The sequence below is a fragment of the Duganella sp. AC917 genome (genome assembly GCF_979258245.1).
This window is the reverse complement of record NZ_OZ409848.1, coordinates 3,604,497-3,835,182: the sequence shown is the minus strand read 5'-3', so window position 1 is coordinate 3,835,182 and position 230,686 is coordinate 3,604,497. Positions and strand designations below refer to the sequence as shown.

Here is a 230,686-nt window from a genome sequence, read left to right as displayed (position 1 = left end):
GGCGACGGCGCGATGGCGCTGGTGTTGGTGCTGCGGCTGTGCAGGTATTCCACCGTGGCCAGGTTGTCGCCGCCCAGTTTGAAGGTGGCCTTGCCGAGGAAGGATTCCTGCTGCGTCTTCGGAATCGCCTGGATGTATTGCGTGGTGTCGGTGCGGCAGGTGCCGTTGACGGCGTTGACAATCAGGCCCTTGCCGACGCAGCCGCTGCCATAGTACGGGTTCCCGGTGATGCCGTTGTCGGAGAAGAAGTTGCCCGGTTGCGAAGTGCCGCTGCTGTTGTTAACGCCGCGGTCGGGACGCACGCTGGTGCTGGCGAAGTCGCGGTCGGCGGCGGCCAGCGCGGTCTGCTTGTGCAGGTCGACCACGCCGAAGAAGTTGTAGCCGTCCTTGTTGAGGTCGCCGAAGCCGCCCGACAGGTTCAGGCGCGATTCGCCGCCGGCGCCGCTGGCCTGCGGCTGGAAGCGCTCGACGCTGACGGTCAAGCCTGTCACTTCGCGCTTGGTGATGAAGTTGATCACGCCGCCGATGGCGTCGGTGCCGTAGATGGCCGAGGCGCCGTCGCGCAACACTTCGACCCGTTCCAGCGCCGACAGCGGAATGATGTTGAGATCGACGCTGGAGCCGTTGAACGGATGGCTGGCGATGCGGCGGCCGTTGAGCAGCACCAGCGTCTTGTTGGCGCCCAGGCCGCGCAGGTCGGCGCTGGCGACGCCGCCGGTGCCGGAGCCGACCGACTGGCTGCTGCCGGTCGAGCTCTGGTTCATCGAAATGGTGTTGAGCACTTCGGCGGCGGTCGTCAGGCCTTGCTTGACGAAGTCGCTGGCCTTGATGGTGGTGATCGGCAGCGCCGTCTCCGAGGCCAGCCGCTTGATGCTCGACCCGGTCACTTCAACGCGCTGCATGCCCGTGTCGGCGTCGGCGCCGTCGGACTGCGGGTCGGACTGGACTTGCGCCTGCGCCTGCATGGACACAGCAAGGCCGCCGGCGAACATCAGGCGCAAGGTGCGGGACATCGCTCTTTCAATGATCATTATTGTTACTCCTGCTATTGGGATGGGTGGGTTTTCATCTGCGGCCCGGCCTGGGCTCTTGGCACAAGCGGGGCGAGCCATCAAAACATTTGGCGTGGCAAGCGGACAATGACCATTCAATAACAGTGCTGATAACCAACAGTGGCAAACCCTCACACCTGTAAAGAGGGATTTCTGCGCAAAGCACCAAGGCGGGCAGTGGTGCTGGTCGGGCGGCGATTACAATTGGTCACAGCCGATAAGATGTAAAGACGAACGGGCAGGTGTAAAGTTTTGTAGGCACGCCTCAAGAATCGTGAACTGTAAGGTGGCCGGGCGACATCGCACCGGCAGGCAATCGCGGATGAATACCTTATAAAATGCTGGGCGGCGGTTAGGCGGACGGGCCACACATACAGCATGCTTATCAGCGGGAGGCAATATGGAACCAACAATGATATGGGCAGTTGTGCGCAAGCCCCTTCATTGGGTAGGGAGCAAGCTGCTTGGTTTGGCGGGCTCTTGGACGGTAGAGCCGATATTTCGCCAGGCCCACGATTATCACGTCGCGTTAAGACGATGGCAGCGCCGCTGGGTCGAGCTGGCAGATGGTGTGGAGTACAAGCTGCACACGCGCTCAAGCTTCGATGAAGGCAGCAACGCTGAGCAGTCGGTCTGGATACGAAACACAGGAAAAGATGTCGTTGACGAAATGCGATTTTGTGTGGAGGCCAGGCTCGGTAATTTTGCCTATCAAGTGCCATTGACAGCATATCGTCTGAGGCCGGGATCCACATCCCGGTTGACTTTGCACGGGCTCCCCCTCCAAGACCTTGCGTTACACGGGGACGGCATAATCTCGACCTATGAATCGCTGCACGTATACCCCGTGCGGATCGAACGCAACCACCAGGCTGAAATTTACTCGACGGACGGCATAGCTCGGCATCCGACATATGGAGATTATCTTGACGGCCAGTGGAAACGATGGAACGGACGGCTGTATAACCTGAAAGCCATCTCGGATGCCCGCCGGGAAACTCTCTTTCGCCTCGCGCATTCGTATAGCGGACGGCATGGCTTTATCGCTCTGGATGCCGGCACTTTACTTGCACAGGTATTGCGCGCAAAGCGCTATCGGCGGCTGCCCGGTGTGCTAATGTTCGCGTTGGTATCCCGCGATGCCGTTCTCAACGTCATCTTGTGGACACGGCTGCTATTGCGCATCGAAAAAATTGTTTTTGAGTGTGATGAGGCCACAGCAGCGGCGACCGAACACGTGCAAGATAAGGGAAATGGTGCCCGCCCAGTGCGCATTGTGCCGCTCCAATAGTGCCGGCCCGAGTGGGCCGTCACGCGACGCTATCCCCTAGCGCAAAGAAAATCTTGACGACGGCCCGCGCGTCCTTCACTCATGTCTCCTCCCGAAACAATCCACTAGTCAAGAAATAGCTTGCCAACCGTTACGCGTTGGCGTTATAGTCATTCCACGATATTTACCCAATACCTGTCGAACACGTTCATGACCCACTTCTTCTTTACCGGCTACTTTTACTTTAGCGATTCCAACCCCAAGGCGGTGGAGTAGCGGCCGGTGCACGTAGAAGTAAAAACGAGTTCCCGCAAATCCTGAAAAAACCGCCTGATGAGGCGGTTTTTTTTTACCCCGACATTTTTGAATACCTGGAGAACAGCATGCCCCGTACCGACGATCTGCGCATCCGCGAGATGAAGGAATTGGTTCCACCGTCCCACCTGATCCGCGAATTCGCCTGCAGCGAGGCGGCCGAGCACACCGCCGCCAACGCCCGCATCGCGCTGCACCGCATCCTGCACGGCCAGGACGACCGTCTGATGGTGGTCATCGGCCCGTGCTCGATCCACGATCCGAAGGCGGCCATGGAATACGCCAACCGCCTGATCCACCTGCGCCGCGAACTGGCGGGCGACCTGGAAATCGTCATGCGCGTGTACTTCGAAAAGCCGCGCACCACCGTCGGCTGGAAGGGCATGATCAACGACCCGTACATGGACAGCAGCTTCCGCATCAACGACGGCCTGCGCATGGCGCGCGAACTGCTGCGCGACATCAACGAGCTGGGCCTGCCGGCCGGTACCGAATACCTCGACGTCATCAGCCCGCAATACATCGCCGACCTGATCAGCTGGGGCGCGATCGGCGCCCGCACCACCGAGTCGCAGGTGCACCGCGAGCTGGCGTCCGGGCTGTCGTGCCCGGTCGGCTTCAAGAACGGCACCGACGGCAACGTCAAGATCGCCGTCGAGGCGATCAAGGCGGCGTCGCAGCCGCACCATTTCCTGTCGGTCACCAAGGGCGGCCACTCGGCCATCGTCTCGACCGCCGGCAACGAGGATTGCCACATCATCCTGCGCGGCGGCAAGGCGCCCAACTACGACGCCGCCAGCGTCGAGGAAGCGTGCAAGGCGATCGCCGCGCAAGGCCTGGCCGCGCGCCTGATGATCGACGCCTCGCACGCCAACAGCTCGAAAAAGCCGGAGAACCAGGTGCCGGTGTGCGCCGACATCGCGCAACAAGTCGCCGGCGGCGACAACCGCATCGTCGGCGTGATGGTCGAATCGCATCTGGTGGCCGGGCGCCAGGATCTGGTGCCGGGCAAGGAACTGACCTACGGCCAGTCGGTCACCGACGGTTGCATCGATTGGGACAGCAGCGTGCAAGTGCTGCAGGGCCTGGCCGCCGCCGTGCGCCAGCGCCGCCTGGCCACGCAGGCGGCGGAAGCCGCGTCGAAGTAAGAAAAAAGGACTCCGAGGAGTCCTTTCGTTTATTCCTATCAAGCTTAAAACTTGTAGTTGCCCGTCAGGTAGAAGGTGCGGCCCAGCGGGTCGGTGTAGCGGCCGTCGTAACCGGACTGGTTGCCGCCGCCGGCGTTGCGCATGGTGAACGGCGGGTCGATGTCGGCCAGGTTCTTGATGCCGGCGGTGATCGAGAACTGCTTGGTCAGCTGCGCCTTGGTCTGCCAGTCGAACGTGGTGTACGAACTGACCCTGCGCGTCAGCGGCACGTAGCCGCCCAGGCTGCCGTCGGCCAGCACTTCGCGCACGACCGAGTTGTTTTCGTCGTACTCCTGGTCGGTGTAGCCCGAGTGGTAGTTGGCCGTGAGCGAGTGCAGGAACATATTGGTGCGCAGCGACGCCGTCAGCTTGGAGATCACGCGGAACGTGACGTCGGCGTACGAGTTGAAGCGGCCGATATTCTTTTCCAGCCCGGTGCCGGGATTGTCCTGTTCGGCCTTGGTCATGAAGGTGCCGGTCCACTGCAGCGCGACCTTGCCCAGCGCCGTGTTGGTGCGGTAGGTGTGGTCCCAGTCGATGCCCTGATAGTGAGCCGTGGCCAGGTTGAACGGCGTGAGCGCCGCCACCAGCACGTCCTGCTTCTGGATCGGGTCGAAGTAGCTGCGCAGCAGGCTGTCATAGACGGTCGGGTTGCCGAACACCAGGTCCTCCGACAAGGTGGTGATCTGGTTGGTCAGCTTGACGTCCCAGAAGTCGAAACCGATCGACAGGCTGGGGATCGGCTCGAGGCGGAAGCCCAAAGTGGCTTGCTTCGATTCCTCGGGCAGCAGCGCGCCTTCGCCGGTGGCGGCGTTGCCGCCGGTGAGCAGCGCGTATTCGGCCGGGCCGTGGCACAGGCGGAAGCGCGGGTCGGTCGGCGAGGTGATCGGGCAGGCATGGAACTGCGACGAGCCGCCGTTGACCAGCGGCTTGACGATGTCGGTCAGCACCGGCGCCTTGAAGCCGGTGCCGTAGGACGCGCGCACCAGCAGCATGTCGACCGGATTCCAGCGCAGCGCCAGTTTATACGTCGCCTTGCTGGCGGTTTTGCCTTGCTTGCCCGAGCCGAGCAGGTTACCGTCGGCGTCGAAGTTCTTGTCGTTGGTGACGGCGCCGAAATCGTCGTAACGGGTTGACGCGGTCAGGTCCATGTTCTTGAACACCGGCAGCAGCAGCTCGCCATACGCGCCCCAGTTCTTGCGGCTGGCGTCGACCGGCAGCGCGCCGGAAGTGCCGCCGACGGCGGCGTCGTTGAAGTCGGGCTGCTGCTTGTTCGGGCCCTGGTTGTAGGCGCTTGGCGCTTCCGAATATTTTTGCCGGGTGAAGTCGGCGCCGACGGCCAGCTGGGCGGCGCCGGCCGGCATCTTGAACAGTTCGGTCGTGGCGCTGGCCTGGATCTGGTCCAGCGTGGACTTGGTTTCGCCGAACTGGACGTCGAGCACGGCCGGCGCCAGGATGCCCTGCGAAGTGCCCGGCGGCGCGAACGGGTCGAACTGGCCGGAGGTGACCAGGGCGTCGAACGCGTTCAGGCTCATGTAGCCGCCGGCGGCGGTGTCGGTCTGCTTGTTTTCCGAATGGGTGAAGGCGGCGCGGTAGTCGAAGCCCTTGACGGTGCCGTCGACGCCGAAGGCCAGGTGCTTGGCGACGGTTTTATAGTTGTCGGCGCGGCCGCCGGCGTCCACCAGGCGCAGGCTCATCGTCGCGCTGTCGACGGTGGCGCCGGCCGGCACGCCGACGCGCGCCAGATACGGCGCGATCGAGCGGGCGTACAGCGCGCTGTCGAGCGGCACGCCCAGCGGCTGGGCCGGCGGCGCGTACTGGGCGGTGTTGGTGAACGACGAGCCGAGCGCTTCGGCAAAGAAGTTGGCGTTCTCGTTGATCTTGTAGTTGAGCGAGGCAAACACGCTGTCGCGCTTGATGGCCGGGGTGTTTTGCACGGTGGCCGCGTAGTCGAACTGGCAGCGGGTGGGGCTGATGCGGAACAGGTTGCTGCCGTTGCAGGCGCCGGTGGCCAGCAGGTTGGGGCTGAACAGGACGCTGCCGGCCGACTGGTCGGGATTGGTGTACTGGACGGTGGCGGTGCCCGGCATCGAGTTCGAGCTTAGCTGGTAGAGGCTGTAGTTCTTGCCGTTCGCCGAGAACGGAATCACGCCGCTTTTGGAAAAGTCGCGGTCGCGCGCCCACGAAGCCTTGGTCTCGTCGTGCGAGGCCGACACCAGCACGTTGAAGCCATCCTTCTCGATGTCGCCCCAGCCCTTGGAGACCGATGCGGTCTGGGTGCGGCCGCCGCGGCTGCGCGGCTGGCTGTACGAACCTTCGATGATGGCGTCGGTCTGGTTTTTCTTGAGGATGAAGTTGACCACGCCGGCGATCGCGTCCGAGCCGTACAAGGTGTTGGCGCCGTCGGTCAGGATCTCGACCCGCTCGACCGCCGCCAGCGGAATGCTGGCCAGGTTGACGGTGGAGCCGGAGGTGGCCGGCGCCAGGCGGCGTCCGTTGAGCAGCACCAGCGTGTAGCCTTCGCCGATCGAGTGGATCGACGCCGATTGCAGGCCGCCGCCGCCGCCGTTGACCGACATCGACGACGTGGTGAAGCCCTGCATCGATGGCAGGGTGGCGATCAGGTCGGCGACGCTGGCCGCGCCGCTTTGTTCGATCTGCGCCTTCGACAGCGTCTGCACCGGCAGCGCGCCCTCGGCGGTGATGCGCTTGATGCTCGAGCCGGTGATCTCGACGCGCTGGACCGGCGCCTCTTCCGTTTGCGCGGTGGCCGCGTGCATGCCGAGCGCCAGGCCGCCGGCGCAGATCAAACGTACCGATCGTGACAAAACTGTTTCAACCATCATTGTTTAACTCCCGAGTCAAAGCGGGACACATGGGCGGTCCCGTAACTCATCAAATCATTGGCGGCGAATCGCTGTCAATCCGCCAGCGCTGCCGCGCTAGCCAGACATGCGCATGCCCGCGCGGCGTCGGCGCGCGCCAAATCCGCGCGAAAAAACGCTCTAATTCGGTGCGGGGAGGGGAATGGCGAAATGAATAGACGCGTTGCTATCGAATCGGAAGTGATTCTGCGGCGCCGGCGTTTATCGGCGGTGCAATGTTTGTGCGGAACTAATCATCGTGAAACTGGATCAATTTCCGCCCCGGCGTTACATTCGCACAACAACAATGGCGCGGTGGCCGGATGTGAAAAACCCGGACGCGCCTTGCGGCGGGTCCGGGTTGGACAGGCGTTACAACCGCCTGGAAGGCTTAGAAGGTGTAGCTGCCGCGCAGGTAGATCGAACGGCCGACCGCGTCGGTGTAGCGTGGATCGTAGCCCTTCTGGAACAGCGTGCCCTGGTTCGAGAACGGTGGGTCCTTGTCCAGCAGGTTTTTGACGCCGGCGGTCAGGCTGATGCCCTTGAAGCCGGTGTAGGTGCCCGACAGGTTCCACAGGCTATACGACGGCACTTTGTTCAGGTACTGGTCTTCGATGTCCAGGTTCTGGTCGGTGTAGCCGGACTTGAACGATTGGGCCAGGGTTGCGGCCCAGACGCCCTGACGCCAGTTCAGCGCGGCGTTGTGCTTCCAGCGGAACACCGGATTGTTGGCGGCGTAGCGGCCGACGTTCTGGGTGTAAGGACCGCCGCGTTCGTCCTGGTACTCATACTTGTGGACGTAGGTGCCGTCGACCGTCAACGTGAAGTTGCCGTACGGGGTGGAACCGGAACGCATCGTCAGGCTTACGTCCAGGCCGTCGGTGTTGACCTTGCCCAGGTTTTCCTTCAAGTCCAGGATCGCGTACGGCGAGCCGTCCGGGTTGCGCAGGAAGCGCTCCTGGTACTTGGCGTAGTCGCCGTAGATCGCTTCTTCCGGCAGCGCGTTGATCTTGTCCTTGAGCTTGATGTTCCAGTAGTCGACCGACAGGGTCGCTTGCGGGATCGGCTCGATCACCACGCCAAAGGCGAAGGTCTTCGATTTTTCCGGGCTCAGGTTCTGGTTGCCGCCCTGCAGTTTGTACTGTTGCAGGTCGCAATCGCGCAGCGGATTGGCGATCGGGTTGCTCGACAGCACGCCGCCCGGGCACAGGACCGGATCGTTGTACGAGTTGTTGGTGTCGTTCTTCGACTGCGGTGCGTTCTTCTCGAACAGGGTCGGCGCGCGGAAGCCGGTCGAGGCCGAACCGCGCAACACGATTTGCTTGGTCGGCTGGTAACGCACGCCCAGTTTCGGGTTGGTGGTGTTGCCGACGTCGCTGTAGTCATCGAAACGGGCGGCCAGCTGCACTTCCAGGTCCTGGATCAGCGGCATGTTGACTTCGCCGAACACGGCCTTGATGGTGCGCGCGCCGCTGGTCGACTGGGAACCGGACAGGCCCGAGCTGGTCGCCTGGCCGGCGATGGCGCGGTTGACGTTGAAGTCGGCTTCTTCACGGCGCAGTTCGCCGCCGATGGCCACGGCCAGCTTACCGCCCGGCAGATCCATCAGTTCGCGGCTGGCCTTGGCGTCGATGCCGGTGTTGCGGGTCTTGCCCTTCTGGACCTGGCCGCGCAGCGCGGTGCTCTCCAGATAGGTCTTGCCGGCGGCGTCCTGCAGGCCGAACGGGTTCAGGATGCCATTGGCGACACCGGCGGCAAAGCTCTCGTCGCGCACATAGCCGCCCGTGAAGTATTCGGCCGAACGGCTTTCCGACAGGTTGAAGCCGGTTTTGTAGTCCCAGCCGCCCAGCAGGCCTTCGACCGAGAACACCAGGCGGTCGGCCGCGCCCTTGGAATTGATTTCACGCGGACCGGCTTCGGTCGGACGCCAGTTGACCGACAGCGGCTGGCCGGACAGGCCCGGCATGGCCGGCACGCCGCCCGAGTTGCCAGGGTAGTATTTGCTGGTGATTGGCAGGATCAGGCCGGTCTGCGGTGGCGGCGCCGTGTGCGAGACCACGTCGTTTTCCGAGTGCAGGTACTCGATCGACGCCAGGTGGTCGTTGTTGAGCTTGAAGGTGGCCTTGCCGAAGAAGGCGGTTTGCTTCTGTTCCGGCAGGTCGTCGATCTGGCGCGTGTAATCCTGGCGGCAGGTGCCGTTGCTGGCGCGCGGCACCGAAAGCGGTGCGTCGCAGCCGGTGGCGAAGCCGGGGTTGCCGGTGGCGCCCGACGTCGGATCGAAATAGTTGCCCGGGAAAGTGGTGCCCGAGGTCAGGTTCAGGCCGCGCTCCGGAATGATGCCGGTCTTGGAGAACTCGCGCTGCTGCGAGGTCAGGATGTCGATCTTGTGGTGGTCGAACACGCCGAAGACGTTGAAGCCGTCTTTTTCCAGGTCGCCGAAGCCGCTGGAGATGTTGATCCGTTTCTCGTCGGCGCCCGGGGCGCGCGGCAGCACTGCCTCGGCGGTGATGGTGGTGGCGTTGACCGAGCGTTTGGTGATGAAGTTGATCACGCCGCCGATGGCGTCGGTGCCGTAGATGGCCGAGGCGCCGTCGCGCAGCACTTCGACCCGCTCGAGTGCCGACACTGGAATGATGTTGAGGTCGACGCTGGCGCCGTCATACGGATGGTTGGCGATGCGGCGGCCGTTGAGCAGCACCAGGGTTTTGTCGCCACCGAGGCCGCGCAAGTCGGCGCTGGCCGCGCCGCCGGTCGGTAGGCCGCTGCTGTTGCCGCCCACCACGTTACCGGCGCCAAAGCTCGAGCTGTTTGACGGGATGCGGTCCAGCACTTCCTGGGCAGTGGTCAGGCCCTGCTTGACGAAGTCGTCCGCCTTGAACACGGTCAGCGGGTTGGCCGTTTCCGACACCAGACGCTTGATCGACGAACCGGTCACTTCGACGCGCTGCATCGGTTGGTCGGCGGTTTGCGCCAGCGCTTGGCCGATTGGCGCGATCAGTCCCAGACCCAGCAGGCCGCCGGCGCACACCAGGCGCACGGAGCGTGCCAAAGTTGTTTCAACCATCATTGTTTCGTTCTCCCAATTCTTATATCGATGACCACGGAGTGATCGCGGGTTTTTTGCGGCGCATGCCAGTGAGAAAAACGTAGCGTTTTTCGCATTCGCCATCAGATCACCCACGGATGCCGGCTGTCAACGTACAAAGTTTTGTAAAAGCACGTAAAAAGCGGGATTTCGTGCAAGCAACATTGCGCCAATACAGCGCTAAAAAACGCTCTAATTTGGTGCCGGAGCCGATCCGGTGCGCGGAAACATTGGCGTATCGGCATAAATTTAGCGAATATCTTGGTGCGCCGTGGCTGGTGTGCCACATCCTGGTGCGCCACCGACAGTCATCCGGCCACGTTTAGGCACATTTACAACGTTACATTTCTGCCACAAAAAAGGGCGGCGCCGTAGCGCCGCCCTTCAGGGTCGGTTCAACCTGCCGTCAGACGGTTAGAAGAACTTGTAGCTGGCGCCGATTTTCATGTAGCGGCCGATGGCGCCGGAAGCGTCCATCGGGTTGTAGCTCATGCCGCCGTAGGTCTGTGGATCCAGCGGCGCGATCTTGTCGAGCACGTTGTTCATCGACGCGTACAGGGTCAGCTGCTTGTTGACCGCGTAGCGGGTCGACAGGTCCAGGGTCGTGAACGAGGCGATCTCGCACTTCGCGTTCGGGGCGTTGGCGCCGCCGACAAAGGTGTTGGCGCACAGCGACGCGGCGTCGGCCGTGTTGCGCATCTTGTCGCGGTAGTTAACGTTACCCGTTACGTTCAGGTTGCCCAGATCCCACGTGGCCATCAGGCTGACCTTGTTTTTCGGCGTGCCGGCGCAGTTGGACGTGTCGCAGTTGCCGTGCGTGCCGGCGTACTGATACGTCTTGGTGGCGGACTCGGCCCGCAGCCACGAAGCGACGTGGGTCCAGGTCAGGCCGACGACCGCGCGGCCGTAGGCCCCCAGTCGCAAGCGCTGCTTGATATCGAAGTCCACACCGCTGACCTTGGTGTAGCTCGAGTTGCGGTACGGCGCCTGGGTCAGCACCAGGGTGCCGGTGTTGGGCTGGGCGACGCCGCCGACGACCAGGTTGTTGTCGTTACGAACCGCAGTCGGCAACGCGGCCGCCTGGTCGTACGGCAGCGAGTTGATCTCGTTGCTGCGCTTGATGGTCCAGCCGTCCAGCGACAGGCTGGTGCCGTCGAGCGGATCCCAGACCAAGCCCAGCGTCTTGCCCTTCGATTCCTCCGGTTGGAGCTTCGGATCGCCGACCTTGACGGCGGCCACGGTGATGGCGCAGTCGGTCGAAGTGGCGCCGCCGGCGGCCGGCACGCCGCCCGGACAACGGATCGGATCGCGCACCGGCGCCGAGCCGGTCGATTGCGAGGTGGCGTTGCCCTCGGCCGGGCCGGGGGCGCGGAAGCCCTCGGTGTAAGTGCCGCGCAGCGCGAAGCTCTTGACCGGGGTCCACTTGATGCCGGCTTTCGGCGTCGACGAGCTGAAGTTGTCGTATTTGTCGTAGCGAATCGCCGCCGACAGCTCGACGGTCTTGATCACAGGCGCCAGGATCTCGGCGTACACGGCCTTGACCTTGGTGTCGCCGAAGGCGGCCACATAACTCGAGTTGATGGTGCCGTTCTCCGAGCCCGACAGCGACGGGTTCGACAATTGTTCTTTGCGGTATTCGCCGCCGAACGCCAGACCCAGGTTGCCGCCCGGCAGTGCGAACAGTTCACGCGAGGCTTTGAAGTCGATGATGTCGAGCTTGGTGGTCGATTTCGACGTGGCGTTCACGCGCAGCGCCGCGTACAGCGAGGCGGGATTGCGGTAGGCCTGGTCGCCGATGTAGTACGGGAAGTACTGCGAGGTCGGGTCGCCCAGCGCCGAGCGCAGCACGTTCATGTTCAGCATGTTGGTGTATTCCAGGTCCAAGGTGGACTCGGAATGGGTGTAGCCGGTGTCGTAGTCCCAGCCCATGGCCGAGCCCTTGATGCCGATCACGGCGCGCGTGAATTCGTTGTCGGCGCTGCGGGTGCTTGGGCCGACGTCGAACGCCGAGTAGCGCAGGCGGGTAGCCACGCCGTACGGGTTTTGCGGGTGCGTCGCGCCCAGCAGTGCGATGTTGCCATAGTTGACGAAGCCCAGCGGATTGGCGGCATTCGGCGGGAACGCGATCGTCGGCGTGATGGTCGGCGGGATCATCATGAACGAGGTGTTGCGCTTGGAGTAGCCCGCTTCGGCGTAGGCCTGGGTGTTTTCGTTGATTTGCCAGGTGCCGCGCGTGTACAGGTTGACCGATTCGATCTCCGGCTGCATGTCGCGGAACTGGTCGTGGTGCCACAGGCAACCGCCGTTCGCGCCGGTCTGGTCCTTGGTGGCCGACAAGGTCGAGCAGCCGGGCAGGGACACGTAGTCGTTGGTGGCCGGATTGCGAATCGAACCGGCCGGGCTTGGGCTGGCGTTGTTGTTGCCGGCGATGTAGCCGTTGGCGAACTGGGTACCGACCGGGTAGCCATACGGACGCAGGTCGGCCTTGCCGATGTGCGCGCGGTCCTTGCGGTCGCTGTTTTTGATGCTGTCGGACTGGAAATATTCGGCGTTGAAGACGAAGTTGTACTTGTCGTCGTCGAGGTTGCCCTTGCCGTAGGTCAGCGAGGCCTTGTTCTGCTTGCCGTCGTCGTAGCGCGACCAGCCGGTGTCGCCCTTGATTTGCAGGCCTTCGAAGTCCTTGCGCAGGATGATGTTGACGACGCCGGCGATGGCGTCGGCGCCGTAGGTCGACGACGCGCCGTCCTTGAGGATCTCGATGCGCTCGACGATTTGCATCGGAATGGTCGACAGGTCGGTGAAGCTTTTCTGGCCGTCGTCGGCGCGCGCGAACGGCGCCATGCGGCGGCCGTTGAGCAGCACCAGGGTCGAGGTGGCGCCCAGGCCGCGCAGCGAGATCGCCGTCGAGCCGGCCGCGAAGCCGTTGCCGAAGCCGGTCGGCAGCGAGCCGGCGCCGTCGGCGGTCAAGGTTTGCAGGTATTCGGACACGGTGCCCTTGCCCGATTTCAGCAAGTCCTCGCTGGTGATCACTTGCACCGGCGATGCCGTCTCTGCGGTCGCGCGTTTGATGCTCGAACCGGTGATCTCAACGCGCTGAATCGGCGCGTCGGTCGTTTGCGCCATGGCCGGGGCGGACATCAAACCTGCGGCGGCGAGACCACCCGAAAAAATCAGGCGTACTGAACGGGACAATACTGTTTCCATCATCATGCTGACACTCTCCAACTGAACTGGGACTACCCTGAAATGAGTCGCCGGCCACGCGGCCGATCGCTGCATCGCGGCGCTCTCGTGCGAGGAATTTTTTCGTTCCTCTATTTTTATAAGAGCATCGGCATTGCTGAGGTGTCAACGCGGCCAATGCCTATCGAACCGGATTAACCGATCATTTTATTTACGACACGGCGCTGGCACCAAAGTGATAGTCAGTACCGAATTCCCCGTAATGAGCGGCTAAATTCGACTAACACGCAGGAAAGGTTTGGTTTTTCGCTAACGATGTAAACATGAAGGAAATTTCGACAACGGGGGTTTTCGCCGGAAATTAAACTGTAACAAATCTGTAACCTGTTACTTTTAGGCGACAAAGTGCTGGTTTGCGATTGAATATCAATTTCACCGACGCAGCAGATTATTCGGTGTCAGGACCGGTTTTTCAGCCACCGATACTTACCCGAGCCGTCCGGCATGGTCAGCCGCTGCCGGATCGGGTATAACTGCCCGTGTGGAATGTCGGGTTGTGTAACGTCTGTATAGGAGAGGCGCGGGATGGGGGCTTTTGTGGTGCGCCGCGTGTGGCAGATGTTGCCGACGATGCTGGGCGTGGTGTTGCTGGTGTTTCTGCTGTTTAACTGGGTCGGCGGCGATCCGGCCTATATATTGGCCGGCAAGATGGCCAATGCCGAGGCCATCGCCAACATCCGCCACCAGCTCGGCGTCGACCAGTCCTACGCTATGCAACTATGGATTTTTATCCGGCAGATCGTCACCTTCGACTTCGGCCTGAGCTGGGCGACTGGCGAGCCGGTGTCGCACATCATCGCCACACGGCTGGGGCCGTCGCTGACGGTGCTGATTCCGCTGACCGTGCTGGAAACCGTGATCGGCATCGCGCTGGCGCTGGCCGTCGCCTTCGTGCGCGGCTCGCTGACCGACCGCGCGGTGATGATCGCCTGCACGGTCGGCATGTCGGTCAGTATTCTGGTGTACATCATCGTGCTGCAGTACGGGCTGGCCTACAAGATGGGCCTGTTCCCGGTGCAAGGCTGGGGGCAGGACTTGCGCGAGAACCTGACGCGCTACGCGGCGTTGCCTATCCTGATCGGGCTGGCGGTGTCGATCGCGCCGACTTTACGGCTGTACCGCAGCTTTGTGCTCGACGAGGCGGGCCAGGACTATGTGCGCACGGCGCGCGCCAAGGGATTGAGCGAGCGGCGTGTGATGTGGGTGCACGTGCTGCGCAACGCCGCCATCCCGATTGTGACGCACGTGATGGCCAGCCTGCCGGCGTTGCTGATCGGGGCCTTTCTGCTGGAGCGTTTCTTTGGCATTCCCGGCATTGGACGCGAGGTGATTCTGGCGGTTGAACGCAGCGATTTTCCGGTCATCAAAGCCATCACCGTCTATGTTGCGGTCGCAACCATGGTCTTTAATCTGCTGACGGATCTGATGTACCAGGCGCTCGATCCACGGGTGAAACTCGCATGACCGGCGTGATACTGACGGGGCCGCCGGCCGGCTTGTGGACCCTCGCGTGGCGCCGGCTGCGCGCCGACCGCGTGGCGATGCTGTCGCTGGCGGTGGTGAGCGCGTTCCTGCTGATGCTGGCGCTGTCGGCCGGCGGCCTGATCGCCGCCGACTGGGAGGACGAGGTCGGCGTCAACTACGCGCCGCCGGGCTTTGTCGGCGCCAAGGTTGGCGCGGGGCCTGCCGTCGTGGCGCGGCGGGCGGCGCTGCCGGACAATCCCTTCGATCCGTTGGCTGACGATATCCGTGCGCTGAAGGCGCAACTGGCCGCGCGGGCCGATGCCGGGCCGCAAGCCGCCCGCCTCGCCACCTTGCCGTTTGGCGGCGACAAATGGGGACACGACATCATCAAGAAGACCATCAAGGGCGGAGAAACGTCGATTGTCGTCGGCCTGGCGTCGGCCGCGCTGGCGGTCGGCATCGGCACCTTGTTCGGCGCGCTGTCGGGTTACTGGGGCGGCGTGGTGGACGACGTCTTTAACTGGTTCTACAGCATTTTTACGGCCATCCCGTCGGTGCTGATGATATTGGCGGTGGCCGCCGTGCTGCAGCAGCGCGGCGTGGCGACCATCGTGCTGATCCTCGGCCTGACCGGCTGGACCGGCCCGTACCGTCTCATCCGCGCCGAGTACATCAAGCACAAGGGCCGCGAATACGTGCTGGCGGCGGACGCCATCGGCGCCTCGCACTGGCGCAGGATGTTTTCGCATATCTTTCCCAATGTCAGCCATGTGGCGCTGGTGCAGTTGTCGATCCTGGTGGTCGGCTTTATCAAGGCCGAGGTTATCCTCAGCTTCCTCGGCTTCGGCGTGCCGGTCGGCGTGGTGTCCTGGGGCAGCATGCTGAACGAGGCGCAGAACGAGCTGATCCTCGGTCGCTGGTGGCAGCTGACGGCCGCCGCCATCGCCATGGCGTTGCTGGTGACGGCGTTCTCGCTGCTGACCGATGCGCTGCGCGACGCCCTCGATCCGAAGGTGAAATGATGGCCAGCGAAAACATGGATAACGACATCCTGCTCGATGTCCGCGCGTTGCACATCGGCTTTCGGGTCGACCGCCATACCACGGTCGAAGCCGTCAAAGGCGTGTCCTTCAGCGTGCCGCGCAACGGTACCGTCGCGCTGGTGGGCGAGTCGGGCAGCGGCAAGTCGGTCAGCTCGCTGGCGGTGATGGGCCTGCTGGCGCCGGACACCACCATCATCGGACCGTCGAGCAGCATCCGCTTCGATGGCCGCGAGTTGCTGTCGCTGGCGCCGGCGCAACGTCGCGCGCTGTGCGGCAAGGACATCGCGATGATCTTCCAGGAGCCGATGTCGTCGCTCAACCCGGTGTTCACCGTCGGCGCGCAGATCGGCGAGGTGCTGCGCCTGCACCTTGGCATGGGCCGGGCCCAGGCGCGCCGCCGTACCCTGGAATTGCTCGACGAGGTGGGCATCCCCGATCCGGCGGTGAAGATCGACGCCTATCCCAGCCAGTTGTCGGGCGGCCAGCAGCAGCGCGTGATGATCGCCATGGCGATCGCCTGCGAACCGAAGCTGCTGATCGCCGACGAGCCGACCACCGCGCTCGACGTGACGATCCAGAAGCAGATCATGGAGCTGATCGCGGGCCTGCAACAGCGCCGAGCGATGGCGGTGTTGCTGATCACGCACGACCTGGCGCTGGTGGCGGAGATTGCCGACCACGTGGTCGTGATGCGCCATGGCGAGGTGCGCGAGGCCGGCGCGGCGCGGCAGGTGCTGGACGCGCCGGCCGATGCCTACACCAAGGCGCTGCTGCACTGCCGTCCGAGGCTGGACCAGCGGCCGTGGCGCCTGCCGGTGATCGCCGACTATATGAACGATGCGGCGGAGGGCAGGCGCTTTGCCGGCGGCGACATCGCCGAAGGGCAGGGCGTTACCTTGCTGCATCCGCTGCAGCGCGAGCGCGGCTATCGGCCGGACGACGAGCCGGTGCTGGTGGTCAATAACTTGAGTAAGAGCTTCCATGTGCGCGAGGGCTGGTTCGGCAAGCGCGAGTTCAAGGCGGTCGACAATGTGTCGTTCACGCTCGCGCGCGGCAGAACCCTGGGCGTGGTGGGGGAATCCGGTTCCGGCAAAACCACGGTCGGCCTGACCTTGCTACGGCTGCACCAGGCCACCGGTGGCAGCGCGCTGTTCGACGGACGCGACCTGCTGTCGATGACGGCGCGCGAGTTCCAGGCGTACAAGCGGCGCATCCAGATCATTTTCCAGAATCCATACGCATCGCTGAACCCGCGTTTCACCGTCGGCCAGATATTGCTGGAGCCGATGCGCATTCACCGCATCGGCGCCGACGACCGCGAGCGGACCGCCGCCGCGTATTCATTGCTGGAAAAGGTTGGTTTGCCGGCGACTGCGTTCCAGCGTTATCCGCACGAGTTTTCCGGCGGCCAGCGGCAACGGATCGCCATCGCGCGCTGCCTGACGATGAAGCCGGAGATTCTCGTGTGCGACGAATCGGTGTCCGCGCTGGATGTGTCGGTGCAGGCCCAGGTGCTTAATCTGTTGCAGGATCTGCAAGACGAGTTCGGGCTGTCGTACATCTTTATCTCACACGACTTGTCGGTGGTGAAATATATCGCCGACCAGGTGATGGTGATGCGGCGGGGCGTGGTGGTGGAAATGGCCGGCTCTGACGAGCTGTATCGTGATCCGCAGCATCCGTACACCCGCAGCTTGCTGGCGGCCATCGCCGGGCGCACATGAGGTGGCGCGGGAACGGTTAAGCGATTTTTAAGTTAAGATATACGCATGCCGAATTTAATCCAACTGCTGCAAGAATATGGCGTACTGATCGTGTTTGCGATCGTGCTGATCGAGCAGATCGGCATGCCGATTCCTGCTTATCCGATCCTGATCGTCGCCGGTGCCCTGTCCATCGATGGCGACTTCAGCTGGCCCGCCGTGCTGGCGGCGGCCATTTGCGCCTGTTTGATCAGCGACGGCTTCTGGTTCCGCATGGGGCGCTTCTACGGCAAGCGCATCCTCAAGCTGCTGTGCAGGATTTCGCTGTCTCCCGATTATTGCGTCAGCCAGACCGAGGACAGCTTTACCAAGTGGGGGCCGAAAATGCTGATCGTGGCCAAGTTCATTCCAGGGTTTAACACGATCGCCTCGCCGCTTGCCGGCGCCATGGGCACGAGGTATCAGGTTTTTCTGGGCTATAGCTTGCTTGGCGGAGCGTTGTGGAGCGGCACCGGTATCGCGATTGGTGCTTTTTTCCATTCCAGTATCGATTCGGTGTTGACGACCCTGAGCGACCTGGGCTCGACGGCGCTGATGGTGTTGCTGGCGCTGCTGGCGCTGTTTGTCGCGTATAAGTATGTGGAGCGCAAGCGTTTCCGGCAGTCGGTGCAGATCGACCGGGTGACGGTGGACGACTTCAAGCAGCTGATCGAGGCGGGCCACGATCCGGTGCTGGTCGATGCGCGCAGCGTGACGGCGCAAATGCTGGAGCCGGCGATTCCCGGCGCGCTGTTGTTCAAGGGCGGCGAGCCGAGCACGGAGATCATCGCGCTGGATAGAAAGCGCCATATTGTTGTGTATTGCAGTTGCCCCAATGACGTGACGGCGGCGCAGGTGGCCAAGGAGTTGAAGGCGCACGGGTTTACCTTGGCGCGGCCGTTGCATGGAGGACTGGATGCGTGGAACGCGCGGTTCGGCACGCGCGAGCCTGCGGCCGACCAGGTCGTCGATACGGCGCCTGCGGCTTAAGCCGCAATAACCGCTCGGGAGCGTGCAGGGCAGGGTAGTCATACTACTCAAAATAAATTCTCAAAAGTAATTTCATGGGCCAAACGCAGCCGAACTGTACTAAAACTACAAACTCTGCTTGCCTGGAATAGTGGAAATACCTTAAGCTTAGGCCTCAACTATTTTCGACCGACCATGACAGCCCAGTCCCTTCAATCGCCTACCTCCCCGACCACCGACTACATTGGTGGCCCGCGTCTGCTAGCGGATATCGGCGGCACCAATGCGCGCTTCGCGCTGGAGACCGCCCCGGGCAAGATTGAGGCGATCGAAGTGCTGCCTTGCGCCGCCTACCCCACCATTGCCGACGCGCTGGTCGCCTACCTCGGCTCGCCAGCCGTGGCCGGCAAGGGCGTCACCGGCATCCGCAATGGCGCCATCGCCATCGCCAACCCGGTGACCAGCGACATGGTGCGCATGACCAACCACCATTGGCAGTTCTCGATCGAGGCGCTGCGCCGCGAAGTGAACTTCGACATCCTGGTGGTCGTCAACGATTTCACCGCGCTGGCCAGCTCGCTGCCGCAACTGTCGGCGACGCAAAAACACCAGGTCGGCGGCGGCGTGGCCGTGCCCGGCACGCCGCTGGGCCTGATCGGCGCCGGTACCGGCCTGGGCGTCTCGGGTCTGATTCCAGGCAAGGACGGCTGGACCGCGCTGCTGAGCGAAGGCGGCCATGTCAGCTTCTCGCCGGTCAACGCCAAAGAAGTGGCCATCCTGCAGTTCGCGTGGAAAGAATTCGAACACGTGTCCGCAGAGCGCCTGATGTCCGGCGCCGGTATCGAGCTGATCTACCGCGCGCTGGCCGACCAGCAGGGCGTGACCGCCGAGCCGCTGAGCGCGGCCGACATTTCCACGCGCGCGCTGGCCGGCGAATGCCCGCTGTGCGACGACGTCATCGAGACTTTCTGCCGCATGCTCGGCACGATTGCCAGCAACATCGCCATCACCCTGGGCGCGCAGGGCGGTATTTATATAGGTGGCGGGATCGTGCCGCGCCTGGGCGAGCGTTTCGACAAATCCGGCTTCCGCGCGCGCTTCGAACAGAAGGGCCGCTTCAATAAATACCTGTGTCAGGTGCCGACCTGGGTCATCACCGCCGAATACCCTGCCTTTGTTGGTGTTTCTGCAATTTTGTCGGATCGGCTTGCCGCTGCGTAAGGCAACTTACATATCGATGTCGCCGAAATGCGCGTTTGGTACTTTTATCGGGTACAATTCGGCTTGTAGGATGAAACGTCATTGATTGGTCTCGCATGTTTTCGCCCGAAAATCGCGTTTCGCAGTCGCGTTTCACGTAGAAAAGCGGCGGCCTCGGTCGTCGTCGGCATGCCTCTCTCTCCCGCCCGGCGCGTATCGCCCGGGCTCGGAAAACAGCTTCAGCGAGTACTCCGGCAGGCGGCATTTTGAATGCGGCCACTGCCTCACTGAATGTGATTGATTTCTTTCATTGCATGACAATGCAACCACAAGATTGCTATGGATACAGCTGAGGCTAAAAGAGTCCTCGAAACCGCCTTGCTATGCGCCCATGAGCCATTGTCGATCCACAGTCTGAAAAAGCTGTATGTCGATGTCGATGACCAGGGCAGGCCGCGCGGTCCCGGAGTAGGTTCCGATACGATCAAGGAATTGCTGGAAGAACTGCGGCTCGATTGGGCCGGCAAGGGTATTGAAGTGGTCAGTTTATCGACCGGCTGGCGCTTCCAGAGCCGCCCCGAGATGAAGCTGTACCTGGACCGGATGAATCCGGAAAAACCGCCCAAGTATTCGCGGGCAACGCTGGAAACCCTGGCGATCATCGCGTACCGGCAGCCGGTCACGCGGGGCGATATCGAAGAGATACGCGGCGTAGCCGTCAATTCACAGACGATCAAAATGCTGGAAGACCGTGGCTGGGTAGACGCCATTGGTTACCGCGACGTCGTGGGCCGCCCGGCGTTGCTGGGCACGACCAAGCAGTTTTTGGATGATTTGGGGCTCAATTCGCTGTCCCAGCTGCCGCCGTTGCAGCAATTGAGCGATGTGCAGGGCGGTGGTCCGGATATGGAAGCGCTGGAAGCAGCCCTGCAAGAGAACTTTGACAAAGCCGCGCACAGCGAAAGCGTCGCGCAACAACGAGATGGTACGGATAGCGAGTTGCAAGTGGCCGACGAAGCAGTAGACGCCGCGACTAGCCCGGAAGCCGGCCAGCAAGCAATCAATCACGACCATGCGCCAGATTTAACGGTTGACGCTGAGCACAACCAAGAAACGAACAATGAACAAATCTAATACCCCTGAGACAGTCAACGACGCCACCGCAGACGTGGTCGCCAAGCCAAAACGCCGCACCAAAGCACAGATCGAAGCCGATGCGGCCGCGTCCGGCGCCGCCGATGCGGCCCCTGCCGCCAAGGCCAAGCGCAAGCCGAAGGCCGGAGCTGCTGTCGAGGCCGCCGCACCTGCGGCGCCGGTTGTTGCCGCTGCCGCCGCCGACGCGAAGGACGCTCCAGCGCCCGTGAAAAAGCCGCGCGCCAAGCCGGCCGCCAAGGTTGCAGTCGAGGTTGTCCAGGCTGTTGAATCCGCGCCGCAAGGCGCAGCGGTGGAAGCACAGGCCCAGGCACCGGCCAGGGCGCCACGCGCGAAGAAACCAGCCGCAGTGACGGCGTCGTCCGAATCGCCGGCGCCAGCCGTGGCAGTGGAAGCGCAAGCCGCTCCTGCCGCAGCCGCAGGCACCCCCGGCGCCGAAGGCCAGGCAGGCCAGCGCGAGCGCAGCGACCGTGGCCCGCGCGGCCCGCGCGGTCCGCGCCAGATGCGCGAGCAACGCGCCCTGCGCGAAGCGACAATGCCGCGTCCAGAGCCGGTGGTCGCGGTCGACGGTGAAGCGGCGCCTGCGGAAGAGGGCGCCCAGCCGGACGGCAAGCCGCGCAACGAGCGCGGTCCGCGCCCTGAAGGCCAGCAGCGCAACGGCAAGCAAGCCGGACGCGGTGGCAAGGGACCGAAGCCGCAGCGCGTTCATGGCGCCTTCGGCAATGTCGGCAAAGGCAATGACGCCGACGCCGCCTTCTCGTACGTCACCTCGGACGCCTTCGACAGCGAAGAAACCGGCAAGGGCCGCAACGCGCCGAAAGTCGTGCGCCGCGACCTGACGTCGGAAGACGACGCGCCGAAACTGCACAAGGTGCTGGCTGAAGCCGGTCTCGGCTCGCGCCGCGACATGGAAGAGTTGATCGTTGCGGGCCGCGTGTCGGTCAACGGCGAGCCGGCCCACATCGGCCAGCGCATCCTGCCGACCGATGCCGTGCGCATCAACGGCAAACTGATCCAGCGCCGCGTCAGCAAGAAGCCGCCGCGCGTGCTGGTGTACCACAAGCCTGCCGGCGAAATCGTCAGCCATGACGATCCGGACGGCCGTCCATCGGTGTTCGACCGCCTGCCGACGATGAAGGCCGGCAAATGGCTGGCCATCGGCCGCCTCGACTTCAACACCGAAGGCTTGCTGCTGTTCACCACGTCCGGTGACCTGGCCAACCGCCTGATGCACCCGCGCTACAGCATCGACCGCGAATACGCGGTGCGCACCCTGGGCGTGCTGGAAGAAGGCATGCGCCAGAAGTTGCTGGCCGGCATCGAACTGGAAGACGGCCTGGCGCAGTTCTCCAAGATCGCCGACGGCGGCGGCGAGGGCATTAACAAGTGGTACCGCGTGATCATCGGTGAAGGCCGTAACCGCGAAGTGCGCCGCATGTTCGAGGCGATCGGCCTGACCGTGTCGCGTCTGATCCGTACCCGTTACGGCGCGATGACGCTGCCAAGCAGCCTGAAGCGCGGCCGCTGGGAAGAGATGGAAGAGAACACCGTGCGCGACCTGCTGGCCGCCTACGGTGTCGACAAGAAAGGCGGCGGCGACGCGACGGCCGCCGCGCCGCGCGGCAAGGGTCCGCAGCAAGCCAAGCCGACCGGCCAGAACAAAGGTCCTGAAAAGCGTCCGCAACGCGGCCGCGCCGAGGTCGACGACCGTGATGATGACGACGACGAGGATGATGGCGACGAGCCGAACTTCAACCGCGCCGATGTCAGCAACGACAACGCGATGCCTTTCGCCAAGCAGCAGCGCGGTCCGCGTTTCGGTAACCAGGGCCGTCCGGGCAATGGCGCCGGCGGCGCCGGTGGTCCCAACGGCGGCGGCAATGGCCGTGGCGCGCAGGGTTCGGGTCGTCCCGGTGGCAATGGTCAAGGTGGTCAAGGTGGCCAGGGTGGCGGCCAGGGCCGTCCAGGCGGCGCGCAAGGTTCGGGCCGTCCGGGTGGCCGTCCGCAAGGTATCGGCGGTTACGCCGGTGGCCGTCCGCTGGGCGAAGGTCCGGCGCGCAGCGCCGGCGGCGGCCAGGGTCGTCCGCAAGGTCAGGGCCGTCCGCAAGGCCAGGGCGGTCAAGGCGGCCAGGGCGGTGGCATGGGCGGCGGCCAGTCGGCCAAGGGTCCAAGCCGCGGTCCGCGCCAGCCTGATCCGCTGCAGACGACTTTCGGTTTCGGTAACGCCGGCGCGCCGCGTCGCAACCAGCCGCCGCGCGGCGGCGCGATCGATCACGGAATGCCACGTCGCCGTAAGGGTTAATCCCTTGTTTTGACGTCTTTTAGCCTTATCTGGGCTGCTGTAGCGCTGTTTTCGGCCATGCGCCGATTGCAGCGAAGACCAGATAAGGTTATAATAACCAGCCTAGTAAAAGTTCTTCGCGGGTAGCTCCCCAGGAATCCTTTCATCTGGCTAGGTATTACAAGAAGATGGGCAGATGCCCATTTTTTTTTTGTTAAAGCGTTTTGTTACGGCCTGTTTTGAATAATTGCAAACAGGCCTTGATTTGGAGAATTTCTTGCAGCTGCCGGAACTAATTGAAAAGACCGTCATGGGTCTGGGCTACGAGCTGGTTGATGTCGAACGGGCCGAGCGCGGAGTCTTGCGCGTGTTTATCGATTTCAGCGCAGCCGACGCCGAAGAAAAAGGCCCGATCACCGTGGAAGATTGCGCCACGGTCAGCCACCAGCTGTCGCACGTGCTGACGGTCGAGAACGTCAATTACGAACGCCTCGAAATCTCGTCGCCGGGTCTGGATCGTCCGGTGCGCAAGCTGGAAGACTTCGTGCGCTTTGCCGGTTACGAGGTCATCGTCAAGCTGCGCACTGCAATGCCGGGTACGAACAACCGGAAATCGTTCCAGGGCGTTCTGCAAGAACCCCAGGGCGATAATTTGTCGTTGGAATTTGATAGCAATGATGGTCCGGCGCTGTTGGAGTTTACGCTCGCCGACGTGGATAAGGCACGCTTGGTGCCGCAGGTGGATTTTAAGGGACGCAAAGCATGAGTCGCGAAGTTTTGTTATTGGTAGACGCGCTGGCGCGTGAAAAGAACGTCGATAAGGATGTCGTTTTCGGCGCGCTGGAATTCGCGTTGGCGCAAGCCACGAAGAAACGCTATGAAGGTGAAGTCGATATCCGCGTTTCGATCGACCGCGAGTCGGGTGAATTCGAATCCTTCCGCCGCTGGCACGTCGTCCCCGATGAAGCGGGCCTGCAACTGCCGGACCAGGAAATCCTGCATTTCGAAGCCAAGGAACAAATTCCTGACATCGAAGTGGACGATCACATCGAAGAACCGATCGAGTCCGTCGAATTCGGCCGCCGCTTCGCGCAAGACACCAAACAGGTGGTCCTGCAGCGTGTGCGCGACGCCGAGCGCGAACAGATCCTGGTCGACTTCCTCGAGCGCGGCGACTCGCTCGTGACCGGCACCATCAAGCGCATGGAACGCGGCGACGCGATTGTCGAATCGGGCAAGATCGAAGCACGCCTGCCGCGCGACCAGATGATTCCAAAGGAAAATCTGCGCATCGGCGACCGCGTCCGGGCTTTTATTTTGCGCATCGACCGCAATATGCGTGGTCCACAGGTGATTCTGTCGCGCACCGCGCCGGACTTCATCATGAAGCTGTTCGAGCTGGAAGTGCCGGAAATCGAGCAAGGCATGCTGGAAATTAAATCGGCAGCCCGCGACGCCGGCGTCCGCGCCAAGATCGCCGTCTACACGGCCGACAAGCGCATCGACCCGATCGGTACTTGCGTCGGCATGCGCGGTTCGCGCGTACAGGCCGTCACCGGCGAGCTCGGCGGCGAGCGCGTCGACATCGTGCTGTGGTCGGAAGATCCGGCCCAGTTCGTCATCGGCGCGCTGGCCCCGGCCAATGTGTCGTCGATCATGGTCGACGAAGAGAAGCACGCGATGGACGTCGTCGTCGACGAAGAGAACCTGGCGATCGCGATCGGCCGTTCCGGCCAGAACGTGCGCCTCGCTTCCGACCTGACCGGCTGGAAGATCAATATCATGACGGCCGAGGAATCGGCCGACAAGGCAGCCCAGGAAACCGCGGCGGTGCGTGCACTGTTCATGGAAAAACTGGACGTCGATCAGGAAGTCGCCGACATCCTGGTGGAAGAGGGCTTTGCCAGCCTGGAAGAAATCGCTTACGTGCCGATCTCCGAAATGCTGGAAATCGAATCGTTTGACGAAGATACCGTCAACGAACTGCGCACCCGCGCCCGTGACGCCCTGGTCACCGAAGCGATCGCTTCGGAAGAAGGCCTGGAAGGCATGGACGAGGCGCTGGTCGGTCTGGAAGGCATGGACCGCATCACCGCCGGCAAGCTGGGCCTGGCCGGTATCAAGACTGTCGATGCATTTGCTGCACTGGCCTACGATGAGTTTGGCGCCATTCTGGCCCTGCCTGTGGACCGTGCGCGCGCACTGATTACAAGTGAATTTGAAGATGTGACCGACGATGAGATGAAGTTGGTTGACTCGAAGTACGACGATCGTGCCAAAGGCCTCCAGGCCAAGGCATGGAGTCTTGCCGAATCTGCAAAGGCATAATTTGAGTATCTTTATCATCTCCGCGACACATAGAAAAGAGGACTGAATGGCGAGTAACAACGTAGCCCAATTTGCCACCGAACTGAAGATGCCTGCAGATTTGCTGCTGACGCAGCTGCGTTCTGCCGGCGTCGAAAAAAGTTCGACGTCAGATCCATTGTCGAAAGATGATAAGGATAAGCTGCTTGATCACTTGCGTCGTACCCACGGCGCATCGGCTGATACCGAAAAGAAGAAGATCACGCTGACGCGCAAAGAAACCACTGAAATCAAGCAGGCCGATGCCAATGGCAAGGCCCGCACGATTCAGGTTGCTGTGAAGAAGGTTCGCACCTTCGTCCAGCGCGACGAGCCGGTCGCCGCTCCCGCCCCCGCCCCTGTGGCGCCGGTGGTGGATGCTGCCGAGGTGGCCCGTCGTGAAGAAGACGCCCGCAAGCAGGTTGAACTGATCGCGCGTCAGGAAGCCGAGCTGCGCGAGAAGCAAGACCGCCTGGCCAAGCTGGACGCCGAGAAGGAAGCCCAGGCGAAAGCCACGGCCGCCGCCGAAGCCGAAGCGAAGAAGGAAGCCGACGCCGAAGCGAAGAAAGCCGCCGCCAAGGCAGCGGCCGCCGCGACCAACGCCGGCGCCGCCGCGCCAGCGCCGGCAGTCGATGCAGCCGCCGAAGAGAAGAAAAAAGCCGCAGCGGAAGAGGCCAAGAAGAAGGCCGCCGCCGCCGCCAAGGAAGCTGCTGAAAAAGCCGAAGCCACCGACCGCGCCCGCAAGGCCGTGGCGGATGAGGTCGCCCAGATCAAGGCCATGATGAACGCGCCACGCCGCGCCATCAAGGCGCCTGAGCCGGCACCGGTGCCGGTCAAGGCCAAGGTTGCCGAAGGCACCTTGCACAAGCCTGCGACCGGCGCCGTCGCCAAGCCTGGCGACAAGCTGGGCGACAAGAAGCCGGTCACCGCGGACAAGAAGTCGATCAAGTCGGCCAATGTCTCGTCGACCTGGTCGGACGACGCCAAGAAACGTGGCGCGCCGGGCAACACCGCCAACAAGGGCCGTGGCAACACCGGCACCGGCGGCCGTGACGGCTGGCGTAGTGGTGGCAAGAGTGGCGGCCGTCGTGGCTCGCACTCGGACGACCGCGAAACCAACTTCCAGGCGCCAACCGAGGCGGTCATCAAGGACGTGTACGTCCCTGAAACCATCACCGTGGCCGAACTGGCGCACAAGATGTCCGTCAAGGCATCCGAGGTCATCAAGCAGCTGATGAAGCTGGGCCAGATGTGCACGATCAACCAGGTGCTGGATCAGGAAACCGCGATGATTCTGGTCGAGGAGATGGGCCACAAAGCCTTCGCCGCCGAGCAGGACGATCCGGAAGCGTTGCTGGCAGACCAGGGGGAGCACGCTCACTTCGAGTCCGTCTCGCGCGCACCGGTGGTGACCGTCATGGGTCACGTCGACCACGGTAAGACCTCGCTGCTCGATTACATCCGCCGCGCCAAAGTGGCGTCGGGCGAAGCCGGCGGCATTACCCAGCACATCGGTGCTTACCACGTGGACACCCCGCGCGGCATGATCACCTTCCTGGATACCCCGGGTCACGAAGCCTTTACGGCCATGCGTGCCCGTGGCGCGAAAGCGACCGACATCGTGATTCTGGTGGTGGCGGCCGACGACGGCGTGATGCCGCAAACGAAGGAAGCGATCGCCCACGCGAAAGCGGCCGGCGTGCCTCTGGTTGTCGCGATCAACAAGATCGACAAACCGGGCGGCAACGTTGACCGTGTGACGCAGGAACTGGTCGCCGAACAAGTTGTGCCGGAAGAATACGGTGGCGAATCGCCATTCGTGCCGGTCTCGGCAAAAACCGGCGCCGGTATCGATGCGCTGCTGGAACAGGTTCTGTTGCAGGCCGAAGTGCTGGAACTGAAAGCCCCGGTCGACGCGCCAGCGCGTGGCCTGGTGGTCGAAGGCCGTCTGGACAAGGGCAAGGGCCCGGTCGCGACGATCCTGGTGCAGTCCGGTACCTTGAAGCGCGGCGACGTGATTCTGGCCGGCTCCTCGTATGGCCGCGTTCGCGCGATGCTGGACGAGAACGGCAAGCCGATCAACGAAGCAGGTCCTTCGATCCCGGTCGAAATCCAGGGTCTGACGGAAGTGCCGCAAGCCGGTGAAGAAGTCATGGTCATGGCTGACGAGCGTAAAGCCCGTGAGATCGGTCTGTTCCGTCAAGGTAAGTTCCGCGACGTGAAACTGGCCAAGCAGCAAGCCGCGAAGCTGGAAAACATGTTCGACCAGATGGCCGAAGGCGAAGTCAAAAACCTGCCGATGATCATCAAGACCGACGTGCAGGGTTCGCAGGAAGCACTGGTCAGCTCGTTGCAGAAGTTGTCGACCTCGGAAGTGCGTGTCCAAGTGGTGCACGCAGCGGTCGGCGGCATCACCGAGTCGGACGTCAATCTGGCGGTGGCCTCGAAAGCGGTCATCATCGGCTTCAACGCCCGTGCCGATGCACAGGCGCGCAAGCTGGCCGAGTCGAACGGTGTGGACATTCGCTACTACAACATCATTTACGATGCGATCGACGAGATCAAAGCGGCGTTGTCGGGCATGCTGGCACCAGAGAAACGCGAAACCGTTATCGGCCAGGTCGAGATTCGCCAGGTTATCCTGGTCTCGAAGGTCGGCGCGGTTGCCGGTTGCCTGGTCACCGACGGCGTGGTCAAGCGCGCCTCCTCGGTCCGCCTGCTGCGCAACAACATCGTGGTGTGGACCGGCGAGATCGACTCGCTCAAGCGCTTCAAGGACGACGCGAAAGAAGTACGCGCCGGTCTGGAGTGCGGCCTGTCGCTGAAGAACTACAACGACATCCAGGTTGGCGACACCCTGGAAGTGTTCGAAGTTCAGGAAATCGCCCGTACCTTGTAATCGTTACGGACAGTAGCACTAGGTAAAGTGGACGGGGGCAGCAGCTCCCGTCCACTTGCCGTTTATGGAAAGCAGTATTGAATCATGGCAAAACATAGTAAAACCATCCCGCAGCGCGGTCAGCGCGTCGCGGACCAGATCCAGCGCGATCTGTCCGAAATCATCGCCTACGAGTTGAAAGACCCGCGCGTCGGCATGATCACTATCACCGAAGTGCAGGTTACGCCGGACTATGCGCACGCGAAGATCTTCTTCACGATGCTCAAGGACAGCCCGGAGCAGGTCAAGCAGACCGTCGAAGGTCTGTCGGCAGCGGCCGGCTACATGCGCGGCCAGCTGGGCAAGCGCCTGCACATCCACACCTTGCCGGCGCTGCACTTCGTGCACGACACGTCGACCTCGCGCGGCATGGAATTGTCGTTGCTGATCGACCAGGCCAACGCCACGCGTTCGCTGGACGACGACCAGGCCAAGCCGGACGACGAGAAAAAAGACGGCGACGAATAAGCCGTTTCGGCCGCATCCATGAAGCAAAATCATCCTAAAAAAGTCCGCGACCTGGTCGACGGCGTGCTGCTGCTCGACAAGCCGGTCGGCTTCTCGAGCAACGATGCACTGATCAAAGCCAAGCGCGTGCTCAACGCCAAGAAGGCCGGCCACACCGGCACGCTGGACCCGTTCGCCACCGGCCTGTTGCCGCTGTGTTTTGGCGAAGCGACCAAGTTCTCGCAAGACTTGCTGGAATCCGACAAGACCTACGAGACCACGGTGCATTTGGGCCAGAGCACCGACACCGGCGACACCGAAGGCGAAGTGATCGACACGCGCGACGTCAACGTCACACTGGATCAGATCCACGCGGTGCTGGAAAAGTTCCGTGGCCCGATCGCGCAAGTGCCGCCGATGTACTCGGCCTTGAAGCGCGACGGCAAGCCGCTGTACGAATACGCCCGCGCCGGCATCACCTTGGAGCGCGAGGCGCGCAACGTCATCATCCACAAGCTGGAGCTGGTGTCGTACGAAGCGCCGCTGCTGAAGTTGACGGTCACGTGCAGCAAGGGCACCTACATCCGCGTGCTGGGCGAGGACATCGGCGAAGCGCTCGGTTGCGGCGCGCACCTGAACGCGCTGCGCCGCACGCAGGTCGGTCCGCTGACGATGGACAACATGATCACCTTGGAGGCGCTGACCGCGCACGCCGAACCGTTGAGTCTGCTGGCTCCGGTGGACGCCTTGCTGGCCAGCTTCCCGGCCGTGCAGTTGAATGCCGAGCTGGCCAAACGATTCCTCAACGGCCAGCGCCTGGCGTTGGGCAAGGAGCCGGTCACGGTGCCGGCGGAGCAGGGCAGGGTGCGCGTCTACCTGGACGACAAGCTGCTTGGCACCGCGCTGCTTGGCGAATACAGCATCCTCGCCCCGGAACGGCTGATCGCCTTCACCGCCCCAGCGGCATCCACCTAACACCCCGGGGTCAAGTCTGTCATTCGGACACAGCCTGGACCGTAGCGGGGCTTGACCGCCGGGCTCGTGTCCGAATGACAGACTTGACCCCGGCAGGTTTGGAAAGCAACTCTTTGAAAATACTCGATATTTTTAAGGAGTTGCAACGCACCATGCTATACTACGCGGTTCCAGAAATTGGCTAAGCAGTTGTAGCCCACGAACATCCCGGAATACCCCCCGTACAGTTTGTACGCACCCGCAGTTTTTCAGCAAATATAACGACCATGTCTACTACAAAACGCGCAATTCGCAACATCGCTATTATCGCCCACGTTGACCACGGCAAAACCACCCTCGTGGATCAGCTGCTGCGCCAGTCCGGCACCTTCCGTGAAAACCAAGCGGTCGATAACCGCGTCATGGACTCGAACGACCTCGAAAAGGAACGCGGCATTACGATTCTGTCGAAGAACTGCGCGGTTGAGTACGAAGGCACCCACATCAATATCGTCGACACCCCAGGCCACGCCGACTTCGGCGGCGAAGTGGAGCGCGTGTTGTCGATGGTCGACTCCGTTCTGCTGCTGATCGACGCGCAGGAAGGCCCGATGCCACAGACCCGCTTCGTGACCCGCAAGGCACTGGCGCTGGGCCTGAAGCCTATCGTTGTCGTCAACAAGGTCGACCGTCCGGGCGCACGTCCTGAGTGGGCGATCAACCAGACCTTCGAACTGTTCGACAAGCTGGGCGCCAACGACGAGCAGCTGGACTTCCCTATCGTCTACGCGTCGGGCCTGAACGGCTACGCCGGCCTGACCGAAGACGTGCGCGAAGGCGACATGAAGCCATTGTTCGACGCCATCCTGGAACACGTGCCAGTGCGCGACGACAATCCGGAAGGCCCGCTGCAGATGCAAATCACGTCGCTGGACTACTCGTCCTACGTCGGCAAGATCGGCATTGGCCGCGTCAACCGCGGTACCGTCAAGGTCGGCCAGGACGTTCTGGTCATCAACGGCCCAGGCGCCACCCCGATCAAGGGCCGCATCAACCAGGTGCTGAACTTCAAGGGCCTGGAGCGCGTGCTGGTCGACGAAGCTGTCGCCGGCGACATCTGCCTGATCAACGGTATCGATGAAATCGGTATCGGTTCGACGCTGTGCGCGGTCGACACCCCTGAAGCGCTGCCGATGCTGACCGTCGACGAGCCGACGCTGACCATGAACTTCATGGTCAACAACTCGCCACTGGCCGGCCGCGAAGGCAAGTTCGTGACCTCGCGCCAGCTGCGCGATCGTCTGGACAAGGAACTGAAGGCCAACGTCGCGCTGCGCGTTGCCCCGACCGACGACGACACCATCTTCGAAGTATCGGGCCGCGGCGAGCTGCACCTGACCATCCTGATCGAAAACATGCGTCGCGAAGGTTTCGAGCTGGCCGTGTCGCGTCCGCGCGTGGTGTTCAAAATGGTCGATGGCGTGCGCCACGAGCCGTTCGAGCAACTGTCGGTCGACGTTGAAGAAGCCAACCAGGGCGGCGTCATGGAAGAACTGGGCCGTCGTCGCGGCGACCTGCAAAACATGGAATCGGACGGCAAAGGCCGTGTGCGTCTGGAATACCGTATTCCAGCACGTGGCCTGATCGGCTTCCAGGGCGAATTCATGACCCTGACCCGCGGTACCGGCTTGATGAGCCACGTGTTCGACGCGTACGCGCCGGTCGACAACACCAAGGGCGAACTGGGCGGCCGTCGCAACGGCGTGCTGATCTCGCAGGACGACGGCGCCGCCGTGGCCTACGCGATCTGGAAACTGCAGGATCGCGGCCGTATGTTCGTGGTCCACAACGACCCGGTCTACGAAGGCATGATCATCGGTATCCACTCGCGCGACAACGATCTGGTCGTCAACCCGATCAAGGGCAAGCAGCTGACCAACGTGCGCTCGTCGGGTACCGACGAAGCGGTGCGCCTGGTGCCGCCGGTTCAGATGTCGCTGGAATACGCGGTCGAGTTCATCGACGACGACGAACTGGTGGAAATCACCCCGAAATCGATCCGTCTGCGCAAGCGCTTCCTGAAAGAGCACGAGCGTAAAAAAGCCTCGCGCGAATCCTAAGCAAACCCGAGGCGCCATGCGCGCTTCGTCGAAGCCGCCCTCCGGGGCGGCTTTTTTTTCGCACTTTTTCTCCCGGTCACCTGTTTGGAGGATGTTTGCCGAAAGTGATGTCGATATGATCATTTTTGCAGTCCATCCATCACTACAACAGGGGAATCTCCATGCGCCAAACGTTTTCCACTCTGGGCCGCGCCGTCTGCGGTATCGCCTTGCTCGCGCTGGCGTCGTCGCCAGCGCGCGCCGACACCGCTTACGTTGCCGATTTCAACACCCCCACGCTCGACCCGGCCTTGCGGGTCATCCAGCTGCGGGAGGGCGTCTTCAAACCCGGCGTGGCGGGACCGTGGTCGGTCAGTACCGGTGCCGGCGCGCTGGTGCTGGCGAAGACGGTCTCGCCGCTTGGCGATCCCTATCCCGACGGTCCGCACGTGGGCACCACAGTGGCCGTGACCGGCGATTTCGTTGCCACCGTTACGGCCGATTCCACCGCCAACGGCGCCGGTGGCGGGGGCTTCTTCCTCGACATCAACGGCGGCTACACGGGCATGTCGTTTGGCGTCAACTGGGTCAACGACAGCGCCGGCCAGGGATTCGACAGCACCGGCTACTCGGCCGGGGCGACGCCGCTGATCACGCTTGAGATTCGGCGCATCGGCGACACGCTGACCAAAAGCTACAAGCTCGACGGGCAGGCCGGGTTCACGCAAGTATCGAGCTTGACCGACAGCAACGTCGTCGGTCTGGCCTGGTTCGACCTGACCAACTACGGTGGACTGGAAGCGGCCACCGCCTTGTCTTTCACCAGCTTTAGCGTGCTGCCGCTCGCGGCCCCCGTGCCGGAGCCGGAAACCTATGCCATGCTGCTGGCCGGATTGGGCCTGATCGGCATGGTTAGCCGCCGTCGGGTCCGTTCGGCAACGTGACAGCGGACTGCGGCGACAGGAAATAGGCCGGGCTTGCCAGCAGTACCGATACCAGGTCGGCCTGGCGATGGGTGCCGGTCTTGCCGAAGATGCTTTTGAGCTGGCTGCGGACGGTGTTGAGCGTGGTGCCGCGCTCGACGCCGGCTTCTTCAAGCGAGCGGCCGCCGCACAGTGCCACTGCCAGGTACGCCTCGGCTTCGCTGAGGCCGAACAGGCGTTGCACCAGCTCGGCCTGGACGGTGGGTGTGGCATCGGGGTCGAAGGCGAACACCAGCGCGCCGCTGCCGCTTTCCGCACCGCTAGCGGCGCTCTTGCGCATGGGCGAGATCAGCAGCATCAGGTCGCGCTTGCCCAAGCGCGGCACGAGCACCACCTCGGGCAATTGGCCACCGGCTCCGTGGCTGGCGTGGATGGCTTTGGTGATCTCCAGGTTCAGGCGCTGTGTGACGGCTCCTTTGCGGCTGAACAGGTGGCCGTTTTCAATCCACAGGTCGCGCCGTCCCGCCAGCAAACGCTGTGCTGCCTGGTTGCACAGCGCGACGCGAGAGAACTCGTCGAGCAGGATGGTCGGCATGGCGATCAAGTCCATGCCGCTGGCCAGCATGTCCTGACCCATCTGCAGCTCGGCGAAGCGCTGACGCATCTGGATGGCGCGCTGCAAGTGCGGCATCAACAGGTTGAACAGCGATAGCTCGTCGCGCGTGAAAGGCGGTTGCTGTGGCGTACGCTGGAGCATCATCTGCGTCAGCCACGGACCTTCGCGCAGCACGATCGCGCCGCTGGCGAACGCCACGCCCTGCGGCACCACCCAGTTGTTGTAGAAGCGCGTGCCGGTCGCCAGCCCCGGCGGCAGGTCGAGGTTGCTGGCGTAGAACGTGGCCATCGGCGAGGCATGGATGTGATGCGCCAGCACGTCCTCGGCGGCGTATTCCAGCACGTATTGATCCATCCACTTCTGCGCCAGACCCGTCATCCACAATCCCTTGACCTCGTGCGACTCGATATTCACCGTCAGCATCATCGTCGCCTTGAGAGCGAACAGCTCGGTGAACGCGGCCACGAAGCGGTGAAATCCGTCCGGCGCCAGCACCGAGTCGTACACGTGCGTGAGCAGGGCGTCGATCAGGTGGTGGCTCATGGTCACGTTAGCGAAAGGAGAAAACCCATTATTGCCTAAATAATTAAAAGTTTCAATTATTACATCTTAATTTGACAAGAATTGGTGCGCGGATTCCATTGCCTTTTGACTTGGGCTGGGGTAATTTGGCGCATGGCAGCATAAATTCGTATTGAGGAGCCTCAAGGTGAGTGACGAAAAGTTGAATCCCTGGTCCGGCTGGCCGACCAATCCATTTTCCCTGGCGCAGCAGGCGAGCGATTATTGGGTCGATGCCTGCCAGCGCAGCGTGCTGTTCATGGACGTGCTGCGCCAGCGCGGTGACGAGCGCAACCTGCGCACCGAAGAGACCGCGCCGCACGTGCTCAGTTTTGCTTTTGAAGTGATCATGGACGGCCGCGATCTGGAGCGTCCCGTCAACTACGGCCTGTGCTACATCGCGCCGCCGGACGGCGTCACCCCCGACCCCACCAAGCGTCCATTCATCGTGTTCGATCCGCGCGCCGGCCACGGGCCAGGCATCGCCGGCATGAAACAGGATAGCGAGATCGGCGTCGTGCTCAAGGCCGGCCATCCGTGCTATTTCGTCGGCTTCCTGCCCAAGCCGGTGCCGGGCCAGACCATCGAAGACGTCTGCCGGGCCGAGGCGAAATTCATCGCCCATGTGGCCGAACTGCATCCGCAGGCCGACGGCAAGCCCGCGCTGATCGGCAATTGCCAGGCCGGCTGGCAAATCATGATGACGGCCGCGCTGCAGCCGGACCTGGTCGGTCCGCTGGTGTTGGCCGGCGCGCCGCTGTCGTACTGGGCCGGTGTGCGCGGCAAGAACCCGATGCGCTACCTCGGCGGCGCGCTCGGCGGCACGTGGACAACCTCGCTCGCTGGCGACCTGGGCAACGGCATTTTCGACGGCGCGCAGCTGGTCGAGAATTTCGAGAAAATGAATCCGGCGAACACGATGTGGAGCAAGAACTACAACGTGTATTCGAAGATCGACACCGAGGCGGCGCGCTTCCTGGAATTCGAGCGCTGGTGGGGCAATCCGGTGCTGCTCAACGCGGGCGAAATGCAATACATCGCCGACTCGCTGTTCGTCGGCAACAAGCTGAGCGCGGCAGCGCTGCTCGACAGCGAAGGCCACCGCATCGACTTGCGCAACATCAAGTCGCCGATCGTGGTGTTCTGCTCGTGGGGCGACGACATCACGCCGCCGCAGCAGGCGCTCGGCTGGGTGCTGGACCTGTATGAGGACGACGCCGCGCTGGTCGCCGGCGGCCAGACCATCATCTACACGATGCACCAGAGCATAGGTCACCTGGGCATCTTCGTCTCCGCCTCGGTGGCCAACAAGGAACACGAGGAATTCACGGCCGCGATGGACATGATCGACATCATGCCGCCGGGCTTGTACGAGGCGGTGTTCCTCGACAAGGACGAGGAGATGCTGCAAGCCGAGATCGCCGCCGGCGACATGATGGGCGGCGACTTCGTTATGCGTTTCGAGCGTCGCGGCCTGGACGCGCTGCGCGCGCTGGGCGGCAACGATGCCGAGGACGAGCGCCGCTTCGCGACCGTTGCGCGGGTATCGGAAATCAACCAGGGCCTGTATCGCCAGTTCGTCAGCCCGATCGTCAAGAGCATGGTGACGGAAGAGAGCGCCGAACGGCTGCGCGAGTCGCACCCGCTGCGCTTGCGCTACACGGCGTTCTCCAGCAAAAACAAGCTGCTCGACGGCATTCCTGCATTGGCCGAGAAGGTGCGCGCGCAGCGCCGTCCGGTCGACAAGAGCAACGTCTTCCTGCAGATGCAGGAGCACATGTCGAAGCAGATCGTCGCCACGCTCGACGCCTACCGCGACGCCCGCGACGCGGCGACGGAAAAATTCTTCCTGAGCGTGTATGGTTCGCCGGTGTTGCAGGCGCTGGTGGGCTTGCGTTCCGACGTGGGTGCGCCGCGCCGCATCGGCCGCGATCTGGCGCACGAGGCGGCGTTAAACGCGTTCCGCGCGGCGGCCGCGACCAAGACGGCCGAGGGCGGCGCGACAGAGGCGATCATCCGCGCCTTGCTTTACATCTATCGCAGTCCGGAAATGAGCGCCGCCGACGAGCGCGCGTTCGCGACGATACGCCAACTGCGCTTGCGCACCTCGGACGACGAGGAGTTGAGTGTGACGCAGTTCAAGACCATCGTGCGCGACCAGTATCTGATGTTGCAGGTCGATGAGGAAGCGGCGATGCGCGATCTGCCGCTGCTGCTGCCGGAGGAGCCGGAAGCGCGCGCGGCGGCGTTGGGCATCGTGCGGCAAGTGGCCGGCGCGACCGGTACGCTGGTCGGCGACGGTGCGGTGCGGCTCGAGCGCGTGGCCGAGATGTTCGGTCCGCAGGCACCGAAGCTGGCCGTGGTGCGCAAAAAGAAAAAGGAAGCGTAAGGGGAGGGGTGATTGAGACGCGCAACCCGCAAGGCCAAGCGGGGTCGTACCCGGCCGGGTACGATCCCTGTTCGCCGCCGTGCGGGTTGAACGATTCCAGTGGCCGCTACAGGATTTTGCGCATAAACACACTCATCGGATCGTCCAGATAATCGCCGAACGCGCCGCAGCGCCGGAAACCGTGCCGCTCGTACAGCCCCATCGCCTCCGGCTGCGACGGCCCGGTCTCCAGCACCATCTGTGCGCAACCGGCTTCCACCGCCGCCTCTTCCAGCAAGCTCAGCAAACCTTTCCCCGTGCCCTTGCCGCGCCCGGCGGGGTCCACATACAATCGCTTGATCTCGCCATATTCCGGCGACAGCACGATCGCGCAGCAACCGACAATCTTGCCGGCGGCGTCGCCCTCGCGCGCCACGGCAAACTTCACGTTCGAAGCCAACAACGACGGCAAATCGAGCGCGTAGACCAATTCCGGCGGGTACAGCGAAAGTTGATACGCATCGAGATCGGCGATCAGGGAGATGACTTCAGGCTGGTTCGGAGTTTCGAAGGCGATATGCATGGGGTGATCGGTCATTTTGTTGGACGGTAAATCCAGTATAATGGATAACATGGATATAAACAAACTCATTGCGGGCCGTGTGTTGGCCCTGCGCGAAGCGCGCCAACTGTCGTTGACGGCCCTGGCCGAACTGAGCGGTGTGAGCCGTTCCAACATTTCCCTGATCGAACGTGGTGAAAGCAGCGCCACCGCCACCGTGCTCGACAAACTGGCCGGCGCCCTTGGCGTCACCTTGGCCTCGCTGTTCGAGGCCGACGACAGCGAGGCCGCGCCATCGCCGCTGCGCCGCGCCGCCGAGCAGCAGGTGTGGACCGACCCGGCCTCCGGCTACGTGCGGCGGCACTTGTCGCCGGCGACGCGTTCGCCGTTGCAACTGGTCGAGGTGGTGTTCCCGCCGGGTCAGCGGGTGGTCTACGAGCGCATGGCGCGGGCGTCGGATATCCACCATCAGATGTGGATGCTCGAAGGCGTCATGGATATCTCGTGTGACGAACACCGGTGGCAACTCGAAGCCGGCGATTGCGTTGCGATGCGCGAAGATCAGCAGATCATCTACGCCAATCCCGGCAGCCAGCCTGCGCGCTATCTGGTCGGTTTGGTGACCTTGCCCTTCACCGCGCCTGCCTAGTCCTTCGACGCCGGGGAGATCGTCTTGCTCACTTTGCCGGTTTCATCGAGCATTTGAATTTCGGCCACGCCGGCGGCGCTGACCAGCAGCTTCATGCGTACCCGGCCTTGGGCATCCTTGAGTTGCAGCGACGAGTCCTGGTTGCGCGTTTTGCCGAGCCACACGCGGTTGGCCCCCAGCCGGCCTTGCTCTGTCAGTTTTTGCCAATACGCGCGCCGCGCGTCGGCCGGCAGTTTGCCGGCCTCGTCGCGAAAGCCGCGCTGGTCCTCGAACGATGTCACTTTGAAATACGGAACGTCGTTGATGATGAGGGCGGTCTGGTGGTCCGTCGCGCTGTCGGTATTCAGCAATTGGAGTGCCTGATCCTGGCGGAAACGGTCGAAGGTCAGCGACAGTCCCGAAGAGATTTTGCCGTCCGGTTCGATGGCGCCTTTTTGTATCAGGCCGCCGTTCTCGGTGCCTTCCTCGTTCACGAAGAGCATGCCGGCAAAGTCGCGCCGATCGGGCCGCGCGCCTTCCTTGCCCTGCATGAAATCGCCGGGGAACTGCGCCCGGTTGGAAATCACGATGCGCTTGGTGCCGTCTGGTTCGACGATGTTGATGCGGCCGACGGTGATCTCGTCGAAATGCTCATTTTTGGGCGGCTCCTTGGCGCCGCTCAACAGGAAGACGGCCGCCAGGGCGCTGGCCATCGTTGTGGCTCCCGCAAAGAACGTTTTGATTTGTGACAAGGGGTGTTCCTTTCTTCGTTAGTTGACCGGTTTTTCCGCGCCGGCGGCCGCGTTGCGGACCCGCCATCCGACAACCAGCGTCAGCACGCCGCAAACGGCGAGCAAGGCGCCCAGATACTGCAAGATCTGGTTTGCTTTCGAGCGGACGTAGCGGACGTTGATTTGCTCGTACTTGCGCTTGCCGTTGTCGGCCGGTTCGAAAAACACGCTGCCGCGATTGCCCCATACTTCGATGTTGGACACCCGTACCCGCTTCGTCTTGAACGCGGCCAGCTGCCGCGCGCGTTCGGCGGCGTCGATGGTGTTGGCCTCCAGTTGCAACGCCAGGATGCCTTCGAACTGTTCGAAAATGTTTTCCGATTCCCCGTCCCTGATCACGCCCTGGGACAGGTATCGATACTGATTGTTGGGAAAGAAGATGCCGTCGTTGGCCGCCAGCATCAGGGCGAAACCGACGGCGCCGGCGGCGGCCGCACCGTACCAGTATTTCTTGGTGTCGTGAACTTGGCGCGTGGTGGCTCCGTTCAAAAATAGGCCGACTTCGGGAACGTGGCGCAGCGAAGTCTGCAAGACCTTCTTGTCGATATCGGCCAGGAAGTGTGTCGCGTCCAGCTCCAGCGCCTTAAGAATCGCGCCGAACATGTCGGCCGAGGGCTGCGATTTATCGTTCTCGAGCTTGGACAAGTACGATTGTTCGATGCCGATCGCCTCGGCGAACTGCGGCTGGGTGAGGTTTTTTTCCGTTCTGATCTGTTTGAGTTTCTCGCCAAAATTCATCGACCTGACCTTTTCTATGGGTTGGACACGCGGCACGGTGCGCGGCGTCTGAGTCGTATTCTTGTGGATTCCACAATGAATAAGAAGCTGAATATAGCGGAATATCGATGAATATTGCGAATTCGGCCACATTTTTCGCTGGCCGCAGGGATCGGCGGCGCCGGTGTTCGCCGGAGGTTTCGCTGTATAATGACGACCCTCATCCGTTTCCCGTAGCAGCCGCCATGACCATCATCGACCAACCGACCACCGATACAGCCGCAGCGCATGGCGTCAAGCCGAGCCGCCGCCTGTCGGTCGCGCCGATGATGGACTGGACCGACCGCCACTGCCGAGTATTCCACCGCCACATCAGCCGCCACACGTGGCTGTACACGGAAATGGTCACCACCGGTGCGCTGGTGTACGGCGACGTCGAGCGCCACCTGCGCTTCAACGAGGAAGAGCATCCGGTGGCGCTGCAACTGGGCGGCAGCGACCCGGCCGACCTGGCCACCAGCGCCAAGCTGGGCGAAAAATGGGGCTACGACGAGATCAACCTGAACTGCGGTTGCCCGTCCGAGCGCGTGCAGAAGGGCGCTTTCGGCGCCTGCCTGATGGCCGAGCCGCAACTGGTGGCCGATTGTGTCAAAGCCATGCGCGACGCGGTCAGCATCGACGTCACCGTCAAGCACCGGATCGGCATCGACCAGACCGAAAGCTACGATTTCGTCCGCGATTTCGTCGGCACCGTGGCCGACGCCGGCTGCAAAACCTTCATCGTGCACGCCCGCAACGCCATTCTCAAAGGCTTGTCGCCGAAAGAGAACCGCGAGGTGCCGCCGCTGAAATACGACTACGCCTACCGCCTCAAGCGCGATTTCCCGGAATTTGAAATCATCATCAACGGCGGCATCAAGACCGAGGCCGAAATCGATGAGCACCTGCAGCATCTGGACGGCGTCATGCTGGGCCGCGAGGCGTACCACAACCCGTTTGTGATGGCCACGTTCGACCAGCGTTATTACGGCGACGATGGCGCCGCCAAGTCGCGCGAGCAGATTATCGAGGCGATGATTCCCTATATCCAGGCCCAGTTGGCGCAGCACGGCGTCAAGGGCTTAAAGCTCAACAGCATCACGCGCCACATGCTCGGCCTGATGACGGGGCTGCCGGGCGCGCGTCAGTTCCGCCAAGTGTTGTCCGACTCCAAAAAGCTCGCCGCCGGCGACGCCAATCTCCTCCTCGAAGCGGCCGCCCGGCTGCGCACCGCCGCCTGATATTGCCTTTCCGGCACGGAATCCCCCGAACTGTTGGTATTTCCACGCAGAAATTCGACTTGCGTAAAATAGCGGCATTTTTTTCTTGCTTCGAGGAAAAATTTGCATCTATAATTCATCAAATACCACACATTTTCACCACCACCCAGGCATATTGCGGCGCAAAAACTACACCCAGGCTCATGTGTAGCGCTAATTTTTGCATTCGCAGTCATTGTTTGCTAATGTCATTTTTTATTGATTTACGGCAATGACTGTGCGGGTAGTGATCTCGTAGTAACGAGGCAGTCCAGGGCAAATTCTTATCAACAGTGTCACTTACGAAGAGACGAAATGAATTTAGCAAAAATGAAAGTCGGAACGCGCCTGGGCCTCGGATTCGCCCTCGTCCTGCTGTTCCTGATCGCCGTGACCACGGTCGGCATCTTCCGCATGGCACAGATCCAGGATCGTCTGGATCACGTCATCAGCGTCAACAATGTGGTCTCGCGCCTGGTGCTTGACATGCGTACCAACGTCAACGACCGCATCAGCTCGCTGCGCGTGCTGACCTTGATGACCGACGCGGCCGACATGGAACCGGAGCTCAATCGCGTCAAGGAACTGGCCGCCAAGTACACCGACGCACAGAACAAGCTGGGCGCGCAATTCGCGATCGAAGCCACCGCTGAAGAAAAGACCTTGCTGGCGACCATCAAGGAACAGGAAGGCGTGGCCATGCCGGCCATCGCCAAGGCGACCGAGCTGTGGCTGGCAAGCAATGCCGAAGGCGCCACCCGCGTGCTGATCAAGGAAATTCGTCCAGCCCAGAAAAAATGGATGGCCGCGCTGGACCAACTGGCCGCGCTGGAAGACAAACTGAACGCCCAGATGCAGGTCGACGCCGCCAACGGCTTCTCCAGCGGCCGCAACTTCATGATCATCATGGGCCTGCTGGCGGTCGGTATCTCGATCGTCGCCGCGCTGCTGATCACCCGTGGCCTGCTCAAGCAGCTGGGCGGCGAGCCGGACTACACCGCCTCGATCGCCAGCAGCATCGCCAACGGCGACCTGGCCGTGTCGATCGATACCAGCGGCAACGACAAGGATAGCCTGCTGTATGAGATGAAAGAAATGCGCAACAGCCTGGTGGACATCGTCGGCCAGGTCCGTTCGGGCACCGAAACCATCGGCACCGCCTCGCGTGAAATCGCAGCCGGCAATATCGATCTGTCGGCCCGCACCGAAATGCAGGCCAGCTCGCTGGAAAAAACCGCGTCGGCAATGGAAGAGTTGACCTCGACCGTGAAACAGAACGCCGACAACGCCCGGGAAGCCAACCAGCTGGCGTCGGTGGCCTCGGACGTGGCGATCAAGGGCGGCAAAGTGGTGTCGGAAGTGGTCAACACCATGAGCTCGATCGACGCGTCGGCCAAGAAGATCGTCGACATCATCGGCGTCATCGATGGCATCGCCTTCCAGACCAACATCCTGGCGCTGAACGCCGCTGTCGAAGCGGCCCGTGCCGGCGAACAGGGCCGCGGCTTTGCCGTCGTGGCGTCGGAAGTGCGCAACCTGGCCCAGCGCTCCGCTGGCGCTGCCAAGGAAATCAAGATGCTGATCGACGACTCGGTCGAGAAGGTCGGCGCCGGCACCAAGCTGGTCGGCCAGGCCGGTGTGACGATGGATGAAGTGGTCGCCTCGGTACGCCGCGTGACCGACATCATGAGTGAAATTGCCAATGCCAGCCAGGAACAGAGCGCTGGTATCGAACAGGTCAACCTGTCCATCATCGAGATGGACAGCATGACCCAGCAAAATGCCGCGTTGGTGGAAGAGTCCGCCGCCGCAGCACAAAGCTTGCAAGACCAGGCCTCCGAGTTGTCCCGGGTGGTCAGCATCTTCAAGCTGGTGGAAGGCGAGGAGCGCGTTGCCGCTCCGGTATTTACGCCAGCCCCGAAGGCAGTGGTCAAGCCGATCACCGCCGCCCGCGCTCCGGTGAAGAAACTGGCCGCCAAGCCGGCCGCAGCGATCGCTAAACCGAAGAAAGTCGTCAACGCCCCAAGCAGCGCCGGTGCCGACGAGTGGGAAGAGTTTTAAAGCTTGCCTCGGCCTGCTGTCGCCCTTTGCGACACGTGTGCGGGCCTTGGCGTCTATCTAATCAGTGTCTAAAAATAATTGCTGGGAAATACAAATGAACAAGTTTTCGATCATCGCCGCCGTCGTTCTGTCCGCCGTCTCCGCCGTCACCATCGCCGCCGAAGTGCCGGCCTCGGTCGATGCCAAGAACTGCAAGGCCGAATACCCGAAGGCATCGCTGATGAATGAAGAGCAGGGCGACGTCAAGATGTCGTTCCTGGTCGGCGCCGACGGCAACGTCGTCGAGTCGAAGCTGGAAAAATCGAGCGGTTTCAAAAACCTCGACAAAGCGGCGCTCAAAGCGCTGAGCGGTTGCAAGTTCAAGCCGGGCACCAAGGACGGCGCGGTAGCACAGACCTGGACCAAGGTCGACTATAGCTGGAAGCTGTAACACCTGTCTCAAGTGGCCATGCCGGAGCGCATGGCCGATTGCCGAATTTATCCACTAGGGGAAATCAGATGTCTACAAATAAGCGTTGGTTGAGTGTGGTTGCAGCAGTGCTCGTGTCGAGCGTTCCAGCGGCGTTTGCCGCCGAGGTGCCGGCCAGTTTTGACGCCAAAAACTGCAAAGCGGAATATCCGAAAGCGTCGCTGATGAACGAAGAGCAGGGCACGGTATCGATGTCGTTCCTGGTCAAGGCCGACGGTTCGGTGTCCGATTCCAAGCTCGACAAGACGAGCGGTTTCAAGAACCTGGACAAGGCCGCCATCAAAGCCTTGAGCGCCTGCAAATTCAAGCCGGGCACCAAGGACGGCGCGCCGGCCGAGACCTGGACCAAGGTCGATTACGCGTGGAAGCTGGACTAATTTAGTCCTGCAGGGCAACACCAAAGGAGCCGGATTCGGCTCCTTTTTTTTCGCCCTTGTTTTTACGTGTAACAAGCTGTAATCGGGCTCCGAACGCGCTAAACTTCCTTATATAGTACGATTCTGGAACAAGGAGATTTGCCATGAAGATTATCTTTGCCGTGGTCGGCGCGGTGGTGGCGCTGACCGGGTGCGCAGTGCAGCAGCCGTATTACACCACCGCCCAGGTACAGGATCCCTACCAGTGGCGCACCGTGTCCGTGACGCCATCGAACCGCGTGCCGGGCAGCGCACCGACGACTGTCTACACGACCGAGGAATTGCCTGCGCCGAGCTCGCGCGTGGTCTACGCCGAGCCTGTTAGCTCCACCACGTATGTCGTCGCGCCGCCGGTCTATTACGCACCGGCGCCCGTTTATTACCAGCCGGCGCCATCGTATTACTACCCGCCGGTTTCCATCGGCCTGGACTTCTCGTTCGGCCGCTATTGGGGCGGTCATCGTGGCGGCTGGGGTGGGCGAGGCGGTTGGGGACGCGGCGGATACCGCCGTTGATGATGCTTGATTGACTCGTCCGCCGATTGCAACACGGGGGACACAAAAAATCCCGCCAGGCCTCAGTGCCTGACGGGATTTTTCATTTGTAGGGGGATTTATCGCCGCGCGCGTGAGCACCGGCGCACCGGGTATCAGCGCAGCACGTAGACCGAGGCTTGGCCCAGCGCGTTACCCTCAACCAACACATAAGTCGAAGCGCATGCCAAGCTCAGCAGCAAAGCGCCGTATGCGAAGTGGAGATAGCGTGCCATGACAGACTCCCGGAGGTGGGTGAGGGTTGTTGATGTCTCCAGAATAGTCTTAAGGCTACATTAAGGCCATCAGCAAAATGTCCGGCAGCGTGTAGGACAACACGCCGTCTCTATCTTTTCGTCAACTTGTTATTTAATTTTCCATAGTACGACCGGGCCGGCGGGGGCGGTGTCGGCAGCGTTGGACGACTCGAGCCAGCGCTGCAGGCCTTCCGGTTGTTTGAGGTGGATGCCCATGCCGTCGATCAGGCCGACCTGGTCGAGCATCTTGGCGTCGATCTTCGCCTTGGAGACAGTTGGCGCGCCCATGACCATGCGGTCGTACGCTTTGCGCGCCTTGTTTTCCCATTTGTGCAGGCTGCTGTCCTCGAATCGGTTGGACTCGAAGTAAACGGTCAGCGAGCCGTCCGGGTTGCCGAAGCCGACAATGCCGGAGCCGCTGCGAATGGCGCTGTTGGCGTTGCCGTCGAACAGCTCGGTGGGAATGAATACACCGGCGCGGCCGTCGATATCCGGACGGCCGACGGGCGTGTCTTTGCTGTAGGTGCTGACTTCAGAGAGGGATTTTGGTTCGGACATGGCTGCGCTGTAGTGTGACTTGGATGACGTAATTCGGGAAGCGAAGTGGCCGCTGATCGGTGCCGAAAGGCTTCCTTATTGTAGCGTCAATCTAGTGCCATCGGGCAATGGCTTGCAAAAATATTCTTGGATCTGGGACGCTCTTCGTGGGGCGGATTAGGCGGCACGCCGCAATTGGCCAATGCATGAGCTGTCATGACGCATGGGTTGGCTGATTACGCTGCGCTAATCCGCCCCACGTAATTTAGAGCGACTTGCTGGGCAGGCGGATAGCGTCAAAGAAGAAGCCTTTCCAGTGGACTACCAGACGATTGCGGGACTTAATGTAGACCTCGGTGCAACTCACGTAGACAGCGGTGACGGGATTGGGCAGTCCCAGTTTTTTCGCGCTCGCATGCGCTTGGTCGCGGAAAAATTTGTTTGTTTCAGCCTTGGTGACTTCAAAGGTTGGCGAGTCACATACTCGAGCACCAAGCTGAACTTTGTCGCGATCGATCGTGATGATCTGACCTATTAACGCCTCCGCCTCCTGGTCGTCTATAGAGGTGATGTCGGAGGAGTCGAGCGCGGCGGTCAGCTTCCACCTGCCAATAACCGACGTGTTCTGCTGCTCCGCTGCGTGCAAGAGCTGTGTGGAGGAGCAAATTAAAGCGACTAGCGTGACAACAGCGCGGAGAAGAGAGGTTAAACGAAGATGGCGCATTTTTTACTCCTTAGCTTATTTGATCGAAGTCGATGCGACCTGAACGGGGACGCGAAATGGTGCGCTTTCCTCTGCTCGCCGTTTGATTAAGCCGGGAGCGACGACGAGCTTGCCTCCAACACGCACGCGTATCATCGCGGATATATTCGAGGCGGCACCTGTAAAGTCTTTCCTGTTGAGATATTTGTAGGTCTCGAGCGAGCCGCTGACGCCCGCGTTGTAGGTGAGGCTGACGATAGCGTCAAATTGCTCTTGGTTTAATTCGGCAACTACTAAGCGCTTCACACCTCGTTCGGCATCGGCAACGCGACGCTCGAACTCAATCTCTACGGAAGTGACGCTGACCTTTCTTCTAAGCTCTTCCTCGCTGCAGACGCCCCTGTGCGCGAGGATGCCCGCGCCCCAAGTGCAATGGCCTTTGTTCTTCCCCATGTCGTTGTAGTACTTATAGACGGCCCGTTCGGTGGAGCGCATCCTGGCTTTAGCCTCAAGACTCATACGCATGTGCGCGTTGGGTTTGGCAGCGGAATTTGAGGAAGGCATATTAGACTTTCCAAGTGGATTGAAAATCTAATTTACATCCCTCCCTAGCCTTTGGCCTTGAGTGGCATCACGGCTGGCGTTGAGGCCGGCATGCTTACAGCATTAGAAGAAGCCCTTCCAATGCAAGACAAGACGATTTCCGAACCTGATGTAGACGGAAGTGCAACTCACATAGGCGGCGGTGGTAGGATTGGACACCCCGTTGCGATTGATCTCTGGCGTAAGCCAGGGTCAGTTAGAGATGCTTTCGAAGCGCGCGAATGGCTTGCTCAATACTTTCGAGTTTTGTTGTGTGCGGTACATCGACGGTTTGATTCGGCCCAAGGAACCTGCAGGAAGCGCGAGCTATTTCTGATACCAAGGAACGGTTGTCTTGGGGTTTGAGCCTTCCTTCAACTCCGCTCGCCGTTTTGTAAAGCTTGGTATGGCTTGTTCGATGACGTAGTCGATGTTTTGGCCGGTGGCCTTAAGCACCTTCAGGCGCATTCCCTTGAAGCCGATCACGGCTGTGCCGTCAGGGGCAAGCTCGTAAGTTACATCTTGAGTAAATGCCGGACGGGCGATGCCATTGATTGACTCGCGATAGGATATTTTCACCTCACCCTTACTCATACCTTGGTAAAGCACGTCAATCTGAAATTTATCCTGCTCAACCTGGGTAGATTCATGCGTTTCAGTTGTGTAGGCGACTGGCTTCTCTAGTGGGAAGTCGCCTGAACGATGTGCAAACACCGCGGTATCGAACGTCTTATTGCCGGTGGTGTCGACTAAGCAGCCTGAGAACCCCCTGCTGCCGAAAATCCCTCCAATGCTCGTGCGTTTGACTGGGCTGCACATCATCGGTCGTTGGTCGCTACGCCTAGTCAGAATTTCCCGCACCATTCCGGCGGGAGCTTCTAGGCGGTAGTTTTCCATTTGAACAGTCACTGCCTCCTGGAGAGTGCCGGTGTATTTTTTCGTAAGCGTGCTGGCCCACTCGGAATACAGCGCATCTCCCACTTCGGCGCGCGCATGTTCCCCGAGTGCTGGGTTTAAAACATATGAGGTTGACGCCTCTACGGCTGGCACTGGCGCGGGCAAAGATATGTGATCATCTGCAGTCGCCAAACGGGCTAGGGTCGCGAAACACAAACCACACAAAGCAACTTTCATATACGCCTTCAGAATGGTAATTTCCCACAGTATATGAAAGATTGATAACTGGAAATCTATCCAATTGTCACTGAAGAAGTGGTGAGTACGGGCGGGGTGCGATGAGCGCATGCTCCGGCCCGCAGCGACTCGCTTCGTTGAGAAATTAAGAACGTTGAAATTATTTTTGGACAATAAAAAACCGCCATATAGGCGGTTGATTATAAGGAAGATCTTGGGGTGGCTGATGGGGCTCGAACCCACGACAACAGGAATCACAATCCTGGACTCTACCAACTGAGCTACAGCCACCACTGTCTTACTTCAACTATCCAGCGATTCGCTGAACAGGTGCCGAATTATACAAGCCTGATTTGAATCCTGCAAATCTAAATGCAAAGTTTCCCGCGAAAGATGAAGTTTTGCTCAGACATCAACTTTATCGACCTTCGGACGCAGTCCCAGCAGCTTGTCGAAAGCCGCTTCCAGCGCGCTGACAGCCGCAGTGGTGTAGCCGCGCAGGGTAGGCGCCGCGGCTTCAGCACCTTCGGGCAGGTGCAGCAGGCCGGCCGCCTCCAGCAGCCGTACCAACTGGCGCGCCACGGCGTCGCCGGTGTCGATGAGCGCCACATCGGTGCGGGCGTGATCGCGCAGCACGCGTTCGATGCCGCTCTTGATGAACGGGTAGTGGGTGCAGCCGAGCACCAGCGTATCGGCGCCCTGGTCCAGCAGCGGGGCGACATAGCGCTCCAGCATGGCGCCGATGGCCGGCTTCTCCAGGTCGCCCTGTTCGATCAGGTCGACCAGCCCGACGGCCGGTTGCAGCAGAAACTCGGTATTGCTGGCGGCAGAGATCTGCTCGCGCAGTTGCAGGAACTTTTCACCCTTGAGCGTACGCGCCGTCGCCAGCACGCCGACCTTCCCGTTGCGCGTCGCGGCGACAGCAGGTTTAAGGCCAGGCTCGACGCCCACCACCGGCAACTCCGGATAGCGCGCGCGCACCGCCTTGATGGCGGCGACGGTGGCGGTGTTGCAGGCCACCACCAGCGCCTTGGCGCCGTGCGCCAGCAGAAAATCCGTCACGGCCAGCGCGCGGTCGACGACAAACTGTTCGGTCTTGTCGCCATACGGCGCGTGGCCGGAATCGGCAAAGTACATCAGGTGTTCATGCGGCAGCTGCGCGCGGATATGGCGCAGCACCGACAGCCCGCCCACGCCGGAATCGAAAACGCCGACAGGCGCTTCAGCCGAAGCGACGGCCAAGCTTTCAACCGAACCGGGGCGGGCGCTGGTCATCAGGCGGTGACGACCGGAATGTTCAACTGCTCGATCTTGGCTTTCCACTCGGCCGGACCGGTGTTGTGCACCGAGGTGCCGGCCGCGTCGACAGCCACCGTCACCGGCATGTCGACCACGTCGAACTCGTAGATCGCTTCCATGCCCATGTCGGCAAAGCCCAGCACCTTGGCGCCCTTGATCGCCTTGGAGACCAGGTAGGCCGAGCCGCCGACCGCCATCAGGTAGGCCGACTGGTGCTTCTTGATCGATTCGATGGCGACCGGGCCGCGCTCGGCCTTGCCGATCATCGCGATCAGGCCGGTTTGCTCGAGCATCATGTCGGTGAACTTGTCCATGCGGGTGGCGGTGGTCGGGCCGGCTGGGCCGACGACTTCGTCACGCACCGGATCGACCGGGCCGACGTAGTAGATGACGCGGTTCTTGAAGTCGACCGGCAATGGCTCGCCCTTGGCCAGCATGTCCTGGATGCGCTTGTGCGCGGCGTCGCGGCCGGTCAGCATTTTGCCGTTCAGCAGCAGGGTCTGGCCCGGCTTCCACGAGGCGACTTCTTCCTTGGTCAAGGTGTTGAGGTCGACGCGCTTCGATTTTTCGGTGTCCGGCGCCCACGAGACGTCCGGCCAGGTCGACAGCGGAGGCGGCGTCATGTAGGCGGGGCCCGAGCCGTCCAGCACGAAGTGGCCGTGGCGCGTGGCGGCGCAGTTCGGGATCATCGCCACCGGCTTGGAGGCCGCGTGGGTCGGGTGCATCATGATTTTAACGTCCAGCACGGTCGTCAGGCCGCCCAGGCCTTGCGCGCCGATGCCCAGCGAGTTGATTTTGTCGCACAGTTCGATGCGCAGCTCTTCGAGCTTGTTCTGCGGGCCGCGCTGCTTCAGCTCGAACATGTCGATGTCTTCCATCAGCACTTCCTTGGCCATCAGCATGGCTTTCTCGGCGGTACCGCCGATGCCGATGCCCAGCATGCCCGGCGGGCACCAGCCGGCGCCCATTGTCGGCACGGTTTTCATGACCCAGTCGATCAGCGAATCGGACGGGTTCATCATGATCATCTTGGATTTGTTCTCCGAGCCGCCGCCCTTGGCCGCAACCTTGACGTCGACGGTATTACCTTCGACCAGTTCCATATGGACCACGGCTGGCGTATTGTCCTTGGTGTTCTTGCGGTCGAAATGCGGATCGGCGACGATTGAGGCGCGCAGTTTGTTGTCGTCGAAATTGTACGCGCGGCGCACGCCTTCGTTGACGGCGTCGGTGACGGTGCCGGTGAAGCCCTCGAAGCGCACGCCCATGCCGATTTTCAGGAAGACGTTGACGATGCCGGTGTCCTGGCAGATCGGACGCTTGCCTTCCGCGCACATGCGCGAGTTCGTCAGGATCTGCGCGATCGCGTCCTTGGCCGCCGGGCTCTGCTCGTGCTCGTAGGCGCGCGCCAGGTGCTCGATGTAGTCGGCGGGATGGTAGTAGCTGATGTACTGGAGCGCGGCGGCAACGGATTCGATCAGGTCTTCTTGCTTTATGATGGTCATGATGTTCTCGCGAGGGAAGGGGTGATACTTAATGGACTTAGTGAGATTTGGAATCTTGGTGCGTCATGGTGGTGAGACGGTCGGTGTAGGCGATCGCCAGCGCCGACAGCAGGAAAGCGATATGGATCACGGTTTGCGCGATCAGCACCTTGGGCTCGTAGGAAGCAGCGTTGATGAAGGTCTTCAACAGGTGGATCGACGAGATGCCGATAATCGCCATGGCCAGCTTGGTTTTCAGAACGGAAGCGTTGACGTGCGACAGCCATTCAGGCTGGTCGGGATGGCTCTCCAGGTTCATGCGCGAAACGAAGGTCTCGTAGCCGCCGATGATGACCATTACCAGCAGGTTGGAAATCATGACAACGTCAATCAGACCCAGCACGACCAGCATGATGGTCGTTTCATTAAGTTTGGTCGGCAGGGAGCCGCTATTGGGCACGGCCACAGCCTGGAAGATATGCTGCAGCGCCGCTTCGTTGCCCATGGCCGCGCCGATCAGGTCTTTCAACTCGACCCAGAAGTGGAATACGTACACGCACTGCGCCAGGATCAAGCCCAGATACAGCGGCAACTGCAGCCAGCGTGACATGAAGATAAACGCTGGCAGAGGGCGCAGCTTGGGTTTAGGATCGGTCATTAAGGCAGTACTCCTGAAATTAAGGCAGACTAGATAAACGTTGCCGACATTTTACACGTGCTGCTCAGCAATCGCACCGCCGTGTTGCGGCGCAACGCCGAAGCGTAGTGCCGTAGAAATATTGGTAAAATTGTACAGCGCAGCATCGCCAAGGCGGCCATGGAGGCTAGCAGTCTGTAAGGGGTCAGTAAGCGACAAAGATTATGTTGGTGCAAAACACTACAACAATGGAGACATGTATGAGCAGCACTACCACGCAGCAAGGTCCACAGGAATCCCGCGTCTTCACGCCACCAGCGGAGTTCGTCGCCCAAGCCACAGTCGCCGGTATGGAAGCCTACAACGCGCTGTGCGCGGAGGCGGAAGCCGACTACGAAGGTTTCTGGTCGCGCCTGGCGAAAGAACATCTGGTCTGGCAAAAGCCGTTCACCAAAACCCTGAACGAAGACAACGCCCCGTTCTACAAATGGTTCGAGGATGGCCACCTGAACGTCTCGTACAACTGCCTCGACCGCAACCTGCAGAACGGTAACGCCGACAAGACCGCCATCGTCTTCGAGGCGGACGACGGCATGTCGACCAATGTCAGCTACCGCGAGTTGCATGAAAAAGTCTGCAAATTTGCCAACGGCCTCAAATCGCGCGGCATCAAAAAGGGCGACCGCGTCATTATCTACATGTCGATGTCGGTCGAAGGCGTGGCCGCGATGCAGGCTTGCGCGCGCATCGGCGCCACCCACTCGGTCGTGTTCGGCGGCTTCTCGGCCAAATCGCTGCAGGAGCGCATCATTGACGCTGGCGCGGTGGCCGTCATCACCGCCGACGAGCAACTGCGCGGCGGCAAGCATCTGCCGCTCAAAGCCATCGTCGACGAAGCGCTGGCGCTGGGCGGCTGCGACACCATCAAGGACGTCATCGTCTACCGCCGCACGGGCGGCACGATCGCCTTCAAGGAGGGGCGCGACACCTGGCTGCACGAACTGGTCGCCAACCAGCCGGCCGAATGCGAACCGGAATGGGTCGACGCCGAGCACCCGCTGTTCATCCTCTACACGTCCGGCTCCACCGGCACCCCGAAAGGCGTGCAGCACTCGAGTGGCGGCTACCTGCTGTGGGCCGCGCTGACGATGAAGTGGAGCTTCGACATCAAGCCGAGCGACGTCTACTGGTGCACCGCCGACATCGGCTGGGTGACCGGCCACAGCTACATTGCCTACGGCCCGACCGCAGTCGGCGCCACACAGGTGGTGTTCGAAGGCATCCCGACGTTCCCGAACGCCGGCCGTTTCTGGGACACCATCGCCAAGCACAAGGTCAGCATCTTCTACACGGCGCCGACGGCGATCCGCTCGCTGATCAAAGCGTCGGACGTCGACCCGAAAGTGCATCCGAAAAACTACGACCTGTCGTCGCTGCGCCTGCTCGGCACCGTGGGCGAGCCGATCAATCCGGAAGCGTGGATGTGGTACTACACGCAAGTGGGCCGCGAAAAATGTCCGATCGTCGACACCTTCTGGCAGACCGAAACGGGCGGCCACATGATCACGCCGCTGCCGGGCGCGACGCCAATGGTGCCGGGTTCGTGCACGTTGCCGCTGCCGGGCATCATGACCGCGATCGTGGATGAAGCCGGCGTCGACGTGCCGAATGGGCAGGGCGGCATCCTGGTCGTCAAGCGTCCATGGCCGTCGATGATCCGCACCATCTGGAACAATCCCGAGCGCTTCAAGACCAGCTACTTCCCGGAGGAACTGGGCGGCAAGATGTATCTGGCGGGCGACGGCGCCATTCGTAACAAGGACACCGGCTACTTCACCATCACCGGCCGCATCGACGACGTGCTGAACGTGTCCGGTCACCGCATGGGCACGATGGAGATCGAATCGGCGCTGGTGGCCAATCCGCTGGTGGCGGAGGCGGCGGTGGTCGGCAAACCGGACGACACGACCGGCGAATCGATCTGCGCCTTCGTCGTGCTCAAGCAGGCGCGTCCGACCGGCGACGAAGCCAAGAAACTGGCGCTGGAGCTGCGCAACTGGGTGGCCAAGGAGATCGGCCCGATCGCCAAGCCGAAGGAAATCCGCTTCGGCGACAACCTGCCGAAAACGCGTTCCGGCAAGATCATGCGGCGTCTGCTGCGGGTGCTGGCCAAGGGCGAGGCGATCACGCAGGATGTCTCCACCCTGGAAAATCCGGCCATCCTCGAGCAGCTCAAGGAATCTTCCTGATAGGTTGAGTCGGCGGTGTGCCGGCGGTGCCGGCGCGTCGCCGTATCAGCGTGGCGCCAGCATCTTGTCCACGCGGTCCGACAGCGCATCGATATTGAACGGCTTGGTCATGACCTCGACGCCTTCATCGAGCTGGCCGCTACCGAACACGGCCGTTTGCGCATAGCCGGTCAAAAACAGCACGCGCATGGCCGGCCGGTTGGCCCGGCCGACCTCGGCCATTTGGCGCCCGTTCATGCCACCGGGCAGGCCCACGTCACTGATCAGCAAATCCACATGCACGTCCGACTGCAGCAGCGCCAGGCCGCTGGCGCTATCGGACGCCTCGAGCACCTTGTAGCCCATATCCTGCAAGATATCGACGATGAGCAAGCGCACGCTCGGCTCGTCATCGACCACCAGCACCGTCTCGTGCGTGGCGGCATGCACCGGCAACGACGGCAAGGTCGGCGCCGGGGCCGGTTCGGCCACGCCATGATGGCGGGGCAGGTAGATGCACACGGTGCTGCCGCGCCCCACCTCCGAATAGATGCGCACCAGGCCGCCGGACTGCTTGGCAAAGCCGTACACCATCGACAAGCCCAGGCCGGTGCCCTCGCCGGGCTGCTTGGTGGTGAAGAAGGGCTCGAACACCCGGCTTATCACCTCGGTCGGAATGCCGGTGCCGGAATCGGTCACGCTCAGCGACAGGTACTCGCCCTCTGGCATTTGCTGGGCGGCGGCGGCCCGTTGGTTCAAGTGCTGGTTGGCGGTCGCGATACGGATATGGCCGCCGGCCGGCATCGCGTCGCGCGCGTTGAGGCACAGGTTTAGCAGCGAATTTTCCAGCTGGGACGGATCGACCAGCGCGGTCCAGAGATCGGCCGCCTCGATGACTTCGATCGCCACGGCAGGGCCGACGGTACGGCGCAGCAAATCCTCCATGCCCAGCACGAGGCGGTTGACATCGGTCGGCTTCGGATCGAGGGTCTGCTGGCGCGAAAACGCCAGCAAGCGATGGGTCAGGGAGGCGGCGCGCTTGGCGGCGTCGCTGGCCGTGGCGATATAGCGGGCCATATCGCCAAAGCGCCCCTGGCTGGCGCGCAGCTCCAACAGTTCCAGGCTGACGGTGATACCGGCCAACAAGTTGTTGAAGTCATGGGCCAGGCCGCCGGTGAGTTGTCCCACGGCCTCCATTTTCTGGGCCTGGCGCAGGGCGTCCTCGGCTAGACGCAGCGCCTCGGCGCTCTCGCGTTCCGACGTGAAATCGCGGCCGACGGCATAGATGCTGTCGGCGTCGGGCTGGGTGGACCACGAGATCCAGCGGTAGCTGCCGTCTTTGTGGCGATAGCGGTTGTCGAAGCGCGTGTGGTAGCCGCCATCGGCCAGTACTTGCGCGCCGGCGATGGTGCGGTCGATATCGTCGGGATGTATCAGCTTCAGAAGGCTGACGCCGACCAGATCGGCTTGGTCCCACCCCAGCACGTCTTTCCACGCCGGATTGGCGGTCTTGATCTGGCCGTCGAAGCCGCAGCGCAGCATGATGTCGGCGGACAACTCCCACAAGCGGTTGCGGTCGCGGGTGGTTTCATCGACGGTGCGTTCCAGTGTTTCCTGCGCGCGATGGATCGCCTGGTCCTTGCGTACCTGCTCGGTGATCTCGATGCCCTGGTTGAACAGGCCGGCGACGGCGCCATCTTCTCCGGTGATGGGTGCTGCGGAGAAGTTCCAGATGGTTTGCTCCATCTGGCCGTTACGCAAGATCATCAGTTCGACGTTGGTGTTGGAAAAACCGATGCCGGTCTTCATGGCTTCGTAGAATTGCGGCGCGACTTCGTCCCAGACGCTGCCCCAGACCTCGGCCACGGGTTTGCCGAGCGCCGCCGGGTGGCGGTCGACCAAGGAGGTTGCGTAGGCGTCGTTGTACAGGATGCACAGGTCCGGGCCCCACAGGATGGCGCCCAGAATGGGCGAGTTCAGGCAGGCCGAGACGACCGATCGCAGCGATTGTGGCCAGGTGTGTGGATCGCCAAGGGACGACGTCGACCAATCGTGGTTGCGCATGCGGGCGCCCATCGCGCCGCCGTTGTCCATGAAAGAAAGCGAATTCGTCATAGTGGTCTTTTGGTGTGGCTGGTTTCTTTTTAGCTGTCCGGCCGGGTCTTGTGGACGGTCGCCGGGTGTTGCCGAGCGTTGCTGGGCGTGGTGATGCGTTTGGGACTGCGGTGCTTTTGCCGGGGCGCGGTCGGGGGCCAGGCGGAGGGAGTTCGGGTCGCCGCCACCTGATGAGCTGGCCGCTGAGCGGCTGGTGGGGGACGCGGGTTATTGTATCGTAAGATTTGGCGGGGGTGGTTGCAATGTGGACGGGGAAATAAAGTTGGTGGTACGGGGAATGTTTGCTATAATTCGCGGCTTCTCCGAAAGGGGAAGGAATGCAGGAGAGGTGGATGAGTGGTTGAAGTCGCACGCCTGGAAAGCGTGTATAGGTTCATAGCCTATCGGGGGTTCGAATCCCCCTCTCTCCGCCAGAACATGGCAAGTCATTGATTTGCATAGTAAAAAGGCCAGCTAACTCAGCTGGCCTTTTTCATTCCTACCGGATTTTCTTGCCGGGGACACAAAATGGAAAACCGGGAGTCACCCTTGCGGTGGATCGGTGGCGATGCCGACGGCCGTTTCCAAACCGGAAACCTATGCAATGGTCCTCGCCGGCCTTGGCCTGATGGGGTTTGTCGCCCGCCGCCGAAAGGCATAAGCACCTGCGGCTCGGGCCGCGAAATAGGTCCAAGCCCGCCTGTTGCGGGCTTTTGTTTTGCGCATCCGGTTCGCGAGACGTCCATGATCAGTACGACACATCCGAGCAATTCCAAGGTTTGCCCATCTCCACACATGGAAATATGTAGCGTGCTTTCCCGTTTGCTATACTGTATGAGTGTACAGTATTTGATGATCATGAAAAACACTACTTTCCGTCCGCCACTGACCTCAACCGAACTTCGCGAAATAGGTCTGCGCGGCGACCCCATCGACATCATTCGGCTGCTGTGGGAGATCAAGCGCTTGCGGGCGATCGTTCTGCGCGCGCACCAGTATCAGCGCACGATCCATGGCGTTGGCGGCGGCAGCCAGTTGGTGCTCAATGCGCTACGGCGCGAGCTGGAAGGCGAGCCGGTTATCCATGAGCTGGGCACCTGCGACGAACTGCTCGAGCGCCAGGACAGAGGCCCGCGCGGCGGCGATCCGGACCGCTGATCGGGTGTCCGGGAACTGCCTGATCGACCAACCGAAAATGACGAAATCCTTGTCGGTCATGCCGTGTTAGCTCGAGTGGAATTGAGAAATCGTCCTACGGACGAGGGTTGCGTCTCCCTACAGAAATCTGCTGTTAAGGCGTCTAACATTGTCACTCCTCTGGTGCATTTGAGCGATCACGAGGAGTACCTATAACCTCTCGAACAAGGAGAACATCATGGCATCATCTGATCAAGGCAACAACCAGGGCGGCAACGGCGGCAACAACCAAAGCGGCGACACCAGCAATCGCGGCTTCGCTTCAATGGACCCGGAAAAACAGCGCGAGATCGCCAGCCAGGGCGGCCGTGCCGCGCACGAGTCGGGTAACGCGCACGAGTTCAATTCCGAAGAAGCGGCCGAGGCTGGGCGTGCTGCGCATGCATCGGGTAACGCTCACGAGTTCACGTCGGAGGAGGCGCGCGAAGCCGGCAGCATGAGCCACAAGAATGACGGGAATCGTCAGAGCGGTTCGGAGCAGTCTGGCTCGGAGGGCGGCTCGGAAGGCGGTTCGGGCGGCGGCGGCACCCGTGGCGGCTCGTCAGAGCAGCATGCGGAAGCGGGCCGGCAAAGCCATAAGAACGATTAAACATAGAAGCAATATCTCGGCCCCGCTGGACGCGCGTGGCCGAGTTTCCAAAAGCGAGCGCGACTCCGTGCGTCGTGCACGAAGCCGCGCTGCCGGTTTTGTCGCCGTGGAAGACGCTAGCCGTTAGACGTTCGCGTCACGAAGCTTGCGGCGTGCTGTCACGCCCAACCGGCGCTGCGACGATCAATTCAACGGGTTTTTCATCCAATCGGCCAACAGGTCCACCACTTCTTTTTCCTGGCCGATGAAGCCGTGATAGTGCATCGCCTCGCAGACGTCACCGCTGGGATTGACGCCGCCATTGATCATGATCAGCTTCTTGACCGGCGCGTTTTTCAACCCCTTCATGATCCAGTTCAAGTCGTAAGGTTGGCAGATCGGGCAGGCGTCGCTGGCGTGATGCACGACCAGCACAGGCAGCTTGAGGGCGGCCAGATTCTGCGTTGGCACCGCCCCCTGTTTTTTGTAAGCGGTGACGCTGGAAGTCAGCACCAGCCCGGCGATACCGGCATCGCCAGTGCCGCCAATGGCGGCGTAGGTCGCCGAGATGGTGCCTCGGCTGGTGCCCACCAGCCAGATCGGCGCCGGACTTTTGGTGCGCACGAATGCCAGCGCGGCGCGCACATCGGCCAGATGTTTTTCGTTGACGCGGTCGCTGTAGTCCAGCGCCGGTGTATCGCTGGGCAGACCGAAAATGGCGACGTTGAAACCGTCCGCCAGGAACAGCGCCACGCTGCGCGCGAGGAAGTTCCGGCTGCTCGGTTTGCCATCGACCACCTTGCCGTAGCCGCCATTTCCGCCCGTGAAGAGGAACACCGTCGCCTTGGCGCCATCCTGCGCTTCCCAGTAGAGACTGGTTTCCACGCCAGGACGGGTGGGCACTGAGAAGGTCTGTCCGTCCGCTTGTACTGCAAAGCTGCACACCAGCAGCAGCCATCCAACGATGGCGTGGATTTTTGTCATTTTATGTATTTAAGAAAAGATCAAAGAGATTGAGGTGAGCCTGATTCGGCCTCGATAGGATGAACCGCGGCGCGCGACAGCAGTCTTACACATTATTGGCCGGGTTAGCGAATTTCGTACAACGCCTCGATGATCCAGAGAAGATCGATGCCGGGTTCATCCCGGTAGGTGAGGAAGAACGACGTCGCCCATTCTGGGTCGAGCAGTGTATTCCAGCGGTAGAAGTCCGCTTCCGGATGAGCGGAGAGAAAAGCGGCGTACACGAGCTTTTCCCCGTCCGCAAAGGTGCGGTTGGCGTCCCAATAGATGCAAAATTGAGTTGCTAGAACAAGCTTCCTCATGGCGCCCCCGGTACATGTCAGCCGAATGTGCTTCGGTTGAATACATATACGGTGGAACGGCAAGAACGGTTTCAGGCTGAGGTGTCCGTAGGCCGGACCGGGAGGGGAGATGAACAGGCATTGAGCGGCGGAGGGTGCTCACCGCCCGGCGAACGCCGACGGTGAGCTTGGCTGCAGTGGGATCTCAGCCGGACGTAAACCGCCTGTCGAGGTCCACTGCGTGGGACGTTTGGGTTCCCGTTAATTTGCTCGCGTTGCTACGTTCGAAGGCGAAGTAGCCGATGATTGCCACGAGCAACGCGACAAAGACATAAATGGAGATCTTGTTCATGGTGACATTCCTTTCAGGCGAAGAGGCTATTCATCCTGCTGTGGAATCAAGATACCATCGTTTTTGCGCCGTACGTTTCATTGCTAAAATATCCGGCCCCATTTCCGCGCCTGCTTCAGGACATCAAGCCCGACGCTGGCGGCGACGCGCGACCGCGCCCATCATGCCCAAGCCTGCCAGCAGCATGGCGTAGGTTTCCACTTCCGGCACGGCCGCCGCGAAAGTGGCCGTGTAGGCCAGGTGTTGAGTCGAGAAGGCGTTCCAGTCGAAGTTCAGCGTCAGCGGATCGACAAGATTCGAGTTGAGGTAGCGGAAACCGCCGCCGATGCCGGTAGCGGTGTCCGAGCCGACCATCGTCACATATGACACCGGGGAGGCGATGCCGGCCACCGTCAGGTAGGCGATATAGTCGGTGCCCGCCGTCAGCGCCAGGTTGATATCGCCCGCGCCCAGGAACTGGCTGCCGCCGCCGTAGTTGATCGGTGCGCTGGTGTACAGCGCCGGGCCGACCGCCTTGCTGCCGTCCCAGGCGGCCACGACGAGGGCGAAGTCGCCGCTGGCACCTGACAATGCCTGGAAACTAAAGCCCTTCAACACACCGCCGGGCGACGTGAAGTACTGGCCGTAGCTGGTCGTGTCCGGTTCACCGACGTAGGAAATGGTGCTGGTGCCGTCATCGGCGTTGCTGTACACCGTGTCCGCGTGCGCAGCGGCCGACAAGGTTGCCGCAGCGAGCAAGATCGTCGTAACAAGTTTCTTTATATTCATGTTATTCCCCGTTTTGAAATACTTATGGTTAGATCTGCATCATAACTGCTCAGCTAGCAATTGCAACAACAATCGTTGTCTATTGCTCAATACGCGGCAATTGCCCCACACGGCACCCGGCGTTAAGATTGCGCTATCATTTTGTTTGGAAATTGTGTTAATGTTGCCGCTCCATGCTAAATGATTGCGCAAACATGTCTTTGTCCAAGATCAAGGGATTACGCTGGTGGATGATCAGTCTGATCATGCTGGGGGCGGTCATCAATTACCTGACGCGCAGCACGCTGGCTGTGGCCGCGCCCACCTTGCTCACCGAGCTGGGCATCACCACCAAGGAATACTCGTACATCACGGCCGCCTTCCAGGGCGCCATCATGCTGCAGCCGCTGTGCGGTTACATCCTCGATGTGATCGGCCTGAAGTACGGCTTCGCGATGTTCGCCGCCGCCTGGTCGGTGATTTGCATGGCGCACGGCATGGCCACCAACTGGCACACGCTGGCGGCGCTGCGCGCGCTGCTGGGCTTGGCGGAAGGCTCGGCCAATCCCGCCGGCATGAAGGCCGTGTCCGAATGGTTCCCGGCGCAGGAGCGGGGGCTGGCGGGTGGCATCTTCAATATTGGCGCGTCGTTCGGTTCCATGCTGGCGCCGCCGTTGGTGGTGTGGGCGATCCTGCATTACAACTGGCAGTCCGCCTTCGTCATCACCGGCGCGCTCGGCCTGGTCTGGGTGGCGGCCTGGCTGCTGCTGTACGACGCGCCGGCGCGCCACCGCCGCTTGTCGGCCGCCGAGAAAGAGCACATCGCCGCCGGCCAGGAAAAGCATCTGGAGGGCGACGGCAAGCGGCCGTCGATCCTCAGCATCCTCAAGATGCGCAATTTCTGGGGCATCGCGCTGCCGCGCTTCCTGGCCGATCCCGCCTGGGGCACGCTGTCGTTCTGGGTGCCGCTGTATCTGACGACGGTGCGCCATTTCGATCTGGCGCAGATCGCGATGTTCGCGTGGTTGCCGTTCCTTGCCGCCGACCTCGGCTGCATGTTCGGCCCGGTGGTGGTGCTGGCGCTGCAAAAGCGCGGCGTGCGCCTGATCAACGCCCGGCGCGGCGCCTTCACTCTCGGCGCATCGATGATGATGGGCGTGGCGTTTGTCGGCTACGTCGATAGTCCCTACGCGGCGATCGCCTTGCTCAGCCTGGCCGGCTTCGCGCACCAGACCTTGTCGGTCACCGTCATCACGATGTCGTCCGATCTGTTCCGTCGCAACGAGGTGGCCACCGTGGCCGGCATGTGCGGCACGTTCGGCAACCTGGGTCTGCTGATCTTCTCGTTGCTGATCGGCGGCCTGATGGCCAGCGTCGGCTACACGCCGTTTTTTGTCAGCCTGGCGGTGCTTGACCTGGTGGCCGCCGTGCTGCTGTGGACGCTGGTGCGCGAGCCGGCGGCGACGCCCCAACAACCCCTCATCATCAAACCAGCATGATTCACAATCCCATTCTGCCCGGCTTCAATCCCGATCCGTCCATCGTACGGGTGGGGGACGACTATTACATCGCCACGTCCACCTTTGAGTGGTATCCGGGCGTGCAGATCCACCACTCGCGCGACCTGGTCAACTGGCGTTTGCTGTGCCGACCGCTCACGCGCGCCAGCCAGCTCAACATGCTCGGCGCGCCGGATTCCTGCGGCGTGTGGGCGCCGTGCCTGACCTATGCGGATGGGTTGTTCTGGCTGATCTACACCGACGTCAAGCGCTACGGCCGCACCTCCACCGGCGGCGCGGCGGGCAGCGCCTCGTTGCGCGACTTCCACAATTACCTGGTCACCAGTCCGGCCATCGACGGCCCGTGGTCCGATCCGGTTCATCTGAACAGCAGCGGCTTCGATCCGTCGCTATTCCATGACGACGACGGCCGCAAGTACCTGCTGAACCAGCTGTGGGACCACCGGCCGGGCGGTAACCGTTTCGCCGGCATCGTCGCGCAGGAGTACTCGGTGGCGGAAGGGCGCCTGATCGGCCGCCGCGAGAATATCTTCAAAGGCACCGCGCACGGTCTGACCGAGGCGCCGCATCTGTACAAGCGCGACGGCTACTATTACCTGTTGACCGCCGAGGGCGGCACCGGCTGGAACCATGGCGTGACGATGGCGCGCGCGCGCGATCTGCACGGCCCGTACGAGTTGCATCCGGACCAGACCATACTCAGTTCGCGCCACCGGCCCGATGCCGGGTTGCAGCGCGCCGGCCATGCCGATCTGGTCGAGACGCAGGATGGCCAGACGTATATGGTGTATCTGTGCGGCAGGCCGCTGCGCAATCGCGGCACCTGCACGCTGGGGCGCGAGACGGCGATCCAGCCGGTGGTGTGGGGCAACGATGGCTGGCTGCGCACGGTTGACGGGCAGGGTACCGCGCAGCTTGAGGCTGCCGCGCCCGGACTGCCGGAGCATCGTTGGCCGGACGCGCCCGTGCGCGAGGACTTCGACACGCCCCAATTGCCGCTGGCGTTCCAGTGGCTGCGCACGCCGTGGCCGGAGGAGTTGTTCAGCCTGACCGAGCGAGCCGGCCATTTGCGTTTGTATGGGCGCGAAAGCCTGGGCAGCCAGTTCCGGCAGGCGTTGGTGGCGCGGCGCCAGCAGGCGCATTGCTACAGCGCCTGCACCGTGGTCGATTTCGAGCCGGAGCATTACCAGCAGCAGGCGGGACTGGTCTGCTATTACGGCGGCGCCAAGTTCCATTATTTGTACATCACGCACGACGAGGCGGTCGGCAGGCATTTGCGCGTGATGAGCAGCCTGCCCAACCATGTGCAAACGGATACCTTCACGGCGCCGATCGCGCTGCCCTCAAGCGGGCCGGTGGAACTGCGCGTGGAGGTCGACGAGGAGCGGCTGTACTTCGGCTACCGGATCGTCGGCGGCGACTGGCAGTGGCTGCCCCAGCAGTTCGACGCCAGTATTTTGTCGGACGAGGCCAACGCCCCGGGCCAGCCCAACTTTACGGGCGCCTTCGTCGGCATGGCGTGCCAGGACATGGCCGGCACCGGGCTGCACGCGGACTTTGATTACTTCGAGTATCGCGAGCGGCCGTATTGCACCGATCCGATGCGTAAGCGGGACAATTGAGGGCAATGCTATCTATTTTCCGACGGCTCTGTCGTATGCCTCGCGTCAAACTCCTGCTGCATTGTCTTTATTTTCGCTATCGCTTCTTCGGACTGTTTTTTTAGCTCGGCGTGAGCGGTCGCCGTGCTCTTGCCCGATTCGAAAGACGCAACCATGTTTGAGAGCACGGTTGCGTTGAAAGCCGCGATGGCAAGCTCATACTCGGATTATCAGGTTGTTCTCTGCTGGCCGACGCCACGGTCGCGGCCAATATCATTCTTCCGCTTGGTCATTTTCGCAATTGCGGCTGGGCTGTGCGGCTTGCAGAATAGGTGAAAATACATCTCCAAGAGACATTTAATGATCATCACCTATCGGCGGGCCGTCACCGCCATCGCGCTTGCCTGCGCAGCACAGGCCGGTGCCGCGCCTACCACCGAACTCAACATTTATAACGGTCGCCCGGCCGGCGCCTTGCAGCCAGCGGTCGCCGACTTCGAAACGCAAAAAACGCTGGAGGGCGCCAGCGCCGTCATCTCGCCGGCGAACAAGTCGCCCAGCGGCAGCGTGAGCTTGAGCAAGTCCGGCATGAAGAAGCTCGACGACGCGCTGACCTTGCAGTGGAAGGATACCTGGTACGCGGGCTTGCGCATCGATGGCGGCAAGCGGACCGTCGATCTGCGTCCGTACATGGACAAGGGCGTGCTGGCGCTGGACATCAACGTCAAGGAACTGGCCACCGGCGGCATCAATTTCAGGGTCGGCTGCGGCGAAAACTGCGAGCGCACGGTGCCTTACGTGGTGCCGGCGCGCGCGATCGCCGGCAAAGGCTGGCAGCACCTGGTGTTCTCGATGAGCTGCTTCGCCCGCGACGGCGACGATTTCAGCAAGGTCGCGCGGCCGTTCGCCGTGGAAGGCACCGGCACCGGCGAGATAGCTGTCGCCAACATCAAGATCCTCAAGGCCGGCAAACCGAACGCCAGCTGCCCCGATTACAAGACCGTGTCGGTCACGCCTGACAAGTTGAACGAATCGTGGTCGATCAGCTGGTGGACGCCGCGTCACGAGAAGAAGGTGGAAGAGGCGAAGGCGCTGGGCAAGAGCAACCAGATCGTTTTTATTGGCGACTCCATCACCGAAGGCTGGGAAAAGAGCGGCGCACCGGTCTGGGCGCGCTACTACCAGCCGATGAACGGGCTGGCGCTGGGCTTCGGCGGCGACCGCACCGAGAACGTGCTGTGGCGCCTGCAGCATGGCGAGGTCGATGGCATCTCGCCCAAGGTCGCGGTGCTGATGTTCGGCACCAATAACACCGGCCACCGCCAGGAGGATCCGAAGACCACGGCCGCCGGCATCAAGCGCAATATCGACGAATTGCGCCGCCGCCTGCCGGACACCAAAATCCTGCTGCTGGCGATTTTCCCGCGCGGCGAAAAGCCTGACGACCCGCTGCGCCAGATTAATCAGAAGGTCAACGCCATCATCGCCGGCTACGCCGATAACAAGAACGTCTTCTTCGCCGATTTCAATCGGCAGTTCCTGGCGCCGGACGGCACGCTGTCGACCGACATCATGCCTGACCTGCTGCATCCGAACGAAAAGGGTTACGAGATCTGGGCCAGGGCGCTGGCGCCGGAACTGAAAAAGCTGATGCAGCAAGGCTCCGGCGAGCCCTATGCCTGGCAGCCGGTCGCCATCGGCGGCAGCGGTTTCGTCTCCGGCATCATCACCAGCAAAACCGAAAAGGGTCTGATTTACCTGCGCACCGACGTCGGCGGCGCCTATCGCTGGGACGCGCCGAATAAACGCTGGATCGCGCTGATGGATTGGGTGTCCGACCGCGAGACCGGCTTGCTGGGCGTGGAATCGATCGCCATCGACCCGAGCACGCCGGGACGGGTGTATATGTCGACCGGTATCGAGTATCTGAACGGCGGCGCCAGCGCCATCCTGAAATCGTCCGATTACGGCAACACCTTCACCAAGATCGACGTCACCAGCCAGTTCAAGGTGCATGGCAACGGCATGGGTCGCGGCAATGGCGAGAAGCTGCAGGTCGATCCGGCCAACGGCAAGATCCTGTACATCGGCACCCGCGCCAACGGCATGTTCAAAAGCGTGGACGAGGGCCTGACCTGGCGTCGTCTCGATGGCCTGGACGTGACCACCACGCCGGTCAACAAGAATGGCGTGAGCCTGGTGGTGCTCGATCCGTCGAGCGTGAAGGATGGCGCTACGCAGCGCCTGTTCGCCGGCGTCTCGCGCTTTGGCAAGGACGGCGCCAACATGTACGTGTCCGACGACGCCGGCAAGACCTTTGCCGCGATGACGGGCGGCCCGTCGAAGCTGATGCCGCACCGCGCCGTGCTGGCCGACGGCAAACTGGTGGTGACCTTCGCCAAGGGCGCCGGCCCGTGGGGCGACGTCGCCCACGGCGAGGGGCTGGAGGAGGGCGGCGTGTGGCAGTACGATATCGCCGCCAAAAAATGGACCGACATCTCGCCGCCGCTGAACCGCGCCTACGCCGGCATCACCGTCGACCCGGGCAACCCGAAACGCATGGTCGTCACCACCATTAGCTACTACCGCAACCAGACCAACGCGATCCGCGACCAGTTCTTCGAGACGCTTGACGGCGGCAAAAGCTGGAAGAGCATCGTCGACCAGGGTGTGAAGATCGACGCCAATGGCGTCAGCTGGATCGCCGGCAGCTTCATACACTGGGCGGCCAGCGTGGAATTCGATCCTTTCGATACCAAAAAGCTGATGGTCGTTTCCGGCAATGGCATCTTCAATTCGACCGACATCAACGCCGCGCCGGCGATCTGGAAGTTCGAGGACGAGGGGCTGGAGGAATCGGTGCCGCTCAATCTGGTCAGCATTCCTGGCGGCCCGGTGATTTCGGCGATCGGCGATTACGACGGCTTCCGCCACACCGACCCGACCAAATACTCGCCGATCCACACGCCGACCATGGGCACGACCTGGGGTCTCGACTACGCCGCCGGCAATCCCAACGTGGTGGCGCGCGCCGGCAGCGCCATGTACATCTCCAACGACATGGGCGTGAGCTGGAAAAAGACGGCGGCCATGAAGGGCGCCAAGGGCCAGCTGGCGCTGAGCGCGGACGGCAAGACGATCGTGCACAGCCCGGAAAAATCGGAGACCAGCTACTTTAGCACCAACGGCGGCGATAGCTGGAACCCGGTCAAGGGCCTGGGCGGCGCGCGTCCGGTGGCCGATCCGGTCGACCGCAACAAGTTTTACGCGATCGGCGGCGACCATGTGCTGGTGAGTACCGACGGCGGCGCCAGTTTCGCCCCTGCCGGCCCACTGGCGTCGGCCAAGCGCACGCGCGCGGTGCTGCGCGCGGCGCCCGGCCGCGAAGGCGACATCTGGGTGCCGCAATACGACGGCGGCCTGGCGCGGTCCACCGATGCCGGCAAAAGCTTCAATAACCTGCCCGGCGTGACCTACGCCGGCGCGGTCGGCTTCGGCAAGGCCGCGCCTGGCGCCAATTACCCCACCGTGTATATCTGGGGCACGGTTGGCGGCGTGCGCGGCGCGTTCCGCTCAATCGACACCGGCGCCACCTGGCTGCGTATTAATGACGACGATCATCAATACGGCGGTCCGGGTGATGCCCAATTCGTTATCGGTGATGCTAATACTTTTGGCATCGTTTTCATGAGTACGGCGGGCCGAGGCATTGTATTTGGGAAACCTGCCCCTATGACGGGAGAAAAATAGCCGAATAGATGGGGTCATTTACGGACGGGAACGTCTTTTTCATCTAAATCGTGACGGAATCATGCCACAATACAAATCGCATTCCGTAGAGGGTGCGATGAGACGAGCCGTTTCCGATTGAGGTAGTTGAAGATGCCGATGAAGTCCCACCGTATTGCGCTGCTATTTAACGCAAACAAGATTTTTGACCGCGAAGTCATCGCCGGTATTGCCGCGCATTTGAGCAGCACCCGAGCATCCTGGGACTTGTTCCTGGAGGAAGATTTTCGCCTGCGGCTGCCCGGTATCGAGCATTGGCAGGGCGACGGCATCATCGCCGACTTCGACGATCCGGCCGTGGCCGCCGCATTGTCGCGCACCCGCATCCCGGTGGTGGCCGTGGGCGGCTCCTACGCCAGCGAAGCCAACTACCCGACCGGCGTGCCGTACGTTGCCACCGACAACTTCAAACTGATCAAACTTGCCCACGATCATCTAATCGAGGCGGGCCTGCGCCATTTCGCCATGTTCAGCCTGCCAGAGGCGCAGGAAAACCGCTGGGCGCAGGAGCGCGAGACGGCGTTTCGCAAGCTGATGGTCGAGGACAAGATGGAGCCGCAGATCTACCGTGGCCTGGGCACCAGCGCCGCTTCGTGGGACGAGGCGGTCGAACAGCAGATCAAGTGGCTGCATAGCCTGCCCAAGCCGGTCGGCATCATCGCCGTCACCGACGCCCGCGCGCGCCAGCTGCTGCAGGCCTGCATCATGGCTAATATAGAAGTGCCGGAGCAGGTGGCGCTGATCGGCATCGACAATGATCCGCTGGCGCGCATGCTGACCCGGATACCCCTCAGTTCGGTGATCCAGGGCGCCCAGGAGATGGGCCGCACCGCCGCCCACCTGCTGGACCAGATGCTGCACGGCGTGCGCCTGCAGGGCACGCGCGTGATGGTGCCGCCGGTCGGCATCAACGTCCAGACCTCCACCCGCCACGAGGCGCCCAAGCATCCGCACGTGATGCGCGCGCGCCATTTCATCCGCCAGTACGCCTGCCAGGGCATCAAAACGCACCAGGTAGCAGAATATGTCGGCATTTCGCGCTCGTCGCTGGAGTCGTACTTCCGCCAGGAGCTCGATTGCAGCGTCCACGATGTGATCCTGCGCTTTAAGCTGGACGCGGCCACCGAGCGCCTGGCGCGCGGCGACAGCAGCATCGCCGAGGTGGCGCTGACCTGCGGCTTCACGTCGGTTCAATATATGCACGCGGTGTTCAAGCGGGAACTGGGCTGCACCCCGCGCGCCTACCAGGACCGCATGCTCAAATGCCCGGAAACGGCCGCCGCGCCGGAAGACGCCGGACCCGCGTTGCGCAGCGTCGCGTAACGAAATTGCCCAACTCACGCGTAAATCATGACCGTGCTTGGTGGTTTTCATAATTGCCCCCACCAGTGAATAAGGTGAAAATCTCCCACGCAGTTTGCTAGCATGCTTGGAGAGAGAGACCTTGGAAAATAATATAAATTCGATGCTGCCGGACGATGTGAGCCGCGCAGTGCTGGTGGGACGTGTATGGCGTGATGGCGTCATTAATGGTCCTTGTGTGGTCGCCGTACGCAACGGCGAGGTGTTCGACATCACCGGCCACGCCCCGACCATGTCCGATCTGCTGGAGCGCGACGACGCACTGGAAGTGGCCCGTTCCGCTCCCGGCGAATCGCTCGGCCCCGTGCAGGCGTTGTTGGAAAACGCCCTTGGCGGCAGCGCCGACCAAAGCATCCCGCGCCTGCTGGCGCCATGCGACCTGCAGGCGATCAAGGCCTGCGGCGTGACCTTCGCGGTCAGCCTGCTGGAGCGCGTGATCGAAGAGCAGGCCGCCGGCGATCCGTCGCGCGCCAACGCGCTGCGCTCCGAAATCCAGACCATCATCGGTTCCGATTTGTCGGCCATCCGTCCGGGTTCGCCGGAAGCGGCCAAGCTGAAGGCCGACCTGATCGAGCGCGGCCTGTGGTCGCCGTACATGGAAGTGGGCATCGGCCCGGACGCCGAGGTGTTCTCCAAGTCGCAGCCGATGTCCGCTGTCGGCGCGGGCGCCGACGTCGGCCTGCACCCTGATTCGAAGTGGAACAACCCGGAGCCGGAGATCGTCCTGGCGGTCAACAGCCAGGCCAAGGTGCTCGGCGCCACCCTGGGCAACGACGTCAACCTGCGCGACATCGAAGGCCGCAGCGCGCTGTTGCTGGGTAAAGCGAAAGACAACAACGGCTCGTGCTCGATCGGCCCGTTCATCCGCCTGTTCGACGAACACTTCACCATCGACACCATCCGCAACGCGGAAGTGAGCATGCTGATCGAAGGTAAGGACGACGACTTCCGCCTCGCCGGCGCCAGCCGCATGCGCGAAATCAGCCGCGATCCGCTGGATCTGGTCAGCCAGGTCTGCGGCCGCCATCACCAGTACCCGGACGGCTTCATGCTGTTCCTCGGTACGATGTTCTCGCCGATCAAAGACCGCGACGCCGTCGGCGGCGGTTTCACCCACCATCTGGGCGACCGTGTCAGCATCTCGACGCCTTCGCTAGGCGCGCTGGTCAACCATGTGCAGCGCAGCGACCAGATCGCACCGTGGACCTACGGCGTGCGCGCGCTGATGAACCGTGCCCGCGCTTCGGCTCCAGTGGCCGCCAAGCCGGCCGCGCAGACCAAGCCGGAGCAGGCGATATATCCTAGCCTGGCCGGCAAGCGCGTGGTCGTCACCGGTGGCGGCAGCGGCATCGGCGCCGGCATCGTAGAGGCCTACGCGCGCCAAGGCGCCCGTGTGACCTTCCTCGACATCGCGGAAGCCGATTCGCGCGCGCTGGAGGCGACCCTGTCGACCCTGGCGGTGCCGCCGAAGTACCTGCACTGCGACCTGACCAACCTTGAAGTGCTGGCCAAGACCTTCGCCGACATCGGCACCGTCGATATCCTGATCAACAACGCCGCCAACGACGACCGCCACAATCTGGAAGACGTCACGCCGGCATACTGGGAAGGCCGCATGGCGGTCAACCTGCGCCACCAGTATTTCTGCGCCAAGGCCGTGGCGCAGGGCATGCGCGAGCAGGGCGGCGGCGTGATCCTGAACTTCGGTTCGATCTCGTGGCACCTGGCGCTGCCGGACCTGACCCTGTACATGATGGCAAAAGCCGCCATCGAAGGCATGACCCGCGGCCTTGCGCGCGATCTTGGACCTGATAATATCCGTGTCAATTGCATTATTCCTGGTGGCGTACGTACGCCGCGCCAGGAGGCGTTGTGGCACACGCCGGATGAGGAAGCCCGCATCCTGGCCGGCCAGTGCCTGAAAAAGCGCGTGCAAGTGGACGACGTGGCGGCCATTACGCTGTTCCTTTCCTCGGACAGCGCCTCGGCGTGCTCGGGTCGTGAATACTTCGTCGACGCCGGCTGGTACGGCGCCTAAGACGCACAGGGACGCTTAAAGAAAATGAGCAATGACATGAACAACCAGCAGTCACGCCGCTACCGCTCGCAAGACTGGTTCGACAATCCAGACCATATCGACATGACCGCGCTCTATCTGGAGCGCTTCATGAACTACGGGATCACGCCGGAAGAGCTGCGCTCGGGCCGTCCGATCATCGGCATCGCCCAAAGCGGCAGCGACATCAGCCCGTGCAACCGCATCCACCTGGAACTGGCCAAGCGCGTGCGCGACGGCATTCGCGACGCCGGCGGTATCGCGATGGAATTCCCGCTGCATCCGATCTTTGAAAACTGCCGTCGTCCGACGGCGGCGATCGACCGCAACCTGGCCTATATGGGCCTGGTCGAGATCCTGCACGGCTATCCGATCGACGCCGTGGTGCTGACCACCGGCTGCGACAAGACCACGCCGTCGCAGATCATGGCCGCATCGACGGTGGATATTCCCGCCATCGTGCTTTCCGGCGGTCCGATGCTGGACGGCTGGTTCGAAGGTGAACTGGCAGGTTCCGGCGCGGCGATCTGGAAGGGCCGCCGCCAGCTGGCCGCCGGCACCATCGACAACGAGAAATTCCTGCAGATCGCCGCCGCTTCGGCGCCGTCGGCTGGCCACTGCAACACCATGGGCACGGCATCGACGATGAACGCCATCGCCGAGGCGCTGGGCATGTCGCTGACCGGCTGCTCGGCGATTCCCGCGCCTTACCGCGAACGCGGCCAGATGGCGTATGAAACCGGCCGCCGCATCGTCGAGATGGCGAAGCTGGACATCAAGCCGTCGTCGATCCTGAACCGCGACGCCTTCCTCGACGCGATCGTGGTCAACGCCGCCATCGGCGGTTCGACCAACGCGCAGCAGCACATCGTCGCGATGGCGCGCCACGCCGGCGTCGAGCTGCATTCGAGCGACTGGATGGAATACGGCCACAAGGTGCCGCTGCTGCTGAACATGCAGCCCGCCGGTAAATTCCTCGGCGAGCGTTTCCACCGCGCGGGCGGCGTGCCGGCCGTGATGTGGGAGCTGGAGCAGCAGGGCATGTTGCGCTCGGAGCGCGCCACCGTCACCGGCCGCACCATGCGCGACAACCTGGCCGGCAAGGAGACGCAAGACCGCGAGGTGATCTTCCCGTTCAACGCGCCGCTCAAGGAGGACGCCGGTTTCTTCGTCTTGAAGGGCAACCTGTTCGATTTCGCCATCATGAAGACCAGCGTGATTTCGCCGGCCTTCCGCGCGCGCTATCTGAGCAAGCCGGGTCAGGAGAATGTGTTCGAGTCGCGCGCCGTGGTGTTCGACGGTTCGACCGATTACCACAACCGCATCAACGATCCGGCGCTCAACATCGACGAGGACTGCATTCTGGTGATCCGCGGCGCCGGCCCGGTGGGCTGGCCCGGTTCGGCCGAGGTGGTGAACATGCAACCGCCGGATGCGCTGGTCAAGCGCGGTATCAACTGGCTGCCGACGCTCGGCGACGGCCGCCAGTCCGGCACGTCGGACAGCCCGTCGATCCTGAACGCGTCGCCGGAAAGCGCCGTGGGCGGTGGCCTGGCGTGGCTGCGCACCGGTGACGTGATCCGCGTCGATCTGAACGCCGGCACCTGCGACGCGCTGGTGCCGCAGGCCGAGTGGGAAGAACGCAAGAAGGGCGCGCTGCCGGCCATCCCGGCCAGCCAGACGCCCTGGCAGGAAATCTATCGCAGCACCGTGGGCCAGATGGAAAGCGGCGCATGCATGGAACTGGCTGTACCATACCGTGGCGTGGCGAACGACCCCGCACGGCATAATCATTAGGAACCACGTCTGTAAAAATGGGCATAGACCTGTACTGTAATAGTTAGAAATGTAGGGCCTGTGTCAGGCAAAACGGCATTCGAATCAGGAGACGAAACAAATGAAGAAATTATTGAGTGCGGCCGCCATCGCGGTCATGATGGTGTGCGCCGGCGGTAACGCCATGGCCGACGCCAAGAATCCAAAAATCGGCTTTTCCATCGACGACTTGCGCCTCGAGCGCTGGGCGCGCGATCGCGACTACTTCGTCGCCGCCGCTGAAAAGCAGGGCGCCAAAGTATTCGTGCAGTCGGCCGACGCCAGCGAGCAGCGCCAGATCGCCCAGATCGAAAACCTGATCTCGCGCGGCGTCGACGTGCTGGTCATCGTTCCATACAACGCCACGGTGCTCAACAACGCCGTCAAAGAGGCGAAGAAAGCCAAAATCAAGGTGGTCTCGTACGACCGCCTGATACTCAACGCCGACATCGACGCCTACATCTCCTTCGACAACAAGGCCGTGGGCGAGATGCAGGCACAGGGCGTGGTGGCCGTCAAACCAAAAGGTAACTACTACCTGCTGGGCGGCGCACCGACCGACAACAACGCCAAGATGCTGCGCGAAGGCCAGCTGAAGGTGCTGCAGCCGCTGATCGACAAGGGCGACATCAAAGTCGTCGGCAAGCAGTGGGTCAAGGACTGGAATCCGGCCGAGGCGATGTCGATCGTCGAAAACGCGCTGACCGCCAACGGCAACAAGCTCGATGCGGTGGTCGCCTCCAACGACGCCACCGCCGGCGGCGCGATCCAGGCGCTGGCTTCGCAAAAGCTGGACGGCAAAGTCGCCGTCTCCGGCCAGGATGCCGATCTGGCCGGCGTGCGCCGCGTCATCGCCGGCACCCAGACCATGACGGTCTACAAGCCGCTCAAGCTGATCGCCACCGAAGCGGCCAAGCTGTCGGTTCAACTGGTGCGCGGCGAAAAGCCGGGCTTCAACTCGCAGTATCAGAACGGCTTCAAGCAAGTCGATACGCTGCTGCTGAAACCAACCATGCTGACCAAGGCAAATATGGATGTCGTCATTGCCGACGGCTTCTATACCAAGGCCCAACTCGCGGCTGCGAAGTAATCGCCGCTTCATGAAGACCGGGGCGTCGTCCACGCCCCGCCGTGCGTTCGCACTGTCTTTCGCCACGCCGCTCCGCTGATTGTCAGCGGCTTGCGCGTGGCGAGTTCCACCACCTCTGCGAGAACCAGTATGTCCGGCTATTTGCTAGAAATGAAGGGCATCGTCAAAAAATTTGGCGGTGTTCCGGCGCTCAATGGCATCGACCTGCAAGTCAGGGCCGGTGAGTGCATCGGCTTGTGCGGCGAAAACGGCGCCGGCAAGTCGACCCTGATGAAAGTGCTGTCCGCCGTCTACCCGCACGGCACCTGGGACGGCGAGATCCACTTCGACGGCAAGCCGCTGCAGGCGCAGTCGATCCGCGAAAGCGAAGCCGCCGGCATCGTCATCATCCACCAGGAACTGATGCTGGTGCCCGAGCTGTCCGTCACCGAGAATCTGTTCCTCGGCAACGAGATCACCCTGCCGGGCGGCCGCATGGATTATTCGGCCATGAACCAGCGCGCCGAAGCGCTGCTGAAAGAACTGAACCTGACCGACGTGAATGTCGTGCTGCCGGTGTCGAACTACGGCGGCGGCCACCAACAGCTGATCGAGATCGCCAAGGCGCTGAACAAGAACGCGCGCCTGCTGATTCTGGACGAGCCGTCATCGTCGCTGACGACCTCCGAGATCCAGGTGCTGCTCAATATTATCCGCGGCCTGAAAGCCAAGGGCGTGGCCTGCGTCTACATCTCGCACAAGCTCGACGAGGTCGAGGCGATCTGCGACACCATCGTGGTGATCCGCGACGGCCAGCACATCGCCACCACGCCGATGGACAAGATGGACGTCAAGCAGATCATCGCGCAGATGGTCGGCCGCGAAATGAACCAGCTGTATCCGACGCTGGAGCGCACGCCAAGCGAGGAAATCGTGTTCGAGGCGCGTAACGTGATTTGCTACGACGTCGAGAAACCTGAGCGGCGGAAGGTCGACAACGTCTCCTTCGCGCTGCGCCGCGGCGAGATCCTCGGCATCGCTGGCCTGGTCGGCGCCGGCCGCACGGAGCTGGTGTCGGCGCTGTTCGGCGCCTATCCGGGCCGCTCGCAAGCCGAGGTTTGGCTCAACGGCGCCAAAATCGATACCAGCACGCCGCTCAAGGCGATCCGCGCGGGCCTGGCGCTGGTGCCGGAGGACCGCAAGCAGCACGGCATCGTGCGCGACCTGGACGTCGGCCAGAACATCACCTTGTCGGTGCTGGGACGCTTCTCCAACTTCACCCGTATCGACCGCGAGGCGGAACTGAAGGTGGTCAGCGAGGAGATCGCGCGGCTGGGATTGAAGACGGCCAGTCCGTTCCTGTCGATCACGTCGCTCTCGGGCGGCAACCAGCAAAAGGCGGTGCTGTCGAAGATGCTGCTGACGCGCCCCAAGGTCTTGATCCTCGACGAACCGACGCGTGGCGTCGACGTCGGCGCCAAGTTCGAAATCTACAAACTAATGCTGGAACTGGCCAGCCAGGGCGTCTCCATCATCATGGTGTCGTCCGAGCTGGCCGAAGTGCTGGGCGTGTCCGACCGCGTGCTGGTGATGGGGGAGGGCAAACTGCGCGGTGATTTCATCAACCAGGACCTGACCCAGGAAACGCTGCTGTCGGCAGCACTCGATCATTCGTGACGCCTTATCTGTGAAATCCATGAAAACCATAAATCTCAAACAGCTCTTCACGCAGTACAAGATCCTGGCGCTGCTGATCGCCATCGCCATCATCTGGGCCTTCTTCAGCTGGAAGACGGAAGGTGGCTTTATCTCGCCGCGCAACCTGTCGAACCTGATGCGCCAGATGGCCGTCACCGGCATCGTCGCCTGCGGCATGGCCTTCGTCATCATCGCCGGCGAGATCGACCTGTCGGTCGGCTCGCTGCTCGGCCTTCTCGGCGGGATTGCGGCGGTGCTCGACGTCACGCACCACCTGCCGCTGCCGGCCACCGTCGCGGTGGTGCTGGCCTGTGGCCTGGTGCTTGGCCTGTTCAACGGTTATCTGACGGCGTATAAGCACATACCGTCCTTTATCGTCGGCCTGGGCGGCATGCTGGCCTATCGCGGCATCGTGCTGGGTGTGACGGACGGCGTGACGGTGGCGCCGGTGTCCGAGCCGCTGGTGCACCTGGGCCAGGGCTACCTGTCGCCGGAAATGGGCGTGGTGCTGGGCGTCGGCCTGTTCGTACTGGGCGCCGTGCTGACCTGGCGCCAGCGCGCCAGCCTGGCGCGCCATGGCCTGCCGGTGCCGGCGGTCTGGCGCGACGGCCTGCGCCTGGCGGCGATCGGCGTGGTGCTGTTCGCGTTCGTGCGCACCCTGAACAGCTACGAGGGCATCCCGCTGCCGGTGCTGCTGCTGTTGGCGTTGCTGGGTATCTTCAGCTACGTCGCGACGCAGACCGTGTTCGGTCGCCGCATCTATGCGGTCGGCAGCAATATGGAAGCGACCCGCCTGTCGGGCGTGAACGTGCAGGCCGTGAAGCTGTGGATCTTCGGGATCATGGGTTTGATGTGCGCACTGGCAGGGTTGATCAACACGGCGCGTCTGGCGGCCGGTTCGCCGTCGGCGGGCACCTCGGGCGAACTCGATGCGATCGCGGCCTGCTTCATCGGCGGCACCTCGATGCGCGGCGGTTCCGGCACGGTGTACGGCGCGTTGATCGGCGCACTGGTGATGGCCAGTCTGGATAACGGCATGTCGATGCTGGACGTGGACACCTACTGGCAGATGATCGTCAAGGGCTGCATCCTGACGTTGGCGGTGTGGGTCGACGTGGCGACGCGTTCCGGACGCCGCTGATACCGGTCGACTGAATCCGGTTTCATGACGCGGCCCGCAACGACGGGCCGCGTTGCCGTTTACGGCGTTTGAACAGGTGTGGGTTTGTCTGTTGTGCGCGACGCTTGCGGATTATCATTCCGCCGCTTGGTGAATTTCGCAATTGCCACACTTTTGCGTAACTTGCAAAATGTTTGCATATCATCGTGTGGCTGTGGCACCCCGCCAGTTAAGCCAGAACGAAAAAAAATATCTAAGAGCGAGACGTATCCATGAAGATCAAAGAACCGCGCCGTGTGGCGCCTGCGGGCGTCGTTCGTCCCGCGTCCGGAATCACCCACCCCAGGCTAGTCCCTAGTGCCGCTGAAAAGCACCAATAACAAATAGCCTAAGAGCTATGAAAAATTCGTATACCTTTTGGAGAGCGTAACATGAAACAGTTTAAAAAGACAGCGATCGCACTGGGCCTGGCCCAAATGGCGATGATGGCCAGCAGTGCTTCGCACGCGCAGACCGCCCCGGCGCCTGCCGCGCCAACCTCCACGCCGGCCGCAGAGCCGGTGGCGGTGGTGATCACCGGCCAGCGCGCGGCGCTGCAGTCGGCCCAGAAAATCAAGCAGAACTCCGACGAGGTGGTCGATTCGATCGCCGCCGACGACATCGGCAAGCTGCCGGACCGCTCGGTCACCGAGGTGCTGCAACGCGTCGCCGGCGTGACCATCGACCGCACCATGTCCAAGAGCGATCCGGAGCACTTCTCGGTCGAAGGCTCGGGCGTATCGATCCGTGGCCTGAGCTATGTGCGCTCCGAATTGAACGGCCGCGACTCGTTCTCCGCCAACGGCGGCCGCTCGCTGAACTTCGGCGACGTACCGCCGGAGCTGTTGGCCGGCATCGACATCTACAAGAATCCGTCGGCCGAACAGACCGAAGGCGGCATCGGTGGCCTGGTCAACCTGCGCACCGCGATGCCGTTCGACTTCAAGGGCTTCCATGGCGCGCTGTCCGCCGACACCACCTATTCGGAGCTGAAGAAGGGCAAGAAGTCGCCGTCGTATTCCGGCATGGTGTCGAACCGCTGGAAAACCCCGTTCGGTGAAATCGGCGCATTGGTCGACCTGGCCTACTCGGAAAGCGACACCCGCACCGACGCGCTGCAGGTCGAGCCGTACTACCCGTTCGTCGACGCCAACGGCAAGACCACCTATGTGCCGAAGGGCGCCCAGTGGCGCACGCTGCAATTCGACCGCAGGCGCGAAGGCGCATACGGCGCCTTGCAGTGGAAGCTCGACAGCACCTTGAGCAGCTCGCTGACCTACTTCAAATCGAAGTACAAGATGGCATGGGACGAGCAGGCGATCTTCTCGGCCGCCAACGTCTCGAGCCTGGGCGTGAGCAACGGCGTCTATGATTCGAACGGCCGCTTCATGTCCGGCACCCTGACCTCGACCGGCGGCATCGACTTCGGCAACGACAACCGCACGGCGACCCGCAATTCGGACACCACCGACATCTCGTGGAACCTGCGCTGGCGTCCAAGCGACGCCTGGACCGTCACCACCGATCTGCAGCGCATCCGCGCCAACACCAACAGCCTCGATTCGACCGTGGCCACCGCCGTCAAGATGCCGTCGCAGAAGCTGGACCTGAGCGGATCGCTGCCGAACCTGATCTTCGACGACGCCGACCGCGCCGCGCTGCTCAACCCTGCCAACAACTACTGGAACTTCACCCAGGAGCACCTGGACCGCAGCAAGGGCAAGGAAACCGCATGGCGCACCGACGCCACCTACGCGTTCGACCATCCGGTGCTGCGCGACTTCCGCTTCGGCGTGCGCCTGACCGACCGCGACGCGGTCACGCAAAAGTCCAACCCGGACTACAACTGGGCCGCCATCTCGGCGCCATGGCAGGTCGGCACCGGCGCCGGCCAGATCACGTCCGAGGCGTTCCTGAGCGATCCGCGCTTTGCCGGCAACACCACGATCAAGAACTTCGATAATTTCTTCAACGGTAAAATGAACATGCCGTCGCTGATCATTCCGGCCGTTTCGACGTCGGCCGGTTATCCGAACAGCTACGCCGCCTTGCACGCCTACCACGACATGCTGTGCGCGCAGCCAGGCACTTGCACGCCTTGGGCGGCGGCCACCTTCGGCACCGATCCACAAGGCACCAACCAGCAAAGCGAGAAGACCCAGGCCGCCTACGGCCAGCTGCGTTTCGGCTGGGATGAGCTGAAGTTCCCGATCGACGGTAACGTCGGTCTGCGCTACGTGAAGACCGATTCGAAAGCCGCCGGCTACACCGTGTACAACCCGCCGTCGGGCCAGCCGGCACCGGGCAGCTACGTTGGCGAGACGATCCCCGTGATCGCCGCGTACGCGCAGGCACAGAACTTCGAGAACCGTTATCACAACTTCCTGCCTAGCCTGAACCTGCGCCTGAAGGCGACCGACAAGCTGCAGTTCCGCTTCGCTTTCGCTTCGGCCCTGTCGCGTCCCGACTTCGACCAGCTGCAGGCATATACGTCGCTCAATACCGGCTACAACACCACCACGATCGGCGGCGTGACCAACGTGTCGAATGTCAGCTTGAGCGGCACCGCGTCGGGTAATCCGAACCTGCGTCCGACCACGTCCAAGCAGGTCGACGTGACGGCGGAATGGTACTTCTCGCCAGTCGGTTCGCTGACGCTGGCGGTGTTTAACAAGCGCCTGAAAGACATCATCGTCAATCAGACCTACAACTTCGCGCTGCCCGACACCAGCGGCAACCTGCAGAACTTCTCGGCCACCGGTCCGATCAACGGCGCGCGTGGTCACGCTCGCGGTTTCGAGCTGGCCTACCAGCAGACCTTCGACAAGCTGCCAGGCCTGTTGTCCGGTCTGGGCGTGCAGGCGAACTTCACGTTCGTCGACAGCAAGCGCGATCTGTACAAGAACGTCTTCTCCGAGTATTGCAGCAGCGATTCGTCGGCCGCCAACGTCAACCTGAACATCAACGGTTGCGACACCAATGGCCGCACCTTCGGCAACCTGCCGCTGGAGAACCTGTCGCGCCAGTCGTACAACATCGCGGTGATCTACGACCAGGGTCCGCTCTCGAGCCGCCTCGCGTACAACTGGCGTTCGAAGAGCCTGCAGGGTGTGAACGTCAACGGCACCAAGGGCACCGATGGCGTGGATACCAATCCGGCCAGCGCTACGCCGGGTGCGCGTAACATCGTCTGGGGTCTGCCTACCTGGGCCGATGAATACGGTCAGCTCGACGGTTCGATCAACTACAAGATCAGCGAGAATGTGTCGATCGGCCTGGAAGCGCAGAATCTGACCAATGCGAAGTTCAAGCAGTTGATGCAGCAAACGACCGGCATGAACGGTCGCGCGTGGTTCGTCACGGGCCGCCGCTACACCGCGCAACTGCGTTACACGTTCTAATACGACGAAAGGCTAGACTGCATGAAGATTACCGCCCGCCAGCTTGTAAGCTCTTTTAGTTTTGTTATGTTGGCCGCAGCTGGCGCGGCGGCCGCGCCCATCCCCGAACTGGTGCACAAGGATGGCCGTCACGCCTTGATGGTGGACGGCGCGCCTTTTGTCATGTTCGGCGGCCAGGCGCAGAATTCGAGTAATTACCCGCTCGCCCTGAACAAGGTGTGGGCGGCGATCAAGGACATGAACGCCAACACGCTCGAGATTCCGGTGGCATGGGAACAGATCGAGCAGGTCGAAGGCAAGTTCGATTTCAGCTACGTCGATAAACTGGTGGCCGAGGCGCGCAAGAACAAGGTGCGCCTGGTGCTGCTGTGGTTCGGCACCTGGAAAAACACCGGCGCCAATTACGCGCCGGAGTGGGTCAAGTTCGACAACGCACGCTTCCCGCGCATGCTGGACAAGGAGGGCAAGCCGATTTACTGCCTGTCGCCGCAAGGCGAGGAGACGCTGAAGGCCGACAAGAAGGCGTTTGTCGCGCTGATGACGCACATCAAAAAGATCGACGAGGCGCACCGCACCGTGATCATGATGCAGGTCGAGAACGAGGTCGGCACCTACGGCTACGCGCGCGACTATGCGCCGAAAGCGGAGGCGCTGTTCAACCAGCCGGTGCCCGAGGCGGTGTTGAAGCGTAAAAAATCGCCGGTGGCGCTGGCCGCCAGCGGCACCTGGAAACAGGTCTACGGCGACTACGCCGAAGAATACTTCCACGCCTATTCGATCGCCAGCTACATCGGCGAAATCGCCAAGGCGGGTCGCGCGGTGTACAACCTGCCGATGTACGTCAATAACTCGATCCGCGATTCGCTCGAGGAACCGGTCAAGCCGTGGAACAAGAACTTCGCCAGCGGCGGCCCGACCTTCGACGTGATCGACATCTACAAGGCGGCCGCGCCGGCGATCGACTTCGCCGCGCCGGACATCTACAGCCCGGACTCGAAGAAGTTCGTCGCCACGCTCGACAGATTCCAGCGTCCGGACAACCCGCTGGCCGTGCCGGAGATGAGCAACGCGGCCGAATACGTGCGCTACGCGTATCTGGTGCTGGGCCGTGGCGCGATCAACTTCTCGCCGTTCGGTATCGACTATGCGGACTACAGCAATTTCCCGCTCGGTCACAAGGCCACCGATAAAACGATGGTTGAACCGTACGGCAAAATCTACGCGGCCTTCCGGCCGATGGAGCGCCAATGGTCCAAGTGGGCCTTCGAGGGCCGCACCTACGGCGTGGCCGAGGGCGATGACCGCGCGGCGCAGACCATCGCGATGAAGGGTTGGAAGGGCACGATCTCGTTCCGCGAATGGCAGTTCGGCGAACGTGAGTATTTCAAGGAAGTGAAGGATCTGCCGGCCGGCACCGAGAAGCCCAACGGTGGCGTGGCGATCGCGCAGATCGCCGACAATGAGTTCATCATCGTCGGCCAGCACGCGCGTGTGAAGATCGATCACGCGGACGGCAAACCAACCATGTGGGCGCGCGTCGAGGAAGGGTACTATGATCCATCCGGTAAATGGATCATGGAGCGCAACTGGAACGGCGACCAGACGGACTATGGCCTTAACCTGACCGGCAAGCCGGTGGTGTTGAAGGTCAAGGTCGGGACGTACTAAGTAAAAAAACAGGAGATAGAGAATGCGATTCAAAGCGATAGTACCTGCGGCTTCGTGCCTGGCGGTGATGATGTCCGGCCAGGCCCTGGCCGGCACGTTTGAAAAAACCTCCACCGGTGTGGTGGTCAAACCCGATTCCGGCGCCAAGGAAGTGCGCCTGGAGGTCATGAGCGACAACATCATCCACGTCGTCAAGACCGACAAGGAAGGCAAGGAGCTGACGCCTTCGCTGATGACGGTGGCCGCTCCTGTTAGCGGTATCTTCAGCGTCACCGCTTCGGGCAAGGACAAGGTCACGCTCAAGGCCAAGAAAATCTCGGTGGCGGTATCGCTGGCGACCGGCCAGGTGCAGTTCTTCAACGCGGCCGGCAAGGCTTTCCTGAGCCAGGCCTCGGAAAGCATGGCGCCCGTCGACATCGGCGGCAAGCCATTCATGGCGGTCAAGCAGGGCTTCAATCACGGCACCAAGGACGCGTACTACGGCCTGGGCCAGCACCAGAACGGCCAGATGAACCTGAACGGCGAAGACGTGCTGCTGATGCAGCACAATATGGTCATCGCGGTGCCGTTCGTCGTCTCGGACAAGAACTACGGCGTTTTGTGGGATAACAATTCGATCTCGCGCTTCGGCGACGCCAAGCCTTACGGCTTCCTGAGCCGCGACCTGAAAGTGGCGGACGCCGACGGCAAGGCCGGCGGCCTGACCGCGCGCTACTACGTCGACGACAAACTGGTGCTGACGCGCCAGGAAAAGGACATCGATTACCAGTACCTGAAGGACGTGGCCGAGAACTGGCCGAAGGAACTGGGCGACCCGAAGAAGGCTGTCGGCGTCAAGGTGGTATGGGAAGGTACGCTGACGTCGGACAAGGCCGGCGTGCACAAGATGCAGCTGTATTCGTCGGACTATGCGAAGCTGACCATGGACGGCAAGGAAGTCATGGACGTGTGGCGCCAGGGCTGGAATCCGTGGTATCACAACTTCGAGCAGAAATTCGAAGCGGGCAAACCGGTCAAGCTGCAACTGGAGTGGAAACCGTCGGGCGGCATGATCGCCATGACCCACAACGACCCGCTGCCGGCGCCGGAACGCCACTCGCTGACCTTCTCGTCGGAAGTCGCGCAGAGCATCAACTACTACGTCGTCAACGGCGAGACCAGCATCGACAACGTCATCGCCGGCTACCGTCATCTGACCGGCCAGGCGCCGATGATGCCGAAATGGGCCTATGGCCTGTGGCAGTCGCGCCAGCGCTACGAGACGCAGGAGCAGCTGCTCGGCGTGTTGAAGGAATACCGCAAGCAGGGCTGGCCGGTCGATAATATGGTGCAGGACTGGTTCTACTGGCCGCAGGACGGCTGGGGTTCGCACGACTTCGACAAGCAGCGCTTCCCGGACCCGAAAGGCCTGGTCGACGAAGTCCACAAGAACAACGCCCGCATCATGATTTCGATCTGGGGCAAGTTCTACTCCAACACCGCCAACTACAAGGAGCTCGAATCGAAGGGCTATATGTGGACCAAGAACGTCGAAAACGGCGATCTTGACTGGGTTGGACCCGGCTACAAGAACAGCCACTACGATCCGTACACCAAGGGTGCGCGCGAGATGTACTATCGCCAGATGAAGTCCAAGCTGGTCGATCTGGGCTTCGACGCCTGGTGGATGGACAACACCGAACCGGACGTGCTGTCGAACACGCGCCTGGAAGACTTCAAGAAGCTGATCGGACCGACCGTCTACGGCGCCGGCGAAGTCACCTTCAACCCGTATAGCCTGGTGCATACCGAGGGCTTCTACCAGGGTCTGAAGACCGACCAGCCGGACAAGCGCCAGTTCATCCTGTCGCGTTCGGGCTTCGCGGGTATCCAGCGTAACGCCACCGCATTGTGGAGCGGCGACACAGTCAGCCGCTGGAACAACCTGTACGACCAGATCTCGGCCGGCGTCAGCATCTCGATGTCGGGCATTCCGAACTGGACGCACGATATCGGCGGCTATGCGCAGGAAACCCGCTACCAGGTCGGCGCCACCGGCACCGCGCAGGAAAACCGCGTGGTCGGTGCGGCCGTCGCCAATCCGGAAGACGTGAAGGAATGGCGCGAGCTCAATCTGCGCTGGTGGCAGTTTGGCGCGTTGTCGCCGCTGTTCCGCTCCCACGGCGAAGTGGTCAAGCGTGAAATCCATGAGATTTCGCCTGAAGGCTCGCCGATGCGCGATTCGATGGTCTGGTACGACAAGCTGCGTTATCGTTTGATGCCTTACATTTACTCGACGGCGGCCACCACCCACTACGACTCCGGCACGATCATGCGCGGTCTGGTGATGGACTTCCCGAAAGATGACGCGGTCAAGAACATCAAGGACCAGTACCTGTTCGGCCACAACCTGATGGTCGCTCCGGTGTACGTGTACGGTGGCCGCGAGCGCGACGTCTACATGCCGAAGGGCGCCAACTGGTATGACTTCTATACCGGCGAAGTGCACAAGGGCGGTACCAAGACCTCGATCAAGGCGCCGGAAACCCGCATGCCGCTGCTGGTGAAAGCCGGCGCGATCCTGCCGATGGGTCCTGTGACGCAGTACGTCGACGAGAAGCCGGATGCACCGATCACGCTGAATATCTACACCGGCGCGGACGGCAAATTCAGCCTGTACGAGGATGATGGCGTGTCGAATGCCTACTTGCGTAACGAGTTCTCGCGTATTCCGCTGAGCTACAACGACAAGACCGGCGCCGTCACCATCGGCGACCGCGTGGGCCAGTACAAAGGCATGGTTGCCAAGCGCGAGTTCAAGGTACGCTTCATCAAGGCCGGCGTATCGAGCTCGGATAACTTCGACGCCGCCGACAAGACGGTGAGCTACGAAGGCAAGGCGGTCACCGTCAAGCGCTGATTTTCGCACTGACGATGGTTCCTCGATGACGGCGGGGGCGGTGCATGCCGCCTCCGCCGTTTTTGCTTTGCTCCACGAGACAATATTCATGAAAAATCTGCTGCGCTCCACACTCTTTATCTCCTCGACCCTGATCGCTGCTGCTGCGACGGCCGCCCCGGACCTGACACTGCGCTACAAACAGGCGGCGCCCGATACGCCGCAAGGGTGGGAGCGCGAGGCGCTTCCGATCGGTAACGGCCGCATCGGCGCGATGCTCTTCGGCCAGCTGGCGCGCGAGCGCATCCAGTTCAACGACATCACGCTATGGACCGGCGACGACAAGGTGATGGGCTCCTTCCAGCCGTTCGGCGACGTGTATGTGAACCTGCCGGGCCATGACCAGGCCACCACGAACTATTCGCGCCAGCTCGATATCGGGCAGAGCGTCCATAGCGTCAGCTATACGCACAAGGGCGTGAAGTTCAAACGCGAAGCCTTCGCCAGCTATCCGGCGCAGGTGATCGCGGTACGCCTGAGCGCCGACAAACGTGGCCAGTACACCGGCTCGATCGAACTGACCGACACCCACGGCGCGCAAATCAACGCGCTCGGTAACCGCATCGTCGCCACCGGATCGATGCGCGGCAAGGGCGATCCATCGTCCAACGCCATGGACTACGCCAGCCAGGTGCAGGTGCAAAACGAGGGTGGTACGATCGCCATCGACGGTAACAAGATCACCTTTACCGGCTGCGATGCGGTCACCTTGATACTGGGCGCTGGCACCAGCTATGTGCTCGACGCGGCGAAGAAGTTCCAGGGTGAGCACCCGCTGGCGCGCGTGTCGGCGCAGGTGGGCGCGGCGGCGCGTCCGTGGCCGGCGCTGCTGGCCGAGCACCGCAAGGACTTTCAGAAGCAGTTCAACCGCGTGAGCGTGGACTTCGGCGCTGCCACGGCTGCGCGGCGCGCGCTGCCGACCGATCAGCGCATAGAAACCTACACCTCAGAGGGCAAGGACCCGGAGCTGGAGGCGCAATTCTTCCAGTACGGCCGCTACCTGCTGATCTCCAGCTCGCGCGGTTCGCTGCCAGCCAATCTGCAAGGACTGTGGAATATCAACCCTAACCCGCCATGGCGATCTGACTACCACACCAACATCAACGTCCAGATGAACTACTGGCCGGCGGAACCGGCCAACCTGTCGGAGCACGCGCTGCCTTTCCTGAACTTCGTGCAGGGCGTGGCGCCGGTGTATCGCCAGCTGATCGCCGATACCGCGGCCAAGGCGATCGCCGATCCGGCCTCCGTGGTGATGGCCGCGCCAGACCTCAGCGGCGAGGCGGTGCAGAAGGAGGAAACCTTCGTCAGCGCGGCCGGCAAGCCGGTACGCGGCTGGACCTTGCGCACCGAGTCCAATCCGTTCGGCGCCATGGGCTACATCTGGAACAAGACCGGCAATGCCTGGTATGCGCAGCACTTCTGGGAGCATTATGCCTATACGCAGGACAAGGCGTATTTGCGTGACGTCGCCTATCCGATGATGAAAGAGGCGGTCGCCTTCTGGCAGGACTATCTGAAGGAGCTGCCCGATGGCTGCCTGGTCGCGCCGCTGGGCTGGTCGCCGGAGCACGGGCCGATCGAGGACGGCGTGACCTACGACCAGGCCATCATCTGGGACCTGTTCAACAACACGGCCGAAGCGGCGGAAGTGCTGGGCGACGCGGCGTTCCGCGATCAGATCGCCGGCTTGCGCGACAAGCTGGCCGCGCCGCGGGTCGGCAGCTGGGGGCAGCTGCTGGAGTGGATGGAGGAGAAGACCAACGATCCGGTGCTGGACAAGCCGGGCGACACGCACCGCCATGTGTCGCATTTGTTCGGCGTCTTCCCGGGCCGTCAGATCTCGCCAACCAGAACGCCTGAACTGGCCGCCGCCGCGCGCAAGTCGCTGGAGAGCCGAGGCGATGCCGGCACCGGCTGGTCGATGGCTTGGAAGACAGCCTATTGGGCGCGGCTGCTCGATGGCGACCACGCGTACAAGATGCTGCGCGGGCAGCTGGCGAAGCCCGGCGCGCGCGCCGCGCAGCAGACCGGCCAGGGCACGGAATCGAACAACGCCGGTGGTACCTACGCTAATATGTTCGATGCGCATCCGCCGTTCCAGATCGATGGTAACTTTGGCGCCACCGCCGCAATCTGCGAAATGCTGCTGCAATCGCAGACGGGCGAGCTGCATTTGCTGCCGGCGCTGCCGTCCGCATGGGCCACAGGATCGGTCAAGGGCTTGCGCGCACGCGGCGGCTACGAGGTCGACCTGGCATGGAAGAACGGCAAGCTGGCCTCCGCCACGATACGCCGCACGGCAGGTGAGGGCGCCGGCAAGGTGCGTTACGGCGACAAGGTGATACCGCTCAATCTCAAAGTCGGAGAGAGCAAACGTCTGGGAGAAAAACTATGATGGTTCGACATGCCCTTGGAACGCTGCTGCTGGCTTTGAGCGGACTGGTTTTTGCGGAAGGTACGCAAGTGCGGTATTTGAGCGGCACCGACAAGGACCATCGGGTCGATTGGGAATTCATGGTCAACGGCGGCCGCAATAGCGGCGCGTGGAAGACCATCCCGGTGCCGTCGAACTGGGAGATGGAGGGCTTCGGCACCTACCGGTACAACAACGACTGGGAAAAAGACCCGGCGCCCGACACCACCGGCATCTATCGCCACAAGTTCGACGTGCCGGCCGACTGGCAGGGCAAGCAGATCGACATCGTGTTCGGCGCATCGATGACCGATACGCTGGTGAAGATTAATGGCCAGCCGGCGGGCGCGGTACACCAGGGCGGGTTCTATGAGTTCCGCTACGATATTTCGAAATTGCTCAAGCCAGGGCAGAGCAATCAGCTGGAAGTGACGGTCAACCGCGTCTCGGCCAACGCCTCGGTCAATCGGGCGGAACGCAGCTCCGACTTCTGGCTGTTCAGCGGAATTTATCGGCCGGTGTGGCTGGAGGCCAAACCGCTGGACAACATCGACCGCATCAGCCTCGATGCGCGCCACAACGGCGATTTCAGCGCCGACGTTTCCCTGGCGGGCCAGCAGGACGGCAAAGTCGTCGCGCGCGTGACCACGCTCGATGGCAAGGCGCTTGGCAAGGAGATGGCCGCGCAGATCGTAGGCGGCAAGGCCCATGTCAGCGGCAACGTGGCGAAGGTGACGCCCTGGTCGGCCGAGAATCCGCAGCGCTATAAGGTCAACTTCCAACTTGTCAGCGGTAAGAAGGTGGTGCATGAAGTGAGCAAGACCATCGGCTTCCGCACCATCGAGCTGCGGCCGCGCGACGGCGTGTATGTCAACGGCTTCAAGGTGCGGCTGAAGGGATCGAACCGGCACACCATCTGGCCGACGTCCGGACGCGCCAGCAGCAAGGAGTTGAGCTACCTGGACGCGAAGCTGATGAAGGAAATGAATATGAACGCGGTCCGGATGTCCCACTATCCGCCGGACCCGCATTTCCTCGACGTGGCCGACGAAGTGGGCCTGTACGTGATCGACGAGTTGACCGGCTGGCAGAAATTCTACGACACCGACGTCTCGACCCCGCTGGTGAAGGAACTGGTGACGCGGGATCAGCATCACCCGTCGATCGTCTTCTGGGCCAACGGTAACGAGGGCGGTTTCAATCTCGACCTGGACAAACTGTATCCGCAGTGGGATACGCAAAAGCGTCCCGTCATCCACCCGTGGGCAAACTACGGCGGCATCGATACCGCGCATTATCCCACCTATAACTGCTGCGCGACGTCGCTGTTCCATGGACGCGATGTGTTCATGCCGACCGAGTTCCTGCATGGGCTGTACGATGGCGGCGCTGGCGCGAGCCTGGACGACTGGTGGAAGGATATGCTGGCCAATCCGCTCAGTGCCGGAGGCTTTATCTGGGCATTCGCCGACGAAGGTATTGTTCGCGACGACAGGAATGGCGCCATCGACGTCGCCGGCAATCTGGCGCCGGACGGCATCGTCGGACCATACCGCGAAAAAGAGGGTAGCTTCTTTGCCGTGAAAAAAATCTGGACGCCGGTGTATCTGCCGTTGTCCGAGATGGCCTTCCTGCCGCCTACCTTCGACGGCAAGATCACGCTGGAAAACCGCTACGACATCTCCAATCTGAATCAGGTGAAACTGAGCTGGCAGCTGGTCAAGTTCGGCCGCGATACCGGCCACAAGGTGGTTGCGAAAGGCAGCGCCAAAGCCCCTGATCTCGCCGCCGGCATGCGCGGCACGACCAGCATCGCCTTGCCGGCCGACTGGGCGCAGCAGGATGCGTTGTACTTCACGGCGACGGACCGCGACGGCCGCGAGATCTACACGTGGTCGTGGATGATCGCCAGCGCGCAGGCGGTGGCGCAGCGGATGCAGCCGGCGGCTGCGGCTTCAGGTGCGGCCACGTTGACGGAATCTGGCGACAGCTTCCAGTTGCAGGCCGGCGCGCTGAATGCCGTTATCGACAAGGCCACCGGCTATCTGCGGTCGCTGAAGAAGGGCGATACCGTGGTGCCGCTGACGAACGGTCCGCGCCTGGTGGCGGGTACGGCGACGTTGAAGAACATCGCCGCGCGCCGCGATGGTAACGATGTGGTGGTGCAGGCCGAGTACACGGGAAATCTGCGCAAGGTGAACTGGCGCTTGATTGCTGCGGGCACGCTGAGCGTCAACTACGCGTATCGCATGGAGGGCGGCAAGGCGGCCGACGCGTTGGGCGTGACCTTCGACTATCCGGATGCGCAGGTGCAGTCGATGCGTTGGCTGGGACGTGGTCCTTACCGCGTGTGGAAGAACCGCACGCAGGGCGTGGAGTTCGATGTGTGGCAGAAGGATTACAACGACACCATCACCGGCCTGTCATGGAATTATCCGGAGTTCAAGGGCTTCCACGACAAAGTATATTGGGCGCAGCTGGCGACCAAAAACCTGCCGATCACCTTCATCAACCATAGCGACGATATCGCGCTGCGGGTTTTCACGCCGAGGGAGGCCAGCGGCACCGGTTTCGAGCCGAAAGGCACGCACATCGATTTCCCGCCCGGGGATATCTCTTTCCTGGACGCGATCCTCCCGATCGGTACCAAGTTCAATCCACCGAACGAATTGGGACCGACGGCCCAGCGCGGACGCACGCCCAACCTGGGAATAGGGTTCGAGAACACGATCGATATCGTCATCGGCGACCGCTAGAGCCGATTGCATCGGACCATACGGCGGCCAATTGTCCTTACAAGGTCTTGGCCAGCCAATCGGCTGTGATATCGATCACCCGCTTTGCCGCCGGGCTGTTCGCCTCGAACACGTTAAAGACATGATCGGCTCCATCGATCATCTCCGCCTGCGCCGGTTTGCCCGGCGCGATCCGGATCAGATCCAGATCGCGCTGCGGCAGATAATCCTTACTGCCCCGGACCGTCAAAAAAGCGCCGCGATACCCGGCCAGCGATTTGTCCAGATCCACACCTTTGAAGCTCTCGTAGAACTCGCGCTTGGTGGTGATGGTTTTCCATCCCGGGATCACTTCCGAGGCGACGCCGTCGCGCACCGCCTTCTGTGCCGTCGGCTTGGACATAAAGTACTTATACAAGTCGCCACTCGGCGTCGACCACACCACCATGCTGCGAAACCATTCCGGGTGCTTGCTGCCCACCACCATCGCGGTGGCGCCGCCCAGACTCCACCCCAGTACCGCGCTGTGCGCGATCTTGACGCCAGCCTGCTTCTGCAGGAAGGCATAGGCGGACTCGGTGTCCGCCACGCGGGTGTCGAGCGTCGAATCGATATCGCTGCGCATGCGGCCACCTTCGCCACGGAAGTTGATGCGCAACGAGGCGATGCCCATCTGCGCCAGCCGCGCGGACATGCGTTTGCTCAGGTCTCCGGCGCCATTCAGGTCGTCGGCGAAGCCGTGCAACATCAACACCGTGCGGCCGTCCCACGTGCCGTCCGGCGTGACCCATTCTCCGGTGACCTCCGGCGCCACCGTCACCGGCTTGACGCCGGCATGCGACAGGGCGGCGATCCCGCTGAAGGCCAATGCCACGAGGCCGCGTTGAATGAGCGAGGCCGCGCCGCGCGATGGAGAGTTGTTTTGCATGTCAGCCTTGAGGGAGGTCTTCACCGCGCAGGAACGCGGCGATTGTGTGGTTGATCGCGTCGCCGTGGGTGATCGGACCCATATGGCCGCCGCGTGTTTGCAGCGTGCGCGCGTTGGGCAGCGCGGCCGCCAGCTGCGCGGCCAGCGACCGGGTCGAGGCGGGACTGTGCTGGCCCGACATCACCAGCGTGGGCATCGTCAGCTGCGCCAGATCTGCAAGGGCAACGGGCTCGCCCAGCAGCGCCTCGAAATCCAGCTTGACCTTGGCGATCTGCGCGATCATCTTGTCCTGGGCCGACGCCGGCGCGGCGTCGAACGCGCCGGGACGGTTCCAGTAGTCGATGAAGATGCGGGTGGCGTCGCGGTCTGTCGCACAAGCCATGATGCCGCCGACGACGGTCACGATTTCCACGCGCGCCGCGTCGTTCTCCGGCAGCAGGTGGAAGGCGACCGGCTCGAACAATGTCAACTTGCGTATGCGTTCCGGCATGCGGCGCGCCAGGTGCAGTGCGGCGACGCCGCCGAACGAGTGTCCGACCAGGTGGAACGCTTCGTCCGGCGCCAGTTGCGCGGCGATGGCCCTGGCGATGGCGTCCGCTTCGTGGGCCAGCGTATGGGTGTATGCTTCGCCCTGGCCTGCGCCGGGCGGATACGGCGCGGCGCCGTAGCCGAGTAAATCGAGCGGGATGCAGCGAAAATCGGACGTGAGCTGTTCGACCAGTGTCGCCCATTGGGCCTTGGAACTCATGGAGCTATGCAGCAGAACGATGGCCGGTTTCATAGAAGGCGGGAGAGCGAAACGAAGCGTCGATTATACCGGTTCGCCCCCTGTTGCTTGACAAACGGCGGCCCGGCCGCATTTAGCGTTCACCAAGGCCAAATGTTTTTGTACGCTGGCGTACAGCAGAGAGCCAAGACAAGGGTAAAGTAGAGGGATGGACAATTCTAAAAAAGTCGCCGGGCTGGCCGGCATCGTCAGCGTGCTGTGGATGGGATTGACGGCGGCCGTCGCGGCCAACCAGAAACGCCTGCTGTTTAATCCCCTCGGCAGCCGCCGCGAGGTGCTCAAGCCATATAGCACCGGCCATCGCACGCGCCCAATCGTGGTGCGCGCCAAGGACGGCACGCGTTTGTCCGGCTGGCTGATGACGCCACTGGTGGCGGGACAGACGCCGGGCGTGATTTATTTCGGCGGCCGTTCCGAGGAAGTGTCCTGGGTGGCGCGCGACGCCGGCAAGCTGTTTCCCGGCATGGCGGTGCTGGCGGTGAACTACCGTGGCTACGGCGATTCGCACGGCGATCCGGCAGAGACGCACTTCGTCGAGGACGGGCGCATGCTGTTCGATTGGCTCAGCGAGCGCCATCATGTCGATCCGACTCGGATCGCGGTTGTCGGCCGCAGCCTCGGTTCCGGCGTGGCGGTGCAGGTGGCGATGGAGCGCGAGGCCAACGCCATCGTGCTGATCACACCCTACGATTCGATCCTGGCGATCGCCAAGCGCAAATTCAGGACGCTGCCGGTGGAGTATGTGCTGCGGCATAAATTCGAGTCGGTCAAATACGCGCATCAACTGAAGGCGCCGACCTATGTGCTGCGGGCGGCGTCCGACGACGTGGTGCCGCATTCGCATACCGATCTGCTGGTGCAAAAACTCGGCACGCTGCACGCGGACGAAATCGTGCCCGATTCGGACCACATGAACATTCCCTACCTGGAGGCCACCCAGCAGCGCATTGCCGGCTTCCTGACCGAGAGGTTCAGCCAGCCGGTTCGACTGGTGCGGGACGACGCTGCCGATAGCGCCGGCCAGTCAATCCAGCCGCCCGCCATGGCCGGTTAAAAGAGTCATTACCCGGGACTTGTGGTTGATGTGGACTGTTGTTTAAGGGTAACAATTTAACGTTTAGTCGTTGTTTTGCGGATATCATGGCTCCGTTGCTGCGCATTCGCAGCGTTTCCCTCACAGGACGGACCCGATGTTCCAATTGCTAAACAACATTAGTGTTAAACGTCGTCTGATCCTGGGGTTTGCCAGCATTTTGCTGCTGGCGCTGATCGCCATCGTGGTCAGCATCACCCGCCTGAACAGCGTGTCCGCCGCCACCCGCCACATGATCGACGAGCCGATGGCCACCGAGCGCTATTTGCAGGACTGGTATCGCTACATGTTCGCGGCGGTGCCGCGCACCACCGCCATTATTGTCAGCACCGACGCCAGCCTGGGCGACTACTTCGCCGCCAACATCAAGGCCTCCTCCGACGCCTCCACCGCGCTGCAAAAACAGGTCGAGGCACGCATGGACAGCGATGTCGAGAAGGCCCTGTTCGCGGAGTTGGGCGCGCGCCGCAAGGCGTTCCTCGGCTCCCGCGACGCCGCCCTGGCCCTCAAGAAGGCTGGCAAGGTCGAAGAGGCGCAACAGCAAATGCGCGAGGTCTACACGCCGGCCAGCGTCACCTATCTGGCATCGGCCGAGGCGCTGTTGAAAGAGCAGCGCCGCCAGATCGACAGCGCCACGCAAGAAATCGAACAAATCAATGTCTCCAGCCGCAACATGATGATCGCGCTGGGGATCGTGATCCTGCTGTTGGGCGGCACGCTGGCTTTCGCGCTGGGGCGCTCGATCGCCGAACCGCTGGAGCGCGCGGTGGCGCTGGCGCGGCGCGTGGCTGCGGGCGACCTGACCTCGCGGGTGGAGAATCAGGCGCGCGACGAAACCGGCCAACTGCTCGACGCGTTGGGCCAGATGAACGGTAGCTTGTCGCAGCTGGTCGGTGACGTGCGCCTGTCGACCGACACCATCACCGTCGCGGCCCAGGAGATCGCGGCCGGTAACGCCGACCTGTCGGCGCGCACCGAGGCGCAGGCCGGCGCACTGGAGGAAACCGCCAGTTCGATGGAGGAGCTGACCAGCACTGTGCGGCAAAACGCCGACAGCGCGCGCCACGCCAACGAATTGGTGGTGGCTGCCAGCGGCATCGCCGTGCGCGGCGGCGACGTGGTCGGGCAGGTGGTCGAGACCATGGGTTCGATCAAGACCAGTTCCAGCAAGATCGTCGACATCATCGGCGTGATCGACGGTATCGCCTTCCAGACCAACATCCTGGCGCTGAACGCCGCCGTCGAGGCGGCGCGCGCCGGCGAACAGGGTCGCGGTTTCGCGGTGGTGGCTTCCGAGGTGCGCAACCTGGCGCAGCGCTCGGCGTCGGCGGCCAAGGAGATCAAGAGCCTGATCGACGATTCCGTCGGCAAGGTCGACGAGGGCGGGCGGCTGGTGGACCGCGCCGGCCAGACCATGAGCGAGGTGGTCGCCAGCGTGCAGAAGGTGGCCGAGATCATGGGCGAGATCACGCAGGCGAGCGAACAGCAAAGCTCCGGCATCGAGCAGGTGAACCGCGCTATCGGGCAGATGGACGAGATGACGCAACAAAACGCGGCGCTGGTCGAGCAGGCCGCAGCTGCCGCCGCCAGCATGCGCGAGCAGGCGCAGGCCTTGCTGTCGCAGGTGGGACGCTTCACGGTGGAGGGCGGCGCCGGTGGTGCCGGTGCCCGCGCCGGCGCCGGCAAGCTCTCGACGCGCCTCCGGCTCTCCTGACCGTCGTTACGCGGGATGGCGCTGCGCGGCCGCCGTGCTGCGCGCCGTCAGCTGCTTGTGCACGCGCCGCAATCCCATCCACACAGCCAGGATCACCACCGGCACCGCCAAGCCTTGCAGGATGTCCGGATTGACGGGCAGCCCGGCGGCCTTCATCGCCTTGCCGGCGTAGCCGATCAACCCCAGCGTGTAGTACGAAATCGCCACCGCCGACAAACCCTCGACCGCTTGCTGCAAGCGCAGTTGCTGGGCCGCGCGGGCGTCGAGCGATTGCAGGATCTTGCGGTTCTGGCGTTCCTGCTCGATGCCGACGCGGGTGCGCAGCAGGTCGTTGCTGCGGGCGATACGCTTGGCCAGCGCTTCCTGCCGCTGCGAGACGGAGGTGCAGGTGTGAATCGCCGGCGCCAGCCTGCGGCCCATGAATTCGGCCAGCGTCGGAATACCGGCCATGCGCACTTCGCGCAGCTCGTGGATGCGCGCCTGCACCAGGCTGAAATACGCCTGCGACGCGGCGAAACGGTAGCTGTTGTTGACCGATAGCTTTTCCAGCCGCGCGGCCAGGCTGGTGATACGGTGCAGCAGGTTCTGTTCTTCGTTCGCGTCGGGACCGCGCGCTTCCAGCGACTGCGGCATGTCGGCCTGCACCAGCGTCGCGGTCAGGTCGGCCAGCTCGTTCTCGATGCCGTTCAACAGCGGCTGCGAGGCTTCGGCGTGCGGCAGGCCGAGAAGGGCCATCATGCGGTAGTTCTCGATTTCCAGCAGGCGCCCGACCAGGCGGCCAGCCTGGAATTCGCGCAGGCCCAGATCGCGCACGATGAAGCGGCTGAAGCCATCGGGCTGGATCAGGAAATCGGTCCACACTTCGGCGCCGCTGCCTACGCTGCTGCCGACCATCGATTTACCTTGAAACAGTGCGGCGATGGCCTGCTCGTCGGCGCCGGCGTTGTCGCCGTTGCGCAGCACGACATGCGAGGCGACGATGATTTTTCCATACAGGCCGGCCAGCCATTCCTGTGGCACGTGCTGCAGCGGCATGCGGTCGAACGCGGTGCGAAAGTCCAGCCCCGGCTCGCCGCGCTCGACGAAGGTGTAGGTGGCGAACTCGGTGTGGCATTCCCACTTCAGGCGAAAACGTCCAAAGTCATGGAAGAAGTAGCGCGCCTGCGGATGCGGACCGGCCACACCATAGTGGGTGCATAGCTGCTGCAAAATCTGGTGCTGCGTGCCGCGATGGTATTTTTGGGAAGGCTGGTCCTGCTGCAGGTAGAGCGCGAAATGGGTCAGGCTTTCCGGCGCCTGTAATTGCAGGAAGGGGCGTGAGTGGATCTCCGCCGACAGCGGCACCCGCATCGGGTGGTTCAATTTGGCGAAATCGGCGGTGGCGCGGTAAGCGAGGGACATGACCTTCTCCGGTGGACGCTATTATTAGTTATGGAAAAGCCGGATTGTTGCAGTGCAGTATAAGCCAGGCGCGGCGCGGCCACAACCGCGCGGTGCGCATGGCCGTCATGCGTATCGGTGATGTTACCGGGGAAAACGCCGGCCGGTGATCACTTTTTTGAGGATTGCGATGCTAAGTCGGCTGGGTGGCAAGCGCGTTCGCGGTCGGCTCGCCGCGCGTGAAGGCGGCCAGGTTGGCGAACGTGACGGCCGCGATTTCGCGCATCGCTTCGATGGTGAAAAATCCCTGGTGGCCGGTGACCAGCACATTCGGGAACGTCATCAGCCGCTGGAAAACGTCGTCGTCGATGATGTCGCTCGAATGGTCGTGGAAAAACAGGTCGCTTTCCTGCTCGTAGACGTCGATCGCCAGCGCGCCCAGATGCTTGGACTTGAGCGCGGCGATGACGGCCATGGTGTCGATCAGCGCGCCGCGCGAGGTGTTGACCAGCATCGCGCCGGGCTTCATCCGCGCCAGGCTCGCGGCGTCGATCAGGTGGCGCGTGGCCTCCACCAGAGGGCAATGCAGGGAGACGATGTCCGATTGCGCCAGCAGCTGGTCCAGGGTGACCCGCGTGGCGATCGCGCCCAATTGCAGCTGCAGTTGCGGCGCCGGATCGCTGACCAGCACCGTGCAGCCGATGCCCTTGAAAATCTGCGCGGCGGCGGTGCCGATCTGGCCGGCGCCGACAATGCCGACGGTCTTGCCGTGCAAGGTCATGCCAAGCAGGCCGTCTAGGACGAAATTGCCTTCTCGGACGCGCGCATAGGCGCGGTGAGTGCGGCGATTGAGCGTCATCACCAGCGCCAGCGCGTGTTCGGCCACCGCTTCGGACGCATAGGTGGGCACGCGCGCCATGAACATGCCGAGCCGCGCGCCGGCCTGCACGTCGACGTTATTGAAGCCGGCGCAGCGCAGCAGCACTGCGCGCACGCCCAGCGCGTGCAAGGCTTGCAGCACCTCCGCATCGAGGATGTCGTTGACGAAAACGCACACCACGGCGCAGCCGTGGGCCAGTGGCACCGTGTCGATGGTCAGGCGGTTATCGAAATAGACGGCGTCGATCGGCGACGCCGGCGTTGCCTCCACCGCCTCGAGCCGCGCTTCGTCGAGGAAGCGGCGGTCGTAGGGTTGGGCGCTGTAGACGGCGATTTTCATGGAGATTCCGGTTCCAGGTCGGGTAGCCACAGCAGCAGGTCGGTGACGCCGATGTCGACGCCGGCCTGGGTCAGCAAGGTGCTGGCCTGGCCGCGATGGTGGGTCTGGTGATTGAAAAAGTGCGCGAGCACGCCACCGAAATGCTTGCGGTACACGTCCCCTTTGGTGCTGCGGTATTCGAAGCGGTGCGCCAGGTCAGCGGAGGTGAGCTGCTGCGCCCAGTCGCTGATGATGGAGTCCAGTTGTTCGCGGTAGGGGCGCAACGCGGCCAGGTCGTCGCTGAAACGGTGCGTGAGGCCATCCGGCTGCGGCATGTCGCCCATCGCGGTCAGCGCCGGGAAATTGGCCGGGTGCGTGGCGAAGCGTTTGAGCCAGATGGTGTCGCCGGACGGCAGGTGGTTCAGGGTGCCGGAGAGGGAGCCGAAGAAGGCCTTGCGGTCGGCCGTCAGTTCGCCCGGCGGCAGCCTGGCCGCCGCCGCGTAAAGATTGCGGTTCATGTCGGCGTTGTAGGCTGCCAGCAGGACGAAGTGTTCGGGTGTGCTCATTCGGTAGTCGGCTGGCTCAATTCGACGTCAGCGCGTCGGGGTCCGATTGCAGGAAGATGGCGTCGTTCACCTTGGACAGCATCTGCGCGCGCTCGTACTCGCCCATGGACTGGTCGCCGTCTTGCGGGTCGAGCGTCGGCAGCAGGTCGCGCGTCATCGCCTTGCCGGACGGCGTGGTGTGATCGCCTTTGAGTTTGCCGAGCGTGTATTCGAGCACCCGTGTCGAGCGGCTGGCATGCATCTCCAGCGAGGCCTTTACCAGCTTGCCCTTGTCATACTCGATGCTGGTGGTGCTGCTGGCCGATTCGTCGATCATCATGTATTTGTAGTTTTGCGAATGCGGGTCCAGGTCCAGCGCCAGGGTAGCGGTCGGGGAGACCGGCGCGTGGTAGCGGGCCTTCAGGTTCGACTGCTGTTGCTGCGAGAGCGCGAGGTCCATCTGCGAGCGGCCCGAGATCCTGGTCTTCTGCGACAGCTCGTAGGCGAAACTGTCCTTCTCGGTCGATTTGGCGGGATTGGACGCCACCTCGGTCTGCGTGACCGAGGCGGTGAAATCCGCCAGGCCGGTGGTGGTGGCGCGATCGCGGTCGGTGAGCAGCATGTCGCGCGGCGCCACGGGCGGCGTGCCGTAGTCGCTGTTCATGTCGACCAGCGCGTCCTTGAACATGGTCAGCATGGCGGCGTTGCCCTGGCCGCGCATGCCGGCCTGGTCGACCTGCTGCAGATAGCGGTTGAGGGCCTTGGCCTGCTGGTCCTTGCTGCCCCAACTGGCGGGCTGGCTGAGGTCCACGCCGATTTTTGCCACGCCATCCGGGCCGCTGAAACTGACGGTGCGCTTGCTGCTGTCGGCATGGAATTCAAGCCGCTGCGTTTCCTTGGGATTGAGCTTGACCTCACCCTTCAGATCGACCGAAGACAGCACCGCGCCATCGAACTGCGTTAGCCCGGCCAGGTCGACGCGTGGCGGGTCTTCGGTCAGGCCGTCGACCGCTTTTTGAAACGCTTCCGATAGCTTGCCCAGCGCCTTGCGTTCGACTTCCGTGAGCTTGCCGCTGCTTTTGGCTTCGACCGCGATGCTGTTGTCGCCGGCGTCCAGCGACAGCTCGACCGACACGCCGCTGCGGGTGGTGATGGTCAGGCCGATGCGGTTGTCGCCCATGCCATGCTGCGACACTTGCGAAGGCGATACCAACATCTCGTAGGTATCGGTTTGCACGCCGGTGGGGGCCTGCTGGATCGATTGCGAGAAATCCTCGCCATCGTAGGCGACTTGCTTCAGCAATTCAGCGCCCATGCCCTTGAGGCGTCCGCCCAGCGGCTGTTCGGCGAAGTTGCGCACCATGAGCATGCTGGAGGTGCTTCTGGTGCGGTTCTCCCACACCACGGCCTTGGGCCGCCGGTCATCCTGGCCGCCGCTAAGCGATACGCGGGTCGACGCGTCACCGCCACCGACGCCTGACATCGCGCCGCTGGCGGTCTGAGAGGTGGAGCGGGAGGGCGTTGCGCTAACGCCGGCCACCGCGTTGGCGGCCGGGTCGCGGCTGATTGGAGTGATGGTTGTCATGAACCCATTATAGAACGGTTCACCGGCGTCAGGACACCGGCGCAAACAAGGCCATAAATCAGTGCAAGCGCACCGGCGGCAGGATCTTCGCACGCAGCCAGTCCACAAGGGTTTGGGTCGCCATGCGCAAGCTGCCGTGCAGCTGCAGCAGGTGTTTTTGGTACATCAGCGCGTACAGCAAACTGGCGGCGGCGCCACCGACGCGGATGCTCTTGCCGGTGAGGGCGCCCGTCAGCACGCCGACCGCCGCCTGCGGCCCGAGCGACACCAGCGAGCCGTAGTCGTGGTAGCGGAATTCCGGCCGTGGCCCGTCGTCGCGTCGCGCCAGCAGCTCGGCCAGGAACATGGCCTGCTGGTGTGCGACCTGCGCGCGCGGCGGCGCAGCCCCTTTGATCGGACAGACGTAGCTGGCGCAGTCGCCGAACGCGTAGATGCGGCTGTCGCAGGCCGCGCGCAGGCTGGAGTCGACCACTATCTGGCGGATGTGGTTGAGCGTCAGGCCGAGCGTGGCGCACAACTCCGGCGCTTCGACGCCGGCCGCCCACAAGGTCAGGTCGGCGCGGTGGACGACGCCGGCGGTGTCGATCACCGCGTTGTCGGTGACGTGGGCGACCGCCGTTGCGGTGCGCATGTCGATGCCGAGCGATCGCAGATGGTTGGCGGCACGCTGCGATTGCAGCGTGTGCAAATGCGGCAGCAGGTTGTCGCCACGCTCAATGACGGTGATGCGGATGTCGCGTTCCGGATCGAGCGTGTGCACGCGATAGTCGGCCAGCGCGCGGGCGCTGTTGCTCAGTTCCGCCGCCAGTTCGACGCCGGTGGCGCCGCCGCCGACGATGACGACATTGAGTTGTTCCTTGCGCTCGCCGGCGCGCACGCAACCATCGACGAAGCGGCGGCGGAACGCTTCGGCATCGGCCACGCTGTCGAGCGTCATCGCGTGGCGGGCGGCGCCCGGAACGCTGTAGAAGTTCGTGACCGCGCCGAGGGCCAGCACCAGCTTGTCGTAGCCGATGGTGCGGCACACGCCGTCGTCCTGGCGGCCGCCGCGCGGGGTGAGGGTGATGGTTTGGTGGGCGCGGTCCACCCACAGCACTTCGCCTTGTACGAATTCGAAGTCGTGGTCCAGCGCTTGCGCGGTGAAGGATAGTTCGGTGACCTGCGGGTCGCACTTTCCGGAGGCGACGGTGTGCAGCAGCGGTTTCCAGAAGTGTCCCGGCGAGCGGTCCACCAGCAGGATGCGGGCGCGTTTGGTGGCGCCCATTGTGTCTCCAAGACGGGTGGCGAGTTCCAGTCCGCCCGCACCTCCCCCTACGATGACGATCGTTTCCATTTTTTTCTCCAGGTTGGTGAGTCGATTTGTGACCGTGGCGGAGCATGGCTCCGCGTTTGCGTCCTATGCCGCCAGGTGGTGCGCTTGCCGCTGGTGCGGGCTTTGTTGTTGCTGCTGGTCGGGCGTGTAGGGGCTGGAGCGCAGTTCGTTCAGCGCTTCGAAGGTGATGAACTGGCGGGGACGGACCACGTCGGCGCCGTAGGGCGCGACCGAGACCGTCCACAGGCCGGCTTGTGCGGCGGCGCGCAGGCTGGGGACGGCCGTGTCGATGGCGATGGCGTCGCCCGGCGCCACGCCCATCGCGTGCAGGGCCCTGGCATACGGGCCGGTGCCGGACGGGCCGTCGAAACTGGCGCCGCCGGTGACCACCGTGAACACGCTGTTGACATGCGCGCCGAAGCTGTTGGCCAGCAGCGCCGATGTCGCGGGCGCCGGCAGGTCGGTGAGTATGCAGATTTTGCAGCCGGCGGCGATCGCGTCGTCGATCAGCATCAGCGCGGCCGGCAGCGCCGCCGGTGGACAGTCCGTGATCGCCTGGTGGAACTGGCGGTGCTTGTCGGCGTATAGTTCGGCCGCGCGGACTTTGTCGCGCGAGGATCGCTTGCCGGTGACGGCGGTGTCGAGCGCGGTGCCGATGGCGCGTGCATAGCCGTGGGTGGCGGCGGCCGCGCGCAGTGCCGGCGCGGTCCAGCGTATCGACAGGCCGGCGTTGGCGAAGGCCGCGTTGCAGGCCGCCAGATGCAGCGCTTCGGTGTCGAACAGTACGCCGTCGAGGCCAAGGAAGATCACGTCTATGCTCATCTCGTTCCCTCAAAATTTGATCTATCGCATTGACGTAAATATAACGGTAGAATCTACAAAAGAAAAATTAAAGATATTCGATAATTGATAAGGGAGCGCTTATGTATCACGCCAGTTTCCGCCAGCTGCAATCGCTGGTGTTGGTGGCCCGCCACGAGAGCGTGTCGCGCGCGGCCGAGGCGATGCACGTCACGCAGCCTGCCGTCTCGCTGCAACTGCGCACGCTGGAGGACATCGCCGGCATCGCGCTCACGCGCAAGGTGGGGCGCAACATCCAGCTCACCGCCGCCGGCGAGGTGATGGCCACCTTCTCGGAGCGCATCCTGCGGCTGCTCGAGCAGGCGGGCGACGAACTGGCGGCGCTGCAGGGCGTCACCAGCGGAACCTTGCGCATCGGCGCGGTCACCACCGCCGAGCATTTGCTGCCGCCGATGCTGGTGCCGTTCACGCTCGAGCGGCCGGACGTGCGCCTCAAGCTGCAGGTGGGGAACCGCTCGGAGATCGTCAACATGCTGGCGCGCCAGGAGATCGACCTGGCCATCATGGGCACGCCGCCGCGCGAGTTGCGCACCAACGCGGCCAGATTTGCGCGGCATCCAATGGCGTTTGTCGCCAGTCCCAATCATCCGCTGATGAAGAAGAAAAAGATTACGCTCACCGACGTGATGGCCGCCAACCTGATGGTGCGCGAGCGCGGCTCCGGTACCCGCACGGCGGTCGAGAAACTGCTGCGCGAAGCCGGACATCCTGCCGAATTCGGCTCCGAGGTCTCAAGCAACGAGGCGATCAAGCGCATGGTGTCGGCCGGGCTGGGGTTGGGATTTTTGTCGGTCCACGCCTGCGGGCTCGAATTCGAAGCCGGCCTGCTGGCGATCCTGCCGATGCAGGAAAATCCGGTGGAGGCGGATTGGCACATCATGCACCTGAGCGGCCAGCCGATACCGAAAGTGGCCGCCTCGTTCCAGGATTTCGTCATCGAGAACGGGCAGGAGCTGGTGCGGCGGGAGCTGGAGAGCTTCTACAAGCTGCTGGGCCGCCAGCGCAAGCCCGCGCGGGCGCCCGCAAAGGAGAGGGCGCCCAAGGTCGTATCGGCCAAGTGACCAATACACGTGGGTGCTCAGTGTGCACAACTGTACCGGTACGCGCCAGCACAGTTGTGACTACAATGGGCTGGTCTATCGCCCTGGAAAAATCATGTCGCCCGAACTCTTGCTGCCGCTGTGCACCTTTGCCGCCGTCACGTCCATCACGCCCGGACCGAATAACGCGATGATCATGGCTTCTGGCCTGAACTACGGGTTCAGGCGCTCGTTGCCGCATCTGTTCGGCATCACTTTCGGTTTCGCCTTTATGATTTTCGCGACCGGGATGGGTTTGCACGCGGTGTTCGTCCAGTTTCCGATGTTACAGCTGATCCTGAAGTACGTCGGTGCGATTTACCTGCTGTGGCTGGCGTGGAAGCTGGCCAACGCGGCGCCGATGAACGCCGAGCAGGCCGCGCGGTCTAAACCCATGGGCTTTGTCGGCGCGGCGGCGTTCCAGTGGATTAATCCCAAGGCGTGGGTCATGTCGATCAGCGCGATCACCACCTACCTGCCGCAGGGGTTCGGCGCCGGCGACGTGGCCCAGCTGGCGCTGGTGTTCAACGCGGTCGGCACGATCGGCGTCGGCGCGTGGGCGATGTTCGGCGTGGCGATGCGCCGTTTGTTGCAGGATCCGCGCTCGGTGCGCATCTTTAACGTGGTGATGGCGCTGCTGTTGGTTGCCACGCTGTATCCAATTCTCGTGGGCTGATACCATGGCGGCTTGACTTGATTTCAAGGAATGCCCATGTCCCGCCGTATCTTTGCCGCTATCGTTCCCGCCACCGTCCGCGCCGCCTTGTTTGCCGCCGCCATCGTCACCAGTGCTGGCGCCGCCACCTTGCCGTCGAACCTGATGCTGCCCGACCCCGAACTGGCCGCGCGCGGCGTCGTGGAGCGCTGGGTGTTCAGCATCAAGCTGGAATCGACCGACCTGAAGGGTATCGAGCCTTGCCGGCGGATATTGGCCGAGCGTGGCTACGCGCCGGTGCTGTCGAAGACCGCCAGTTCCACCATGCCGGAGCTGCATTTCAAAATCGAGGGAAGCAAGGAATATCCGCTTGCCAGCGAGGAGGCCGACCAGGTGTTGTCGGCGGTGGCGCAGGCCAAGTGCGCCGGCGCGCTGGCATGGACGGTCACGTCGAAGCCTGGGCCAGTGCCAGTGCCGGCTGCGGGCGGCGCGGCGCGCTGATCAGCGCGGCAGCTTGAGATGGTGTAGCGTGTCGCGGATATCGTCCAGATCGACCGGCTGTTGCGATTGCAACGCATGTAGATAGCCGCGCGCGTAGCCGATGCTGTCGGCCGCGTCCGGATGCTGCGCGGCCATTTCCTGCAGCAACCGGTCGGCGGTGATCAGGTCGTTGTGCTGGCCCAGGTCGGACTGGATCGCCGCCAGCGTTTTCAGATATTCGCGCGAGCCTTTTTGCCGGTATAACGAGTGGAAAAATTCCAGCGCATAGCGGCCGCGCTTGGCCGCGATGCGCGTGCGATGAATGGAAACGGGGTCGTCGTCGTCCATGCGGTTGGCGCGCTTGATCAATTGCTTGTGAAGGCGCTGCATCGTCGAGTGGACGAATTTCGGCAGCGCACTGTCGGGCACGTCCGTCGCGATATGCTGCATCCACACGCCCATAGACAGCAACAGTTGCGTGTAGCGCGGCGACAGCAGCGCTTTGGCCGCCGCCTTGCGGTAGCCGCGCGCGGCGGCCAACGCCAGCGCTTGCAGTTCCATCAGCGCGTTTTTGCCGCCGGGATTGGACTGGATACGCGGTAGCGTGGACATCAGCAGCACGTCGGCGTCGCGGGCCGCGCCCAGTTCGGTGCCCAGCCAGGCGATGTCGGCAGCCAGCGCTTGCGGACAAGGCGCGACGTTGTCGAACAGTTTGAGCGCGGAACGCAGGCGCCGCAGTCCCACGCGCATCTGGTGCAAGGTTTCGGGATCGTCGCCATGGATGACGGCTTCCTCGTTGCGCTGGATGTGTTGCAGGCAGTTGTCGAGGATGGTCTTGAGCGCCTGGCCGACGGTGTTGTGCGGGTCAAGGCTGAGCGCCTGCGCGCGGTAGGGCGCGGTGCCGGTTTGCCGGCACAACAGATAGCCCCGCTCGGCCTTGCTGATGTTGCTAAGGCGCAGGGGAATCTGCTGATGCAGTTCCAGCGCGAACGCATACAGCGCGGCCGGTTCGCCTTCCTTGAGTTCCAGTTCGATTTCGTTGATGTCGATTTTGCGGCCGTGGCGTTCGATGTGGCCGTGATCGAGCACCATTTCGATCGCACTGCCTTCGATTTCCAGATCCCAGGTGTGGCGTTCGACCTCCACCACAAACAGCGGCTCCAGCCGCTCCTTCAGATCCGGCAGGTCCAGCATGTCGCGCCATTGCGCGTCGTCGCCGATCAGCTTGCGCAAGCGGCCCAGGCGCGGCCATGCGCGGTCCACCGGACATTCCCACTCATTGCGGCTATGCAAGCCGCTTTGCACGCTGCCGCCGGCCTTCATCGTCTGTATCCACTCGTCGCCCACCTTGCGCACGCGCAAGCCTGCGCCGTGGTGCAGGAAATGCAGATCGGGCGTATCGAAGTAGCGCGCGGTGGTCTGCTGCGTGCGCACGGGTCCGCTGGCGTGGGCGGCGATCAGCGGGTGCGCCATCAGCGCGTCGTTGTCGGCGGGGGCGAGTATGAGTTTGAGTTCGACTTCCATGGCGCCAGTGTAGATGAAAAATCCGCGCGGGCGGCGCACGGCTCTGTCAGGCTTGAGCGAGGTCGAGACTAACGCGAAATAGGCGGATTCCGCAGAACTTGTGCCCACGCCGGCGTGGCCGCGCGCCAAAAGCCTTCGATGGTGTCGGCCTGGACATCGATGCCGAGGAACCGCGCGGCCGGCAGCAGCGCCTGCTGCAGCAGCGTTTCCGCCGGAGCGCCGTTGTCGAAGGCCGTGGCCCCGGTCTGCTTGGATAATTTCTCGCCCAGTTCGTTGACCACCACCGGCACGTGCAGGTAGCGCGGCTGCGGCAGGCCCAGCGCTTGCTGCAAGTAAATCTGGCGCGGAGTGGAGTCGAGCAGGTCGGCGCCGCGCACGATATCGGTCACGCGCTGGTCGCCGTCATCGACCACGACCGCCAGTTGATAGGCCCAGAAACCGTCGGCGCGCTTGACGACGAAGTCGCCGGCCTCGTCGGTCAAATCCTGGCTGACGTGGCCGGCCCAGCGGTCGTCGAAGCCAATCACGCAGTGGGGCGACTGCGGCACTTTCAGGCGCAGCGCGCGGGCGCTCTTGCCTGGCGCCAGGCCGTAGCGGCAGGTGCCGGGATAGATCAGCGCTTGCGCTTGCCTGCCGGTCAGGCTTAGTTGCGAGTCGGCGATTTCCTTGCGGGAGCAGCCGCAAGGGTAGACCAGTTCGTCCAGGCGCAGCAGCGCTTGCTCGTACAGGCCGGTGCGGCGGCTTTGCCAGGTGACCTCGCCGTCCCAGCGCATGCCGCAGCGTTGCAGCGAGGCCAGGATATGCTGGTCGGCGCCGTCGACGTTGCGGTCGCCGTCGACGTCTTCGATGCGCAGCAGCCATTGGCCGTGGTGCGTTTTGGCGTCCAGATAGCTGGCCATGGCCGCCACGAGCGAGCCGATGTGCAGCGGGCCGGTGGGCGAGGGCGCGAAGCGGCCAATGTAGGTTTTTGCAGTGTTGTTGCGATCGGTCATGCTGTCATTTTAACGCGGCGGCCTATGCTGCGCTGCGCAATGGATGGCGGCCGGCGGCCACGGCAAATGTCTTACAATGTGCGCGCGGCAATTTCAGGGATCGCCCTGGCCGCGCTCATCCTTCACGCCTTCAGGACATCATGCAAAAAATGACCCCATCCTTTGTTGCCTCCGCCTTGGCTATCAGCCTGGCGCTGGCTTTCCCCGCGCATGCGGCCAGCGGCAAAACCGCTGCCGAGGTGCAGGAAGCTCCACTGCGCGCCCATCTCGCTTTTCTGTCCAGCGATTTGCTGGAAGGCCGCGGCACCGGACAGCGCGGCGCCGACCTGACCGTCTCCTATCTGGAAACGCAGTCGCTGGCGCTGGGCCTGAAACCGGGCAATGGCGACAGCTATCGTCAGGCGGTGCAAATTGCCGGCGTCAAGACGCTGCCGGCCGAGAGCACGCTGAAGCTGGAAGCGGGCGGCCAGGCGCTGCCGATCAGCTTTGGCAAGGACTGGGTGTTCGCGCCGGGCGACGCGACCGCCGCGCACAGCTTCAATGCCGACCTCGTGTTCGTCGGCTATGGCATCACCGCGCAGGACGAGCAGTGGGACGATTTCAAAGGCGCCAACCTCAAGGGCAAGATCCTGGTCATGATGGTCAACGATCCGCAGCCGAGCGCCGAGCAGCCGAACCGGTTCAACGGCAAAGGCTTGACGTATTACGGCCGCTGGACTTACAAGTTCGAGGAAGCCAAGCGCCAGGGCGCCGCTGGCGTGTTGCTGATCCATACTACGCCCACCGCGTCGTATGGCTGGAGCGTGATCCAGAACAGCTGGTCTGGCGTGGAGCGCTTCCAGTTGGCGGCCGGCACGCTCGGCACCGAGCTGCAGGGCTGGATCACGGACGACACCGCCCGCACCTTGTTCAAGGCCGCCGGCCAGGATCTGGACGCGCTGCGCACCGCCGCCGAGCGCAAGGACTTCAAGCCGGTGCCGCTGGCCGCCAAGCTGAGTGGCGAAATGAAAGCGGCCGTGCGCAAGGTCGAGCAATTCAACGTTGCCGCCGTGGTGCCGGGCACCGATCCGAAGCTGAAGGATGAGGTGGTCATCTACAGCGCGCACTACGACCACCTGGGCAAGCAGGGCGATAGCGGGGATACCATCTTCAACGGCGCGGTCGACAACGCTTCCGGCACGGCCGGTTTGCTGGCGATGGCGCAGCAGGCAGTGCGTGCGCCGGCCAAGCGCAGCCAGATGTTCCTGTGGGTGGCCGCCGAAGAGCAGGGGTTGCTGGGCAGCGCGGCCTACGCCACGGCGCCGTTGTGGCCGCTGGCGAAAACCGCCGCCAACCTGAATCTGGATAGCCTGAATTTTGTCGGCGCGACGCGCGACATCGGCACCCAGGGCAGCGAGCGCACCGAGCTGGGCAAGATGGCGGAAGCCACCGCTAAAGCAATGGGCATGCATATCGCCAAGGCTGAGCCGGATCTGGCCGGCGGTTACTTCCGCAGCGACCACTTCAGTTTCGCCAAGCAGGGCGTGCCGGCGTTTTCGATCGACGGCGGCCGCGAGTACATCAAGGACCCGGCCGGTTCCAAGCTGAAGGCGGACGCGTACGGAAAACGCTATCACCAGGCCAGCGACGAATACGATGCAAGCTGGGATCTGTCGGGCATGGTGCAAATGGCGCAGTACACGCTGAACCTGGGCCGCGCGATCGCCGACAGCCCGAAACTGCCTGAATGGCAGGCCGGCGACGCCTTCGCCAAGCCGCGCAACGTCAAGTAAGCGCCGCTTGTTTCAACGCAAAGCAGCCTGCGGGCTGCTTTTTTTATGGCAAATGCCAATAAAGTTATATCTCGCTGGCCGTTATCAGTTTTACCATTGTCTCAATAAAAACATTGGAGACTTCGTGAAAACCATTTTGGCCACCATGCTGGTTGCGGCAAGCACGTGCGCGAGCGCGCAAACCGTGCTGACGAAAAATTTCGCAGCCGATCCATCGCCGCACTTTTTCGCCGGACAGTATGTCGTCTACGCAACCGACGACCAGAACAATTCCGGCAAGTACTGGGACTCGACCTCTTGGCGGGTGCTGACGTCGCCCGATCTGAAAACCTGGAAGGATCACGGTCCGAGCTTGCCAGCGAGTATATTCAAGTGGGCCAGCGCGGATGCCAAGGCGTGGGCGCCGGAAGCGGTGGAGCTCGGCGGTAAATACTATTTCTTCGCTCCGGTGGGCGGCAAGCAGATCGGCGTGGCCGTTAGCGACAGCCCGATGGGGCCTTTTGTCGATCTGATCGGCAAGCCCTTGGTCGAAACCCCGCGCGACGCCAATGCCGGCGACGAACCGATCGACCCGGCGGTGTTCATCGACAAGGACAAGCGTATCTACTTGTATTTTGGTACGCGGGTGCCGAAGGTGGTGGAGTTGTCGGCCGACTTGAAAAACACCGTGGGCGGCATCAAGAATGTGGTGGTGGACAAGTTTCCGGCTAAGACCGCGTATGGCGAAGCGCCGTTCCTGCATCAGCACAAGGGTCTGTATTATTTCTCGTTCTCGACCGGCTGGCCGGGTCAGATCGTCTACGCGACCGGCAAGTCGCCGCTGGGTCCGTTTGAATATCGCGGCGTGCTGATCGACTTCCTGAAAATATCGACCAATCATCAGGCGATCCTGGAACACGATGGCAAGACGCTGCTGTTCTACCATGACAACGTGCTGCCTGGCGGCGGCGATCATCGCCGCTCGATTCTAGTCCAGCAGATCGACTACAGCTCCGACGGCAAAATGCACCGCAAATAACTGCCTTACCGCGCAGCCCGTGCAGAGAGAGTGGACCTCACCCCGGGTTCGCTGGCGAAAATGCACAGCGCCATCAGCGGGAACAGCAATCCAGCCCACAACACGCCGCGCCAGCCGTGCGCGGCAAACATCCACGCGCCCAGCGACGAGCCGATCGCTCCGCCCATGAAGAACAGCGCAATGTAGAGGCCGTTCAGCCGCGCGCGGATGTCCGCCGGCAGCGCGAAGATCGCCCGCTGCCCCGTCACCAGACTGGCCGAGACGCCCATGTCCAGCAAGATCGACGTGAGCACGAGCACGCCCAGATCGACGAGACGGTTGGCCTGTATCGCCAGCGGCAGCAGGAACGCCACGGTGCCCAGCGAGAACGCGATGAAGGTGGTCGACAGGCTTTTGCCTTGATCGGCGCGCTTGCCCGCGATCGGCGAGGCGATCGCGCCGGCAACGCCGACCAGCGCGAAAATGGCGACACCGGTCTGGCTGAGGTGGAAGTAAGGTCCCGTCAGCTCGAGCGATACGCTGGTCCAGAACAGGCTGAAGGCGCCGAACATGCAAGCTTGATAGGCGCCGCGCCGGCACAGGATCGGCGTGGTCTTGAGCAAATGCCACATCGAACCCAACAGCTCAAAGTAGTGCAGCCCGGAATTTGGCTGGCGCTGCGGCAGCTTGGCACGCAGAAGGAAGGCGAGCGCGGTGGTGGTGACGGCGGAGATGACAAACACCGCGTGCCAGTTCAGGGCGTCTGCGATCAAGCTGGCGACCGGACGGGCAAGCATGATGCCCATCAACAGGCCGCTCATGACCTTGCCGACCGTCTGGCCGCGTGTCTCGGGCCGCGACATATGGGCGGCGAACGGGACGATAATCTGCGCGGCGACGGTGCCGAGGCCGATGCAGAAGGCGGCCAGCAGGAACAGGTTGGGATTGCTGGTGGCGGAGGCGGCCAGCAAGGCGACCGCACTGGTCAGTAGCGCGATGAAGATCAGGCGGCGGTTTTCGACCAGGTCGCCCAGCGGGGCGATAAACAGCAGTCCGATGCAGTAGCCGACTTGCGTGAGCGTGACGATCAGGCCGGCGGCGCTCGGGTCCAGCCCGGTGGCGCGGCTGATCGGGCCGATCAGGGTTTGCGCGTAGTACAGATTGGCGACGATCAGACCGGTCGCGACGGCGAATAGCCAGACCATGCCGGGGGAAAGATCTTGCTGGGCGTGGGAGTGGCTCACGTGATGCTCCTTCATTTTGCAGCCGGCAATTTTACCGGCGATCGCAAAATGCTGCTGAGCTAGGGATTTTTGGGCGGCCCGGCTATCCCTCGGATGCACGTCGGGCGGATTAGCCGGAGGCGTAATCCGCCATCCTTAGAGCCCCGCCTCCGCACGCTTGAGCGACTGGTGGACCTCAGCAGTGATTTCATACGAACGCAGCCGGTGCTCGTGCTCGAAGATCTGCGAGGTGATCATCAACTCGTCGGCGCCGGTGCGGGCGATAAATTCCTGCAATTGGCGGCCGACCGTTTCCGGCGCGCCGATCGCGCTGCACGACAGCACGGAGTCGAGCATCGCGCGTTCCGCCAGTCCCAGCGATTCCAGGTAGCCGGGTTGCGGCGGCTGCAGCCGCGACGGCTTACCGGTGCGCAGGTTGACGAAAGCTTGCTGCATCGAGGTGGCGCGCAGGCGTGCTTCCTCGTCCGTATCGGCGGCGAAAACGTTAAAGCCCAGCATCACGTAAGGCTTGGACAGTTGCGCCGAGGGCTGGAAGTTGGCACGGTACAAGGTCAACGCTTGCATCATCATTTGCGGCGCAAAATGCGAGGCGAAGGCAAAAGGCAGACCCAGGTGCGCGGCCAACTGCGCGCCGAAGGTGCTGGAGCCCAGTATCCACAGCGGCACCTTGGCGCCTTTGCCGGGCACGGCCAGCACGCGCTGGCGCGGCGCGTCGGACAGGTAATCTTGTAATTCCAGCACGTCCTGAGGAAAGGCGTCCGCGTCCGTTTCCAGGGTGCGGCGCAGCGCGCGGGCGGTGGTCTGGTCGGAGCCCGGAGCGCGGCCCAGTCCGAGGTCGATGCGGCCGGGGTACAGCGCCTCCAGGGTGCCGAACTGCTCGGCAATCACCAGCGGGGCGTGGTTCGGCAACATGATGCCGCCGGCGCCGACACGGATGGTCGATGTGCCGGCCGCCACATGTGCCATGACCACGGCGGTCGCGGCGCTGGCGATGCCGGGCATGCCGTGGTGTTCAGCCAGCCAGTAGCGTTGATAGCCCCAGCGCTCGCCGTGTTGGGCGAGGTCGAGGGTGTTGCGGAACGATGCGGAAGCGGTGCTGCCTTCGGCGATCGGCGCGAGGTCGAGTATGGAGAATGGAATCATGAACAACATATCGGGCCGACCGTACAGGTTTCAATGAAACCCTTGGCGCGGATGTGGGTTTACCCATGTTCAACCGGCAAACTGTTTATATTTGCACAGCCTTTTCATTATTTCCCTGCTATTTAAGTGTGTTTAATTTGCCGAAAGCCACGGCAAATGTTACAAAAAGTTTTTCTCCAGCGCCTTCCTGATTTACTATAGGCAACAGTAAAGCGCCACGCCGAGCAGCTCCCACTCCTACCAAATAAAGTTATTTCGATGGCATCTCCTGCTATCGTCGGGAATTCGCATGCCTAAGAAACTTGTCATCTTGTTTTCGTTATTGCTCAGTTTTGTCAGTCAGGGCGTGTTTGCCGCTGGCGTGAGCGAGCCGGGCTCGCAGCGCCGGGGCCAGTTGTACCGCATCACCCATGAAGGCAAAACCAGTTATTTGTTCGGCACTATTCACGTCGGCACGGATGGCTTTTATCCTCTGGATGAGGAGGCGTCGCGCGCGCTGCTCGATTCGAACACGTTGGTGCTTGAGCTGGACATTCGTCAGGATCTGCCGTTTCAGAAGGCGCTGGCCCGTCACGGCCGTTATCCGGACGGCGACGTTGTCCAGAACCATCTGACCCCGGCCACTTTGAATAACATGGTCACGGCGCTGGCCAAGGCCGGCATGTCGCTGCAATCGGTGCAGCATTACAAGCCATGGCTGATCGCCAATCTGTTGGTCGGTTCGGAATTGGATAACCACGGTTTCCAGCGCAGCCAGGCAGTGGAATACGCGTTGCTCGCAGCCGCGCAGAAGCAGGACAAGACGGTGCAGGAACTGGAAAGCGCCGAATATCAGCTGGGCCTGTTCGATATGCTGGACGCGCGCCAACAGGAGCAATATCTGATCGAAAGTCTGGCCGATCTGGCGAGCGGTTTGTCGCTGAAGAAATCGACGGCGTTGATCGACGCCTGGAACGCCGCCGACGCGCCGGGCATCACGGCTGCGTGGCAGACGGCAACGACCGGCGATTCCATCTCGGCAGGCTTCATGCAGCGGGTGCTACTGGGCAAACGGAATCCGGAAATGGCCGCCAACATCGAACGCATCATGCAGCAGGACAAGGTTGCCTTTGTTGGTGTTGGCCTGCTGCACCTCGTGGGTGACGATGGCCTGCCGCAGTTGCTCAAGCGGCGCGGCTATCAGGTCGAACAATTGTATTAGTAGGGTGTCAGGGTACCGTTGCTGAAGCGCACCCGATCACCTATTTTATACCCGGGGATGGAGTCGACCACGACCAGTTGGCTGCTGCCGTCGTCCATTCGCACGGTGACGCGGTACACGCGGTCGCTCGACGAGCCGCCCATGCTACCGCCCGCCGCCGCAGCGCCAGCGGCGCCTGCCGCGCCCACGCCGGCATCCTGACGCTGCATTTGGTCGATTGCCTGCACAATGCCGTACGAGCTTTGCGCGGAGCTTGCGCTGGTGTCGCCGGCGCTGGCGGTGCTGCCCATTGCGCCGGTGCTGGTGCCACTGCCACTGCTGCCCATGCTGCCGGTGCTTCCCGTGCTGCTACTTCCCAAACTCCCCGTCCCGGCGCTGCTGCCCATGCTGCCCGAGCCACCAGAGCTGCCGGCTCCAGCGGTGCTGCTGCCCGTTTCGCCGGTGCCCCTGCTGCTTGGACTGCTGGTGCCAGCCGTGCTTGACGCGGCAGTGCTGCCCGGCGCCGTATAACCGCTGCTTGCACTGGACGAACTGTCCGACATGCGGCCGGACGAACACCCAGCCAGCGCCGCCATACATAAAACCGTTACCAATTTATTTTGCTTGGTGATGTACATGTTTGCCTCCCCATGGTTAATCAAAGTGGCCAGCCACTTGGGTGAGAGAAGCGCAATGCTTTTTTGTTCCGAACTATCCAGCCACGATTGATGTACATCAATTGAAACATGCTACCTACAGACAATAATTGTTCGGTATCACTCAAAAGGACATCGATATGTTGACACGCGTGACAGACACTATTATCGAAGAATTAATCACTCTAGCCTGTGGGGAAAAGCAGGATCCCCGCAGCAGACATTTGTTTACACATGCGTTGCACGGACTGGTACGCGTGGCCCAAGCCGAGCAATTGCAGCAAATGCGTTTGGACGTGGAATTGGCGACCGGCGGCGGGATGACCTTCGCCGCCGACAAAGACCCGGATCTTAAGTTTGCGGCTGGACACGGAAACGCGTCCACAAGGCCCACATGAGCAGCGAAGTCAGGATGGCGGCGTTGCAGTCGACCAGCCAATCGGCAATGGCGCCATGGCGGTAGGGCAGGAAGCTTTGTACCAGCTCGTCCAGCGCGCCCATCGCCGCGATGGTCAGAACCGCCTTGCCAGCGCGTTGCGCCGGGCTGCCCGTGCCGCCGGTAAAGATCAGGAAGGCCAGGCCCGCGTAGGCCAGCGAGTGCAGGATGACGCCGGACGCGACCTCGCCGATATCCTTGCGGGCGCCAGGAATCGAGCCGAAAATCAGAATCAGCAGATACAGGAAGATGGCGGTTCGGTAGCGGAGTTTGGCGTGCGAGGACGACAGAATTAATTGCTTGATCATAAACCAAACGATACCACGCACTGCGAGAAATGGGGAGTGGTGCACCGGGTTCCGGTGCACCTTTCTTCAGTCATGCCTATCGGTTGCATGTACTTAAGATGTATCGAGTATAGGGCGGCAATATGACGCGGCTATGACAAAAAACAATACCGGCGAAAAAAGGCAAAAAAAAAGCCCGCTGGTTAAAGCGGGCTTAAAACTATTTTCTTGGAGGAGAATAGTGGAGACAGGTGTAATTATGGGCCCGCATCAGATATGTGTCTAATTGTTGTTTCAGATACCAGACATCAGATAAGCGCATAACTCGCAATTTAGCTTATTTTATTTCACCGGAACCGTGTAATTCAGCGCCAGCCGGCCGCCGTCGACGTACAGGGTTTGCCCCGTCATATAGCTGGCGTCGTCGCTGGCGAGGAAGGCCGCGATCGACGCGACTTCCTCCGGCTCGCCGCAGCGTCCCATCGGCGTGCGCGACAAAATGGTGTTGCGCGCTTCCGGGCTGGACATGACGGCTTTTTTGGCCAGTTCCGTCAGGATGGTGCCCGGGCCGATGCCGTTGACACGGATGCCGTGCGGGATCAGGTTCAACGACATCACCTTGGTCAGCTGGTTGATCGCGCCTTTGGACACCACATACGGCACCTGGTTCGGGATCGCCAGCTCCGCGTTGACGCTGGACATATTGATAATGCAGCCGCTTTGCTGCTTGACCATCTCGCGCGCGACCGCTTGGCCGCACAGGAACATCGATTTCAGGTTGATGCGCATCACGCGGTCGAAATCGTCCTCGGTAACGTCGAGGAAATCGGCGGCGTGGGTGACGCCGGCGTTGTTGACCAGGATGTCGATCCGGCCGAACGCGGCCATGGTGGCGGCGACCAGCGCGTCCACATCGGCCTTCTGGCTGACGTCGGCGGCAAAGAAGCGGGCCTGCTCGCCCAGCGCGGCGGCGGCTTGCTCGCCCTCCGGTTTGATATCGACCAGCATGACTTTCGCGCCTTCGGTGATCAGGCGTTGGGCGCACGCCAAGCCTATGCCTTGGGTGGCGCCGGTCACGATAGCGACTTTTTGGGATAATTTCATAGGACTGCTTTCTGAGCGTTCTGGGATGGAGGGCAAATTTTAACAGCCCTCCGGTGGCACGTTACAATAGAGGGTTTGCAACAGATTAAAAGGTACGTCGTGAATTTCATCAACAAATTGTCTGCCGCGTGGACGGCCAACGACTCCCTGCTGTGCGTGGGCCTGGACCCGGACCTGGCCAAGCTGCCGGTCCAGTTCCAGAACGACCCGCAAGGTATTTATCATTTCTGCCGCGAGATCATCGACGCGACCGCCGACCTGGCGTGCTCGTTCAAGCCGCAGATCGCTTACTTCGCCGCGCTGAGCGCGGAAGACCAGCTGGAAAAGATCTGCGCCTATGCGCGCGAGAATTATCCGCACATCCCGGTGATCCTGGACGCCAAACGTGGCGACATCGGCGCCACCGCGCGGCAGTACGCACGCGAGGCCTACGACCGCTACGGCGCCGACGCGGTCACCGTCAGCCCGTACATGGGTTCGGATTCGGTGGAACCTTATATGGAGTGGAGCGACCGCGGCATTATCGTGCTGTGCCGTACCTCCAACGCGGGTGGTTCGGATCTGCAATTCCTGAACGTGGACGGCAAGCCGCTGTATCAGCACGTGGCGCGCCTGGTGGCGGAAAAATGGAATGCCAACGGCCAGTGCGCGCTGGTGGTGGGGGCGACGTTCCCGGAAGAGCTGGCGCAGGTCAGGGCGATTGTCGGCGACATGCCGCTGCTGGTGCCGGGAATCGGCGCGCAGGGCGGCGATATCGCGGCGACCGTTAAATCGGGCAAGACAGCGGCTGGCGCTGGCATGATGATCAACTCTTCGCGCGCGATCCTGTACGCGGCACCGCAGGCGGGCGAGGATTTCGCCGCCGCCGCGCGCCGTGTGGCGCTCGAGACGCGCGACGCGATCAATCTGCATCGCGGTTGAGGTTGGCGCAGCTTGGGCGCCCGGCCGATGGCCACGGGCGCGCAGCGCGCAATCATGTGTTGGGCGATGATTCCTTGTCGATCTTGGGTAATGTTTCCGCCGGTTTGGCCAGACGCGCGGCGATGAAATCCTCAAACCCCTTCTGCACCAATTCGTAGGTTTTGTCGATATTGCCCGCGACCTCGCCGCCCAGCACTTTCAACCCTTCCAGCACATCGCGCGCCTCGCCGAAGCCTTGATCGACACCCTTTTTCAAGGTATCGACAAACTTGTTGAGCAATACCTCTTCATCGACTCCCGGGTTCTGCTGCTTGAACGCATCGTAAAATGCGGTCGACAGCGATACAATGCGGCTCGCGGTGCCTTCGGGGGTATTGTCCTGCGACACGGCGTTCTGGATGGCGTTATCGCCGAACTGGTCCTTGAGCGCTTCGTTGATGCCGGTGAGCGCGGTTTTCAGCACCACCGACATCGGGTCGTTGGAGGATTTCAACGATACCGTCAAAGAAGCTTGTACGATGGAAGCATTAAGTTGCGCCTTGGCCTTGGCGCCGACCGACATGGTGTTCTCGTCCTTGGCCTGGACATCCTTCGACTGGAGTGGCGCGGCCTTGTTGGCGGCCGTGCTGCCTGCTGTAACTGAGACGGGAGTAGCCATGATGTTGCTCCTGTTGGGGTACCCTTGGATTATCGGCAGTTTTTAGAATAACTGTAGCACCCCTGAATGCGCCTCTATGACCACACAGACTTTTCTCTGGCACGACTACGAAACCTTTGGCGCGCAGACGCGTCGCGATCGCCCGGCGCAATTCGCCGCGATCCGCACCGACGCCAACCTCAACGAGATTGGCGATCCGATCATGTTGTATTGCAAGCCGGCCAACGATTTCTTGCCTGATCCGCAATCTTGCCTGATCACGGGGATCACGCCGCAGCAGTGCCTCGAATGGGGCGTGCCGGAACATCAGTTCGCCGCCACCATCGAGCAGGCGTTTGCCAAGCCAGGCACGGTCGGCGTCGGCTACAACACGATCCGCTTCGACGATGAAATCACCCGTTTCATGTTCTGGCGCAACCTGATCGATCCGTATGCGCGCGAATGGCAGAACCAATGCGGCCGCTGGGACCTGCTGGACGTGGTGCGGATGACGTATGCGCTGCGTCCGGAAGGCATCGAATGGCCGAAGAAGGCCGACGGCAAGCCCAGCTTCCGGCTGGAAGACTTGGCGAAAGCCAACGGACTGCTGCACGAGGCCGCGCACGATGCGTTGTCGGACGTGCGCGCCACCATTGCGCTGGCGCGGCTGATCAAGCAGAAACAGCCGAAGCTGTTCGACTTTTGCTTCGCGCTGCACAAGAAAGACCGCGTGGCCGACGAGATCGGCATGCATCTGGCGCCGCAGCTGCGCGCGCCGTTCCTGCACGTGTCGGGTATGTTCCCGGCCGAGCGCGGCTGCATCTCGCTGGTATGGCCGCTGGCGACGCATCCAACCAACAAGAATGAAGTCATCGTCTGGGATTGCACCTACGATCCAAGCGAGTTGTTCACCTTGGACGCGGACACGATCCGCACGCGCATTTTCACCCGTGCCGACGCGCTGCCGGAAGGCATGACGCGGCTGCCCGTGAAGAGCATCCATCTGAACAAATCGCCGATGCTCGTGTCCAATCTGAAGACGCTGTCGCCGGCCATGGCCGCTCAGTGGGGCATCGACCTCGAGCAGGGCAAGGCGTTCGCCGCGCTGGCCGCCGCCGGGCGCAATATGGATATCGAGTGGGAGCAGGTGTTTTATCGTCCGCCGGGCGCGGAGCTCGATGTCGACGAGGATTTGTATAACGGCTTCATCGGCAAGGAGGATCGTCGTTTGCTCGAATCGTTGCGCAAGGAAACGCCGGCGAAACTGGCGGCGGCCTCGCCGTCGTTCGATGATCCGCGCCTGGTCGAATTACTGTTCCGCTATCGCGCACGTAATTTCCCGGAGACCTTGTCCGAGCCGGAGATGGAGCATTGGGAGCAGCATCGGGCGGCGCGGTTTTACGAGGGCGCCGGCGGTGCGCGCAGCATCGATCAGTTCTTCGGCGAGATCGATCATCTGCAGCAGGACGCGGATGAGCGTGCGGAACACATCCTGGCCGAGTTGTACGAGTACGTGGAGCTGATCGCTCCTGCGCAGTAACATTTACCTGCTCAGCACTGGAAGTCGCACGATTGAAAACCTTGGAAATTGTAAATCGTGGCCATGTTAGTCTTCACAAATGGTCACGTTTTTTTGTTTAAATTTCAGGAGGACAGTATGAGCCAGAACCAATCGACCACCACTGCCGGTACGCCGGCGGAGCACGAATCGGAAGCCGACAAAGCCAAGCGCGAATCGGGTGCTACCGAGCACAGCAGCCACGACCACATGTCACGCGAAAAAGCCGGCTCGCATAAAGGTGCCGGCGGTGGCGCGAAGCAGAAAGAAAACCACTGATCGTTTGCAACGGAGGGCGAGACGGTGCAGCTCGCATGCCGGATCGAGTCTGACGAGCACGGTTAGGAACTAGGCCAGCGCTTCCTGCACCACCTGGTTGCGGCCCAGTTCCTTGGCGCGGTAGAGCGCGGTGTCGGCGGCGGCGATCAGGTCTTGTTCGTGCTGGTGGGGCTGCAAGATCGCCACGCCAAACGAGGCGGTGATGTGCGGCAGCGGCGCGCGCATGTCGCTGAACACCACCGCCTGCTGCATCCGTTCGCACAAGCGCTCGGCCACCGCCAGCGCCACCTTGCGCTGCGTGTCCGGCAGCAGCACCATCATTTCCTCGCCGCCGTAGCGCACGGCAAAATCGGTCGGGCGCAGCGCGCCGCTGAGCACTTGCGCGGCCGCGCGCAACGCCTGGTCGCCGGCCAGGTGGCCGTGGCTGTCATTGAAACGTTTGAAGTTGTCGAGATCGATCATGATCAACGCCAGCGGCGAGCTTGAGCCGTGCGCGGTGGCGATCATCGTCGGCAGCAGGTCGTTGAGCCAGGCGCGGTTGTACAGGCCCGTCAGGCCGTCGATCATCGACAGCTGGCGGTAGAACTCGCCCAGTTTCTGGCGCCGGCGCAACTGTGCGTTGGCGGCGCGTATGCGGAACGACAACAGGCGCAGCAGATTGCGCGCCAGCACGTTCGATTCGTCGATGAGTTGCCAGACAATCTCCGCCTCGATCACCAGCACATCGCTTTCTTCCAGCGCGGTGATGCTCGACAGATTGGCTTCCTCATCGAGCACCGATTGCTCGCCCACGCTCTCGCCTGGCAGGATCTTGCTGACGGTGCCGTCGGCCATGCCGGTGCGAGTGTCGGTGGCAACCGACAGCGCGCCGCGCAGCACGATGTAGAGTCGCGCCTTGCTGGAGTCCGTGACGGCTTCGTCCGCTTCCAGCCGCATGATCGGGCACGGCGCCAGCAACTTGGCGATGGCGGCGTCATCATTGGCATTGCGTAGCAGCTGCAAGTCGCCAATCTGGTGGGTGGACGTGCCAAAGGTGCTGATCTGTTTCAAGATAATCTTTCAATAGCGCAGCAATTTGTGCTGACAGGCATTCTTATACTCAAACATCATACCCAAACGAGCAGGGCGGGTCACGTAGTAGTTGCGCGTTGTGGTGTGGAGTGCTTCAATATTGTCATTGCTATCAAGACGGGAAACCTCATGACTTATATCGATGCGCTCGGCACAGCGCACCCGGCGGATCCGAACGCGCGCATCGTGTCGCTGGTGCCGTCGATTACCGAGCTGCTGTGCGAGCTCGGGCTGGCGCAGCAGGTGGTTGGCCGCACCGGTTTTTGTATCCATCCGGCCGACGTCGTGCAAGCCATTCCCAAGGTCGGTGGCACCAAGGATGTCAATGTCGACAAGATCCGCAAGCTGGCGCCGACGCATCTTGTCGTCAATATCGATGAGAACGAAAAGCCGACCGTCGAGGAATTAGCTGAGTTTATTCCCAATGTTGTCGTTACGCATCCGATGCGGCCGCGCGACAATCTGGCGCTGGCGCGCTTGATGGGTGGCGTGTTCTGCAGGGATGAGGCGGCGGAGCGCTGGTGCGCGGCGTTCGAGACGGAGTACGCGCTGTTGCAGGCGGCGCCTAAAGGACCGCCGCAGACGATGTTGTACTGTATCTGGCAAGATCCGTGGATGACGATTTCGCGCGATACCTACATCGCGCGCATGATCGAGGAGATCGGCTGGAGCGTGCCGGATCTGGGCGAGGTGCGGTATCCGCGCTTCGCGTGGTCTTCTGAACTAGTCGCCGGCATCGACGGCGTGCTGCTGTCGAGCGAACCGTATCGCTTCACGGAAGCGCATGCGTTCGCGCTGGAAAAGCAGCTGGGCAAGCCGGTGTTGCTGGTCGACGGGGAGATGATGTCGTGGTACGGCAGCCGGTCGGTGCAGGGGCTGCGGTATTTGCGCGAGCTCGCGAGCGCGTGAAGGCGCTGAAAGTAGGCTGAAACAAGTGGGGCGGATCAGCGCTTAGCGCGTAATCCGCCATTACTGTTTGGGCGATATATCGGCGATAGCTCATCGCCGTGGGCGATGTTATTCGTCGTCGTCCGTTGCGGCAGTGGCGACGACCGGATCGGCCGCGTGGCGCTTGTCCTTGTCGTGCAGTCGGCCCAGGGCGCTGTCGAGCGCGCGCTTGAGTTTGTCCGCCGCGCCGCCGATCGACTGGTGCAATGTGGCGGCGTGATCGCTGACGACGATCGGCTTGTATCCGGTAACCCTGGCTTCCATCATGACGCGGTTTTCGCCGTCGACCGACTTTTGGCCGAGGTTGTCGCTCAGGTGCACTTCGACGCTGGTGATCTGCTCGCCGAAGCGATGAAGCGCGTTGCTCACGACTGTTTGCACATGCTCGTCCAGACCTGCGTTGCGGTCGATGGTTTTGTCGGAATTAATATTGATCTGCATATGCTTGCTCCTGTGTTGTTGAACTGCGAATCAATATTACTCCTTTTTGACTTAGGTTCTCGTTAAGTAGCTAACCGTTAATCAGAGATGCCGCGATATTGATCGAGAGACCGAGTATCGCCAGGTTGTAGAAGAAGCACAGCACCGACTGTCCCAGCACCACCTTGCGCAGCCGCCGGCAGCGCACGGTCACGTCAGAGGTTTGCACCGCCACCGAGATGGTGAACGAGAAATACAGGAAGTCCCAATAGTTCGGCTTCAGGTGGCGGTCCGGGAAACCCAGCGCCGGCTCGCCGCCCGGGTGGGTGTAGTACAGGTGCGCGTAGTGCGAGCAGAACATCACGCCCACCATGAACCAGGAGCCCGTCAAGGTCATCACCACGAAGCCATAATGCAGCGCCAGATCGGCGTGCGGCGCGTCCTTGAGCGTGGTCAGCTGCGAGACGATGGCGGCCAGGCTGATCATCACGGCGATCGACAACGTCGCCAGGATCACCGGCCCCTTCTCATCCTGGCGGCAGGCGGCGCGTTTGATGTCGTGCTGGTCGGCGCGCAACATCATCCACCCCATAGTCGCCAGGTAGATCCACACCGTCACGTCCCACGCCGTCAGCACGCGGCTGAGCCAGCGCCAATGACTTGGCAGAAGGGGCAGCACCACGGCGCCGACGACGATGGCAAAGGTCAGGTGCGGGCGGGTATGGGCGATGCGCGGCAAGAATTTCGTCAGCACGCTCATTTTTTATCCTCGGGCGGGAAGCGGTCCATGCGCGACAGCACCGGGAACAACCAGGCCCACAGTCCCGTCACTGCCAGGGTGGCGGCGCCGCCGAACAGGATGGCGCGCGTCAGCCCCATCCAGCCGGCGGTGACGCCCGATTCGAACTCGCCCAGTTCGTTCGAGGCGCCGATGAACACCGAGTTGACGGCGCTGACCCTGCCGCGTATCGCGTCCGGCGTTTCGTATTGCACCAGCAGGTGGCGCACGTAGACGCTGATCATATCGCCGGCGCCCATCAGGAACAGCGCCACCAGCGCGACGATGAACGTGGAGGTGGCGCCAAGCACCAGCGTGCCGGCGCCGAACACGGCCACGCCGCCGAACATCCACATGCCGACCCGGCGTGTGATCGGAAAGAACGCCAGCGCGATCGAGCACAGCGCGGCGCCGGCGCCGGGCGCGGTGCGCAGCATGCCGAGGCCGGTCGGGCCGACGTGCAGCACATCGTGCGCCAGCGCCGGCAGCAGCGCGGTGGCGCCGCCGAACAGCACGGCGAACAGGTCGAGCGAGATGGCGCCCAGCACCACCGGACGCGAGCGCACGAAACGCAGCCCCTCGAGCACCGTGTGCCAAGTGGCCGGTTCGCGGTTGCTTGGCTGCTTGACGGACTTGACCATGCACATCATCACCACGGCGGCCACCAGCAGCGCCGAGGAAATCACGTACACGGTTTTCGGTCCGGCCAGGTAGAACAGGCCGCCCAGGGTCGGCCCGAGGATCACCGCCACGTGGAAGCTCGACGAACTCAGCGCAACGGCCTTGCTGAAGCTTTCCGGCGGCACCAGGTTGACCAGGATGGCTTGCGTGGCCGGTCCCATGAAGGCGCGCGCGCTGCCGAACAGCACCAGCACGGCAAACACCGGCCACACGGTACTGAGGCCGGCCATGGTGAAGGCCAGCAAGGTCAGCCCGCACAGCAGCTGCGCCGCCAGCGCGAGGGCGATCAGGTTGCGACGGTCGTAGCGGTCGGCCGCGTGGCCGGCAATCAGGATCAGCAGCAGGAAAGGCGCGAACTGCGCCAGTCCGATCAGGCCGAGGTCGAACAGATTGTGCGTCATCGAATACACCTGCCAGCCGATGGCGACGTTTTGCATCTGGACGGCGAGGGTGGCGAGGGTGCGGGCGCCGAGGTACAGGGTAAAGTTGCGGTGACGCAGAACGCTAAAACCGTTGGTAGCGTTGGAGGTGGAACTGTCTGACATTGGGGCTTTCTGGGAGCGGGGTCCTGGGACTCCGCATCCCAGGCCGCCCGCGGTTGGATGCTGTTACGGTTTGTTGATGTCGGCTTCTGTGGTGAAGGCGTCGGCGTAGAATTCCTCCTCCGGCAGACGGCATTGCGCGACAAAGTCCTGCTTGGCCGAGTCGACCATCACCGGCGCGCCGCATGCGTACACCTGGTAGCCCGACAGGTCCGGCAGGTCGGCCATGACGGCCGCGTGCACATAGCCGGTGCGGCCGCTCCAGTTGTCTTCCGGCAGCGGGGCCGAGACCACCGGCACATACTTGAAGTTCGGCAGGATCGCTTCCCACTGGCGGCACAGCGCGTCCATGTACAGGTCTTGCGGGCGGCGACCGCCCCAGTACAAGGTCATGGCGCGCTGCGAGTCCTGCGCGCGCAAATGCTCGACGATGGCCTTGATCGGCGCGAAGCCGGTGCCCGAGGCCAGCAGCACCATCGGCTTGTCGGTATCCTCGCGCACGAAGAAGGTGCCCATCGGGCCTTCGAAGCGCAGGATGTCGCGTTCCTTCATCGTCGTGAACACCTGGTCGGTGAACAGGCCACCGGGCAGGTGGCGGATGTGCAGGGCCAGCGGCTGGTCCTGGTCCGGCGGCGATGCCAGGCTGTAGCTGCGGCGCTTGCCGTCGCGCAGCATGAATTCGATATACTGGCCGGCGCGGAATTTCAGCGTCTCGTTGGCCGGCAATTGCAAGGTCATCACGACCACGTCCGGCGCCACTTTTTCCAGCGTCGCGACGCGCGATGGCATCTTGCGGATAGGATAGTCGTCGCTGCCGGCCACTTCGCGCGCTTCGATGACCAGGTCCTCGTGCGCGGTGGCGCAGCAGAACAGCGAATAACCGGCCGCTTCGTCTTCCTTGCTCAGCGCGCGTTCCTGGTGCGCCTTGTGCGTCACCGAGCCGGACAGGACCTTGCCGCGGCAGGAACTGCAAGCGCCGTTCTTGCAGCCGTAAGGCAGGCCGACGCCGGCGCGTATCGCCGCCGCCAGCACGGTTTCGTCCGCCTCGCAGCTGAATTGGTGGCCGCTAGGCTGTACTGTAATTTGAAACGTCATACAATCCTTCAGATGAAAAACATCAAGCTAATCAATAACGAACACCATTCCCAAACATTCAACCGGCCGCGCCTGCTCATCGTCGGCTGCGGCGATGTCGGCATGCGCCTGGTGCCGCTGCTGCGCCGCCATTTCCGCGTGTTCGCCACCACCAGCCAGCCCGAGCGCCGCGCCGAGTTGCGCGCCTTGGGCGCCGTGCCGCTGGTGGCCGATCTCGACCATCCCGCCAGTTTGCGGCGCCTGGCCGGGCTGGCCAGGTACGTGGTGCACCTGGCGCCGCCACCGGCCGAGGGCGCGCTGGACCGGCGCACGCGTAACCTGACCGCCATTTTACCTGAGCAAGGCCGTATGGTTTATGTCAGTACCACCGGGGTGTATGGCGATTGCGGCGGCGCGCTGTTTGACGAGAGCCGTCCGGTGGCGCCGCGCAACCCCCGGGCCACGCGCCGGGTCGACGCCGAGGCCGTGCTGCGGCGCTGGGCGGTGCGCGCCGGTTCGGACCTGTCCATCCTGCGCGTGCCTGGTATTTATGGGGCCGAGCGCTTGCCGATCAAGCGCTTGCAACAGGGCACGCCAGCCTTGCTGGCCGCCGAGGACGTGTACACCAACCATATCCATGCCGACGATCTGGCCACGATCATCGTCAGCGCGCTGTTTGGTGGCTTGCCAAACCGTATCTACCATGCGGTCGATGACAGCGACATGAAGATGGCCGAGTATTTCGACGCAGTGGCGGACGCCTTCGGCATGCAGCGGCCGCCGCGTTTGCCGCGTGCTGAATTGAAACAGGTGATCACGCCGGCGCTGCTGTCGTTCATGTCCGAATCACGCAGGCTGAGCAATGGACGCATCAAGCGCGAGCTCGGCGTGCGGCTGCGCTATCCGACGGTGGCCGGGATGCTGGCGGAACTGTAACGCCAGCGGGCGGCGCGGGCTGAGGGCAAGCCGCCCGTTTATTTCTGATTCTTACTTCTTCTGCTGCACCTTGCGCAACTGCTGCTTGCGCTGGGTTTGGTTGCGGTTCTGCTTTGCCTCATGCAGCGCGGTGGCGTCTTTCTTCGCCTGTTCAACCGTGCGCATCTCTTCATTGTCGTCGTGCGCGACGAAATACTCGGCCTCCTGCGCGTCGACCACCAGCTTGATCGCGGCCGCGTCGTCGAGGTTGTACATCTCGTGCAGCAGGGTGGTTACCTCATCGAGGAATTCTTCGTAGGTCATGGGCGCCTTAGTGTTGTGAATTGCGGTTGTCGGTCCGGCCGGAGGCGGGAAAAGCGTCATTTTAAACGACCAGATCATGTCGGGCGTGACTCCGCGCACATAGTGGCCGCGTGGCGCTTGTAGTTGCCCAGCAAAAAGGTGTAAAAAGAAACCAAGACTTATACCAGTGCAAGCCCGATGTCAGCTTTCTGTGTCAAACTATTAAGATGACTTGCTTGACGCGCATCAAATAAATCGGCGCTTGATGCGATATCGTTGTTATCTCTAAAAGGAGCTCGCGTATGCCAGCCACTTTGCATCCGACGAAAGAGCAGGTCCGTGCCTACATGCAGCTGCGTGAGTGCGCGCGCCGTCCGCCACCGGCACCGGATGAAATCCGTCGGCGTGTGGGCTGGCGCTGCTCGTCCAGCGAAGCGGGATTCGGATCGACCTCGACGATCTTCCTTCCCGGCACCATCGCGCAACTGGCCGCCCTGATGGCCGTTGAATGGTGCTTCCGCGCTTCCGGACTCAGCCGCACGAGCTGAGTTGCTACAAAACTTTACAATGTTTTATACCCTTTTTTGCAACAGATTCTTCTTAGCATAAGAAATGGGTGTAAAATCTATCAAAATCTCACACAAATACAGCTCGGGTTAGCCGTTCGTTAACAAAAACGTGTATTATCGCGGCTAGGCACTAAAAACCGGCATAAAAGTTCGCGTTTTGTAGTGCTTCACTGGTAATTGAGCTAAAAATTTTATTTACCCATGTGTCGTTTTTTTGCGAAAACGGCTACGAACCTACTTAAACATTATGTCTATCAAAGAAATCACCGCCTCCCCAACCTACAATCCAAACCGCGTCCTCGACGCCATCATCGAAAAGCTGCAGCTGAAAAACGATGCTGCGCTGTCGCGCGCGCTGGAAGTAGCACCACCTGTCATCAGCAAAATTCGCCACAACACGCTCCCGATTGGTGCGACCATCCTGATCCGTATGCACGAGATCAGCGATTTCAGCATCCGCGAGCTGCGCGAAATGATGGCGGCCTGATAGGTGACCAAAAAAAACAACGGCGCGCACCTCTCGGTAACGCGCCGTTGTCTTAGGTGGGGCCGGTTTTGATCGGCCCACCATGGTTCGCTTGCGCCGACGTGGTCGGCGATGCTTGATTCCTAGCTCAGGGTAGGGCGACCGCTGAACAGTCCCGGCTGATGAGGGACCTTGGCGGATACGACTTTCTCAGGGCTGCCGCAAAAAGCGACTTTCTCTTCAGGAGAGCCGCAAAACGCGTTCGCTTGTTTCTCAGGCGAACCGCAAAACGCGTTCGCTTGCATTTTTTCCGGGCTGCCACAGAAGGCGTTCGCTTGCTTTTCAGGGCTGCCGCAGAAGGCATTGGCCTGTTTCTCGGGCGAGCCGCAGAAGGCGTTGGCTTGCTTTTCAGGGCTGCCGCAGAAGGCGTTCGCCTGTTTCTCCGGCGAACCGCAGAAGGCGTTTGCCTGCACGTCAGGCGAGCCGCAGAATGCGTTGGCTTGCTTTTCGGGCGAACCGCAGAACGCGTTGGCTTGCTCGGGGGAGCCGCAGAAGGCGTTGGCCTGGGTCGCGCCTTCGAAGGCGCGCTTCGCCGGACGCACATAGTCTTCGCCGAATTCCGCTTCGTACAGTTCCTTCATCCGCTGCCCAATGCGCGCCAGCGACGCTTCGTCCGCCTCGCCGCGCATGCCGACGTACGGGAAGTGGTGCAGGAAGTAGCCGAACACGGCCTGGCAATCTTCGGCGTACTTCATCGTATCGAGAATATGGTAGTGCCAGAACGTGTCCACGTCGACCAGCGGCGAAGTCTGTTCGTGGGGATACTTTTTCATCAGTGTCAGGAATCGGCGATATTCGAACTCAACAGCGTTGGCACGTTCCAGCGACCAGCCTTCGCCGGATTCCTTATGCATCAGCTTGACCTTGATTGCGTCCAGATCCAGTGCGTTGATGACGTTCATGGACATCTCCTCTAAATTGATACGGGTTAAAAAACGTTACGAAGCAATTGATTTTTGCTCAACTTTGCTTATTAACGTTTGATATTTATCAATGTTTTGAGGAAATTCCTACATGCCGCTGACTTCTCCTAGGGAACGACGGGACAAACCGGGGGGATTCAGGCGATGGCGTTGGCGCTCAGGTGGCCGCTGTCGTTGAGGTCGTTGATGTCGTCGTTGGAGGGCGGCGGCACGTGGTCGATCGGCACCGAGATGGCGACCGTGGTGCCGGCATTGGGGCTGCCGATGATGGAACACACGCCTCCCAGCAAGCTGATGCGTTCCTCGATGCCGACCAGGCCGAACGACCCGACCTTGTTGCGATTGCTCGCCCGCATGCCGACGCCATTGTCGGTGATGGTCATGCTCAACATGCCGCCGGCCTGGCGTAATTCCACCCGCACCAGGCTGGCGTGCGCGTGCTGGACGATATTGCTCAGCGATTCCTGCAGCACCCGGAAGAAAGCGGTGGCGCAATGGTCGTCGATGCGGATGTCGCGCTGGTGCTCGATCAGCTCGCATACCATGCCGGAGCGCTGGCGGAACTGGGCGATCTGCCATTCGACGGCCGCGTTCAAGCCCAGGTCCAGCACGTTCGGACGCAGATCGTTGATGATGTGGCGCACGCTTTTGATCGTGCTGTCGATCTGGCTGAGCGTGCTTTTGGCGCGCGCGTGCAGGCGCGGATGGCGGTGGCGGGTACGGGTGGCCAGCATGTCGGCCTCGATGCGCAGCACCAGCAGGTTCTGGCCGAGGTCGTCATGGATTTCACGCGCGATGCGCTTGCGTTCCTGCTCCTTGATCTGGTCGGCGTGCGCGGCCAGCCGGCGCAGCTTGTGGTGCGATTGCTGCAGCTTGGCCTGGCTGTCGCGCAGTTCCTTGGTCATCACCTTGGCCATCTTGATCGCCCGCATGCGCGACGACGACAGCGTGTGGATCAGCAGGTAGAACAGCAGCGAGCCGATAAAGCCGCTCAACATGGCCAGCCACGGCAGGAACAGGTCGAAGCGGCTCGACCAGGCCGCCTTGGGCGCGCTGAAGTGGGCATGCCATTGGCGGCCGTTGAAGGTCAGCGGCAGCACGATGGAGAACTGGTCGGCTGGACGCACGTTGTCGTCGCCGTTGACCTTGTTGTCGAACAGCAGGGCCGGGGGCGACGCGGCCGGCGTGCGGTCGCCGCCGTCGCCGCCGTCGTACAGGCGCAGGCGCACGTCGCGCACCTGCATCTGGTCCATCGCCAGCTGCACCAGGCGCGGCACGCTGAAACCGATGCCGACCGAACCCCGGTAGGCGGCGCGGCGCTCCTGGGTGTTGTTTAGCGGCATATCCTTGCGGTACAGCGGCAGCCGGATCGCCATGCCGCCGCCCTGGCCGAAGCTGTCCATGTCGATCTGCTTGCCGGACGTGCTGATCTCGCCGGTGTCGCGCGCGTTGGCCAGCGCCTGCGCCACCGCCGGTTTGTGCGTGATATCGAGGCCGACCCGCCAGCGGAACGTGGCGATCGGCTCGATCATCGTGATGACCGAATAGTCGGTGCGGCGCCCGGTCGGCTGGACGACGTAGTCGGGATAGCCGTTGGGCGTGCCGTCGCCGCTGTGACGCGATACCTTCTCGAAATCCTCGCGCTGGGCCTCGGTGATGTATTCCGCATAGTTGATGCTGACGAGCGCCGGAAACTGGGTCGACAACTTCAGTCCGCGCACAAAGCGGTGAAAATCCTCGCGTTCGACCTTGCCGCTGGCGTCGAAGTAGCTGGCGGTGGCGCGCAGCACGTCGGCATACGTGTCGATGCGGGAGCTGATGTGGTATTGGGCGTTGCGCGCCTGGTGCATAAAGCGTTCGCCGGCGTCGTACTCGACCATTTTATACGCGGCGACATAGCACAGCGCGCCCACGCCCAAGGACAGCATGATCCCGGCCCACCAGACCGATTTTGGCGGGGAAAACATTTGACGCTGCGCGAGAAGTGCCTCCATTCCGATTGCCTTTCAAGCAACTTCAACGATGTCTACCCGCCTTGAATATAGAAAATAATGGTAATCCTAGTCAAGTAAATTTATAAAAAATGCCACTTGTCCTGGACGTTCTTGTGTGCGGAGGAATGAAAAAAACCGGCGCATCCTCGCGGAAGGCGCCGGTTTCCGGGGGAGCTGGCCGCCTTATTTGGCGACGAAGCTATCTTTTAGCGTGACGATGCGGTTGAACACCGGCTTGCCTGCGCTCGAGTCGACGCGGTCGGCGACGAAGTAGCCGTGCCGTTCGAACTGGAAGCGCTGGTCCGGCTGGGCCGCGCTCATGCCCGGCTCCAGATAGGCGGTGACCACTTCCTTGGCGTTCGGATTGAGCAGCGACAGGAATTCCTTGCCGCCGGCGTCCGGCTGGGCGTCGGTGAACAGGCGGTCGAACAGGCGCACTTCGGCCTGCAGCGCGGTGGCGGCGGACACCCAGTGGATGTTGCCCTTGACCTTGTAGTTGTCCGAACCGGGCGTGCCCGACTTGGAGTCCGGGAAGTAATTCACATGGACGGCGACGACCTTGCCGTTCTCATCCTTGTCGTACCCGGTGCACTCGGTCACGTAGCCGTGGCGCAGGCGCACGCGGCTGCCCGGCTTGTCGTCGATCGGCGGGTAGTAGCGGAAATAGCCCTTGCTCGGCACTTCCATGAAATCCTCCTCCTCGATCCACAGCTCGCGCGTGATCGGGAAGGTGCGCACGCCCATCTCCGGGTGGTGCGGGTGGACCGGCGACGTGCATTCCTCGCTCTGGCCCTCTGGATAGTTGTCGATGATCAGCTTGAGCGGACGCAGCACGGCGGTGGCGCGCGGCGCCTTCGGATCGAGATCCTCGCGCAGGCAGCCTTCCAGGGTGCTCATGTCGATCCAGCCGTCGGACTTGGTCACGCCGATGCGCTCGCAGAACAGCTGGATCGCTTCCGGCGTGTAGCCGCGGCGGCGCAGGCCGACGATGGTCGGCATGCGCGGATCGTCCCAGCCGCTGACGATGCCGTCCTCGACCAGCTGACGCAACTTGCGCTTGCTGGTGACCACATAAGTCAGGTTCAGGCGCGAGAATTCGTACTGGCGCGGCAGCGGCAAGGTGAAGAAGCCGCCTTCGGCCAAGGTTTCGAGCAGCCAGTCGTAGAACGGCCGATGGTCCTGGAATTCGAGCGTGCACAGCGAATGGGTGATGTTTTCCAGCGCGTCCGAGATCGGGTGCGTGTAGTCGTACATCGGGTAGATGCACCAGGCGTCGCCGGTGCGCACGTGGTGCGCGTGGCGGATGCGGTAGATGGCCGGGTCGCGCATGTTCATGTTCGGCGAGGACATCGCGTCCTCGCTGATTTTTGCGCGCAGGATGTGTTCGCCGTCGGCGTATTTGCCGGCTTTCATGTCGCGGAAGATCTGCAGCGATTCCTCGCGCGGACGGTCGCGGAACGGCGAATTCTTGCCCGGCGTATTGAAATTGCCGCGATTGGCCGCCATATCATCGGCCGACTGGCTGTCGACGTAGGCGTAGCCCTTGCCGATCAGGTATTCGGCCATCGCGTACAGTTGATCGAAGTAGTCGCTGGCGTAGTGCAGATGGTGTTCGACGCCGCCGTCGGCGGTGGGGTAGTCGTAGTCGAAGCCCAGCCACTTGACGCTGTCGATGATGGTGTCGACGTATTCCTGCTCTTCCTTGGCCGGGTTGGTGTCGTCAAAGCGCAGGTTGCAGCGGCCCTGGTAATCGCGCGCCAGGCCGAAGTTCAGGCAGATCGACTTGGCGTGGCCGATGTGCAGGTAGCCGTTCGGCTCGGGCGGAAAGCGGGTGATCACACTGGGCATGCCTGCGCGCACGTGGGTGCCGGCGGCCTGGTCGTGATCGACGATCGCGCGCAGGAAGTTGGACGGTAAGGCGGGCGCGGGGCTGTTTTTTTCGTTGCTCATCTGAAAAGTGGGCTTTGCAAGAGTTCGTGTAAAGGGCATTTTACCGTATCCCCTTCATGGGCCGAGGGGAAATGCTGCATGGCGCTGTGCCGAGCCCCGGCCGGCGGCCTGGCCGGGGCGGCAGATGGTGCGACGGGTATAATTCGCCTTTAATTGTTTCGGCATAACGGCCCAGGGAGTTTCCAAGATGGAAAATCATTACAACACGCTGGGTATCGCGCCTAACGCCACCGAAGACGAGATCAAGAAGATATACCGTTCGCTGGCGATGCGCTTCCACCCGGACCGCAACCAGGCGCCCGGCGCCGAGGCGCGCTTCAAGAGCATCACCAAGGCTTACGAGATCCTGTCGGACCCGGTCAAGCGCGAAGAATACAACCAAAGCGTGAACCACCGCATCATCATCGATTCGGAAGCGGAAGCGTACCAGTTATGGCGCTCGGTGTTCAATCTGCACGGCACCACGCTGCCACCGGCCTGACACCATAATCAATACAGTATTAAAACGAAAGCAAGCAATGAGAAAAGTACACCCTGAATTCGCCTATCAATCGCGCGAACTGGAAGGCCAGATCGAAGGCATTCTGGGCGACCCGCCCGACCGCAAGAACTACCAGCGCATGATCGACGCGCTGGTGTCCGAGTACGCCAGCGGCGGCGGCATCGACGACGTCAACATGCTGGCCTTCGCGCTGGTCGACCATATCGAGTTCAGCGACCCGAAAGGCCTGCTGGCCGAAGCCCAGGACTACGAGTTCGGCGACCCGGCCCGCGTGTTCTCGATGGCCTCGTGCAAAGGCGAGGCGGCGCAACAGATGTACGCCGCGCTCGAAGAAAATCAGCCGGAGCTGGGACGCCAGGCCATCATCACCGCCTTCCTGTTCAAAAATCCGCGCAAGTGGGACGACGACGACCAGTCGCTGGAACAATTGTCGGCCAACGACGACGGCGACGATGTCGAGGACGAAGACAACGCGACCGACGACTTCGCCCAAATGTTCGACAAGGAGGATTAAACCATGTCCGACGAAAACAAAAGCAATCTGCCGGCGCTGAGCAAGCAGGTGACCGAGCTGGTGCTGGCCGGCTCGCTGGGCCACGCCGAGCAAGCCTTCGCCGAGGCGGCCGACCAGTTCGGCGACCTGGCGGTGGTGGAAGTGTTGAGCAACATTCCGCCGCAAGTGACCGCGCTGCATATGGCCGGCTTCGACGGCGGCAAGATGTCGCTGGCGACCTTGCTGGTGCCGCCGAAGGCCTGGGCCGACAGCCTGGCCTTTTTTGCCGCGACCTGGCAGGACGACCTGATCGAGGACGACCCCGAGCGTATTGCCGAATCGCTGTTCGCGCACGTGCACGGCGTGGTGTTCTCGACCGACGACGAGGAACGCCGCAGCGAACTTCTGCAGGCGGCCTCGGCGACCGACCACGGCGCCACCATTTTCGCCATCCTGTTTTCGATGGCGCCGAAGGAAATCCTGGAAGTGGCCGGCGAGATCATCGCCAAGGGCCCGTACCTGACCGGGCAGACCTCGTCCGACAACGACGTCGTGCCGCTGGCGATCGCGCTGGCGCAAGCGTCGGAAGACGGCTGGGACCGCTCGCTGTTCGAGCTGTTCCCCGAGTTCCGCCACAGCGCCGACCTGGCCGACGCCGAGTTCAGCGACGACCCGGACGAGGAACCGACCTTCCTGCAGCGTTCGACCAAGGAATTGCTGTACCGCTTGCGCAAGCAGGTACCGTCGACCCGCAGCGCCAAGGCCGCTTCGCGCCGCAGCGTCGGCACCGGCATTTTCTCTTGATGGAATACTCGAAGGATACCGAAGCGATGCTGCCAGCGTTAGTCGTAGAGAATTTGCCGCGCCTGACACGCGCGATCCAGCAACTGGCGACCCATCCGGACGATGAGGCCGCCTACGCGCTGGCCGACGAGCTGACCGGCATCACGGCGATGGTGGCCGAAAAGTTCACCAACGACCGCACCGCCGAGGGCATCCAGAAGGCGCTGCAGTTGACGGTGGGCGGCGTGTCGCTGGGGCTCGATCATGTAATTCCGAACGAGACGGATCTGGCGGCGCTGGAGTTCCTGATCGAGCATGGCGCCGAGCACGCGTTCCAGATCGGTTTCCGCATGATCAAGGACTTGTCGGCGTTGCCGGAGGATACCCTGGTCGGCGAATACGATACCGATCCGGTGTATTCGGCGCGGCGCTTGCGCGACCTGTTCATCGAGCTGTGCCAGACCGACCCGAACCAGAACTGGAACGGCGCGGACCGCTACAACGTCATGTTGAAGCAGCGCAAAGAGGTGCAGGCGATTGTGCGGCTGGCCGGCTGGCTGCGCCGGCACAACACCGAGGGGCCGGTCAGCGATACCGATCTGAATGCCGAGGGCGTGATCGCGCTGGCGATCATCTTCGCGATCGAAGGCGGGGGCAGGGTGGTGGCGCGCACCGGGCAGAAGGAGTTCGAGCGTTTCGTTAAGTCGGTGCGCAAAAACAAGCCGGATTACGAAGAGGGCTGGGCGGCGCTGGTGGCCAAGGTGCCGGTGCAGCATCATCCGGTGTTGCTGGACCGGATCGAGAGTTACCGCCAGACGTGTACCGTGATTCAGCACATCAAGGGCCGCACGGCGATGAAAACCTTGTTTGCCGAGCTGGAAAATTATGCCGGCTCGGAGTTGGACGCCGACTACTCATAACCGCTGCAGGCTCGGCCTGACCTGGCTAAGGCGGGCGTGGCCGATGCTCAGGAGTTGCCGCCGATGCTGGCGGCGCCGCTCGCGCGGGCCAGGCTTGAACGCGCGTCCGCCAGCGCACGCAGGCGTTCTTCAAGATAGGCGCTCACGCGCGGATGCTGGCTGAAGGCAACGTTGAAGCGGATGTGCTGGTCCGGCGTGTCGTTGGCCGAGAACGCGGCGCCGCGCATCATCAGGATCTTGTTGCGGTACGCGTCCTGCACCAGCAAGTTCACGTCCAGCCCTCCGGGCATGGAGCCCCACAGGAAAATGCCGGCGTCGCCGGGTTGCTCGAACAGCACGCCGGCCGCGCTCAGTTGCCGCGTGCTGGCGTTGCGCGCCACCATGATTTTGCGTTGCAGCCGTTCCAGGTGTTTGCGCAGGTTGCCGGCCTTGAGCACTTCCAGCAAAACGTATTCGTTCAGCGCGGGCAAGGTCATGATGGCGTGGATCTTGGTTCGCATCAGCGGCTTGAGCAGGGCTGGCGCGGCGGCCAGGTAGCCCATGCGCAGCGCCGGGCTCAGCGCCTTGCACAGGCTGGAGTAGTAGATCACGCCGTCCAGTCCGGACAGCGATGCCAGCCGCGTGCTGTGGCCCTGCTGGAAATGGCCGTGCACATCGTCCTCGGCGATCAGAACGCCATACTGCTGCGCCAGGATCAGCACCTTGTGCAGATTGGCGGCGCTGCTGCTCCACCCGGTGGGATTGTGCAAGGCCGTCTGCATGAATAGCAGGCGCGGACGGTGCGCGCGACAGGCGGCTTCCAGTTCGTCCAGGTCAAGGCCATCGGGGTGGCGCTTGATGGGCACCAGGCGCGCGCCGTCCTGGCGCAGCCGCCCAAACATCAGGAAGTAGCCGGGATCTTCCACCAGCACCGTATCGCCGGGTTGGAGAAATGTGCGGCAGATCAGATCGATCGCATGGGTGGCGCCGAAAGTGGTGAGGATGTGGCTGGCGTCCGCGGCGACGCCGATGCCGCGCAACAGCAGCGCGATCTGCTCACGCAGTTCGGCCAGCCCCTGCGGTGGACAACGCGAGGCCATGCCCGCCGCGCTGCGCGCCAGGCCGCGTTGCACGGCGGCCGCCGGCAGCGCGTCTTGCAGCCAGGCGGGGGGCAAGGCGCCGCTGCTGGCCTGCAGCACGCCCGGCCGCAGGTCGTTCACTTGCTGGATCATCCAGACCGGCTCCTGCTCGTGGCCCGCTTCCAGCGCAACCTCGTCGGGAATGGCGCGGCCGGCGTCGGTTGGCGCGCACACGAAGAAGCCCGCCGTGCCGTGCGTATCGATGACGCCGGCGGCTACCAGCCTGTCATAAGCCACCACAACAGTGTTTGTGCTGACCGCCAGTTGCGTGGCGAGCTGACGGATCGACGGCAGTTTGGTCCCGCCAGACAGGACGCGTTGTGCGATCTGCTGGCGCAACGCGGCCTCGATCTGCCTGGACAGGGCGACGGGCGAGGAGCGGTCGATGGCGAACATGGGTACTAGTCTAGCGTAAAAACATCGCGCCCAGGACCACCAGGATGGCGCCCATCGCCAGATTGAATAGTCGCTGGTTGCGCGGCGCTTTCAGCACGCCGCGGATCGAGACGCCGAACAGCGCCCATATGGCGTTGCACGGCATGCCCACCGCGGTGCCGATCACGGACACCAGCAGCGCGCCGACGAGCATGTTGTTTTGCGAAGGCATGAAGACCGAGGCCATGGTGATCGCCTTGAGCCAGCTCTTGGGGTTCAACGCCTGAAACAGCGCCGCCTGGGCAAACGACACGGCCTTCGGTGCGCTGGTTCCCGCCACCGGGGCGGCGGCAAGCTTCCAGGCCAAAAACATCAGGTACAGCGCGCCAGCGATCCGCAGCATCTGCTGTGCCAGCGGGTACGCGATGAACACGCTGCCCAGCCCCACGCACATGAGTATGGTCTGCACAAAGATGCCGACCTGGATGCCTAGGATAACCGGCAGCGCGCCGCGATAGCCAAAATTGGCGCCGGTGGTGGCCAGCATCACGTTGTTCGGCCCGGGCGTGGCGGACATCACAAAGCAATAGCTCATCAAAGGCAGGAGTTCGGTCATGGCAGGCGGCCGCAGCGTGGAGAAGGCCCCAGTCTAGAAGCGCGGCGCGACCGGGACAAGGCACAAGCGGCCGTGTACAAGCACATGCTGTATCAGTCGAACGACTGCTACAGCGGCAATTCATGCTTCGCCGCCTCCAGCGCGATCGCCCTGAACGCGGCCACCAGCGGCGAAATCTCGTCCTTGCGCTGCGCCAGCAGCAGCGCCGTGGTCGCATCCTTGTCGGCCAGCGGCCGGTACAGCACCCCGCTCAAGCGGATGATGTCGAAAGAACTCGGCAGCACCGCGATCCCGAAACCCGCTGCCACCAGTCCCGCCATCGTCGACGCTTCGCCGGCCTCCATCGCGATGGTGGGCTCGAACCCGGCCGCGCGGCACAGCCGGAAAATCTGCGGGTGGATGCCGGTGCCGGCCGTCTTCGGATACATCACCAGCGGCTGCCCCTCCAGATCACTGATCCGCAAGGTTGCCCTGGTCGCCAACGGATGCTCCTCGGGCACCACCAGCACCAGCGGATCGCGCCGCAACTCGGTCATCGTCACCGCCTCGGGCAGCGCGGATTCGGGCGGCCGCACCAGTCCCAGATCGAGCTCGCGGCTGGCCAGCGCGTCGATCTGCGCCAGGGTCGAGCGTTCGTGCAAGGTCAGCGTGACGCCGGGATAGCGCTGGCGGTAGCGGTTGATGACGGTCGCGAACAGCGGCGTCAGCGGTGTCGAAAACGTGAAGCCGACCCGCAACTCGCCGGCCTCGCCACGTTCGGCGCGGCGCGCGGTCTGCACCGCCTGCTCAGCGAGCGACAGCACGCGGCGCGCATCGTCCAGGAACAGTTTTCCCGCCTCGGTCAGGCGCACCCAGCGCTTGCTGCGCTCCAGCAGCTGGGCGCCCACTTCGGCTTCCAGCATCTGGATCTGGTGGCTCAGCGGCGGCTGGCCGATGTGCAGGCGCTCGGCGGCGCGGGTGAAACTCAATTCCTCGGCGACCGCGACGAAGTAGCGCAAATGACGTAGTTCCAAGCTCCCGCTCCTCACTAGTAATCGTTTTAAAGTATAACAAACGACTTTAATATATATTGGACAGTCGTACAGTGCAATCCTAAGATGGACCTATCGAGTTTTGCACCGGAATACCACCATGTCTTCAAGCACAGCTTCGGCCTCGGCCTTACCCGTTTCCCCGGCACCGTACGTCGCGGCGCCACGCATTGCGGCCGGCAGCGCGGCGTTCAAACGCAGCAACCGCGCCATGTTCTTCGGCGGCTTTTCCTGTTTCGCGCTGCTGTACTGCGTGCAGCCATTGATGCCCTTGCTGTCCCACGAATTCGCGCTGAGCGCGGCGCAAAGCAGCATGGTGCTGTCGGTATCGACCGCCGCGCTGGCTTTATCTCTTGTCGCGTCGAGCGCGATGTCCGAGCGCCTGGGCCGCAAGCCGCTGATGGTGGCGGCGATGGCGATCGCCGCGCTGATGACGATACTGTGCGCCTTCGCCGACAACTATCCGCAACTGTTGGCGATGCGGGCGCTGCTCGGCGTCGCGCTGGGCGGCATGCCGGCCATTGCCATGGCCTACCTGGGCGAGGAGATCGAGCCGGGCTCGCTGGGCTTGTCGATGGGCCTTTACATCAGCGGCAGCGCCTTTGGCGGCATGGCGGGGCGGGTGATCACGTCGGTGTTGAGCGATCATTTCTCGTGGCGCCTGGCGGTCGGCGCGGTCGGCGTGGCCGGCTTGCTGGCGGCCTGGGAATTCTGGCGCAGCCTGCCCGCCTCGCGCCACTTCGTGCCGTCCGGCGGCGGCCTGCGCTCGATGGCGTCCGGTTTCAAACTGCACCTGTCCGATCCGGGATTGCCGTGGCTGTTCGCGCTGGCCTTCCTGCTGATGGGCGCCTTCGTCAGCCTGTACAACTACATCGGTTATCGCCTGCTGGGCGCGCCGTTCGGTCTGAACCATAGTCTGGTCGGCGCCGTGTCGTTCCTGTACCTGCTGGGTATCTACAGCTCGGTCTGGGCCGGGCGCCTGGCGGACCGCTTCGGCCGCCGCCATGTGCTGTGGGCGGTGATGGCGATCATGATTGTCGGCTTGCTGCTGACCTTGTCCAACTGGCTGCCGCTGATACTGGCCGGCGTGGCGCTGTTCACCTTCGGCTTTTTTGCCACGCACTCGGTGGCCAGCAGCTGGGTCGGCCGGCGCGCGACCACCAGCAAGGCGCTGGCGTCGGCGCTGTATTTGTTCTTCTATTATCTCGGGTCGAGCGTGATCGGTTCGGCCACCGGCGTCATGTGGGGCCGCGACGGTTGGCCCGGCGTGGTCATTGTGCTGGGCGCGGCGCTGTTCCTGGCGATGCTGGTCGCGTTGCGCCTGCGCAGCCTGGCGCCGCTGGGCGTGGCGGAAAGATAATCAACGAGGACAATTGGCGTAGGCTTTGCGGCCGTCCGGATAAATGTCGATGCAATAGGTCAGCAGGGCAGTGATGATCTTGTAAGTGCGCCGCTTGTTCTCGCCGCCCGGCGTGCTCAGCTCCACCATTCTGGCGCCTTGATACCACTTCGGCGGCACCGCCTCGTGGGCGGCGTCGAAGCCGCGTTGTAGCAGGGCCTGTTTGCTGTCCGGTGGCGGCAGCGGTTCGGCGATGGGGAAGGTCTTGCGTAATTCCTTGTCGATCTTGCCGGCGTCGAGACGGGCCTGCGCGAGGATGCTGTCGGCACTATGGGGCTGCGGCTCTGCCGGCGGCTGTGCGAAGGGATCGTAGGGCGCAGCAGCTGCGGGCGCGGCTGGCGCTGGCGCGCTTTCACTGGCCGCGGCTGGCGGCGCCAACACCGGCTCCGCGACCGGTGAAATCCGCCGGGGCGCTGCGGGCAGGGTTTTTACGCGTGGCGCCGGCGCCGCCTTACGCGGCAGCTCCACTGTCGGCAAAGGCAACAGCCATTGAATCGCGTTGCGCGCAGCGCGCGGCGCGTCGGCGAACCGTTGGCTCTGCATCAGAAAATATACCAGCGCGAGGTGTGCGAGCCCGGCTAGCAGCAAGCCGGGCCAACGGTGTTGGCGTTGAGGTGTCATGGCCGGCATTGTAGCCGCGCGGCCGGCTGCGATTTATCTTTGTTGCAAGTATCGCTGCGTGATGCCGATGGTCTAATCCGGCGCGTCCCCATTGTCGTCGCCGGCATTGAGCAGCCGGTGATATTCGAACGCTTCCTGTATGTTTTCGCGCAAGGTCTGGTCGTCCCACGGCTTGGTGTAGAAACGATAGATCTCGCCGCGGTTGATCGCGTTGAGCACCGATTCCAGATCCGCATAGCCGGACAGGATGATGCGTATCGTGCCCGGGTACATGGTCTTGACCCGGCTGAGGAATTCCGTACCGTTCATGCCCGGCATTTGCTGGTCGCTGATGACCACCTGCACCTCGTGCATGGCGAGCAGGTCGAATGCCTGTTCGGCCGTCTCGGCGCTGAGGATTTGGTAGCCGTCGACACGGAACAGGCGTTTGAGCGAAGACCGGATCGACGGCTCGTCGTCCAGCAGCAGCAAGGTCTGCTGAGGGCGCTGCGCCATGTTTGGCGCCTGCGGCAGGGCGCGCTCCTGCCGCAGCAGCTCGGCGAAATCGTCCGGCGGCAAAGGCCGGCTGAAGAAATACCCCTGCATCTCGTCGCAGCCGTGGCGCCGCAGGTAAGCGAGCTGCGCCTCGGTTTCGACGCCCTCGGCGATGACCTTGAAGCCCAGGCTGTGGCCGAGCGCCAGCACCGAGCGCACGATCGCGGCCACCTTCGGCTCGGCCAGCATCTCGCGCGTGAACGACTGGTCGATCTTCAGGTAGTCGACCGGGAACTGCTTCAGATAGGCCAGGCTGGAATAGCCGGTGCCGAAGTCGTCGATCGACAGCGCGATGCCGAGCCGCTTGAGCTGTTCGACCACCGCCACCGCCTCGCCGACGTTGTGCATCATCAGGCTCTCGGTCAGCTCCAGTTCCAGGTATTGCGCCTCCAGGCCGCTGTCGGACAGCGCCGCCAGGATTTCGCCGGTCAGCGCGGGATCGCGGAACTGCCGCGCCGACAGGTTGACGGCCACCCGCAGCGGCGTCAGCCCCGCCGCCTGCCAGGCCTTGTTCTGGGCGCAGGCGGCGCGCAGCACCCAGCGCCCGATCGCCACGATCAGGCCGGTCTCCTCGGCCACGCCGATGAAGCGCGCCGGCGACACCATGCCCATCGTCGGATGGCGCCAGCGCAGCAGCGCCTCCATGCCGACCACGGCGCCGCTGCGCAAATCGACCTTGGGCTGGTACTGCAGGCTCAGCTCGTTGCGCGGCAGCGCGTGGCGCAGCTCGGCCTCGATCATCGTGCGCTCGGCGATGCGGGTATGCATGGCCGCCTCGTAGAACTGGATCTGGTTGCGGCCGGCTTCCTTGGCGCGGTACATGGCGATGTCGGCGTGCTTGAGCAGTTGCTGCGGCTCGGCGCCGTCGTTGGGGTAGACGCTGACGCCGATGCTGCACGTGATGGTGAACAGCTGCTTGCCCAGCGCCACCGGCGCGCTGACGGCGTCGAGCACGCGCTCGAGCAGGATCGACATCGCGCGGCCGTCGGCGTCCGGCATCAGCAGCAGGAATTCGTCGCCGCCGAGCCGGGCCACGGTGTCGCCGGCGTCGAGGCAGGCGCTCAGGCGCGCGGCGATGGTGCACAGCAGCTCGTCGCCGGCCTGGTGGCCTTCGCTGTCGTTGACCAGCTTGAAGTTGTCGAGGTCGATGAACGCGACCCACACGCTGTGGCCGTAGCGCTGCGCGTAACTGATCGCTTGCGCCATGCGGTCGCCGAACAGCGCGCGGTTGGGCAGGCCGGTCAGCGCGTCGTGGCTGGCCTGGTGCTCCAGCTGTTCCTGATAGTTGATGGTCTCGGTCAGGTCGGTCAGCACGCAGACATGGTGGCCGATCTCGCTGCCCGCGCCGGCGGTGTACACCGGCGCCAGATGCAGCTGGGTCCACAGCGGGGCGCCGTCGCGATGGCGCGCGCCCATCAGCAACGTCACTTCCTGGCGCGATTGCAATGCCGCGCGCAGCGCCTCGCCGTCGTCGCTGCGCTGGTCCTGGCCGAGCAGTTCGTCGAGCCGGCGGCCGCTGGCGGCCGCGCCGCTGTGGCCGAACAGGCGCGCGAAGGCGGGATTGGCATACTCGACCAGGTCGCCGGCGGGGCCGTGCGCGGTGATGACGATGGCGTTGACGCTGGCGTCGAGCGCGCGGCCGCGCAGCTGCAGCATCGTCTCGTTCTGTTTGCGCTCGGTGATGTCCTCGATCATGCCCAGCACGCCGATGGTGTTGCCGTGCTGGTCGTGGAACGGCATCTTGTTGATCAGGTACCAGTGCACCGTGCCGTCGGCCAGCGTCATGTGGTCCTGGCGGTCCAGCTGCGGCAGGCCGCTGGCGATGATGACGCTGTCCTCGGCGCGGATCGCCTCGGCGCTTTGCGCCCATGGCAACTGCTCGTCGCGCTTGCCGGGCACTTGCGTCGTGCTGGCGAGCCCGGCGGAGCGGGCGAACACGGCGTTGCCGCCGAGGTAGTTGCCGTCGAGTCCTTTCCAGAAGATCTGATGCGGGATCTGGTTGATGACCAGGTTCTTCAGCTCGCGCGAGGCGTGCAGCTCGGCCGCCATTTGCAATTGCTCGGTGACGTCGTGGACCACGACAAAGCGCGACGGGTGGCCGGCGATGGTCACCGAGTGCGACGAAATCTCCACTTCGATATGGCTGCCGTCGCGCTTGATGTGGGTCCAGCTGCCGGCGCGTTCGGCGCCCCTGGCCGGGGCGGTGGCCAGATTGCGCGCCAGCCGTTCGTGCTGTTCGGGCGGGCGGATGTCGCGGATCGTCATTTGCAGGAATTCGGCCTCCGTGTAGCCGTAGTGGGCGACCGCGGCGGCGTTGACGACCAAGAACTGTAGCGTTTGCAAGTCGTACACCCACATCGGTTGCGGATGGGCTTCGAACAAGTGCTTGAAACGCAAGCGCGACTCGAACACGTCGTAGTCGTCGAGCGGATACGACAGGCACAGGTAATGGCCCGGCTGTTGCGGCGTTGCGCGGCGCCACTCGACCGTCTGCGTGACCATGTGCGGAACGCCGGCGACGCTGACCAGCTCCAGCTCGCCGCGCCAGTAGCCGCGCGCGCGCGCCGTCGGCAGCGCTTCGTCCTTGAGCATCGGCACCGACCAGGTCGCATACAGCGCGGCGGCCGGCGTGTCGGCTGCGATGGGGCCGAGCGCTGAACCGGTGTGGCCGTTGAACCACAGCAGCGTGCCGCCTTCGTCGATCGCAAAAGCGTAATAGGGGCTATGGGCGAAAAATTGCGCCAACGGCTGGTGTTCGGTGTCGCGGAGGGGGGCGGAATACTGGTGGCTGTCCATGTCCGTTCTGGAGGTGCGGGCTTTGTTCATGAATACTAACAGATGCGACTGGGCCTGCGTAGCACAGCTGGCTTATCTAAAATGAAGGCGATTTCGACGGTGCTCTGACCTGCGTCAATGAGCGGACACGTGGCCTGAAACTGGTTGTATGGTGGACGGTCGAATCTGCACTGGCACGCCTGTGCCTGATCCAACAGGGGAGGAGTCACCATGCTGCAAACGAACGACATCGAGCACCGGTTTCATTTACTCGAGCAAGCGATAGGCCAGGCGGCGCAGGCGAGTTCGGCCGAGCTCAATCTGCCCAGCGAGCTGCGCGACAGCATCCAGCGCGTGGACCGGTTGTCGGACACGGCGCGCGAGATCCTGTTGTCGCAGGACGCGCAGCGCATCCATAAATTGATACGCGATATGGAATTGATGGCCGAGCGCGCCAAGCGGGTATGCGTCAACATTCCGCAGTTGTCGGCGCAGATGAAGGGCTCGGTCACCCAGATGCACAGTCAGATCATCGAGTTGAAGCGTGACGTTTTAAGGTGAGCCGGCAACGGCGGCGGACGCGGCGCGTTAATCGGCCACCTTGATCACGGCGATCATCTCGCCGATCTCGTCCAGGCCGGTTTCCTCGAAGCCGAAGCTTTGATAAAACGTCCGCGCGGAAGTGTTGTCCGGCTTGTAGCAAATCGTGATCAGCTTGACGTCCGGCTTGGCCTTGAGTTCGTCGAGCAGCAATGTCATCGCGCGCCGGCCGATGCCCTTGCCCTGGCGCGGGAAATCGACCATGAAACGGTAGATGCCGTATTCGCCGGGATTGTCGTTCGACTGGCGGTCGTACAGCAGGAAGCCGGCCGGTTCGCCGTCGCAGTAGATGCCGCGCGGGATGTAATCGGCGTAGAACTTGGCTTGCGCGATCGAGAAGGCATTGCTGGCGATGAAATCGCGCTGGTGCTCGGGCAGCTCCATGTCCATGAAGGCCTCGAAGTTGTGGCCGGTGATTTCTTCCAATGTGACGTTGCTGCTCATGCTCAAAGAACTCCTTTGTTGCGCAGGGTGGCGATGTCGGCCGCGCTGTGGCCGAGCAGGTCGCGCAGCACCTCGTCGGTGTGCTGGCCCAGCAGCGGCGGTGGTAATGTGGTGGCGTCGTCGGCCGGGGCGCCGGACATGCGCATCGGACTGCGCACCAGCTTGACCTTGCCGGCGGTCGGGTGAGGCACTTCCATCACCAGCTCGCGCGCCAATACCTGCGGATTTTTATAGACATCGTCGAGGTTGTTGATCGGGCCGCACGGCACGCCGACCGCTTCCAAGTGATCGATCCAGAAATCGCGACTTTGCGCCAGCACCATGTCCGCCAGCAGCGGCACCAGCTCGTCGCGGTTTTTCACGCGCAACGGATTGGTGGCGTACCGTGCGTCGAAGGCCAGGTCGCCGCGTCCGCCCACTTCGACGAACTTTTGATACTGGCCGTCATTGCCGGTGGCGACGATGATGTAGCCGTCCGAGCAGGCGAAGGTTTGATACGGCACGATGTTCGGATGCGCGTTGCCCCAGCGCTTGGGCGGCTTGCCGCTGTTCAGGTAGTTGCTGCCCATGTTGGCCAGCATCGCCACCTGCACGTCCAGCAGCGCCATGTCGATGTACTGGCCGCTGCCGTCGCGGTCGCGCTGGGTCAGCGCGGCGAGGATGGCGATGGTGGCGTACATGCCGGTCATCAGGTCGGTCAGAGCGACGCCGGCTTTTTGCGGGCCGCCGCCGGGCAGGTCGTCGCGCTCGCCCGTCACCGACATCAACCCGCCCATGCCCTGGATCAGGAAATCATAGCCGGCGCGGTGCGCGTACGGGCCATCCTGGCCGAAGCCGGTCACCGAGCAGTAGACCAGGTCCGGCTTGATGGCCTTGAGCGAGTCGTAGTCGAGGCCGTAGCGTTTGAGCTGGCCGACCTTGTAGTTTTCCAATACCACGTCGCAATGCTTGACCAGTTCGCGCAGCAGCGCCTGGCCTTCCGCGCTGGCGATGTCCATCGTCACCGAGCGTTTGCCACGGTTGGCCGCCAGGTAGTAGGCGGCCTCGGTGGTGTCGTTGCCATCGGCGTCCTTCGCGTACGGCGGACCCCAGGCGCGCGTGTCGTCGCCGGCGCCGGGACGTTCGATCTTGATGACGTCGGCGCCCAGGTCGGCCAGATTCTGCGAGCACCACGGTCCGGCCAGCACCCGGCTCAGGTCGAGCACGCGGATGTGGCTTAACGCTTTTTGAGCTGTCATGATATGTCTAACCTTTTGAGTATTCCTATCAGGCCGCCAGTGTAGTGTCTGCGCGGCATTCGTGATAGTGTGGAGTTGGTTTTATAACAAATATTTATCTGCTGGAGACATCGTTATGTGGCCATATCCGAAAATTGTTGCACATCGTGGCGGCGGCACCTTGGCGCCGGAAAACACGGTCGCCGGGCTGCGCGCCGGCCTGGCCTACGGCTTCCATGCCGTCGAGTTCGATGTGATGCTGTCGCGCGACGGCATCGGCATGGTGATGCACGACGACGATTTCGGCCGCACCGTAGCAGGCTCCGGCAGCGTGCCGGGCACCGACGCCGTCGATCTGGCCGCGATGGACGCCGGCGCCTGGTTCGGCCAGCAGTTCAAGGACGAACCGGTGCCTTACTACACGCAATTCATCGATTACTGCAAAGCCCAGCGCATCTGGATGAACGTCGAAATCAAGCCGGCGGCCGGTTTCGAGCCCGAAACCGGCCGCTGGGTTGCGCAAGTTACCCGCGACAGCTACGCCGCCGAGATCGCGGCAGGCGATCCGGCCGCCATTCCGCTGTTGTCGTCGTTCAGCTTTGGCGCGCTGATAGCTGCCCGCGACGCCGCCCCGGACCTGCCGCGCGGCTACCTGCTGGACCGGATTCCGGACGACTGGCAGGCGCAGGCGCAAGAACTGGGCGCGGTCGCCATCCACACCAACCACAAGCACCTGACTCCGGAACTGGCACGGGCGATCAAGGCCGCCGGGTATGGCCTGTTTTGCTACACCGTCAACGAGCCCGAGCGGGGCAGCGAGATCCTGTCGTGGGGCGTGGACGGCTTTTGCACCGACCGCATCGATCTGATCGGCCCGACGTTCGCCTAGCCAGCCCGCCGGCAACCCTGCCGTTGACGGGGTCATATATAATCAACCCTTTGCATTTGCCAGCTACCCTGCTCACGACATGAAATCAACTGAAATCCGCGAGAAATTCCTTAAGTTTTTTGAATCCAAGGGTCATTCGATTGTCCGTTCCAGCTCCCTGGTACCTGGCAATGACCCGACCTTGCTGCTGACCAACAGCGGCATGGTGCAATTCAAGGATGTGTTCACCGGCACCGACAGCCGTCCGTACACCCGGGCGACGTCCGTGCAGCGCTGCGTGCGCGCCGGCGGCAAGCACAACGATCTGGAAAACGTCGGCTATACCGCGCGCCACCACACTTTCTTCGAAATGCTGGGCAACTTCAGCTTCGGCGACTATTTCAAGCGTGACGCCATCAATTTCGCGTGGGAACTGCTGACCAAGGTGTACGGCCTGCCGGCCGACAAGCTGACGGTCACCGTCTACATGGAAGACGACGAGGCTTACGACATCTGGGCCAACGAAGTGGGCGTGCCGAAAGAGCGCATCATCCGCATCGGCGACAACAAGGGTGCGCGTTACGCTTCGGATAACTTCTGGCAGATGGCCGACACCGGCCCATGCGGCCCGTGCACCGAGATCTTCTACGACCACGGCGCCGACATTCCAGGCGGCCCGCCAGGCTCGCCGGACGAAGACGGCGACCGCTTCATCGAAATCTGGAACCTGGTGTTCATGCAGTTCAACCGCGACGAGGCGGGCGTGATGCACAAGCTGCCGAAGCCGTGCGTCGACACCGGCATGGGCATGGAGCGCCTGGCCGCCGTGCTGCAGCACGTGCATTCGAACTACGAGATCGACCTGTTCCAGGCGCTGATCAAGGCCGCCGCGCGCGAAACCGGCGCCACCGACCTGGAAAACAAGTCGCTGCGCGTGATCGCCGACCACATCCGCGCCTCCGCGTTCATGATCGTCGACGGCGTCATTCCAGGCAGCGAAGGCCGCGCCTACGTTCTGCGCCGCATCATCCGCCGCGCGCTGCGTCATGGCCACAAGCTGGGCCAGACCAAGCCGTTCTTCTACAAGCTGGTGGCCGATCTGGCGATCGAGATGGGCGGCGCCTATCCGGAGCTGGAGGAAGCCAAGGACCGCGTGGCCCAGATGTTGAAGGCCGAGGAAGAGCGTTTCGGCGAGACCCTGGAAACCGGCATGAAAGTGCTGGAAGCGCAACTGGCCAAGGACAGCACCGGCATCGACGGCGCCACCGCCTTCACCCTGTACGAAACCTACGGCTTCCCGCCGGACCTGACCGCCGATATCTGCCGCGAACGCAATATCACGTTCGATCAGGAAGGCTACGACGCGGCATTGAAGGAGAGCCAGGAACTGTCGCGCAAAGGCGGCAAATCGGTCAAGGACAGCAAGGTCGAATACTCGGGCGAGAAGAACAAGTTCGTCGGTTACGACAACCTGAGCCACGCCACCAGCAAGATCGTGGCGCTGTACACGGGAGGCACGTCGGTGCAGGAACTGACGGCCGGCCAGAGCGGCATCGTGGTGCTCGACACCACGCCGTTCTATGCCGAATCGGGCGGCCAGGTCGGTGACCAGGGCACGATCACGGCCGGCGCCGCCGCGTTCAGCGTGGACGACACGCTCAAGGTGCAGGCCGACGTGTTCGGCCACCACGGCACCCTGACCGGCGGTTCGCTCAAAGTGGGCGACGCGGTCAGCGCGGACGTCGACCAGGGCAAGCGCGCGCGCACCATCCGCAACCACTCGGCGACCCACCTGATGCACAAAGCCCTGCGCGAAGTGCTGGGCGGCCACGTGGCGCAAAAGGGCTCGCTGGTCGACGCGGACAAAACCCGTTTCGACTTCAGCCACAACGCGCCGCTGACGGCCGAGCAGATCGCCGAAGTGGAAGCCAAGGTCAATAAAGAGATCCTGGAAAACCATGCGACCAAGGCGCAGCACATGTCGTTCGACGACGCAGTCAAGCATGGCGCGATGGCGCTGTTCGGCGAGAAGTACGGCGACAAAGTGCGCGTGCTCGACATCGGCACCTCGAAAGAGCTGTGCGGCGGCGTCCACGTGCAGCGCACCGGCGACATCGGCCTGTTCAAGATCATCTCGGAAAGCGGCGTCGCCGCCGGTATCCGCCGCGTCGAAGCCGTAACCGGCGAGGGCGCGCTGGCGCTGGTGCAGTCGATGAACCGTCGCCTGCTGGAAGCGGCCGCCGCGCTGAAATCGAATCCTGAAGAGCTGACCGTGCGTATCGGCCAGGTGCAGGACCATGTCAAGGCGCTGGAGAAGGAACTGGCCGCGCTGAAGTCGAAGCTGGCTTCGGGGCAGGGCGACGAACTGGTCACGCAAGCGGTGGACGTCAACGGCATCAAGGTGCTGGCGGCCACGCTGGACGGCGCCGACGTGGCCCGCCTGCGCGAGACCATGGACAAGCTGAAGGACAAGCTGAAGACCGCCGCCATCGTGCTGGCAAGCGTTGCCGATGGCAAGGTCAGCCTGATCGCCGGCGTGACGGCGGACGCCACGTCCAAGGTCAAGGCCGGTGAGCTGGTGAACTTCGTTGCACAACAAGTGGGCGGAAAAGGCGGCGGACGCCCCGATATGGCGCAGGCCGGCGGAACCGATCCAAGCGGCTTGCCGGCGGCGCTGGCGGGTGTTGCCGCATGGGTAGGCCAACGCGCCTAAGGTAACTATCAAGCTGCAACAACGCTTGATACGCAGCATTAATGCATCACCGAAGCGGCCCGCGTGTCAAGCGCGGGCCGCTGTTGTTTAAGCAGACTTATTGTAAAATCGCAAGTTCACGTTGCGAACTTGCAACGCGCAATGAACTATTTTGGTGCAGCGCGTCAACTGCCGGAAATTGGAGTACTATGACGAAAGTGCTCAACAAACTAGCGGGTTCTTGATGACCGACACGATACTTGAAAACGAAATCATGGAATTCCACAAAGAACTCGACGCGCGCGGCCTGAATTGCCCGCTGCCGATTCTTAAGGCTAAAAAAGCCTTATCCGAGTTGCAAAGCGGTGAAGTACTGCGCATTATGGCAACCGACCCCGGTTCCGTGCGCGACTTCCAGGCGTTCGCCAAGCAGACCGGCAACGCTCTGTTATCCCATGTGCAAACCGGACGTGAATTCGTGTTTTTGATGCAGCGCAAATAGGCGCTGCCCACCTCAGCAGTACTCTTCCCTGTAGAACCGCCGTCTAGGACAACCCAGTTTTAGACGGTTTCTACTAGCAAAAAATCGCACGATCGTGCTTTAATTTCTTGTGCGCGGCGGATTTCTCATATAATCTAGCCCACATTTAGTCCCGAACATTTATACATTTTCCCAAAGGCACAGCTATGAAAGTCTTGGTACCCGTCAAACGCGTGGTCGACTACAACGTCAAGGTTCGCGTCAAGTCCGACGGCACGGGCGTTGATATCGCCAACGTCAAAATGTCGATGAACCCTTTCGATGAGATCGCGCTGGAAGAGGCGATGCGCCTGAAGGAAGCCGGCAAGGTCACCGAAGTGGTGGCGGTGTCGTGCGGCGTGACCCAGTGCCAGGAAACCCTGCGTACCGGCATGGCGATCGGTGCCGATCGCGGCATCCTGGTCGAGACCTCGGTCGAGCTGGAACCGCTGGCTGTCGCCAAGCTGCTCAAAGCGCTGGCGGACAAGGAACAGCCGCAGCTGATCATCCTGGGCAAGCAGGCCATCGACGACGACTCCAACCAGACCGGCCAGATGCTGGCCGCGCTGCTGGGTTGGCCGCAAGCGACGTTCGCGTCGAAAGTGGTGCTGGAAGACGGCAAAGTCACCGTCACCCGCGAAGTGGACGGCGGCCTGGAAACCCTGGCGCTGACCTTGCCGGCCATCGTCACCACTGACCTGCGTCTGAACGAGCCGCGCTATGTGACCTTGCCGAACATCATGAAGGCAAAGAAAAAGCCGCTGGACGTGACCAAGCCGGAAGACCTGGGCGTCGATGTGACCCCGCGCCTGAAAACCCTGAAAGTCGTCGAGCCTGCCAAGCGCTCGGCCGGCATCAAGGTCCCGGACGTCGCCACCCTGGTCGCAAAACTGCGCACCGAAGCCAAAGTTATCTAAAGGAACAATCATGGTCGCATTAGTCATCGCAGAACACGACAACGCCAGCCTGAAGGGCAGCACCCTCCACACCGTGACCGCGGCCGCCCAGTGCGGTGGCGACGTGCACGTGCTGGTCGCAGGCTCGAACGCCGGCGCCGCCGCAGCGGCCGCCGCGCAAATCGCCGGCGTGTCGAAAGTCATCGTGGCCGACGCCGCGCACTTTGCCGACGGCCTGGCCGAGAATGTCGCCGAGCAGGTGCTGGCGCTGGTGCAGGGCGACACCTACAGCCACATCCTGGCGCCGGCCACCGCCTACGGCAAGAACATCCTGCCGCGCGTAGCCGCCAAGCTGGACGTGGCGCAGATTTCGGAAATCACCAAGGTCGATTCGCCGGACACCTTCGAGCGCCCGATCTACGCCGGTAACGCCATCGCCTACGTGCAATCGTCCGACAAGATCAAGGTCATCACCGTGCGCGCGACCGGCTTCGACGCCGCTGCCGCCACCGGTGGTTCGGCCGCGACCGAAACCGTCACCGCCGTCGGCGATACGGGCAAGTCGAGCTTTGTCGGCCGCGAGCTGGCCAAGTCGGACCGTCCGGAACTGACCGCCGCCAAGATCATCGTTTCCGGTGGCCGCGGCATGGGTTCGGGCGACGCCTTCAAGATCCTGGAGCCGCTGGCGGACAAGCTGAACGCCGCCATGGGCGCCTCGCGCGCCGCGGTCGACGCCGGCTACGTGCCGAACGACTGGCAAGTGGGCCAGACCGGCAAGATCGTCGCGCCGACCTTGTACATCGCCGTCGGTATTTCCGGCGCGATCCAGCATTTGGCAGGTATGAAGGATTCGAAAACCATCGTCGCGATCAACAAAGATCCTGAGGCGCCGATCTTCTCCGTTGCCGACTACGGCATCGTTGGCGATCTGTTTGAAATCGTGCCGCAACTGGTTGCAGAACTGGGCTAATACAGCCTGAGCGCAACCGAGCCACGCTGATCCGGTACCACCGGATTGCCGTGGCTTTTTTCTTGGAGACATAAGATGCCCTATCAAGCACCCCTGAAAGACATGCTGTTCGTAATGAACGAACTGGCGGACCTGGCCGGCGTCAACGCGCTGCCGGGCAACGAGGACGCGACCCCGGACACGGCCGAAGCCATCCTGGAAGAAAACGCGAAATTCGTCAGCAACGTCATCGCGCCGCTGAACCATCCGAGCGACAAGGAGCCCAGCTATTGGCACGACGGCCAGGTGACCACGTCCAAGGGCTTCAAGGAAGCCTTCAAGGCGTTCGGCGAGGCTGGCTGGCAGGGTGTGCAGCATCCGGTGGAGTTCGGTGGCCAGGGCTTGCCCAAGCTGTTTGGCACGCCGTGCATCGAAATGCTCAACGCCGGCAGCATTTCGTTCGCACTGTGCCCGCTGTTGTCGGACGGCGCGATCGAAGCGCTGCTGACGGCCGGCAGCGACGAGCAGAAAGCCATCTATCTGGAAAACCTGGTGTCGGGAAAATGGACCGGCACGATGAACCTGACCGAGCCGCAAGCCGGCTCCGACCTGGCCGCCGTGCGCACGCGCGCCGTGCCGCAGGGCGACGGTACCTATAAAGTGTTCGGCACCAAGATCTACATCACTTACGGCGAGCACGACTTCTCCGAGAATATCGTCCACCTGGTGTTGGCGCGCACGCCGGATGCGCCGGCCGGCGTCAAGGGGATTTCGCTGTTCATCGTGCCGAAGTTCCTGGTCAACGCCGACGGTTCAATCGGTGAGCGCAACGACGCCCATTGCGTCTCGCTCGAGCACAAGCTGGGCATCAAGGCCAGCCCGACCGCCGTGCTGCAATTCGGCGACCACGGCGGCGCGATCGGTACTTTGGTCGGCGAAGAAAATCGCGGCCTCGAATACATGTTCATCATGATGAACGCGGCCCGTTTCGGCGTCGGCCTGCAGGGCATCGGCCTGGCCGAGCGCGCGTATCAAAAAGCGGTGGCGTTCGCCAAGGACCGCGTGCAGTCGCGCGATCTGGCCGGTTCGGCCGGTCCGGTGTCGATCATTCATCATCCGGACGTGCGCCGCATGCTGATGAATATGCGTTCGCAGACGGAGGCGGCGCGCGCGCTGGCTTACGTCGGCGCCGGCATCAGCGACGTCGCCCACAGCCACGCCGACGCGGAAACGCGCAAGGCCAATCTGGCGGTGTATGAATATCTGGTGCCGATCATCAAGGGCTGGTCGACCGAGATGTCGCAGGACGTCGCGCGCGACGGCGTGCAGGTGCATGGCGGCATGGGCTTTATCGAAGAAACCGGTGCGGCCCAGCACTACCGCGATTCCAAGATTCTGACGATCTACGAAGGCACGACCGCGATCCAGGCCAACGATCTGGTCGGCCGCAAGACCGTGCGCGACGGCGGCGCTGTCGCCAAGGGCATCATCGCCCAGGTGCGGGCGACCGAAGCCGAGCTGGCAGCGAGCGGCTCGGCCGACGCCAAGGCGATCCTGGCGCAACTGTCGGCTGGCAGCAAGGATCTGGAGGCTGTGGTGGAATACGTTGTCGCCAACATGAAGAGCGACATCAAGGGTGTGTTCTCGGGCAGCGTGTTGTACCTGAAGCTGGCTGGCATCGTGCTGGGTGGCTGGCAGATGGCGCGCGCCGCCGTGATCGCGCAGCGCAAGCTCGACGCCAACGACGGCGACGCCGGCTTCTACAAAGCCAAGATTGCCACCGCGCGCTTCTTTGCCGACCACATCCTGTCGCAATCGTCGGGCCTGCGCACCGCGATCATCGACGGCAGCGCCGGCGTGCTGGCGTTGAGCGAAGAGCAGTTCTAAGCTGCTTGCGCAGAATCGAGAAAAAGCAGCTTCGGCTGCTTTTTTTTGCCCGTCCTTGAGCAAATCGTGGTTCCATATTTGAATCTGTTTGTGCGCTCGCTGCGTAAAACGAGGATGTTCACAGTGAGGTCTGCCATGAAATCGATCGTTATCGTCCCTATTAAGAGTAGCCGTAAGGCCTATGCCGTGAAACGCATGAATGACGCCGCTCGCCGCATGCTGCACGCGCAAACGACCGCAGAGGAAATTACGGCCGGGCATTGGGTGTTGGCCTGGGCAGTCGCCGCCGGGGCGCGGCCCTCGGCGCGCTCGGCGCGCTCGGTTCGCGACGTTGATGCGGCCATAGCGATGCAGGCGGATATCCGCCTGCACTGAAGAAGCATCGCTGTAATGGCTAAATGATCACTCCCTGAGATTTATCGAGCTCCTGCTTCAGTCGATTGCTAAGCTTTGCCAATGAAAGTTGGCGACGTCATTAGGATGCTGGTTAGTGATGGCTGGGAGCTTCGATGCCTCAGGGGGAGCCATCGCCAGTTCACGCATCCTTTCAAGCCTGGACGCGTAACTGTCCCAGGGAAATTGAGCGACGACTTGGCCCCAGGGACTTACAAGAGTATCCTTAAGCAGGCAAGTTTGAAAAAGTGAGCTGATATGCGTTACGCGATTGTTATCGAAAAGGCAGAAGGTAACTACTCCGCTTATGTGCCGGATTTGCCAGGTTGCGTGGCTACCGGCGACAGCGTCGCGGAGGTGGAGGAGTCGATGCAAAAGGCGATCGTTTTCCACCTCAGCGGCATGCGCGAGGACGGCCTGCCGATCCCTCTGCCGTCCAGCGTCGTCGGTTATGTCGAGACGCCCTGATTCAGGCTGGCGTACCCATCACATCCACAATCGCCTGATACACCCGCACCGGTTCCTCGGCAATGCGGTTGAGCACGTACAGGAAATGCTCCTCGCCAAAGACGACGTACTCGCGGGTAGGGAAGCCTCGCGACTTGAGTTCGGCGATGTTTTCCGCGCCCAGGCCGATCAGCGATTCAAACTCATACCAGCGCGGATCGATGCGCTCTTTCAAGATCAGCTCGCTCAGGTCCGCCTGGATCGAACGATCGTGCGTCGCGATGGAACACTTGTGCCCGCTCAGCAGCAGCTCGCCCGCGTACTTGCGATAGGCGGCGGCCAGCTCCGGACTGTTGCGGTCATAGGAGATCTCTTCCGACTCAAGAAACGCGCCTTTGACCAAGCGGATACGGCCCGGGATCTTCATCAACTCCGCGAAGTCTTGCGCCGTGCGGTGGCGCTTGGCGGGCACCGTGATGCCGACGTTGTGCAGGCCGTCTTCCTTGTGCAGGCGCGCGTAAATGGCGTAGATGTCGTCGGCGCGGTCCGCGCCTTCCATCGAGATCATGACTTCGCGGTTGATTTCGGCCGCCGCCAGCGCCACCCGGCGCAGGTTCCGGTAGCCCAACTCCAGGTCCACCATTGAGCCCACGTGCGACAGATCCAGCGAGATCGAGCAGTTCAGGTTGCGCTGGCCGACCGCGCGCGCGAGTTCCATGAAGACTTCCGTTTCCGCCATGGCAAACGCTTCGTCGCGCACGCTCTCGCCCATGTATTCGACCGACGCCGCATGACCCTGGGCGATGATGCTTTCCACACGCGCCAATGCATCCGCAACAGTCTGGCCGGCCACGTAGCGCTGCGAGACCTTGTGCATGTAAGGGCGCAGCAGCGGGTCGTTGCAGAATTTTTCCTTGGCCGATTCATCCAGCGCCAGGGCGCGCAACGCGGTGGCGGCTTGATCGACAAGGGCTTGCCATTGGGCGGGGAAGGTTGGTGCGGACACGGCGTCTCCAGTTGATAAGTTAGATAACATTGTGTCACAGCGACAGTCATCTTCCAACTGATGGGAAAGACCAATAGCCACGCGCCGACTTATGTCTGTAAAATGATTGCGTATAACATTTCGAAGTTCGAACCAGCGGCCAAAGAGCCGTCCAGGAGGAGACTGCATGAAAGATTCATCCGTTGTGGGCGAGCGAAACCTTTACCTCCTTGCGGCCCGCATCGTTGGCGTGCTGTGTTTGTTGGCCGTGTCCAGCCTGCATCCGGCGCTGGCTGCGGCGCCGCCGACTTCCAAAGACCAAACGTGGACCGCCGACAACGGCAACGGCACCTTCACCAATCCGCTGTTCTACGACGAATTCTCCGATCCGGATATGATCCGCGTTGGCGACTGGTTTTATCTGACCGGCACCACGATGCATGCGATGCCCGGCTTGCCGGTGATGCGGTCGAAAGACCTGGTCAACTGGGAATTCCTCAGCTACGCCGCACCGGCGCTCGATTTCGGCCCCGAGTTCCGTCTTGAGGACGGCAAAGAGATTTATGGCCAGGGCATTTGGGCGCCCAGCCTGCGCTACCACAACGGCACGTTTTATATCTTCACCAACATCAATCGACGGGCCACGCAGGTCTACTCGTCGACCGACCCGCGCGGGCCATGGAAGCATCACGAAATGCGGCGCAGCCTGCACGACTTGTCGGTGCTGTTCGACGATGACGGCCAGGCGTATGTCGTCTGGGGCCATCAAACCATGCAGGTAGCGCGACTCAACGATGAGCTGACCGACATTGTCCCCGGCTCGGAAAAAACCTTGTTCGATAAAAATGCAGGCATGGGGGAGGGCGCGCATTTTTACAAAATCGGCGGCAAGTATTTCATCCTCAGCGCCAATTACGCGGGCGGCTTCCGCATGCCGGCTGCACGCGCCGACAACGTCTACGGTCCTTACGAGGTGAACCAGGCGATCAGCAGGGACGAGGGCTTCGGCATGGCGCGCGGCTATCGCTTGAAAGACAGCAAGCCGCCATTTGTGATCGATCCACCCAACCCGGCCTCGAAGGACGCGACGTCGCTGCACCAAGGCGGCATCGTGCTGACGCCGGCGGGCGAGTGGTGGGGCTTCTCGATGATGGACTACAACTCGATCGGACGGCTGCTGGGCCTGTCGCCGGTGACATGGAGCGATGGCTGGCCGTACTTCGGCCTGCCGGGCAATCTGGGACGCAACCCGCGCACCTGGGTCAAACCAAAGACGGCCGTTGCGCAGCCGATTCACGTACCGTACGAGCGCAGCGACGATTTTTCCGGCGCAAAGTTGAAGCCGGTCTGGCAATGGAATCACGTGCCGGTCGAAAATAAATGGTCGCTGACGCAGCGGCCAGGTTTTCTGCGGCTGCACGCTTTAAGGGCCACATCGTTTTGGGACGCGCGCAACAGCCTGACACAGCGCGCCATCGGCCCGGTGTCGTCGCCGACCGTCGCGCTGGAGCTCGCGGGGATGAAAGAGGGCGACGTCGCCGGCCTCGGACTGCTCAACCTGCCTTACGCCACACTGGGTGTCGAGAAAACTGCGGAAGGCCTGAATCTGGCCCTGTTTGACCAGACCAGCGGACGGACCACGCGGATTCCGCTGGATGTCAAACGCATCTGGCTGCGCGCCGACTGCAATTTCCTCAGCGAGCAGGCAAGCTTCAGTTATTCAATGGATGGCAAGCATTTCGTCGCCATCGGCAGCGCCTGGACGATGGTGTTCCAGCTCAAGACGTTCCAGGGCGTGCGCTATGCGCTGTTCAATTACAACCCTGGTGGTGGGGAAGGCGGATACGCCGATTTCGACAGTGTCGATATCGCACAGCCCATGCCGCGCGGGTTGATGCGCGCCATACCCTTCGGCAAAACCATCCGGCTGGTCTCGTACAAGGCCGAAACCGGCTTGGCCGTCACGGGCGAAAAGCTGGCCGCGTCCGCGCCGACAATATTCAAGGTGAAGGATATGGAGCTGGGCCGGGTCGCGTTGGCGTCTGGCGCGCGCTACCTGACAGTCGACAAAGAAGGCGGTGTCAGCCTGCGGGCCGGCAAACCTGGCGCGGCGCACAGTTTCCAGTGGATGGAAACGCCGACAGGGGAGTTGATACTGATGTCGATTGCAAGCAATCGCTACCTGCGCATCGATCCGCAAACCGGGCAGGTGGCAGCGGATAGTGCCGGGCCACTGCCCGACGGCAGCGATGGCGCGCGATTCATCTGGTCGCCCGCCAGGCAACCCAACTAAACCCCGGGGTCAAGTCTGTCATTCGGACACGTGCTCAACCGTCACAACCAAACCCCGGGGTCAAGTCTGTCATTCAGACACGTGCTCAACCGTTAACAGTTCAGCCTGTGTCCGAATGACAGACTTGACCCCCGCAGGGGTTAGCGGCGGACGATGCTGCCGTTGGCGCGTTTGACTTGGTCGCCCTTGGTCATGCCCGGGTCTTCCGCGAAGGTGTAGCTGTCGCGCTTGCCGTCTTCGTATTCGACATTGACGGTCCATTGCTTGCTCGACCGCGCATGTTCCTCGACCTTTTTGCCGGCGTAGGCGCCGCCCGCCGCGCCTGCCACGGTGGCGAGCTTGCGCCCGCCGCCGCTGCCGACCTGGTTGCCGAGCAGGGCGCCAGCGACGCCGCCGGCGATCAGGCCGACCGCGCCGCCTTCACCTTTTTTCTCGCCGACGACGACCGACGTGACCCGGCCGCAGTCGATGCAGTTGGCCGACGACTTCGACGAGCCGACCTTGTGGTTGGCCTTCGCTTGCGTGTTCGATTTGTTGAATTCGGACTTGGCGTCGCGCAGACATTGCATGCGCGCGCTCGATTCGCTTTCCTCGGCGCACAGCTTTTTGTCGTCCGCGTAACGCGTGGCAATGCGCTTGGTTTCGGCGTTGTACTCTTGTTTGGTGCTCTGGGCTTGCGCGCTGCACGTCAGTGCGGCGAGCGTCATCGCCAGCAGAATTGAACGATTGTTCATGGTGGGTCTCCTCTTGTTATCCATAGGCACCACCAGTGTACAGTAAGTCAAATAATCGTGAGATTGTGGCAATCAGGCTACCGGCCCCGAGCATCATGGCCGCCACCAGGATGATGGCCAGCGGCCAATTCGAGTCAGATTGCTTGCCCGATGTCGGGTTGAAACGCGCGTCCCATTTCTCGTCCGACATCAATCCCAGCACCAGCGCCTCCAGAAAGCCGACCAGGCCGGAGATCATGATCGGCAGCACCTTATAGAAGCCATCTGCATCCGGCGCCCCCTTGGCGATCACCCAGGCCAGCGGCAGCGAGGCCAGATGCGCCCACAGCCAGGGATCGCGCACGCCGCGCAGGTACAGGCGATGCAGGCCGAGCCCGCCAAACAGGAAGGCCAGCAGGGCGGCGATGGTCTTGTTTTTGTGGCGCGAGGGCGAGGCGGCGGACGTGGGCGACTGGGCGGTGTGGTGCGGATTCGTCATGGTTATCGATTAAATAGCCGGAAAACATGCAGTATCGGTCATAATACCGGCCCGGCCCACCTTTTTATCGTTGTGGCTATTGCCCAGTGCGCCGGAACGGGGGATAATCTTCGATTACCCCAATTCGCCCGATTATTTCATTAACGCTTGCTGCTTCGCGGCAAAGCGCGCTATAATTTGCGGCTTTTTCCGTCCTAGCACACTTTTTGGAAATATTATGGTCGTTATTCGTTTAGCTCGTGGAGGCGCCAAGAAGCGTCCGTTCTTCAACATCGTTGCAACCGACTCGCGCAATCGTCGCGATGGTCGTTTCATCGAACGCATCGGTTTCTACAACCCGATGGCGCAAGGCGGCGAAGTGCCACTGCGTATCACCGCTGACCGTCTGGCTCACTGGCAATCGGTTGGCGCACAACTGTCGCCTACCGTCGCTCGTCTGGTAGCGTCGAACAAAGCTGTTTAAGTCTGGCTGCTGGTTTGACCGATAAGAATGCATCCGGGGTGCAAGTCCCCGACGATCTGGCACAGGTAGGCTTTGTCTTCGGTGCTTATGGCGTCGCTGGCTGGGTGAGGATACGTCCTTTCTCGGAAGATGCGGATGCGCTCCTCGCGGTGAAAACCTGGTGGATCGACAAGCCAAGCTTGCACGAGGTCGAAGTCAAGCAGTCCAAACTGCATGGCGGCGACGTGGTCGCACAGCTGGTGGGAGTGACCGATCGGGACGTCGCAGAAGCGCTTAAAGGCGCCGCTGTTTCGGTTCCGCGCAGTCTTTTCCCGGCCTTGTCCGATGATGAGTTTTACTGGACCGAGTTGATTGGTCTGGATGTAGAGAATTTGCAAGGTGAGCACCTCGGTACGGTGACTGACATGATGAGCAACGGTCCGCAGTCGATCTTGCGCATTACGGCAGCCGTCGCTGAAGATGCGGAACCCGAAGTTGCGGCGCAAGAGCGCCTGATCCCATTTGTCGAAGCGTTCATCATCAAGGTGGACAAGGCGGCGAAAAAGATCACCGTCGACTGGGGCCTTGATTACTAAAGAACATAAGGGCGGCCCGCCATGCAATTCGATGTCGTGACCCTGTTCCCCGAAATGTTCGCCGCACTGACGCAGTCGGGGGTCACCCGGCGCGCGTTCGAACAGAATAAATGTGGCTTGTCGTTGTGGAATCCGCGTGATTTCACCACCGACAATCACCGTACCGTGGATGACCGCCCCTATGGCGGCGGCCCCGGCATGGTGATGCTGGCCAAGCCCCTGGAAGCGACGCTCAACGCGGCGAAGCAGCGCCAGACCGATGCCGGTCTGCCCGCGCCCCGCGTGCTGTTCATGTCGCCCCAGGGCAAGCAGTTGACGCACGAACGTGTCATGGCGCTCAAGCAGGAACCCGGTCTGGTGATCCTGTGCGGCCGCTACGAGGCGGTGGACCAGCGTTTGCTGGACCGCTGCGTCGACGAGGAAATCAGCCTCGGCGACTTCGTGCTGTCCGGCGGCGAGCTGCCGGCGATGGCCTTGATGGATGCCGTGATCCGCCAGATTCCCGGCGTGCTGAACACGGATGCGTCGGCGATCGAAGACAGCTTCGTCAACGGCCTGCTCGATTCGCCGCACTACACGCGGCCGGAAACGTATGAAGGTGTGGGGGTGCCGCCGGTACTGATGGGCGGCAACCACGCCGAGATCGAAAAATGGCGCCGCCAGCGCATGCTGGAAGCGACCGCGCGCAAGCGCCCCGATCTGCTGGTCAAGGCGCGCGAGAGCGGCCTGCTGACCAAGCATGACGAGAAATTTTTGGCAGGTTTATAAAAACCTGTTGTTGTAGAAGCTTGCGGACATGTCGTCCGCCTGTTTAACCCCATCCTCTACTGGGCGAGTGTTTGAACAGCACTCATTGCGCGCCAGCACGATGGTTTTTGGAGTCTTAAAATGAATCTGATTCAACAACTCGAGCAAGAAGAAATCGCTCGTCTGGGCAAGAAGATCCCTGATTTCGCCCCTGGCGATACCGTGATCGTCAACGTCAACGTCGTCGAAGGCACCCGCAAGCGCGCCCAGGCATACGAAGGCGTCGTCATCTCCCGTCGTAACCGTGGCCTGAACTCGAACTTCATCGTTCGTAAGATCTCGTCCGGCGAAGGCGTCGAGCGTACGTTCCAGCTGTACTCCCCGCTGATCGCTTCGATCGAAGTGAAACGCCGCGGTGACGTACGTCGCGCTAAACTGTACTACCTGCGTGATCGTTCCGGTAAATCGGCACGTATCAAGGAAAAACTGCCAAACCGTCGCCCAGCGGCGAAAGCAACCGCAGCTTAATAGCCGCGCTTGTGTTTGGGTAGAAGGGCACCACCTAACGGGGTGCCCTTTTTTTATATGGAGACAGCGTTGGCCAAACCGCTATTTGATCCGAAACTGCTGCCGATCGACGCCATCGCCGGCGAGCCGGCCGTCGCCCGCGAGCGCCTGGTGCCGCAGTGGCTGCGCAGCCGCTTTGCCGAGCAGCCGGCCTGGACGCCGGAGAGCACCGACGAACGGCACCTGCAGCGGCCCGACGGCACGCCGGCCACCGCCGCCGCCGTGCTGATCCCGCTGGTGCTGCGCGAGACCGGCCTGACCATCCTGCTGACCCAACGCAATGCCGACCTGACCGACCATCCGGGCCAGGTCAGCTTTCCCGGCGGCCGCGCCGAGTCGTACGACAGCGGCCCGGTCGACACCGCGCTGCGCGAATCCGAGGAGGAGATCGGCCTGGACCGCGCCCACGTCGACGTCATCGGCACCATGCCCGACTATTACACCGGCACCGGCTACCGTGTCACGCCGGTCGTCGGGCTGATCGCGCCGCCGTTCGAGCTGCGGCCCGACCCGTCCGAGGTGGCCGAGATCTTCGAAGTGCCGCTGGCCTTCCTGATGGACGGCCTGAACCACCAGCGCCTGTCGGCCCAATTGCCCGGCGGACGGCGCAGCTTCTACGCCATGCCCTACGGCGAATACTATATCTGGGGCGCCACCGCCGGCATGCTGCGCAACCTGTTCCACTTCCTGCGCGCTTGATGCCCGAACTAATAAGTTTGATTCTCCCACCACGGTGGGTTATCGTAGCGGGCATCAAGGCGTCGCCGACCAAAAAGGACCATTAATGACATTTCTTTCCATTTTATGCGCGCTGCTGCTCGAACAAATGAAGCCGCTGCGCGCGGACAACCCGATTTACGCAGAGATCAAAAGTCTGGCGTTGCGGATGGAGACTTGGTTCAACGCCGGCCATTCGAGCCACGGCCGCCTCGGCTGGTTCCTGATGATGGCCATCCTGATGGTGCCGACCGCGCTGATTTACTGGGTGCTGAAGTATTACGACTGGTTCCTGGCCGCTTTCGCGTGGAACGTGCTGGTGGTGTACCTGACCCTGGGCTTTCGCCACTACAGCCACTATTTCACCTCGATCCAGCTGCACCTGAGCGCCGGCGATGACGCCGCCGCGCGCGCCTTGCTGGCCGAATGGACCAAGCAGGACACGGTCGGCATGGATGTCACCGAAATCTCCCGCGTCGCCGTCGAAAAGGCGCTGATCACCACGCACCGCAGCGTGTTCGGCGTGTTCTTCTGGTTCCTGATGCCGCTCGGCCCGGCCGCCGCCGTCATGTACCGCGTGTCCGAATACCTGGCGCGCGCGTGGAACGAGCCGGAACACATGCGCAACGAAGCGTTCGGCCAGTTCGCCTCGCGCGCCTTTTACTGGATCGACTGGATACCGGTGCGCCTGACGGCCGTCGCCTTTGCCGTCGTCGGCAACTTCGAGGACGCAATCTACGCGTGGCGCAACTTCGCCCACCGCTGGAGCGACAAGGCGATCGGCATCATCCTGTCGGCCGGCGGCGGCGCCATGGGCGTGCGCCTGGGCACGCCGGCCGAGAACGCGGCCAAGGTAGTATTGGTGGACGCTTCGACCGTCGACGTCAGCGATCTGGAGCCGGACATGCTGCCGGGCGAGGAGCCGGGCATCCGCGCGCTGCAAAGCACGGTGGGCCTGGTCTGGCGTGCATTGTTGCTGTGGATGATGTTGTTATTGCTGTGCTCTGGCGCCGCCTGGCTCGGTGGGACGCCTTAAAAGGGACTGGAGCAGGGTACAATAGCGGTGTTGTCTTGGTGCGGAAAGATGAGTTTTCTGCACCAAAGTGGTCATCCGCGAGGAAAGGTCGATTGAAATCAATGGCTTACGTATTTAGGTCTTCTATAAGATATAATACGTAAGATTCTTCTAGAATGATATCCGCCCGGCGCACCTCGCCGGGACTTTCCACGCATTCTTGTTACCAACAAGTATCTACGCACAAGCGCCCGCCCATGGCAGAGTCAGTTCAAAAACCCGCAGAACAGCTGGAATCGTTCTTCATCCTTGGCCTCACCAGCAATGGCAGGCAGTTCCGTCCCAGCGACTGGGCCGAGCGCCTGTGCGGTGTGATGTCCTGCTTCAAGCCCGAAGGCTACGGCGGCGGACGCGACTCCCATTTGCAGTTTTCGCCGTATGTCACGCCGACGGTGGTCAACGGCGTCAAGTCGGTGGTCGTCAACGGCAAGCTGCGCGACCTGGAGCCGCTGGCGTACCACTTCGTGATCTCGTTCGCCAAGGATAACGACCTGCAGATGGTCGACGCCTGCCTCGTGCCCGAGAAATAAGCAGAACCCGGCACTTAAGTCTCCCCTCAGAAAAATTTCGTTTTTGCCACTACCCACGTCGTCGGGGTGGGGCTATGCTGCCTGTTCATCCGTTTTTAGCGAGACACCATGAACAACAGCCGTTTGAAACAAGCCGTCGCCGCCAGCATGCTGCTGTGCGGCCTGTCCTTCGCCGCCACCGGCACCGCCTGGGCAGCGCCCGTGGCCGCGCCCGCCAAGGCGCCCGCCACCGCCGCCGTCAAGCTGCCGGCCGGCGTCGTCAAGGGACCGTCGGTGGAAGGCATCACCGAGTACCGGCTGCCCAACGGCTTGAAAGTGCTGCTGTTCCCCGACGCCTCCAAGCCGACGGTCACCGTCAACGTCACCTACCTGGTCGGCTCGCGCCACGAGAACTACGGTGAGACCGGCATGGCCCACCTGCTCGAACACATGCTGTTCAAAGGCTCGCCGAAGAACCGCAGCATCCCGCAGGAATTCGCCAATCGCGGCATGGACTTCAACGGCACCACCTCCTTCGACCGCACCAACTACTACGAGGTGTTCCAGGCCAGTCCCGAGAACCTGAAATGGGCGCTCGACATGGAGGCCGACCGCATGGTCAACTCCTTCGTCGCGCGCAAGGACCTGGACTCCGAAATGACGGTCGTGCGCAACGAGTACGAGAGCGGCGAAAACAGCCCGTTCGGCGTACTGCTCAAGCGCATGGAGAGCGTCGCCTTCGACTGGCACAGCTACGGCCGCGACACCATCGGCAACCGCAGCGACATCGAAAACGTCAAGATCGACAACCTGCAGGCGTTTTACCGCACCTACTACCAGCCGGACAACGCGGTGCTGCTGGTGGCCGGCAAATTCGACCCGGCGCAAACGCTGGCGTGGATCAGCAAATCGTTCGGCGCGATCCCCAAACCCAAGCGCGTGCTGCCGCCATTCTGGACGGTCGAACCGACCCAGGACGGCGAGCGCAGTTTCGTCGTGCGCCGCAAGGGCGACATGCAGCTGGTGGTGCTCGGCTACAAGGTGCCTTCCGCGCTGCAGGACGACAGCGACGCGCTCAGTTTCATGTCCGAGATCCTCGGCGACACGCCGACCGGCCGCCTGCACAAGGCGCTGGTGGAAACCGGCAAGGCGGCCGAGGTGTTCAGCTTTGGCCAGACCGGCTACGCGCCCGGCCTGCAATTGATCGGCGCAGTGGTCAAGGCGGGCGAACCGCTGGAACCGGTGCGTGACGCGCTGATCGCGGCCGTCGAAGGCTTCGCCAAGACGCCGCCGACGGCCGAGGAAATGGAGCGCGTGCGCCGCAAGGTCGCCAACGGCATCGAGAAGTCGCTCAACGATCCGCAAAAGGTGGGCGTCACCTTGTCCGAGGAGATCGCGGTGGGCGACTGGCGTCTGCTGTTCCTGGACCGCGACAAGCTGCCGACGATCACGCCGGAGCAGGTCAGCGCGGTGGCCGCGCGCTACCTGAAGCGCGACAACCGCACCGTCGGCACCTTCATCCCCGAGGACAATCCGCAGCGCGCCGAGATTCCCGCCGCGCCCACCGTGGCAGAGGTGATGAAGGACTTCAAAGGCAAGGACAGCGTGCTGACGTCGGAAGTGTTCGAGCCGAGCCAGGAAAACATCAACGCCCGCACCGAGATCAAGACCATCGGCGGTTTGAAGGTCGCGCTGCTGCCGAAGAAGAACCGTGGCGAGGCGGTCTCGGTCAGCATGTCGCTGCACTGGGGCGACGAGAAGAATTTGTTCAACACCTCCATCGTCTCCGGCGCCGCCAGCGCGATGCTCATGCGCGGCACCGACAAGTTCACGCGCGAGCAATTGTCCGACGCCTTCGCCAAGCTGAAAATCTCCGGCGACCTGTATCACTTCGACACCACCGGCCCGAATCTGGACGCGGCGCTGCGGCTGGTCGCGCACGTGCTGAAGGACGCCAGCTTCCCGGCGGCGGAATTCGAGCAGCTGCGCCAGCAATGGCTGGTCGGGATCGAATCGTCGCGCAACGAGCCGCAATCGCTGGCCAGCACGGAGATGGACCTGTACTTCAACCACTATCCGAAAGGCGACGTGCGCGCGCCGATGTCGGTGGACGAGCAACTGGCGGCGGTCAAGGCGCTCAAGCTGGAAGACGTGGTGGCCTTCCACCGCAAGTACTACGGCGCCAATCATGGCGAGATCGCTGTCGTCGGCGATTTCGACAAGGCCGTGATCAGCAAAACGATCGAGGACATCTTCACCGGCTGGGACAGCAAAGTGTCGTACGCCCCGATCACCCGCGTCAACGCGGACAAGGCGCCGATCGTCAAGATGATCAACGCGCCGGAAAAGGAAAACGGCTTTTACAGCGCGCGCCTGAACGTCGATTTGAACGTCAACGATCCGGACTATCCGCTGCTGGACCTGGCCAACTACATCTTCGGCGAGGGCGGTTTGAAATCCCGCCTGATGGACCGCATCCGCCAGAAGGACGGCCTGTCGTACGGCGGCGGCTCGGGCTTGCAGGCGGGTGAGATCGACCGCGCCGGCAGCTTCGACGTCAACGCCATCGCCGCGCCACAGAATCTGAAAAAATTGCAGGCGGCGATCAAGGAGGAGCTGGACCGGGCGGTGAAAGAGGGCTTTACGGCGGCGGAGCTGGCGGGCGCCAAATCGGGCCTGCTGCAGCAGCGCACCCAGAACCGCTCCAAGGATGAAGTGGTGGCCGCCGGCTGGACGCGCAACCTGTACCTGAACCGCACCTACAGCTGGAGCAAGGAATACGAGGACAAGCTGCGCGCGGCCACGCTGGCGCAAGTCAACGCCGCCTTCCGCAAAGCCGTCGATCCGTCGAAGCTGACGGTGGTGGTGGCCGGCGACGAGTCCAAAGCCAAAAAATAAGGGAAGTTCTGCACGATCTCCAATTATGTACTATCATTAGTTACATGAGACGAGACAGCAAACTATCTTCCATCCTGCACGTGCTGCTGCACATGGCGCACGCCGACCGGCCGTTCACCTCGGACGAGCTGGCCGGCTTCTTGGGCACCAACCCGGTGCTGGTGCGCCGCGTGCTGGCGGGCTTGCGCGAACGTGGCTATGTCGGTTCCGACAAGGGCCACGGCGGCGGCTGGACCATCACCTGCGACCTGCGCCAGGTCACCCTGCGCGACATCTACGAGGCGGTCGGTTCGCCCACGGTGTTCGCGATGGGGAACCGCAGCGAGCAGCCCGAGTGCCTGGTGGAGCGCGCCGTCAACGACGCCCTCTCCAGCGCCTTCGACGAGGCCGAGGCTTTGCTGATCGAGCGTTTCAAGGACGTCACGCTGGCCGATTTGTCGGCCCGCTTCAACGACGAATACGCCAAGCACAAAGGAGCCTCCCATGCACATCCCACATCCGAGCACTGAATTCGACGTCATCGTCATCGGCGGCAGCTATGCCGGCCTGTCGGCCGCGATGCAACTGGCGCGCGCGCGCCGTCGCGTGCTGGTGGTCGACGCCGGCCAGCGCCGCAACCGCTACGCCCGGCATTCGCACGGCTTTCTGGGGCACGACGGCCGCGAGGCGGCGGCCATCGCCACCGACGGCCGCGCGCAGTTGATGAAGTATCCGACCGTGCGCTGGCTCGAAGGCTCGGCGCAGCGGGCGGAAAAAATCGAGCAGGGCTTCCGCGTGACCTTGCAGGACGGTTCGGCCTACAACGCGCAGCGGCTGGTGCTGGCCAGCGGCGTGGTCGACGAACTGCCGGCGGTGCCCGGCCTGGCCGAGCGTTGGGGCGCCACCGTGTTCCATTGCCCGTACTGTCACGGGTATGAGCTGATGGAAGGGCGCATCGGCGTGCTGGCCACCGGTCCGTTGTCGATGCATCACGCGATGATGCTGCCCGACTGGGGCCAGGTCACGATGCTGCTCAACGGCGCCTTCGAGCCGGACGCGGAGCAATTGGCGTCGCTGGAAAAACGCGGCGTGGCGATCGAGCGCACGCCGGTCAAGGCGATCACCGGCGGTGCGACGGTTGAATTGCAGGACGGGCGTTCGCTGGAGATGGCCGGCTTGTTTGTCGTCAGCCGCACGCATAGCGGCAGCCCGCTGGCAGAGCAGCTGGGATGTGAGCTGGAGCAGGGGCCGATGGGCATGTACGTGCGCACCGACGGCATGAAGGTGACCAGCGTGGCCGGCGTCTATGCCTGCGGCGACGCGGCGCGCATGGCCGGAAATGTGGCGCTGGCTGCGGCCGATGGCACGCTGGCGGGCGTGTCGGCGCACCAGTCGCTGATCTTCGGCGCGACCGCCGCCGCAGCCGCGTGATGGCCCTAGCCGGCGTTAAGCTCCGCCACGAAATCGTACAAGTCGCCGCGAAAATACGATCGGCAGAACTCCACCGCGCGGCCATCCCGTAAAAATCCCAGCCGCTCGACGGCCAGGCCCGCGTCCCCGGCCTTCGCTTGCAGCAGCGCCGCCTGTTCCTCGTCGAGCAGCAGTGCGCTGAGCCGCTGCAGCGCCCGCACCGGCCGGCTGTGGGCGTGCTCCAGCGCCTCGTACATCGACACCTGCACCGCCTCGAGCGACGGCAAACACGTCGCGACAATGGTGGCGTACTCGATGCACATCGGTATCTCGTCCGCATACCGGATACGGTGAAACCGGTACACCGCCGAGCCCGGGCTCAGCCTTAACCTGAGCGCCTCCTCCGGCGTCGGCGTTCCCTCCGACCGCTTCAGCCACACGCTGCGCGGCGTGCGACCGCGCGCCCGCATATCCTCCGAAAACGACGTCAGCTTGGCGAAATTCTTTTCGATCCGGGTATTGATGAAATTGCCCGAGCCTGGCCGGCGCACCAGCAATCCCTCGTCCACCAGCCCGTCGATGGCTTTCCGCACCGTGATGCGCGAGATCGACAGGTCGGCCGCAAGCTGTCGCTCTGCCGGAAGGGCTTGGTTCGGTCCGAATACGCGCTGGTCGATGGCTGTGCGCAGCGCCCGCTGCAGACGCTGGTACAGCGGCTGGCTGGTGCCTTGCCCGACGGTGTGCATGATCTCAGCAAGCGATGTCATTCGTTCGTCTCCCTCGTCTCCGGTTCGCCAGGCAGTGGTCTTGTCCCGGTCTTATAACGCTCGAACCGATAATACCAAAAAGAGCCAGCCGGCTGGTATTGCACTGGTTTTACTGTGGCACACCCCGCTAGATAAATGCTCCTCTGCAACGAAGTCCGAATTGGTATGTGTACTTCGCACAACATATGAAAAAAATATGGCAATTGGTAGTAATCTGGTATTGGTACTGCGGTATATTGGCGTTGAATTGGTTTTGTATGAGGTTGTAAAAAGGGATCTGCAGGCGTCGCGGCGGCGGCGACCTGCGAACCGATCCACGTTAAAACTGCACGGGCCTTTCCAACAAAAACAGGCCGCAATCAAGGGGGAGTAAATGAAAGAGAATCTGGCGGGTAAGACGAACATGCCACGCAGCGCGGTCGAGCAGCTGACGCCGATCGCGGCGGCGGTGGGACTGATGGTGTTGGGCATGTCGTTGGCGCAAGCCCAATCGCAACCAGCGGTTGGCACCACCAAGAAGGACGGCGAGGAAATGCAAACCGTCCAGGTGCAGGGTATTCGTGCGGCCCTGCAACAGTCGCTGAACCAAAAGAAAAATGCCGAGTCCCACCTGGAGGTCATCACGGCCGAAGACATCGGCAAGATGCCCGATAAAAACGTCGCCGACTCCCTGCAGCGTGTGCCTGGCGTCAACGTCAGCAATGCCGGCGCCAGCGAAGGCGGCTTCGACGAGAACGACCGCGTGTCGATGCGCGGCACCAACCCCAACCTGACCCAGACCCTGTTCAACGGGCACAACGTTGCCTCCGGCGACTGGTTCATCCTGAACCAGACCACCCAGGTCGGCCGTAGCGTCAGCTACACGCTGGTGCCATCGGAACTGGTCGGCTCCGTGGTCGTGCACAAGAGCTCGGAAGCGAACCTGGTCGAGGGCGGCGTGGCCGGCTCGGTCGACATCATCAGCCGCAAGCCGCTCGAGTTCAAGGAAAACTTCACCGGCGAAGTGTCGCTGGGCGCGGTGTACGCCGACCTGCCGAAAAAGACCGATCCGCAATTTAGCGCCTTGCTGAACTGGAAGAATGAGCAGAAAACCTTCGGCGCCTTGCTGCAAGTGTTCTCGGAAGAGCGTCACCTGCGCCGCGACGGCCAGGAAGCGCTGTCCTATGACAAGATTCTGCCCAACAGCCCGATGGCGATCGCCAATCCGGACCTGGCCAACGCCTACTATCCCGGCTTCCTGGGCGCGTCGTTGTTCCAACAGGAACGTAAGCGCCGTGGCGGTTTGATCGATCTGCAATTCAAGCCAAGCCGCGACCTGAGCTTCGACCTGACCGGCCTCAGTTCGACCCTGAAGGCGTCCAACACCAACGACAACTACCTGCTCAACGGTGGCGCCATCATCAACCAGGGCAACGGCCAGGCGCCGCTGCCGGGCTATGTGGTCAAGACGCAGAACGGCGTCAAGACCCTGGTCAGCGCGAACTTCGCGCCCGTGGCCGGCACCAACTACAACGAGTACGACCAGATTTCGCGTCCCGGTGCGGAAGCCACCGCCAAGTTCATCGCGCTCGATGGCAAATGGCGCGCCGCCGAAAACCTGACCTTCTACGGCAAGGCCGGCACGTCGAAAGGCGAGGGCAAGACCCCGACCCAGGACGTCATCGCCTGGAACGGCGCCACCGGCACCGGCGCATCGTACAAGTTGAACGGCACCGGCACGGCGGCCGACTTCTCCTTCAATAACAATCCGGCGGCGACGCCGGGCACCGACGCCACCAGTGGTTTCAGCTGGATGTTCGGCGACCAGAATGTGACGGTCACCGACAAGGAAAAATGGCTGCAACTCGATAGCGACTTCCAGCTGGAAGCCGGTCCGCTCAAGCTGCTGAAATTCGGCGTGCGCGGCGCGGACCACGACCGCTATTCGGACAACGTGGTCGGCCAGGGTCCGACCTGCTCGACCCGCACCGACGCCGCCGGCGGCCCTGGCTTCTTCTGGGCCGCGCCGCTGGCGAGCCAGTACAGCTGCATCAACGGCGCCAACTCGCCGTACAATCCAGCCAACTGGCCTGCCGCAGCCGGATCGTATCCGTCGAACTACGCCAGCGGTTTGGGTGGCAATTTCCCGCGCGGGGTGTTCCGCTACACCGCCGAGCAGTTGGCGGCGTTCTCCAAGCTGTTCGCCAACCGCGCCACCGATGGCACGCGTGAGGACTTCGGCAATGAGTTCAACCTCAAGGAAAAGAACCGCGCAGCCTACGTGCAGGGGAATTTCGAAGGCGAGGGCTGGAGCGGTAACGTCGGCGTGCGCTACGTGCAGACCAAGGAGCGCGCCGTCAGCAATGTCGGCATGCCGGGCGATACGCCACCGGGCCAGCCGGGCGTGGTCTACACGTCGGCGTTCGGCGTCTTCAAGCCGACCACCGTCGAACACACCTACAACGACTACCTGCCAAGCGCCAACCTGCGTCTGGAGCTGAACAAGGATCTGGTGGCGCGCTTCGCGCTGTCGCGCACCATGACGCGTCCGGACTTCTCGTCGCTGGTGGGCACCTTCACCCTGACGCCGCCGCCTTCGAAGGGTGGCGTCGGTTCCGGTTCGGGCGGTAACCCGGATCTGAAGCCGATCACGTCGAACAACTTCGACGCGTCGCTGGAGTACTACTTCGCACCGCGCTCGCTGGTGTCGGCCAGTGTCTACTACATGGACCTGACCAACTACATCGGCCAGGGCACCCGTGTGGGCACCTACCGTACCTACACCGAAGCCACCAAGATCACCGATCCGAATGGTTTCGATGCGCAGTACCTGATCTCTTCGCCGATCAACAGCAAGGGCAAGGTCAAGGGCGTCGAGCTGTCGTACCAGCAGCCGCTGTTCGGCTACTTCGGTATCGACGGTAACGCCACCTTCACCAATGCCACCGACAGCAGCGGCGCCAAGGTGCTCGGTTCGTCGAAGCGCACCTACAACGCCAGCGCGTTCTACGAGGACGAGCGTTTCAACGCCCGCCTGACGTACAGCTATCGTTCGGATTCCTACGTCGGCCTGGATCGCGGCACGGAGTTCAACCAGGTCGGCATGGGTTACCTCAACGCTTCGCTGGGCTACAAATTCAGCGAGAAGATCGGCTTCTCGCTGGATATGCGTAACCTGAACGATCCGAAGCTGAAGTACTACGCCCTGAACGAAGACCAGCCACGTTCGGTCTACAAGAACGGTCGCCAGTTCTTCCTGACGATGCGCGTCAAGTACTAAGCCGGTGTGACCGCGTCCGCCGCCACGAAAGGGGCGGGCGCGGGCTGCATCATGAGCTTTCAACGCTATACTTTGCCGATGCACCCATCTCCGCAACCGATCCCCGAGTGGCGCGATGTCGACGCCCGCGTCTTCCATGAGCAGATCCTGCCGCTGCACCGTCCCGCCGTGATGCGCGGCGTGGTGCGCGACTGGCCGGCCGTTGCCAAGGCGCTGGCGTCGCCGGAGGCGGTTGCCGGCTACCTCAAATCCTTCGACAGCGGCGTCGATGTCAACGCCATCATGACGCCGCCCGCCGCGCAGGGTCTGGTGACCTACAGCGACGACGTCAGCGCCTTCAGTTTCGTACGCAACCGCCTGCCCATGTCGGGCATCATCGATCAGCTGATGCGCTATCTGCCGGCCGGCGCCCGCGCGCCCGCACTGGCGGCGCAGAGCGCGGTCGTCGCCGAATGCCTGCCGGGCTTTTTGGCGGAGAACCGGCTGCCGTTGCTCGGCCCCGAAGTGCAGCCGCGCATCTGGCTGGGTAATCACATCACGGTGCCGGCCCACTTCGACGAGGCGCAGAATATCGCGGCGTGCGTCAGCGGCCGGCGGCGTTTCACCTTGTTCCCGCCCGAGCAGGTCGGCAACCTGTATGTCGGTCCGCTCGATTACACGCCGGCCGGCGCGCCGATCAGCATGGCCTCGCGCGCGCAACCGGACTTCGACAAGTACCCGCGTTTTCGCGACGCGCTGGCGGCGGCCCAAGTGGCCGAGCTGGAACCGGGCGACGCGATCTACATTCCCGCCATCTGGTGGCACCAGGTCGAATCGATCGGCCATCTGAATATCCTGGTCAATTATTGGTGGGGCGGCTCGCACACGGCCAATGACCGCAGCATGTCGCCGTCGAACGCGTTGATGCACTGCCTGTTGAACATGAAGGACCTGGAGCCGCAAGTGCTGCAGGCATGGCGGGCGATCTTCGAGCACTTTGTTTTTAATTCCGACCCGCAGCGGTTGGACCATATTCCCGAGCAGCGACGCGGCGCGCTGGGGGCGATGTCGCCTGAAGAGGTGCGCCGCTTCAAGGATGTATTGATCGCACAGCTGCAAAAATAATTCGACTGGAGACAACATGAAATTTCACACCGGCGCAGTGCTCACGGCATCCGTCCTCGCGGCGTTGTCGTCATCGTCCGCCACGGCCGATGAAGTGATCGGCTATTACCCCGGCTGGAAATCGGCGGAGTATCCCGTCACCGCCGTTAATGTCGGCGCCGACAAGCTGACGATGGCGCTGTATGCGTTCATCGACGTCTGCTGGGATGGCAAGCATGGCAACCCCGAGCCGTCCATCAATGACGAGGCGCCATGCCAGGACGCGGCCGGCGATCCGGTATCGGCCGACGGCGCGCTGGTGTTTCGCGACGCTGTCTCGGACGGCGCCAACCTGCGCGCCATGGTGGCGTTGAAGAAGCAGCACCCGAAGTTCAAGGTGGTGGTGTCGGTCGGCGGCTGGAACTGGTCGAACCGGTTTTCCGACGTCGCCGATTCGGCGGCGGCACGGGCCAATTTTGTCACCTCGTCGGTGAAGCTGATGCGCCGCTTCGGTCTGGACGGCGTCGACATCGATTGGGAGTATCCGACCGAAGTCGGCGTGCCGTGCGTGGCGGGCAGGGTGTGCGCGCGGCCGCAGGACAAGCCGAACTACGTCAAGCTGGTGCGCGAGCTGCGCACCGCCTTCGACGCCGCAGGCAAGAAGGACGGCAAGCATTACAGCGTCACCATCGCGTCGGGCGCCAACGCCAACTTCGTCAACGACGGCGCGGCGGGCAGCGGATGGATGAAGGAGCTGGCGCAAAGCCTTGACTGGATCAACATCATGACCTACGACTACCACGCGCCGTGGGAGAAAACCACCGGGCACCTGGCGGCGTTGAGCGGCGACCCGAAAGATCCGGTGGCGTCCAAAGGGCTGTATGCGCAGGCGTCGGTGCAGCGTTATCTGGACGCGGGCATCTCGGCGGACAAGCTGGTGATGGGCGTGCCGTTCTACGGCTACGGCTGGAAGGGCTGCGCACCCGGCCCGGCGGGCGACGGCCAGTATCAGCTATGCGAAGGCGGCGCGACCGGCGGCGCCGGTGGCGGCAACGCATATGGATTCAGCCTTTTGCTGAAGCAGGGCATACTGACGCCGGCCTTCGAAGGCGGCAACGGCTATAAGCGCTATTGGAACGCATCGGCCAAGGTGCCGTATCTGTATAACGCCAAAGAGAAGATCTGGATCACGTACGAGGACCAGGAATCGCTGAAAGGGAAGGCGCGCTACATCAAGTCCAGGAAGCTGCGCGGGGCGATGTTCTGGGAGTTGAGCGCCGATGGCGAACATCAGCTGATCGAGACGCTGCGGTCGGCGATGCAGTAGATGGTTAAAAAAAATGCCGGCTTCAAGCCGGCATTTTGTTTTGATTACTTGGTGGCGGCTGCCGGTGCGGCTGCCGCTGGTTTGTTCTGATACATGATCCAGTAGCGCGCCAGGTCGCCACGGCCGTCGTTGCCGGTGATGGTTTCCAGCAGCTTGACCGATTCGTCCTTCTTGCCGGCCATCGCCAGCGCGTAGCCCAGACGCAGTTTTGCATCTTCAGGGTTCTTCGACACGCCTTTGGCGATACCTTGCTTCATCAGATCGATACCTTTGTCGAACTGGCCCAGGGTGATGAAGTTGTAACCCAGGTTGACCAGGCCGATACCGTCTTTCGACTTCTGTGCCGAGGCCACGCCCGCATCGATGTTCTTGGCATCGTCGGCGGCGCCCTTGTTGGCGCTGTCGCGGATCTTCTGGATCGCGGCTTTGTCTTTGCCGGCCGGGATGGCGCCAGGATAAGCCTTGTCCAGCGCGATTTTACCTTCGGTGAAGAAGCCGCCCAGCACAGCCAGTTCGGCCTGTTCGACGTAGTCCTCAGGCTCCATCTTCGACGGCGCGGCGACCGCTTTCAGGCGCGCCATGTCCAGGTCCAGACGCGGAGCGTAGGTCTTTTTGCCGCGCGTGCGGTTCAGCAGGTCGAACCAGTAGTCTTCCGACGGGTAGTAGCGCACCAGCTCTTCGATCGCCGTCAGATACAGTTCGGTGTCTTTCAGCTTGATGCCGACGTTACCCAGCAAATTGAGTTCGTCCTTGGTTGGCGCGGTGCCGGCTTTTTTCGCCGCTTCGATATCCTTCAGCACTTCGGTCTTGGCGGTGGCGAAGTCGTTCTTCAGGAAGTACGAGCGCACGATGTACTGGCGCTGCTTGGCGGTGTCGCCCGATTCGGTGCCGTAGCGGTTGAACCAGGTGATGGCCTTGTCGTAGTCCTTGATGTTGCTGTAGTAGATGCCGGCGACGGCGTCGATGAAGCGCAGTTTGTCTTCCTGCTTCAGACGGCCCGAATCGATCATCGATTCCAGCGCCTTCAGGGTCAGTTCGTTGTTGCCGCTCGCCTGGCCCAGTTGTACGCGCATCTGGTTCAGCACAAACGTCTCGTAAGGCGTCAGGTTCGGCGCGGCGGCGGCGGTATCGATGCGGGTCTGGTATTCCTGGTAGTTCTTGGCATCGAGCAGCGGCTTGGTTTGTGCCGGGTCGATCAACTTGAAGATCTCCGGACGTACCGTATCCTTCGGCGCTTCGGCGGCGGCTTTTTCCTTGTCCTGCGCGTGGGCAGCGGTCACGCCCAGCATGGCCGGTACCGCGTTCAGGCCAATGGCGGCCAGGATCAGACTAATACGAGCGAGACGAATATGGGACATGTTCAATCCTTCAATCAAAGACATAAGATGGCCGGCGCCGAAACGCCATGCCGTCGCTATTGGAGTTAGTGTTCAGGGCCGCGCCAGGCGCGATCCGGCAAACCGCACATTCTACGATCCCTTTCCGGGAAGTAAAAGAGTCGGCCGGTCAAACCAACGTATTGTTACATAAATCATGCTTGATGCGCTTAATTCAAGAGTGCGTCAACCGTGCGCTGGTCGCGCAACCACGGGCTCCGGCTCGTACTGCGGGCGCGCGGTCATCGGAATGATCTGCGACAGGACCGCCACCGGGATCGCGCACAGCATCACCCAGACGAAGAAGTGCTGGTAGCCGAGCGCGATCTGGATGTCGCCGCTGAATAGTTTGAACAGGACGAAACCGAGCTGCATGATGCCGGTCGCGAAGGCGTAATGCGCGGTCTGATATTTGCCCGGCGCGACCACCTGCATCATGTACAGTATCAGCCCGACGAAGCCGAAACCGTAGCCGAACATCTCGACGCTGAGCGCCGCGCCGATCACCGTCAGGTCGGTCGGCTGGAAGTGCGACAGCAGATAGAAGGCGGCGTTGGGCAGGTTGACCGCGAGGATCAGCCACAGGATGGCGCGCTTTAGGCTTAGCCACGAGGTGAAGTAGCCGCCGGCGATGCTGCCGACGACGAAAGCGACCGTGCCCACGGTGCCGTAGACGGCGCCCACTTCGGAGGTGGACAGACCCAGGCCGCCAAGCGCGCGCGCCTCGCGCAGGAACAGGGGACCGATCGACTGCACCTGCGCCTCGCCGGCGCGGAACAGGATGATGAACAGGATCGAGACCCAGATGCCGGGCTTCTTGAAGAACTCGACGATCACCTGCCACAGCGTGCGGGCGATGGCGGCGGCGTTGGTGTCGGCGCTGACCTGGTTTTTCGCCAGCGGTAGCGCCCAGCTGTTGTACAGGCCAAGGCCGACCATCAGCGCGGCCAGGATGCAGAAGCAGATGGTCCACGCGGGGACCACGCCCATGGTCTTTTCAAAATGACCTGCCAGCAGCAGCAGGCCACCCGTGGTGAAGAATTTGCCGGCGTTGAAAAAGGTGCCGGTCCAGCCGGCGTATTGGGCCTGGCCTTTTTCATCGAGGCTGGTGATGTACAAACCGTCGCAGGCGATATCGTGGGTGGCGGCGGAGATCGCGACAAGCGTGAGCATCGCCATGCAGGCGGCGAACCAGAACGGCGCGTGCAGCGCCAGCGCGACGCCACCGAGGCAGATGCCGCCGAGGATCTGGAAGCCGACCACCACCAGCTTTTTGCTGCTGGCCAGCTCCAGGAAAGGACTCCATAACGGCTTGAACACCCACGCGAAGCCGATCAAGCCGGTCCAGTGATTGAGCTCGTCGTTGGGCACGCCCATGCTCTTTAACATCTGGTTGGCGACGATGGCCACCGCGAAGAACGGCAGGCCTTGCGCCAGATAGAGGCTGGGTACCCAGAATTTTGGATTGCGGATGTTTTTATGGTTGTGGTCCACTGCGTCGTCCCCGGGATTTTTTTATTCGAAGCCTGGCACCGGCGCGCGGCCGGTCGCTTCCAGTTCGTCGGCAAGCCAGCTGTTGACCGCGTCCAGCGCCGGCTTGGCGAAGCCGTACGTCATCAGCGCGGGCGCCTGGATGTCGAGCGCCTGGTACGGGTTCCACAACGCCAGATGCAGGTCGGGGCGCCACGTGCCGCGCGCGTGCTCGCCGTAGCGCAGGCGCGAGGTCGAAGCCAGTATCGTAAAGCGGCCGTCGCGGGGCAGGGCGCTCCAGTCGAAGGTCTCGGCGTCGGCAAAGGTCACCAGTTCGACGTCGTACAGGCGGCGCAGCGAGGCGGCCACCGTTTCGGCGGGCACGCCGGCTTCCGATACGCCGTCGCTGACGACGTCCTGGCGCACCACCAGGCGCACATGCGCGCCCTTGGCCGGGCGGCGTGGCTGGCCGTACGCGGTGAGCGCGCGGCACCATCCCTCGGCCATCGTTTCGCGGTCGCTCGCGTCCTCTTTGTACGAGCGCGGTTTGCACGGATAGGCCAGCGCCAGCGCCGACAGGCGTTCGAGGCGCGCACGCACATCGTCCATCGACAGTTCGCCGGAGGACAGCGCCGCCGCGATGGAATTGAGCGTCTCGTCCTGCGTTTCCGGGGTGCCCAGTGCCATGACCATATCGGCGCCCGCCGTCAACGCCCGCACCGCCGCGTTGCCCACGCCGTAGCGCCCGGCGATGGCGTGCATGTCCATGCCGTCGGTGATGACGATGCCTTTGTACTGCCATTCGTCGCGCAGCAGGCCTGTCAGGATGCGGCGCGACATCGTGGCCGGATTGTCCGGGTCCAGCGTCGGGTAGACGATGTGCGCGGTCATCATCGCCGGTGCGGCGGCCGAGGCGATGCGGAACGGCGCCAGTTCGAAGCGGTCCAGTTCCTCCACCGGCTTGTTCACCGTCGGCAGGTCGCGGTGCGAGTCGACGTTGGTGTCGCCGTGGCCGGGGAAGTGCTTCACGCAGCAGGCCACGCCCTCCGCGTGGCTGCCGGCCATCCACGCCATCGCCAGTTCGGCCGCGCGTTTTGGTTCGGCGCCGAAGGAGCGTTCGGCGATGACGGGGTTGTGCGGGTTGTTGTTCAGGTCCAGCACCGGCGCAAAGTTCCAGTTGAAGCCCAGCGCCTTGACGGCGCGGGCCACGGCGGCGCCGGTGCGGTAGGCCAGGTCGGTGTCGTCGGCCGCGCCAATGCCCATGGCCGCCGGCGGCGCCGGCACCCAGGTCGAACGGACCACGGCGCCGCCTTCCTGGTCGATGCCGATCAGCGATTCCGGTCCCATCACCGCGCGCAGGTCGGCGGTCAGTTTGCCCAGCTGCTCGGAGTCGGTCATATTGCCCCGGAAGAGGCAGACGGCGCGGATGCTGTTCGCCTTCAGGAATTCTGCGGTGGCCGCGTCCAGCACCGTGCCGGGAAAACGGATCATGATCAGCCGGCCGGCGATCTTGCGCAGCGCGTCGTGGCTTGGGGTCTCGTTGGTGGTGTTGGTCAAGTTGGTCATTGCGGTGCTCCGGCGCGGCTTGTTCGGTTGCTTAATTGGTTTTGGTGACTTTGCTGAGGTGACGAGGCGCGTCCGGGTCCATGCCGCGCGCCGCCGACAGTTTGGCCGCCATCACGTAGAAAGTCTGGATCGCCACGATCGGATCGAGATCCGGCGTCGCCGCCACCGGCAAGGTCAGGTCGCGCTCGGCCACATCGGCCGGCGCGGCCAGCAGCACGCGCGCGCCACGGCCGCGCATCTCGCTGGCCAGTTGCAGCAGGCCGGCCTGGGTCGGCCCGCGCGTGGCGAAGATCACCAGCGGATAGCCTTCCTCGATCAGCGCCATCGGGCCGTGCTTGATTTCCGCACCGCTGAAGGCTTCCGCCTGCAGCGCGGAGGTTTCCTTGAATTTCAACGACGCTTCCAGCGCGACCGGGAAGCTGATGCCGCGACCGACCACCATGATGTTGCGGGCCGGGGCCAGCACTTCCAGCGCGGCGGACCAGTCCTCGGTGGTGGCGGCGCGCAGCGATTCGGGCAGCGCTTCCAGGCCGGCTTTCAGCTCGGGATCGTTCTGCCAGGCTGCCACCAGGCGGGCGCCGGCCACCAGGCTGGTGATGAAGCTCTTGGTCGCGGCCACGCTTTGTTCTTTACCGGCGCGCAGCGGCATGGCCCATTCGGCGGCGTGCGCCAACGGGGAATCGATATCGTTGACCAGCGCGATGGTGGTGGCGCCGCCGTCGCGGAAGTATTTGATCGGCTCGACCACGTCCGGGCTCTGGCCCGATTGCGAGATCGAGATCGCCAGCGTGTCGCGGGTGATCAGCGGCGATTTGTTCAAGGTGACCAGCGACATCGGCAGCGACGCCACCACGCGGCCCAGGCGCGCCATGATCAGGTAGGCGGCGTAGGCGCAGGCGTGGTCCGAGGAGCCGCGCGCGATCGTCAGCGCGGTCGAGAAGGAGGTGCTCCTCAATTTTTCGCCCAGCTCCGCATAACGGTCGCCATCGTGGGCCAGTTGCAGGGCCACGCAATCAGCGGCGGACAAGGCTTCTTTTAACATCATTGAGGTCACAACAGTTCTCCTTCGATATAGACGGCTTTGAGGTTCAGGTCACGGTCGAGCACCACGAAGTCGGCATAGGCGCCGGGGGCCACGCGGCCCCGCTCTTGCAGGCCGAGATAATCGGCCGCATAGGTTGAGACCCGTGCCGAGGCATCCGCCAGATCGAGGCCGAGTCCGACCAGGTTGCGCAGCGCCTGGTCCATGGTGAGGGTGCTGCCGGCCAGGGTGCCATCGGGCAGGCGCACGCCGCCCATGCACTTGTGAACGACCTGGCGGCCCAGCATATATTCGCCGTCCGGCATGCCGGTGGCGGAGGTGGAATCGGTGACGCAGTACAAACGCGGAATGCAGCGCAGCGCGGTCTTGATGGCGCCCGGGTGCACGTGCAGCAGGTCCGGTATCAATTCGGCGTACTGCGCGTGGGCCAGCGCGGCGCCGACCATGCCGGGTTCGCGGTGGTGCAGGCCGGTCATGGCGTTGAACAGGTGGGTGAAGCCGTGGGCGCCGTTTTCCAGCGCGGCCTTGCCGTCCTCGTAGGTGCCCAGCGTGTGGCCGATCTGCACCCGCATGCCGGCGTCCGACAGTTCCTTGACCAGTTCCAGATGGCCTTCGATTTCCGGCGCCACGGTGATCAGTTTCAGGGGCGCCAGCGTTTCGAGGGCCTCGACGTCGGCCAGCTTGGCGGAGCGCGCGTAGTTGGGCTGCGCACCGAGCTTGCCGGAGTTGATGTAAGGGCCTTCGAGGTGGGCGCCCAGCACCCGCGCCTCGCCCTTGCCACGCGTGGCGGCGGCCTTGCCGATGCCGGCCAGCGCGAGGTCGATATCCTCCGGCGGCGCCGTCATGGTGGTCGCCAGCATGCTGGTGGTGCCGTGCCGCGCGTGGATGGCGGCGATGGTGCGCACCGCGTCGCCGCCTTCCATCACGTCCCTGCCGCCGCCGCCATGCACGTGCAGGTCGATGAAGCCGGGGACGATGTAGTCGTCGGCGTTGAGCGCCGGATCGACACTGCCGCCGGTGATGGCGAGCACGCGTTCGTCGAATGTGACTTCGCCGCGGATCCAGCCCGCCGACGTTAGGATATTGCCTTTGATTGCACTGCTCATCTGCGCGACTCCGCTACGAATTCATAATAATCACTACGGCAATACGAGTGGGTCAGTTCCACCGCGGCGCCGTTCTCGAGATAACTGACGCGGGTGATGTGCAGCATCGCGGCACCCGCAGGTATGTTGGCCAGGCGCGCCTGTTCCACGCTGGCGTTGACGGCGCGAATATGCTGCAGCGCGCGCATCGGGATCGTGCCCTTCGATTCCAGATAGCCGTACAGCGAATCGGTCACGCTGTGCGGGTTGGGCATGTACTGCGCCGGGATGGTGGTCGTCTCGATCGCCATCACCACATCGTCGGCGGTGCGCAGCCGCTTCAGGCGCGCCACCGGCATGTTGGGCGACAGGCCGAGCGACAATACCTCCACCGGCGAGGCCACGCCGATGTCGCGCTGCAGCCAGCGCGAGCCGGCGTTGAAACCGCGCTCGCGCAGTTCCTCGGAAAAGCTGGTCAGGCGCGACAGCGGTTGTTCCAGTTTCGGCGTGATGTAGGTGCCCGAGCCGCGCTTGCGGGTCAGCATGCCGCGTTCGCACAGCATGTCGATCGCCTTGCGCGCGGTGACCCGCGAGATATTGAGCATCTCCGACAGCACCCGCTCGGACGGCAAGGCCTCGTTGGCGCGCCACTCGCCGTTGGCGATACCGTCGGATAGCTTGTTCGCCAGCTGCATATACAACGGCGTGTCGCTGCCGGCATCCGGCTCGAAGTCTTTCAGCTGTTCGCTCGACGGGGCTGGCACGGGCTACTCCTTCAATCGTTGTTGGATCAGCCGCAGCGCGCCGGCCGCCGAATCGCCTTGCGGCGTCACGCTGCGCGCCAGCACCGTCGCCGGCAGGTAGGGACGCAAGGGCGCACCCAGGCCGCCGCACAGCGCGATCGGCAGCGCGCCGCCCGGATCGAGCGCGTTGGCCATGCGTTCCACTTCGCGTCCCGCCTCCAGCAGGATCGCATTGGCCGTCGGATTCGATTCGCCATGGCGCAGCACCGCGCGCGCCAGTTGCGCGTATTGGGTCTGCGTGGCCTTGGCCAGCCAGTTCTGCACCGCGTCGCGCGCTTGCGCGGCGTCCGCGTTGTCGGGCGCGCCGCACGCCAGTGCGACATCGGCGGCGAAGGCGTTGGCCGGCATGCGGCCGTCGAGCACCTGCTGCAGATGGTTGGCCGCGCGCAGCCCCATCCAGGCGCCGCTGGCTTCGTCGCCGGCGGGGAAGCCCCAGCCGCTCACTTCGATATGCGGGCCACGGGCCGGTTTGACCTCGCCCACGCTGCCGGTGCCCAGCGCGATGATGGCGCCCGGCTGGCCGGCGTGCGCGCCAAGCACGGTGGTGTGGCCGTCGGATTCCAGCGCCAGCCGTGCATAGCCCGGATTAGCGGCGACAAATTCGGCGGCCCAGACCCGGTTGTGAACGCCAGCCAGGCCGAGTCCGATAGCGATGGACGACCTGGCGGGGAAATCGAGGCCGGCGGCGTTGAAGGCTTTGGTCGCAGCTTCCTCGACAGCCGCCCAGGCGCCGGCGATACCGTGCGACAGGGCCGAGGGACCGGCGGTGCCGCTTGCCAGTTCGACGCCATCGGCGCGCGCCAGGCGAACCCGGGTGCCGCTGCCGCCGCCGTCGACGCCGATTAAAAATTCGATCATGGGTATCCGAAAACGCTGTTTCTGTGAAATCCGGCCGCGCCGGGGTGGTTGAGGGCACTATATGGTTGCCCAACCAGCTTGTCAACAGGTATTTAACTGGTATTATAAAATATTGAAGTGGACTTGCATTGTTGAGTTGGTATGAATTGATAACTATCTGTTTTCAATGGAAATTGCCGAATGGCGATGCGTCTGCCTGCGCGTTGCGCATGCATGCCACTTTGGTCTGGTTTTGGTAGGGACGGCGCGGGAAGGAGTACAATTCCGCTTTGTTAGAAATTTAAAGGTAAGACATGACCGACTATTGGGACGACTGGCAGCGCGAAGCGTTGGCTGCTGGCGTGAAAGCGCCGTTGGCCAAGCTGGGGATGGAAGTGCTGAAGACGCACCGCAAGAACCGCTGGCCCTCGCATTTTTTGGGCCGTATGGAAGACGGACCGATGATGATTGAAATGTGCCTGGAAGAACCCGACGAAACAGAGTTACTGTTCGTCGAGAACCTGCATCCGTATGACGACAAGTTAATTGCCGCCACCAAGAAGCGCCTCTGCTTCGATTAATGCTCGGCTAGTTAATTGCTGGCTCTGTCGCGGGTGCCGTTGCGCTCGTAGGTTACGAGCCGCGATTGCTCCGCCGCCTTGCCATTCACGTTGACCACCGCATTGCCCGGCCCGCGCACGACGACGTCGGCCTGGCCGGCCCACAACTGGCGCGCGTTGAGATTGCCCGAGCCGCTTAGCTGCGCGGTCAGGGTGGCGGTCTTGCCGTCGAGCTTGACCTCGCCGGGGCCGTGCATGTTGAGCCGCACGCTCTTGCAATCGGCCGTCGCCGTCAAGTCGCCGGGGCCGCCCACTTCCGCCTCCAAGGTGTCGCTGACCTTGTTCAGATGAATATTTCCCGGACCACGGCTGCGTGTGACCGCGCGTCCCACTTGCAGGGTTTTGGCGTCCAGGTCGCCGGGCCCGCTTACTTCCGCACTCAGCATTGCCGTCGCCCCCGACAAAGTCATATTGCCCGGGCCGCTAAGGATGGCGCGCACCGTTTGCGCCTGCAGGCCGCGCACCGTCAGGTCGCCCGAGCCGTGGACTTCGGCGTCGAGTTTCTTGATGTTGCCGGCGATGCAGGCGTCGCCCGGACCGTGCAGCATGGCGCTGGCAGCTTCCGTGCTCAGCCCGCAGGCGTCCAGATCGCCGGGGCCTGCCACTTCGGCGCGCATTTCGCGGGCGGTGCCGTGCAGCGTGACCGATCCAGGCCCGTGCATCGCCGTGTTGATCTTGCCGGCGTTGATGTCGCCAATGTCGAGGTCGCCCGGCCCGTTGACCGAAATGTTCAGATCCTGCGTGACGCCGGCCGCGTTGATGTCGCCGGGGCCGTTGGAGACCACGTTGAGGCTGCCCGATTTCAGTGAGCGAAGGTCGAGGTCGCCGCTGCCCGAAGAGGTGACCGTCAGCTCGGTCGCCGCGCCGCTGGCGTGGATGTCGCCGGCGCCGTCGGAGGTCAAGCTGAGCGCCTGGCCCTGGAATTGTTGCAGATCGACGTCGCCGCTGCCGCCGTTGCGCAGGCTTTTCAGCGTGGCCGCGTTGATACGTATCGTCACCTGCGACTTGTAGTCGCTGTTCCAGTTAAAGTTGAAGACCCAGCCGCTGCTCTTTTTGCGCGGTTGCCGCACGGTGAGGGTGTCCCCGTTGACCGTGGTTTCGATGTCGGCGAGCTTTTTGCGCGGCCCCGTCAGTTCGATGCCGTTGCCGGGCTGGTTGGTGACGATCACGCGGAACGGCCCGCTCAGGTTGATGCTGGTGAACGGCGCGACGGTGCGCGTCTCGCTGCCGATGGCGCTGTCGGCCTTGCTGTCCGACTTGTTGTCGGCCTGGGCGTAGCCGCCGGCAATAGCGGCCGCCAGCAGGGTGCAGGCCAGCGCCTGGTGTTTGATCGTCTTATTCATTGTTATCTCGATGGTGGAGGTGGCGAGGAATGAACGATATGACAAAAGCAAGCAAGCGGCGCGCGGAATGGGATGGATGTGCGGATTGGTGGCATCAACGGCAAAAAAGCGGCGCTGAACGGCGATTCAACTTGTCGTGGCGGGCGCCGATAATGTCATAATCGGACCATTGAGACTCGAGCGGGGAAAAGGAAGCGGGGGCGGACATGATTAAATACATTGGGACCAAAAACACCGACGACGGTTCGGTGCTATATGTGTTCTTAATCAACGGCTTACAAAAGGAAATCCGGGAAACGGCGTTAAAGCAGTACCCAGGATGCTATGAGGCGCTGCCGGCGACCGCCAAGGCACGTATCAGCGCCAACCGCTCCTGGTTATCGAAACTTTAATGATGACGTTTCCCTTATCGCGGCGCAGTGGCGCCGGTGGTGCCGGTGGTGCGCTTGGTGTGTTTGGCGCGCTGGCGGTCTGTGCCGTGCTGCTGTTTTGGCCGGGCGCCGCCCAGGCGCAATCGGTGCCCACCACTTTCGGCACCGTGATCGGCAACGGCCTGCTGTGCCGCGACCAGACCGCCAATTTCTATTATTATGACTACCTGTTCAAGGCCTTCGGCCCGGCTTACAAGCACGACGGCGGCGCCTTCTGGTTCAAGACCGAGGGCGCCAACCTGTGGGGCACACCGGTGTCCGAAGTGATGGTCAGCGACGATACCAGTACTTATATCTTTGTCGGCGCCGTGGCCGAGGCCACGCCGGAAGAGCTGGAAAAAGCGATCATCGCCCAGGTCGGCGTCCATTATGCGAGAATCGACACGTCGGCGTTTCCGGTGCGCGAAGCCAAGCCGGCCAGCCGCATCGTTTATTTCGATACCAAATCCAAGATTTACTGCGCGAAGTACAAGCCCTTGCCGCCGGTTCAGCCGCCCCCCGTGCGCCAGCGGATAAAATAGGGTACGCGCACTCCCAAGGTCTTCATGTACACCCACTTTTTCAATCTGAAGCAATCGCCGTTTTCCATTGCGCCCGATCCGCGCTACCTGTTCATGAGCGAACGCCACCGCGAGGCGCTGGCGCATCTGCTGTACGGCATCGGCAGCGGCGGCGGTTTCGTGCTGCTGACCGGGGAAATCGGCGCCGGCAAGACCACGGTGTGCCGTTGCTTCATGGAGCAGATCCCCGAGAACTGCAAGCTGGGCTATATCTTCAATCCGAAGCTGTCGGTGGAGGAATTGCTGCTGTCGATCTGCGACGAGTTCGGCATCGAGCTGCCGCCGCAAGGCGCCGGCGCCGTCAGCGTCAAGGCCTATGTCGACGCGATCAACGCGTACTTGCTGGCCAGCCATGCGCAGGCCAAGAACAATGTGTTGATCATCGACGAGGCGCAGAACCTGTCGGCCGAGGTGCTGGAGCAATTGCGCTTGCTGACGAATCTGGAAACGAGCGAGCGCAAGCTGCTGCAAATCATCCTGATCGGCCAGCCCGAGCTGCGCACGATGCTGGCGCGTCCGGAACTGGAGCAGCTGGCGCAGCGCGTGATCGCCCGCTATCACCTGGGTTCGCTGACCGAGGCCGAAACCGGCGCCTATATCGAGCATCGCATGGCGGTGGCCGGGGCGTCGGCGATCGCGCCGTTTCCGCGTCGTCTGATGGGATTGGTGCACAGCCTGACAAAGGGCGTGCCGCGCCGTATCAATTTGCTGTGCGACCGGGCGCTGCTGGGCGCGTATGTCGAGAACCAGCCGCAGGTGACCCGTGTGATTTTGCGCCGCGCCGCCTCGGAGGTGTTTTCCGGACAGGAAGTAGCGCCGGGCGCCTTGCTGGCCTCGGCGGCCGGGAGGCGCTGGCCGCTGGTGGCCGCCGGCGCGCTCGGCGGTGTGATCGTCAGCGCGGTGCTGTGGCAACTGGCGGCACATGATGCGAAGCCGGGCATCCAAACCGCACAGGCCGCGTCGAACAAGCCGTCGATGGTTGTTGCTGCCGCCGCCGCGCCGAAGACTGGCGCGGCCGCGCTTGCGGCCAGCCCAGCCGCAGCTGCTGCCGGCGCGCAGGCGCCGGCGCTGGTTGCAGCGGCCGCCGCGGGCGAGCGAACCGGCAAGATCGCCGCCCTGCGACAGCTGGCCGGCATGTGGGGGCTGGCGCTGGTCGACGGCGATCCGTGCCCGACGGCTGCGCGCCTCAATCTGCGGTGCCTGCAAACCAAAGGCGGCATCGATGAGCTGCGCCAGCTGGACCGTCCGGCGGTGCTGACCTTGCGCGACGATCCGGTCGCACCCAAACATGTGCTGCTGACCGCGCTGGATAAGCGCAACGCGACCATCATGACGCCGGGCGGCACGCCGCTGACGATCAGCGTCGATGCGCTCGATGCGCGCTATGGCGGCGAGTTCACCACGTTCTGGCGGGCGCCGCGCAGCTGGCGCGACGAGGTGTCCGTCGGCGATCACGGGCCGGATGTGGACTGGCTGGCCAAGCGCCTGTCGCAGCTGTACGAGCTGAAGAAGCCGCTGGAAAATCAGCCGCTGGACGCGACGTTGCGCGGCCGCCTGACCGAGTTCCAGACCGAGCAGCATCTCAAGGCGGACGGCGTGGCCGGTCCGAAAACTTTCATCCGACTGTATCAGTTGGGCGGCGTACAGGAGCCGCGTTTGCTGGCCCGTGCCGGCAAGGCCGACGCTGTGGCAGGGAAATAATATGTCCTATATTTTGGAAGCGCTGAAAAAAGCGCAGGCGGAACGTCAACTCGGCAACGCGCCGACCGTGCACGCGCCGACGCTGCAATCGATGGACCGGTCGGCGGCGGGCGGGCGGCTTAAAAAGCCGCTGCTGCTGCTGATCGTTGCCATGGGTGTTGTGATCGCCGCGCTGCTGGCCATGGTGTTCAAGCCGGCGGTGGCGCCCGACGGTGCCCCGGTCGTCCCGGACGTTGTTGGCGTACCAGCGCCAGCCGCGTCCCCTGCGCCGGTTGTCGTTGCGCAGGCCCCTGCACAGGCCGACAGCGCCGCGCCGCTGCCGGCGCCAGTGGCCGCACTGCCGCCGCCGGTGGCCACGCTGACCCCGGCGCCGCGCAAGCACGACGATCCTCAAACAGCGCAGGCCGCAAGCGCGCCTGTCGCGAACCCGGTCATCGCGACGGCTGCGACTGCGAAGCCAGCCGCCGCGTTCGAAGAGCCAGTTCAGAATCTGCGCGATCTGCCCGAGCCCATCCAGCGATCGATTCCGCAGATCGCCGTGGGCGGCTACATTTACTCCAAGAATCCGTCCGACCGCCTGCTGCTCATCGACAAAGTCCTGCGCCGCGAGGGCGAGGAGGTCGCACCCGGCCTGAAATTGGAAAAGCTCAATCCCAAGGAAGCGGTGTTCAATTTCAAAGGCTATCGTTACCGCGTTCCGTATTGAGCTGTCATCAACTTGTCACTCGGTAGTGATATTTTCTTATCATTGATAACAATGCATGGGGAAATATCATGAAACACCTCAAAATATTGCCTTTCCTGATAGCCGCCGCCTTCGCCATGCCACGTGCTCAGGCGGCGGACATCGAGACCAAGCAAGAACCGATCGGCTACGGCGCCGGCTTGCTGTGCCTGGGCTTGGTGCTGCTGGCCAACGGCCGTTCGCGCAACGACGCCTTCAACCAGAAGAACGACGAATAAACACCTGTCCGTAAGCCTCGCTCCATCCTCAAATGTTGCTGCGTATAATGGCGGTAACAGGTTGGGGTAGAGAGAGGTTGAACAATGCAGCAAGAGAGTTCCGCGCAGATGCGCAATGTTCTGGGCGTCATCGGGACGTCGGGCAGCGGTAAAACCACGTTGCTGGAATTCCTGATCGCCCGGCTGGCGGCGCAGGGGCTGAAGGTCAACGTCATCAAGCACAGCCACCACGACCTGGAGCTGGAACCGCCGCAGAAGGACAGCGCCCGCCTGCGCATGGCCGGCGCGGCCGAGGTGATGGTGGCGTCGCCGTTTCGTGTCGCTATCATCCGCGAACTGCGCGGCGCGCCCGAACCGACGTTGCAGGAACAGCTGGACCGTCTGTCGCCCGCCGACCTGACGCTGCTCGAAGGGTTCAAGACGTATCCGATCGACAAGCTGGAAGTCTATCGTGCCGAGCAGGGCCGTGCGCCGCTGTATCCGCTCGATCCGCACGTCCTCGCGGTGGCGTCCGATCTGCCCCGGCCCGCCGATCTGTTGCCCGGCACCGTATGGCTGGACCTGAACGCGCCCACCGAAGTGCTGGCCTGGCTGCTCGCGCACGTCGAGAAAAAACGTCAAAATAAATCCTCGGAAGGCTAAAGTTCTTGTCGAATCACCCGTAAAAGAAGTGATACCCCTTAAAGGAGGACGATATGGACGTTTCAAGTATTGCTCAAGCCGCAACTTCGCTCGCGGACACCGGCACCAAGCAGGCAGTTGGCATCGCTGTGCTGAAAAAGGCCCAGGATATCCAGGCTTCCAGCGCGCAAGCTTTGATTGAAGCCATTCCTCCGGTGCCATCGGCCCCGAGATTGCCGTCGAACCTGGGTAACACCATCAATACAACCGCCTGAACGGCGGCTTGGCGGGTAGTTCCGGCGCCTCCTGGCGCCGTTTGCATGCACCGTGCGTCATCGGTGCGCGGCTTCCTGGCGTGATCGTTCGATCCGCGCCGTTGCTCCTCGATTTGAATCCGGTCAACAGAAACCAGCGTATATACGTTATTGCTGGTACGCTGCGGTTCTGAAATTCAACCATCCATTCCAGGAGACTCACCATGAATAAACGTCAAGCCCTGATCGCCGCCGCCCTGGCCACCGTCTGCGCCACCGCCGCCGCCGTCGATCAAGATACGCCGAAGGAAAAGTGCTACGGCATCGCCAAGGCTGGTCAAAACGATTGCGCCGCCGCCAACGGCACGCACTCGTGCGCCGGCCAGGCCAAGGCGGACAATTCGCCAACCGAGTGGAAATATGTGCTGAAAGGTACCTGCGAAAAAGCCGGCGGCAAAACCACGCCACCGGCCAAGTAATCGCGGCGAGACCCACATAGCAACCGTATCAATCGGCGCAGCCATGCCGACGCCACACCTGTCGCAGCCGTTGGGTGTCGGCGTCGGGTTGCGGGCGCCGCACTACCGTCAGTTCCTCGAGCAGCGGCCGCGCGCCGCCTGGCTTGAGGTTCACACCGAAAATTACCTCGATCAAGCCGGCTGGGACAGCCATGTGCTGCTGCAGTTGCGGCGCGATTATCCGATCAGCCTGCATGGCGTCGGGCTGGGACTGGGCTCGGCGCGCGGTTTTTCCGAGCATCATCTGGAAAGCGTACGCAGCCTCGTGCAGAGGATAGACCCGGTGCTGGTGTCCGAACACTTGTGCTGGGGCGCCATCGGCGACCGCCATCTCAACGATCTCTTGCCGCTGACGCTGGACCAGGCCGCGCTCGACCTGTTGAGCGCCCGTGTCAGCCGCGTGCAGGACACCCTCAAGCGCCAGCTGCTGCTGGAAAACGTGTCGACCTATGTACGCTTTCACCAGGATGCGATGAGCGAGGCCGAGTTCATGGCGGCGCTGGCGGCGCGCACCGGCTGCGCGCTGCTGCTCGACATCAACAATCTGTATGTCAACCAGTGCAACCACGGTGAGGACGCGCTGGCCGCCATTGCCGCGATCGCACCCGGCACGGTTCGCGAAATGCATCTGGCCGGTCATCTGGTCACGCCCGGGGCCGTCATCGACCACCACGGCGCGGCGGTGGCCGAACCCGTCTGGCGTCTGTACGAGGCGGCGTTGCAGCGCTTCGGCGCCGTGCCGACCTTGCTCGAGTGGGATACCGACATCCCGGCGGTCGATGTGCTGTTGGACGAGGCCGCCAAGGCCGAGGCGCTGCACCGGCGCTATGCCGCGCCGCCCTTGGAGCGGTCGCGCGCGGCGGCGGCAGTCCCGGACGCGCCGGACGCGCCCGAGCTTGCCGCCAGCCAGCAACAGTTCGCCGACGCCCTGCTCGACGCCGGCAACGCGCCGCAGGTGCTGTCGCAATTTAAAGGCAGCGGCAACGAACACCGGCTCGCGCTGTATCGCGGCAACCTGACGGCGACCTGGGACAAGGTCCTGTCGGCCGCATACCCGGTGGTGCGGATGCTGGTAGGGGAAGAGTTCTTCAGCGGCCTGAGCAAAGCTTACGGCAGTGCCCATCCGCCCACCAGCGGCGATCTGAACCGGTTCGGCGCCGACTTCGATACGTTCCTTCGCGAGTTTCCTCACGTGGCAGAGTATCCTTATCTGACCGACATGGCCACACTGGAATGGGCGCTGCACCGCGCGCATTACGCGCCGGCGGCACAAGGCGTGAGCGCGCAGCGCCTTGCCGAGTTGTCGCCAGACCAAATGGAGACCGCGCGGATGACCTTGCATCCGGCCTGCCGGCTGTTGGCGTCGGACTGGGCCACTATTCAGCTATGGCAAGCGCATCAGCCGGACAGCGGCGTCGACTTCCCCGACAATATGACTGCGCCCAGTTACGGCATCGTGGCGCGTCCGGCCTGGAAAACGCAGGTCGTTCCGCTGAGCGCCGCCGGTTACTCGGCGCTGCGGACATTGGGGGAGGGGAGGAATTTCGGCGCCGCGCTCGACGCCGCGTTCGACATCGACGAAGCCTTCGACGTCGCCGGCAATTTACAGCTCTGGCTGGCGCACGCGCTGATTGTCGATATAAGGGAGATGGCTGAGACGGCTTGATCCGTCTCAGTCGCCGGGCTTGAACGCGCGCAGTATCCTGGCTTCGCCCGTCAAATCGCGATGCAGCTTGTTGGCGGCGGCCGTCAGCTCGATCATGCGGCCGATCTGGACCTCTTCAAACCGGGCCAGCTCTTCGGTCGCGGTCAGCAGCGCTTGAGCCAGTTTGGCGCGCGCGCCCTGGTACAGCGAACCGTGGTACTGGTTCGTGTTCTTGAGCAGCTCCTCGGCGTTTTCTATCACCTGGCGCAGATCGTCGAGCAGCTTTTCCTGGGTTGGGCTGTGTGGTTCAGGACCGTCCATGACGTCCCCCTGGTCGTAAAAAGAAACTGGTTGAAAAAGCCGGGTGGCAAGCAATTCCAATATAACTACGATATCGCCAGTCGGTTTGCGCGTAATCAAACACGCTCACCCCCGTCTGCAGCGTTTTCTCAGCCGCGCCTACAGATTACTACGTTATTGCTCAAAAGCAAGAAGAAATTACACGGCGTCAACGCTGATGCTGACGTCGCCGACGCTGACCTTCTGTCCGGCGCGGATTTTTGCGGTCTTGCGCAATTCCTGCTTGCCATCGACTTTGACCGTACCGCTGGCGACCATCATCTTGCCGGCACCGCCGCTGTCGCACAATCCAACCAGCTTCAACAGCTGGTTCAGTTCCACAAATTCCCCGTTTAACTCAAAACTTACTTTTTGCATTTTCGTCCTCTGTTGCAATGATGTAACTCGGTACCGACGTCACTTCGGATAGTGTAGCGGCATTCCGACAGCCGCGCAGTGTACCCCACCGAATCGGGTTGTCACTCCTAAAAAAAATTGTTATGCTGGGATAGCTGCCAAATTTTTAAGCAGCACGACGTGCCTCGCCGAGCGGATCATGAACAAGCTCTCCCTGACCATGCTGGTAATCGTTGCTCCGCTCTCGGCGGCGGCTGGTGCGGCCACATCCGATCCTTTCTCGTCGCAGCAGAGCGTGCCTGTGTTCGAAAAGCGGGCCAACTCCGCAGTGTTGTTCGACGCCGCCGACCGCCAGTCCGCGCTGGTCGACCAGTTGCAGACCGATGGTGCGCGTCGTTATGCCGCGTTCTCCGGCGCGCCGCGTCTGCACTTCGGTGCGTTGCCTGAAAACCTCTCCTTGCTCGATCCGCTCGGCCCCCTGTTGAACGAGCGCAGCCGCCGCTATCTGAGCAGCGCCGAGTTCGAGAAGAAGACCGGGCGCGCGGTCGGGATTCTGACCATCGGTTTGCTGCGCGAGACCGGTTCCACCCTGGGCGGCGGCCAGCCCGGCACGTCATGGGGAATGAATAGCCGTCCCACCACCAAATTCACATCGCTGTCGCTGGGGTACGCGCTCACGCCGCGCAGCTCGGTCATGGCGATGGCGTCGTATGGCAAGACCGAAGGTTTCGGCGCGCCGGATAGCTTGATGGCGCAGGTGTCTTCGGTGCGCACGATGGCGTACAGCGTCGGCGTGTCGACGCGGCAGATTTTCTCGTCCCAGGACCGCTTGGCGGTGACGGTGTCGGTGCCGGCCAAGGTGCGCACCGGCTCGATGCAAAATGGCGATTCGGATACGCGTGTCAGTTATTCCAGCGCGCAGGAGTTCGGTGCGCCGACGTTGAATCTGCGCCCGACCGCGACCGAGCGGGATCTGGAGTTCGGCTATACCACCATGGTGGGCAAGGCTGGCAAGATGGGCAAGCTGACCGGCGCTGTGATGCTGCGCGTGAATCCCGGGCACGATGCGAACGCCCGGCCGGATGTACTAACCGGGGTGCGCTACGCGTACGGGTTCTGATATTGCCGCTGACGGCATTCAGATGGCGGATTACGGCTTCGCCTAATCCGCCCCACGTGGTTCCGTGGTTCTTTTTCTAGCCCTTGGCGTTGGGGCGCGTCATGTCCAGCGGGACGATCCACTCGTCGAATTGTTCCGCCGTTACGTAGCCGAGCGCTAGCGACGCTTCCTTCAACGTTGTCCCTTCGTGCTGCGCCTTCTTGGCGATCGACGCCGCCTTGTCGTAGCCGATGTGCGGCGCCAGCGCCGTCACCAGCATCAGCGAACGTTCCATCAGTTCGGCGATGCGGCCGCGATTCGGTTCTATCCCATGGACGCAATGTTCCTCGAAGCTGCGCATGCCGTCGGCCAGCAGGCGCGCGCTTTGCAGGAAGTTGTGCGAGATCAGCGGCTTGTAGACGTTCAGCTCGAAATTGCCCGAGGCACCGCCCATCGTGATGGCGACATCGTTGCCGAACACCTGGCAGCACAGCATGGTGACCGCTTCGCACTGGGTCGGGTTGACCTTGCCCGGCATGATCGAGCTGCCCGGCTCGTTCTCGGGGATGGTGATCTCGCCCAAGCCCGAACGCGGTCCGGAGGCCATCCAGCGCACGTCGTTGGCGATTTTCATCAGCGCGGCAGCCAGCGTTTTTAAAGCGCCGTGTGCCGACAGCAACGCGTCATGGCCTGCGAGGGCGGCGAATTTGTTGTCGGCGGTGCGGAACGGCAGCGACAAGGTATGTTCGAGCTCGGCGGCGATGCGCACCGCGTATTCCGGATGCGCGTTGAGGCCGGTGCCGACGGCGGTGCCGCCGGCGGCCAGCTGCAGCACGCCGGGCAGGGCGGCGTTGATCGCGTGCTCGGCAAAATCCAGATGGGCGACGTAGCCGGAGAATTCCTGGCCCAGGGTCAGCGGAGTGGCGTCCTGCAGGTGGGTGCGGCCGATCTTGACGATGTCGGCAAACGCCTCGGCCTTGGCGTGCAGGCTGTCGCGCAGCTGGCGCAGCGACGGCAGCACCGTGTTGGCCAGCGCCTGCGCGGCGGCCACGTGGATCGCGGTCGGGAAAATGTCGTTCGACGATTGGCCCTTGTTGACGTCGTCGTTCGGGTGCAGCTTGCGGCTCTCGCCGCGCACGCCGCCCATCAGCTCGGAGCCACGGTTGGCCAGCACTTCGTTCATGTTCATGTTGGACTGGGTGCCCGAGCCGGTCTGCCACACCGCCAGCGGAAACTCGCCGGTGTGCTTGTCGGCAAGCACCTCGTCGGCGGCCTGGGTGATGGCGATGGCTTTCGCGCCGTCCAGCAGGCCCAGGTCCAGGTTGACGCGGGCGGCGGCGCGCTTGACGCTGGCCAGCGCGTGGATCAATTCCGGCGGCATGCGCTCGGTGGAGATGTGGAAGTGTTCCAGAGAGCGCTGGGTTTGCGCGCCCCACAGTTTGTCATCGGGGACGTCGATCGGTCCAAAACTGTCACGTTCGCTTCTGTTGCTCATAATTCATCCTTGTTCGGAAGTCATCATTTGGGGGCTTTTCAGTGTAGCGCAGATTGGAAAAATTATCCTGGGGCTACAAAAATCGAAAAATCAGCCGTTATAGCCGTATACCTTACGATTACGCGTTCCTCATTATGCAGCGTTTCACACTGACACTTATGCTCCGCTCCCTGGCCTGCGCCGTACTGCTGGCGTCGGCGGGCGCCAGCGCGGCCGAGCTGGGCGACGTTTCCGCGCGCTCGTTCATCGGCCAGCCGCTGGCTGCGGACATCGAACTGGTGGCGCTGGCGCCGGACGAAGTGAACGCCTTGCAGGTAAGGCTGGCCCGCGCGGACGTGTTTCGGGGCGCGAACATCACGATGAACCCGGCGTTGTCGACGGTGCGCATGTCGGTGGTTAAGCGCGACCAGAAGCAGTTTTTGCACGTGACGACCACGCGCGCGATCGACGCCGACTACGTCCATATGTTTGTGGAATTGAGCGCGGCGGGGCGGCAGGATCTCCGTTTGGCCACGGTCTGGCTGCAAGCGGATCCCAATCCGCCGCCGCCTCCGCCGGCGCCGGTACCGGTGGCGTCATCGGTGCCGACGCCTACCGCGATGACCTCGGCAGACGCGGAGCGGATCACCGCGCAGGCGAGGGCCGAGCGTGCCGCCGACGTGCCCGCTCCGAAGCCGGCGCGGGACCGGACCCGTCCGGCGCCGCTGCCATCGGTGCATGAATCCGAGACCGGCGTGCCGGGGGCAATCAAGGCCGCTGCCGCCGCTGCTGCGCCGGTGCGGCAGACGCCGACGGTGGCGGTGCGGGATTTGCCGTCGCGCATATCGGAAGCGATGGGAACACCGCGCAATGCTCCCAAAGCCAGCCCTGCGGCAGCGTCCACGTCCGCTCCTGCTCCTGCCGCTGCCGTTGCTGCTGCTGCTGCGTCGGCCAAGCCAGCGACACACCACGACGCGGCCACCGCCGACAGCGCAGTGCCGTTGCCGATCGCGCAGGCGTTGCTGCCGCTGGCGCCGTTGCCGCTGCCTGCCGGCATTAAACGCCCGGCCGCGCCTGCCGCATGTGCGCCGTCCGGCAACAGCGCCAAGGAATGCAAGGCGCTCGATACGCACAGCCTCGCCTTGTCCAGCAAGCTGGTGGAGCTGGAAGGAAAAATGAAGGCGCTGCAAGGCGCGATCAAGAATGCGGAGGCCGCACCGGCGCCTTCTGCCGCAGCGCCCAAGGTCGGCCAGGCGGGGACGGCCGTGTTGGCGGCGGCCGGCAGCAGCGTTGCTGCCGCAGTGGCGGCGCCAGCGGCAGCGAAGGAGGTGCCGAAAGCCGCCTCCGTGGCCTCGGCGTCGCCGCCGGCGGCGTCCGCACCGGAAGCGACATCGGCCAAGGTCGCGGATGACAAATCGCATAAACCCGCCAAAGCCGGCGAAGCGCAGGCGGCGACGATGGACGGCGCCTCGGCTTCGGCTTCGGCAGCTGCGGCCTCCGCGTCCGCATCGGCCAGCGCCGACGGGCATGGCGCGAACGCATCGGCCTCGGCGGCCGGTGCGTCGGCTTCGGCGTCCGCGCCGGTTCCGCTCAAGCGCGTGCTCCCCAAATTGAAATACAAGAAGGAAAAGCCGGTCGAAAAGCCGACCAACTATGTCGCCTGGGGTGCGGGCGCGGTCGGCGCGCTGCTGCTTGCTGGCGCTGGCTTGATCTACTGGCGCCGCAAAAAGTCCGGCGCCGCGCCGCTGAAAATCTGGCAGGGCTTCCGCAAGAAAAAGCCGGTCGACCTTGAGGGCAAGCCGCAGCAGGCCCAGCCGCTGCATGAAGTGACGCCCGAATCAATAATGCAATAGTAATAAGCTTATTACCTCAGCGTTGCCTGTGGTGCCTTGATCTGGGTTATAGTATTCGACGCTTTTTGCACGCCATACCCCTTTTCGAAAGAGCCCTATGACCGCAGCAGATCTCCCGTCGCAATATCAGGAGCAGTACCAAGCCTTCAAACAACTCGGCCTTAAACTGGATATGTCGCGTGGCAAGCCAGCGCCCGAGCAACTCGACCTGTCGAACGCGCTGACCGAATCGCTGGATGGTTTCAAAGCCGTCGACGGCACGGACGGCCGCAACTACGGCGGCACCGTCGGCCTGCCCGAAGCGCGCCAACTGTTCGGCAAACTGCTGGACGTGCCTGCGGCGCAAGTCGTCGTCGACAGCAGCGCCAGCCTGTCGCTGATGCATGACGTCATCATCTACAGCCTGCTCAACGGCACGCCGGGCAACGCCCCGTGGGTGCGCGAGCCGGTCACCTTCCTGTGCCCGGTGCCGGGCTACGACCGTCACTTCTCGATCTGCGAAGCGCGCGGCATTAAAATGATCAACATTTCGATGACCGAAGCCGGCCCGGACATGGACCTCGTCGAAAAACTGGTGGCCGAGGACGCCAGCATCAAGGGCATGTGGTGCGTGCCGAAATACAGCAACCCGGGTGGCGTGGTCTATTCGGATGAAGTCGTCAACCGCCTGGCAGCGATGAAAACCGCCGCGCCGGACTTCCGCCTGATGTGGGACGACGCCTATCGCTTCCACCACCTGAGCGAGAAGAAACTGGAAGTGGCCAACGTCCTCGAGGCTTGCGCCAAGGCCGGCAATCCGGACCGCGCGATCGTATTCGCTTCGTCGTCGAAGGTGACCTGGGCCGGTTCCGGCATCGCCGCGCTGGCCGCCTCGCCAGCCAACATCGCCTGGTGGACCAAGCACGCTGGCATCCGCAGCATCGGCCCGGACAAGATCAACCAGCTGCGCCATGTACGCCTGCTCAAGGACGTCGCCACCGTCGATGCGTTGATGGAGCAGCATCGCGCGCTGTTGCAGCCGAAATTCGAAGCGGTGCTGGCGCAATTTGAAACGTACCTGGGCGACGTGCCGGGCGTATCGTGGACGCGTCCGCTTGGTGGTTACTTCATCGACCTGGTGACGCCGGACGGTTCGGCCAAGCGCACCGTGGCGTTGGCGAAGGAAGCGGGCATCACCTTGACGCCGGCCGGCGCCGCCTTCCCGTACGGTAACGACCCGAAGGACAGCCACATCCGCATCGCGCCGAGTTTCCCGTCGCTGGACGAGATCACCAAGGCGGCGCAGGGGATCGCGCTGTCGTTGCGTGTCGCGCTGGCTAGCTAAAAAACAACTCCGGGGTCGGGTCCGCCATTTCTACGCGGACTCGACCTTGGAGGCGCTGTCGTCGCGATCGGCGGCGGTTCGGCATAAAAAAAGCGCCTCGATGAGGCGCTTTTTTGTTGGGCATGCGGATTTTACTGACGCGCCATGCCTGGCACCTGATTCATCCATGGATCGGTGACGTCGCGGATTTCGCGGTCGTTGGCCAGGATCTGCTTGAGCAGGTCGATCTTGCGCAGGCGCGGGGCGCCGTTCAGGGCGGGCACGCCGGTGGCGACCGCACGCGCTTCGGTGGCGCACTGGGTTTCCAATTTGCTCAGACCGTCCCAGTCGCCCATGCGCGCGGCGGCGGCCATCTGGTTGCTCAAACCGGCAATGTTTTCGTACATCGAGAGGACTTCGTTCGAGGTCATATTCCCACCCAGGCTAGTTATCTTCGGTAAAACGGATTACCGCATGTCCTGATTAACGTCAGCTTAAACGGGAACTTTAGGGTGATTTCAAAAATATTTGAAAAAAGTCGAAAAAAAAGCCGCCGTGCTCAAAAGCAGGCGGCTTTCGTTGCCGTTAAGGCAAGTTGATGTTATCGGCCAGCTTACTTCACCAGCTCTTCCAGACCAGCGCTCAGCTCGTCCGGCGATGGCATATCGTCAATCAGTGCGTTGTCGTCCAAGCCGAGTTCCTCGGCCAGTTCGGTCGGGTAGCAGGCCGCGATTTCGTCCGCGCTCAGTTGTGCGTGCTCGACGCGCGCGCGCCACGCCGCCAGCGAGACGACCGCCGCCAGCCGATTAAGTTCGCCGTTGTGATGCGGCTCCGGGAAGGCTTCGATGGTTTCCGAGAACGCGGCCGGGAACTTCCAGCGCTTGGCCAGCTCGGCGCCGACGTCGGCAAAGGTGTAGCCGAACGACGCGGTTTCGGCGTCGAGGCGGCGCGCGTCCATCGGGCTGGCGATCTTGTCGATCTCCATCGATTTTTCAGGCATCGCCGAATGCATCACCAGCTGGCCGATCGCGTGCATCATGCCGATGGTGAAGGCGAGGTCGGTGTTTTCCTTGGTTTTCTTGGCGATCCACTTGGCCGACACGGCGGTGTGCAGGCTGTAGCGCCAGAACTGTTTGAGGTCGAGGCCGGGAACCGTCTTGAAGCCGCTGACCAGGCCCGAGCTGATGACCAAGGTGCGCACGGTGACGAAGCCGAGCATGAGCACCGCGTCCTCGACCGTGCCGATGCTGCGTGAGACGTGATAGTAGGCCGAGTTGGCCAGGCGAAGCAGCTTTGCGCTCAGCACTGGATCGGTTGCCAGTTTTTTTGCGATCTCTTCGGTCGAGACGCTGGCCTTGTCGAAACTGCTGATCAATTCCTCGACGACCTTTGGCGCGGTGGGCAGCGCGGTCGGATTCTGGAACAAGGCGTCAAGTTTCATTTGTATCTCCTGGATGCTCAGTAATGTTGGGCGTTGCTATGGGCTAACTATATAGCGATTCCCTGAATGAAAGAAGTGATTTGATACCTGAGCGTATCTTTTCTGCTGTCTCGATACGCTACACTGGCGCCATGGAACCCGATCATATTGAACAAATTACACAGAAAACGCTGCAACATTACGAGCTGACGGCGCAGCAATTTTTCGCCGGCACCATCGACCATGATGTCAGCCAAAATATCGCCGCGCTGCTCGACGCCATCGAAGCGGCAGCGCCGTATCGCCTGCTCGACCTTGGTTGCGGTCCCGGCCGCGATTTGAAAACCTTTCGCGAGATGGGACACGAGGCGATCGGCGTCGACGGCTCGGCCCGTTTCGTGGACATGGCGCGCGCGTACAGCGGTTGCGAAGCTTGGCAGCAAGACTTCGTCCAGCTCGATTTGCCTGCCGAATATTTCGACGGCGTGTACGCCAACGCCTCGCTGTTCCACGTGCCGAGCGCGGCGTTGCCGGACGTGTTGCGGCGCCTGCACGCGGCGCTGAAACCGGGCGGCGTGTTGTTCAGTTCCAATCCGCGCGGCGACAACCGCGAAGGCTGGAACGGCCCGCGCTACGGCAGCTACTACGATTACGAGACGTGGGAACGTTACCTTGGCGCAGCAGGTTTTAGCGCGGTCCAACATTACTACCGACCCAGCGGATTACCGCGCGATCAGCAGCCATGGCTGGCCAGCGTATGGCGCAAAATTTGATTGCCGGCAGCGTTCGCGAACGCACAGATAACTCATCCGCTCGAGCCTATAGTGAATCCATCCACACAGCGCCATGTTGTGTGTCCTGTAGCTTCAACAAAGATAAAGGAGTTCATCATGAACAAGGATCAAGTTAAGGGTACGGCGAAAGACATCGGCGGCAAAATCCAGGAAAAAACCGGCGAACTGGTCGGCAGCTCGGAACAGCAGGCCAAGGGCCTGAACAAGCAAGCCGAAGGCAAAGTGCAAAAAGGCGTAGGCGATGCCAAAGAAGCCATTGACGACGTCGTCAAAGGCAACCGCAACTAAGAGCACCGCACCGCGCGTCACGCGCATCGCAGGCGATCATTCGCCGCATAGAAAAACAGCCGCGTTAGCGGCTGTTTTCGTTTACCCAAATGACTACTCGTTTACGCGATCACCTCTGCGGCGGATCAGGCCGCGATGCGGTTGCTCGACAGATCCCAGCCGCCGGCGGTGTTGCCACCGGAACCGCCGGAAATTTTCTGCTGCGTATAGCGCCATTTCACCTTCGAAAACTTCAGCGACACTTGCTCCGACAACACATCGCCCTCATGCGCGCTGGGCGACACGGTGCCGATCAACACATTTTCCAGTTCGATTTCGAAATACTTGATACGCTCGCCCTGACCATCGGCGCGCATGAATTCGAACTTCGCCTTGGGAATGGTTTTCCCGGATGAGCACGTTTGCAGTAGTACTGGCGACGCCAGATCGGCCATTTTCAGCAAGGTGATGTCCTGATGTTCGCAACGCTCGGCGGTATGGCCGCCGCTGGTCGAAGCGGTAGCCGATTTCGGCTGGCTCACCGCCCAGCTCACGGACTTGCATTCAATCCAATCCTTGTGTTTATCGTCGGCCGACTCGCCGCGCACTCCGTCGATTTGCAGATAGACATCGATAGCCATAATTCCTCCTGGAATATAAGTGAAGCGGCGCGAAACGCACCGCAGCGGGCATTATCGAATAATCAACAAATCTTCCCTTGTGGCTGCTCAATTTGTCGCAAAAAAACCGGGGTCAAGTCTGTCATTCGGACACGGACTCTTGTATCAGACGTCGGCTGTCCACCTAGTCACCAGCTGGTGTCCGAATGACAGACTTGACCCCCGTAGTTGAATGGACGTCGGCTGTCCACCTAGTCACCAGCTCGTGTCCGAATGACAGACTTGACCCCCGTAGTTGAATGACAGACTTGACCCCCGTAGGTTATTTTGCGTCGGGCATCAGGTTCTTTTTGAAGAAGGCTTCGATGTTGCCGTAGACGTGGCGCTGCGGACCTCGGCCGGCGATGCCGTGCTTGCCGCCCGGGTAGGTCATCAGTTCGAAGCGGACGTTGCGGCTTACCAGCGCGTCGATCATGCGCGTGGTGTTGGTGAACAGCACGTTGTCGTCGGCCATGCCGTGCATCAGCAGCAGCGGGGATTTGAGGCCGTCCAGGTGCGAGTAGACACCGGCCGCCACGTAGCCGGCGGCGTTGGCTTTTGGCGTGCTCATGAACTGCTCGGTGTAGTGGGTGTCGTACAGCGCCCAGTCCGTCACCGGCGCGACCGAGACGCCCATCGCGATCTTGTCGGACGCTTGCGCCAGCAGCCGCAACGTCATGAAGCCGCCGTAGCTCCAGCCGAATACGCCGATGCGCTTGGCGTCGATAAAGCTTTGCTTGCCCAGCCATTCGATGCCGGTCAGCTGGTCTTCGACTTCGACCTTGCCCAGGTTCAGGTAGTTGGCGTCGGTGAAGGCGCGCTCGCGGCGGAACGAGCCGCGGTTGTCCAGACGCCACACCACAAAGCCTTGCTGCGCCATGTATTGGTCGAAGAAGTTGCCCCATTTGCGCGCCACGTGCTGTGAATGCGGGCCGCCGTAGGTCGACAGATAGACCGGATATTTCTTCACCGGGCTAAAGCCGCTCGGCTTGATCATCGAGTAGTACAAGGTTTGGCCGTCGTTGGCCTTCAAGGTGCCGTACTCGGTGCGCAGGTGCGCGTCCTTGTACTTGCCGTAGGGATGGCTGGCGGTCAGTTCATTGTGCTCGAGCCAGCTGATCATCTTGCCGTCCGGACGGCGGATGCTCACTTGCGGCGGGGTGTCCGGGTCGGACCAGGTGTCGACGAACACTTCGCCGTTGCGCGAGAACGCGGAGTCGTGCCAGCCGTCGCCTTCGGTGATGCGGGTCGGCTTGTCGGCACCGCTACCGTCGAGCTTGAGCGCGTAGGTCTGGCTGTCGATGACGGCGTCGCGGTTCGATTGCACGAATACGCGGCCATTTTTTTCGTCGACCGCGAGCAGCTTGTCGATGCCCCATTCGCCGCTGGAAATCGGATGCAGCAGTTTGCCGTTCAGGTCGTACAGGTAGAGGTGCTTGCGGCCGCTGCGCTCGGACGGCCAGATGAAGCCCTTGTCGTTGCCCAGGAAGCGCAGGTCGTCGAAGATGCTGACCCAGGTCGGCGACGTTTCGGTGATCAGCACGCGCTGCGCCAACGTGGCGGCGTCAACCGACACCAGCTCAAGCTTTTTCTGGTCGCGGCTCTGGCGCTGGAACAGCAAGGCCTTGCTGTTGGCGCTCCAGTCGGCGCGCACCAGGTAAATATCTTGTTCTGCGCCGAGCTCGACGTTGCGGATCTCGCCGGTGGTCGGCGAGACGATCTTCAGTTGCACCAGCACGTTCGGATCGCCGGCCGCAGGGTAGCGCTGCTCGATCACGTCCGTGCGGTCGGCGTAGATTTCAAACCGCTTGACCACCGGCACCGGCGCTTCGTCGTAGCGCTTGTAGGCGATGGCGGAGTCGTCCGGCGCCCAGTAGTAGCCGCTGGTCTGGCCCATTTCTTCCTGCGCGACGAATTCGGCCTCGCCATTGTGGATGGTGCCCTTGCCGTCGGTGGTCAGCTGGCGTTCCTTGTTGTTGGACAGGTCGATGACGAACAAGTTCTGGTCGCGCACGAAGGAAACGTAACGCCCCTTCGGCGAGATCTTCGGATCGAGCACGTTGCCGCTGGCGACCATGCGCGCGGTGTCTGGCTTGCTGACGTCGATCAGGTACAGGTTGCCGGCGATCGGCACCAGCAGCTGCTTGCCGTCCGGCGACCAGCTGTAGCTGAGGATGCCCTTGAGGCTGGCTGTGCGGGCGCGCTCGCGGCGGGCTTTTTCAGCGTCCGACAGGTTCTCTTCCGGCACCAGGATCTTGGAGTCGACCAGGCGGTGCGTGGACTTGTCCTTGAGGTTGTATTCCCACAGGTCGAGCTGGAACTGGTTGTCGTCGCGGCCGCGCAGGAAGGTCACGCGGGCGCCGTCGGGCGACACCTTGAGGCTGCGCACGCCGGGGCCGCTCAGCGACGGGTCGGCGTGGATGCGGTCCAGGGTCAGTTTTTCGGCGGCGGCATTGCCGCCGGCCAGCAGTGCGAGAAAGCAGAGGATAAAGCGCATGGAAGGTCTCTAGGTGGGCAATCCAAGACGATACCAGAGTCGAGTTTAAGTGGCGAGATGGCAATGTTCTGAATCCATCCCGCAAAACCGTCTTTCCTTCGGCGCCGATGTATCGTTGTGTTTCAGGGGCGCGACGGGCGTCGTGCCTAGGCCTCGCGCACGCGCCGCAGCGCCAGGTTGCGCAGCGACCAGCTCAGCAGCACGGCCGCCACCGTCAGTCCCACCACCAGCCCGATCCAGAAGCCGGAGGCCGCCATCGGCGCGGCCGGCGACCACGGCATCCATTTCGGCGCCAGGCCCAGCCAGCAGCCCAGCGGCAGCGCGAAGCCCCAGAACGCCAGCAATTGGATCATCATCGGCTGGCGCGAGACCTTGTAGCCGCGCAGTGCGCACGCGGCCGCCACCTGGGTCGAGTCGGACAACTGGAACAGCGCGGCGAACAACAGCAGGTGGGCGCACAGTTGCTGTACCGCCGGGTCGGACGTGTAGGCGCGCGCGATATGGTGGCGGAATACGACGATGAACGCGGCCGATAACACCGCGAACGCCAGCGACATCCACACGCCGACCCAGGCCACGAAGCGCGCCTTGCGCGGATTGGCTTCGCCCATCGACTGGCCGACGCGGGTGATCAGCGCGATGCCAAAGCTGAGCGGCACCATGAATACCAGCGAGGTGAAATTGAGCGCGATCTGATGCGACGAGATTTGCACCACACCGTAGCGCGCCACCAGCAGGCTGACCGCGCCGAACGCGCTGACCTCGGCAAAGTAGCTGATGCCGATCGGCACGCCCAACCGCAGCATCGAGCCGATTTCCGGCCAGTGCGGCCATTCCCAGTGCGTGAACGGATAGGTGGCGCGGTAGGCGGGCGCGTAGCGTATCCAGGCCAGCATGGCGAACAGCATCATCCACATGCACAACGCGGTCGAGACCGCGCAGCCGACCCCGCCCAGCGCCGGGAAGCCCCAGTTGCCGAAGACCAGCAGCCAGTTGACGAACACGTTGATGCACAGGCCCAGGATGGCGATCAGCATGATGGGCAGGGTCTGGTTCATGCTGGTGCTGTAGCCGTACAGCGCGCGGTAGGCCGCGAACGGCAGCAGGCCGATGCTGATGATGTGGACGAACAGCTCGGCCTGTTGCTGCACGTGCGGCGTCAGATACAGGTGCGCGAACAGCAGGGTGGCGAGGTTGGCCAGCGCAGCCGCGATCAGCCCGACCCCGAGCGCCTTCCATAACGATTGCCGCACCGTGTGCGGAATTTTGCTCAGGTCGCCCGCGCCGACGTAGTGCGCGACAATGGTGTTAATCGCCATCATGACGCCGCTGACGGTGACCAGGATAATCGACCAGATCGACGTGCCCAGTGATACGGCCGCCAGTTCGTCGGCGCTGGTGTGGCCGGTCATGGCGACGTCGGCCACGCCCATGCCGACGGTGGCGAGCTGACCGATCAGCATGGGCCAGGACAGGCGCCACAGGGCGGCGGCTTCGGTACGGATCGACGACAGGGTGAAAGAGTGGGGCATAAGCGGGAGGCGGCGGCAGCAAGATGTGACTGAGCCCGTCATTTTAACGGCTGCGGGCGCACGATTGCATTTGGTTGCAATTTAGTTGGACTGCTGCGTATGCGAAACTTATAACATGCGCGTTATGTGTCAAAGACGTCCATCCCGGATGTCGACCAACAACTATTCAGGTTAAAACTATGAAAAAATTCCTGCCCCGCTTACGCAACGCCGCTCTGGCGCTGGCCGCTCCCGTCGTCTTCGCCGCTGCCGCGCAGGCAGGCGAAGTCACGCTGTACACCCACGACAATTTTGGCGGACCGGCGATCACCGTGCGCGACCAGATACCCGACCTGTCGTCCGAAGGCTTCAACGACCGCGCCTCGAGCATACGGGTGCGCTCCGGCCGCTGGCAACTGTGCGAAAACGCCAATTTCGACGGCCATTGCATCGTGCTGGGACCTGGCGAGTACCGCAAGCTGGAAGGCTTTAACGATGTGCTGTCGTCGCTGCGCGAGGTCGGCGGCGACGGCGATCGTGGCGATCGCGGTGACAGGGGAGATCGCGGTGATCGCGGCCATGGCGGACGCGGCGACAACGGCCACGGCGGCCGTGGCGGCGCACCGATCACCTTGTATTCGCAGTCCCGTTTCAACGGCGCCGAGGTTGAGCTGCGCGACGACATCCGCAAGCTCGATCGTCTCGACTTCAACGACCAGGCCGGCTCGGTGATCATCCGCGAGGGCAGCTGGCAGCTGTGCGACGACGCCGACTTCCGTGGTAAATGCGTGGTGCTGTCGCCTGGCCGCTACGACAACCTGCGCGACATGGGCGACCGCATCTCGTCGGTGCGCCGGGTACGCTAAGTGATGTGCCGGGAGGCGCGCCTCCCGGTGCTTCAGCCTACGCGCGCTTGCGGCGGGCCAGTCCGGCGACCATCGCCAGGCCCAGCCCGAGCATCGCCCAGGTTTCCGGCTCGGGAACGGCGGTAACGGCCTGCTCGTTGAGCACAAGGTTGTCGACCAGGCTGAAGTAGGTCGCGGTGGATTGGTTGTAGACAAGTTCCAGGACGAGCGAGGTGAGGTGGTCGAAGCCGCTCAGGTTATAGGTCGTCAGGCCGTATGGGTTGGGGTCGCCCGCGCCACCGAGCGTGTAGGTCAGCACGACGTTATGCCCGCTTACGTCGGTGCCGGTGAGCTTGACGGTACTGGTTTGCACTGCCCAAAAAGTGGCGAGGTCGAGGCTGGCGAGTGAAAACGCTTTGTTAGCGATGTTGGTGACGGTAACCGTGCCGCCCAAGTCCAGGCTGGTCGTCCCGTTGCTCGCGTGAACCCCGTCGGTGCTCGCCGCCATGATCCAGGCATATCCGCCCGTGAGGTTAAAGTTGTAGCCACCGGTGGCAAAGTTCGTGCCGCCCGGCATCCCAAGCTGGTCGCTGGGGGGCAATTCGTCAAACGTGATGGTGGTGGCTTGTGCCGCGCCGGCTCCCATGGTGAAGGCCAGGGCCAACATAGCCGCGTGGAGTTTTGCTGAAAACATTGAATCTCCCTAGTTTTATTCGAGCGGAAATAGTATCTGTTTCCAAATAAATAAGATATAAAATTACAACTTTCTGTTGTGGCGGTGTCGCGCCCTCCCTTCTGAAGGGCGGCGGCGATCGCGGATTGGCGGTAAACTTGGGATCAAGTGTCGAGTCAAGCCGCCGGCCCAACGCAGGCAAAAGTGGAGCGCAACGTGGAATACAAGGACTACTACCAAACCCTGGGCGTGGCTAAAACCGCCTCGGAAGACGAAATCAAGAAGGCTTACCGCAAGCTGGTCCGCAAATACCATCCGGACGTCAGCAAGGAAGCCGACGCGCAAAAGAAAACCCAGGAACTCAACGAGGCGTACGGCGTGCTGGGCGACGCTGAAAAACGCGCGGCCTACGACGACCTGGGGCGCGGGCGCCAGTTCCGCGCCGGCCAGGAATTCCGTCCGCCGCCGGACTGGGGGCGCGGCTTTGGCGGCGGCACCGGCAATCCGGGCACCAGCGGCGGCGCTCCGGGCGGCGGCTTCGGCGATTCCGATTCCAGCGATTTCTTCGCCGACCTGTTCGCCAACCTGGGCGGGCGCCGGCGCCAGCAGTACACGCAGTACGAGCCGCAGCGCGGCGACGACAGCCACGCCACCATCACCATCGACCTGGTCGACACGTACCAGGGCGCCACACGCAACGTCAGCATGATGGTGGCCGAGCGCGACGCCGCCGACCGCATCGTTACGCGCGAGCGCACGCTCAGCGTCAACATTCCGAAAGGCGTGACGGCCGGCCAGCAGTTGCGCCTGTCCGGCCAGGGCCAGCGCGGCGAGGCCGGGCCGGGCGACCTGTATCTTGAAATCCAGTTCCGTGCCGATTCGCGCTACCGCGTCGACGGCCGCGACGTCTTCGAGACGGTGCCGGTGGCGCCGTGGGAGCTGGCGCTGGGCGCGGATATCGAGGTCTCCACGCCGTCCGGCAAGGTCACCGTGTCGGTGCCGGCCGGCTCGCAAAGCGGCCGCAAGCTGCGCCTGCGCGGACGCGGCATCCCCGGCAAGGAGCCCGGCGATCTGTACCTGCTACTGGAAGTGGTGCTGCCGCCGGCGAACACCGACAAGGCACGCGAACTGTATCAAACGATGGCGCGCGAGATGGCGTTCAATCCGCGCGCGGGAGGATGAGCTATGGGACAGGCAATGGAAGCGGCGGCGGGGCAGTCGCCGATCACCGCCGTATTGATCGATGAAACCGCGCTGACGCTCGAGGAATTGGCGCGCGCCTGCGCGGTCGAGCGCGACTGGGTGGTGCAGCGGGTGCGCACCGGCATCCTGATGGAGTGCGCGTCGGACGACAGCGTCAGCTGGCGCTTTACCAGCGCCGACTTGGTGCGGGCGCGCCGGCTGTGCCAGATCGAGCGCGACTTCGAAGCCAACGATGACGTCGCCGCGCTGGTGGTCGATCTGTCGGAAGAGATCTCGCGCCTGCGCGGCAAGCTCAGCGCCGCTGGCGTGAAGTAGCCGCCGGCGCCTTCCTGACCGGTGTCGCAGTGATCGCCGGTGTCGGTTCGACGACCGGCTGGGCGCTCGAGCGCTGATGGAAAGGCATGTGGATCGGCACGTGTTGTCCTCCCACCGAGGTGGGCTGTAGTTTGCCGCCGTACTCCTCGGCGATAAGCCGGTCCATGTCGAGGAACTGCTGCATGACCCAGCGTGTGGCGGGTCCGGGCTCCTCGTCGCCGCGCCGTATCACGTACAGCGGCGCGCTGAACGACGGCCCCTCGGCGACCTCGAGCTGCACTAGCCGGCCCGCGTCCAGATCCCACTGAATGAACTCCACCGGCATATTGCCCCAACCGATGCCGCTGCGCAGCAGCGCATGCTTGGAACTCAGGTCGCCCAGGCGCCAGTCGCGCAGCGCCACGACGCCGAAATCCTGTCCCTTGGTCAAGGTGCTGCGGTCGGTCAGCACCAGCTGCGTGTGTTCGCGCAGGATCTCGTTGGAGATCTTGCCCTTGATCTGGGCCAGCGGATGGTTGGGCGACACCACCGGCACCATCGTCACCACACCGCAGCTCTGGCGCTCGATGGTGTCCACCGAGCCGGGCATCCAGGCGCTCAGGCCGATGGAACAGGTGCGGTCCATGACCAGTTGCGTGACCGCGCCCAGCGCCTCGGTGCGCAGGCGCATCGACACGGTCGGGAACTCCTTTTGAAACCCATGTAGTATGCGCACCAGCTTGCAGGTCGAATACATCACGTCGACCACCAGCGACACCTCCGCCTCCAGCCCGGCCGACAGCGCCTTGGCGCGCGCGCGCATGCCGTCGACCTTGAGCGAGACGGCGCGGGCATCGGCCAGCAGCGCCTTGCCAGCCTCGGTCAGCACCGGTTTGCGCTTGCTGCGGTCGAGCAGTTCGACGTTAAGCTGCTCTTCCAGGTTGGCGATGGTGTAGCTGATGACCGACTGCGTGCGGTGCAGCGCCCGCGCCGCGTGCGCGAAGCCGCCATGGTCGATGACGGCGATGAACACGCGCAGCTGGTCGAGGGAGGGGAGGCCGGGGTCGCGCATGGTGTTCGCCTATGGTTGGTTTCGATATCGATAAAATCGATCAGTAAGATTTAAATTTACTGTATTTCATCGATAGTAATCCCGTTCTATGATGCATGCAACCCTACCACTTAAAGGAAGCACATCATGGCAACCGTACTCCACATCGATAGCAGCGTTCGTCACACCGGTTCGGTATCGCGCCAGCTCGGCGGCGAATTCATCGCCAAATGGAAAGCAGCCAATCCGTCCGACACCATCGTCACCCGCGACCTGGCCGCGGCGCCACTGCCGCACCTGACGGAACAACTGATCGGCGCGTTCTTCACGCCGCCGGACCAGCGCAACGCCGACCAGGCCCAAACGATCAAGCTGTCCGACACGCTGGTGGACGAGCTGCTGGCCGCCGACACCATCGTCATCGGCGCGCCGATGTACAACTTCTCGGTCACCTCCGGCCTGAAGGCCTGGATCGACCACATCGCCCGCGTCGGCCGCACGTTCAGCTACGGCGCCAATGGTCCAACGGGCCTGGTGACCGGCAAAAAAGTCTATGTGTTCATCGCCAGCGGCGGCGTCTACAGCGAAGGCCCAGCGGCCGGCTACGACCATCTGACCACCTACCTGCGCGCCGCGCTGGGCTTCCTGGGCATGACCGACATCACCTTCATCGTCGCCGAAGGCGTATCGAAGGGCGAAGAGGCCGTCGCCACCGCGATCGCCAAGAGCCGCGCCGACATCAACGCCATCCTGGTCTAACCCAAACCTGCGGGTCGCCGCCTGGTCGTACCCCAACGGGTACGACCCCGCTTGGCAGTGCGGGTTTGCCTGCGTATCATGGAAGGCATATCCCGCCACGGAGCCTAATATGAAGCGTAACCTGCATCTGCTGATCATCGATCCGCAAAACGATTTTTGCGATCTGCCGGCCGGCTATCTGCCGCTGGACCCGGCCACGCGCCAACCGCGCGCGCCCGCGCTGCCGGTGCCCGGCGCCCATCAGGATATGCAGCGACTGGCCAGCCTGATCAACCGTGGCCGCTCCGGCCTCACGGCCATCAGCATCACGCTGGATTCGCATCACCGCTTCGACATCGCGCACCCGACCTTCTGGATCGCCCAGGACGGCGCGCCGGTGGCGCCCTTCACGCAAATCACCGCCGCCGACGTGCGCGCCGAAAAATACCGGCCGCGCCATCCGGCCGCCTTACCGCTGGCGCTGAACTATCTCGACAAGCTGGAGGCCGCCGGCCGCTATCAGTTGATGGTGTGGCCGGTGCACTGCGAAATCGGCAGCTGGGGCAACAACGTCCATGACGACGTGCGCGCCGCCTATGGCGCCTGGGAGGAAGCCTCGCTCGGCATCGTCGCCAAGCTGGCCAAAGGCTCCAACCCGTGGACCGAGCATTATTCGGCCGTCATGGCCGAAGTGCCCTATGCGGACGACCCGGACACCCAGTTCAACACCAAGTTCGTCAACACGCTGGCCGAGGCCGACCAGATTTACGTGGCGGGCGAGGCCGGTAGCCACTGCGTCAAGGCGACGGTCGAGCATATCGCCGACCATTTCGGCGACGCCGCCGCGTCCAAGCTGGTACTGATCACCGATTGCATGAGCCCCGTCACCGGCTTCGAGGCCCAGTACCGGGACTTCCTCGCGGCCATGCGGGCACGCGGCGTGCAGCTGATGCAGGCGGGCGACGTGTTGCCCGAGCTGCTCGCCAACGCCGCCCGCTAAGCGTAGTGCCGTCTGCCGGGTGCGGGGCCGGGCAACGCATCCGTCCCGCATGGCGTAAGATCATGGCTATGTGCAATCTGGAGAGTTCATGAGTCAGCCTATCGTCCGCAGCCTGCTGGAGACCGATCTATACAAATTCACCATGTGGCAAGCGCTGCTGCATGGCCATCCCAATTCGCTCACCGAGTACGAATTCGTCTGCCGCAACACGCCGGTCTATCCGCTGGCCGAGCTGCACGAGGCGGTCGAGCGCGAACTCGATCACCTGTGCTCGATGGGATTTTCGGATGAGGAACTGACGTTCCTGCGCTCGCTGCGCTACATCAAGAGCGACTTCGTCGACTTCCTGACGGTGTTCCGCTTCCAGCGCAAATTCATCGACGTGCGCATCGACGGCGACACCCTGGCGATCCGCGCGGTCGGCCCGCAAGTGCACGTGATGGGCTTTGAGATCTACGTGCTCTACATCGTCAACGAACTATATTTCCGCCGCTTCGACCAGGCCGCCGCGCTGGCCGAGGGACGCGAGCGCCTCACCGCCAAAATCGCCAGGCTCAAGGAGTTCGGCGCCGAGCCGGCGCGCCGCAACCCGTTCGAGTTCTCCGACTTCGGCACGCGCCGGCGCTTTTCCGGCGCCTGGCATGACGAAGTGGTGCAGCGGCTGTCGCGCGAGGTGCCGGAATACTTCAAGGGCACGTCCAACGTCTACCAGGCGATGAAGTTCGGCCTGGTGCCGATCGGCACGATGGCGCACGACAACCGCGAGTTAGTGGGTATGGACACCCAACTGCGAATACTTCAGTCCATGGACACTCAAAGAGCTTCGCGGACCGTTGTTTGCGCATCGTAACGTCCGTCATGGCATCGGTTCACGCGCTTGGCGTCGACAGCTCTTCACCGTTGACAGCTCTTCACCGTTGACCTTCCCTGATACTTATAGTTCTTTCGGAAACAATACGCATGACTTCTCAAAATTTTGTGCCAGTGGTTACGTCATTGCTGGAAAACGACCTCTACAAATTTACGATGTGGCAGGCGCTCCTACACAGCCATCCGGCGACGTTTGCCGCTTACGAGTTTACATGCCGTAACCGTCCTGAATATCCATTATCTGAAATCGCGCATGAACTAGATGCACAACTGGACCACCTGTGCACACTTCGCTTCACCAATGATGAGTTGATTTATCTAGCAAGCCTCCGTTTCATTAAGGCGGACTTCGTGGATTTTCTTTCGTTATTTCATTTACAGCGAAAATTTATAGAAGTATCAGTAGATGGCGAACACTTGCGAATCAGCGCGGTTGGACCTATGGTTCATACCATGCCATATGAGATATTTGTTTTGCAGATTGTCAACGAGCTCTACTTTCGACGATTTGATACAGTAACTAGGATCGCCGAGGGAGTGGCACGTTTAAATCAGAAAGTTGAGTTAATTAAAAGTAGAGTTGCTGAGGTCGCGGTCAACCGTGCGCATCCTTTTGAGTTTTTCGATTTCGGATTGCGTCGTAGGTTTTCAGCCGCTATGCAAGACAAGGTGGTCTCCACATTATCTCGAGAAATCCCGGAGCATTTCAAGGGCACGTCGAATGTTCATTTGGCCCGTATATATAATCTTGTTCCAATCGGAACTCACGCGCATGAATGGTTCGGTCTTTTTCAGGCCCAAGAGGATGTTCGTCTGCGCAACTTCCAAAAAGCAGCAATGCAAGCTTGGGTAGATGAGTATCGAGGCGATCTCGGCACTGCCTTAACCGATATGATCGGCATGGACGCTTTCCTTGCAGATTTCGACCTTTATTTCGCCAAATTGTTCGATTCACTCAGGCATGATAGTGGTGACCCAGTTATCTGGGGGGAGAAAGCCCTGGCCCACTACGCTGCTCTGAAAATCGACGCACATACTAAGCGACTTGTTTTCTCTGATGGGCTTGATCTTGAAAAGGCGTTTGATCTCTACGACCATTTTACTGATCGTACCATGACAGGGTTTGGCATTGGCACGAACTTGACCAACGATACGGGAATTCCAGCATTGAACATCGTGATGAAATTGGTCAGTTGCAATGGTCAGCCTGTATGCAAGATTTCGGATAACGAGGCAAAGTTGAGCTGCAGTGACGACACATTCTTGGCCTATCTACGAAAGGTCTTCAATAAATATCCCAGCGGTTGTACTTGATCCGGGGCCGACGAGCACCTCCATCCTGAACTCGGCCAATATGCTTCTTGCGACGGGATTCATTGCTCGCCGCGCCGGGATATTCGAAGTCATCAGGGAGGTAGGTTCAGTTTCTCGGCTGCTTTTTCAAAGAGCCTGTGAAAAAGCATCCATCCAATCCGGCGTGCTCCTGCGGGTGCATTGCATCTGACTTTTCTGAAAGACGCAGCGGCGAAGCGCGCCACAGTTGCCGGCATGTTCGCGCAACGGTCGACGCTCGACGGACTTTTCTCTCTTTTCTTAGTCTGGCGGGACATTGTGGGTCGGCATAACCTTTACTCGTCCATCACGCGAGCGAATCGAGTGTTTCGCCTGCAATGTTGCGTTTTCGCAAGATAAAAATGACAAGTTTTTTTTCGTGCTTTTCAAGTGGTGTGGGCACCCCCTCGCTCCATTTCCTCCCGGTCCCCGATTACAAAGCATGCACCCTTAGTCCCCCGAGCAGTGCTGACTTGGCAAATTACACGTTCTATATTATATAAGTCGTTGATTACAAACGATAATTTTGCATTTTGCCCGTGGTTCTTGTAGAATTATCGTCCTCGAATCGACCGGATGGTAGGTAGTAATGGCTAGACTTGAATGCATCGTATACACGCCTATGCAAGTGGTAGTTGAGGACGGGGTCGTCGTGTGGGGGCATAGCAAATTGGGCCGTCGCATCAATAAGCTCCCGCAAATTTTTTGGGATAGCGGCGAACCGTGGTCCGAGGCAAATCACTGGGCTATCACACGAGCTACAGGGACCAAGGGGGGAAGTATCAAGACTGTCAACACGCTAATGAAGCACCTAGTCGACTATGCCTCTTGGTTGGAAACGGAAAATGGCGGTTTAGACTGGCGACATTTTCCAACGCGCAGCGACCAACGTGCAATTGTGCTGTTTCGAGGAAGCCTGATTACACGGAGGGACGAAGGAAGCTTGGCACCATCCACGGTCACGGAAAGGATGGCGGCAGCCATCCAGTTTTACCGTCATGCTAAAGCATTTGGTTTTGTGGAACGGCAGTCAGTCTTGTGGCACGACCGTTCGGTGTTGATCCGCTATGTCGATACTGTCGGCTTCGACCGAGCGATTTTGCGCGCATCTTCAGACCTCGCTATCCCCAACCGAACCAGGCCAGGGCTCCGCTTAGAGGACGGTCTCACACCTCTAAGGAGCGAGCACGCCGTCCAATTATTGGAATTCTCAAAAGAGCACAGCCCGTTGGAATTGAGTCATATGCTGTCGCTCGGGATTCTTACAGGCGCACGCATCGAAACGATTACCACTATAGGCGTAAAGGACATCGAAGGAGCATACCCGGACGTCCAGACTCCAGATACATACCGGATGCGTGTGGGGCCAGGAACTGGAGTAAAAACAAAATTTGACGTGTCCGGGGAGTTGCTGGTACCGAAGTTTTTAATCGATGAACTAAAGGCTTACGCATACTCCGTGCGCCGACTGAGGCGTCAGGCTCTCGCCATTGAATCAAATAGGGGACTGTTGTTCCTAACGGTTAGGGGGAATTATTACGAACCGGGTTCGTTCAACCGGTTGATGACAGACCTTCGCCGTGACGGCCTTAATTTCGGCCTGCGGTTCATGGAGAGCTTTAAGTTTCATCAGACACGTGCCACTTTTGGAACTTTGCTCATGGATGTGGCGTTACGCGTCGCCGACCCGGGCGCTGCTATCGCTTTCGTGCGGGATGCGTTGTTGCATAGGGATGATAAGACCACTTTTCTCTATGTAAAATTTCACCAGCAGGCTCCGATAAAAATGGAAATGGGGAGTGAGTTTAATGCGATGTTTTCAGGCGTAGTGAATCGTCGTTGGGAAGAATACCATGCGTGATGAATCGACCTATTTTTCTTTAGATTTCCCTTTAATTCCACTCGGGGAGAATGTCACGAAGCCGGATTTCGAACGGCTTCTTTATAAAGGGGGCGCGGGCCTTCGTGTAGACCGGGTGAAACAAGCAATTGAGCGGGGGGAGTTGGGGCAGGTGCTAACTGACCGGGTACCGCTCGTTCAAAACGCGCATGAGTACATCAACGGAATGCTCGCCGGAGGCGGAAGCCATGAGACAGCTACAGAGCAAATTGCAGTTTTTTCCCGTTTTTTTGCTTGGGCGGATATGTCTGATTTGACGTTAGGTCCTGAATCTGTGCAGAGCACCTATCTCGAGTGGGCCGAACATTTGTTACATCGAGTCAGAGTAATTAAAAATTTACTTCCAAACAGCGCTTACGACTATGCACGCTTGTGCGGACAAGTTTTAGACCACGCTCTGGGGAGAATGACGCCATTAGTTGAAGTCACGCGGCTCAGGCGGCCAACGGGCTTAAAAACGCCCTTGGGGGTGAGTGCGGATAAACAAATGTTAAACAGCACTTTTGCCTTTGGCCACTTGCTCCAGGACATATGTGATGGGCTGAGCATCGATGTAATCCGGGGGGAGCGGCCGACGTATATTCAGCTCAGCGACGGTCGTAAAATTGAGGTATGCGCATCCGGCTCGTTGCCCGGTGCTGCGGAGAACAGGCGGCCAGACAGTGTCCGTACTTCCACGATGGCGGACTTAGCATTCAAAAATGATCTTTCACTAGAAAATCATCACAGGAGAAATCTCGTGAACATGCGAATTCAAGCGGAGCTACTCATGTTTATTGGACAGACTGGTAGCAACTTGACAGAAGCGTTAACGCTTCCTTTATTTCGCTTTAGTTATTTCAGCGACATCGACGGCTATAAAATCAGAGACTATAAAGGTCGACGCAATGGCGAAGTCCTCTTTGAAATTTTTAGTGAATACCGGAGTCATTTTGAGCGATATTTGGATTGGAGGCGGAAAACTTTTCCGAATGCGGAGGCACGGCTTTTCCCAATAATTAGGGTGCGTGGTGCTAGGGAAGGCCGCCGCCCGGCATTCGGTTCAATTCGTGAAGCGTGCAAGAATGCGACGGTCGATTGGACGACTCCTAGTATGTTGCGCGGCACGCGCATCAACTGGCTTCTGCGCAGGAGCGGGGATTTAGCGATGTCAGCCGAAGTGGCTCAGCATCATGAGAAGACTTTAATTCGTTTTTATGAGAGGCCGTCGCTACAGCTCGCAATCAGCGAAATCACGAACTTTCATCTGCACAATGATCCGTCTCTTGCTGCTCGTCGACAGTCTATTGCAGCAGCGCCGGGCGAATGCGTTGGCACCCCAATACCACTTGTTACGAAGCCTACATCTGCTCCCGAACCAGACTGCGTGCTTCCATCTGGATGCCTGTGGTGCGAGCACCACCGGGATATCGACTCATTTGATTATGTGTGGTCGCTGGCGAGCTTTCGATATTTGAAGAGTCTTGAATTAAGCCGAAACTATCAGCATAAGGAAGTCCGCAATGGGAAGCACCCCGCAGAGGAAGTCGTGCAAAGGTTGAGCGAAAAATTGATCTGGTTTAGGGAATCAAACAGCGTACGCCGAGAACGGGTCGAAGAAGCACTGGCGCGCACGGACGAGGGGCACCACCATGAACAGTGGTCTTATCTGATTGACGCTGTGGAAGGAGGCCCTGCTAATGAAAGTTGACCTTCAAGAGCTTACCTTTGGAATCGATAGCCCATTTGTTTCCTCAAGTTCTGTCAACTATCGACCGCCGTCGTGGCCCCCGCCCCCCGACTGGCCTGTGGTTATCGATAAACAAGGTGAAACAGTTTCGCGTTGGAGCGATCCAACGTGGGACTTATCGCTGTGGCAAGGAAAGCGAGCCAAAATCAATTTTGGCGACGGTGACGTCGGTAAGGCAGTGCGCCTTGACGCAGATAATGCTTACGTGATGAGGATGATTGCGACCTGGTTAATTTGGGGGCATCGCGCTTCGGCATCGGTGAAGACTCTCATGTTGGATATTTCAATGCTCCGCCAGATCGTTGCGCTGTGCAGCCAGAATGGCATAAGCGCGGCTAGGCTGATGCGTTATCCTAAGGTATTAGAGCTACTGCCTGAAGTATTGCCGCCTAGCAAATTTGCGGTTGTCCTTGGAATCCTTCATAGGCTTTACGACGCCCGGCACATTTTGGACTTCACGATCTTAGACCCGGAAGCGCTTGCTAGATTAGCCGCAGCTATCCCTGAACATGATGTGGTGCAAACTCCGTATATTCCACCGCGAATTTGGGCCTACCAGGTCGAGCGCCTCCGCGAATGTTTGACTGACTTCCTCGCTCACCGCGAGAAAATCGAAACATGTTTTCAATTTTGCTTGGACTCGTATGTTGAAAACTACGGATCGTTGGAGGCTGCTCTCATTCCTGGAAAGGACGCATACAAAGCTCCTTTTAACAAAAAAACTCCGGGAACTTACTGCGGAAAATTCTCAGAAACAGCCGCACATTTTGGTATATCTGATCTTCTGTGCAAATGGGTCGAGTGCGACCAGGATAGTGTTGGGGTCAAGAAGTTCGCGGGCTATATGTCTACTGTCGCCTTCGCCGGACTGGCTTACATTGCAAACTTTACTTTGCAGCGCAAAGAAGAGGTTGCGTCTCTCAGGGCCAGCTGCCTGATTTGGGAAAGTGATGAGAGGTTGGGGCGAGTGCCGATCATCTGTGGTGAGACAACAAAGACAATTGCTGATTCGGACGCCAGGTGGGTGGCAAGTCCCAGCGCAGAGATCGCGATTCAAGCTTTGGCAGCAATTGCTCGTCTCCGAATGAAATGCGACATCGCGAATCCGCTTATTCACCCAAGTGAAAAAGACGTGGCCGATCCTTACTTGTGGAGTTCGTCGACTGAGCCGTGGGGTGCAGCAGTCGGTCATGCATCTTCGTACGAAATTCGTCAACCAGTTACGGATTTGGGGAAATGGCCTAACAAATATCCGCTGTTGTTTGACAAGGACATGCTAACAATTTCTGCGGATGACTTAGAAGTGGCTTTGCGCCTCACTCCGAATCTACCTAAGGAAAAATTCGCTGTGGGTAAGATGTGGCCGTTGAATTGGCATCAATACCGCCGCACTGGTGCTGTGAACATGTTTGCTTCAGGGATGGTCTCTGATAGCACAATGCAGTATCAGATGAAACATAGTTCTCGCTTGATGCCCTTATATTATGGTCGGAATTTCACACGGCTAAAGTTGAACAAAGAGGTAGAAACGCTTGTGCTTGCAGCAATGTATAAAGCGCAAGCTGCGATAGCGACACGCGCCGCCATTGGTGACAGATTTGTGTCGCCACACACGCACGACCGTAAGGCAACGTTCGCGGTTAATGTGCTTAGTGCGAAAGATACGAAAGCGTTAATCTTGATGGCTAAAAATGGAAAAATCAGTTTCCGTGAAAACCGGCTCGGCGGATGTATGAGGGCGGGTGTATGCGAGTATGGTGGCATTGAGTCGGTGGCAAGGTGCGCTGGCGGCGATGGCGCAAAGCCTTGCACTGAGGTTCTGTACGACACCCAGAAAGGCGGTCAAATTGCGTCCGATATGCGTCGAATATCAAATGAACTGTCGCGATTGTCGCAAGGGCATCCACGCCACGATGCGCTTCTTAAAGAGTTTCAATCAATGGAGAATTTTCTTAATGTCATCTCAACCAGTTGAAATGCAAGGCGCCGAGCAGCGATTCCGCGACGCGTTTCTACGCTTGAAGAATAACAATCCCATCGTATTGCCGAAAGGGAGCGGCGTGTCTCAGAACAACGTCGCGTTAGAAGCGGGACGTGATTCAACTGCGTTAAAAAAAAATCGTTATCCGCTTCTCGTCAGGGAAATTCAAGCATATGTGGAGCTTCACAATCCAAAAGATCAAATTGCGGCTCAAAAGGCGAAGCGGAAAAAGGCTGCAAAAAGGTCGCTCAAAGAACAACTCGCGGATACTGTGAACCAGCGTGATAAAGTACAGTCGCTATTGGTCAGTGCAGATTTACGTATTATTGAGCTCTCCAATGAGGTTCAGTCTTTGCAACAGAAATTAGATGCAATTCTGCCACCACCTATTAAGCTCGGGCTTCGATGATATGAATCTCAGCGGTTCCAACCGCTGATTGCTCGATTGCGTTCAACAGGTAACGATTCGTAAGTTCTCTCTATTCGCCGATGTTGAATTAGCCGCATACATACTCTCGAACGGCTTGAAGGACTCTGCTCGTGCCAACTACCGCGAGCAGTGACTTCCCTCTAGTGATTCCCACATAGACGGTCTCCCATAGTTCTTCATCCAGCACCTCGTCACCGAGCCACAGCACGACAGCCTGGCTTTCGAGACCCTTGAATCTCGCAACCGTATCCAGGAGCACCGAAGAGCGCTGGCTGTGCACCTCGATGGCCCACCGCACCTTTCCGGCGTCCGGGCGCTGCTGGAGGAGTGTGTAATAGAACGCTTTGGGACGTTTCGTCACTAGAACGACGACATCTTGAGCATCGATGCCTTCAATGTTGATCCACTGATGTACCCGCCGAACGACTTCATCTGCCTGGTCCTCATCTCTATTCTGACTACTCCAGGTGATCGCCGGACCTTGTAATTCCGGCGGGTCAATTACATCACCTAGATAAAATCGGTAGGCAGCTTCGTGAATTGGCGCCGTGTTACGACAGTTCGTCGTCAGGTGGAATGGCTCGTCCTCGATGGGCAGCACCGCGATTCGTGAGTACAGCGCCTGGTTATGGTCAATGAAGATATAGAAATGACCGAGTTCTTGGTCGCGAAGTAGCATCTCGACGCCGAGCCAATATTCGTTGCTGAAATCCTGTGCTTCATCTACCACCACGGCGTCAAAACGTTCGGGCAGGATTTCCGCAGAGAGTGCAAGCGCAAACGGCATTTGGAGGTCGAACAGCTGCTTGTCACCCGTACCTGGGTACGCTTGCACCGCTTCTTTCAAGACGTCACGACCTGCCTCTTTCGCCGCGCGAGCTTTCTGGTCACAGAGTTGGTGGTAACTTTGCGCCTGAATCCGCGGCGTCTCGCTCAGACCTTGGGCTAGGAAGTTTGCCAGCGGCCGGTTGTAGCAAAGTAAGAGCACGCTGAGACCTCGGTCTGCAAGTTGCTTTGCCTTCTCGACAGCCAGCAGTGTCTTCCCCGTACCAGCTCCACCGGACACAATAGCTCGCCGACGGCCACCAATAACGCGAAGCACTTTTGCTTGGTTGGCGGTCAGACGAATTCGGTGGGCTTCGGCCTGGTCTACAGCCGCGCGCAACACGGGACGCACGTCGATGGGATTGCACAGAATGCCTTCAATGACTCGTACCCCTCTGGCGCCGAGCGGGGTATCTATGGGCTGATGCCAGAATCGGATTACGCGTCGGACCCAGTCGGCCACGTCGCTAAGGTCAGCGTTCACGCCGACGATGTCGCGCTGTCGGTCTGGCCCCAGGAGCGGGGCCGAGTCGTGGATGTCAGGGAACACCACCGCGTGTCCGAGAGTGAATCTTCCTCCGCCGAACTGGCGCCAGTTTGCGTGGTCGGCAATTTGGTCCAGTAGCGCGTGTCGTTCACTGGACGCTTGCCTGAATGGGTCCTTTATAGGATTCGACCTACCGTTTCGATCCACCGAGTGCCAGGCGCCGACGGCAGGGTCGAAGTGGATGCCGCCCCCTTTTACCTCAACTGCTAGAACGCCGAAGCTTGGCGACACTAGCGTGAAGTCCGCTTCTCCCTCGTTGATTCGGCCTCGGCCATCGCGATAGAGCCAGTTGGCGCTGTATATGACGAGGACGTCGTTAGGTAGCTGATCGCGGCATGCGGCATAGAAGCGCGCTTCGGCGCGAGACTGTATTGCTCGCAGACGTTCTTCATCCAAGAGTGGAATCATTCTTGCCACAGAGGCTCCGTCGATAGACTCATCTTGACTGGATGGAATAGCGAATTCACCTGCTTCCCATTCTTTAGGATCACATGCACGTTGAAGAATGCACCTCTGCCACGGACGCTGAGAATCCGGCCAGAGCCTACTCCAGCGATGTCGATGTAGAGGCCCTTCTCCGGAACACTTGGTGCAACGAGTATATTTTCAGCTGCTGCCTTCCATCCCGCGTCGAATCTGAACTGGGTGACTAGGCCAAAAGGATTCTTTAAAAGGTGAAGTTGGCGCCTCTTTTCGTCCTGGGCGAACTCGACCACGCAGAGCCAGTAGCGGTCCTTCATCCTTTGAGCCATTAGCAACTCGGTAGGAGTTAGCGCGACTCCCTCCTGGGTCCACGCGCCGCTCTGACCTTTTACCTCAACATATTCATCCTCGCCAGAGGCATTTCTGACGAGGATGTCGAAACCGGGGTTGTTGTGAGGCATCTCGGTCAAGGAGGCCCAGCGCTTTGCTTGCGTTTTCAGGAAATAGAGCACTGCGGCACGTCCGACGGCGTCCCTTGCTTTTGCCTTGTCCGGGTCTTCTCCCGATTTAGGTCGGTCAGGGTCGGCCGGGCCCTCAACGTAGCTCAGGAGCCGCCCTGTCCTGGCGCGCGGCGGTTGCAAGTGAACGTTGCCTCCGGGAGGCATGGCGGCGCCCTGCGAGGGCGCGTCTGACCCCTTGTAGCTAGGCGAACTTGCGACGGGCGGGGCGACAGAAGACGGGGGCTCGCCATCGAGATTCGCTGCTGCGGTTGGGAGCATGTGAGGTTGGGGGCCGACTGAGCCATCGCCATTCGAAGGCGAAGGGACGACTCCAGTCGAGGGCCGCCCAATCTTCGCATCAGCTCGATTCGCTGTTGGCGGGGGGGGCGAGCCAGTGGGCGGGAGGGGCAGCGATGACGCCAATGGTCTCGGCAGTGTGGGGGCTGGCTGATTCGCTGAAGGCGAACTCGGCCGGGGCGACGACAGTGATGGCACTGGCGCGGAACCTGCTGGCCGCAGGGACCTTTCCTCCTCGACCGTGCTAGTGCTGGCAGCCACGTCTGTAGGCTCGTCTGTTGCCGGCTCGGCGGGAGAGGCATCGTCAGCGGCTACGCCGCTGTCGCCTGGCAAGCCTTCCTCAGGTATGCCAGAAGTGCTGTTATCCGTCGCCGATTCTTCGCCAGTCCGTTCAACATCGGCTTGCATAGGCTGTTCGCGTTGTTGAACGGCTCGCTCAAGGTCGGCCGGTAGGTGGCCGATGGCCACAACGCCCAAGAATTCCTCAATGCCTTCGGCATCGTTCTCGAGGAGAATCCGCGCGAAGGTATCCGCGAAATCGACCGTCTCGACAAGGTACTTACTTAGTTCTGCGGCGACCCTGTCCTTTAGCGACTTCGCATTCGCACGGTAGAGCACTTGCCCATCCGCCATTGCTGCATCGGTTGTTGTACCGCGACTGAACTCACCCAGCCTCACCCGCAGGCTCACCGTCTCGACTTCGGCAACCGTCACGTTCCACAACGCGGTCAGCCTTCCTGCTTCTAGCGCACTCTCGAACGCCTCCGGCTGCCGGGAGTAAAGAACTCTGGCTATATATGGCACCGCCCTGTGCACCCGCGATGTCAGGTCGGTGTCGACCTTACCGCCGCCGGCCCCCTCGACCTCAACAGAGACCGACGCCGACAGCCGAGCAACGGCTGCGGCATTGAGCAGCCGGCTGAGCCGGGGTACTTCGACCGACGGAATGGCAAGGAACGACAAACCCTCTTGATCCGCGAAGAGCTCGGCCAACGCTGCGGAATCGTTGGCGAACAGATGGTCGCTGTTGCCAACAACCTCTCCCCAGTGGTCGACGAACACGGCCCCTTCGGCAAACTTGTCTATCCAGTCGGGTACTTCGATTTCTTTCCCGAACTGCGGCTTTAACGCTTGCTCCGCTCGTTTGTAGATGGCGAGCGCCTCTGCTTCGCGAGTAGCCTTATCGGCGATTTCGTCCAGTCGCATCAGAGCGTCCACCCTCTTTGAAATCGGGAGTAATCGTGGTACGCGAAGCTTTTCGACGAAGAAGCCCTGGAAGTCTTTGTACAAACTCTGGACCGGGGGATATAGTGAATCGAGGAACTGGCCATTGGTCAGCCATGCAACCTCGCTGGGGTTGAACCAGCCCTTATGAGGCCCCTTCAACTGAATTAGCCCACTGTTCTCGAACGATTGCCGAATGAAAGACGAGTCCGAGTCCCAGAGTCGCGCTTCCAAGACTCGGTAGATGGCCTGAACCTGTTTTGTAGTGCCGGTGTCGTTCTGCTTCAGTTGTTTGAGGCGTTTGACTAAGGATTCCGCATTCACACGGTGCGTTATCCGACAGTCGTCCAGCATCTGAGGGATCATGATCGCATCGACGTAAGGAAGCCCATCGCCAAGCGTTACACGCAGTTCCTCAGTCATGTAATAGGTTTCAGACAGTGGAACCGTCACCTTCTTTCCGCGCAGCGGCGCTGCCATCTCCCGAATCTGCCTGGCAAATACAGTATCTACCGAGGCGACTCGGTTCCGTCCGGCGTTCACCAGGCAGGTGAGCTTGCTCGAATATATTGCCCAATGCCGGCTGAGGCACTCCAGCGTCTCCCTTCGAATCGTCGGACTTGAAGTGTTAAGCAAGAGGTCCAACTCCTTGCTGCTCTTCCAATTCGTCCCCAAAGCATCGACGGCAGGGGACGTTCTTACCCCTAGGGCTACAAAGAACTCACGCCAGGACTTTGCTTCGGAGTCGATGTCCTTGGGTTTCTGCCCAAGGTATTCTGCGGACACATAGCTTGCCGCTCCAGGCTCGCCAGCGGTAAGGGTCTCGATGCAAAACTCGGGCTTGTACTCTTTGCCGAGATACATGTCACTGACACGTTCGAAGGTCCACGTGCCGCTCGCGCTGACGAGTTTTGTGCCAATCCATATTCCTTCACGAAGCATCTGATACGCCTGCGAGTGCGTCTTCCCACGGGTGGCGGCCTCCTCCAAAAAGGCACTTAGCTTGTCCTTCACGTACCGTAGGTGGCCAACTAGCGCTTCGAACTTGGATTTCTTCCAGGCGTCACCAGCGTGTCTCGGAAGAATGTGCGAAACCACTAACTCGTATGGGGCGTCCGCGCGGACCTTCAGAGCATCGAATAGAGCTTTTGCTTCCGTTGAGCGCTCAAGCGCCGCTTCATAGAGCTCGCTGTCCAGCACGATAAGCTCGTGCTCGAACCCGTACTTCTTGCCGCGCCCCAAAGGAAAGAAAACACTCGTCTGGGTCGGAGCAACGTAGGTACCGTTAGACGTCGGCAGGCAAGGCACCTTGAGTAGCCCCGCTTTGACAAACGCTGCCAAGTCGTCTGCAATGAAGGCGTACAGGTTGGCACGCCACTCCAGAGGCTGTTCAGCCAACCAAACTTGATGAGACCTGAAGACCTCAATTACTTCCGAATAACCAACATCGCGGACACCAAGTTCGCGAAGCAGGCCATGACCACTTTGGACGCGCGAATCAACGTAGTCGAATCCGAAGAGCGATAGTGCCAGGGCGGACGGGAAGAGGGTGCGAAACCCTTTATCTGCTAGTCTTAGGGCGCTTGGGAGGTGCCATGTGCCCGATGCGGACGGGAGGCTTTCTTCACCAGCCAGGCGGTCGACAATCTTTTGGCGTACTTCCCCAAAAAAACCGTCCGCGATGTCGGTGTCCTCCGGCACATACCGGAGATAGGTGAGCGCAAGCGCAGAGGACTTTTTGAACTCGTTCAACGCCAAAGCGAAAGTTTCGGCTAAGCCATCGCGAAGGCGATGGTTCCAAAGCCGGTCATTCAGGACGCCTTCTCGCCCGGAGTTGAGAATAAAGTCCGCGTGCAGGGGAAACCGGAATCCAACTTGGTGGATCGGCAGGTACGCGAACACATAGGATGCCGGCTCCAGGATGGCCGCACCCGTTTCGTCGAGGGGGAACGCCAGAATAACGGTTGACTCGTGCACCCCAGGTCGCTTTGTGTCGGCGAACTCGTCGACCATAGGAAAAGCCTTAGTCACACGCATGTACCTAAGGCTCACCTCGCTAGATTTACCGTCAGTAGTCGTTGTTGACGTAGTGAGCTGAGAGACGCCTTCGTGATCGGTCCGTCGGTACAGCCGCTGGACGTCACCCTGAACGAGCGTTAGTTGGCGGAGTTTGTTGAGAAAGAGTAGGACGCGGGAGTCCAAGTCAGAGACCGTTAAATCGTTGAAGACGTAACCCGGCGCTGCGGGGAGGATGATGGTGGTGTGGTCGGGGCGTGCATCCTCGGGCGGCTCGCACCAGGTTGGAACTACATAACCGAGAAGGTTAGTCGGCTCGGTGCGATCAAACCGAAAATGGAAGCCATTCGAATGAATTTCCGGTGCGGTTGACACTGAGAACACGGACTTGAAACCTATGCCCTTCTCACCGATGTGATGTTGTTTGTCCTCGGCCTTTGAACTCGCCCCCACCTTACAGATCGCGCTGATGTTGTCCTCGGTGAAGCCAATTTCATTGTTAGATAGCACGAGTCGGCCTGGCCTGATTTTAAAGGTCAGTTCGGGGGTGGTTCCCTCCCGGTAGCTGTTGTCATCGGCGTTCTGAACGAGCTCCAAGACGAAGTGAGACTTCTTAGAGTAGAGGTCTTCCGACAGAAGCTTCAGTGCGTTGTTGAGCTGCGTCTGAAGATTCAGTGCACCCTCTTGAAGATGCTCCGGGAGCTCGTCGCCTACGAGAAATGAGCGGCGCACTCTCTCTATGAATTGTTGCGGGGACTGTGTAGGCTTCATGCGTATGCTTTATTCGAATATATTCAGTTCAAACATTTGGGAGAGGACACTAAGCTTGTGAAATCTGCGACCATAACGCTATGAACGGCCCATTAGTCGGAGCAACTGATGACTGTTGCGAGCAAGAGTGGCGGCAGCTTCTTCGATCCGCACGCCCCATAGCGACGCTAAGCGCGCGGCGGTATCGTGGGCGCTCCAAGGCATGACCGTGGCCCCCGCTACTTTTGCAAATGGCCCATCGCTTTCGGGGACAATTTTTTCTCGAGCCATCTTCGTTGCAAGAGCGCGACCGCTGGCGGATTCGAACATCGCTGGCCCAACACTAAACCAGCACCCGAACGCTTCTGCGGCTCGCAGTTCGGCAGGAGTCCCGGAAAACCAATGCAATATAGCTGTTCCAAAACCTGGGTGCTTTTGTAAAGTCGCCAGCACATCCATTACAGCCCCGCGTGAGTGAATGCTTAAGGCGCGTCCGCCCACCTCACTACAGCGCCGAATGACAGACTGGAAGATATGTCGCTGAATTTCATACGAATGCTTGAATCGTGCTGAACCGTCAAGCCCGACTTCGCCCACCGCTGGTGCGATTGCAATTTGTTCGAGCAATAACTCTAGTTCCGCCGCGCGGTCATGAGCAATTTCGGGATGGAGGCCAGGAGTGATAAGTACCTTGGGCGAGCTACCTAAAACTCGAGTTGTCGCCTCAAACGCTTTCGGGCTTGTCGTCACTAACCAGGTAAATTCATTACGGTGTAATGCTTCCTTGTAGACCTCCCGTGCGCGCGGATAGAGGTCTAGGTGACAGTGAAAATCCATCACAATATTCCATCTGCTTGGAGCAGCGCCTCAAGTTCTTGAATCCCAGTATCGAGCACATTTCTGTACGAAGCACGGTCATTGCTTGACGCGAACGCCAATGACGCGCCAAGGAATCGGTCAAGACCTTGGTCGCGTACGGTCAGAACGGCCAAAGCGGCAGCCATCGGATCATCCGGCCCGCTGGCCTTGTCCGAGCCTGCAAGAGTTGTATGGACGTACCGGGTAGTGTCGCGATCTGGCCCCCACGCGAGGAACGCACTTTTGCGAATCATGCACGGCACACAGCGCCCACAGTGTACGCGGTTGTAAGTTCGGAATCGGCCGCAACTGGTAGAGTCTGACGCCAACGTTGTAAGTAGCGCCTGATCCAGGCATTCGCGCATCATCTCCCCTTTAGTCTTGAAGCGATAGGGTAGCTCAAGTTTAACCTCAACCCCCAGCCGGTCCAGCAACTCCTGGAGCATCGCAATAAAGAGAGGATGTGTCGTACGCGTACTGAGGCTGGCGACTCTGCCTGGTACAAGCGGTGGATTTATGCAGATAAATCCGTTTTCTGGAACGTAGATTGAAACCGGCGAACCAACGACTCTCGAGGCTGCTAGAACCGCAAAGGCGTAAAATGCCAGGGAGCGACCACGAGTGGATGACTCACGCGGGCCGGAAAAACTTATGCCGTGACTCCATTGCATATGAGTTTCTCTGCCACCGAGGACAGTCGCATAATGTCGTTGCCGCTCAGAGTCCTCATGTGCCAACTGTGACACCAGCAGCGGTCGACGCCCTTGGCGGATTAGATCGATACCGCCAATGAGGCTGTCTAGTCCACCCGATAGCAACGACACACAATCGCGATCAAGCGGCTGTGGATTTCCGTTAGGTGGTGGGACTCCACCGTCAACGAAATGAAGTGTCCAGTAGTCGCCAGTCAGTACTTTCAGCATGGCTTCGGCATGGTCTTTTAGCGGTGTCCAATCCAGCGGCGCGTTAAGGCCGACTGTGAGCTCTATGCTGCGCGTCCAGCCATCGGCGCTCGTGCTTCGAACCCCTGCCAAGTCTGCTGCGCAGACTGCCAAGCAAAATTGGACAAAGTCCCAGGTCTGCGCGGAGGGAGCGAAGCCTTTGCGCTTGAGCGATCCCCTCCAGCCCCTTGCAATGGTCCCCACCGCCGGAAGTCCGGCGCTCTTGAACAACGTGAACGCACGTTCGCCCGTTGCGAGCGTATTTGGTAAGTTTTCGACAGATGTACATATAAACTTCATGAAGCAAAGACCTCCAGCGTTGATTGCAACACTTCATACGCCAGTCGCTTAGGATCGTAGCCGGCCGCCGCACGCCGCTCCATGATGACATGGACCTCGGACTGCACATATTCCCTCACATCCTTCCGATACAGTTGAATCTGTTGCGGACTGTACTTCAATCGTTCGTAGGTTTGCCCCAGTTGGAGGTCCATGCGATTGCAGACATCGCTAGCGATGGTGATGGCCATTACGTCGTGAATTTGCGAGTCCGTGAGTGCGAAGATATCGATGCCAGGATTTAGCTCATACAGCTGACCGAGAGCTTCAGCCGCAGCGTTGCGCAGAGACTCGTCATCCGTGCTCCCAGTATCGGGGAGCACTTCTTTGACCAATTCAAGGATGAGGTCATCAGCAGAGAGATTCCCTTGACGTACCCGGTCAACCCAGTCAGTGACGCGTGCATCTGATCGGTCGCGTGCCGATGCTAAGAACTGGCCCAAGGCGCCAGCTCCTTTCGCTGTGCCTCTCATAGTGGAGGCAGCACGCCGAGGCCCTCCCATCCCCTTGTTGACCATGCTCTTCGCCGCAGAGCGTAACGACTCGCGGCCACCGCCAGCGAGGTAAGCAGACATTTGTGTGCGCGCAGCGGCGAAGCGGCGGCTGGGGGCGGTTGCAGCTTCTTCTTGACCGGGGTCACCTTGGGCTGGCTCGCTGGAGTTGTTTTCACCCTCGTCGTCGACCGGCTCGGATTCCGAAGCTTCAGCATCGCCAGATTCATTACCATCGCCCGAAGCATCTGGCGTAAGCCATTCCGGATCGAATGGAGAGCCGCCTTTGCCACCGGAGCTCGAGGTAGAGGTCCCCATCAGCGAGTCGCTTTCTTTGCATGTTGAATGGCCGCTTTTGCCTTCTTATCCACCAACGGAGCGAGCTCCCACTTATCAAGAACAGGATGTGCCCAAGTTTGCGCGTAGAGCAAAGGGATGATGCCGGGGCCAATATCTGCTACAGGCGCCTCGCTCAGCAGAGCTGCAGCCTTTGCGCCTAGTTGGCTGAAAACCTTGCACGGTTCAATGAGCGAAACTACATCTTCGCCAGCTCGCCAGGTTCGCTTCGATGCCTTTAATTGCCACGCACGAACCATCGCCATCTCTGATTGAGTCGCGCCAGCAGCCGTAATGGCCTGGGTCAACGGACCGTTGGAATTCGTCGCACTGACGAGCGCATCACGCAATGCGCGGCCTTCTGGACTCATGTTGTCTGTGCCGAAGTCCCGCGTCGCAGTGTCCCGGCTGAGATGCAACAGTGGCCGCAAATCCGTCTCGCCAAGTGCCGGATGAAGCTGCAACCAATCACGCGTGAAAGGGGCGTCCGTAAATGGTTCGGGAAGCTTCGCATCCGGATCAGCGGCGAGCGACTCAGCTTCACGCAGCGCGTTCACACGGCCGTCGGATGCTGATGTGACCAAACTGCTAAGTGCATTCGCCAGGGCTTCATCACAGCGTTCGACGAGATGCCACTTGGCCAGCGAGGGTATGTCGAGGGTGATACCTTGAGGTTCCGCAAGCGCGGACCGTAGATAAACAATGTTAAGGAACCGCTTCATAAGACGCGGATTTGCGTTGACTGCCTTGGACTGGGTGAGCAGGGGGGCTAGTCCTTCAGCTAGTTCCATCAGCGCGCTCATCTGTGCGTCGCCAGTATTTATCAGACTCTGCAAGAATTCGGTGGTGACGGCGTCTCCGCGCCAGCTTGCCTGGAGTCGCGCGGGAATCGCTTTCAGCGCAGCGGCGAAGTCAGAGTCATCAAAGTCGCCGTCCGCATTTGCTCGCTCCATTAGGAGAAGCGCCAAATATGCCTTCGCTTCGTTAGTGCCAAGCCGAGGGACGTGGAGTGGTACTTGGATCAGCTTGTCGAAATAGTTCGTAGCGACGTCGCTGGATATCTGGGTTCCCTCAAAGTGCACGCGTACAGCACCACGGATGAACTCATTGTCGGCAGCAATGACGAAAGCACTTCGTTTGAGGAAGAGCAGGAGTCGAATTGACTCAAGCGTTGAAATAGCGGTTTTTGGCAGGCAGCGGTCCAAGTCATCCACAAAAACCACCAGCGTCACTTTGAGCTCTTCTAACAGCTCTTCCAAGGCATTTCGGAAAGCCTGAATTTCGTTGGGTAGAGAGATAGGCTCAGCCGGCTTAAGCAGCCCGTCGCCTTTGTCGTCCTTGCCATCTGCGTCATCGTGCGCATCAGCGTCGTCGTCGCTACCTCCGAAGCCAAAGAATCCGCCCGCTTTAGCGATAGCTTGGCCAATCGACCCAACAGGTACGCCGGTATAAAGTGTTACCGCTGCTTCGCCTCCAAGCTGCGCAAGGCGAAGCAGATTTATCCGTTTTAGAAGTCGCTTGGCCTTGTTGAGCAGTTTTTCATTGGAAGCAGCCAGGCGAAGCACCTCATCGCCGACGATTTGAAGAAGGGCGCTGCGCGCACCTTCGAAGTCCTGGTAAAGCCACGGATTGAACGTGACCACAACATAGGTATTCTGGTCCTGCATTGAGGACTCCCTCAGGCGGCTTTCAATCATTCGCACTAATGAGGTTTTGCCGGCGCCCCAGCCACCAGAAATCCCCACCGAAATCGGCATACCGCGGGACTGCTGCAAAAGTTTCGCACATGCGTCGGCAACTACTCCGAAGTTTAAATAGTCAACTATTGTCTCGTTATCCGACCACACGCATTGCCCCTTTGACGAAATAATTCGGCGCTCACGCCGTAATGACTGTTTCGGTAAATTAACTTTTTGATGTTACCATAAGTTATCATGAAAACTACATATGTTGATAACTACTAACGGATGAAAACCGAATAAACTTGGAATGCGTGGACAATGCCAAGCGAAATACGATTGATTGCCTGGCCGCACTCTGCTGGACGGGGGGCGACTGACTACGGGGATTGGAAGGCCACTTCTGCTAATCGACACCAATGTGGCGAAAATCCGGTTTAGGTGCGCACAACCTAAATACTGTATGGATGAGTAGTGGTATGTGCTCTCCATGTACTGCCGGCTGGCGTAGTTAAGCACTTCGAGGAATTTTAAAATTATGCATCAAAGCCAGTGATGCAGAAATTTTACTTACATCGTCAAAGTTCGGATATGATTGCATCATGATGATTGATGCAAAAAAAATGCTACTTGGTTCTGTAGCCCTGTTGAAGAGCGGCTATCCCTTCCGTGGTTCCATAGAGGAGTCCGCCGGCGGTGATGCGCTGGCCCTACAGATGAAGGACGTGGACCCGAATTTCGGGGTGGATTGGTCGGGTGCCATGCGCACTACCTTAGCTGGTCGAAAACAGCCTGACTGGCTCAAGGCGGGTGACGTCCTCTTTGTTTCGAAAGGTGCTCACTTTTACGCGGTCTGCATCGATGAACCGCCCAGCCCGGCGGTGTGCAGTCCCCATTTCTTTCACCTGCAAGTGCTACCTTTGGCGCGTCTCCTACCTGCTTTCCTCGCATGGCAGATTAATCAACCGCCTTTCCAGCGTCAGCTTCAACAGGCGGCAGAAGGTAGCAGTCAACTCAGTATCCGACGTCCGGTACTTGAGTCACTCACGATTTGCGTACCTGCGTTGGCGGATCAAGAGAGCATAGTCGCCTTGGTCGGTCTAGCAAGCCGGGAGCGCCAGACTCTCCAACAACTTATTCTCAATCGAGAGCTTCAATTACAGGCACTCGCGGAAGGCTTGGCGCACAGAGTGCAGGCCATGAATTAACCCCATTAGGATATCGAAACAATGAACGACATTGTCATCAAACTAGCCCCTTTCCAAGGCTCGCCGGTCAGTCAAGAAAACATCAACGCCGCAGTATGGGCCGCATGCGACACTTTCCGCGGCACAGTGGACCCAAGCATCTACAAGGACTTCGTCCTGACCATGCTATTCCTTAAGTATGTTTCCGACGTATGGCAAGATCATTATGATGCTTACAAGAAGCAGTATGGCGATCACCCCGAACTGATTGAGGAAATGCTCAAGAACGAGCGTTTCGTACTGCCGCCTAGCGCAAGCTTCTATGCGCTGCACGCCCTGCGGCACAGCCCAGGTAACGGCGAGCGCATCGACAAGGCCTTGCATGCCATTGAAGAGACCAATATCACCAAGCTGCGTGATGTATTCCAGGACATCAGTTTTAACTCGAACAAGTTGGGCGACGAGCAGCAGAAGAATGACATCTTGCGCCACTTACTAGAAGACTTTGCCAAGCCCGATCTGGACCTGCGCCCCAGCCGAGTCGGGCAGCTCGACGTGATCGGCAACGCCTATGAGTTCCTTATCAAGAACTTCGCCTCCACAAGCGGCAAGAAAGCTGGTGAGTTCTACACCCCTCCAGAGGTGTCTGCGCTCATGGCACGCCTAATGGCACCGCAGGAGGGGGACGAAATCTGCGACCCCACCTGTGGCTCTGGCTCCCTGTTGATGAAATGTGGCCGCTTGATTCGCGAAAACACAGGTTCACGGAAGTACGCGCTGTATGGGCAGGAAGCCATTGGCAGTACGTGGGCTCTGGCGAAGATGAACATGTTCCTGCATGGCGAGGACAACCATCGCATTGAGTGGGGCGATACCATTCGCAACCCCAAACTGCTCGACAGCGCTGCCAGCCTAAAACACTTCGACGTGGTGGTCGCCAATCCCCCGTTCAGCTTAGAAAAGTGGGGCTTTGAGGGCGCCGACGCGGACAAGTTCAGTCGCTTCCGCCGAGGGGTACCGCCTCGTACCAAGGGGGACTATGCTTTCATTTTGCACATGATCGAAACCATGAAACCTGGCTCCGGCCGCATGGCCGTTGTTGTTCCACATGGCGTACTGTTCCGCGGCGCTGCTGAGGGGCGCATCCGCCAAAAGTTGATTGAAGAAAATTTGCTCGACGTGGTGATTGGCCTGCCAGAAAAGCTTTTTTACGGTACTGGCATCCCCGCAGCCGTGCTGGTTTTCCGCAGAAACAAAGCCGACGACAAAGTGCTTTTCATTGACGCTAGTCGCAATTACGAAGCTGGCAAGAACCAGAATTACCTACGCGAATGTGATCTGCAGCGAATCCTGGCCACCGCCCTGATTCGCCAGAGTGTAGACAAATACGCTCACTTTGCCCCTCTTTCCGAAATAGTTGAGAACGACTTCAATCTCAACATTTCGCGCTATGTGGATATCTTCGAAGAGGAGGTTGAAGTCGACCTGATGGCCGTGCGAAAGGAGCGCGAACAGCTCAAAGCCGAACTAGTCGGTCTGGAAGCCCAGATGGCCGTATACCTTAAGGAGCTGGGCTATGAATAAGCCAAGTCAACCTGTTTTGCGGAGAGTCGAATCTACTAAAGCGGGGCTAAGCCACGGTTCAGGTGTTGGTTTCTTGTCCTTTGAAACTGAAAGGGCCGAACCCGTGTGGAGTGTGGATTCTTTGACGATGCTAGGTGGCCAGGCGGAGCACGCGACCAAAAAGCTGGATACGAAGAAGGGTGGGTCTGATGCTGCATAAAGACTGGCAACGAATCACGGTCGGCGAATGCGCAGATTTGTTGACTGGCTACGCGTTCCGTAGCCAGGACTATGCCGAGCCCAATGCATCGACGGTGAGGCTATTGCGCGGTGACAACGTGGTGCAAGGTTCTTTGCGTTGGGAGGATGCGAAGCACTGGGCCGCTCCCTATGCGGAGCAACTGCAGCGATACGAAATGCTCGCCGGAGACATTGTGATTGCCATGGACCGTCCTATTGTGAACGCAGGCTTGAAGTGCAGTGTTGTTCAACAACATGATTTGCCGTGTCTTTTGGTACAGCGAGTTGCGCGACTCAGGGCTGCTGGGGCTATTGAGCAGGAGTATTTGGCGCATGTACTTCAGACACACCGCTTCATTACTCACCTCAAAGGGCAAAAAACAGAAACGGCGGTTCCTCATATTAGCCCAAACGACATCCGTGCATTCGAGGTGGCTCTGCCTTCGAATTTGAGTGAGCAGCGCCGTGTCGCCAGCGTCCTATCTACCTGGGATCGAGCTATTGTCACCTCCGAACGACTACTAGCGAATAGTCAGAAACAGAAGCAGGCGCTGACTCAAGCTCTTTTAAGCGATAGCTTTAGACAGTTGCGAAGGAGGGCGCCACTCCATCGAGAGCATGCATCATTGATTTTCTCGCCGCGTTCAGTGAGGCGGAACGATGGACTCGAATTACTGTCAGTTATGCAAAATGTTGGAGTTGTGCCACGCAGTTCATTGGACCGCAAGGTCGTCATGCCAGAAGGCTCTACGGACGGTTACAAATTGGTTGAGCCCGGTGACTTTGTCATCAGCCTTCGCTCCTTTGAGGGGGGATTGGAATACTCTAAGTTCAAAGGGCTGGTGAGTCCGGCCTATACCGTATTAATGCCCAGAAAGCCCGTTGTGGATGACTTCTATCGCCATTACTTCAAGTCCAGAGAATTCATCGGAAGATTGGCGGTTGCAGTAATAGGAATCCGTGATGGGAAGCAAATTAGCTATGACGATTTTTCGTTTTTGAGGCTGCCATATCCGTCGATACAGGAGCAGCAGTCGATTGCACATGTGCTCAATGCCGCTGAGCAAACCGTTCTGCACCATGAG

The 230,686-nt window shown here is 61.8% G+C and carries 194 protein-coding genes, 2 tRNA genes and 2 pseudogenes (2 of these 198 only partly in view); 117 read left to right on the top strand and 81 right to left on the bottom strand.

Annotated elements, in window-relative coordinates:
* A protein-coding gene (locus ACZ0BA_RS16605; RefSeq protein WP_463452318.1) for a TonB-dependent receptor crosses the window boundary here: on the bottom strand, positions 1–1,031 show its start. It extends 1,636 nt beyond the left edge of the window; the window shows 1,031 of its 2,667 coding nt (coding positions 1–1,031); its start codon is at positions 1,029–1,031; the stop codon falls past the left edge of the window.
* A gap of 421 nt (positions 1,032–1,452) precedes the next feature.
* Here ACZ0BA_RS16605 and ACZ0BA_RS16600 point away from each other — a divergent pair, with 421 nt between their 5' ends.
* On the top strand, positions 1,453–2,343 hold the full coding sequence (locus ACZ0BA_RS16600; protein WP_463452317.1) for a hypothetical protein: 891 nt from the start codon (positions 1,453–1,455) through the stop codon (positions 2,341–2,343).
* 362 nt (positions 2,344–2,705) lie between these two features.
* The gene (gene aroG, locus ACZ0BA_RS16595) at positions 2,706–3,785 is read left to right on the top strand and encodes a 3-deoxy-7-phosphoheptulonate synthase AroG (RefSeq protein ID WP_463452316.1); all 1,080 of its coding nucleotides are present in this window, start codon (positions 2,706–2,708) and stop codon (positions 3,783–3,785) included.
* Between the two features lie 44 nt (positions 3,786–3,829).
* Here aroG and ACZ0BA_RS16590 read toward each other — a convergent pair whose 3' ends face one another.
* The 3 genes from ACZ0BA_RS16590 to ACZ0BA_RS16580 form a co-directional block, all read right to left on the bottom strand.
* Positions 3,830–6,652, bottom strand: a complete 2,823-nt coding sequence (locus ACZ0BA_RS16590; RefSeq protein WP_463452315.1) for a TonB-dependent receptor domain-containing protein — start codon at positions 6,650–6,652, stop codon at positions 3,830–3,832.
* A 427-nt stretch (positions 6,653–7,079) separates the two neighbouring features.
* Complete coding sequence (locus ACZ0BA_RS16585; RefSeq protein ID WP_463454771.1) at positions 7,080–9,752, bottom strand: TonB-dependent receptor; 2,673 nt, start codon at positions 9,750–9,752, stop codon at positions 7,080–7,082.
* A gap of 435 nt (positions 9,753–10,187) precedes the next feature.
* Positions 10,188–12,965 (bottom strand): TonB-dependent receptor, encoded by a 2,778-nt coding sequence (locus ACZ0BA_RS16580; RefSeq protein ID WP_463452314.1) that lies wholly within the window; start codon positions 12,963–12,965, stop codon positions 10,188–10,190.
* 576 nt (positions 12,966–13,541) lie between these two features.
* On the opposite strand from ACZ0BA_RS16580, the gene ACZ0BA_RS16575 reads away from it, so the two are divergent.
* The 14 genes from ACZ0BA_RS16575 to ACZ0BA_RS16510 all read left to right on the top strand — a co-directional run bounded on the left by ACZ0BA_RS16575 (position 13,542) and on the right by ACZ0BA_RS16510 (position 32,595).
* Positions 13,542–14,480: an ABC transporter permease gene (locus ACZ0BA_RS16575; protein ID WP_463452313.1), complete on the top strand. Its 939-nt coding sequence runs from the start codon at positions 13,542–13,544 to the stop codon at positions 14,478–14,480.
* Entirely contained in the window at positions 14,477–15,502 is a 1,026-nt protein-coding gene (locus ACZ0BA_RS16570; protein ID WP_463452312.1) for an ABC transporter permease, read from the top strand. Before ACZ0BA_RS16575 ends, ACZ0BA_RS16570 begins: the two co-directional genes overlap by 4 nt.
* Positions 15,499–17,247 carry an ABC transporter ATP-binding protein gene (locus ACZ0BA_RS16565; protein ID WP_463452311.1) on the top strand — a complete coding sequence of 583 codons (1,749 nt, stop codon included), beginning with the start codon at positions 15,499–15,501 and terminating at the stop codon, positions 17,245–17,247. Before ACZ0BA_RS16570 ends, ACZ0BA_RS16565 begins: the two co-directional genes overlap by 4 nt.
* A 45-nt stretch (positions 17,248–17,292) precedes the next feature.
* The gene (locus tag ACZ0BA_RS16560) at positions 17,293–18,255 is read left to right on the top strand and encodes a VTT domain-containing protein (RefSeq protein ID WP_463452310.1); all 963 of its coding nucleotides are present in this window, start codon (positions 17,293–17,295) and stop codon (positions 18,253–18,255) included.
* Positions 18,256–18,429: 174 nt separating this feature from the next.
* Positions 18,430–19,455, top strand: coding sequence for a glucokinase (locus ACZ0BA_RS16555; protein ID WP_463452309.1), 1,026 nt, complete (start codon positions 18,430–18,432; stop codon positions 19,453–19,455).
* Between the two features lie 318 nt (positions 19,456–19,773).
* Positions 19,774–20,568 carry an SMC-Scp complex subunit ScpB gene (gene scpB / locus ACZ0BA_RS16550; protein WP_315221184.1) on the top strand — a complete coding sequence of 265 codons (795 nt, stop codon included), beginning with the start codon at positions 19,774–19,776 and terminating at the stop codon, positions 20,566–20,568.
* Entirely contained in the window at positions 20,555–22,888 is a 2,334-nt protein-coding gene (locus tag ACZ0BA_RS16545) for a pseudouridine synthase (protein WP_463452308.1), read from the top strand. Before scpB ends, ACZ0BA_RS16545 begins: the two co-directional genes overlap by 14 nt.
* Positions 22,889–23,144: 256 nt before the next feature.
* Positions 23,145–23,633, top strand: coding sequence for a ribosome maturation factor RimP (gene rimP, locus ACZ0BA_RS16540; protein WP_315221180.1), 489 nt, complete (start codon positions 23,145–23,147; stop codon positions 23,631–23,633).
* A complete protein-coding gene (gene nusA, locus ACZ0BA_RS16535) occupies positions 23,630–25,195 on the top strand; it encodes a transcription termination factor NusA (protein WP_463452307.1) in 1,566 nt (521 codons plus the stop codon). The genes rimP and nusA overlap by 4 nt, the downstream gene beginning before the upstream one ends.
* Positions 25,196–25,241: 46 nt before the next feature.
* Positions 25,242–28,112: a translation initiation factor IF-2 gene (gene infB, locus ACZ0BA_RS16530; RefSeq protein ID WP_463452306.1), complete on the top strand. Its 2,871-nt coding sequence runs from the start codon at positions 25,242–25,244 to the stop codon at positions 28,110–28,112.
* An 84-nt stretch (positions 28,113–28,196) separates the two neighbouring features.
* Positions 28,197–28,619 (top strand): 30S ribosome-binding factor RbfA, encoded by a 423-nt coding sequence (rbfA, locus tag ACZ0BA_RS16525; RefSeq protein WP_463452305.1) that lies wholly within the window; start codon positions 28,197–28,199, stop codon positions 28,617–28,619.
* Positions 28,620–28,637: 18 nt separating this feature from the next.
* Positions 28,638–29,573: a tRNA pseudouridine(55) synthase TruB gene (truB, locus tag ACZ0BA_RS16520; protein WP_463452304.1), complete on the top strand. Its 936-nt coding sequence runs from the start codon at positions 28,638–28,640 to the stop codon at positions 29,571–29,573.
* Between the two features lie 266 nt (positions 29,574–29,839).
* Complete coding sequence (gene typA, locus ACZ0BA_RS16515; RefSeq protein WP_463452303.1) at positions 29,840–31,672, top strand: translational GTPase TypA; 1,833 nt, start codon at positions 29,840–29,842, stop codon at positions 31,670–31,672.
* Positions 31,673–31,833: 161 nt separating this feature from the next.
* Positions 31,834–32,595 (top strand): FxDxF family PEP-CTERM protein, encoded by a 762-nt coding sequence (locus ACZ0BA_RS16510; protein WP_463452302.1) that lies wholly within the window; start codon positions 31,834–31,836, stop codon positions 32,593–32,595.
* Here ACZ0BA_RS16510 and ACZ0BA_RS16505 read toward each other — a convergent pair.
* Entirely contained in the window at positions 32,564–33,733 is a 1,170-nt protein-coding gene (locus tag ACZ0BA_RS16505; protein WP_463452301.1) for a helix-turn-helix transcriptional regulator, read from the bottom strand. The genes ACZ0BA_RS16510 and ACZ0BA_RS16505 overlap by 32 nt on opposite strands.
* Positions 33,734–33,899: 166 nt before the next feature.
* Between ACZ0BA_RS16505 and ACZ0BA_RS16500 the strand changes: the two genes are divergently transcribed.
* Positions 33,900–36,140: a DUF3141 domain-containing protein gene (locus ACZ0BA_RS16500; RefSeq protein ID WP_463452300.1), complete on the top strand. Its 2,241-nt coding sequence runs from the start codon at positions 33,900–33,902 to the stop codon at positions 36,138–36,140.
* Between the two features lie 106 nt (positions 36,141–36,246).
* On the opposite strand, the gene ACZ0BA_RS16495 is transcribed toward ACZ0BA_RS16500, so the two are convergent.
* On the bottom strand, positions 36,247–36,717 hold the full coding sequence (locus ACZ0BA_RS16495; RefSeq protein WP_463452299.1) for a GNAT family N-acetyltransferase: 471 nt from the start codon (positions 36,715–36,717) through the stop codon (positions 36,247–36,249).
* Between the two features lie 34 nt (positions 36,718–36,751).
* Here ACZ0BA_RS16495 and ACZ0BA_RS16490 point away from each other — a divergent pair, with 34 nt between their 5' ends.
* Positions 36,752–37,330, top strand: a complete 579-nt coding sequence (locus ACZ0BA_RS16490) for a helix-turn-helix domain-containing protein (protein WP_463452298.1) — start codon at positions 36,752–36,754, stop codon at positions 37,328–37,330.
* Here the strand turns inward: ACZ0BA_RS16490 and ACZ0BA_RS16485 are convergent.
* Together ACZ0BA_RS16485 and ACZ0BA_RS16480 are read right to left on the bottom strand one after the other, a co-directional pair.
* Entirely contained in the window at positions 37,327–38,022 is a 696-nt protein-coding gene (locus ACZ0BA_RS16485) for a hypothetical protein (RefSeq protein WP_463452297.1), read from the bottom strand. The two genes, ACZ0BA_RS16490 and ACZ0BA_RS16485, sit on opposite strands and share 4 nt — an antisense overlap.
* A gap of 57 nt (positions 38,023–38,079) precedes the next feature.
* Positions 38,080–38,970, bottom strand: a complete 891-nt coding sequence (locus ACZ0BA_RS16480) for a helix-turn-helix domain-containing protein (protein ID WP_463452296.1) — start codon at positions 38,968–38,970, stop codon at positions 38,080–38,082.
* Between the two features lie 92 nt (positions 38,971–39,062).
* Between ACZ0BA_RS16480 and dusA the strand changes: the two genes are divergently transcribed.
* The 5 genes from dusA (at position 39,063) to ACZ0BA_RS16455 (ending at position 43,576) form a co-directional block, all read left to right on the top strand.
* A complete protein-coding gene (dusA, locus tag ACZ0BA_RS16475) occupies positions 39,063–40,097 on the top strand; it encodes a tRNA dihydrouridine(20/20a) synthase DusA (RefSeq protein WP_463452295.1) in 1,035 nt (344 codons plus the stop codon).
* A gap of 333 nt (positions 40,098–40,430) precedes the next feature.
* Positions 40,431–42,176, top strand: a complete 1,746-nt coding sequence (locus tag ACZ0BA_RS16470) for a methyl-accepting chemotaxis protein (protein WP_463452294.1) — start codon at positions 40,431–40,433, stop codon at positions 42,174–42,176.
* A 94-nt stretch (positions 42,177–42,270) separates the two neighbouring features.
* Positions 42,271–42,606 (top strand): energy transducer TonB, encoded by a 336-nt coding sequence (locus tag ACZ0BA_RS16465; RefSeq protein WP_463452293.1) that lies wholly within the window; start codon positions 42,271–42,273, stop codon positions 42,604–42,606.
* Between the two features lie 68 nt (positions 42,607–42,674).
* Positions 42,675–43,022, top strand: coding sequence for an energy transducer TonB (locus tag ACZ0BA_RS16460; RefSeq protein WP_090315987.1), 348 nt, complete (start codon positions 42,675–42,677; stop codon positions 43,020–43,022).
* A gap of 143 nt (positions 43,023–43,165) precedes the next feature.
* On the top strand, positions 43,166–43,576 hold the full coding sequence (locus tag ACZ0BA_RS16455; protein WP_463452292.1) for a hypothetical protein: 411 nt from the start codon (positions 43,166–43,168) through the stop codon (positions 43,574–43,576).
* A 383-nt stretch (positions 43,577–43,959) separates the two neighbouring features.
* Here the strand turns inward: ACZ0BA_RS16455 and ACZ0BA_RS16450 are convergent, their stop codons facing one another.
* From ACZ0BA_RS16450 to ACZ0BA_RS16415, 8 genes are all read right to left on the bottom strand, one after another.
* A complete protein-coding gene (locus ACZ0BA_RS16450) occupies positions 43,960–44,409 on the bottom strand; it encodes a hypothetical protein (protein ID WP_463452290.1) in 450 nt (149 codons plus the stop codon).
* A 244-nt stretch (positions 44,410–44,653) separates the two neighbouring features.
* Positions 44,654–45,112 (bottom strand): hypothetical protein, encoded by a 459-nt coding sequence (locus ACZ0BA_RS16445; RefSeq protein ID WP_463452289.1) that lies wholly within the window; start codon positions 45,110–45,112, stop codon positions 44,654–44,656.
* 15 nt (positions 45,113–45,127) lie between these two features.
* Complete coding sequence (locus tag ACZ0BA_RS16440) at positions 45,128–45,655, bottom strand: lysozyme (protein ID WP_463452288.1); 528 nt, start codon at positions 45,653–45,655, stop codon at positions 45,128–45,130.
* Positions 45,656–46,000: 345 nt separating this feature from the next.
* Complete coding sequence (locus ACZ0BA_RS16435) at positions 46,001–46,981, bottom strand: hypothetical protein (RefSeq protein ID WP_463452287.1); 981 nt, start codon at positions 46,979–46,981, stop codon at positions 46,001–46,003.
* Positions 46,982–47,022: 41 nt separating this feature from the next.
* Positions 47,023–47,098: transfer RNA gene (locus ACZ0BA_RS16430), tRNA-His, on the bottom strand.
* A gap of 114 nt (positions 47,099–47,212) precedes the next feature.
* Positions 47,213–48,082: a glutamate racemase gene (murI, locus tag ACZ0BA_RS16425; RefSeq protein ID WP_463452286.1), complete on the bottom strand. Its 870-nt coding sequence runs from the start codon at positions 48,080–48,082 to the stop codon at positions 47,213–47,215.
* Positions 48,082–49,611 (bottom strand): fumarate hydratase, encoded by a 1,530-nt coding sequence (locus ACZ0BA_RS16420; protein ID WP_463452285.1) that lies wholly within the window; start codon positions 49,609–49,611, stop codon positions 48,082–48,084. The genes murI and ACZ0BA_RS16420 overlap by 1 nt, the downstream gene beginning before the upstream one ends.
* A 37-nt stretch (positions 49,612–49,648) precedes the next feature.
* On the bottom strand, positions 49,649–50,248 hold the full coding sequence (locus ACZ0BA_RS16415) for a TIGR00645 family protein (protein WP_463452284.1): 600 nt from the start codon (positions 50,246–50,248) through the stop codon (positions 49,649–49,651).
* A gap of 239 nt (positions 50,249–50,487) precedes the next feature.
* On the opposite strand from ACZ0BA_RS16415, the gene acs reads away from it, so the two are divergent.
* Positions 50,488–52,476: an acetate--CoA ligase gene (gene acs / locus ACZ0BA_RS16410; protein ID WP_463452283.1), complete on the top strand. Its 1,989-nt coding sequence runs from the start codon at positions 50,488–50,490 to the stop codon at positions 52,474–52,476.
* A gap of 45 nt (positions 52,477–52,521) precedes the next feature.
* Here the strand turns inward: acs and ACZ0BA_RS16405 are convergent, their stop codons facing one another.
* Positions 52,522–54,570, bottom strand: a complete 2,049-nt coding sequence (locus tag ACZ0BA_RS16405) for a hybrid sensor histidine kinase/response regulator (RefSeq protein WP_463452282.1) — start codon at positions 54,568–54,570, stop codon at positions 52,522–52,524.
* Positions 54,571–54,892: 322 nt separating this feature from the next.
* Here ACZ0BA_RS16405 and ACZ0BA_RS16400 point away from each other — a divergent pair.
* The 4 genes and pseudogenes from ACZ0BA_RS16400 to ACZ0BA_RS16385 all read left to right on the top strand — a co-directional run bounded on the left by ACZ0BA_RS16400 (position 54,893) and on the right by ACZ0BA_RS16385 (position 56,335).
* Positions 54,893–54,983, top strand: a tRNA-Ser gene (locus ACZ0BA_RS16400).
* A gap of 140 nt (positions 54,984–55,123) precedes the next feature.
* Positions 55,124–55,210: pseudogene (locus ACZ0BA_RS16395) on the top strand (PEP-CTERM sorting domain-containing protein); the annotation flags it as partial.
* 197 nt (positions 55,211–55,407) lie between these two features.
* Positions 55,408–55,707, top strand: coding sequence for a hypothetical protein (locus tag ACZ0BA_RS16390; RefSeq protein ID WP_463452281.1), 300 nt, complete (start codon positions 55,408–55,410; stop codon positions 55,705–55,707).
* 217 nt (positions 55,708–55,924) lie between these two features.
* The gene (locus tag ACZ0BA_RS16385) at positions 55,925–56,335 is read left to right on the top strand and encodes a KGG domain-containing protein (protein WP_463452280.1); all 411 of its coding nucleotides are present in this window, start codon (positions 55,925–55,927) and stop codon (positions 56,333–56,335) included.
* 183 nt (positions 56,336–56,518) lie between these two features.
* Here ACZ0BA_RS16385 and ACZ0BA_RS16380 read toward each other — a convergent pair whose 3' ends face one another.
* From ACZ0BA_RS16380 to ACZ0BA_RS16365, 4 genes are all read right to left on the bottom strand, one after another.
* The gene (locus ACZ0BA_RS16380; protein ID WP_463452279.1) at positions 56,519–57,298 is read right to left on the bottom strand and encodes an alpha/beta hydrolase; all 780 of its coding nucleotides are present in this window, start codon (positions 57,296–57,298) and stop codon (positions 56,519–56,521) included.
* Positions 57,299–57,402: 104 nt separating this feature from the next.
* Positions 57,403–57,639: a hypothetical protein gene (locus ACZ0BA_RS16375; protein ID WP_463452278.1), complete on the bottom strand. Its 237-nt coding sequence runs from the start codon at positions 57,637–57,639 to the stop codon at positions 57,403–57,405.
* Between the two features lie 184 nt (positions 57,640–57,823).
* Positions 57,824–57,970, bottom strand: a complete 147-nt coding sequence (locus tag ACZ0BA_RS16370) for a hypothetical protein (RefSeq protein WP_463452277.1) — start codon at positions 57,968–57,970, stop codon at positions 57,824–57,826.
* A gap of 123 nt (positions 57,971–58,093) precedes the next feature.
* Entirely contained in the window at positions 58,094–58,738 is a 645-nt protein-coding gene (locus tag ACZ0BA_RS16365; RefSeq protein WP_463452276.1) for a PEP-CTERM sorting domain-containing protein, read from the bottom strand.
* 194 nt (positions 58,739–58,932) lie between these two features.
* Between ACZ0BA_RS16365 and ACZ0BA_RS16360 the strand changes: the two genes are divergently transcribed.
* From ACZ0BA_RS16360 to ACZ0BA_RS16295, 14 genes are all read left to right on the top strand, one after another.
* A complete protein-coding gene (locus ACZ0BA_RS16360; protein ID WP_463452275.1) occupies positions 58,933–60,216 on the top strand; it encodes an MFS transporter in 1,284 nt (427 codons plus the stop codon).
* A complete protein-coding gene (locus ACZ0BA_RS16355; protein WP_463452274.1) occupies positions 60,213–61,859 on the top strand; it encodes a glycoside hydrolase family 43 protein in 1,647 nt (548 codons plus the stop codon). Before ACZ0BA_RS16360 ends, ACZ0BA_RS16355 begins: the two co-directional genes overlap by 4 nt.
* A gap of 339 nt (positions 61,860–62,198) precedes the next feature.
* Positions 62,199–65,588 (top strand): GDSL-type esterase/lipase family protein, encoded by a 3,390-nt coding sequence (locus ACZ0BA_RS16350; RefSeq protein ID WP_463452273.1) that lies wholly within the window; start codon positions 62,199–62,201, stop codon positions 65,586–65,588.
* A gap of 138 nt (positions 65,589–65,726) precedes the next feature.
* Entirely contained in the window at positions 65,727–66,950 is a 1,224-nt protein-coding gene (locus tag ACZ0BA_RS16345) for a XylR family transcriptional regulator (RefSeq protein ID WP_463452272.1), read from the top strand.
* 121 nt (positions 66,951–67,071) lie between these two features.
* Positions 67,072–69,027, top strand: coding sequence for an SDR family oxidoreductase (locus tag ACZ0BA_RS16340; protein ID WP_463452271.1), 1,956 nt, complete (start codon positions 67,072–67,074; stop codon positions 69,025–69,027).
* Between the two features lie 24 nt (positions 69,028–69,051).
* Positions 69,052–70,842 carry an IlvD/Edd family dehydratase gene (locus ACZ0BA_RS16335; RefSeq protein WP_463452270.1) on the top strand — a complete coding sequence of 597 codons (1,791 nt, stop codon included), beginning with the start codon at positions 69,052–69,054 and terminating at the stop codon, positions 70,840–70,842.
* 100 nt (positions 70,843–70,942) lie between these two features.
* On the top strand, positions 70,943–71,950 hold the full coding sequence (xylF, locus tag ACZ0BA_RS16330) for a D-xylose ABC transporter substrate-binding protein (RefSeq protein WP_463452269.1): 1,008 nt from the start codon (positions 70,943–70,945) through the stop codon (positions 71,948–71,950).
* Positions 71,951–72,079: 129 nt separating this feature from the next.
* Positions 72,080–73,606, top strand: a complete 1,527-nt coding sequence (xylG, locus tag ACZ0BA_RS16325; RefSeq protein ID WP_463452268.1) for a D-xylose ABC transporter ATP-binding protein — start codon at positions 72,080–72,082, stop codon at positions 73,604–73,606.
* Between the two features lie 19 nt (positions 73,607–73,625).
* Positions 73,626–74,768 (top strand): sugar ABC transporter permease, encoded by a 1,143-nt coding sequence (locus ACZ0BA_RS16320; protein WP_463452267.1) that lies wholly within the window; start codon positions 73,626–73,628, stop codon positions 74,766–74,768.
* 410 nt (positions 74,769–75,178) lie between these two features.
* Complete coding sequence (locus ACZ0BA_RS16315) at positions 75,179–78,187, top strand: TonB-dependent receptor (RefSeq protein WP_463452266.1); 3,009 nt, start codon at positions 75,179–75,181, stop codon at positions 78,185–78,187.
* A 66-nt stretch (positions 78,188–78,253) separates the two neighbouring features.
* Positions 78,254–79,855 carry a GH35 family beta-galactosidase gene (locus tag ACZ0BA_RS16310; RefSeq protein WP_463452265.1) on the top strand — a complete coding sequence of 534 codons (1,602 nt, stop codon included), beginning with the start codon at positions 78,254–78,256 and terminating at the stop codon, positions 79,853–79,855.
* Between the two features lie 22 nt (positions 79,856–79,877).
* Entirely contained in the window at positions 79,878–82,754 is a 2,877-nt protein-coding gene (locus tag ACZ0BA_RS16305) for a glycoside hydrolase family 31 protein (RefSeq protein ID WP_463452264.1), read from the top strand.
* 88 nt (positions 82,755–82,842) lie between these two features.
* Positions 82,843–85,191 (top strand): glycoside hydrolase family 95 protein, encoded by a 2,349-nt coding sequence (locus tag ACZ0BA_RS16300; protein WP_463452263.1) that lies wholly within the window; start codon positions 82,843–82,845, stop codon positions 85,189–85,191.
* The gene (locus ACZ0BA_RS16295; RefSeq protein WP_463452262.1) at positions 85,188–87,965 is read left to right on the top strand and encodes a glycoside hydrolase family 2 TIM barrel-domain containing protein; all 2,778 of its coding nucleotides are present in this window, start codon (positions 85,188–85,190) and stop codon (positions 87,963–87,965) included. The genes ACZ0BA_RS16300 and ACZ0BA_RS16295 overlap by 4 nt, the downstream gene beginning before the upstream one ends.
* A gap of 37 nt (positions 87,966–88,002) precedes the next feature.
* On the opposite strand, the gene ACZ0BA_RS16290 is transcribed toward ACZ0BA_RS16295, so the two are convergent.
* Both ACZ0BA_RS16290 and ACZ0BA_RS16285 read right to left on the bottom strand, forming a co-directional pair.
* A complete protein-coding gene (locus tag ACZ0BA_RS16290; RefSeq protein WP_463452261.1) occupies positions 88,003–88,872 on the bottom strand; it encodes an alpha/beta hydrolase family protein in 870 nt (289 codons plus the stop codon).
* Between the two features lies 1 nt (position 88,873).
* Positions 88,874–89,653 carry an alpha/beta fold hydrolase gene (locus ACZ0BA_RS16285; protein ID WP_463452260.1) on the bottom strand — a complete coding sequence of 260 codons (780 nt, stop codon included), beginning with the start codon at positions 89,651–89,653 and terminating at the stop codon, positions 88,874–88,876.
* Between the two features lie 154 nt (positions 89,654–89,807).
* Between ACZ0BA_RS16285 and ACZ0BA_RS16280 the strand changes: the two genes are divergently transcribed.
* Both ACZ0BA_RS16280 and ACZ0BA_RS16275 read left to right on the top strand, forming a co-directional pair.
* Complete coding sequence (locus tag ACZ0BA_RS16280) at positions 89,808–90,713, top strand: alpha/beta hydrolase (protein ID WP_463452259.1); 906 nt, start codon at positions 89,808–89,810, stop codon at positions 90,711–90,713.
* Positions 90,714–90,849: 136 nt separating this feature from the next.
* Positions 90,850–92,466, top strand: coding sequence for a methyl-accepting chemotaxis protein (locus tag ACZ0BA_RS16275; protein WP_463452258.1), 1,617 nt, complete (start codon positions 90,850–90,852; stop codon positions 92,464–92,466).
* Between the two features lie 6 nt (positions 92,467–92,472).
* On the opposite strand, the gene ACZ0BA_RS16270 is transcribed toward ACZ0BA_RS16275, so the two are convergent.
* The 6 genes from ACZ0BA_RS16270 to ACZ0BA_RS16245 form a co-directional block, all read right to left on the bottom strand.
* Positions 92,473–93,867 carry a DUF3422 family protein gene (locus tag ACZ0BA_RS16270; protein ID WP_463452257.1) on the bottom strand — a complete coding sequence of 465 codons (1,395 nt, stop codon included), beginning with the start codon at positions 93,865–93,867 and terminating at the stop codon, positions 92,473–92,475.
* A gap of 172 nt (positions 93,868–94,039) precedes the next feature.
* Positions 94,040–95,065: a 2-hydroxyacid dehydrogenase gene (locus tag ACZ0BA_RS16265; protein ID WP_463452256.1), complete on the bottom strand. Its 1,026-nt coding sequence runs from the start codon at positions 95,063–95,065 to the stop codon at positions 94,040–94,042.
* Entirely contained in the window at positions 95,062–95,610 is a 549-nt protein-coding gene (locus ACZ0BA_RS16260) for a DinB family protein (protein WP_463452255.1), read from the bottom strand. Before ACZ0BA_RS16260 ends, ACZ0BA_RS16265 begins: the two co-directional genes overlap by 4 nt.
* Positions 95,611–95,626: 16 nt before the next feature.
* Positions 95,627–97,174: a hypothetical protein gene (locus ACZ0BA_RS16255; RefSeq protein ID WP_463452254.1), complete on the bottom strand. Its 1,548-nt coding sequence runs from the start codon at positions 97,172–97,174 to the stop codon at positions 95,627–95,629.
* Positions 97,175–97,232: 58 nt separating this feature from the next.
* Positions 97,233–98,507 carry an NAD(P)/FAD-dependent oxidoreductase gene (locus tag ACZ0BA_RS16250; protein ID WP_463452253.1) on the bottom strand — a complete coding sequence of 425 codons (1,275 nt, stop codon included), beginning with the start codon at positions 98,505–98,507 and terminating at the stop codon, positions 97,233–97,235.
* Positions 98,508–98,570: 63 nt separating this feature from the next.
* Positions 98,571–99,308 carry an HAD family hydrolase gene (locus tag ACZ0BA_RS16245; RefSeq protein ID WP_463452252.1) on the bottom strand — a complete coding sequence of 246 codons (738 nt, stop codon included), beginning with the start codon at positions 99,306–99,308 and terminating at the stop codon, positions 98,571–98,573.
* Between the two features lie 101 nt (positions 99,309–99,409).
* On the opposite strand from ACZ0BA_RS16245, the gene ACZ0BA_RS16240 reads away from it, so the two are divergent.
* The 3 genes from ACZ0BA_RS16240 to ACZ0BA_RS16230 all read left to right on the top strand — a co-directional run bounded on the left by ACZ0BA_RS16240 (position 99,410) and on the right by ACZ0BA_RS16230 (position 101,582).
* Positions 99,410–100,408 (top strand): LysR family transcriptional regulator, encoded by a 999-nt coding sequence (locus ACZ0BA_RS16240; protein WP_463452251.1) that lies wholly within the window; start codon positions 99,410–99,412, stop codon positions 100,406–100,408.
* Between the two features lie 94 nt (positions 100,409–100,502).
* On the top strand, positions 100,503–101,102 hold the full coding sequence (locus ACZ0BA_RS16235; protein ID WP_463452250.1) for a LysE family translocator: 600 nt from the start codon (positions 100,503–100,505) through the stop codon (positions 101,100–101,102).
* Positions 101,103–101,138: 36 nt separating this feature from the next.
* A complete protein-coding gene (locus ACZ0BA_RS16230) occupies positions 101,139–101,582 on the top strand; it encodes a hypothetical protein (RefSeq protein WP_463452249.1) in 444 nt (147 codons plus the stop codon).
* On the opposite strand, the gene ACZ0BA_RS16225 is transcribed toward ACZ0BA_RS16230, so the two are convergent.
* Positions 101,583–103,085, bottom strand: a complete 1,503-nt coding sequence (locus ACZ0BA_RS16225) for a CYTH and CHAD domain-containing protein (RefSeq protein ID WP_463452248.1) — start codon at positions 103,083–103,085, stop codon at positions 101,583–101,585.
* A gap of 68 nt (positions 103,086–103,153) precedes the next feature.
* A complete protein-coding gene (gluQRS, locus tag ACZ0BA_RS16220) occupies positions 103,154–104,077 on the bottom strand; it encodes a tRNA glutamyl-Q(34) synthetase GluQRS (RefSeq protein ID WP_463452247.1) in 924 nt (307 codons plus the stop codon).
* Positions 104,078–104,217: 140 nt separating this feature from the next.
* Here gluQRS and ACZ0BA_RS16215 point away from each other — a divergent pair, with 140 nt between their 5' ends.
* A complete protein-coding gene (locus ACZ0BA_RS16215) occupies positions 104,218–105,849 on the top strand; it encodes a M28 family peptidase (RefSeq protein WP_463452246.1) in 1,632 nt (543 codons plus the stop codon).
* A gap of 124 nt (positions 105,850–105,973) precedes the next feature.
* On the top strand, positions 105,974–106,867 hold the full coding sequence (locus tag ACZ0BA_RS16210; protein ID WP_463452245.1) for a family 43 glycosylhydrolase: 894 nt from the start codon (positions 105,974–105,976) through the stop codon (positions 106,865–106,867).
* A 5-nt stretch (positions 106,868–106,872) separates the two neighbouring features.
* Here the strand turns inward: ACZ0BA_RS16210 and ACZ0BA_RS16205 are convergent, their stop codons facing one another.
* Both ACZ0BA_RS16205 and ACZ0BA_RS16200 read right to left on the bottom strand, forming a co-directional pair.
* Positions 106,873–108,051: an MFS transporter gene (locus tag ACZ0BA_RS16205; protein ID WP_463454770.1), complete on the bottom strand. Its 1,179-nt coding sequence runs from the start codon at positions 108,049–108,051 to the stop codon at positions 106,873–106,875.
* Between the two features lie 174 nt (positions 108,052–108,225).
* Positions 108,226–109,233, bottom strand: coding sequence for an LLM class flavin-dependent oxidoreductase (locus ACZ0BA_RS16200; protein ID WP_463452244.1), 1,008 nt, complete (start codon positions 109,231–109,233; stop codon positions 108,226–108,228).
* A gap of 289 nt (positions 109,234–109,522) precedes the next feature.
* On the opposite strand from ACZ0BA_RS16200, the gene ACZ0BA_RS16195 reads away from it, so the two are divergent.
* Positions 109,523–110,434 carry a TraB/GumN family protein gene (locus tag ACZ0BA_RS16195; protein ID WP_463452243.1) on the top strand — a complete coding sequence of 304 codons (912 nt, stop codon included), beginning with the start codon at positions 109,523–109,525 and terminating at the stop codon, positions 110,432–110,434.
* Here ACZ0BA_RS16195 and ACZ0BA_RS16190 read toward each other — a convergent pair.
* Positions 110,431–110,760, bottom strand: coding sequence for a hypothetical protein (locus ACZ0BA_RS16190; protein ID WP_463452242.1), 330 nt, complete (start codon positions 110,758–110,760; stop codon positions 110,431–110,433). The two genes, ACZ0BA_RS16195 and ACZ0BA_RS16190, sit on opposite strands and share 4 nt — an antisense overlap.
* Positions 110,761–110,776: 16 nt before the next feature.
* Between ACZ0BA_RS16190 and ACZ0BA_RS16185 the strand changes: the two genes are divergently transcribed.
* Positions 110,777–110,944: a hypothetical protein gene (locus ACZ0BA_RS16185; protein WP_463452241.1), complete on the top strand. Its 168-nt coding sequence runs from the start codon at positions 110,777–110,779 to the stop codon at positions 110,942–110,944.
* A gap of 476 nt (positions 110,945–111,420) precedes the next feature.
* Here the strand turns inward: ACZ0BA_RS16185 and ACZ0BA_RS16180 are convergent, their stop codons facing one another.
* Both ACZ0BA_RS16180 and ACZ0BA_RS16175 read right to left on the bottom strand, forming a co-directional pair.
* Entirely contained in the window at positions 111,421–111,813 is a 393-nt protein-coding gene (locus ACZ0BA_RS16180; protein ID WP_463452240.1) for a VanZ family protein, read from the bottom strand.
* A 321-nt stretch (positions 111,814–112,134) separates the two neighbouring features.
* Positions 112,135–112,896 (bottom strand): SDR family NAD(P)-dependent oxidoreductase, encoded by a 762-nt coding sequence (locus ACZ0BA_RS16175; protein WP_463452239.1) that lies wholly within the window; start codon positions 112,894–112,896, stop codon positions 112,135–112,137.
* Positions 112,897–112,995: 99 nt separating this feature from the next.
* Here ACZ0BA_RS16175 and pyrF point away from each other — a divergent pair, with 99 nt between their 5' ends.
* Positions 112,996–113,817: an orotidine-5'-phosphate decarboxylase gene (pyrF, locus tag ACZ0BA_RS16170; protein ID WP_463452238.1), complete on the top strand. Its 822-nt coding sequence runs from the start codon at positions 112,996–112,998 to the stop codon at positions 113,815–113,817.
* A gap of 52 nt (positions 113,818–113,869) precedes the next feature.
* Here pyrF and ACZ0BA_RS16165 read toward each other — a convergent pair whose 3' ends face one another.
* Positions 113,870–114,475, bottom strand: coding sequence for a DUF5610 domain-containing protein (locus ACZ0BA_RS16165; RefSeq protein WP_463452237.1), 606 nt, complete (start codon positions 114,473–114,475; stop codon positions 113,870–113,872).
* 76 nt (positions 114,476–114,551) lie between these two features.
* Between ACZ0BA_RS16165 and sbcB the strand changes: the two genes are divergently transcribed.
* Together sbcB and ACZ0BA_RS16155 are read left to right on the top strand one after the other, a co-directional pair.
* On the top strand, positions 114,552–115,994 hold the full coding sequence (sbcB, locus tag ACZ0BA_RS16160; RefSeq protein ID WP_463452236.1) for an exodeoxyribonuclease I: 1,443 nt from the start codon (positions 114,552–114,554) through the stop codon (positions 115,992–115,994).
* A gap of 117 nt (positions 115,995–116,111) precedes the next feature.
* On the top strand, positions 116,112–116,291 hold the full coding sequence (locus tag ACZ0BA_RS16155; protein ID WP_463452235.1) for a hypothetical protein: 180 nt from the start codon (positions 116,112–116,114) through the stop codon (positions 116,289–116,291).
* Between the two features lie 69 nt (positions 116,292–116,360).
* Here ACZ0BA_RS16155 and ACZ0BA_RS16150 read toward each other — a convergent pair whose 3' ends face one another.
* The gene (locus ACZ0BA_RS16150; RefSeq protein WP_463452234.1) at positions 116,361–117,341 is read right to left on the bottom strand and encodes a GGDEF domain-containing protein; all 981 of its coding nucleotides are present in this window, start codon (positions 117,339–117,341) and stop codon (positions 116,361–116,363) included.
* 150 nt (positions 117,342–117,491) lie between these two features.
* Here ACZ0BA_RS16150 and ACZ0BA_RS16145 point away from each other — a divergent pair, with 150 nt between their 5' ends.
* A complete protein-coding gene (locus ACZ0BA_RS16145) occupies positions 117,492–118,271 on the top strand; it encodes a helical backbone metal receptor (RefSeq protein ID WP_463452233.1) in 780 nt (259 codons plus the stop codon).
* A 108-nt stretch (positions 118,272–118,379) separates the two neighbouring features.
* On the opposite strand, the gene ACZ0BA_RS16140 is transcribed toward ACZ0BA_RS16145, so the two are convergent.
* The 4 genes from ACZ0BA_RS16140 to ACZ0BA_RS16125 all read right to left on the bottom strand — a co-directional run bounded on the left by ACZ0BA_RS16140 (position 118,380) and on the right by ACZ0BA_RS16125 (position 121,826).
* Positions 118,380–118,751: an HPF/RaiA family ribosome-associated protein gene (locus ACZ0BA_RS16140; protein WP_463452232.1), complete on the bottom strand. Its 372-nt coding sequence runs from the start codon at positions 118,749–118,751 to the stop codon at positions 118,380–118,382.
* Between the two features lie 70 nt (positions 118,752–118,821).
* The gene (locus ACZ0BA_RS16135; protein WP_463452231.1) at positions 118,822–119,490 is read right to left on the bottom strand and encodes a DUF1345 domain-containing protein; all 669 of its coding nucleotides are present in this window, start codon (positions 119,488–119,490) and stop codon (positions 118,822–118,824) included.
* Positions 119,487–120,734, bottom strand: a complete 1,248-nt coding sequence (locus ACZ0BA_RS16130; protein WP_463452230.1) for an MFS transporter — start codon at positions 120,732–120,734, stop codon at positions 119,487–119,489. The genes ACZ0BA_RS16135 and ACZ0BA_RS16130 overlap by 4 nt, the downstream gene beginning before the upstream one ends.
* Before the next feature lie 63 nt (positions 120,735–120,797).
* Positions 120,798–121,826, bottom strand: a complete 1,029-nt coding sequence (locus ACZ0BA_RS16125; protein ID WP_463452229.1) for a CDP-6-deoxy-delta-3,4-glucoseen reductase — start codon at positions 121,824–121,826, stop codon at positions 120,798–120,800.
* 12 nt (positions 121,827–121,838) lie between these two features.
* On the opposite strand from ACZ0BA_RS16125, the gene ACZ0BA_RS16120 reads away from it, so the two are divergent.
* A complete protein-coding gene (locus ACZ0BA_RS16120; protein WP_463452228.1) occupies positions 121,839–122,741 on the top strand; it encodes an SDR family oxidoreductase in 903 nt (300 codons plus the stop codon).
* A gap of 51 nt (positions 122,742–122,792) precedes the next feature.
* On the opposite strand, the gene ACZ0BA_RS16115 is transcribed toward ACZ0BA_RS16120, so the two are convergent.
* Positions 122,793–123,044 (bottom strand): hypothetical protein, encoded by a 252-nt coding sequence (locus tag ACZ0BA_RS16115; protein ID WP_463452227.1) that lies wholly within the window; start codon positions 123,042–123,044, stop codon positions 122,793–122,795.
* A gap of 281 nt (positions 123,045–123,325) precedes the next feature.
* On the opposite strand from ACZ0BA_RS16115, the gene ACZ0BA_RS16110 reads away from it, so the two are divergent.
* Together ACZ0BA_RS16110 and ACZ0BA_RS16105 are read left to right on the top strand one after the other, a co-directional pair.
* The gene (locus ACZ0BA_RS16110) at positions 123,326–123,571 is read left to right on the top strand and encodes a hypothetical protein (protein WP_463452226.1); all 246 of its coding nucleotides are present in this window, start codon (positions 123,326–123,328) and stop codon (positions 123,569–123,571) included.
* Positions 123,572–123,839: 268 nt separating this feature from the next.
* Complete coding sequence (locus ACZ0BA_RS16105; protein ID WP_209725996.1) at positions 123,840–124,079, top strand: hypothetical protein; 240 nt, start codon at positions 123,840–123,842, stop codon at positions 124,077–124,079.
* A 122-nt stretch (positions 124,080–124,201) separates the two neighbouring features.
* Here ACZ0BA_RS16105 and ACZ0BA_RS16100 read toward each other — a convergent pair whose 3' ends face one another.
* The 3 genes from ACZ0BA_RS16100 to ACZ0BA_RS16090 all read right to left on the bottom strand — a co-directional run bounded on the left by ACZ0BA_RS16100 (position 124,202) and on the right by ACZ0BA_RS16090 (position 128,985).
* Positions 124,202–125,020 carry a glycine-rich domain-containing protein gene (locus tag ACZ0BA_RS16100; RefSeq protein ID WP_463452224.1) on the bottom strand — a complete coding sequence of 273 codons (819 nt, stop codon included), beginning with the start codon at positions 125,018–125,020 and terminating at the stop codon, positions 124,202–124,204.
* 158 nt (positions 125,021–125,178) lie between these two features.
* The gene (locus tag ACZ0BA_RS16095) at positions 125,179–127,008 is read right to left on the bottom strand and encodes a CHASE domain-containing protein (protein ID WP_463452223.1); all 1,830 of its coding nucleotides are present in this window, start codon (positions 127,006–127,008) and stop codon (positions 125,179–125,181) included.
* A gap of 210 nt (positions 127,009–127,218) precedes the next feature.
* A complete protein-coding gene (locus tag ACZ0BA_RS16090) occupies positions 127,219–128,985 on the bottom strand; it encodes a glutamine--tRNA ligase/YqeY domain fusion protein (RefSeq protein ID WP_463452222.1) in 1,767 nt (588 codons plus the stop codon).
* A gap of 187 nt (positions 128,986–129,172) precedes the next feature.
* On the opposite strand from ACZ0BA_RS16090, the gene ACZ0BA_RS16085 reads away from it, so the two are divergent.
* The 4 genes from ACZ0BA_RS16085 to ACZ0BA_RS16070 are packed head-to-tail and all read left to right on the top strand — an operon-like array spanning position 129,173 to position 131,683.
* Complete coding sequence (locus tag ACZ0BA_RS16085) at positions 129,173–129,466, top strand: DnaJ domain-containing protein (RefSeq protein WP_315394256.1); 294 nt, start codon at positions 129,173–129,175, stop codon at positions 129,464–129,466.
* A gap of 37 nt (positions 129,467–129,503) precedes the next feature.
* Positions 129,504–130,001 (top strand): hypothetical protein, encoded by a 498-nt coding sequence (locus ACZ0BA_RS16080; RefSeq protein ID WP_463452221.1) that lies wholly within the window; start codon positions 129,504–129,506, stop codon positions 129,999–130,001.
* A 3-nt stretch (positions 130,002–130,004) separates the two neighbouring features.
* Complete coding sequence (locus ACZ0BA_RS16075; RefSeq protein WP_463452220.1) at positions 130,005–130,784, top strand: hypothetical protein; 780 nt, start codon at positions 130,005–130,007, stop codon at positions 130,782–130,784.
* 26 nt (positions 130,785–130,810) lie between these two features.
* A complete protein-coding gene (locus tag ACZ0BA_RS16070; RefSeq protein ID WP_463452219.1) occupies positions 130,811–131,683 on the top strand; it encodes a hypothetical protein in 873 nt (290 codons plus the stop codon).
* A 47-nt stretch (positions 131,684–131,730) separates the two neighbouring features.
* On the opposite strand, the gene ACZ0BA_RS16065 is transcribed toward ACZ0BA_RS16070, so the two are convergent.
* From ACZ0BA_RS16065 to ACZ0BA_RS16055, 3 genes are all read right to left on the bottom strand, one after another.
* The gene (locus tag ACZ0BA_RS16065) at positions 131,731–133,197 is read right to left on the bottom strand and encodes an aminotransferase-like domain-containing protein (RefSeq protein ID WP_463452218.1); all 1,467 of its coding nucleotides are present in this window, start codon (positions 133,195–133,197) and stop codon (positions 131,731–131,733) included.
* Between the two features lie 10 nt (positions 133,198–133,207).
* Positions 133,208–133,792 (bottom strand): LysE family translocator, encoded by a 585-nt coding sequence (locus tag ACZ0BA_RS16060; RefSeq protein WP_463452217.1) that lies wholly within the window; start codon positions 133,790–133,792, stop codon positions 133,208–133,210.
* A 107-nt stretch (positions 133,793–133,899) separates the two neighbouring features.
* Complete coding sequence (locus tag ACZ0BA_RS16055; RefSeq protein WP_463452216.1) at positions 133,900–134,805, bottom strand: LysR family transcriptional regulator; 906 nt, start codon at positions 134,803–134,805, stop codon at positions 133,900–133,902.
* A gap of 118 nt (positions 134,806–134,923) precedes the next feature.
* On the opposite strand from ACZ0BA_RS16055, the gene ACZ0BA_RS16050 reads away from it, so the two are divergent.
* Positions 134,924–136,183, top strand: a complete 1,260-nt coding sequence (locus tag ACZ0BA_RS16050; RefSeq protein WP_463452215.1) for an MFS transporter — start codon at positions 134,924–134,926, stop codon at positions 136,181–136,183.
* On the opposite strand, the gene ACZ0BA_RS16045 is transcribed toward ACZ0BA_RS16050, so the two are convergent.
* Together ACZ0BA_RS16045 and ACZ0BA_RS16040 are read right to left on the bottom strand one after the other, a co-directional pair.
* Positions 136,184–136,765 carry a hypothetical protein gene (locus ACZ0BA_RS16045; protein WP_463452214.1) on the bottom strand — a complete coding sequence of 194 codons (582 nt, stop codon included), beginning with the start codon at positions 136,763–136,765 and terminating at the stop codon, positions 136,184–136,186.
* A 150-nt stretch (positions 136,766–136,915) separates the two neighbouring features.
* Complete coding sequence (locus ACZ0BA_RS16040) at positions 136,916–140,203, bottom strand: EAL domain-containing protein (protein ID WP_463452213.1); 3,288 nt, start codon at positions 140,201–140,203, stop codon at positions 136,916–136,918.
* Between the two features lie 180 nt (positions 140,204–140,383).
* On the opposite strand from ACZ0BA_RS16040, the gene ACZ0BA_RS16035 reads away from it, so the two are divergent.
* Positions 140,384–140,713: a hypothetical protein gene (locus ACZ0BA_RS16035; RefSeq protein WP_463452212.1), complete on the top strand. Its 330-nt coding sequence runs from the start codon at positions 140,384–140,386 to the stop codon at positions 140,711–140,713.
* Positions 140,714–140,740: 27 nt separating this feature from the next.
* Here the strand turns inward: ACZ0BA_RS16035 and ACZ0BA_RS16030 are convergent, their stop codons facing one another.
* Together ACZ0BA_RS16030 and ACZ0BA_RS16025 are read right to left on the bottom strand one after the other, a co-directional pair.
* Complete coding sequence (locus ACZ0BA_RS16030; protein ID WP_463452211.1) at positions 140,741–141,196, bottom strand: GNAT family N-acetyltransferase; 456 nt, start codon at positions 141,194–141,196, stop codon at positions 140,741–140,743.
* Positions 141,197–141,198: 2 nt separating this feature from the next.
* Positions 141,199–142,434 carry a CaiB/BaiF CoA transferase family protein gene (locus tag ACZ0BA_RS16025; RefSeq protein WP_463452210.1) on the bottom strand — a complete coding sequence of 412 codons (1,236 nt, stop codon included), beginning with the start codon at positions 142,432–142,434 and terminating at the stop codon, positions 141,199–141,201.
* Between the two features lie 115 nt (positions 142,435–142,549).
* Here ACZ0BA_RS16025 and ugpQ point away from each other — a divergent pair, with 115 nt between their 5' ends.
* From ugpQ to ACZ0BA_RS15980, 9 genes are all read left to right on the top strand, one after another.
* Entirely contained in the window at positions 142,550–143,302 is a 753-nt protein-coding gene (ugpQ, locus tag ACZ0BA_RS16020) for a glycerophosphodiester phosphodiesterase (RefSeq protein ID WP_463452209.1), read from the top strand.
* A gap of 79 nt (positions 143,303–143,381) precedes the next feature.
* Entirely contained in the window at positions 143,382–145,994 is a 2,613-nt protein-coding gene (alaS, locus tag ACZ0BA_RS16015; RefSeq protein WP_463452208.1) for an alanine--tRNA ligase, read from the top strand.
* Positions 145,995–146,217: 223 nt separating this feature from the next.
* On the top strand, positions 146,218–146,475 hold the full coding sequence (locus ACZ0BA_RS16010) for a sulfurtransferase TusA family protein (protein WP_373999957.1): 258 nt from the start codon (positions 146,218–146,220) through the stop codon (positions 146,473–146,475).
* Between the two features lie 185 nt (positions 146,476–146,660).
* On the top strand, positions 146,661–147,410 hold the full coding sequence (locus ACZ0BA_RS16005) for an electron transfer flavoprotein subunit beta/FixA family protein (protein ID WP_090315761.1): 750 nt from the start codon (positions 146,661–146,663) through the stop codon (positions 147,408–147,410).
* A gap of 10 nt (positions 147,411–147,420) precedes the next feature.
* Complete coding sequence (locus ACZ0BA_RS16000) at positions 147,421–148,359, top strand: electron transfer flavoprotein subunit alpha/FixB family protein (protein WP_463452207.1); 939 nt, start codon at positions 147,421–147,423, stop codon at positions 148,357–148,359.
* A 75-nt stretch (positions 148,360–148,434) separates the two neighbouring features.
* Positions 148,435–150,225: an acyl-CoA dehydrogenase gene (locus ACZ0BA_RS15995; RefSeq protein WP_463452206.1), complete on the top strand. Its 1,791-nt coding sequence runs from the start codon at positions 148,435–148,437 to the stop codon at positions 150,223–150,225.
* 135 nt (positions 150,226–150,360) lie between these two features.
* On the top strand, positions 150,361–150,600 hold the full coding sequence (locus tag ACZ0BA_RS15990; RefSeq protein WP_463452205.1) for a hypothetical protein: 240 nt from the start codon (positions 150,361–150,363) through the stop codon (positions 150,598–150,600).
* Between the two features lie 81 nt (positions 150,601–150,681).
* Positions 150,682–150,870: a type II toxin-antitoxin system HicA family toxin gene (locus ACZ0BA_RS15985; RefSeq protein ID WP_463452204.1), complete on the top strand. Its 189-nt coding sequence runs from the start codon at positions 150,682–150,684 to the stop codon at positions 150,868–150,870.
* Positions 150,871–150,876: 6 nt separating this feature from the next.
* Positions 150,877–151,086 carry a type II toxin-antitoxin system HicB family antitoxin gene (locus ACZ0BA_RS15980; protein WP_463452203.1) on the top strand — a complete coding sequence of 70 codons (210 nt, stop codon included), beginning with the start codon at positions 150,877–150,879 and terminating at the stop codon, positions 151,084–151,086.
* Between the two features lies 1 nt (position 151,087).
* Here ACZ0BA_RS15980 and ACZ0BA_RS15975 read toward each other — a convergent pair whose 3' ends face one another.
* Entirely contained in the window at positions 151,088–152,071 is a 984-nt protein-coding gene (locus ACZ0BA_RS15975) for a proline dehydrogenase family protein (RefSeq protein WP_463452202.1), read from the bottom strand.
* Positions 152,072–152,237: 166 nt separating this feature from the next.
* Here ACZ0BA_RS15975 and ACZ0BA_RS15970 point away from each other — a divergent pair, with 166 nt between their 5' ends.
* Positions 152,238–154,343, top strand: coding sequence for a glycoside hydrolase family 43 protein (locus tag ACZ0BA_RS15970; RefSeq protein ID WP_463452201.1), 2,106 nt, complete (start codon positions 152,238–152,240; stop codon positions 154,341–154,343).
* A 140-nt stretch (positions 154,344–154,483) separates the two neighbouring features.
* Here ACZ0BA_RS15970 and ACZ0BA_RS15965 read toward each other — a convergent pair whose 3' ends face one another.
* Together ACZ0BA_RS15965 and ACZ0BA_RS15960 are read right to left on the bottom strand one after the other, a co-directional pair.
* Positions 154,484–155,077 (bottom strand): glycine zipper 2TM domain-containing protein, encoded by a 594-nt coding sequence (locus tag ACZ0BA_RS15965; RefSeq protein WP_463452200.1) that lies wholly within the window; start codon positions 155,075–155,077, stop codon positions 154,484–154,486.
* Positions 155,078–155,093: 16 nt separating this feature from the next.
* Positions 155,094–155,555 (bottom strand): TM2 domain-containing protein, encoded by a 462-nt coding sequence (locus ACZ0BA_RS15960; RefSeq protein WP_463452199.1) that lies wholly within the window; start codon positions 155,553–155,555, stop codon positions 155,094–155,096.
* A gap of 217 nt (positions 155,556–155,772) precedes the next feature.
* Here ACZ0BA_RS15960 and rpsP point away from each other — a divergent pair, with 217 nt between their 5' ends.
* From rpsP to ACZ0BA_RS15910, 10 genes are all read left to right on the top strand, one after another.
* The gene (gene rpsP / locus ACZ0BA_RS15955; protein WP_090315733.1) at positions 155,773–156,018 is read left to right on the top strand and encodes a 30S ribosomal protein S16; all 246 of its coding nucleotides are present in this window, start codon (positions 155,773–155,775) and stop codon (positions 156,016–156,018) included.
* A gap of 14 nt (positions 156,019–156,032) precedes the next feature.
* Complete coding sequence (rimM, locus tag ACZ0BA_RS15950; protein ID WP_463452198.1) at positions 156,033–156,593, top strand: ribosome maturation factor RimM; 561 nt, start codon at positions 156,033–156,035, stop codon at positions 156,591–156,593.
* A gap of 21 nt (positions 156,594–156,614) precedes the next feature.
* The gene (trmD, locus tag ACZ0BA_RS15945) at positions 156,615–157,361 is read left to right on the top strand and encodes a tRNA (guanosine(37)-N1)-methyltransferase TrmD (RefSeq protein WP_463452197.1); all 747 of its coding nucleotides are present in this window, start codon (positions 156,615–156,617) and stop codon (positions 157,359–157,361) included.
* Between the two features lie 120 nt (positions 157,362–157,481).
* On the top strand, positions 157,482–157,868 hold the full coding sequence (gene rplS / locus ACZ0BA_RS15940; RefSeq protein WP_090315727.1) for a 50S ribosomal protein L19: 387 nt from the start codon (positions 157,482–157,484) through the stop codon (positions 157,866–157,868).
* Between the two features lie 69 nt (positions 157,869–157,937).
* A complete protein-coding gene (locus ACZ0BA_RS15935) occupies positions 157,938–158,606 on the top strand; it encodes a CoA pyrophosphatase (protein WP_463452196.1) in 669 nt (222 codons plus the stop codon).
* A gap of 85 nt (positions 158,607–158,691) precedes the next feature.
* Complete coding sequence (locus ACZ0BA_RS15930; RefSeq protein ID WP_463452195.1) at positions 158,692–159,660, top strand: CobD/CbiB family protein; 969 nt, start codon at positions 158,692–158,694, stop codon at positions 159,658–159,660.
* A 236-nt stretch (positions 159,661–159,896) separates the two neighbouring features.
* Complete coding sequence (locus ACZ0BA_RS15925; RefSeq protein WP_463452194.1) at positions 159,897–160,229, top strand: DUF3579 domain-containing protein; 333 nt, start codon at positions 159,897–159,899, stop codon at positions 160,227–160,229.
* A 108-nt stretch (positions 160,230–160,337) separates the two neighbouring features.
* Positions 160,338–163,106: a M16 family metallopeptidase gene (locus ACZ0BA_RS15920; RefSeq protein ID WP_463452193.1), complete on the top strand. Its 2,769-nt coding sequence runs from the start codon at positions 160,338–160,340 to the stop codon at positions 163,104–163,106.
* A 44-nt stretch (positions 163,107–163,150) separates the two neighbouring features.
* Positions 163,151–163,615 (top strand): Rrf2 family transcriptional regulator, encoded by a 465-nt coding sequence (locus tag ACZ0BA_RS15915; RefSeq protein WP_463452192.1) that lies wholly within the window; start codon positions 163,151–163,153, stop codon positions 163,613–163,615.
* Entirely contained in the window at positions 163,590–164,516 is a 927-nt protein-coding gene (locus ACZ0BA_RS15910) for an NAD(P)/FAD-dependent oxidoreductase (RefSeq protein ID WP_463452191.1), read from the top strand. Before ACZ0BA_RS15915 ends, ACZ0BA_RS15910 begins: the two co-directional genes overlap by 26 nt.
* Before the next feature lie 5 nt (positions 164,517–164,521).
* Here ACZ0BA_RS15910 and ACZ0BA_RS15905 read toward each other — a convergent pair whose 3' ends face one another.
* Positions 164,522–165,262 (bottom strand): GntR family transcriptional regulator, encoded by a 741-nt coding sequence (locus ACZ0BA_RS15905; RefSeq protein WP_463452190.1) that lies wholly within the window; start codon positions 165,260–165,262, stop codon positions 164,522–164,524.
* A gap of 373 nt (positions 165,263–165,635) precedes the next feature.
* On the opposite strand from ACZ0BA_RS15905, the gene ACZ0BA_RS15900 reads away from it, so the two are divergent.
* The 3 genes from ACZ0BA_RS15900 to ACZ0BA_RS15890 are packed head-to-tail and all read left to right on the top strand — an operon-like array spanning position 165,636 to position 170,931.
* The gene (locus ACZ0BA_RS15900) at positions 165,636–168,521 is read left to right on the top strand and encodes a TonB-dependent receptor (protein WP_463452189.1); all 2,886 of its coding nucleotides are present in this window, start codon (positions 165,636–165,638) and stop codon (positions 168,519–168,521) included.
* A 51-nt stretch (positions 168,522–168,572) separates the two neighbouring features.
* Positions 168,573–169,625 (top strand): cupin-like domain-containing protein, encoded by a 1,053-nt coding sequence (locus tag ACZ0BA_RS15895; RefSeq protein ID WP_463452188.1) that lies wholly within the window; start codon positions 168,573–168,575, stop codon positions 169,623–169,625.
* Positions 169,626–169,641: 16 nt separating this feature from the next.
* Positions 169,642–170,931 (top strand): glycoside hydrolase family 18 protein, encoded by a 1,290-nt coding sequence (locus ACZ0BA_RS15890; protein ID WP_463452187.1) that lies wholly within the window; start codon positions 169,642–169,644, stop codon positions 170,929–170,931.
* A 44-nt stretch (positions 170,932–170,975) separates the two neighbouring features.
* On the opposite strand, the gene ACZ0BA_RS15885 is transcribed toward ACZ0BA_RS15890, so the two are convergent.
* The 7 genes from ACZ0BA_RS15885 to ACZ0BA_RS15855 form a co-directional block, all read right to left on the bottom strand.
* Positions 170,976–172,289 carry a hypothetical protein gene (locus tag ACZ0BA_RS15885; protein ID WP_463452186.1) on the bottom strand — a complete coding sequence of 438 codons (1,314 nt, stop codon included), beginning with the start codon at positions 172,287–172,289 and terminating at the stop codon, positions 170,976–170,978.
* 204 nt (positions 172,290–172,493) lie between these two features.
* The gene (locus tag ACZ0BA_RS15880; protein ID WP_463452185.1) at positions 172,494–173,801 is read right to left on the bottom strand and encodes an MFS transporter; all 1,308 of its coding nucleotides are present in this window, start codon (positions 173,799–173,801) and stop codon (positions 172,494–172,496) included.
* 21 nt (positions 173,802–173,822) lie between these two features.
* Positions 173,823–175,343, bottom strand: coding sequence for a beta-N-acetylhexosaminidase (gene nagZ / locus ACZ0BA_RS15875; protein WP_463452184.1), 1,521 nt, complete (start codon positions 175,341–175,343; stop codon positions 173,823–173,825).
* 31 nt (positions 175,344–175,374) lie between these two features.
* The gene (locus tag ACZ0BA_RS15870; RefSeq protein ID WP_463454769.1) at positions 175,375–176,388 is read right to left on the bottom strand and encodes an SIS domain-containing protein; all 1,014 of its coding nucleotides are present in this window, start codon (positions 176,386–176,388) and stop codon (positions 175,375–175,377) included.
* Positions 176,389–176,393: 5 nt separating this feature from the next.
* Positions 176,394–177,491 (bottom strand): N-acetylglucosamine-6-phosphate deacetylase, encoded by a 1,098-nt coding sequence (nagA, locus tag ACZ0BA_RS15865; protein ID WP_463452183.1) that lies wholly within the window; start codon positions 177,489–177,491, stop codon positions 176,394–176,396.
* Positions 177,488–178,165 (bottom strand): GntR family transcriptional regulator, encoded by a 678-nt coding sequence (locus ACZ0BA_RS15860; RefSeq protein WP_463454768.1) that lies wholly within the window; start codon positions 178,163–178,165, stop codon positions 177,488–177,490. Before ACZ0BA_RS15860 ends, nagA begins: the two co-directional genes overlap by 4 nt.
* 72 nt (positions 178,166–178,237) lie before the next feature.
* Positions 178,238–179,131, bottom strand: coding sequence for a glucosamine kinase nucleotide-binding domain-containing protein (locus ACZ0BA_RS15855; protein ID WP_463452182.1), 894 nt, complete (start codon positions 179,129–179,131; stop codon positions 178,238–178,240).
* A gap of 293 nt (positions 179,132–179,424) precedes the next feature.
* Here ACZ0BA_RS15855 and ACZ0BA_RS15850 point away from each other — a divergent pair, with 293 nt between their 5' ends.
* Entirely contained in the window at positions 179,425–179,691 is a 267-nt protein-coding gene (locus ACZ0BA_RS15850) for a hypothetical protein (protein WP_090315688.1), read from the top strand.
* A gap of 11 nt (positions 179,692–179,702) precedes the next feature.
* Here the strand turns inward: ACZ0BA_RS15850 and ACZ0BA_RS15845 are convergent, their stop codons facing one another.
* Positions 179,703–181,073, bottom strand: coding sequence for a GIN domain-containing protein (locus ACZ0BA_RS15845; RefSeq protein ID WP_463452181.1), 1,371 nt, complete (start codon positions 181,071–181,073; stop codon positions 179,703–179,705).
* Positions 181,074–181,279: 206 nt separating this feature from the next.
* Between ACZ0BA_RS15845 and ACZ0BA_RS15840 the strand changes: the two genes are divergently transcribed.
* From ACZ0BA_RS15840 to bufB, 9 genes are all read left to right on the top strand, one after another.
* Positions 181,280–181,465, top strand: a complete 186-nt coding sequence (locus ACZ0BA_RS15840) for a hypothetical protein (RefSeq protein WP_463452180.1) — start codon at positions 181,280–181,282, stop codon at positions 181,463–181,465.
* Positions 181,465–182,025 (top strand): hypothetical protein, encoded by a 561-nt coding sequence (locus ACZ0BA_RS15835; protein ID WP_463452179.1) that lies wholly within the window; start codon positions 181,465–181,467, stop codon positions 182,023–182,025. Before ACZ0BA_RS15840 ends, ACZ0BA_RS15835 begins: the two co-directional genes overlap by 1 nt.
* Before the next feature lie 24 nt (positions 182,026–182,049).
* Complete coding sequence (locus ACZ0BA_RS15830; protein ID WP_463452178.1) at positions 182,050–183,765, top strand: AAA family ATPase; 1,716 nt, start codon at positions 182,050–182,052, stop codon at positions 183,763–183,765.
* A 1-nt stretch (position 183,766) separates the two neighbouring features.
* Entirely contained in the window at positions 183,767–184,471 is a 705-nt protein-coding gene (locus tag ACZ0BA_RS15825) for a general secretion pathway protein GspB (RefSeq protein WP_463452177.1), read from the top strand.
* A gap of 68 nt (positions 184,472–184,539) precedes the next feature.
* Complete coding sequence (locus tag ACZ0BA_RS15820; protein WP_463452176.1) at positions 184,540–184,728, top strand: hypothetical protein; 189 nt, start codon at positions 184,540–184,542, stop codon at positions 184,726–184,728.
* Between the two features lie 108 nt (positions 184,729–184,836).
* Positions 184,837–185,370 carry a molybdopterin-guanine dinucleotide biosynthesis protein B gene (mobB, locus tag ACZ0BA_RS15815; RefSeq protein WP_463452175.1) on the top strand — a complete coding sequence of 178 codons (534 nt, stop codon included), beginning with the start codon at positions 184,837–184,839 and terminating at the stop codon, positions 185,368–185,370.
* Between the two features lie 53 nt (positions 185,371–185,423).
* Positions 185,424–185,624 (top strand): YjfB family protein, encoded by a 201-nt coding sequence (locus tag ACZ0BA_RS15810; protein ID WP_463452174.1) that lies wholly within the window; start codon positions 185,424–185,426, stop codon positions 185,622–185,624.
* A gap of 203 nt (positions 185,625–185,827) precedes the next feature.
* Complete coding sequence (locus tag ACZ0BA_RS15805) at positions 185,828–186,082, top strand: BufA1 family periplasmic bufferin-type metallophore (RefSeq protein WP_463452173.1); 255 nt, start codon at positions 185,828–185,830, stop codon at positions 186,080–186,082.
* A 43-nt stretch (positions 186,083–186,125) separates the two neighbouring features.
* Positions 186,126–187,787 carry an MNIO family bufferin maturase gene (bufB, locus tag ACZ0BA_RS15800; protein ID WP_463452172.1) on the top strand — a complete coding sequence of 554 codons (1,662 nt, stop codon included), beginning with the start codon at positions 186,126–186,128 and terminating at the stop codon, positions 187,785–187,787.
* Between the two features lie 6 nt (positions 187,788–187,793).
* On the opposite strand, the gene ACZ0BA_RS15795 is transcribed toward bufB, so the two are convergent.
* Together ACZ0BA_RS15795 and ACZ0BA_RS15790 are read right to left on the bottom strand one after the other, a co-directional pair.
* A complete protein-coding gene (locus ACZ0BA_RS15795; RefSeq protein ID WP_463452171.1) occupies positions 187,794–188,087 on the bottom strand; it encodes a hypothetical protein in 294 nt (97 codons plus the stop codon).
* Between the two features lie 177 nt (positions 188,088–188,264).
* The gene (locus ACZ0BA_RS15790) at positions 188,265–188,483 is read right to left on the bottom strand and encodes an RNA-binding S4 domain-containing protein (protein WP_463452170.1); all 219 of its coding nucleotides are present in this window, start codon (positions 188,481–188,483) and stop codon (positions 188,265–188,267) included.
* 178 nt (positions 188,484–188,661) lie between these two features.
* On the opposite strand from ACZ0BA_RS15790, the gene ACZ0BA_RS15785 reads away from it, so the two are divergent.
* The gene (locus tag ACZ0BA_RS15785) at positions 188,662–189,582 is read left to right on the top strand and encodes a hypothetical protein (RefSeq protein WP_463452169.1); all 921 of its coding nucleotides are present in this window, start codon (positions 188,662–188,664) and stop codon (positions 189,580–189,582) included.
* Positions 189,583–189,658: 76 nt separating this feature from the next.
* Here the strand turns inward: ACZ0BA_RS15785 and fumC are convergent, their stop codons facing one another.
* Positions 189,659–191,056 (bottom strand): class II fumarate hydratase, encoded by a 1,398-nt coding sequence (gene fumC / locus ACZ0BA_RS15780; RefSeq protein WP_463452168.1) that lies wholly within the window; start codon positions 191,054–191,056, stop codon positions 189,659–189,661.
* A 158-nt stretch (positions 191,057–191,214) separates the two neighbouring features.
* On the opposite strand from fumC, the gene ACZ0BA_RS15775 reads away from it, so the two are divergent.
* Together ACZ0BA_RS15775 and ACZ0BA_RS15770 are read left to right on the top strand one after the other, a co-directional pair.
* Positions 191,215–192,888 (top strand): type IV pilus assembly protein FimV, encoded by a 1,674-nt coding sequence (locus ACZ0BA_RS15775; RefSeq protein WP_463452166.1) that lies wholly within the window; start codon positions 191,215–191,217, stop codon positions 192,886–192,888.
* A gap of 97 nt (positions 192,889–192,985) precedes the next feature.
* The gene (locus tag ACZ0BA_RS15770; RefSeq protein WP_463452165.1) at positions 192,986–194,212 is read left to right on the top strand and encodes an aspartate aminotransferase type Ic; all 1,227 of its coding nucleotides are present in this window, start codon (positions 192,986–192,988) and stop codon (positions 194,210–194,212) included.
* Between the two features lie 131 nt (positions 194,213–194,343).
* Here the strand turns inward: ACZ0BA_RS15770 and ACZ0BA_RS15765 are convergent, their stop codons facing one another.
* Both ACZ0BA_RS15765 and ACZ0BA_RS15760 read right to left on the bottom strand, forming a co-directional pair.
* A complete protein-coding gene (locus ACZ0BA_RS15765; protein WP_463452164.1) occupies positions 194,344–194,622 on the bottom strand; it encodes a flagellar protein FliT in 279 nt (92 codons plus the stop codon).
* Positions 194,623–194,804: 182 nt separating this feature from the next.
* A complete protein-coding gene (locus ACZ0BA_RS15760) occupies positions 194,805–195,632 on the bottom strand; it encodes an HDOD domain-containing protein (RefSeq protein ID WP_463452163.1) in 828 nt (275 codons plus the stop codon).
* A 131-nt stretch (positions 195,633–195,763) separates the two neighbouring features.
* Here ACZ0BA_RS15760 and ACZ0BA_RS15755 point away from each other — a divergent pair, with 131 nt between their 5' ends.
* Both ACZ0BA_RS15755 and ACZ0BA_RS15750 read left to right on the top strand, forming a co-directional pair.
* The gene (locus tag ACZ0BA_RS15755; RefSeq protein ID WP_463452162.1) at positions 195,764–196,384 is read left to right on the top strand and encodes a class I SAM-dependent methyltransferase; all 621 of its coding nucleotides are present in this window, start codon (positions 195,764–195,766) and stop codon (positions 196,382–196,384) included.
* A 117-nt stretch (positions 196,385–196,501) separates the two neighbouring features.
* Positions 196,502–196,693 (top strand): CsbD family protein, encoded by a 192-nt coding sequence (locus ACZ0BA_RS15750; RefSeq protein ID WP_463452161.1) that lies wholly within the window; start codon positions 196,502–196,504, stop codon positions 196,691–196,693.
* A gap of 125 nt (positions 196,694–196,818) precedes the next feature.
* Here the strand turns inward: ACZ0BA_RS15750 and ACZ0BA_RS15745 are convergent, their stop codons facing one another.
* From ACZ0BA_RS15745 to ACZ0BA_RS15735, 3 genes are all read right to left on the bottom strand, one after another.
* On the bottom strand, positions 196,819–197,313 hold the full coding sequence (locus ACZ0BA_RS15745) for an Hcp family type VI secretion system effector (RefSeq protein WP_463452159.1): 495 nt from the start codon (positions 197,311–197,313) through the stop codon (positions 196,819–196,821).
* 301 nt (positions 197,314–197,614) lie between these two features.
* Positions 197,615–199,828 carry a S9 family peptidase gene (locus tag ACZ0BA_RS15740; RefSeq protein WP_463452158.1) on the bottom strand — a complete coding sequence of 738 codons (2,214 nt, stop codon included), beginning with the start codon at positions 199,826–199,828 and terminating at the stop codon, positions 197,615–197,617.
* A 146-nt stretch (positions 199,829–199,974) separates the two neighbouring features.
* Positions 199,975–201,360, bottom strand: coding sequence for an MATE family efflux transporter (locus tag ACZ0BA_RS15735; protein ID WP_463452157.1), 1,386 nt, complete (start codon positions 201,358–201,360; stop codon positions 199,975–199,977).
* A 179-nt stretch (positions 201,361–201,539) separates the two neighbouring features.
* Between ACZ0BA_RS15735 and ACZ0BA_RS15730 the strand changes: the two genes are divergently transcribed.
* A complete protein-coding gene (locus ACZ0BA_RS15730) occupies positions 201,540–202,205 on the top strand; it encodes a beta/gamma crystallin-related protein (protein ID WP_463452156.1) in 666 nt (221 codons plus the stop codon).
* 37 nt (positions 202,206–202,242) lie between these two features.
* On the opposite strand, the gene ACZ0BA_RS15725 is transcribed toward ACZ0BA_RS15730, so the two are convergent.
* The gene (locus ACZ0BA_RS15725) at positions 202,243–202,878 is read right to left on the bottom strand and encodes a PEP-CTERM sorting domain-containing protein (RefSeq protein ID WP_463452155.1); all 636 of its coding nucleotides are present in this window, start codon (positions 202,876–202,878) and stop codon (positions 202,243–202,245) included.
* A gap of 195 nt (positions 202,879–203,073) precedes the next feature.
* On the opposite strand from ACZ0BA_RS15725, the gene ACZ0BA_RS15720 reads away from it, so the two are divergent.
* Both ACZ0BA_RS15720 and ACZ0BA_RS15715 read left to right on the top strand, forming a co-directional pair.
* Positions 203,074–204,039 carry a DnaJ C-terminal domain-containing protein gene (locus ACZ0BA_RS15720; protein WP_463454767.1) on the top strand — a complete coding sequence of 322 codons (966 nt, stop codon included), beginning with the start codon at positions 203,074–203,076 and terminating at the stop codon, positions 204,037–204,039.
* Positions 204,040–204,042: 3 nt separating this feature from the next.
* The gene (locus ACZ0BA_RS15715; protein WP_463452154.1) at positions 204,043–204,375 is read left to right on the top strand and encodes a MerR family transcriptional regulator; all 333 of its coding nucleotides are present in this window, start codon (positions 204,043–204,045) and stop codon (positions 204,373–204,375) included.
* Here the strand turns inward: ACZ0BA_RS15715 and ACZ0BA_RS15710 are convergent.
* Positions 204,353–205,426 (bottom strand): LysR family transcriptional regulator, encoded by a 1,074-nt coding sequence (locus ACZ0BA_RS15710; protein ID WP_463452153.1) that lies wholly within the window; start codon positions 205,424–205,426, stop codon positions 204,353–204,355. The genes ACZ0BA_RS15715 and ACZ0BA_RS15710 overlap by 23 nt on opposite strands.
* Positions 205,427–205,552: 126 nt before the next feature.
* Here ACZ0BA_RS15710 and ACZ0BA_RS15705 point away from each other — a divergent pair, with 126 nt between their 5' ends.
* From ACZ0BA_RS15705 to ACZ0BA_RS15670, 8 genes and pseudogenes are all read left to right on the top strand, one after another.
* A complete protein-coding gene (locus ACZ0BA_RS15705) occupies positions 205,553–206,164 on the top strand; it encodes an FMN-dependent NADH-azoreductase (RefSeq protein ID WP_463452152.1) in 612 nt (203 codons plus the stop codon).
* Between the two features lie 109 nt (positions 206,165–206,273).
* Positions 206,274–207,143 (top strand): cysteine hydrolase family protein, encoded by an 870-nt coding sequence (locus ACZ0BA_RS15700; protein WP_463452151.1) that lies wholly within the window; start codon positions 206,274–206,276, stop codon positions 207,141–207,143.
* Between the two features lie 88 nt (positions 207,144–207,231).
* A pseudogene (locus tag ACZ0BA_RS15695) lies at positions 207,232–207,900 on the top strand (beta/alpha barrel domain-containing protein); the annotation flags it as partial.
* 203 nt (positions 207,901–208,103) lie between these two features.
* Complete coding sequence (pncB, locus tag ACZ0BA_RS15690; RefSeq protein WP_463452150.1) at positions 208,104–209,327, top strand: nicotinate phosphoribosyltransferase; 1,224 nt, start codon at positions 208,104–208,106, stop codon at positions 209,325–209,327.
* A 988-nt stretch (positions 209,328–210,315) separates the two neighbouring features.
* Positions 210,316–211,206 (top strand): site-specific integrase, encoded by an 891-nt coding sequence (locus ACZ0BA_RS15685; RefSeq protein ID WP_463452149.1) that lies wholly within the window; start codon positions 210,316–210,318, stop codon positions 211,204–211,206.
* Complete coding sequence (locus ACZ0BA_RS15680) at positions 211,199–212,935, top strand: site-specific integrase (RefSeq protein WP_463452148.1); 1,737 nt, start codon at positions 211,199–211,201, stop codon at positions 212,933–212,935. The genes ACZ0BA_RS15685 and ACZ0BA_RS15680 overlap by 8 nt, the downstream gene beginning before the upstream one ends.
* A complete protein-coding gene (locus ACZ0BA_RS15675) occupies positions 212,925–214,949 on the top strand; it encodes a hypothetical protein (protein WP_463452147.1) in 2,025 nt (674 codons plus the stop codon). Before ACZ0BA_RS15680 ends, ACZ0BA_RS15675 begins: the two co-directional genes overlap by 11 nt.
* Positions 214,930–215,364 (top strand): hypothetical protein, encoded by a 435-nt coding sequence (locus ACZ0BA_RS15670; protein ID WP_463452146.1) that lies wholly within the window; start codon positions 214,930–214,932, stop codon positions 215,362–215,364. Before ACZ0BA_RS15675 ends, ACZ0BA_RS15670 begins: the two co-directional genes overlap by 20 nt.
* An 88-nt stretch (positions 215,365–215,452) precedes the next feature.
* Here ACZ0BA_RS15670 and ACZ0BA_RS15665 read toward each other — a convergent pair whose 3' ends face one another.
* From ACZ0BA_RS15665 to ACZ0BA_RS15640, 6 genes are all read right to left on the bottom strand, one after another.
* A complete protein-coding gene (locus tag ACZ0BA_RS15665) occupies positions 215,453–217,165 on the bottom strand; it encodes a nuclease-related domain-containing DEAD/DEAH box helicase (RefSeq protein WP_463452145.1) in 1,713 nt (570 codons plus the stop codon).
* A complete protein-coding gene (locus ACZ0BA_RS15660) occupies positions 217,162–221,988 on the bottom strand; it encodes a protein NO VEIN domain-containing protein (protein WP_463452144.1) in 4,827 nt (1,608 codons plus the stop codon). Before ACZ0BA_RS15660 ends, ACZ0BA_RS15665 begins: the two co-directional genes overlap by 4 nt.
* 78 nt (positions 221,989–222,066) lie before the next feature.
* Complete coding sequence (qatD, locus tag ACZ0BA_RS15655) at positions 222,067–222,804, bottom strand: Qat anti-phage system TatD family nuclease QatD (protein WP_463452143.1); 738 nt, start codon at positions 222,802–222,804, stop codon at positions 222,067–222,069.
* Entirely contained in the window at positions 222,804–224,066 is a 1,263-nt protein-coding gene (gene qatC / locus ACZ0BA_RS15650; RefSeq protein ID WP_463452142.1) for a Qat anti-phage system QueC-like protein QatC, read from the bottom strand. The genes qatD and qatC overlap by 1 nt, the downstream gene beginning before the upstream one ends.
* Positions 224,063–224,914: a Qat anti-phage system associated protein QatB gene (locus ACZ0BA_RS15645; protein WP_463452141.1), complete on the bottom strand. Its 852-nt coding sequence runs from the start codon at positions 224,912–224,914 to the stop codon at positions 224,063–224,065. Before ACZ0BA_RS15645 ends, qatC begins: the two co-directional genes overlap by 4 nt.
* A complete protein-coding gene (locus tag ACZ0BA_RS15640) occupies positions 224,914–226,779 on the bottom strand; it encodes a KAP family P-loop NTPase fold protein (protein WP_463452140.1) in 1,866 nt (621 codons plus the stop codon). Before ACZ0BA_RS15640 ends, ACZ0BA_RS15645 begins: the two co-directional genes overlap by 1 nt.
* 434 nt (positions 226,780–227,213) lie before the next feature.
* Here ACZ0BA_RS15640 and ACZ0BA_RS15635 point away from each other — a divergent pair, with 434 nt between their 5' ends.
* The 4 genes in view from ACZ0BA_RS15635 to ACZ0BA_RS15620 are tightly spaced (at most 21 nt apart) and all read left to right on the top strand, a layout consistent with a single transcriptional unit that may run on beyond the window.
* A complete protein-coding gene (locus ACZ0BA_RS15635) occupies positions 227,214–227,819 on the top strand; it encodes a restriction endonuclease subunit S (RefSeq protein WP_463452139.1) in 606 nt (201 codons plus the stop codon).
* Between the two features lie 21 nt (positions 227,820–227,840).
* A complete protein-coding gene (locus tag ACZ0BA_RS15630) occupies positions 227,841–229,382 on the top strand; it encodes a type I restriction-modification system subunit M (RefSeq protein ID WP_463452138.1) in 1,542 nt (513 codons plus the stop codon).
* Entirely contained in the window at positions 229,375–229,581 is a 207-nt protein-coding gene (locus ACZ0BA_RS15625) for a hypothetical protein (RefSeq protein WP_463452137.1), read from the top strand. The genes ACZ0BA_RS15630 and ACZ0BA_RS15625 overlap by 8 nt, the downstream gene beginning before the upstream one ends.
* Positions 229,571–230,686 carry the 5' portion of a restriction endonuclease subunit S gene (locus ACZ0BA_RS15620; protein WP_463452136.1) on the top strand. The gene runs 108 nt beyond the window's last position, so only the first 1,116 of its 1,224 coding nucleotides appear in the window; its start codon is at positions 229,571–229,573; its stop codon lies off the right edge, out of view. Before ACZ0BA_RS15625 ends, ACZ0BA_RS15620 begins: the two co-directional genes overlap by 11 nt.

Bases quoted from the DNA above. Each gene is read 5' to 3' on its own strand.
- ACZ0BA_RS16600 (WP_463452317.1), top strand. From the start codon at position 1,453: ATGGAACCAACAATGATATGGGCAGTTGTGCGCAAGCCCCTTCATTGG.
- aroG (WP_463452316.1), top strand. From the start codon at position 2,706: ATGCCCCGTACCGACGATCTGCGCATCCGCGAGATGAAGGAATTGGTT.
- ACZ0BA_RS16585 (WP_463454771.1), bottom strand. From the start codon at position 9,752: ATGGTTGAAACAACTTTGGCACGCTCCGTGCGCCTGGTGTGCGCCGGC.
- ACZ0BA_RS16575 (WP_463452313.1), top strand. From the start codon at position 13,542: ATGGGGGCTTTTGTGGTGCGCCGCGTGTGGCAGATGTTGCCGACGATG.
- ACZ0BA_RS16570 (WP_463452312.1), top strand. From the start codon at position 14,477: ATGACCGGCGTGATACTGACGGGGCCGCCGGCCGGCTTGTGGACCCTC.
- ACZ0BA_RS16565 (WP_463452311.1), top strand. From the start codon at position 15,499: ATGATGGCCAGCGAAAACATGGATAACGACATCCTGCTCGATGTCCGC.
- ACZ0BA_RS16560 (WP_463452310.1), top strand. From the start codon at position 17,293: ATGCCGAATTTAATCCAACTGCTGCAAGAATATGGCGTACTGATCGTG.
- ACZ0BA_RS16555 (WP_463452309.1), top strand. From the start codon at position 18,430: ATGACAGCCCAGTCCCTTCAATCGCCTACCTCCCCGACCACCGACTAC.
- scpB (WP_315221184.1), top strand. From the start codon at position 19,774: ATGGATACAGCTGAGGCTAAAAGAGTCCTCGAAACCGCCTTGCTATGC.
- ACZ0BA_RS16545 (WP_463452308.1), top strand. From the start codon at position 20,555: ATGAACAAATCTAATACCCCTGAGACAGTCAACGACGCCACCGCAGAC.
- nusA (WP_463452307.1), top strand. From the start codon at position 23,630: ATGAGTCGCGAAGTTTTGTTATTGGTAGACGCGCTGGCGCGTGAAAAG.
- infB (WP_463452306.1), top strand. From the start codon at position 25,242: ATGGCGAGTAACAACGTAGCCCAATTTGCCACCGAACTGAAGATGCCT.
- rbfA (WP_463452305.1), top strand. From the start codon at position 28,197: ATGGCAAAACATAGTAAAACCATCCCGCAGCGCGGTCAGCGCGTCGCG.
- truB (WP_463452304.1), top strand. From the start codon at position 28,638: ATGAAGCAAAATCATCCTAAAAAAGTCCGCGACCTGGTCGACGGCGTG.
- typA (WP_463452303.1), top strand. From the start codon at position 29,840: ATGTCTACTACAAAACGCGCAATTCGCAACATCGCTATTATCGCCCAC.
- ACZ0BA_RS16510 (WP_463452302.1), top strand. From the start codon at position 31,834: ATGCGCCAAACGTTTTCCACTCTGGGCCGCGCCGTCTGCGGTATCGCC.
- ACZ0BA_RS16505 (WP_463452301.1), bottom strand. From the start codon at position 33,733: ATGAGCCACCACCTGATCGACGCCCTGCTCACGCACGTGTACGACTCG.
- ACZ0BA_RS16495 (WP_463452299.1), bottom strand. From the start codon at position 36,717: ATGACCGATCACCCCATGCATATCGCCTTCGAAACTCCGAACCAGCCT.
- ACZ0BA_RS16490 (WP_463452298.1), top strand. From the start codon at position 36,752: ATGGATATAAACAAACTCATTGCGGGCCGTGTGTTGGCCCTGCGCGAA.
- ACZ0BA_RS16485 (WP_463452297.1), bottom strand. From the start codon at position 38,022: ATGGCCAGCGCCCTGGCGGCCGTCTTCCTGTTGAGCGGCGCCAAGGAG.
- ACZ0BA_RS16480 (WP_463452296.1), bottom strand. From the start codon at position 38,970: ATGTGGCCGAATTCGCAATATTCATCGATATTCCGCTATATTCAGCTT.
- dusA (WP_463452295.1), top strand. From the start codon at position 39,063: ATGACCATCATCGACCAACCGACCACCGATACAGCCGCAGCGCATGGC.
- ACZ0BA_RS16470 (WP_463452294.1), top strand. From the start codon at position 40,431: ATGAATTTAGCAAAAATGAAAGTCGGAACGCGCCTGGGCCTCGGATTC.
- ACZ0BA_RS16465 (WP_463452293.1), top strand. From the start codon at position 42,271: ATGAACAAGTTTTCGATCATCGCCGCCGTCGTTCTGTCCGCCGTCTCC.
- ACZ0BA_RS16460 (WP_090315987.1), top strand. From the start codon at position 42,675: ATGTCTACAAATAAGCGTTGGTTGAGTGTGGTTGCAGCAGTGCTCGTG.
- ACZ0BA_RS16455 (WP_463452292.1), top strand. From the start codon at position 43,166: ATGAAGATTATCTTTGCCGTGGTCGGCGCGGTGGTGGCGCTGACCGGG.
- ACZ0BA_RS16450 (WP_463452290.1), bottom strand. From the start codon at position 44,409: ATGTCCGAACCAAAATCCCTCTCTGAAGTCAGCACCTACAGCAAAGAC.
- ACZ0BA_RS16445 (WP_463452289.1), bottom strand. From the start codon at position 45,112: ATGCGCCATCTTCGTTTAACCTCTCTTCTCCGCGCTGTTGTCACGCTA.
- ACZ0BA_RS16440 (WP_463452288.1), bottom strand. From the start codon at position 45,655: ATGCCTTCCTCAAATTCCGCTGCCAAACCCAACGCGCACATGCGTATG.
- murI (WP_463452286.1), bottom strand. From the start codon at position 48,082: ATGACCAGCGCCCGCCCCGGTTCGGTTGAAAGCTTGGCCGTCGCTTCG.
- ACZ0BA_RS16420 (WP_463452285.1), bottom strand. From the start codon at position 49,611: ATGACCATCATAAAGCAAGAAGACCTGATCGAATCCGTTGCCGCCGCG.
- ACZ0BA_RS16415 (WP_463452284.1), bottom strand. From the start codon at position 50,248: ATGACCGATCCTAAACCCAAGCTGCGCCCTCTGCCAGCGTTTATCTTC.
- acs (WP_463452283.1), top strand. From the start codon at position 50,488: ATGAGCAGCACTACCACGCAGCAAGGTCCACAGGAATCCCGCGTCTTC.
- ACZ0BA_RS16405 (WP_463452282.1), bottom strand. From the start codon at position 54,570: ATGACGAATTCGCTTTCTTTCATGGACAACGGCGGCGCGATGGGCGCC.
- ACZ0BA_RS16390 (WP_463452281.1), top strand. From the start codon at position 55,408: ATGAAAAACACTACTTTCCGTCCGCCACTGACCTCAACCGAACTTCGC.
- ACZ0BA_RS16385 (WP_463452280.1), top strand. From the start codon at position 55,925: ATGGCATCATCTGATCAAGGCAACAACCAGGGCGGCAACGGCGGCAAC.
- ACZ0BA_RS16380 (WP_463452279.1), bottom strand. From the start codon at position 57,298: ATGACAAAAATCCACGCCATCGTTGGATGGCTGCTGCTGGTGTGCAGC.
- ACZ0BA_RS16375 (WP_463452278.1), bottom strand. From the start codon at position 57,639: ATGAGGAAGCTTGTTCTAGCAACTCAATTTTGCATCTATTGGGACGCC.
- ACZ0BA_RS16370 (WP_463452277.1), bottom strand. From the start codon at position 57,970: ATGAACAAGATCTCCATTTATGTCTTTGTCGCGTTGCTCGTGGCAATC.
- ACZ0BA_RS16365 (WP_463452276.1), bottom strand. From the start codon at position 58,738: ATGAATATAAAGAAACTTGTTACGACGATCTTGCTCGCTGCGGCAACC.
- ACZ0BA_RS16360 (WP_463452275.1), top strand. From the start codon at position 58,933: ATGTCTTTGTCCAAGATCAAGGGATTACGCTGGTGGATGATCAGTCTG.
- ACZ0BA_RS16355 (WP_463452274.1), top strand. From the start codon at position 60,213: ATGATTCACAATCCCATTCTGCCCGGCTTCAATCCCGATCCGTCCATC.
- ACZ0BA_RS16350 (WP_463452273.1), top strand. From the start codon at position 62,199: ATGATCATCACCTATCGGCGGGCCGTCACCGCCATCGCGCTTGCCTGC.
- ACZ0BA_RS16345 (WP_463452272.1), top strand. From the start codon at position 65,727: ATGAAGTCCCACCGTATTGCGCTGCTATTTAACGCAAACAAGATTTTT.
- ACZ0BA_RS16335 (WP_463452270.1), top strand. From the start codon at position 69,052: ATGAGCAATGACATGAACAACCAGCAGTCACGCCGCTACCGCTCGCAA.
- xylF (WP_463452269.1), top strand. From the start codon at position 70,943: ATGAAGAAATTATTGAGTGCGGCCGCCATCGCGGTCATGATGGTGTGC.
- xylG (WP_463452268.1), top strand. From the start codon at position 72,080: ATGTCCGGCTATTTGCTAGAAATGAAGGGCATCGTCAAAAAATTTGGC.
- ACZ0BA_RS16320 (WP_463452267.1), top strand. From the start codon at position 73,626: ATGAAAACCATAAATCTCAAACAGCTCTTCACGCAGTACAAGATCCTG.
- ACZ0BA_RS16315 (WP_463452266.1), top strand. From the start codon at position 75,179: ATGAAACAGTTTAAAAAGACAGCGATCGCACTGGGCCTGGCCCAAATG.
- ACZ0BA_RS16310 (WP_463452265.1), top strand. From the start codon at position 78,254: ATGTTGGCCGCAGCTGGCGCGGCGGCCGCGCCCATCCCCGAACTGGTG.
- ACZ0BA_RS16305 (WP_463452264.1), top strand. From the start codon at position 79,878: ATGCGATTCAAAGCGATAGTACCTGCGGCTTCGTGCCTGGCGGTGATG.
- ACZ0BA_RS16300 (WP_463452263.1), top strand. From the start codon at position 82,843: ATGAAAAATCTGCTGCGCTCCACACTCTTTATCTCCTCGACCCTGATC.
- ACZ0BA_RS16295 (WP_463452262.1), top strand. From the start codon at position 85,188: ATGATGGTTCGACATGCCCTTGGAACGCTGCTGCTGGCTTTGAGCGGA.
- ACZ0BA_RS16290 (WP_463452261.1), bottom strand. From the start codon at position 88,872: ATGCAAAACAACTCTCCATCGCGCGGCGCGGCCTCGCTCATTCAACGC.
- ACZ0BA_RS16285 (WP_463452260.1), bottom strand. From the start codon at position 89,653: ATGAAACCGGCCATCGTTCTGCTGCATAGCTCCATGAGTTCCAAGGCC.
- ACZ0BA_RS16280 (WP_463452259.1), top strand. From the start codon at position 89,808: ATGGACAATTCTAAAAAAGTCGCCGGGCTGGCCGGCATCGTCAGCGTG.
- ACZ0BA_RS16275 (WP_463452258.1), top strand. From the start codon at position 90,850: ATGTTCCAATTGCTAAACAACATTAGTGTTAAACGTCGTCTGATCCTG.
- ACZ0BA_RS16270 (WP_463452257.1), bottom strand. From the start codon at position 93,867: ATGTCCCTCGCTTACCGCGCCACCGCCGATTTCGCCAAATTGAACCAC.
- ACZ0BA_RS16265 (WP_463452256.1), bottom strand. From the start codon at position 95,065: ATGAAAATCGCCGTCTACAGCGCCCAACCCTACGACCGCCGCTTCCTC.
- ACZ0BA_RS16260 (WP_463452255.1), bottom strand. From the start codon at position 95,610: ATGAGCACACCCGAACACTTCGTCCTGCTGGCAGCCTACAACGCCGAC.
- ACZ0BA_RS16255 (WP_463452254.1), bottom strand. From the start codon at position 97,174: ATGACAACCATCACTCCAATCAGCCGCGACCCGGCCGCCAACGCGGTG.
- ACZ0BA_RS16250 (WP_463452253.1), bottom strand. From the start codon at position 98,507: ATGGAAACGATCGTCATCGTAGGGGGAGGTGCGGGCGGACTGGAACTC.
- ACZ0BA_RS16245 (WP_463452252.1), bottom strand. From the start codon at position 99,308: ATGAGCATAGACGTGATCTTCCTTGGCCTCGACGGCGTACTGTTCGAC.
- ACZ0BA_RS16240 (WP_463452251.1), top strand. From the start codon at position 99,410: ATGTATCACGCCAGTTTCCGCCAGCTGCAATCGCTGGTGTTGGTGGCC.
- ACZ0BA_RS16235 (WP_463452250.1), top strand. From the start codon at position 100,503: ATGTCGCCCGAACTCTTGCTGCCGCTGTGCACCTTTGCCGCCGTCACG.
- ACZ0BA_RS16230 (WP_463452249.1), top strand. From the start codon at position 101,139: ATGTCCCGCCGTATCTTTGCCGCTATCGTTCCCGCCACCGTCCGCGCC.
- ACZ0BA_RS16225 (WP_463452248.1), bottom strand. From the start codon at position 103,085: ATGGAAGTCGAACTCAAACTCATACTCGCCCCCGCCGACAACGACGCG.
- gluQRS (WP_463452247.1), bottom strand. From the start codon at position 104,077: ATGACCGATCGCAACAACACTGCAAAAACCTACATTGGCCGCTTCGCG.
- ACZ0BA_RS16215 (WP_463452246.1), top strand. From the start codon at position 104,218: ATGCAAAAAATGACCCCATCCTTTGTTGCCTCCGCCTTGGCTATCAGC.
- ACZ0BA_RS16205 (WP_463454770.1), bottom strand. From the start codon at position 108,051: ATGGTCTGGCTATTCGCCGTCGCGACCGGTCTGATCGTCGCCAATCTG.
- ACZ0BA_RS16200 (WP_463452244.1), bottom strand. From the start codon at position 109,233: ATGATTCCATTCTCCATACTCGACCTCGCGCCGATCGCCGAAGGCAGC.
- ACZ0BA_RS16195 (WP_463452243.1), top strand. From the start codon at position 109,523: ATGCCTAAGAAACTTGTCATCTTGTTTTCGTTATTGCTCAGTTTTGTC.
- ACZ0BA_RS16190 (WP_463452242.1), bottom strand. From the start codon at position 110,760: ATGGGCAGCAGTGGCAGTGGCACCAGCACCGGCGCAATGGGCAGCACC.
- ACZ0BA_RS16180 (WP_463452240.1), bottom strand. From the start codon at position 111,813: ATGATCAAGCAATTAATTCTGTCGTCCTCGCACGCCAAACTCCGCTAC.
- ACZ0BA_RS16175 (WP_463452239.1), bottom strand. From the start codon at position 112,896: ATGAAATTATCCCAAAAAGTCGCTATCGTGACCGGCGCCACCCAAGGC.
- ACZ0BA_RS16165 (WP_463452237.1), bottom strand. From the start codon at position 114,475: ATGGCTACTCCCGTCTCAGTTACAGCAGGCAGCACGGCCGCCAACAAG.
- sbcB (WP_463452236.1), top strand. From the start codon at position 114,552: ATGACCACACAGACTTTTCTCTGGCACGACTACGAAACCTTTGGCGCG.
- ACZ0BA_RS16155 (WP_463452235.1), top strand. From the start codon at position 116,112: ATGAGCCAGAACCAATCGACCACCACTGCCGGTACGCCGGCGGAGCAC.
- ACZ0BA_RS16145 (WP_463452233.1), top strand. From the start codon at position 117,492: ATGACTTATATCGATGCGCTCGGCACAGCGCACCCGGCGGATCCGAAC.
- ACZ0BA_RS16140 (WP_463452232.1), bottom strand. From the start codon at position 118,751: ATGCAGATCAATATTAATTCCGACAAAACCATCGACCGCAACGCAGGT.
- ACZ0BA_RS16135 (WP_463452231.1), bottom strand. From the start codon at position 119,490: ATGAGCGTGCTGACGAAATTCTTGCCGCGCATCGCCCATACCCGCCCG.
- ACZ0BA_RS16130 (WP_463452230.1), bottom strand. From the start codon at position 120,734: ATGTCAGACAGTTCCACCTCCAACGCTACCAACGGTTTTAGCGTTCTG.
- ACZ0BA_RS16125 (WP_463452229.1), bottom strand. From the start codon at position 121,826: ATGACGTTTCAAATTACAGTACAGCCTAGCGGCCACCAATTCAGCTGC.
- ACZ0BA_RS16120 (WP_463452228.1), top strand. From the start codon at position 121,839: ATGAAAAACATCAAGCTAATCAATAACGAACACCATTCCCAAACATTC.
- ACZ0BA_RS16115 (WP_463452227.1), bottom strand. From the start codon at position 123,044: ATGACCTACGAAGAATTCCTCGATGAGGTAACCACCCTGCTGCACGAG.
- ACZ0BA_RS16110 (WP_463452226.1), top strand. From the start codon at position 123,326: ATGCCAGCCACTTTGCATCCGACGAAAGAGCAGGTCCGTGCCTACATG.
- ACZ0BA_RS16105 (WP_209725996.1), top strand. From the start codon at position 123,840: ATGTCTATCAAAGAAATCACCGCCTCCCCAACCTACAATCCAAACCGC.
- ACZ0BA_RS16100 (WP_463452224.1), bottom strand. From the start codon at position 125,020: ATGAACGTCATCAACGCACTGGATCTGGACGCAATCAAGGTCAAGCTG.
- ACZ0BA_RS16095 (WP_463452223.1), bottom strand. From the start codon at position 127,008: ATGTTTTCCCCGCCAAAATCGGTCTGGTGGGCCGGGATCATGCTGTCC.
- ACZ0BA_RS16090 (WP_463452222.1), bottom strand. From the start codon at position 128,985: ATGAGCAACGAAAAAAACAGCCCCGCGCCCGCCTTACCGTCCAACTTC.
- ACZ0BA_RS16085 (WP_315394256.1), top strand. From the start codon at position 129,173: ATGGAAAATCATTACAACACGCTGGGTATCGCGCCTAACGCCACCGAA.
- ACZ0BA_RS16080 (WP_463452221.1), top strand. From the start codon at position 129,504: ATGAGAAAAGTACACCCTGAATTCGCCTATCAATCGCGCGAACTGGAA.
- ACZ0BA_RS16075 (WP_463452220.1), top strand. From the start codon at position 130,005: ATGTCCGACGAAAACAAAAGCAATCTGCCGGCGCTGAGCAAGCAGGTG.
- ACZ0BA_RS16070 (WP_463452219.1), top strand. From the start codon at position 130,811: ATGCTGCCAGCGTTAGTCGTAGAGAATTTGCCGCGCCTGACACGCGCG.
- ACZ0BA_RS16065 (WP_463452218.1), bottom strand. From the start codon at position 133,197: ATGTTCGCCATCGACCGCTCCTCGCCCGTCGCCCTGTCCAGGCAGATC.
- ACZ0BA_RS16060 (WP_463452217.1), bottom strand. From the start codon at position 133,792: ATGACCGAACTCCTGCCTTTGATGAGCTATTGCTTTGTGATGTCCGCC.
- ACZ0BA_RS16050 (WP_463452215.1), top strand. From the start codon at position 134,924: ATGTCTTCAAGCACAGCTTCGGCCTCGGCCTTACCCGTTTCCCCGGCA.
- ACZ0BA_RS16045 (WP_463452214.1), bottom strand. From the start codon at position 136,765: ATGCAGAGCCAACGGTTCGCCGACGCGCCGCGCGCTGCGCGCAACGCG.
- ACZ0BA_RS16040 (WP_463452213.1), bottom strand. From the start codon at position 140,203: ATGAACAAAGCCCGCACCTCCAGAACGGACATGGACAGCCACCAGTAT.
- ACZ0BA_RS16035 (WP_463452212.1), top strand. From the start codon at position 140,384: ATGCTGCAAACGAACGACATCGAGCACCGGTTTCATTTACTCGAGCAA.
- ACZ0BA_RS16030 (WP_463452211.1), bottom strand. From the start codon at position 141,196: ATGAGCAGCAACGTCACATTGGAAGAAATCACCGGCCACAACTTCGAG.
- ACZ0BA_RS16025 (WP_463452210.1), bottom strand. From the start codon at position 142,434: ATGACAGCTCAAAAAGCGTTAAGCCACATCCGCGTGCTCGACCTGAGC.
- ugpQ (WP_463452209.1), top strand. From the start codon at position 142,550: ATGTGGCCATATCCGAAAATTGTTGCACATCGTGGCGGCGGCACCTTG.
- alaS (WP_463452208.1), top strand. From the start codon at position 143,382: ATGAAATCAACTGAAATCCGCGAGAAATTCCTTAAGTTTTTTGAATCC.
- ACZ0BA_RS16010 (WP_373999957.1), top strand. From the start codon at position 146,218: ATGACCGACACGATACTTGAAAACGAAATCATGGAATTCCACAAAGAA.
- ACZ0BA_RS16005 (WP_090315761.1), top strand. From the start codon at position 146,661: ATGAAAGTCTTGGTACCCGTCAAACGCGTGGTCGACTACAACGTCAAG.
- ACZ0BA_RS16000 (WP_463452207.1), top strand. From the start codon at position 147,421: ATGGTCGCATTAGTCATCGCAGAACACGACAACGCCAGCCTGAAGGGC.
- ACZ0BA_RS15995 (WP_463452206.1), top strand. From the start codon at position 148,435: ATGCCCTATCAAGCACCCCTGAAAGACATGCTGTTCGTAATGAACGAA.
- ACZ0BA_RS15990 (WP_463452205.1), top strand. From the start codon at position 150,361: ATGAAATCGATCGTTATCGTCCCTATTAAGAGTAGCCGTAAGGCCTAT.
- ACZ0BA_RS15985 (WP_463452204.1), top strand. From the start codon at position 150,682: ATGAAAGTTGGCGACGTCATTAGGATGCTGGTTAGTGATGGCTGGGAG.
- ACZ0BA_RS15980 (WP_463452203.1), top strand. From the start codon at position 150,877: ATGCGTTACGCGATTGTTATCGAAAAGGCAGAAGGTAACTACTCCGCT.
- ACZ0BA_RS15970 (WP_463452201.1), top strand. From the start codon at position 152,238: ATGAAAGATTCATCCGTTGTGGGCGAGCGAAACCTTTACCTCCTTGCG.
- ACZ0BA_RS15965 (WP_463452200.1), bottom strand. From the start codon at position 155,077: ATGAACAATCGTTCAATTCTGCTGGCGATGACGCTCGCCGCACTGACG.
- ACZ0BA_RS15960 (WP_463452199.1), bottom strand. From the start codon at position 155,555: ATGACGAATCCGCACCACACCGCCCAGTCGCCCACGTCCGCCGCCTCG.
- rpsP (WP_090315733.1), top strand. From the start codon at position 155,773: ATGGTCGTTATTCGTTTAGCTCGTGGAGGCGCCAAGAAGCGTCCGTTC.
- trmD (WP_463452197.1), top strand. From the start codon at position 156,615: ATGCAATTCGATGTCGTGACCCTGTTCCCCGAAATGTTCGCCGCACTG.
- rplS (WP_090315727.1), top strand. From the start codon at position 157,482: ATGAATCTGATTCAACAACTCGAGCAAGAAGAAATCGCTCGTCTGGGC.
- ACZ0BA_RS15930 (WP_463452195.1), top strand. From the start codon at position 158,692: ATGACATTTCTTTCCATTTTATGCGCGCTGCTGCTCGAACAAATGAAG.
- ACZ0BA_RS15925 (WP_463452194.1), top strand. From the start codon at position 159,897: ATGGCAGAGTCAGTTCAAAAACCCGCAGAACAGCTGGAATCGTTCTTC.
- ACZ0BA_RS15920 (WP_463452193.1), top strand. From the start codon at position 160,338: ATGAACAACAGCCGTTTGAAACAAGCCGTCGCCGCCAGCATGCTGCTG.
- ACZ0BA_RS15915 (WP_463452192.1), top strand. From the start codon at position 163,151: ATGAGACGAGACAGCAAACTATCTTCCATCCTGCACGTGCTGCTGCAC.
- ACZ0BA_RS15910 (WP_463452191.1), top strand. From the start codon at position 163,590: ATGCACATCCCACATCCGAGCACTGAATTCGACGTCATCGTCATCGGC.
- ACZ0BA_RS15905 (WP_463452190.1), bottom strand. From the start codon at position 165,262: ATGACATCGCTTGCTGAGATCATGCACACCGTCGGGCAAGGCACCAGC.
- ACZ0BA_RS15900 (WP_463452189.1), top strand. From the start codon at position 165,636: ATGAAAGAGAATCTGGCGGGTAAGACGAACATGCCACGCAGCGCGGTC.
- ACZ0BA_RS15895 (WP_463452188.1), top strand. From the start codon at position 168,573: ATGAGCTTTCAACGCTATACTTTGCCGATGCACCCATCTCCGCAACCG.
- ACZ0BA_RS15890 (WP_463452187.1), top strand. From the start codon at position 169,642: ATGAAATTTCACACCGGCGCAGTGCTCACGGCATCCGTCCTCGCGGCG.
- ACZ0BA_RS15885 (WP_463452186.1), bottom strand. From the start codon at position 172,289: ATGTCCCATATTCGTCTCGCTCGTATTAGTCTGATCCTGGCCGCCATT.
- nagZ (WP_463452184.1), bottom strand. From the start codon at position 175,343: ATGACCAACTTGACCAACACCACCAACGAGACCCCAAGCCACGACGCG.
- ACZ0BA_RS15870 (WP_463454769.1), bottom strand. From the start codon at position 176,388: ATGATGTTAAAAGAAGCCTTGTCCGCCGCTGATTGCGTGGCCCTGCAA.
- nagA (WP_463452183.1), bottom strand. From the start codon at position 177,491: ATGAGCAGTGCAATCAAAGGCAATATCCTAACGTCGGCGGGCTGGATC.
- ACZ0BA_RS15860 (WP_463454768.1), bottom strand. From the start codon at position 178,165: ATGCAGCTGGCGAACAAGCTATCCGACGGTATCGCCAACGGCGAGTGG.
- ACZ0BA_RS15855 (WP_463452182.1), bottom strand. From the start codon at position 179,131: ATGATCGAATTTTTAATCGGCGTCGACGGCGGCGGCAGCGGCACCCGG.
- ACZ0BA_RS15850 (WP_090315688.1), top strand. From the start codon at position 179,425: ATGACCGACTATTGGGACGACTGGCAGCGCGAAGCGTTGGCTGCTGGC.
- ACZ0BA_RS15845 (WP_463452181.1), bottom strand. From the start codon at position 181,073: ATGAATAAGACGATCAAACACCAGGCGCTGGCCTGCACCCTGCTGGCG.
- ACZ0BA_RS15840 (WP_463452180.1), top strand. From the start codon at position 181,280: ATGATTAAATACATTGGGACCAAAAACACCGACGACGGTTCGGTGCTA.
- ACZ0BA_RS15835 (WP_463452179.1), top strand. From the start codon at position 181,465: ATGATGACGTTTCCCTTATCGCGGCGCAGTGGCGCCGGTGGTGCCGGT.
- ACZ0BA_RS15830 (WP_463452178.1), top strand. From the start codon at position 182,050: ATGTACACCCACTTTTTCAATCTGAAGCAATCGCCGTTTTCCATTGCG.
- ACZ0BA_RS15825 (WP_463452177.1), top strand. From the start codon at position 183,767: ATGTCCTATATTTTGGAAGCGCTGAAAAAAGCGCAGGCGGAACGTCAA.
- ACZ0BA_RS15820 (WP_463452176.1), top strand. From the start codon at position 184,540: ATGAAACACCTCAAAATATTGCCTTTCCTGATAGCCGCCGCCTTCGCC.
- mobB (WP_463452175.1), top strand. From the start codon at position 184,837: ATGCGCAATGTTCTGGGCGTCATCGGGACGTCGGGCAGCGGTAAAACC.
- ACZ0BA_RS15810 (WP_463452174.1), top strand. From the start codon at position 185,424: ATGGACGTTTCAAGTATTGCTCAAGCCGCAACTTCGCTCGCGGACACC.
- ACZ0BA_RS15805 (WP_463452173.1), top strand. From the start codon at position 185,828: ATGAATAAACGTCAAGCCCTGATCGCCGCCGCCCTGGCCACCGTCTGC.
- bufB (WP_463452172.1), top strand. From the start codon at position 186,126: ATGCCGACGCCACACCTGTCGCAGCCGTTGGGTGTCGGCGTCGGGTTG.
- ACZ0BA_RS15795 (WP_463452171.1), bottom strand. From the start codon at position 188,087: ATGGACGGTCCTGAACCACACAGCCCAACCCAGGAAAAGCTGCTCGAC.
- ACZ0BA_RS15790 (WP_463452170.1), bottom strand. From the start codon at position 188,483: ATGCAAAAAGTAAGTTTTGAGTTAAACGGGGAATTTGTGGAACTGAAC.
- ACZ0BA_RS15785 (WP_463452169.1), top strand. From the start codon at position 188,662: ATGAACAAGCTCTCCCTGACCATGCTGGTAATCGTTGCTCCGCTCTCG.
- fumC (WP_463452168.1), bottom strand. From the start codon at position 191,056: ATGAGCAACAGAAGCGAACGTGACAGTTTTGGACCGATCGACGTCCCC.
- ACZ0BA_RS15775 (WP_463452166.1), top strand. From the start codon at position 191,215: ATGCTCCGCTCCCTGGCCTGCGCCGTACTGCTGGCGTCGGCGGGCGCC.
- ACZ0BA_RS15770 (WP_463452165.1), top strand. From the start codon at position 192,986: ATGACCGCAGCAGATCTCCCGTCGCAATATCAGGAGCAGTACCAAGCC.
- ACZ0BA_RS15765 (WP_463452164.1), bottom strand. From the start codon at position 194,622: ATGACCTCGAACGAAGTCCTCTCGATGTACGAAAACATTGCCGGTTTG.
- ACZ0BA_RS15760 (WP_463452163.1), bottom strand. From the start codon at position 195,632: ATGAAACTTGACGCCTTGTTCCAGAATCCGACCGCGCTGCCCACCGCG.
- ACZ0BA_RS15755 (WP_463452162.1), top strand. From the start codon at position 195,764: ATGGAACCCGATCATATTGAACAAATTACACAGAAAACGCTGCAACAT.
- ACZ0BA_RS15750 (WP_463452161.1), top strand. From the start codon at position 196,502: ATGAACAAGGATCAAGTTAAGGGTACGGCGAAAGACATCGGCGGCAAA.
- ACZ0BA_RS15745 (WP_463452159.1), bottom strand. From the start codon at position 197,313: ATGGCTATCGATGTCTATCTGCAAATCGACGGAGTGCGCGGCGAGTCG.
- ACZ0BA_RS15740 (WP_463452158.1), bottom strand. From the start codon at position 199,828: ATGCGCTTTATCCTCTGCTTTCTCGCACTGCTGGCCGGCGGCAATGCC.
- ACZ0BA_RS15735 (WP_463452157.1), bottom strand. From the start codon at position 201,360: ATGCCCCACTCTTTCACCCTGTCGTCGATCCGTACCGAAGCCGCCGCC.
- ACZ0BA_RS15730 (WP_463452156.1), top strand. From the start codon at position 201,540: ATGAAAAAATTCCTGCCCCGCTTACGCAACGCCGCTCTGGCGCTGGCC.
- ACZ0BA_RS15725 (WP_463452155.1), bottom strand. From the start codon at position 202,878: ATGTTTTCAGCAAAACTCCACGCGGCTATGTTGGCCCTGGCCTTCACC.
- ACZ0BA_RS15715 (WP_463452154.1), top strand. From the start codon at position 204,043: ATGGGACAGGCAATGGAAGCGGCGGCGGGGCAGTCGCCGATCACCGCC.
- ACZ0BA_RS15710 (WP_463452153.1), bottom strand. From the start codon at position 205,426: ATGCGCGACCCCGGCCTCCCCTCCCTCGACCAGCTGCGCGTGTTCATC.
- ACZ0BA_RS15705 (WP_463452152.1), top strand. From the start codon at position 205,553: ATGGCAACCGTACTCCACATCGATAGCAGCGTTCGTCACACCGGTTCG.
- ACZ0BA_RS15700 (WP_463452151.1), top strand. From the start codon at position 206,274: ATGAAGCGTAACCTGCATCTGCTGATCATCGATCCGCAAAACGATTTT.
- pncB (WP_463452150.1), top strand. From the start codon at position 208,104: ATGACTTCTCAAAATTTTGTGCCAGTGGTTACGTCATTGCTGGAAAAC.
- ACZ0BA_RS15685 (WP_463452149.1), top strand. From the start codon at position 210,316: ATGGCGGCAGCCATCCAGTTTTACCGTCATGCTAAAGCATTTGGTTTT.
- ACZ0BA_RS15680 (WP_463452148.1), top strand. From the start codon at position 211,199: ATGCGTGATGAATCGACCTATTTTTCTTTAGATTTCCCTTTAATTCCA.
- ACZ0BA_RS15675 (WP_463452147.1), top strand. From the start codon at position 212,925: ATGAAAGTTGACCTTCAAGAGCTTACCTTTGGAATCGATAGCCCATTT.
- ACZ0BA_RS15670 (WP_463452146.1), top strand. From the start codon at position 214,930: ATGTCATCTCAACCAGTTGAAATGCAAGGCGCCGAGCAGCGATTCCGC.
- ACZ0BA_RS15665 (WP_463452145.1), bottom strand. From the start codon at position 217,165: ATGATTCCACTCTTGGATGAAGAACGTCTGCGAGCAATACAGTCTCGC.
- ACZ0BA_RS15660 (WP_463452144.1), bottom strand. From the start codon at position 221,988: ATGAAGCCTACACAGTCCCCGCAACAATTCATAGAGAGAGTGCGCCGC.
- qatD (WP_463452143.1), bottom strand. From the start codon at position 222,804: ATGGATTTTCACTGTCACCTAGACCTCTATCCGCGCGCACGGGAGGTC.
- qatC (WP_463452142.1), bottom strand. From the start codon at position 224,066: ATGAAGTTTATATGTACATCTGTCGAAAACTTACCAAATACGCTCGCA.
- ACZ0BA_RS15645 (WP_463452141.1), bottom strand. From the start codon at position 224,914: ATGGGGACCTCTACCTCGAGCTCCGGTGGCAAAGGCGGCTCTCCATTC.
- ACZ0BA_RS15635 (WP_463452139.1), top strand. From the start codon at position 227,214: ATGATGATTGATGCAAAAAAAATGCTACTTGGTTCTGTAGCCCTGTTG.
- ACZ0BA_RS15630 (WP_463452138.1), top strand. From the start codon at position 227,841: ATGAACGACATTGTCATCAAACTAGCCCCTTTCCAAGGCTCGCCGGTC.
- ACZ0BA_RS15625 (WP_463452137.1), top strand. From the start codon at position 229,375: ATGAATAAGCCAAGTCAACCTGTTTTGCGGAGAGTCGAATCTACTAAA.